This is a genomic window from Enterococcus sp. C53 (assembly GCF_040887425.1).
In the GTDB taxonomy this organism is placed as follows: Bacteria; Bacillota; Bacilli; order Lactobacillales; family Enterococcaceae; genus Enterococcus_B; species Enterococcus_B hirae.
The window spans coordinates 173,015-403,700 of the sequence record NZ_JBFOFT010000001.1 but is presented as its reverse complement, the minus strand read 5'-3'; the positions used below and the strand labels follow the sequence as shown (position 1 = coordinate 403,700).

Genomic DNA, 230,686 nt, shown 5'->3' with positions numbered 1-230,686 from the left:
TTCCATTCTGACCAACCACACATTTCAAAATGATGATGGATAGGAGACATTTTGAAGATACGTTTTCCTGTTAATTTGAAAGAAGTAACTTGAAGCATTACACTTGCTGTCTCCATAACATAAATCAAACCAACTAATAACAATGTCCACTCTTGGTTTAGCATAATAGAAATTGCTGCCAATAATCCACCTAATGCCAGAGAACCAACATCGCCCATGAATATTTTGGCTGGTTTACGATTATAAGCAAAAAAGCCAAGTAACCCACCAAGCATACTTAAACAAATAACTAAGACATCATATTGTTGCTGATGCCAAGCAATGATTCCGTACGTTGCAAAAGAGATCGTTCCTAGTCCAGCAACTAATCCGTCAATCCCATCTGTCAGATTAACCGCGTTTGAAAAACCAACAAGCCAGAAAATAGCAAATACCCCATAGAATAGTCCAAGTGGCAACTCTATTCCAAAGAAATTTAACGTACCAGGATAGCCTTCTGAACGATAGACAAGATAAAAAATGATCCCGCCAATGATCTGCCCTAGCAGTTTTTGTTTAGAGTTTAGCCCCATGTTTCGTTTTTTAAAGATTTTAATGAAATCATCTAAAAATCCGATCACACCATATAAAGCTAAAACAAATAGTAGGATGAAAAGAGTAGGCGTCAACTGATTTTGCCAAGCGCCAACCCAAATTCCGGTTAATATTGCTGCAACTAAAAACACCAATCCACCCATCGTTGGAGTTCCGGCTTTTACATTATGCCATTTTGGTCCTTCTTCACGAATCGCCTGCCCTTGTTTTTTCATTTGAAAATACCCAATAAATAGTGGCATTGCTGCAATAGTCATTGCACAACTACTAACGATAGGAATCAATGCTTGTGTCCACTCCATACTCTTTTTCTCTCCCAATTCTATTCTTATTCTTCTAATGTAAAACTTAATTTTTTATCAGTGATTTTTTCATAGGGTGCTAGACTTTGCTCCTTACAGTAACCATCGCCATGGAAGGTGACTTCAACCCCTAAGATTTTCCCTAACTTCATAATATCTGCTTTGGACCAATCGGTGACATCAGGCATTAGATTTTCTCCGCCTGTATACAAGATCAGTTTTTCGCCAGAAATCAATTGATCACCATTTGCAGTAGATTGTTTCTTCACTTTTTCCCCATCACCTACAACGATAGGTTGCAATCCACTTTTCTGTGCATCTGCTGCGGCAACGTCAGCACTTAGATTACGGTAATCTGCTACAGTGATTTTTTCTGTTTTTGCTTCTGGTGAATTTTCTTCTTCACTTTCTTGGAAGTCCATCGCACGTTTCATCAATGGATTAGCGATTTTAGCTAAAGCCATTCGATCGTAAGTCTTAGGATGTTTCATCGTAATGTATAAAACATACTCTGGATCTTCAGATGGAACCATTTCGACGATGGAATATAAGTATGCTGTATCACCAGTTTGGTACCCACCTTTATCAGAAGCAATCTGTGCCGTACCAGTTTTAGCTGAAACATTATAACCCGGCACACTATATACCCCATATGCACTACCATAATTTTCGCTTTCAACTACGTCACGCATATATTCTCGTACTTTTTCGGTCGTTTCTTTTGAAAATGGTTGCCCTAATACTTCCGTTTGCGTTGTACGCTCTTCATTCGTTGCAGGATCTACAACTTTACTGATGTAGCGTGGTTGGATCATCGTTCCATTATTTGCGACGGAAGTGAAAGCTTTCATCATTTGGAAATTTGTAACACCAATCGCTTGTCCATAAGAACTCATTGCGCGGTCAACGATATTTTCCGTTGGCAAAGCACCATTTACTTCATCATCTAGACCTGAATGAGTACTTTGACCAAAACCTAATTTTTGTAGGTAGTTGTACCAAGTACCGCCCATTCGTTGCTCTAGCATTACCATCCCAACATTACTTGACCAAGATAACGCTTGTCGCATCGTAAGAACTCCTTTTGCTCCAAAATCGTGGTCGTTGATCGTCGCATCAGCAACTTTTATTTTCCCAGATTGGTACGTTTCATTCTCATTGAATTTCCCTTCTTGGATCGCTGCTGCAGTCGTGAAGACTTTCATAGTTGAACCAGGCTCATAGCTATCTTGCACTAAGAAATTACGCCAAACAGCATCCTTGCCGGTTAAGCCTTCCATCGTTTCAGGATTAAAAGTAGGTCGTTGACCCATTGCTAGAATTTCTCCAGTTTTCGCTTTCATCAACATGGCTGTTAATTCTTCTGGTTGGTATTCTTCATTCACTTGATCCATAAGCGTTTCAAGATAACTTTGTAAACGACTATCCAACGTCGTATAGATATCTTGTCCGTCAACTGCTTTCACTTCTTCTGCCACTGTTCCTGGTAGAGGATTTTGGTAGTTGTCTTTTTGGTAAACGATCTTCCCATTTTTACCACTTAAAATATCATTATAAGCAGCTTCTAGTCCGAGCTTTCCAACTAAGCCATTTTCATTTTTATCTGGAACAGCATAGCCGATAAAGTGGGAAGCAAATTCGCCGTTAGGATACATCCGTGCGGGATGATCTTCAAAATACAGACCGACTACTCCTGCTTTCTTCATATCGTCTTCTATATTCTGTTTGGTCTCTTGACTGATATTTTTTCCATAAGAACCAAATTCAACTTGATATAGATTATTTTTGGCGCCATCTTTTAAGATTTGTAAGGCATCGTTCTTTTCTATAGAGAGATTTTTATTTAGTATCTCGGCGATTTTGTCAAAGTTCTTTTCTTCGGCATACAATTTTTTGTCACCAGAAGTATAAGTTTTTGAAAGGATTGCTTTGATTGAGTAAGAAGTGGCATCTTCTGCCAAAGCGACCCCATTCCGATCATAGATCGTTCCTCGTTTTGCTTTTACGACCTCGCTCCCTTTGTAAAGTTGTTCGGTCTTTTCTGCCAAAGAGGTTCCTGCCACGTGACCACCGATCACGATATAAGAAAAACGAACGGCAAATAAAAAGAACAATCCAATACTCGTAGCAAATAAAATGATACCTACTTTTTTGCGATTGTTCGTCGGATTTAGATTTTTCTTTTCCATAAACCGCCGGAATTTATTTTTAAGACTCATTTACTTCACTTTCCTTAAATTGTCGTCATTGATTGACAACCCTTTTTCTTCTGCGATTTTTTTGATTCGTTCAGTACGTGATAATTCATTTTTTTCCTGTACTAAACTAGTTTTTTCTTGATTTTTTTGAGTGATCTCTGTTTGAATCGTTGTGATTGCTTTTTCGACACCACTAATATTTGTTCGTAACATGACTGTTAAGACACATAGTGCGATCACTGAAAAAATAATACTTACTACTGCTAATTTTTCTAAAACAGAAATATGTTTTAGGCGTTTAGCCGGTGATTGAGGGCGTACGATTTCTTGATTTGAATCTGGCAATTGTTGTTCTGGTTGATCAACCACTTCTGGTAAATCATATGGATATTCTTGGACTTTTTTTAATTCTGCCATTACGCTACTCCTCTTTCACTCGTATTTTTTCAGCAATCCGTAATTTTGCACTACGTGATCGATTATTTTCACTTAGTTCTTCTTCTGATGGAAGAATTGGTTTTCGATTAATCAACTTCAGCTCTGGCTGAAATTCTTCAGGAACAACCGGTAATCCGGGTGGTAAATCTTGAACGGTACTGTATTCTTTGAACATACTTTTGACAATCCGATCTTCTAATGAATGGAAGGTGATCACACTGATTCTTCCATTGATTTTTAATAGCCGAATCGCCTGTTCTAATGAAGCTTCTTCTGCACCTAATTCATCATTTACTGCAATTCTTATTGCTTGGAAAATTCGTTTAGCTGGGTGTCCACCTTTTCTTCTTGCTGGTGCAGGAATCACATCTTTAATGATTTCTACTAATTCACCAGTTGTTTGGATCGGATGGATTTTTCTTACTCGTTCAATTTCTCGAGCAATTTGTTTAGAAAATTTTTCTTCGCCATAACGAAAGAAGATTTTTACTAATTCATTATAGGAATACTCATTAACAACGTCATACGCTGACAGAGGTGCTGATTGATCCATACGCATATCCAAAAGAGCATCCTGATGATAACTAAAACCTCTTTCAGCTTCATCTAATTGTGGAGAAGATACGCCTAAATCATACAAAATACCATCGACTTGAGGAACATGCTCTTTTATCTTTGCTTCTAATTCACGAAAATTCGCTTTGATAAAAGTAACCATACCTTTTTCAATGTATGGGGCTAACCGTACTTTTGCATGATCAATGGCTTTTTGATCCTGATCGAATGCATAAAGGTGCCCGTTTGTATTTAATTGGCTCAAAAGATATTCACTATGTCCGGCACCGCCTAGTGTACAGTCTACATAAATGCCATCTGGTTTGATGTTCAAGCCATCTACCGTTTCTTTCAACATGACTGTATAGTGTTGAAATGTCTCAGTCATTAGTCAGCCTCTTCCTATTCTTATAGTCCAAAATCAATCATATTTTCAGCAATTTCATCAAAGTTTTCTGCTGCCACTTCAGAAAATTCTTGCCATCGTGCCTCATCCCAAATCTCGATTCGATTGGATACACCAATGACAACACATTCTTTCGTTAAAGCAGCGTAGTTTCTTAATGTACTGGGAATGTTGATCCGTCCTTGTTTGTCTAATTCACATTCAGTGGCCGCCGAGTAAAAAAAACGCACAAAAGTTCGAGCATCTTTTTTCGCTAAAGGCATGTCGTTCAGTTTTGTTTCTAAATTCGCCCACTCTTTCATTGGATAGCCAAAAAGACAGCCATCTAATCCACGCGTGAGAACGAATTGTTCACCTAACTCTTCACGAAGTTTTGAAGGTACGATCATACGACCTTTTGTATCAATATTATGCCGAAATTCGCCCATGAACATTGAAACTACCCCCATCTCTCCACTAACTAAAATTAGTCTACCACAATCCCCCACTTTCTACCACCTTTTATGGGAAATCAGAGAATAACTTTTTTATTAGTAAAAAAAATTTTAAGAATCAAGCTGTAAAAAGTCTTTAAAAAGACTTTTTACAGCTTGATTGGCTTTTTATCAAAGATACGAGAGAAGATTTAAGACGATTAAAACGACATAAAAACCACTTGTTAACAAGAAAGCAAGACGCCAAGTCATTTTAAGATAACGTGAATAGATAATTTCATCATAGTAATACGCCTGGAATACAGCGATACAAATCGCCATCAACAAAAGTGAAATCATAAAGAAAGGAAGGAAGGAAACTGTCGCAGAATTGCGTGACAATGCATGCATCCCTCCCCATAAAAAAGGAACGGCAAGATCAGGCGCTTTGATTTTAAAACGACGATCTAATGAAAAAATTTTCACTAAAAAATTACAGCCAAACAACACGATGGCTGGAAAGATATACCAAAATAAAACAAGTGGCGTAAAAGTGCCCATCTAACAAAACTCCCTTTCATAGTTGGTTCAAGTATACCTGATGTATTTTACACAACTATTTCATTTATTTTAAATTTATAAAGTTTTCTACTATTTTTACTTCTTAGATAAAAATCTAATCCAAATTGTATGAGTCCACTCCTTTAATACTACCTTTTTCCTGTTCCTAGCAAATCCCATTTTCCAAGCTCTTTCACTGTGTTCTATTCTGATATTCGTTATAATAGATGAAAGAGCGTATTAGGAGGTTCAAAAATGATCAAGTATTTTTCTATCGAGGATCGACAATTGGTCAATACTCAAAAAGAAACAGCAGATACGATTTGGTATTGCGTCGAACGTCCAAGTGAAGATGAAATCCAACAAATCACACACCAATTTCAAATTCCGTCTGATTACATTACTTCTATTTTAGACGATGCTGAAAATTCACGAGAAGAAGAATTTAATCAGACCAAATTAACAAAACCAGCGTTATTATTATTGCAATACCCGTTTCCAAAAACAAGCCCAAGCGGCTATTTTCAAGTAGATACTTACCCTTTTTCTATTATTGTGACACCTAAAAAAAAGCTTATCACAATTACGAATCATGAACCACTCTTTTTGAAAAAAGTATTTAGTCAAGCTTTTGCTGAAAATGATTTACCAGCCAACTTAAATATCTTCATGCAATTATTGTGGCAAATTACTTTTTCCTACAATACTTATCTCAGCACCTTACAATCGCAATGCGATGTTTTGGAAAAACAATTGCGTGTCTCAACAGAAAATAGTCAACTGTATCAAATCATGGATATCCAAAAAAGCTTGGTTTATTTCAAAGAAGCAACCACGGCTAACTTGACCACTTTAAAAACCTTAGTAAAAAACAAAACGATTCAAGAAAACCACGCTTTAAAAAATCATCTCCATGATGTGATTATTGAAACCGAACAATCACGCACTACCGCTCGAATTCAATTAAAACTAGTTGAACAAATGAATCAAACCTTTTCAGCGATTGTTTCTAATAATCTAAATAATATTATGAAAATTTTAACTTCTCTAACGATCATCTTAACGATCCCGACCATCATTGGTAGTCTATATGGAATGAATATCAAGCTTCCTATTGCAGGAAGGGACGATGCGTTTTTATGGATTATTCTACTGATGATTTTTATCAGTATCGCTACTGCTTATTATTTAAAAAAGGGAAAGTTTTTATAACCGTCCCCTTGTGAAGAAAAGTAAAAGGAGTTAAACTAAAGACAACTAAAAAATTTCGAGGTAAAAATTATGCGCGAGAATAAACAAACAAGTACTTTTTCAAAAATCACTAAATTCGTTGTTTGGACCATGTTGATCTTAACGATTGGTTCAGTTGTCTTGACTGCAGTTATGAGTGTCATGTAAGAATGGCTTAAAAACCAACAAGTCCCGCACTTCCCAAAAAGAAGTGCGGGACTTGTTTTTTACCTTGCTAGGAAAGAATGTTCGCTTGCTAATGGTTCGTTTTTTATAAGAAAGCCAAGTGTCGTTTTAGTTGCTGCCATACAAGTAGCATCTCTGAGTCAAATAACTGTTCATTCTAAGATATCCTCTTCTCTTAGACTGCTCAGGCTTCTACCTATTTTTCTATTTACTTGCTAAGCGTAATAATTCTTTGGCATGCTCGACTGTTAATGGGGTAATTTCACTTCCAGCTAACATTCGGGCAATTTCGGTTTCTCGTTGTGTGGGTTGTAGTTCGGTAACCGATGTTTGGGTACGCCCATCAATGACTTCTTTTTGAATATAGTATTGAAAATCGGCAACTGCAGCGACTTGCGGTAAATGGGTGATACACAAAACTTGTGAGTGACATGAGATCTGTGAGATCTTATCTGCAATCGCTTGGGCAACTCGGCCGCTTACTCCTGTATCCACTTCATCAAAAATGATACTAGTCACACCTTGTTCTGAAGAGAAAATAGTTTTTAACGCCAACAACATACGTGATAGTTCCCCACCCGAGGCAACTTTTACTAATGGCTTCAATGGTTCTCCAGGATTTGTGGTTATGTAAAATTCCACTTGGTCCAATCCATTAGCATCTAATTGTCCATTTTTTTCAGATGAAAAACGGACTTCAAACTCAGTGTTTTCCATATATAGACTTTTTAATTCCGTTAAGATTGATTTTTCTAGTTCTTTAGCAATTTTTTTTCTTGTTTTATGCAGTGCTAATGCTTGTTCTTGCAAGAACGTTTCTTTTTTAGTTAATTCCAGTTGCATTTTTTCTAGTTGACCTTCTGAGAAATCAGAAGAATCCAGTTCTTTAGTGATTTCTTCGTAATAATCAAGGATTGCTTCCACTGACTCCCCATATTTGCGTTTCAACTGACGAATCAATTCAAGCCGTTGATTGACTTCTTCTAATCGGTTTTCATCCAATTCCAACAGATCGATTTGGCGACTCATGTCACCAATGGCATCTTGAAGTAAATAATAAGCACTTTGAACATTCTCAACGATTGCTTCATATTCATTATCTAGATGAGCAATGCTTTGTAGTTCAGAAACAGCTAAACCAACGTTATCCACACTACTGGGTTCTCCCGCACTCAATGCACTATAACCACTAGCAAAACTATCCACGATCTTTTGATAATTGCTTAATTTTTCTCTTTCCTCGCTTAACTGTTCCTCTTCGCCAACTTGTAAATCAGCTGCTGCGATTTCTTCTTGTTGAAAATGAAGCATGTCGATCCGTTGAACAAATGATTTTTCATTTTGTTGGACTTTCCGCATTTTTCGTTCGAGCTCACGATAGATAGCATACTCTTTTTGATATTTTTTCTTTTGTTGTTGAAAAGTACGATCACCAAAACGATCCAATAAATTTAAATGGGCTTCTGGTTGTAATAGCTCCTGGTGTTCATTTTGTCCTTGAATATCAACTAGATAACTTCCGATCCTTCTAAGGTTTGCCAGCGTAACAATATGTCCATTGACTCGGCAGACATTTTTACCCGTTAATGCCATATCACGACGAACAATCAAGTTATCACCATCTGATTCGATGCCCAGTTCTTCCATCAATTCAGTAAATCCTTCTTGACTTGGCCATTCAAACAACCCTTCTAAGATACACTTATCGGCTCCTTGGCGAATATAATCACTGGAGCCTCTACCACCAGCCAGTAATCCAAGGGCATCAATGATAATCGATTTACCTGCCCCGGTCTCGCCAGTTAGAGCTGTCATTCCTTTATGGAAAGACAAATGCAATTCCGGAATAATCGCAAAATTAGTAATACTGATCTCTTGTAACAAGGCAACCACTCCTCAACTCAAAGGTAATGTAAAAAATCCATTTTCAATGCAACTGCATCTTCTTCTGTTCGTGTGATCATCAACACATTATCGTCATCATTAATGATGGAAAACAATTCTTTTTTATATCGTTTATCAATTAAATTAGCCGCAGCAGAAGCGTTGCCTGGTAAAGTTTTTAAAATGACAAATTTTTCCATTTGATCAACAGCCACAAATGCATCTTTCAATAACTTTTCTAATTTTGTACTAACGTCTTCAGTAGTTTCTGCAGGAAGACTATAGCGATAACCTCCATCAGCTGCAGGAACTTTGATGAGTTTGAGTTCTTTGATATCTCTGGAAATCGTTGCCTGCGTCACTGAAATCCCTTTGTTTTTCAGGATCTCCACAAATTCTTCTTGTTTTCTGATATCATTTTCATTTAGTAGCCGGGTAATCAAACGATGCCGATCTTTTTTTCGCATACGTTCTTCGCTCCTTTACGTATTCTTCCTTACTATGATAGCTCAATTCAAACGCTTAATAAAGAAGAATCCGCTGTCTTCTTTATTGCTTGCCCGTCATTATTTGTGGTTAAACTGGTTGTGGGCTTCTTGGACGATCTTTTCGGGTGCCACATCTGGTGATAACGTTCCTTGATCAGAAACTTTTTTCAAATGGGCTAAAAATTCAATGTTCCCTTCTCCACCGGTTATTGGCGAATAACTTAAATCTAATACATCATACCCATGCATCGCAGCAAAGTGTAAAATATCCTCAATCACTTGTACATGCGTTTGAGGGTCACGAACGATCCCATTCTTGCCAACTGCTTCTTTCCCCGCTTCAAATTGTGGTTTGATCAAAGCAATCACTTCGCCACCGTCAACTAAAATTTCGTGTAATGGTACTAACATCAAACGTAAAGAAATGAATGATACATCGATGACGGCAATCTCTGGGGTTCCTTCTTGAAAATCTTCTGGTTTGGCATAACGAAAATTCGCTCTTTCCATTACTACAACTCGTTCATCTTGTCTGATTTTCCAAGCTAATTGATTATACCCAACATCCAGAGCATAACTCATTTTTGCACCATTTTGTAAAGCCGCATCGGTAAAACCACCCGTTGATGCTCCAATATCCAATAATATTTTACCTTCTACAGATAAATCAAAGACCTTTAGTGCCTTTTCTAATTTCAATCCTCCACGAGAAACATAAGGTAATTTTTTGCCTTTGATCTGTAATTCACTACTTACAGGGATTTTTTCCCCTGGCTTATCGAAACGTTCATTTTTTTCGTTATAGATCAAACCAGCCATAACTGAACGTTTGGCTTGCTCTCTCGTTTCAAACAAGCCTTGTTTGACTGCTAAAACGTCTACGCGTTCTTTTTCCATTTTTTTCTCCATTTCTATACACTGAATTGCTGAACTAATTGACGTAAAAGTTGTCCATCGAATGAACATACCGTTTGTTCTAACTGATCAATCATTCGATTCGCCGCATCAATCTCATTTTCAAGTGCGCTTTTTGTTTCTTCGATACCTAATAAACCTGGATAAGTCGTTTTTTCCATTTTAGCATCTTTACCAGCTGTTTTACCTAATACTTCAGTCGTGCTAACCACATCGAGCAGATCATCACGAATTTGAAAAGCAAGGCCTAGATAACTGGCTAATTTTTGTAGGCTAGCTAAAACTTCCTCCGGTTGGTTTGCTAATACTCCTCCCGCTAATAAAGCGTAGTGCATCAAGCGACCAGTTTTTCTTTCGTGGATAAACATTAATTCCTCTAATGTTAATTGTTTTGTTTCTCCCTCGATATCCGCTGCTTGACCAGCAACCATCCCTTGGGTTCCCGCATTGATTGCTAATTGTTGCAGCAGTAAAAGTTTTGGTGAGTTTGCTAAATGAGCCATACTGATGAGTTGAAAGGCACCTGTCAATAACCCATCTCCTGCTAAAATAGCCAGTGCTTCCCCGTAGACTTTATGGTTTGTTGGTTTCCCGCGGCGTAGATCATCATTGTCCATTGCCGGAAGATCATCGTGAATCAACGAATACGTGTGGATCATTTCCAAAGCAGCTGCTACTTGATAAGTTGTTGTATTGATCGATTCGCCAAACGCAGCTACTGTACTAAGTAAAAGCAAAGGACGAATCCGTTTGCCTCCAGCGCGAACGGAATAAAGCATACTTTCTTTCAACTGTTCATCAGAAGTGTAGTCATTTAGAAAAGAAACAATTTCTTCTTCTACAGAAGATAGATGGATCGTTGAAAAATCAGCCAACTTCATTATGCTTCCTCATTTCCTTCAAAAGTAACTTCTTCATTTGCCTCTGACATCATTTTCGTCAAAGTTTTTTCAGCTTTAGTTAAAGTATCTTGGCAATGCTTACTTAATTCCATTCCTCGTTTAAAAGCATCTAAAGCAGATTCTAAAGGTACATCACCTTGTTCTAATTCCATGACAATTTTTTCTAATTCTTGTAATGATTCCTCAAATGTCGGATTTTCCATATTGATCATTCTCCTTCTTCTACTTCTTGTACCGTAGCAATTACTTGTCCGTCTTGGTAATGGATCGTGATCGTATCCTCAGGCTTCATCTCTGTCACACTTTTCACGACACGACCTTCGATTGTTGTGTAATTGTATCCTCGCCCCATGATTTTCAACGGACTAAGCAAATCTAATGATTGAATCGCTTGTTGGAAACGTTGCTGCTGGCTCTGCATATATTGTTCCATTTTTTCAGCTAACCGCTTCTCTAAGTAGTCTGTTTCTTGCTTGGCAGATTTCACTCGATAAGTCGGTGCAACTTGTGCCAACTGATGGTTCAAGCGAACCGTTTGTTTTTCTTTCAAATGATAAATTTGTTGTGTCGCTTGGAACAAGCGCTGTTTGAACTGATCAAGCTTAATTGTTTGTCCTTCATACAGACGTTCCGGTTGACGGAAAACATATGATTGTTTTGCTCGTTCAAAACGTTCTTGTTTGCGTTGAATTTGACGCAAAAAGGCCTGTTCAAGCCTTGCTTGCCGTTCTTTCAGCTTCAACAATACTTCAGATAAAACAGGAACAGCTAATTCAGCTGCCGCCGTCGGTGTGGCTGCTCGTACATCTGCTGCTAAATCAGCAATAGTAGTATCCGTCTCATGCCCAACTGAAGAAATCACAGGTGTTCGTGCTTCAAAAATGGCACGTGCTACTCTTTCTTCATTAAATGGCCACAAGTCTTCAATCGATCCGCCGCCACGTCCAATGATCATCGTGTCGAAATCTCCCAGTTCTTCAACACGACGGATATTTTCAACGATATTGTCAGCTGCTTGATTTCCTTGCACCACCGTTGGGAATAGGACGAGTTGGGCGATGGGGTAACGTCTTTTGACAGTTGTGATGATATCTCGGATAACTGCACCACTTGGACTGGTCAAAACTGCAATTCTTTTTGGAAAACGTGGAAGAGCTTGCTTATGTTCCGGCTTAAAAAGACCTTCTTTTCGCAATTTTTCTTTTCGTTCTTCTAATTCTTGATATAGCGCTCCTACACCATCAGGTTCCATGTGTTCAACGTAAATCTGATAAGAACCAGAAGCTTCATAAAGAGAGATCCGTCCGACAACTAATACTTTCATCCCTTCTTTAGGTTGAAAACGTAATTTTTGAAATGCACCTTTGAACATGATTGCTGAGATTTTTGCATGGTCATCTTTTAAACTAAAATATTGATGTGCATTTGCTCTCAAACGAAAATTCGAGATTTCACCTGTTAAATAGACCCTTTCAAGATAAGGGTCTACATCAAATTTCCTTTTTAAATACTTGGTTAATGTGGTTACTGTTAAATATTCTTGTGTCATCTACTCACCTGCTTCAGCAGCCAGCACGGTTTGATACATCAGCATCGTAATCGTCATAGGTCCTACTCCTTTAGGCACTGGAGTGATATAGCTTGCTAAAGGTTCTACTTCATCAAATTTTACATCACCGATCAATTTCCCATGCTCATCACGATTCATACCAACATCGATCACCACTGCGCCTGGTTTGATAAATTCCTTAGTAACAAAATGGCCTCGCCCAATCGCTACGACTAAAATATCAGCTTCTTTTGCAAGTTCAGCAAGGTTAGCCGTTTTTGAATGAGCAATCGTTACTGTAGCATCTGCCATCAATAATAATTGTGCCATTGGTTTCCCTACAATATTGCTACGTCCGATCACCAGCGCCCGCTTCCCTGCCAAATTGATATCATAAGCTGCGAACATTTTCATGATGCCATATGGCGTACAAGGAATCTTATCGGGGTTACCAGCTAATAATCGTCCTAAATTCATTGGATGAAAACCATCTACATCTTTTTTAGGATCAATTGCTAATAAGACTTTTTCTTCATCAATGTGTTTTGGCAATGGCAACTGAACAAGAATCCCGTGAAAATTTGGGTCTTGATTATATTTTTCGATTTCAGCTAACAACGTTTCTTCAGAGATCGTGCTTGGGTAACGTTCAACTTTTGAATGGATCCCGATTGATTTTGCGGAACGTTCTTTATTACGTACATAAACCTGACTGGCTGGATTTTCTCCTACTAATAAAACGACCAATCCGGGGGAGATCGATTTTGTTTTTAATTCGCTCACTTTTATCGCAATCTCTGCTTGCATTTTTTCAGCTAGTTCTTTTCCATTAATCAATTCTGCCATACGATCACTCCCAGATTTTTTTGTGCTTTCATTCTACCATAGATAAACAAGCTTTTAGAACCTGTTTCCTTGTTTTCATAGAAAAAAGCTGGGACTATGCCCCAGCTTCAATCTCTTTTAAAACATTAGATAATACACCGTTGACAAACTTACGTGATTGATCATCACTAAAAGTTTTGGCTAATTCAATGGCTTCATTCAATGCGACTGCAAATGGTACATCTTCAATGTACTTCATTTCAAAGATGGCGATACGCAAGATGATCAAATCCATCTTAGAGATACGATTGATGCGCCAGTTTCCTTTGAGGTGCTTCTCAATGGTTTGGTCTAATTCGCCTTTTTTCGCACACACACCGCCAACCAATGTATCTAAATAAACAGGAACAAACTCTGACTCCTCTTCATTGATCATTTCTTTGTGATCCAACTCAATTGCATGGAAAATTGCGTCTTCTTTGGTCAAATCAGCATTAAAATCTAATGGAAATAATGCTTGTAAAGCCATTTCACGAATTTCGTGTCTTGATAATTCTTTATTCATTTTCTTCCTCTTCGTCTTCAAAAAGTTCTTCAATTGCTGGTTGTTCTAGTTTTTCCGGTACGACTGCTACCACATGAACATTGACTTCTGCTAAAGCAATGTCTGTCATGAAAAGAACTTGCTGATTCACGCGTTCTTGCATTTCCATCGCTACTCTGGGAACAGAAACCCCATATTCTAAATAGCAATAAAGATCTACTTTTAACCCATCTTCATCATTTACTAAATAGACACCTTTACCATGCGCTGCACGCCCTAATAATTCCGTTACGTTGCTGGCAAATGTTCCACGCATCCCATAAACGCCTTCTACTTTTGAAGCAGCGATACCAATAATCACTTCAATGACTTCTGGCGCAATGACAATTTCACCAAGCTCTTGAGTCGCATTCAAAACTAAATTTTTGTCCTCTGCCATTTTATCTATTCCTCCTTTTGCCTCTACACAGATTGTTGCCTACGAATGAACCGTTCTTTCACTTATTCTTCATTCGAAATGTATAAAGGTAAACTGTTCACTTGCCTATTTGAGAGTCTTTTTCTCAAACAAATTACGCTTTGTTTTCAAAGCTTGCTGTCTTCTATAGTGTATCATTAAATCAAGTGATTTTCTATAACAAAGTCTGAGTGAATGATGCTTTAGGCTACGCTCATCATAAAATAATCAACTCTTTTGGTGAATGCGTCAACACGCGATTTCCATCAGAAGTAATCAATAAATCATCTTCGATTCTAACGCCACCGATACCTGGTAAGTAAATGCCTGGTTCGTCGGTAATAATATTTCCTGGAACAAATTGTTTCTCAGCTCGAACTGAAACATTGGGTCCTTCATGGATCTCTAAGCCAATTCCATGTCCTGTTGAGTGTCCAAAAGCTTCGCCATAACCATGTTTCGTAATGTAATCTCTAGCTACAGCATCTAGTTGCTTACCGGTAACTCCTGGTTTAGCTACTTCCAGAACTGCTAGTTGGGCTTCAAGAACGATTTGATAAATTTCTTTTAATTGTTCTCCTGGGTCACCAATCGCAAATGTTCGTGTCATATCAGAAACATAACCTTCATAGTAGCATCCAAAATCTATTGTGATCAAATCGCCTTGTTCAATGATTTTTTTGCTAGCAACTCCATGTGGCATAGCTGACCGTAAACCACTAGCAACGATTGTTTCAAAAGAAACACCTGACGCTCCAAGTGAACGCATATAAAAATCTAATTGGTTGGCAACTTCGATCTCTGTCATTCCCGGTTGAATCATCTTGAGAATATGGTCATATGCCAAATCTGCAATACTACAAGCTTTTTCAATAATCGCAATTTCTTCTTCGTCTTTGATTTCTCGAAGTTCTTCAATCATGCCCGAAATAGGAATCAGTTGCGCATCAATGATCTCTTCTAATACCGAATATTCTAAGAAGGAAACAGTTGTTTCTTCAAAACCAAGTTCACGTAGTCCTTCTTTTTGAACTAAGTCAGCTACTTCTTCAAAAATCGGTCCTACATTTTTGATAATCTCAAATCCTTGAGCTTGAGCTGCTGCTTGCTCGGTATAACGAAAGTCAGTAATAAAAAAGGCTTTTTCCAATGTGATGACCGCTAAGCCTGTCGTACCAGTAAAATTAGTCAAATAACGAAGATTGTATGGACTAGTGATCAAAAATGAATCTAAATTTTCTTCTTGCATCTTTTTACGCAATTTTTCTACTCGTAGCATCATAAATGAAATTCCTTCTTTCTTTGCTCTCTTTTTTCTATTATAGCAAATTTTCTTTCTGACACAGCAGATAAAACAAATTTTCTTAATAAACTTAGTAAAACAAAAATAGTTAAGACAAATCAGTTTCAGATCTGCCTTAACTATTTACTTCTATCTGCAAAACTATTGGCTAAGCGTTAATCTATTTGATTATGATCGTTTCCCAAAAAAGAATGAAACAACTGCCACTAAAATAACTGCGCCTAAAATTGATGGAATAAGTGCCATACCAGCTGCATGTGGTCCCCAGTTACCAAAAATTGCTTGACCGATACTTGAACCAATCAATCCAGCAATGATATTTGTGATACAACCCATAGAATTTCCTTTACTGGTAATTGCTCCAGCAATGGCTCCGATGACTGCACCAACGATTAAAGTCCATATCCAACCCATACTAATAACCTCCTTCTTTACAGTTTCATTCTAGCATAGGAAAATTATTAGGAGCAAATGATTGAACCAGCGTTGAAGCTGACCTAGATAATGACACCGCACACAAAAGAAAAAGCGAAACACAAAACAAAACACGAATGACATGCTGCGAAGAGCATCCATTCGTGTTTTTCTACTTGCGTTTGAAGATACTTTTGACACCACGTTTCACTACATCAAAAAAGCTCAAGGATTGAACCATACGACTAGGATCTACGTATTTTCTGATAGCGCGAAGTACTTTTTTGGGTTCTTTAGAAGAAAATGTATATGTACCATTTTTCTTTGTTTGAATGGCATAGCGCGGAATCCATTTTCCTTTGAACATAACGGATGCGATGACGTAATCAATCTCTTCCCAAGGGATTTGAACAAATTTCCGAGTGTCTCTTGCATGATAAAATTCGAATCCTCGGTCTCCAATCATGATTTTCCCATAATCAGTCAAACCAGTAAACGCAGTGGCATCAATTACCAAATCAACTTTTGTATTGATTGATTGAACCATTTAATCACTCCTATTATTTTATCTATCTAGTATACTATCGTTTCAATGTTGAAATCTCAAGCAGCATCCACTTTTTGATAAAAAAAGCTCGGGGCTACGCCCGAGCTAGATTCTTATTATAAAAGACCAACAACATGGCCAACTACACCGACAACGAATAGACCTAAGATAATGACAATTGGAGAAACTTTTTTCTTCAATAACCACATGCATAGTAATGTCAATGCTAAAGCAGCTAACCCTGGGATCAATTGATCTAAGTTATCTTGTAAAGTTGTTACTTTTTCAGGACTAAGTGCTAGACCACTGTTTACTTGTTCAAAAGCACTCTTGATTCCTTCGCCACCAGCAGGTAATTTATCCCACTCAATGTAAGCACCTTTATCTAACTTAACAGTTGATACAACTGGCAAGAATTTAATCGATACCCACCGCTGTACTAAGGCGGCTAATACGAACATCCCTAAGATAGATGCACCTTTTGTTACGTCTTGCAATAATCCACCAGATAAATCATCTGTGATTTTAGAACCAGCTTTGTAACCAAATTCTTGTGTATACCACATGAATGACCAACGAATAATGTTCCAACCTAAGAAGAAGATGATTGGTCCAAGAATATTACCACCCATTGCTAGAGAAGCACCAAGAGCTCCTAACATCGGACGAACAGTAAACCAGAATACTGGGTCACCAACACCAGCAAGAGGTCCCATCATACCAACTTTAACCCCTTGGATCGCTACATCGTCAACAGGAGCGCCATTTGCGCGTTCTTCTTCTAATGCTAGCGTAACACCCAAGATAGGTGAAGCAATATATGGATGTGTGTTGAAAAATTCTAAGTGACGTTTAAGAGCTGCTGTGCGCTCTTCTTTCGTTTTGTATAATTTTTTGATTGCTGGGATCATTGAGAAAGCCCAACCACCATTTTGCATACGTTCATAGTTCCATGAACCTTGAATGAAGGTAGAACGCCATGCAACAGCTAAACGGTCTCTTTTAGATAAAGTAATTTTTTCTTCTGCCATTTTTATTTTCCTCCTTCAAGATTAATAGTCATTCAAAATGTCGCCTAGAGGGTCACCTGAGTTGCTTCCTCCGCCACCATTTGAAGAGCCTCCCATTTTAGAAAGGTTCAAGTAGATAAGAGCTAAAGCAACACCTAAAGCACCTAGGGCAATCAATGTTAATTGAGTAATTGCAGCTACAACAAAACCGATAACGAAGAATGGCCATACTTCTTTAGTTGCCATCATATTGATTACTAATGCGTAACCTACAGCAACAACCATTCCCCCACCAATAGCCATACCGTCTGTTAACCATGCAGGCATTGATTCTAAGAAAGATTGAACAGTTTGAGCTGGGATGAATAATAATGCTCCAGCAGGAATTGCAATACGGATACCTTGTAAACATACTGCAATGATGTGCCACATTTCAACTTTGCGGATGTTACCTTCTTCAGCAGCAGCATCCATCAAGTGAACGATAGGAACAGCGATTGTACGTACGATCATTGTTAAGAACAAACCAGCAACAGCAAGTGGTACTGCGATAGCAATAGCTGATGGAACGCCTCGAACACCTTGACCACCTAATACTAAAATAATTGCAGATGCAACTGATGCCAATGCAGCATCTGGTGCTACAGCAGCTCCGATATTTGCCCAGCCAAGAGCGATCATTTGAAGAGTACCACCTAATACGATACCTGCTTCAAGGTTACCTGTTACTAAACCTATTAATGTACATGCCACTAGAGGTTGATGAAATTGGAATTCATCCAGAATCCCTTCCATCCCTGCTAGAAAGGCAACGAATACGACTAAAATCATTGAAATAATAGACATGATAAGCCTCCTATAAATATTAGTTTTTTGAATTATGCTTTAGATAATTCAGACTTAGCTTTTTTAAGAATTTCATCCATATTGTCGCGAGAGTCATTTGGTACTTTACGTACATCAAATTTAACTCCTTTGCTTTCTAGTTTTTCAAACGCCTCTACGTCTTCAGGGCCCATTGATAAAACTTTACTTACGACAACTTTCCCAACTGAGTGGGCCATTGAACCTACGTTTAATTCTTGGATGTCAACGCCGCCTTCAACAGCTGTCAACACGTCTTCAGGATTTTCAAACAATAGCAAAGCTTTTGTATTCCCAAATCTTGGATCTTTAGCAACTTCGATCATTTTAGAAATTGGGATAACGTTTGCTTTAACCCCTGGAGGAGCAGCTTGTTCGATCAATTTCTTACGTAAATCATCTTTTGATACAGCATCTGAAACAACGATGATCCGATTTGGTTGAACAGCTTTTGTCCATGCAGTAGCAACTTGACCATGTAATAAACGTGAGTCAACACGTGCTAAAACATATTTAATCTTACCGTCGCCAACTACTGTTCCTTCAGGTAATGCACCTTTAGGTTGTCCATCAGAAACTTCTGCTTTTGGTGCTTCTTGTGGTTCAAGCTCTTCTGGCTTCACTTTCACACCATCTTTTGCTGTTTCAATGATATGTGCTGCAATTTCTTGAGCAGATTCCATTGAAAAACGTGACGCATAAGCTTCGATCAACATAGGCAAGTTCAAACCACTAACAATTGCCCATTTGTCTTTGTGTTCTTCAAACAATGTGTTTGATTGATTGAACGGTGTTCCGCCCCATAAATCAACTAAGAACAATACTTCGTCTTGATTATCAAAAGAAGCAACAGCCTCTTCTAATTTGGCTCTCAAGTCATCTGGACCTTCGCTTGGTTTTAAAATGACTGCTTTGACGTTTTCTTGTTCGCCAAAAATCATTGAACCTGATTGCAAGATACCTTCAGCAAATTGTCCATGACTTGCAAGGATAATCCCTACCATATTTATACCTCCTACTTCTTTTTGTTGTAACAAATCAAATATTAAAATAATTGCTAACCATTACAACAGATGAATTTGACCATTTTCCAACAACAATATTATGCCTTTTTGGCTTTTGCTAGTAATTCCATCAAAAGGATCTTTCTATCTGCGGGTACTTTGCGAATTTCTAATTCTACACCTTGCTGATTCAAGAATTGGAACGATGCAATATCTTTATGGTCGACTGACACAAAATTTGTAATCATCGTCTTCCCCTCAGAAAAACTCATCCCACCGATATTCAATGAATCCAGCTGTACACCACTTAAGACAATTTTCTCAACGTCTTGAGGATTAGTGAATAAAATCATCACTTTCGTCGTTGCTAGTAAACCGCTTTGATAAACTTGAATCATTTTTTTCACCGTGATCACATTTGCGATGATCCCCGGTGGAGCAGCTTCTTTTAAAAGAAACTTTCTCAATTTATCTTGGGCTACTGAATCACTAATAACAATGATGCGTTCCACGCCGGTCAATTTTGACCAGACCGTTGCAACTTGTCCATGGATCAAACGATCATCTATACGCGCTAACCGAATATCCATCAGCAAATCTCCTTTTGTTAAACTACTTCACAGAAACCCCTCTCATTTTCTGTGTGTATAACCATCTATTGGCACATTTATATAAAAGCAAGAACCGTGCCAACTTTTTATCAATACACTAAAGGGTTTTAAGGCGTTTCGAAGCAATACACAAAAAAGATACACTAATAACAGTGTATCTTTTTTGTGTATTTTTCATTTAGTGTATTCATTTTTTGCCAATTCATTACGAATCAGCTTTAATGAATAATAAACTTCAGATGAAGGTGTTTCAAATCTGATGGTCTTTTCCAACGGGGATAACAATTGTTGGATAGACGAAAACAATGGATCTTCCATCGCTTTTTCCAGTTCGTCTGATTCAACATTCAATGGCTCGTTTAATAAAATCCGTTCAATCATCCCCACTGTGTGTAAAACTAAATTGATTTTAAAACTATATCCATGATTCTCAATCGATAGCTTCTCAGACACTTGATCACTAAAATTCCATAAAGGATCAATCAATTTGGTTCCATTGATAAATGTAAAATTTTGTTCAATAAATTTCACACAAGTCTGTTTTGCAGTTTCTTCACTCAATGGCACTTCTTCTGTTTCATCTAATTCTGCCTCAAGCAATAATTGATCTAAAATCAACTCGATATTTTGATCGATAAACCGCTCCAATGGAATAAACGGCGCAGCAATCTGTGGATCTGTAATTCCAGTAGTCGCAATGACTTGGTAATTTTCAATTAATTTAGGCAATTCTTTTTCCAATTCTAAAACAGAGAGTGCCAAAACAGTCAACTCGACATCTTGCCGTTTACTTACAGAACGTTCGATCAATTCTTTGATTCGTTGTGCGGTTCCTTCACCAGATGCACAAATAGCTAAGATGGCTTTTTTTCTGAGTGCGGTCGGTTCAGGTGTTTTTTCCATCGAAATTTCTGCATAACCACGGAAATTTTTCAAGGAATCGTATAACATATCTAAATCCGTACCTAACACAGAAACTTTGCGAACCGTCTCTAATACCAAAGAGGTCGTCACCATGTCAACTGTCCGCACAGGAATTCCTGTATCTCGCTGAATCTGAGAATTAAATGAAGCAAGCGAACCCATATCCACTAATAAGATCGTTCCACTGCCTTCATCCACCTCTTGCACCATTCGTTCGATCCGACTAAGCGCCGTTTTAGGATCCATATCCAATGGCATATCGACCGCTCGTACATTGTCTGCATCTAATAATTGTTGGACCACTTGAACCATGCTGCTTGCTGTACTATTACCATGTGCTGCCACGACTACCCCAATACGACCGCTTGCTTGATTTGCCCTTAGCGACACAAGCAAGACAGTGAGATAGTAATCTTCGCTATCTGGAATCGTTACTTGGAAATACTCCTCAATATACTTTCTAACTTCTTTCGCTACTTCATATTCCACTGGAAAATCAATTGCCATTTCACGTATATTATCATTCGTATGGCGCTCTTCACCGATATTGATTCTTTTTAAAAAAGAACTGATATGCAGACTCATTGCGTAGATAAAATTTTGCTGAAACTCATATGGCAAGGCATTTTTTACCATTATATATATTTGATTGGTGACTTCGATGATTTTAGGATCAACAAACTCAGCTAGTTTATTATCGGCATTGAATGAGAATCCATGATCCTTGTAAAAAGATTTCAAATGGATGTTGATATCCGTTGAAATAAAATGATTGATGGCTTCTTGATCTAATCCGTCAGACTTTAATAGCGCTGCTTTGTCCCCAATAATGTCATAAAGATTATAGGGTAGTTCATAAGAATCAGATTGAATCTTCATGATTGTGTCGTTAGGGTACACCGTAATTTTGGGCTCCAATAGCTTCGATAGTTCGGACATCGCTACTCGATTACTTGCTAATTGGATCAATCCACTTCTAATCCCTTCCGTCAAATCATCGATCGTAATCGAAATTTCAGGAGAATTGATATGATTTAAAAAACCACGAGCGCAAATCAATTGGATATTCGATTTTAACTGACCGATGTTCCCATAGGTTACACTACCGATCAACGCTTTAACAACATCTTCAGTTAGCGAAATTTGCCGCTGGATACGGTTAGCTTCATGGGCGATCATAATTTTAACCAGGTCGATTTTTTCATTTGCAGGGCGTTTTTCAAAAGATGGCAACTTGATATTGATCGGTATTCTTCGAACAAATGTCTCTAATAGAGAAGAACCAGGGTCCTCAGTTGTCGCTCCCACGATCCGAACATTTGCTTCATGAGATTTTGTTGTTTCTCCTAATCGACTATAGGTACCATGATCCATGAAGTAAAAGATCATTTCTTGCCCTTCAGGTGGTAACCGGTGAATTTCATCTAGGAACAACATTCCTCCATCTGCTTGGTCAATGATTCCGGTTTTTTCCTCTTCTGCTCCAGTAAAAGCACCTTTGACATACCCAAACAAGTGACTCATCAATAATTCCGGGTTATTAGCGTAGTCGGCACAGTTAAAGACGATCAACTCGTTGTCTTCACTAATGACGTGATTGGCTTTGGCAAAATGAAACATCGCATGTGCAAAGTAGGTTTTCCCCGATCCAGTTGGTCCAGTGATCAAACAATTCAGACCTCTCGGCGGATATAAAATGGCGGCTTTCGCTTGCTCAACCGAGTTTTTCATACTCCCATTTGCGCCAATGATCTTAGCAAAAATATCTTTCGTATCAATCTGAATCCTTGCTTTTTCTACTGGTACTCTTTCTTCTTTATAGCTTATGACATGTTTGGCGGTCGGTTGTTCATAGGCAACATTTTTTTGATATATGTAACGTACAGGTCGTCCATCGGTTTTCAACAATTTTCCTTCACGTACCAACTGATTCAAATCTTTACTACTATTGGTCCGTTGAATTCCTAAAACCTCAGCTATCTCTTTCGTTGTGACCCCTTGATCATATTCAATCGGTTTTAGATGAGCCGTTTTTTCTTTGACATACGTATAAATTCGATCAATGCGCTTCGCCATTTGGTTTCGCCCCTTTTTCATTAACTGGCTTCAAAACATAATACTATAAATTTAATTCCATTTCGTCAACTATTTACAGTAAATATCTCTTATTAAAAGAAGTATTGACTGGATCAGCTACTCTTTGTCTCATTAGAATTATCCAAAAACGTCCCCTTCAACTTAAAGCTTTTCTTTAAAATGATCGGATCGAAGTGCTTGCGCCGATAAACCATTTTATCTATTGTAATGAAACACAGAAAAAAAAGCTCTCCTCTTAATCAACGAGAGAGAACTTTTTTCATTGAGTTTAGTTCATTGTTTATTCAATTTATTCTGTTTATTGAGTGCTCGGATAAACAATCACTTCCAATTCAATATTTTCTAGTGAACTTTTATTAACTCCGATCGTATAACCTAAACACTTGTCTTCTATAATAATACGCTCATCATACCATCTAATTATTCTTCATTTTTACTATCAAGTATGGTCAAAGTACGGTCATAAAAAAAGCTTTTAAAATACCCATTTCCTTTTACCGAATTATCTGTTTTTTCAGGAACATTAAAATAGAGAATTTTGTTTAACGGCTTATGAACCCACTCCATTCTGCACAAAAAGAAAATACATATAGTTACTATTAGAATCGTAATACTCTGCGGTAGACCAAAACTTTTAATAAACAAATCCAAATGAAGTTTATCATTCACTATTCTGACGATAGGTATATGCAACATATATATGATCAAGGATAATTCTCCAAAACTCGTAATAAACAGTCGTTTATTACTTATCAAAGCAACCAAACTACTGATTATAAGGAAGACTGCAATATAGTAAATAAATCGGAAAAAACCACCATAAAGACCTACTAATTCGCTTACATTCGCATAAGCATTTCTACCGGTCAAAAATCCCATCGTCAGTGAGGTGCCATATAACTTAAAATAAACGACAAAAAAACTTCCTGACAAAAGGAACAACGCGCACAACTTGATCTTAAAATTGTTTAGATAATTTGACATTTTTTGATAATCAATTAAGTATCCAGCATAAAAAATGGAAAGAAAGTTAAGATTCTTGAAGAACATAGAAAATCTCCCAAATTTGCATCATATCCTGCCAAACAACCAATTACAACAGCTATGCCTAGCACCCAGTATTTGTCATATCCATCAATAACCATGCTGATTAATTGAAAAGCAAAAATAGCAAAACAGTACCATGGCAGTCCGCTTTCTGTTAAAAAGGAAAAGCTTAAAGAACCTGAAGAGAGAAAAGTGCTAATCAAAAATATAATTTTTAAAATGAAAAACCATTTGAGATATCTAAAACTTTTTCGGAAATCTTTGTTGCGAATTGTATTCTTGCTGAATAGACCAGAAACAAAGATGAATGCTGGCATATGAAACATATATATCCAATAGTTAATTTTCATTAACAATTCGCTCTTTTGATTCGCCCGATCAATTAAATGACCTACTACAACCAGGAAAATTAATAAAGCCTTTAAATTGTCCCATTTGTACAAACGCTTTGAAACGTTATTTAAATTCATTTTTTCATTCATCACTCCTTTTTTAATCCTAGTATACAATACCACATTCACAAATAGTAGTGATTTTTTCCACTCATATATTGTTATACTTCAAACGGGAAACGTTTTTTATTTTTTTAACCGATCATTTAGAATGACGTTCGTTTTTTAATATGTAATTTCCATTTTAACTAATGATAAGCACAGGATTTTGAATAAAAAAGTAAAGAATGGTATTGATTTTTATGTTTAAGCACCTTTTTTGTCAACCGTTTTCATTAAAAGTCATAAAAAAAGCTCTATCCTTTACGTAATAAGGGATAGAGCTAACTGTTCATTAAGCTTCTTGAGCTACTGGATAAACAGACACTTCTAGTTTTACATTTCTTGACTAATTCTAGTTAACGCTGTTTACCTTAATATCAACGTTTATATAGTTTTTCAGTCACTAATATTTTCTATGTTTTTCTAAAAAGCATGGTCAAAGTATGGTCACTATTGATAGAATATTAATAGTAGTAGAAAGCTGATATCTAGGAGGAACTAATGTGAGTAAACAGTGTGCAAAGTGTGGAAGTAAAATTGGCTTAACTTCATATAAAATCAAAGATAAACAAATTGTTTGCGGCAATTGTATGAAAAAAGCTGGTTATGGTATGACTACTCCTTATAAAATAATAAGATCTTTAAGTTTAGAAGATTTAGATAAGGATCCATCAAAAAAAAGAAAATTAAACATATCTGATTATACTATACAAAATAATCATGATATAGGTAATGATAGAATGAGAACTACTGAAGAGATGGTAGAATTTTGTCTTAAATACGGCTACGGTAAAGGAATGACTAAAAAATGGACAACTCATCATTTTAACTTAATATCAGATCAACTTAACGGTGACGAATACGTAGTCTTCTGCTTTGTAGGATTGCATAACTATATCTCGTCAACCAAACATGACAATAATTATGCATACGCATTAACTAATAAACGTTTAATTGTAGCTCAACAAAAAGTGATAGGTAATAATGTACAAAGTATTATATTAGACAATTTAAATAATATTAGTAAAAAAAGAGGAATACTGTTGGGTACATTAACTATTGATACTCTTGGAAAAGTATTAAATGTTGCAGTTGATAAAGATACTGTTGATAGGATAAGTGATTCTTTAAACGAAATTATTTATAATTTAAAAAGAAGAAATATTTCTGCTACAAATTCCAATACATCAACAATTTCCTTAGCTTCAGAAATAAGACAATATAAAGAACTACTAGATGATGGAATTATTACAGAAGAAGAATTCAATAAAAAGAAACAAGAATTATTAGAAATATAATATCAATCAAAAAGATGAGCATTTAATTTAGCTCATCTTTTTCTGTTCACAAAGCAAACGTTTGTTCGTATAATCTTTTTGAGGTGAATATTATGTTAATGGAAGGAAAAACACAATTATGGTTTAAATTTGATCCTTCGAATAGATTTATCAAAGATTTTTATAAAGTATGGGATTCAGAAGTTTTCTTTTTAGCAATCGAAGATAGCTTATTAATTAATCTCTACTATTCCAATAAAAACTACTTTAAAATTCCTGCTGCGAAAACGAGAATGAAGAAGGATGTATACTTTTTGTTTGATATCGTGACTGACGTACCAGACGCACGGAGCGATCATCGGCGTTATGACTATATAAAATATACTTTCATTGATCCAGAAAGGGATAAATAAAAGCCACTCATTTGAGTGGCAGTGAAAAATAACCATTGATTTGTATGATATCCTTCAAAAAAATTCTAGCACAGAACTAACTTAATTACTATATGGACGCTGTAGACTCGAACCTACGACCGGACGGTTATGAGCCGTCTGCTCTGACCAACTGAGCTAAGGGTACAGATTGTTGCCACCATGGACAATAACAAGAGATAGCATCAGTTTTATGTGGCAACAATCCTGTTATCTCATATCTTGGAGTGTGACTAGCTATGGGTGAAAATGAAGATATGCGATAACATCACTATTTTATCGAATAATTTTTATAGTTGTCAATACGGTTATGTACTGCTCCTCAACGAGGAGCTTTTTTAATATGAAAGTGTCTGACCCGGATAAATCAAATTAGGATTTGATAGTCCATTGCACTGTGCCAGTGCTTGATAGGTTGTTCCTAATTTAGTCGCGATCAAAGAAAGATTATCTCCATAATGAACTGTATATGTTCTAGTTGCACTTGCTACACCACTTACTTTTAACACTTGACCAGCATAAATTACATTTGGATTACTTAATCCATTTAGTGATGCTAAAGCTTGATATGTCGTTCTATATTTTGTAGCGATTGAAGATAAAGTTTCGCCATATTGAACAACATGAGTTTGAAAAGCTGATGGTTGTTCTGCAACTGTCGTAGAATCTGGTAAAAGTTCTACACTAGATTTGTCGATCCAAGATAAAATATTCGCAAGTAAAATTTTATTACCGTCTACTTGCTGTACTTTGTAGCTTTCACCTTTTACCCATTGTGGGATTGCTTCTCCAGTTGCCCAGTTTTTCGCTGAGAAATTCACTTTAACAGTGTCGCCAGTTTTAATCTCTGATTTTGGTTTTTCACTCGTTTCTTCGCCTGCATTAATTGCTGGTGTATCTGTTTGTGGTTTATCTGAATTAGTATAACCATTATCAGTGATTCCTGTTAAATCGACATTTCCGTCCAATCCTCCTGCAATATAAGTAGATGTAAACTGCCAAATAGCAACCCCATCCATACTTGGAAAATAGTTATACAGCGGTTCTGGAGTTACATTATAGCTAGGATACCCGGCAATCCACAAAGAATTAGGGAATTTATTAATAATCTGTTGATAATTTACGTGATTCAATGTAAAAGGCTTGTATGAATAATACATTGGTGTGTAACCTGCTTCTTTGATTCTACGCATGCCGTACAAAATGGTTTCTGTATTTGCAACCTTTTCTGTAGGCGAACTGATATAACCTCCATATCCATCTGGGATACTCGCTAAAGCACCATGCTCAAAATCTAAGGCTACAATTGAGCCTTTCGGCGTTTGAATCTTAGGCAAGAAATAATCCATTGTCTGTTTAGCGATATCCATGTTTCCATAGGTGTCATACCAGATATAGGTATGCGCTCGTTTTCCTTGCGCAATAGCACTTGCTACTTGTGTTTTGTACGTGGACTGCTCGTAAATGCCATTAGCGTTATACCCGCCAATTTGAGCAATCGCAAATTTATCATGAGCATAACCAAAACGTCCTTGATCCCCTTGATAAATCGCCCAATCCACACCCTGATCGCCTTTGGCGGCAAAAACATTCATAGGCAACAAAAAAAGAGCTACGAGAGCTCCTGCTAAAATTTTCTTTTTCATTCGTTTACTCCTTATCTTTTAAATTGTAAGCTGATACCCCTGTAATTACTCCTAAAAATGTTGCTAGGGCATTGATAGTTAATACTGTCATATCAGTTTCACTCCATCCATATGCTTTGCCTAATGTGGCTACTAATACAGATAAAGCGGGCAATACCGTAAGTACTGTCCATTTAATAATTTGATAATATTTATCGGGTAAAATCATTTCTTCTCACCTCCTTTCATTTCCTGAATATCATGTTCTGCTTCATTCATCCGTCCTTCTAATAGAAAAGTACGTTCAACAATATGATTATGCTTTTCAACTTTTTTCTCCAATTGCTCAATTCGATAAATGGTTAGTTTGTTTGAAAAAACAATGCCTGCAAACGTACCAACTAAGGTTCCTGCAATACTTAAAGCAGAAATAATCGCATCAATACTCATACTTCACCAACTTTCCAACAAAAAACATACTCCATGGAGCATGCCTTAATTTTCTTTATTAATAATTTTATCTGCTTCTTCTTCCGTAATGCACAACGGAACAAATTGCCGAACTTGATCTGCAGTAAAGCAATTCCAGTCATACATCATTTTGATATCTTCATAGGAATACATATTATTCTCACCCTTCATTTTTCGATGATTGAAGTTGATCTTTCAATAAATCAATTTCTTTACTGTTTTGAATAGTCGTAAGCATCGTTTTTGAATTGATTTGCGTTAATGAATCAGCTCTTTTAGTTAGTTCTTCATTCGCCTGTTTCAATATTTTATTATCATCTTGTAACCCTTCAGATAATTTCTCTAACAGAACTAATTTTTTAGAAACATCTTGAGTCACAACTTCTTCCCATTTTCGCTCCCTTGGATTCCAAAATTGGCGATCTAATGGAATATTCGGTAATGGTGGTACAGAAGTATACGGCACTCCTTCTGGGAAATCATCTGGCATATTTTCCCATACCTTGCAACCTACTGGATACATATATTCATACATTGTTTTCATTAGTTATTCCCCCTATTAATTTGGCCACGCATCATTTGTAAAATAGCTGATGGTTCCAGAACACTCTTGATTTTCTGGTAAATTTGTAGTAGAAACCATCACAACAATTCCCGAAGCATTCGCGTAAACAGATAATGCAGGATTTCGATTGGTTTTATTCGCCAAAGTTCCACCCCAATCCTTTAGCGAAGTTGGAGTATATCCTTTTGGAAAAGCCATTAAATTTTTCCATCCAGCAAAATTTGCTGATTTATTTGTGATCGAAAAATTAGCTACTACACTTCGGCCATCTCGTTCAAATCTGACTGAACTTTCATTGGTGAAATCTGTTGTATTCGTTGTTTTTACTGTTTTTGAAATAAATTGATCTAAAGCTACTGGTACATTATTCACTGTTGGTGTTTGTCGAAAGTCTTTAAAGCCATCAATGGATTCATTTCCTGAATTATGGACAACTGTGGAGTCATTAGATAATTTATTCCAATTAAACCAGGTTAACGGCGAACCACTCATGATTCGATTATAGAAATTTCCATTTGAGATAAATAGTTGAACAATCACACTTGCTGATTTAATCACTATTAAATAGCCATATAGGGTTCCTGAAATAGGCATATTTTCTCCTGTAGCACCTGCACAGTAATAGATACCACTCGTTTGTATACTATTCCAGTCTTCTGTAGTAATAAAATTATTCTTATAAATTAATAAACCTTTCTCTGTACTAGATTTAGAAATAAAATATTGTTCACTATAATCAGGCGTGATATTCCAGCTGTAATCATTTGGATTATCGCTATCTTTCAAGCCTTCACCGAAATATTTATAATCTATGATATTCGGAGTAGCTACCTCTCCTTCTTCTATTTTTAACCATTCAATGGTGCAATTTCCAAGTGAATTTTTTGGTACTTGGTAGAGTTCGATATTGCTAGGATTAGCAGTAGCTACCTCATTAGGTGTAAAAGTTAAACGCCAGGTATCAACTAAACCATTCACAGGAGTTAATGTGCCATAATCAATCAAACCATTTCCAAATAGTTTAAAAGACTGATTGACTGGCTTCGTTCCTTTTAGTGTAATTGTCATCGTTTTCCCTATTTCCAAATTCTTTTTCATCTTTGCGGCATACAAATTATAAGTTGATGTATTTATTGGAAATACAACCGACTGATTTGCCAGATTTTCATTCAAAGGAAATTTGGATATCTGCCATGGTTTTTCAAATAAGTTGGGGTGATATGGCGTAGGTATTGCTCCTTCTTCTAACTTGATATATTCTATAATGATTGATCCATCCACTATTTGGGAATTACTATCTAAACGTAGATAAGTACGCTCTACTTGTTTCATTTCTGATACACTACCAGTCACAGAAATCATTTTTGTTTCTCCCGCTAACGTATCAGCTAAGTTCGTTCCCAGTAGAATATTGCCTCCGGGAAATTTTCTATAAGTTAGTCGAATTTTTGACAAGTCTCCTACAAAATCCTCATTCACTGTTACCTTAGCAGAAAGCGTATAGGTTGTTTGGGGCTTGATTTGCATGACATTTCCTGTCTCAGCACCAAATCCAGAATTTCTAAAAGTTAATTTTACACCCCTATTTTCGTTGGCAATTGTTACATTATCTTTTGTTGTAAAATAATCACTAGTTATAGTGCTTAATAGATTGGGATTTCCACTATAATCATAGTCTCCAAAATTAATGCTGTTTGAATATATCTTTTTCAACTTGCCAAGATCACCAATTTGCTGATTGGTTTGGTTCATCTTATCTTTCATTAACGTTAATTCATTTTGTGTTGAAACAACGTTTTGAGAAACAGTATCAATATTAGATTGAGTTGTTTTTAATTCCTCTGTTACCTCGACAACAGTTTGATCAATTGACTGTGCTGCATTCTCTACAAAGTTATTTATTTGCTGGTTGGCCTTTTCGATTGTAGAATCTACATTTGTTAAGGCCTCATTCACTGCATCTGTTGTTTCTTGCTTGATTCCATCGAGCAGTTGTTGAAAGTCTTTGAAATAATATTCTCCATTTAGTTGAACATCACGATCGATGATAGATTTCTCGATATTGAAAGTAAAAGCTAAGTTGTCGGTGTGACTGCCATCTGGAAAGTCAATATAAACATTCGCATCAACTTTGCCTTCATAAGCAAGTAACATATCAGGAATGAAGTATTTTACAATACCTTGCATGTAGCTTTCAGTAATGATTTGGTTGTCAAAAATAGGAAATTCTTTTTTCTCTTCACCAGAATAGATGTACATAAAAAGACGGACAGTCGCATTGATTAAATCAGTTGGACTTCCGTCTTGATTTTTAATTTCAAATTGTAATACGCCAGCTTTTTTGTCATAAGATTTGAAAGTAAAACCAGTGACTTTCGCTGGTGGATTTGTAGGTTCTGTTGGAACAATGATTTCTCCTGTCTTTTTTTCCATTGAATCACCTTCCTTAATAATTAAATAGAGGAGTCACCGTATTAATAAATCCCTTCGATACCTGCAATCGTAAAACCTGTGTCATCTGTAAAATCTATAGTTCCATTTCCATGAGTAGTGGCCAATCGACATTTATTAAAACGTAATACCACGTTGTCACGATAATTAGTAAGTTCTATTCGAACATGCCAAATACTTTTTTCGGATGAACCTATGCCTGTGAACATAATAACTGGGTTATCTACTGCTGGTGTTTCAAACGTAAACTGTGTACCTAATCCCTTGATATGAAATCGCAAACGACCAAAACGACGTGTACTAGCTGTTAAATTCATATTTTGTCCTACAGCACAATCTGATTCGCCAGCTTTCCATAATTTTGTTACTTGTTCAATTCGTTTCCAATTTCTTGAATTGTAGCCACCTTCGCCACCTTCTTTGCTTGAATTGATATAGAAAATGCTTCCGTTTGATACATCAATCATCACATAAGTCTTACGTTGAGAGTGTTCCCCGAATACATGCAGTTGGATAATTTGTCCAGGGACCATTGGATCGGGCGTTCCCATTTCGTCAGCCCATGCCCACACAGTAGCGTAATGACCGAATGGAATATTCCAGAAACTATACTTCTCACTTAAGTAATTATCCTTAATTAAATGGCCGGTTGCTTGTGCTACAGTCTCAGGTGAAGCAAAACCTGCATTTCTCTCGGTAGCAATCGCATGCGCTTGCTGGTCGTTGCCATCACAATGAATAGCAAACTGATCCAACATATAATCAATTGCTTGATCTCTCGTCATATTTTCAAACATTATCCATCACTCCTTCAATACGAAAATGATCGTTTTGTCGCTCGCCCCACGCCGTTCACTATCAATCTTCTTGCTGTCTTATCAATTGACAATTGATAAAAAGCTTCAAAGTCAACACTAGTATCTTTAGTAAATGCACAAGTTCCAACTATCATTTTCAAAGTACCGAAATTTTTCATCGTTTCCCAATGTTCATGCCCACAGATGTAGGCAATAATGACACCTGGTCCTTTTGAGCCAAAATCAAATACTTCACTTCCTGTAACGGATTCCGATGGTTCTCCAGTTAGCGAATCATAATCAATGGTTACTGATACACCTTGTTTAAACCCATCAATAAGTGTCCGTAATGCTACAGTATTCCATACACCTGTTGCGGAATCATCTAATGGAATATGACCTACTAATAAAACATGATAGCTACGATCTAAGTTCGTGAGGAAAGTACCGAAGTCTTTCAATTGTTCTGCTCCGATTTTCCCTATTTCCCCATCTTTTGTATGGCCACTGAATTCTTTATACTGACCGTTGCTATCAAGTGCATCACTATAATCATCTGTATCAATGCGATAGATTGCAATTCCTTTATCTGGGAATAAACGACCCCCGAATGTGCCATTATATAAATGGTGCATATCCGCACTATTTAAACAAGTTTCTGGTGTATGCCCTATCCAAGCATAAGGAATTTTTCCAGTATCATGATTTCCACGACAAACGATGACATCTTTTTTCCATACACTAGCAAAATTTGCGAAACGTTTTTGTATGGCCATTGAATGTGTTCGCCCAAAGTCACGAACACCAATCTTGAACTCTCCTGTACGCCCACTATTACAATCACAGTTATCTCCACCGTAAACAGTCACATCACAGTGTTTGGCCATTTCTTTAAATTTTGCTAAAGTACTCCAACGCCTAGGATTCGTCGAACTATCTCCTGTTGTAAAAGCACTGTCTTTCCCCATCCCATCGACGTGAGTATCTGTGATGAACGCAACGTTAAATAACTGATGATCAATGTTGGCAATAACTTCATCAAAATTAGACGGAACAGAATATCCACCGTCTGTAATCTGTCGCACAGTACTAGACACAGAAAGTTTTTTATTTTGAATGTCATCTAAGCGATCAGCTAAACTCTCATAATTTCCTTTCGCTTCATTCAGAATATTAATGATCGTACCACCAGGATCTATGTTTTCCAGTAATTCACGATTATCTTCTAACCACTGCTCCCAGTCACTTTTTCCCTGATTCATGTAATCTTTGAATTTTCTTAGCAAGTCCTCAAAAGTCCACACGTAGCCAGAATCCCGTAACTGACTTCTAGATAGTCCAGAAATAACCCGATAAGTAAAATCCTGCGTGCTAAATTGTTCACTCCAAGTACCATCACCGTTAAGTGAGCGGAAACTGAAATGTGCAGTGTTTTCACCACCCCATTGCCAGTCAGGCTCACTTAACGTATAGACAAGCCTTGCTTGTGATGGACTATATTCTTGTACTTTTTGTTCCACAGGTTGGTTTTCACCAAATTTTGTTGTGTTAATAAAAAATGGCACTAAGCCATCGAATGTTTTTAGTTTTCCATGTTCTACTACTTCAACAACGAGCTTTTGAGTTAAAACATCCCCTTGCCGAATCCGAACCAAATTTATTCCGTTATTTGGTTCTGTGGTGGATAGGACTAGTTTATGCTGCGTTTCTACCACGACTATTCCTCCTTTAGAAATTGATATAGTCTCTTGCATTATGGAAATGGCCAGAAGAAGATGGATAAAATTCATCCATAAATTGGAAATGAAGATGTTCTCCAGTTGATGGCCCCGTTGTCCCCATCAGTCCAATTTGCTGACCAGCAGTTACTTTTTGACCTTTTGAGACATCCACACGGCTTTGATGAGCATAGCCTGTATACATTCCATCAGCGTGTTTGATCACTGTCCAGTTTCCATACCAGTCATAATAGTTTGCATCCCCTGCAACGATCACTTCACCATCTGCTGAAGCAAATATAGGTGTATTAGGGTTTCCATTTACAAGGTCAATACCGTTATGAAACTCTTGTGCTCCTGTGATTGGAGAAGTGCGCCAGCCAAATTCGCTCGTCACTGTGATTGGATCTGCAATTGGTTTTATATATCCTTTTGATGCAGGAATTTCCAAATCTTTAAATTTGTCATACCATTCTTGTGCCCATGTCGTCCGTTCTGGATGTGGATCACGTGGACGTTCAAAGTTAGCCACGAATGCTTGTGCTGCTGTGTTGATATCGGTCAGATTCATGAATTGTGTCCATGTATAAGGATAAACGCTAGTTGCAATCCATTGACCATTTGGCGCATGCCACATCAACAATTTAAACTGCGCCGCGATCGTGTCTGGATCATCACTGATGCCAGCCTTTGTCATTAAATTGATCATGTAAACACGTCCGCTAGTTGCGCCAGAAGAATCGGTCCATTGCCATACACCATAACCGAACCCTGGTGCGCCATTGCCCTCATCGGCGGTTGGATTAGCATCTGATTCTCCTTGTGCATTTCCAAGTAAGGCTGCAGCAGCTTGTTTAGTAAAGCCAGCACCTATTGCCATTGCCCAAATCTGCCAATATCGTTTATCCCGATCAGTAGTTACTTCTGGTGGATATTGTCCATTCCAACCATTGTCGTTTCCTCCGCCACTGTTTCCACCACCGTTAGTATCAATTTTCACACCATTTACATAAAGCTCCTTGACATCTAGCCGACCATCCACGGTTATATTTCCTTTTGAAAATTTACCATCACCGTAAAAATTATATTTGCGTTTATCAGCAGTAACATCTGCAGGAATTTGAAAAACGGGATTCCCTAAATCTCCACCGTTCCCAGCATTAATGGAAAAAATATAGTTTGGTTCCTTCCATACAGCAAAGCCGTTAATCCCTTTAGAACCATAAGTAGATACAATTGAACCTAGGCGTTCTCCATGTACATCATCTAAGCCAGTAGAGTTGACTTTTTTTTCAAAGGAAAGTTCTCCTCCTTCTGCCACTAATTGGAAATCTTTATCATCCAATGTCTTTAAAGTTACCCCTTGTACGAGAATACCCGAAAGAATTCCTGCTTGAATAAAATTAGCATTGAAGGTTCCATCCAACGTCCATGCTGTCGTACTATCGCCATTATGAACATCTTGAATTGTTTTCCATTCACCTTTTTTACATTGTTTGAAAGATATTCCTGAGTTATTTTGAACCATAAAGAAACGCGACTCAGGAATATTAGGTCCATCCATATAAACAGTTTCATAGATTTCTCTACTATCACTAACACCAGCTTCAATTCCATTTACCCAATAAATAGAACCGCCATTATCTCCTGCTCCTCGCATAATGTCATCTTGATATTTTCCAATCTCTGTCGATTCGTAAAATGTCATTTTGCTAGATTCTAAACTATTAATATTATTGACAATAGAAGCCGTTTGTTTTCTAACGTCTTGTGTTAAATTATCCCCTAGTTCGATATTCGTTTGACCGGTAAGCCGATTGAATGTAGTTTTATAAATACGAGTTTTATAGTGATAACCTTTATCGTATCTGTGAATAGTCACTGTATTTCCTATCACATCTCCTCCAGTGACTTCAGCTTTGAATTGTACTAACGGTCTGGCAGAATCGATTAAGGTTGAATAAGTATTTCTAAGTAATTCTGTTGGATCATCTATATCATCAAACACTACTACGGTTTCTCGTTTTCTCATTGAGCCATCTTTTTGTGGTATTCCATACTTTTGAGTAGCTTCCGGATCTTCAAGCCAATTTTGGCCTTTAGGCTTATCTAAAGGATCCCCATTCGACTTTTTCCATTCAACATCAGTGAATTCAATTCTTCTACCGTATCCGTCACCGACCTCTTCACCTCGCCCACGACCTATCATTGAAGTTGAGATTGAGCTTCGATCTATCTCTCTTACAACTGTTAATGCTTTGCTACCATATACAAAACGTGTATTTGATTCTTCACCAATTTGTTCATATACTTCGATCCATTTATCCTTTATTCCATCAGAGTTCAAAGAACACCTAAAGACAAATTCCATACCTAAGATTTGCAATTCTTTCAACGCTTCTTTTACAGAGACATAGTAAAAAGTTGCAGTTACTGTTGGTAACATTGCTTCTACGTGACCAACGCGTCAATTTCCTTCAGTAAATTCAATCAATCGATCAAGAACATTTTTTAAGGGCTGCCCACTCGGCCTAATATCTTTGATGATGTAAGCATCTAATTCATTTGTCGCAAATCCTAACCCTGTAAACTCTAATGTTTCAGATGGGTCGCTAACTTTAGTAATTCGATATAATGAAAAAGACGACTCGTTTTCACGAATCGCCATATATCTTGCATCCTCTATTTCTTTATCATATTTTGTCGTAACGTAAAGAGTATCTTTCATTAGATCGCTCTTATCAGAACTAATTTCTTTTTCTTGGGAGACTTCAATCAAACTTCTTGTATTTTTCCTTTTAATAAGTTTTTGCAAGTGATCAAAGAAATAAACTGTCTCACTCAAATTGTCGCCCCCCTATAGAATATTGTAAGGTTTCCATTATTGCTAGTTATCTTCTGACCTTGTTTGAGATAAAAGTTCTCAAAATCACTTTCTAAATCAATAATAGAAGTACAATCTTCTCCGTTTACAGTTAGTTGCTCATCGGAGAAATCAAAAACCAACACGTCTCCTGTTTTTATTGCTGCATCAGTAATCGTGATATTTTGTTCTCCGTTTGTAATTTTGATTGAATTATTCATAGATAAAGTAACTTCAATTTTTCTTGGTGTTATAGGAAACTGTATCGGATTTCCAATATAACCATCACTAACACATTCTTTCGTATACTTTAGTGGGTCCGCACAGAATACATTAAAACTTGAAATAATAGAGTTGGAGTCTCCTGGAACAGTATCAGTGGATGTATAGCGACCGTAGTAATAAAAATCTAATTCATCATGAAACCTAATTTCCACGTCTTCATTCCGGTATAAATAATTCAACAGCTCTTTGAATTTAAACTGTAGTTTTTCTGGATCTCTGTCTTCCAACTTGTATGTTATTTTTAGTGTTCTTGAAGGTATTTTCTGATTTGTAATGATTGAACCAATTTGTATCTCTTGCTGTTCAACTTCTACAGAAAGCATTTCTCTACCTTCCACCGTAAGTGTTTGATACCCCTCAATCAAATCTTCTAAATACATTCCATCGTACATCATGGCAGACGTCGGAAGGAATCGTTTAGAACTATTGAGATTAATGGTTGTATCTTTGAATGAGTACATTTTATTTTCTCGTTGATCCAAAATATTCCCTCCTAAAATTCCAGATTAATATCTGCACCTTCGCCCATAGCTTGTGAAATATCGTCTACAAACAATCTAAATGATTGTCTTCCAAGAATGAATTTAAATACAGCTGGTTTAGTAGAGCCGCCCATATTTACTTTATGTTCAACTTGTGCACCAATGTTTTTATTTGCATTTTTCAGATTTGCAGCTATATCTACATCAGAATTTGTATTGAAAAGTTCCGCGATAAATTCTGCCATACTTCCAACAGTATTCTGTACATCATTGAATCCTACTGTCAGTCCTTTATTCAGACCGTTCATAATAGCCTGACCAGCTGGAATCAATAGCTTTCTATCATATTGGATAGGTCCTTTATGTTCACGAATCCAATCACCAATACCTCCAACAAAATCTTGCACAGATTTCCATGCATTTTGTAACCCTTCTAGAAAACTATTCATGATGGCTTTTCCGGCTGCTAGTAAATCGATATTTTTCAAGTTATCAAACCAGCCAGTTACTCTATCAACCGTATCACTAACAGCATTTACTAAATTATCCCACGCTTCTTGAGCGCCATTTACTAAATTGTTGAAAGTATCTATAGTGCCTTGTTTTAGGTTTTTCCAACCTTGAATAACGTTATCTTTGGTTCCAGTAATTAAATCACCAATCCAAGATTTGAATGAAGTCCAAATGTCTTTAGCACCTTGAACTGTATTGTTAAATAAATCTATCGTTCCTTGCTTTAAGCTGTTCCAACTTTTTATAAGAGTTTGCACGATATTATTAACCGTTTGGAAAAACCATTGTTTTAGATTATTCCAAAGTTCAATTGCACCATATTTTGTATCAATCCAAGTTTGAATTATGGAAAATTTTAGATTTATCCACATTTGAATTGCACTGTATTTAATATCAATCCATAAATTAGTAAAAAATAGTTTCAAATCAATCCAAATCATAGTCGCTTGGTAAACTACTTCATTCCAAATATTAGAAATACTTTGTATGAATCCAGTCCATAAACTAACGGCACTGTTTACTATTGCACCGATATATTCCGTAAATATATTTTTTACAGATGTCCAAATATTTACCACTGATTGGACAAGCGTGTTCCAGATTAGATCTAAATCCTCTTTCATTTGTTCGAAGTCACCAGTAATTAAATCTATAATAAACAGTAGAGGCGCAGCTATTAAAGACTTAATGATTTCCCAAGCATTTACTATTATGTTTTTAACCTCAGCAAATATACTTGTTATTGCTTTCACTATATTAGAGAACACATCTGAAAAACTACTTACAAATGGACTAATATATTTTAGTATAAAATCAAAGCCAGATTTGATTTTACTTGTAATTGTTTTCCATGCAGTAGATATAGTATTTTTTAACCCTTCCCATTTTTCACCAGCACTTGAAACTAAATCATCAATAACTGAGATAACACCTTCTTTTAAACTATTCCACATCTCTGAAGCAGAGTTTGCAATATTTGACCATAAATTTGAAAAGAACTCTTTTGTTTCAGTCCATTTATTCTTGATCCAATCTGCCGCTTTTCCAGGAGCTTCTTGAATTGTAGTCCAAACATTGTCTGCGCCTTCTTTAATGGATTTCCATAAATTGTTAAACCATTCTCCTGTAGATTTCCATTTGTTCTGAATCCATGCTACTGCCGAGCTTACAGCAGACTTGATTCCCTCCCATAAACCAATCCAAAAGTTTCTAAAATCTTCACTCGTATTCCAAAGATAGATAAAACCTGCAACAAGTAGTGCTACCGCAGCTATAACCAATCCGACTGGACTGGTAAGAAAACCTATGGCGGAACCTAATTTCTTAAACAGAGAGATACCGTCACCTAATACACCTAACCCCACTTTCATGGTTTGGAACGCTTTAACCAGCATTCCTAATGCATACAATACTGGACCAATTGCAATAGCGATTGCTCCTATGGCAACCACTAATTTTTGAGTGGATTCTGGAGCACTCACAAATTTCTCTACTAATCCAGAAATAGCATCTGCTACTTTTCTGATGGATGGGGCTAAAATCTTTTGAATTACTATTGCAGCAGATTCCAATGCTCCCATCATTTGTTCAATAGATGAATTAGCATTATCCTGCATCGTTCTTGCCATTTCGTCAGCTGCACCATCTGAGTTTTGGAGACTCTTGGTTAACGAATCAAGTTTTTCTGGACCAGCATCAATTAAAGCTAACATTCCACTTAAGGCGTTCGTGCCAAAAATAGTTGCCAGTGCAGAGTTCCGCTGATCATCTCCCAGACCTTTTGTTTTCTCACGTAACTCTGTAATAATTTCACTCAAACTCTTCATTGATCCATCATGATTATTAATAGCAATGCCCAATTCTTGGAACTTGTTGTACATTGCTTCTGTTGGATTCATTAAACGAGTTAACGCACCACGCAAAGTAGTTCCGGCCTGTTCACCTTTGATACCTGCATTTGACATAATACCAATAGCTGCTGCTGTTGATTCAAAGCTCCAACCGGCCGTGTGTGCTGCTGTACCTGCATATTTCAAGGCATAACCCATATCATTACATTCAGCGTTTGTATCTGCAGCCGCTCTTGCAAATACATCTGCCACATGTCCTGCATCACTAGCGTCTATTCCGAATTGTCTTAGTGCACTAGCGGCATTCTCTGAAGCCATAGAGACATCGCCGCCAGATACGGCAGCTAAATCCAACAGACCTGGCATGGCTTGCATGATTTCTTGTGCGTTAAATCCAGCTGAAGCAAGATTCTCCATGCCGGCAGCCGATTCTTTTGCGCTAAAAGCAGTTTTTGCTCCTAGATCAATCGCTTGCTGTTTCATCTGTTCGAATGTGTCGCCAGTTGCTCCTGATATAGCTTTTACACGACTCATTTGTGCTTCAAAGTCACCACCAACTTTAGCAGCTGCTACGCCTACTCCTATAAGAGGTGTGGTAATATACTTTGTCATTGCAGCACCAGTACCTCGCATCACTTTACCAACAGCGGTTGTCATACTATTTGAATTCTTTTCAAAAGTTTTAACAGCATCTTGTGCATCTTTAAAAGTCTTTACAAATCCACTATCTGTGGCTTTTAATAAAGCTTCAACAGAAAATTGTTCCATGATTTTCCTCCTTTCCTCAAGAGTTAGCTTTAGTTAGTAAGCTTTGGAATTTTTTATCTTGTTTTGAAAGTTCGGAAACTCCCATGATTGAATCTTCGATTTTTTGATAATTGAAGAATTCTTCAAAGGATCGATATACAGGAACTGTCTTTTTGCCTACTTTTTTCTCCGCTTGGACTTGCTGATTTGCCCACGCTAATTCGTGAATCAACTTTTCTTTGTCAAGCCAAGATAACTGGGCTGCAGTCATACGAATGTTGTATTCATATAAAGTCATTCTTTCAATATCTGAGATATTGGTCATTCCCAAATATCGAAAAGAATTGATAAGAATTTGTTCGTATGCAAGTGCAGAATCTATTCCGCTTGTTGTTTTTCCGCTTCTTTCAATTTCTGATTCAGGTTTTGGACCGCTAACTTTCCCGCATTCGACTCCGCCAATTCTTTTAGGACTTCATCAAACAATTTTTCGATGTCTTTAACTTCATCGATGTAATCATCCATTTCATCCAACGTGATGGTTTGATTTTCTGTTCTATTTGCTATTTCTAAAACTCGTGACAACGTGTTGACATTATAAGAACGTAATTCCGGTAAGACTTTTGCTGATAGCCCCATTCCGAATTCCATATTTCCATCGATGAAAGGCATCACTTTGTCTAATTCACGTACAAATTTAGTGCCAAATTTAAACGAATATTCTTTACCTTTAATTTTTAATTTCAATGTTTTTCATCCTCCTAAAATAAAAAAGAGAGCATCTAAGCCCTCTTATGCTCCTGTCGAAGTTGCTTTCACGGTATCTTTGAATGTATATTGAACGACAGCAGCTTGATCTTCTGTCAAGGTTGCATAACCATCTTGACCAACACCATTTACTGCAAATGATAAACTTAATTCAACGTTATCCTCTGCAGCAGCCGATGGAGTAAATTCAGACACATATGCTTGGTAATAAGTAGCTTTGTACTTATTTGCATTATCATCTGTTCCCTGTTCTGCTTTGTTGATTTCCCAAATTTCAATGATATCGCCGTTTAATAAGGCTTGTTTCATTTCATCTACATGAGAATCTCCTTTAGCAACTATTGAAGTAGCCGAAAAATCATATTCAACTGGGCTTAAACTTTGAACGTTTCCGTCTTTTGTCACTGTAGAGTCTGAATCTCTCGATAAACCATTTTCGTGTTCTGTTTGAAATGCCATTTTCCAAGCAGCTTCCTGAGTTTCTTTTTTCAATAAGCGATAAAGCAAAATGACATCAATACCTTTTAATGCTTCCATGTTCTTCCTCCTATCTAATTCTAAATTCAAGTGTGACAACCGCTCGTTTTAGGGGCGTATTGGTTGTTGTGTCGTCCATCACTTGAATTCCACTTGCTTGATAATTTAAAGCCCAATAATAGCCTTCTGTGGCTTCTATCAATCTAGCTTCATTAAAAAGAGCAGATGCCATATCTGACACCTGCTTTCGTTTCTTCTGTAATCCCCAGACGGATAAAACTACAATCACAGTACCTTTAATATCAGTTTTATTCGCTTCGTGAATCGTTTGAGTGTTCTCAAATTCCACAAAAGGATAACCAACATTATCTAAAGGCTTGTAATCATATGTTTTGTATCCTAGTTTTTCTTGAGATATTTTAAAAAGTTCATCAAAAATTGATTGATCTCTTGTCTTAATCATCATTTCACCAAGGCTTTCATTTCAGCCATAAATTTGACTTTTTGGTAATTAAACGCTGGTCTAACATAAGGCTGTGCCGACATAAATCGAGTGCCATATTCTACATAAGGTGCATAATCTGCTGTCGGTCCTGCAATCCCAGTTAAGCCAGCTTCTGACAAGGTCATGTTGATTGATCTTCGTAAATAACCTGTATCCACTGGCGCACCTTTTTGCATTCGTTCAGTCATTTCAGCAGTATTGCTTTTCACGACTTTTTGAACGTCATTAAGCGTTGCTACTTTTTTCAGGTGTCGCATCAGCTGATCGATTCCTTTATATTCAAGTTGTGCCTTCATCAAGAACCACCTCTTGCACAATTAAACTATTTCTATATGCTGGATTTCTAGCTGTTGTTTGTTGCCAAGTCTTTCCTTCAATCTCGATATAGTCAAATGCAGGGATAGAAAAAAGAGGTTGCGTCCTAATGACCTTCGCCCCTTCTTCCACACTACCAAAAATAGTCACACTTCTATCAGTGCCAATATCTGTCACGTTTGCCTCTGTTCTTGTTCTTTCTGGTTTGCCTTCAACCCACTCACCGAGATCTGGATCATATTTAGAGTCAGATGAATGTTTAACAAATATAATTTCATCTGTAAATCTCATATAAAATTAAACCTCCCTCGCTTTGGCTTGTACAACTCTTCCTGATCTTTACGCTTAAATTCGTCAATCTCATTTTGATACTCTGAAAAATCCGAATCAGGAAAAGCCATAGATAAACCTTCTTGAGAATATGACTGCATACCTTCTTGACCAATTCTATTGAATCTTTTCAACGATACTTCATATACAACTGTTTCAAATTCTTTAGGAACTTCTTGCGTATTTAACAAGGTTTTCATACGCTCATTCGTTCTTCGCTCAATAACTTCAAGCTTTTCATCTAGTGTTCCTTTAAGAAGTTTTTTAATATCCTCTGCAATCGTCATATTTTTACTTCCTAACTAGCAGGTTGACCTGTCACATTGATTGAAGTAGTGAATTCTCCAGAAGTAAATGTGAATGTTGCTGATCCTTCTGCTGCAATCGTTCCATCAAAACCACCATTTTCATTTTTGGTCACTGTTGCGATAGCTCCATCACTTGAAGTTGCTGTAGTAGCTGCAACAACAGTAGCTGCTTCGCTAGCATCTGCAGGCACAGCTGAAATAGTAAATGTTTTAGTATCGCCTACTTTACCGGTCCATGTCTTTTGATTTGGCACAATACCGGTAGCAGGCGTTACGCTTTTGGGGAAATCTTCCCAAATGCTTCATCTTTTACAATCATAAATCCAACATCCATTGTTGCACGCAAAGCAATCAGTTCTTGCTCAAACAAGTTAACTGGGGTTCCATCTTCATTATTTAAAGTAGACAATTGGGCTTCTTCAGAAATCTTAAATGAAATATTATATGGGATCCCATAAAACATGTAGTTGAAGTCTCCAGCGTAAAGAGTCCCTTTATCTAAAGACTTAAGGTCTACTACTGGTAATCCGTCAATTGTATTAGCAGAGCGATCATAAATAAACTCAACATTTGACCCGACTGTTTGAGCTGCAGAACGTAATTCTGTACGATTTTTTCGGTTTGAAATAAACGCATTAGGTTCGAATTCATTTTCTGCTAACTTGTCTTCTAAGGCTAGGATATTATCATAAGTCAATCCACCTTCAACCACATTCCCCGTACTAATAACTGATTCGTCTAATGACTGAGGAAATGGATTTTCTTTATTTAATAAGGCAGCTGCATCAAATTTTTTATAAAAAGCTTCAGCAATTTTCGGTTGCATCTCCTCGAAGAAATCTGATAATTTATAGTTTAAGCATTCACGAGAAACTGGAAGAATGACACCGAGTTTTTTTGCAGTCATCGTAGCTTGCATCCATTTAGGTTTAGATGTTTTAATTTTTTCACCTTCACCCACCCAGTATGCGCCTGGTCCTTCTGCAAAGTATTCAAATTTCTTTTCTTTGTCAGTCATTTCTTCATATTTTGCTAACTGCATGATCTTAGAGTTTTCCATAATTTCACTCAAAATGAGCGTATTATATTTATCAGGAATTTTCCCTTCTTTTGTTTCATAAACCATGACATTGTCTGGATCCCATGTTTGAGCAAACATTTGCAAGTTCATTGGTAAAAGTTGTTTCTTTTTCATTAAGTTTTCCTCCTATTTTATAATTCGATTTTTAGCAGCTAGTTTAGCTACGGTTTCTTTAGTATTTTTAGATGCTGTAAATTGTCCACCTTCATTTGGTGGTGCTTGTCTTGCGTTTTCTTTCTTAATCAAAGAAGCAAAGTTAGTGATGACTGCTATAGCTTGTTTTGTGGCATCTGCATCATCAGAAACAATCAGCCCAAGTAAATCATCATCGTGTGGTAAATTTGCATCTGTCAGCATTTTAGAAGCTTCTTTCGTCATTTCAGATAATGCCTTCCCACGCTTTAATTCAGCGATTTCAGCTTCTTTTTGTTTCAACTCATGCTGTAGTTTTTCTTCCGCATTCATTTTTGCCAGCTTTTTAGCTTCTTCTTTTTTTGCTTCTAGTTCTTTTTCCCACGCTGCTTTTGCTTTGTTCGTCTCAGCAGCAATCATTTTCGCTACTTCATCACGAGAAAATGTTTTGCCAGCATTGTTTTCTTCTTTTGCTTTGAGCGGTGTCTTTTGCAAGCCAGCTGGTAGGTTGCCTTGTTGTCCCTCATCACCAGATCCACCATCTCCTGGTTCAGAAAAAAATTGTAAGTTCATTGGCATAAATAAACTTTTTTTCATGATTAATCCTCCACGGTTACGCCGCTACCCGATAAATTTGACCAGTTACGCCGGTCAGCCGGAACAGCTCAATATTTAATGCCCCGAGCAGTAGAGGGCAAAATAAAAAGCCATTTACAAAATTGTAAAGGCTTTTTATATACAAATTAGTTGCACTATTTTCTTAGCTTCATTCGACGGGCATCTTCATTCATTCGTTTGAGCTTTTCATTGTCTTGCAGTGTGTCATGAACTAATTTGAGAGTGGTTTTTTGATCAATAACAAAATCCCAATTATCTTTAGAATTCTTCAAAAAAATCACGTTTTCTATTGGTTGTCTTCCCTCTGGCAAAAAACCTGCTTTTTCCAACACTTCTAAAATTTCTCGTATGCTTTCTTTCATTTTGAACGCTCCTTTTAATGATTAAAGAGATTATTTCTCTTCATATAATTAATATAGCACTCCTTGCCTTTTTATTTACATATTTGTCTAATCTATAAAACTAATCTAAATTACTGGCGCTGTACTGCACCTACAGAACGGGTGCATATTAGGAGCATTACTTCCTGGTTGCATGTCGGCAACATCGAAAATCTGATTATTTAGTGGCTGACATGACTTACAAGCTGTTGGTTCGGCAATATAAACATATTTAGTAATACCCGCATCCAGATAACTTTGCTCTTGAATACCTGTCTGTACCCTGGTCGTTTCAGTCACTATCAAACGCTGGGTATTGAATTTTGTATTTTCACGACCTTCAGCTGTTAAGTATTTTGATAGTTCTGATGCAAGTTGCTTTGGATTCTTGCCCATCGTTATACTTCTAATTAATAATCTATCTACTTCAGCTTTCAATTCAGTTTGATACATCCACAAGCGATCACTAAAGGTCACACCATCACTTAAAAACGAACTTCTTATTATCTGTTCTATAAGCTTTACATACCCATTTGATGGAATTGTCATTTCCAAAATACCTGCTTGACGTTTTGATTCTTCTAGTCCAGCTTTTGTTAATTCATTCGAAAAGTACTTATCCAATTCATTAAACAGTGAAATCAGCTCAAGTCCTATATTTGCTTTTAAGAGCTCTAATCTGTTTACGCGCATTGTAAGGTTGTATAACTTCAATTCCTTGTTTGCTATAGGTGAGAAGTCTTTCTCTTTAACATACTTTTTAGCCTTACGAGCAAATGCTTTGACATCCATTTCACTAGCACGCTTCATCGCTTCGCTACGAGTTATTTTCTGCCCATTTGAAAAACTATCCCACTGTGCGTCTATTTCTTTTTGTATCGCATCTTGTGCGTATTGCATGCGACTTTTAATTTCTGCCATGCGCTTTTTATCATCTTTAATTTGTTGCTTTTGCCATTCTTTTTCCCGTTTGATCCAATATTCTTTGGAGTTCATTTAATCACTCCCCTGTTTCATCCTTTTTGTTGTTAATTACTTCTTCACCATCTGAATCAAAAATGCCAATCTGCTTTTGCGTTTCTTTATTTACCCGTTTCAACTCTGCCTGTACATCCGGAACAAAAGAAGCGAGACCTAAGATCGTCTCTTGACTGAGTTCAGCTCCAGCATCAACCAAAGATTTCAACTCTTCCAGAATCGCTTTAGGTAGATTAGGCGTAAATATTACACGTAAACCTTTCAAATCAAAATTATCCATTTCAGAAATACTTGATTTTAGGCTAAATAAAAGACGATAACGCCGCATAAGACCTTTTTTGAATAGCCTTTGCTTTGTTGCCGTCATTTGTTCAAATCCAAATAATTTATATTTCATTGCCTCTCCTGATTGCACTCCGGAAAAATTGTCATCAGTAAGATCAGGAACCATTGAGATTTCATGGATATCTTTGCGCACTCTGTCTTTGTAAGCTTCTACACCACTCACATCATATTGTTTATAAATATATCCTGCAGTCACACTTGTTTTATTACCGTTCACATCAGTTCCAGATTCAAGCAAAAGCATATTCGCTTCTTTCTGCTTGATGGCGTCCTCTGGGGATAGTCCTGCTGCTTCAATATCGCCACTAATAACTAGAAGAGCATCGTTTAAATCAGTCATATAGTTGGCGGTATCAGACTGCCCTGCATCGTATAGATCAATTAAAGATAGTACATCTTCATACAAGCCCATTCGAAAACGATTAGGAGAATACTCTGTAATAGGTACCTCTTTATATTCATGCGGTTCGTCTTGAGGATTCTTTAACTCAATTGCTGTTAGTGTCGTCTCATCATAAGTGATACTTTTTTCTTTTGTGTATACGATTGGTTGAATGTACTGTTTATCACCATCCTTGCTGAATCTTGTCTTTGGATACCGTACAGCCAAAATAGGCTCTCGTTTTACTGTAGTATCATATACAACAAACGTTTCAAATACATTAGCCAAATCAACGTAATCTGTATCATCTGAATCTCGATAGATAATCTCATAGGCTCTCCCATACTTATCCATATCAAGCCAGAGTTCAGCATTTAATCCATCTATGTCATTATTAATATTAAACTCTTCGATTTCTTTTTGTTGATTTGTGTCCTCGATTTGCACTTTTATAGGATTGCCTGTGTTGTACCCAACATCAAAAGTACAAAGAACTTTTCCAAAGTTATGTGCTGATCGGTGATCCGCTTTTTCCTTTTCTCTACGTCTACGGTTATCCATGATATTTGTATTTCTAGCTTTGTAATAATCATCTAATACACTAAGTCGCTTTACCTGATATTCATGGTGATGTTTTATCATTGCTGCTAAAGTATCTAAATCGTTAAGTAAATCTTCTGCTGACCTAAACCTATAGTGAAGATTGGAATCTACGCTAAACTTTACATAATTTGTGTTTACGTCATTAGAATAATGTATATCAGCTCCGTATTCAAACTCGTTTACTTTATCCATTTTTCACTCTCCTTAAAAAATGCGTTTAACACGTTTAATCTTTTCATTGACATTAACTTTTGGTTTCTTAAGAAGCTCATTAGTATATATCGCATATCGAACGGAGTCTAGCACATCATCATATTCTTTTATTGGTTCCCCTTTTTTCTTGTCCCAAATGTATTGATAAATTTCATCCCGAAATTTCATAACTCTATCTTGACAGATAAACAATTTATCTTGTTTAAATCTCTTAGCGACTTCCTCAATTCCAGATAACCGTGCTTTATGAGCATTTTTAGCATTAATCTTTTCTCTTACAAACCTAGTCACATGCTCCGGTCTCGCAGAGTCACAATAAAAAGGCACTCGTAAGCCGTAACGCTCTTGAATGCCTTTTGCTACATCTACCCAATAATCAATCTCTTCAAACTGAGTAGCATGTTCTTCAATTAAATAAGATGTTCCATCATCTGTTTCGCCTATAACCACGATTGATCCCCAGTGTTCGTATCCCCAGTCAACACCACAATAAAAATTGCTCAAAGGTGGCAATTCTTTTGACTGAATATAGTGCTTGCTGGCATCAAAATCACGATAAACGACACCTTCAGCTGAAACCCATAGTCCTTTGATGTCACGATCATAAAACATCCCACTTGGAGTTGATTCTTTAATATTATTTCTATAGCGTTCAGATAAAAAAGTATTGTCATCCAATTCAAAGTGGAACGATTGAATATTTTTGCTTGAATTGTCGATATACTCTTTTTTTAGCCAGTGTTCTGGGTTGTCAGGGTTTGTATCAGCTAGGATTCTCGCTCCTGTTCCTGAGCAACGTGAGATAATTTCAGCAAACACCTCTTGCCGAGCAAGTGATGCTTCATTGATATAAGCACCATATGCTGTCATACCACGAATTGCTCCGACACCGCCGATGTTTCCTGTATATGCTTGCACTACCTTAACTCCAAACAGCTTGAAGTTTCCATGTTTATCGAATTTAGGTTCTATGCTGTACATGTTGTATAGTTCCTGCAGGATGTTCTTTTGGATCGTTGCACTAGAAACTCCTGCCAGGATATACATTGGTTCCTTAATTCCTTCCTTATCTGCAATCTTTCGCACACGTCGTAATTCAAACAAGAACAAATCGTTGTTTATTTTTGTTTTTCCAGAACGTTTTGCTCCATGTAATAGCGTGATGAACCAATCATTCTTAATAGTTTTGTTTAACACGTCTATCTGCTTCGGATTATATATATCAACTAGTGCCATCTAATTCACCACTAATCTTTTCTAACAGTTCATCAAGTTTTTCTTCAGTAGATTTTTCTGAATCACTACGTAACAAGTCAGCTTTTAGTTTCAGCATATCAATTTCAACCTCAAGTTTATTGGCTTGGTTGTTATAAACTTTGTTTCTTGACTCCTCTGTAGCTAACGCATTAAGCTGTTTAATTGCCTTCGTTAACTGGTTGCTGATTCTAGTAAGTGCATCTTCAATAGACAAAATGTCATCTATTTTTCGATAAGTCTTTCTTGATACCTGTACATCTTGCATAACCTCACGCTTGATTTCTAGATTTTTACCATCCTTTTCGATTGGCATTTTAATCTTTCTCAATTGTTGTAGGCGATCGACCTCTTCATCGTTTAAACCTGACTCGGCTTCTTTTATCCGTTTCATCATTCGCAACTGTCTTATCTTCAACAACCGTATTTCTTCAGACAAAACAAAAGAAGGATCATTATTCAAATTAGAATAGATGTCCTTCTCTTTATCGCTTAATGTTTCGTAAAATATAGTTTCATACTCGCCTGTTTTCAAAGCGTTCTTGTTCCCTACTGGCGGCGATGCTCGGCTATTGCCTTTATTGCCTACCGCATTCTGATTGCCGATAGGTGCGCCACCTTTATTTGTAGTACTACAATGATTATTTGAAGTACTACATTCATCTTTTTGTAGTACTTCATTCCATTTATCACGTGATTTCCATGCTGAAATAGTTTTTTCCGGGACAGATAACTTTTCAGAAATTTCTCGGTTAGTTATTGTTCCATTAGACTTTTTAAACAATTTGAAAGCTTCATCACGTCTTGGATCACGTTGTCTTGCCATTCAATACACACCACCTCGCATTCTGATTAGGTTGAGTTTTGTTTTCTATTCTCCTTCCTTAGCTTTATCCCATTCTATTTTTAAATATAAAGCAACAATTTGAGAAAACTCATTAATTACATACTGATATCTTTGTAACTTTCCATCAACTTCATCTAGTTTCTTTTGATGATAAGGTATGCTAGTTTTTAAACGCTCATATTCAAATCTTTCCTCATCTTCTATATAATCTTTGCCAATCCTTTCTTCATTAATTCCTTGTTTTATAGTTTCTTCACCTTCTTGAGTAGATTCCTGGAATGAATATACTATTTCATCTAGCATTTCTTTACTTAAATCTCTAGATATTTCTTTTCTGGCTTTAACCATACTTTTATATTGATTATTTTTATATAACTCGATTAAACATTCTATATATCTCCTAATATAAGAGTTTTTTTCTTCATTATTATTTTCATTAAAAAGTATTATTTGAACACTCTCAGAAATTATGATTTTGTCCTCTTCCACATAAATTTCTGTCTCAAGTTCTTTTATCTTTATTGAGCTAAAGAATAATTTTAATAATTCAGATACTTCTTCAACTTTTAGCCATTGTTCATGAAATACTACTTCATCTTTTTGTAAAGAAAGTAAAAGCGATATAAGCTCCGATGATTTTTGTCTTACTCCGTTTATCCATTCTATTCTTGCTTTCGCTTTTAAATTTGCATCTATTTGTTTTTGTGTTATTTTTTCTTGAAACTCTTGTTCTCTAGCTAACATTTGAACCTCAAAATCTCTTTGACTTGCACGGATCATACGTTGAGTCTTTTCGTTTTCTTCATTTTGTTTTTTTGTATTGTATTGATTGTATATTGTTATACCAATAGTACCAAATAAGGAAATACCCACACCAATTAAACCTAGTACACCATCGCTCATAAAAATCAACTCCTATTATATTTTAGTTAAGTATATCAGGAGTTTAATGCAATTTGTTAATCATTATCGATATCCTTTAACATCAAATCAGCTTCAATCAATATCTTTAAATCGGAAACTTTATCCAACTTGATTTGTCCTGACTGGAGATTTTTAAGCCATTTCCCCAAAGCTGCTCGAATAATTTTCTTATATTCATCTATTGATTCTGCCTGCTTCATCGCCTTTTCAATCTCATAATCTAAATCAAATTTTTCGTTTTCCATTGTCTAAGCACCCCTACATCTGTTATGATGCTAAAAGACACAGAGGGTGTCGAAAATCCACGCGTGGGAATTCTCTGTGTCTTCGGGGGCTTAGTGTCCTCGTTGAAGTAGTCGAGTGTTAGCGCACTCGACTTCTTTTAATTTAGTTTCACTGCTTTTTTACCTGTGAATTCTTCCCAACGATCAATAATTACATCGACATATCGTGGATCTAATTCCATGAGATATGCACACCGTTTATTCTGTTCACAAGCAATCATTGTCGTTCCACTTCCTCCAAATATATCTAAAATTTTATCGCCCTTCTTAGAACTATTTTTTATTTGGTAATCAAATAGAGGGATAGGCTTCATAGTAGGATGCTCCTTATTCGCTAAAGGCTTATCGAACTCAAGAATCGTTGTTTGTTTTCGATCTCCATACCACATATGGCTACCATCATTTTTCCAACCATATAAACAAGGTTCATGCTGCCAGTGGTAGTCTTGACGACCTAATACGAGAGAATTTTTGAACCATATTAATTCTTGTTTTACTAAGAAGTTAGTATCTACTAGTGAACTAACAAAATTCACAACTTCTGATGATGCATACCATACATAAAAAGAAGCCCCCTCTCTCAGATAATCAGCTACTGAATCAAAGGCACTTTTTAAAAACTCATAAAATTCACTAGAAGTCTTATTATCGTTTTGAATTTTTAACGAATCTTCTGTTTTTCCTTCGTAATTTACATTATACGGCGGATCGGTAATGAGAAGATCTGCTTTATCTCCGTCCATCAATAATTCGATATGCTCTTTATTTGTACTATCACCACACATTAATCGATGATTACCTAGTTGATAAATATCACCTAATGTTGCTTTAGGTTTCTCTGGAAGCTCAATCTCAAATTCATCATCTATTGCTTCGTTTTCCATATCCAATCTCATATCATATTGTTCGATAACGTCTTGTATCTCATCTTCACCAAAGCCAGATAAATCAAGAATATCAGCATCTAACTCTTTTAATAACAAAGCCAGTTTGTCATCATCCCAACGACCACTAATCTTATTGAGAGCCACATTGAGCGATTTTTCTTTCTCTAAAGGTAAATCTACTATCGACACCTCTATCTCTTCGCACAGACCCGAATCTTTAGCTACAGCGACACGTTGATGACCGCCCACGAGATTTCCTGTTCGTTTGTTAAAAATAGGTGGATCAATAAAGCCAAATTCCAAAATAGACTGTTTTAGCTTCTCATATTCATCCATACCAGGTTCTAACTTAACTCTTGGATTATAATCAGCAGGTTTTAAGTCCTGTAATTTCATTAATTCAATTTGCATTTGTATCCCTCAAATTCTTGTTGATGTTTTCTTGAATATTCTGCTCATTAAAATACCCACGTCCACAGTAACGAAGGTTGTATTTGTCGATTTCTTTTGGAGTCGCTTCTCGTACCATTTCAATGATTGAATAATTCTTTTTGATTTGTACTGATTGAACTACTCTAATTGGATCATTATCATTTGGTTGGGGATACCTATTAGATAGTGATACGTACCAGTAGTTTCTCATTTATGTAACCTCCTCTAAACAAAATAAAAAAGATCACTCATTGAGCGACCTTTACTTGACCAAATCATCAACGTATTTTTTAATTTTTTTCTGATCTGACTTGTTTAACGCTTTGATTTCTTTCTTAATTTGATCTACATCATTCTTTTCTTTATGATTGCTTGTCACCCACCATGGGAAGAAAGAACGGTGAGAAATGTTCGAACCACTTTTCGCTCCTGTACTTTTACTGCTAGGTTTACTTGTTTTAGAACTATTTGACTTTGAGCTACTTCCCTTTGATGTACCAGCACTCTTGCTAGAAGTATGCGCTGATGAGTGAGAACTAACATGTGATCTCGTATGTGATGAGGCATGCGGACTTACATGTGGCGTTGCATGAACTGAAGCATGTGCAAATCCTACTAAAACAGCTGGTAACGTGATAATAGATAATAATTTCATATTTTCCTCCTAAAAAAAAGACCACTCAGCGAGTGATCTACTTAAATCTTTCATTAATTTTTTTATAAATATACTTAGCTTCTAAAATTAATCCGAATAACAAAACTAATTCACCAATTATTACCATATTCCAAGATAAATTTATGATGCCTATCATTTTTAATAATATAAAGATAAAAGCTATAAAGAGTAACATATATCCTCCTACTTTAGATAGTCACTCCTATTTTCTTTAATTCCTTTTGAACATTTTTTTCAGCCTGATCAAATAATAGTTTATTTTTGTGGCTATCTAAGTCTTTGATTTTGATTAATAGAATTTGCTTAGGATTAATAACATACCCTGTGAAATCTTTTTTTAATGAACTTATTAGATTAGCAATATAAAACATTAACATGTATCCGTACATACTATTATTTGTACCATCTTGTTTACTTGATGAAACTTTAGACGTTTTCACCTCTCCATTTTTATACACAAACTGCAACATTGAAGAAAGAATAACAACTGTATCCTTTGAACCATACATAAAAACTTTTTGTTGCATTTCTATAAATTCTTGTTGTCCCTTTGGAGTATTAATTTTCGACACTTTATTATCCATATCTACCAATAAACTAGTCCAATAACTAAATGCTTTATCAATATCAGTACCTTTAATTTGACGAAAAAAAGCCTCTTTTTGTATCTCTCTTTCATTTTTCCCTCGCGATTCCTCAACCCTTAATTCTCTATAAAGTTTTGGTAAATCTTTTAAAAAGTATCCTACAATCGTAATTGCTCCTAAAATAAAAAATAACAAAATACTAGTTAAATTCATATTGTATCCTCCTAATTATTTTATTAACTCAAAGATACAATAAATTTAACTAAGTTTAAACAAAAAATTAATGTTTAACAAATTGCCAAAGTCGCTGGCAAGGATTTGCACCTTGCATGATACCTACCCTAATTTGAGCTAAGCTCCGCCCTTTACTGGTATCCTTTGGAAGGACTAGTGCGTCTACCTGTTCCGCCACAGCGATCAAAAAACAGCTTGTGAAAACGATTACTTGTTATATAATAAATATTATCAACGATAGAGAGCGTTGAAATTAATCCTTAGGAGTGTTTTTACATGAACAAACATGAAATACAAGCATTTGAACATGCAGTTTTTACTTTCAATAGACTCGCTAAACGAGCAAACAAAGACTTTATTCCGTTTGAAATTATTTGGGATACAAGATTTGGCCCCGCAACAGCTACTAACGTTCTATACAAAACCGGCTCTGATCCAATTATAAATGAAGATTTCTTCAAAAATGAGTATTTCCGTGATGAAGAATCAAATAAGGCTGCATATATAGATGAGTTATATGCATATGTAAATCATACAGTATCCCAATATTTTAGAGACTCGATTAGCGGTGGCTATTCATCTAAATTGAATTTGGCAGAGCGCCCCCACATTTTAATGGACAAGTTAATGGAACTATCTAATTTTGATGAGGTAACTAACTTACAAATGCCTAGTTACTCTACTACTTGGGATTTTAAAACTTTAGACGTATCTATCGATTTGCCATTCGTTAATGATGAAACACTAATTATACGACCTCTATGTTTAATTAAAGAACAGACAACTACTCCATAAATAGAAAAAGAACTTTTTTTGATTTGATTTATTTTTAGCAGTTGTCTTTTTGTTAACAATTTTAGAATAAACAGCAATCGTATAGGAAAACACATGTGAGTAGTTTTTCCGATTGCTGTCTATTCAAAGAAGAAGTTTGCAACGATAAGGGAGGTTTCCTCCCTTACATTTTATTTCATCTCAGACCTATCACTAATCTTTCGACACTATCATAATATCACTGGTAAATGGATAAAAACCGCCATCATTCCGCCAAAAAACCGCCAAATTATTTATAAGCAATTTTTTCCCCATGTTTATACGCTTCTGCAAACTCTATTAGAGCTTCCGACTTCATCCGTTGTATGCTTCTTTCTGAATAACCTACTTCACGACTAATCCTGTAGTTTGAGAAACTATCTGGCACACAGAAGCTATAGTAGAGTATCTGACGACTAATTAGACTAAGTGCCATCAAAGCCTTCAAAATCGCATCTCTTTCTACTTCAGCATCTGCTAATTGGATCATGGCATCTTCTGCTTTGTTTCCATGACTAGGAACCTTAGGCATATCTGTTATAACTGGTGACTTAATATCTATCAAAGAGCGACCTGCTATGCGCTCTAAACGTCTAAAATTCTTTAAAACATTTCTGGCATTATCTCTTGTTTGTTTGAAATCTACTTCTCGTAATAAATTCATCAAGCAAAATCGCTCCTTTTATGGTATAATGAGATAAACTTTCAAACAATTTCCATTTTATGTAGCGACAGCCATTTACTGGCTGTCCTTTTTTATGTTCTTCTTTTTCTTATTCATATATTTTTTCTTAGCCGTCCCATTCTGAATCGCCTTTTGTTCCAAACGGCGTTTTTTCTTCTTGATTTTCGATTTCGTCTTTCCCATTATTTCTTGTTCCCTTCTTGGATGATTACTAACATAGAAACGAAAAGTACAATAAAGATAAAAGGATAGATCATTCTGTTTCCTCCTCATGTAATTCGAATTTACTAGATGGCCAACTCAAACGCTGTTTATCGTCATCGATCAAAACGATTCTACTAAGCATCGAAGCATCTTGAACTATATAATATTCGTTGTCCAAGAAGTATAATGACACGCCTGATCCTATTTTAGTCACTACTTTGTCGCCTTCTTTGAAACTCATCCTTCCGCCACCTCATACGTTTTCTCGAAAATATCTGGCTTACATGGATAAAATTCGCCTTCCACACCTTGAATAATATAATCATTAATATCAGCGTGCATGATACCCTCTAAAGTTGAAATGTATAGATCATATCCACTTGTTTCTGCATTAGGTACTAGTTCACCATTACACCATTCTTTCACTTCTAACAGATTTTTATTAGTTAGCTGTATAGCTTCAACAACTACTGGTTTCTTTTTATATTTCCTTGGCTCTTTCTCGACCTCGTAGCCGTCCTTCATGTGAATGAGAGTTTCGATTGGTTTGTTTTCAGCAACATCTAACCAATTCTCAAAATCTGTCTTGTGTGGCCATTCTTCATCGTCTAATTCTCTGATTGCCATAAAAATCGCTAAATCCAATGCATCTTTATTATCTTCAAACCACTCCGCCACAAACTTAGGCACAACTGGCTTCTGCGGTTCGTCTAACTTTTTCATTACCGCAATACCGGCATTTATACCGTCGTTATAACAATCAGCTCTTATGTCTTCACTTTTCATTTTATGAATTTCTAATTCTTTGATTCCTTCTTGTTTATTCATTACTCTCCCTCCAATAACTCGCTATTCTCGTATATATTCCCGATAACTTCATAGTCAGTGTGAAATACTGGATCATAATAAATACGATATTCTAAGTCCAAGTCTACTAGCTTACAAATTAAGCCAGAATGACACCCAGAGGCTTGAACAACAGCTTTTTCATGATCTAAGTGATTAAAACCATCACTTACACTGAAAAGTACTATATCCCCCTCAAAAATCTCTACACCGTTCTTATCTTTCAGTCCTGTGGATTGCATGAGGATATATTTATCTGGAGACATTTCAGCATGAGTGATCAACCTTCCTGCTTGTCCATATTTCATTTCTTGCCCAAATTTTTTACCTTTAAACGGTGTGTACCACGCTCGAAACTTCGGTATCATTCGCTGTCCTCCTACTTCTTCTCAGTCACCGTAAACGGCACAATACTTTCTGGCATGTAATTTACTTCGTATTTGTATTCATTGACCTTCGCGCCTTCTAAATCTTCAACCACATACATGTTCCAACTAGTCATATTTACAAGATGTTTTTTGTACTCATTCTTTCCTGTTTCAACTAGAATAACGAGTTTATTTTTATCTTCCGTATCCACAGATATTCGACCGATTGCTTCAAACTCCACTTTGTCCGTTCGAGTATTGATCACTGTCACCCGACGAATCACATTAAAATTATCTGCTTCTTGGCTTACATTGTAGGAAGCTTTATCGCTTTCTCTTCCGCAAGCTCCTAATGTGATGCCTATTCCTAATAAACTGATAAATACAATTAATTTTTTCATTTGTTTTCCTCCTCAATCTCACATGCTTTTTCAAACTCGTTAGTGATACGCTCAAGCGCCTTTTTGTACTCAATAATACTTTTTATCACGTGACCTTCTCTCATCACGTAGTCACGCTGTATGGCTTTTAAACACATGCTTAACGTTTGGTAGTATCCAATAAACGAAACCCCTTCTACTTTTTCACCTTTGCTATTTACGGTATATTGAATATTCCCTTTTTCATCAAGAATCACTCGTGATAAAACAATATTTCTGCAATCACTCGTTTCAGTGATTCGATAGTTTTCAATTTTCATATCTAGCATTCCACAGCCCTCATTTCTGTAAATGGAACAATCGTTTTCCCGTGGTATCCAACTGCTAAACCATCATCGTCTGGATGAGTACTATCAATCGTTACCATTGCTGAATTGTCATAAACTTCTTTTACGTATCCTTCGAATGGATACAGCCATGGTGTCTCACGCTTTGAATCGCAACAAAAGCATTCAACCTCTTGGTTAACTTCTGGAATGAATTTCTTTTTTCTGCTCATGCTTACTCACCTCTTGTTTCAACCATGCCTGATTAGACTTAGATTGTTTTTCTTTTCTCAAATTTTTCCTTTTAGGCGGATTGATTTTATTAGTTTTTTGAGAATAATCTTTTACTTCCACTACTTCGCCATTACTCACATAGGCAGCTAATTCTGCCATTTCCTTTGATTCATAACGTTTAGCTCCTTTTAAGTTAGGAACTCCATATCCTTCTGAATCGACATAACACATTGCTTTTACAACGTATGCCACACTTAAACCTCCAATAGCTAATTTCTAAATGCTCTGCGTACTGTATACGCTTCGTTAATGATTTTCTTCAACGTATCCGATGGATAGATTCGATGACTTGCTTTCTTGACATCTTGTTCATATAACCAAGCAAGCTGTGCTAGAGTATCATCATCAAGAGAAAATCTCGGTCTTTTCTTAGGTGTCCCACCTGTTTGTTTTGGCTGTCCCACCTACACGACTACTCCTTTTGGTTGATCTTCTAAATATTTCTGTAATCCTTGATAACATTCTTCGAATGACAAAAGAGAACATTTCATCTTTCGTACATGGAACTCTTCCTTTTTCTTTTTTTCCTTTACCAAAATATGTTCCAGCTTTGTTCGGTCTACGTATAGCGCATAATAAACACGCAACTTACTCCAGCTTGAACGATCTTTTTTTATTTGGTCTTCGGTCAAATCTTTTAGCTGGCTATAAACTGCTTGCAAACATTGACGTTCATCACCTTGTTTGCATTCCCCCAGTTTTTTTACCAGTTTGAGATAGTTATATTCTTTCAAAATATCACCTCACGTTTAGAAAGGGACATCATCGTATCGATGCGCTTCTCTTTCTTTTCTGAGCCTTTCTTGTTCTTCATAGTCTGCCAGCCATTTTGGGATAGGCTCTTTCCTAACAGAACTCTTTTTGAACGATTTAGGCGAATTTTCAGCCTTCCACGCTTCATCTGCTAGCTTCGCATCCTCTACCGTTTTGACACCACGTCTCTGCCAATCATTCAGCTTTTTAACCACATACCCAGCCGTATGTCCGCCATCTCTTGCTGAAATCTCAATGGCGTATAGAATGACCTCAAGGGCGACACCGTCTTCTAAAAAGCTCTGCACTCGATCGATGTTTTGAGGTGTATCCATTGGTTTAATTTTTTGTTGGTAAAGTTCAGAAATCCTCGTGCGCTCTGCATGCATATTATTTGTATTATTAAATGTATTATTAAATGTATTATTATCTCTCAATTTTTTTTGGGTAGGCTTCTCAAAATCTTTTGGGTAGGGTCTCAAATTTTCTTGGGTAGGGTATGGAATTATTTTTATATACCTATACAAGATTTCTTTAGTACCTTCTCTATAAATAATTTCTTTCGAAATATAGCCATGGTCTAATAATGATTTCAACCAATTTTGAATAGTTGTTTTAGTAACCTGATATAAATCTGCAAAATATTTATCGCTCGCCCAGCAATATCCTTTTTCATTACTTAATGCTGTAATTTCACCGTATAAAAGTTTGGCATTTGCAGTCAGATTCCGATCATAACGGACATTCGCTGGGATTACTGCAAAATAACTTTTGTTGACCTCGTTTTCCATCTTTAACTCTCACCGACTTCCATTTGAAAATATCCTTCAATGATTTCATTTTGTTTGAACTCGTCTAAAACTCGTTTTGTGGTCAACTTTAGTTTTAAAATATCCGTTTCTTCCAAACGAACAGGAATAACTCGATACTTTTTCACAAAATAATGAACTCCTTGTTGGTGTTGTAATTGGTGATGTTCACGACACAACGCCATTAAAAGTAATAAGCGATGATCTGTATGTTTTCGATTCTTACCTGCACCTACTGCCTGAAAATGTGCGATATCAGCATATTGTCCACAAATACAACATTTCCTATGTTTCAAACAGGAATAAAACCAATAATTATCTTCAAGTAAATAAATATAGTCACCAGGCAGTTCCACATTTGCTTCTAACACAAAATCAATTAAGAAATGAATCCATTCATTCGCTTCTGTTCGTGTAGCCAAGCGATGAGAAAATGTTTCTCCAGTTTTCCCCTTGTAGTAATACTTCATCAATAGCTCAATTCTCTCTGGACTATCATAGCTATACCTTGCAATGTCTCGAATAAGGGAATGAGAAAGTGCATTTTGTTTTGAGGTAATCCCTCGGTTATCATGCACTTTCACTTCGACATATAACTCTTGACCATCTGCCAATAAATCTAAGAATTCCCGATTAATCAGCTTTGTTGATTGTATCCGAAACCAATTATTTTTTACTTCAAATACTTTGGCTAAAAATCTCATTCTTCTGTTTCGACCTTATACTCTACATTCAATTTTTCAATCGTATTTTTAATAATTGATAATTGTTTGGCTGTTCCTGTAATATGCAAGGTAAAGGAAAAAGTCTGTTCCTCAGTTAAAAGCTCTTGTAAACTTTCAACATTCGTTTCTTCATTTACTGTCTGTTTAATTTCCTGTTCCGCTATTTCTAGTTCTTTCGCTTCTTTTTCTCTTAGTTCTTTAACAGCTTGATCAATTTTTGGAAATATTTGAGCTGCTGTTAATCCCTCGTCAACTAATGAAATCCATGAAAAAGGATCAAGACCATAGGCTTTCACATAACTTTCGACTAGAATTTTTTGCTGTTCGATATTCTCTTTTTGCTGTTTTACTGCAATACATTCTGCAATAATTTCTTCTTCAATTTTTTTCGTTAATTTGTTTTTTGCTGTAAAACTCGTAGAGTTCAACCAATTACTTCTTAAAGTAATTTGATTGGTATCAACTCCATGCTTTTGAGCTTGTTTCTCAAGATATGCTAAAACGATTGTCTTATATTCTTCTTTCTTCTTAGCTTCAAATTCCCTAATTTGATCATTGATATTTTTTGACATCCGTTTTATTTCATCGCTGTATCCCTTTATTTGACTTTCAAACGCAACAAGTGGTTCACTAAACTGTTTTTTTACTTCTTTTCGTTTGGAATCAATCAAATCAAAAATACGGTTTAGTTCAGCTCTTGCTTTCTTCGCATCTGCAATATCATCTTCTTTAAAAATCAAACCTTCAAAACGTTGCACAGTTGCATTAATTAAGGTTGCCAATTGATCTTCATTTACAATTTCAATAACGCTCGGTTGATAATTGACATCGAAAATGACCTCTGTTGATAATTCATTTTCCATTTACAAATCCTCCCAAGATGGCTTACTATCTTTTTTCGCCCTATTAGATAATTCTTTAGAAAACTTTTGTTCTGCTTTTTCTGCTGAAACTTTCAAATAACCAATCAACTCTGAATAAAATTCGTTTGTCACTTGTTCTAAACTTTCAAACCCGTGTTTTCCAAGAGAATTAGCCGCAATCACTTCTTTTTTAGATCCAGTGACATTTGCAATCTTTTCAACATATTTATCAAATGTTTTTAAGAATTCGTCATGTAAATCCACGATTTCTTTATTCTCCTGTGGCAATGCATCGGCATCTTTTGCATCATCAATTAGGTATAATCCATTAAGAGCATATTTCCGAGCATAGGATGAAGCTGAACCCGTTACTTGACTATCATCCATCTTCGTACGTGAATCAGCTTCTCTTGCATAAGCAGTTATTTCTAATTTTTCTTTTCCGTCAGTGAGGACGGCTGTCGCTTTGATATAGAAACGATTACCAATAACAACTGGTTCATCTGTTAAAGTTAAAAGTAATTTCATTTCTTGATTTAATGGTTTAACAGCCTTTAATATGTCTTCACAATTCCGATAATTGTAGTTCCCATACTCGCTATATTGGCTCTTAGGTGCTTTTAATTTGTTTTGAATAGAAATCACTTTCTCGTTAAATGTCATTTTAATATCTTCTGTCATAGATCCATCGGCTCCCCAATATTTTGTTCAATAAAATTTTGTAAATCGTCTTCTCGAACATATTCACCTTCAATTGAATAGACAGAATCTCCTAAATACAATGGATTTCCCTGCCAATCAGTAGCAATTGCCTTTTCTTCTTTTGGCAATTGCCTAGCACCTAATGAATCAAACTCCTTCATTTTTCAGTCACTTCCTTTAATGTAGAATTGAATAAGTAAGTCAAAACTAAAGTAATGAAGTAAATCCAACCATAACGAATGTTAATTGTGGCAAAGCACATACCCACACCAACGAGGGCATATGCTCCTTTCACATTAATTCGTGTTTTTTTCACCGAAATTCCCCCTTGAGAATGCGAGTCATCACGTCAGCGAGATCTTCTTCGTTATCAATAACAAAGGTATGATTTTGTTTATTTGGCGCACCTTCTAGTGTTGCACTTCCGACCGCTCTTAAAATTTTGGATGGCAATGGTAGATTTTCATTAAGTTCTTTCTCTTGTACTGCCAAACAAAAAGCTACATCTGTTGCATCACCGACTATCATGTTGATAACATGACCTTTTCTTTGAAGAGTACAAATAGCGGCAATTCCTTCTTTTCGGCATTCCTGTTGCAATTCTTTAACCAATGTTTTAATTTTTTCGTTCATATGATAAAATCTCCTTAGGTATAATTTGTTTGTTGCCGATTAGCGATTGCCCTCGCTGGTCGGTCTTTTTATTTCTTGCCACTTCTTCTGGCGTTCGCGCCATTGTTCCCCTAACAATCTAGGTTTCATTTCTTCGTGGTATTTCTGATTTAGTTTTCGCATCAAGTGTTGATGCTCTTGTAAGGTCATTCGCTCCCTCCTTCGTCTCTCACCGTCACCACCTCCGGAAAGAGGAGTTGCTCATGCCAACGTGTATGTGCGAACTTGATTTTTTAAGGAGAAAACTCGCAACTCCTCTTTTCGGAAGTGGTGAGTGTAGAACAAGTTTAAATATTTAAATTTCAAAAGTTTCTTTTAAAAATCGTTGTAATTCAGTTCGTTCAATTCGAATATCTTGTTCACTCCATTGTTGAATCTTTAAACCTTTTGAAATCCAACCGCTTAATTTGTCATCACCAATTCTCAATATTTCTTTTACTTGAGACTTATTCGGGTAAGGTGGTAATTCAACAGTTTTAGTCAACAAGCTGGATCGCTTTTCGATTTCTTTCAAAACAATAAAAGTAATATTACTTGCTAATTCGTTTTGAATTACTTCATCTGGAATGTTTAGTTGCATCAGTTATACCTCCTACGCTGGTTGTTTTCCTCTCTTATTCTCTATATTACGAATTAAATCGTACATTTTACCTAAAAAAATATAATCTGTAGGAATTTGATATAAATCAGATAATTTATTCAACAAAGACATAGGAATGTCAGAACTATCTTTTTCATATTTTGATAATGTCTCATGATGTATTCCAATAATATTAGCTGCTTCTTTTATTGTTAAACCAGCATTAACTCTAGCAGATCTTAAAGATATAGAAATCATTTATTACACCTCCTTATTAACTTGTCTATATTTTATACGAATTAATTCGTATTGTAAAGTGCTAATCTAATTTTTTGTTCGATTTTTTTCGTACTTTTGTTTACAAAATTCAAATTACCTATTATACTTTAAAATAAAGAGAGGTGATACACATGGCTAGAGGTAGAGGGGAACTGACACCTAAGGATATAGAAATTAGAAAAATAATTTCTACTAATATTAACAAACTATTAGAGCAATATAATAAGAAACAAACTGACATTCATAATGCTACTGGTATACCAAAAAGTACTTTAACTGGTTATATAAAAGGTACTTCAACTCCTAATCAAGGAAATATTCAAAAAATATCAGATTTTTTTGGCGTAAAAAAATCTGATATAGACCCTAGATTTTCTAGTGATCTAAAAAAACAAAATGAAAGAAAATTAGATATAAACAGCATATACTCTCAACTCACGCCACCTCGACAACAAAAAGTATATGACTTTGCTAAACATGAATTAGAAGATCAAAATAGATCAAATGTGATTCAAGGAAATTTTGGTAAAGCTGTTGATGAAGATGAAAAACAGGAAGTTTCATATGTCGGTTTATTATCAGCAGGACATGGTTGTCCTAATTATGATAAAGAGCGCCCGTTAGGTACGGTAACAATGAGAGAATCTCAAATTCCTTCTCATTATGATCTTGCTTTTATGATAAATGGAAATAGTATGCACCCCACTTTTGAAAATGGAGAAATAGTTTTTATTAAACTGACTCCACATGTTATGAATGGTCAAATTGGTGCTGTAGAAATAAATGGCGAAGCATTTTTAAAGAAAATGTATGTAGAAAATCGAAGACTACGATTAGTATCCTTAAATTGTGAATGTGATGAAAATGGAAATCGCTTGTATCCAGATTTCTATGCAGATGAATATGATGATCTTTATGTTATTGGCAGAGTGATTGTGTGATAACAACAAAACCACCTGGCCAATTCGGTTAGGTGGTTTTTATAAATAAAAAGGCCTTCGGGCTTTTCTTTTATAACGATAAGAACATACATTCGAAAGGAGAAAAACATGCAATATCAAGAATTCAAAGAATGGTTAGAAAACAATTCTAATTCAAAACATATATTTTTAACCAAATGGAAAAACTATCAAATATCAAAAAATAGTAAACGAACTGGAAAAACAAAAAAGTGGGATGATGATAAAATCATTCGTACTGGCGAAGAAGAATGGAAAAAAATCGTGGCAAATACCTATCAAAAACTTAAATCTCATTTAGGAATTCCAAAATACAACGGATATCAAGAATGGATTGATTTTATAGAAAAAAATGAGATTTTAGAATCATTTGATAACAGTATTTTAGAAATAGAATTAGAATAGGAGTTGAATTTTATGGCAATGATTAAACAATACCAGAAGAAAAATGGTGAAAAAGCGTGGTACTTCAAGACATATCTTGGTATTGATCCATTAACTGGAAAAAAGAGATATACAACTAAAAGAGGATTCAAAACACAAAAAGAGGCGAAAATCGCACTTTCTAGATTGGAATTAGAACGACAAAAAGCAGGAATGCCAATAAGTACAAATACTACTTTCAAAAAAGCAGCAGAATTATGGCTAGAAAACTATAAAAAAACCGTGAAAGAAAGTTCATATTCAAGGACTAAAATCATCTTTAACAAACACATATATCCAAAATTTGGAAATATTAAACTTTCTAAAATTAATACAGCATATTGTCAAAAAATAGTAAATGATTGGAGTGAAAAAGGAACTTCAAAACAGTACCCTCTTTTCGTTAACTATATGAACAAAGTTTTTAAATATGCTATAAATATTGGTTTAACATCTGATAACCCAACATTAAATTTAATTATTCCAAAACCACAAATTAAAACAGAAAAGAAATTAAAATTATATACAAAAGAACAGTTGGAATTATTTCTAAGTGAAGTATCTAAAGAACAGAATCCATATTTTAAAAACAGAGACTATACGCTCTTTAGACTATTAGCATTCAGCGGATGTAGAATCGGTGAAATATTAGCACTTACTTGGGACAATATTAATTTTAAAACACATGAAATGACCATTAAAAAAACTGTAGCCCGATCAGACAAATATTATATATCTGAAACTCCTAAAACAAAAAAATCAAATCGAATAATTTATTTAGATGAAAAAACTATAAAACAATTAAAATTTTGGAAGCTTGAACAAAGAAAGTACTTGTTTCAATTGGGATTTACCAAAGCTAATTATTTGTTTACCAATGACGAAAATAGTTTCACAATTAATCAGGCAGTAACAGAAAGATACAATGTATATCGTGAGCGTGCCGCCTTACCCTATATCGGTCTGCATGGTTTTAGACATACTCATGCATCAATGCTATATGAGGCTGGTGCAGATCACAAAGAAGTACAAGAAAGAATGGGGCACGCAAATATAAAAACTACTATGGACACATATACACACATTACTAATAGTAAAAAAGAAGAAACAACACAAAAACTAACAAATTATATTAACTTCTAAGAAAGTATGGTCAAAAGTATGGTCAAAAAAATTCTCTTAATTAACAAAAAAAGCTCCACCCCTTGCTACACAAGAGATAGAGCAGTTTGTTTATTAAGCTTCTTGAGCTACTGGATAAACAGACACTTGTTTTTTGTCGCGGCCTTTACGTTCGAAACGTACTACTCCGTCAACTTTAGCAAATAAAGTGTCGTCTCCACCAATACCCACGTTCACACCTGGATAAATTTTTGTACCGCGTTGACGGTAAAGAATTGATCCACCTGTAACTGTTTGTCCGTCAGCGCGTTTAGCACCTAGACGTTTTGATTCTGAGTCGCGTCCGTTAGATGTAGAACCGCCACCTTTTTTGTGGGCAAAGAATTGTAGATTCATTGATAACAACATGGTCTGCACCTCCTATTTATCATTAATTGTTTTAATTTGGATATATTCTGAATTTTCAGCTTCTATCGATTGTAATCCCAACAAGAGATTTTCTAATAGAATCTCGGCAATATTGTTTTGCTCTTGTGTCAATCCTGAAGTGACTTCGGTATATAAATAACCGCCCTCTTCTTCATTCATTTCGACAATTGGTTCAAAACCAGCTAATGAGGCAATCCCATTGACAGTACTGATCGCTAATGCAGAAACTCCTGCACAGACGATATCACTCCCATAAGGACCAGCATCAGCATGCCCTGTCAAAGTAAATGAAACGATTTGACCAGCGTCATTACGTTTAAATGTTCCTTTGATCATTATTCAGGCCTTCTTTCTCAAGCGCTAATTAAGCGTTGATCGCGTCGATAACCACTTTTGTGTATGGTTGACGGTGACCTTGTTTACGGTGTGAATGTTTTTTAGGTTTGTATTTGAAAGTAACGACTTTCTTTTGTTTGCCGTGTTTTTCAACAGTACCTTCAACAGTTGCACCAGAAATAATTGGAGCGCCTACTTTTGTAGTTTCGCCACCTACTAAGATAACTTCGTCAAAAACAACTTTTTCACCTGCTTCAACGTCAAGTTTTTCAACGTAGATTGCTTGTCCAACTTCAACTTTTACTTGTTTACCACCAGTTTTAATAATTGCGTACATGCTATAAAGCACCTCCTTATAATAGACTTAGACTCGCCATCCAGAGTGACAGTTACCTGTACTTACAAACTCGTTCTGTGCGGTTGTAGCTGTGGAGTCCACAATTACAACAGTACTAGATTACCAGAAACTAGCGCATTCGTCAACTCTAGATTCTAGAACTTTTCTTAAGTCAATCAATCGCAATTTTCACTTTTGCTAATTATAATGTTAGTGAAGACGAAGGAGGTAAACGAATGATCTATCCTGATGAATTGGTTCAAGAAGCAACGATTCGTATGCAAGGTCGTGCGGTAGAAGGTTTCGTTGCTGGTCAAGGCCCACTCCACCCAAAACTGATGCTGGTAGGTGAAGCTCCTGGCAAAACAGAAATCGATAATCATATTCCTTTTAGCGGACAAGCAGGCAAAGAACTAATGCAAACTCTTGCTCTAGCTGGTTTGACAAGAGAAGATGTTTATATTACTAGTGCAGTCAGAAGTCGACCTTATCGGACAGTCCAACGACTCAATAAACGAACTCAGCAAGCAGAAACTGTTTATCCGAATCGGACACCAACGAAAGCGGAAGTATTCGCTCATGCGCCGATCCTAGATTATGAAATCGAACATGTCGAGCCCCATTTGATTGCTACATTAGGCAATATCGGTTTGCAACGGTTATTAGGTTCTGCTTATACGATCTCTAAAAATCATGGTCAGCTTTATACTGGGCCTATTTTAAAACTGAATCAACAAAAAGATGCTTACGAGTGGAGTGATAAAAGCTACCAGATCCTCCCGCTTTTCCATCCTGCAGCTATTTTTTACAATCGAACATTAGCTGACGTGATCCGCAAAGACTGGCTTACCTTAGCAAACTATCTCGAGAAAGATCCTAGCAATCAATAGCCACAGCTTCCATAGGTAAAAAATCCCGAAACAGAAAAAAGCTGTTTCGGGATTTTTGAATTTTTATAGCTTATTTTAATTAAACACTGCAAAAAACACTTTGTTTGCCCTGCTTCTCAAAAACATTTCTCCTGCTCATGACTGATTACGTATATTGTTCATGCAGCGCTGAGAGTGCATGCGCTACTGTTTGGTGTTGCTCAAAGCCAGCTTTTTGCCATAAATGCTGTAGTTGTTTTTCTACTTCTGGTTGTAGCGAGGTGTAAATAATCGTTTGTTCTCGCATTTCAGCTTTTTCTTGAAACTCATCAAAAACAGCCCGGGCAGTTAAATCAATACTTGGAACACCACGCATAGAAAAAATGATCCCCTCTTTTTGATTTAGATCAGCTAATGTATTTTTTAATTTTTCAGCAGACATAAAAAAGAGTGGTCCGCTAATATAGACAACTGTCCAATTATCTAATTTTTTCGTTTCTGGCAAATCCATTCGTTCCCAATCGATTGTTTCAACCGAGATCGTGATTGCCGCACTTTTGATCACAAAGAAAATACAGCCACCGATAATGCCGATGACGATCGCAATACTTAAGTCAAAAATCACGGTACATCCCATAGTAATCAAAAATAATAAGATGCCAGACCAATATCTCTTAGTGAACAAGACGTTGATCGTTTCCCATTCATTCATGCGCCAAGCAGTAACAATCAACACTCCTGCCAAAGCTGGCATAGGAATGTTTGACATAATTGGTGCAAAAATAATCATAGATAAAAACAAAACCAAAGCATGAATGATACCAGCTAAACGAGTCTGTGCCCCTGATTTAATTGCCACACTTGTTCGGGCAATCGCAGCTGTCGCTGGAATGCCTCCAAAAAATGGTAAAATTAGATTTCCGATTCCTTGCGCAACAAGTTCTTGGTTGCTGTCCAATGGTTTGTTTGCCATTCGTCCCGCAGAAGCACCACAGAGCAAACTTTCCACCATGCCAAGCAAGGCAATGCTAATCGCTGGCACCATCACTTCTTTTAAAGAATCAAGATGAAAGGCTACAAACGTTAAGCGATCGCTACTGATCAACGTCTGTGGAATTTTTCCCACGGTTGCTATCGGCAAGTGAAACAAGAACATCGCAACCGTTGCAAGAATAATTGCCATCAAAGAACTTGGTATAGTTTGAGCCCATTTTTTGGGGTAGATAATCATTCCGATGATCACTAATAATCCCATAATAAAGGAGGAAAAATTTATCGAAAAGCCAAAGGTCTGATAGCTGAGAAACTTCTCAATCACATTTGCACCTTCTGAATGGACACCAAACAAGTTATCCACTTGACCCAAGGCAATGATAATAGCAATTCCCGAGGTAAATCCAGTAATCACTGGAGCTGGAATAAAAGAGGTCAATGTTCCTAATCTAAAAATGCCTGCCACTAGCAATAATAGTCCTGCTAAAAATGTCGCCAGTAACACCCCAGACATCCCTTGAGTAGCTGCAATCGACATCAAGATCGCAGCCATTGCGCCTGTTGGTCCTGAAATTTGATAAAAACCACCTGACAAGCCACCAATAATAAGTCCAGCAATAACCGCTGTAATTAATCCTGCCGCAGCATTTGCACCACTGGACACGCCAAACGCCAACGCTAAAGGTAAAGCTACTGCAGCTACAGTAATACCAGCTAATAAATCTTTTTGGAATTTTTGACGATCATATCCGTCAAATTCTTCATTTAGTAAAAAAATATACTTTTTGAACAACCTAGAGACTCCTTTTTTATAAAAATTTTATGAAACACGCAACTACTAGAATAGCATATTTTTCTAACTCATGTCAGCTTTTTCACAAAGTTATAGGCGTTTTCATGAAAATTTTTATAAAATAAGATTAACTCAAATCAAAAGAGTCAGTAATCCAATGATTGCCAGACCACCTTGTTTCAAAATAATTAGTTTGTCACTAGTGATACTACCGTAAGCTGCGACCAGTACAATATAAATCAATAACAAACTTGCCATTTCTTTTGGTGCAGACGAAATATAAATGGCATACAATAAACCAATACCTAACAATCCATTATAAACACCTTGATTTTTAAATAACGTTTGTACCGACGAATTACTTAATTCTTTTTGACTCATTTTAAATACTCTGCCAGTTGCTTTAGAAGTTGTAGCAAAGGTTTCTAAATACATGATATAAAAAAATTCAATTGCAACTAATGTAATGATAATTTGTGAAATAATCGACATATTTTCTCCCCCTATTCATTTCTGCCTATCGGCTTAGAATAAGTATAGCCGAACCGTTCAAAAATAAAAAAACAAACACACTTGTAGCGATTATATTATAAGAACCTTGGATCCCCTGATACCAAACATCATCCATCTATAGAGGATGGACTGATTTCTGCTTAAACGAAGTTAAAATACACGAATGTATGAATTTGTAGAGTAAAAATTTTAACTACTCCTTTTACTTAGAAAAACATCCAATATATTCTTTTTTAACACATACCTAGTAAGTGGAAAATCCTACCTGATTAGACTGTGTATCATAAGAATACTTGCTACGTACCCATTTGGTCCAACTACCAGAACAAAGAAAAACCGGTAGAAACTTTCGTTTCTACCGGTTTTGGTTTTTTTTACGTCACAGGAGGGATTCGAACCCCCGACCGTCCGCTTAGAAGGCGGATGCTCTATCCAGCTGAGCTACTATGACAGCTTTTTCGGAACAAAAATAATTATATAGAATCATTTTGGTTCTGTCAATATGAAATAGTTATTTTATCAATAAAAAAGATTGCTCAATAGAAAGCGTTCCTCTTTTACCTAGTGTCCGACAAAAAGCAAGCTTTTTGTCGTAACAAGGTAAATACTCTTAAGGTAGATGAATTTGCTCTTTTTCTTTAGTTATCAAGATCACACCATCACCTAGCGGCACTAATGTGGAAGTCAAGTCTGGATGGGTCATGACGACCTGTAAAAATTCATTTAATTTACGATGAATGGCACGTTTACCTCTAGGAATCTCTTCATCAGGCAATAAAATCGTTCCGCCTTGAAAAATATCATCAACCATCAATACGCCATCTTTTTTTAGCAGACGTAAACATTCTGGTAAAAACTCAATATATTTCGATTTGGCACTGTCCATAAAAATAAAATCATAAGGCCCAGTTAGTTCTGGTAAAATATCAGCCGCTTGTCCTTCTAGTAAAGTAACTTTTTCGGTTAAGCCAAGTCTTTCATAAGTTGCCTTGGCCTTTTTGATCATAACATCAAAACGATCGATCGTCGTGACGTGACCTTTTTCACTGATTAATTGAGCCATCAAACTAGAAGAAAAACCAATAGCTGCACCAATTTCTAAAACATTCTTTGGTTTTAATTGCCCTAATAAAAACTGCATGAATACGACTGTTTCATGGGGAATGATCGGTACTTCCGCTAAATGGGCTTCTTCTTCAATCAAACCAAGCTCTCCAGACAGTTTTTTCTGTTTTGTCCGCATAAAATCAACTAACTCTTCTTTTACTACCGGACGATGCATCATTTCATTACGCATAATCTGCCTCCTCTTCCAAATTATTATACGAAGAACCTGACAAATCCACAAGTTGCAAACAAATTTACACTCACTTTCCTTTTCGTTGGCTATGAGTAAAAAACCGATTGAAACTTTTCTTTTTTTCAAATTCATCTAGCATATTCCAAGCTGTAATACCGGTCAAACAAAAGGCGATGGTAAAAAATAGCCAGCGCATCCAAGTAAATGCTGACTTTGATAAAAGAATGCCAATATAGGGAATCTGAAAAATGGGCGTTCCAATGATGTATCTTCTCCCCACTACACCGGATTCGGTCTGCGTAGAACTATCTGCTTTAGTATAAAAGTCTTGATGGTCTTTTTCCACTGCGATCACTCGTCGGGTGGTTATTTGCTCTCCTGAGTTTTCATAGTACGTAATCACGTCACCAACCAACAATTCTTCTGGTTTCTTCGGACGTACATAGATCAAACTTCCTTGGCTATAGTAAGGACTCATACCACGATCTTCAATAATATGGGTTGATAGACCAGCTATTTTAGGAAGTAAAATAATGCTCAAAATGATCGCTAAAATAACAATCAGTGTAATTGAACTAATATAGGTTATTTTTTTATAAAATGGCACTAGTTTCCACTCCCTTTACTCATTTCTTATTTCCCATCATATAATAACGATTTAATTTTATCAATTTTAACTCTATTTCTTCTACAACGAATTGAAAGAATTTTAAAAAAAATCTAAAAAATAACTCTTGTTATCTAACTTTATGCAGGTTTATGATTGACTAGAAAACAAAAAACGTTTACCCTAAAAAAAATGTTACTTTTAGAAAGGACACATTATGAACTTTTTTAATAACATTGAATATTTTAAAAAAGCGAACTCATTAAAGATAAAATGGTTTTTCACTATTCTATTATCAACGTTATTTTTAATGATAACAGTATATTTCTTTTATTATATTTTTACTCCTTCTGATAGTGGAAAGGTCAAAGAAATAAAAAATTCATGGGAATTTTACTTAAAAAATGAACCTGATTTTCGTTTTGATAGTCATTATATTAGTTACCTTCCAACAGTTGAAAGAAATGAAACTTTTGTGATGGAAACTATATTAAAAGAAGAGATGGACGATTCGAACTTAGTGATTCGGGGAAACAACCAATGGATAAAAGTTTATTTAAATGATCAACTTTTATATGATCGAACAAATGAACAAGACCAACTTCATCCTGGTTTATCTTTGGCAGTTATTGATCTGCCTACACATTATGCTGGTGAACACTTAAAAATCGAAGTTACTTCACCATATGAAAACTATTCGGGTATTCCACCAAAAGTTTATGTTGGAAATACGGGACCAATCATCAGCTTTATTTTTTCCCAATCTGTTCCTCAAGTAGTTACCATGATCATTGCCATCTTTTTAGGAATTGGGATATTGGTGTACGCCATTTTTAAGCTTTACAAAAAAAGACACTAGATATTTCACTGATCATTCTCAGTTGTTTTGCGTTAGTCTTAGGGGTTGAATCAATCTCTGAAGATATATTAAGCGGCATCCTTTTTGAACCAATCGTCCATTCGATTTTATCTGATACATTTACTATTTTAACTTCAGTATTTCTGGTATTGTATTATTTATCCCGAATGAAACATTATCAAAAAATATATGGTCTCTTTTGTTTTCTGCAAGTCTCCATCCAAATAGGTGTCCTTATTTATTCATTGATGACAGTAGGAGAATTAACTGAACTAATGCCCATTGTTAATACGGTTAGTGTAATCAGTACATTAGTTACTTCCCTTGTCTGTGTTGGGGAAGCCTATCGGAATAATCGTTTTTTCATTGCTTGTACACCGTGGATTGTGCTGATTGCCATTTTCCATTGTATGCTTTATATCCAACCATCATTAGGTATTTATAATGCAAATATTAATTGGTCTACTATTCTATTTATGATAATTCTGATTATTATCATTTGTTATAATATTATCGAGTACATCATCAGCTTTGATAAGCATCAGCGAACTGTTAATTTCTTGAAAACAAAATCGGATTTACTTGAACAACATTATGATCAGCTACGTGATCACATTCAAGAAATCAGTACATTAAGAACTGAGTTTATCCAGACTATGGAAAACTTAGAACATTTGGTCAAGGAAGAAGAAACCGATGAAGTACAAAATTATGTGCAAACTATCTTAACTAATGCTCGAAATTTTGAATTTATTTTCTCTTACTCCTCTCACCAACTCACTAATCTTATTTTAGCTCGTTATCAAGAGATTGCATCAAAGCGAAATATCAAGGTGAAGTTTCAAGCCGAACTACCAGAAGTATTGACCGTCAATGATGATGACTTGACCCAAATACTGATTCATGTCTTAGAACATTCTTTTAGAGAAACACATGCCATTGAAGATCCAACACATCGAAAAATTTATTTATCGATGCAGGAAAAAGAAAATCAACTATTGATTCGTTGTGAACATAGCGCAAACTATGAAACAAATCTCTTTTCACAAGGAATTACCGAAAACTTTGCTGAACAAGAACAGTTTGATTTAAAAATAATCCAAGATGTGGCGGAACGTTATGCAGGAACGTTGACTCAGGAAAAAGATAGTCAGGTAGATCGTTTAATCATCCAATTGACTAAAACAAATCCCAAGAAAAGCATATAATGTCTTTGGCAGATTGGAAAATTGATTCATTGAATGAAGGTTTGAGCGGACAAAATAATATTCGTTCTCTTTCTCAAAAAAAGATAAAAAACAGGGAACACCAATCATTGGTGTTCCCTGTTTTTGACTAATGACTAACATTCGATCAATATAAAAGAGCAAGAAAATCTTCAGCTTCGATCGCACCAAAATACTTTTTGATATCAATCGTTTTTACTACATCACTTAAAACTGATTTATCATATCTTTGTCCAATCAGTTTTTCTTCGACGTCCTTTATCTCTCCTAACCCAAAGAAGTCACCAAATATTTTCACATCATCAATCAAACCATGTGACACATTCAGATGGACTTCGATCGAACCAATCGGATACCGCTTTTGTCTCGAAAAGTTAAAATCAGGTGATTTCCCATAATTCCAATCCCAATTACGATAATAGCGATCAGAGATTTCGTTGATTTTGATCCAGTCTTTGTCTGTTAGCTGATACGTATTAACCTCTGCCAACGTTGCTACTCCGAATATTTTTAATAGAATTTCATCACGAAATTCTTCTGTTAACATCTCTTGTCTTTCTTTAGGTAAAAATGGTTTGATATTGGTCACACGAGAACGAATCGATTTGATCCCTTTGGACTCGATTTTATCTTTTTTTACTTTTAACGCATTGACCACTTCATTGATGTCAGAATCAAACATGATAGTTCCATGGGCAAACATTCGACCATTCGTTGCATACATTGCATTACCAGAGAATTTCATACCATCAATCACTAAATCATTTCGGCCTTTTAATTCCGCTCCAGATACCCCTAATTCGTGAAGAGCTTGAATAATTGGCTTAGTAACTTTAGCAAAATCACGGAAAGAATCGCCATCATCAGGCATGATAAAACTAAAGTTTAAATTTCCAAAGTCGTGATAGACGGCTCCACCGCCACTTAAACGACGAACGACATGGATGCCCTGTTGTTCAACGTAATCTCGATTGATTTCTTCGATCGTGTTTTGATTACGCCCAATAATGATAGATGGTTCATTGATATAAAACAATAAAATCGGTTCATCAACAGGCATTTCTTGGAGTAAAAATTGTTCAATTGCTAGATTGATACGTGGATCATGCTTGTCATTCGGTACAAAAATCATTGTCTTCCTCCTAGATATCAAATACTTTATCGACTTTTGCTAGTGCTACTTCTACTGTATCACCCGCAGCTTGTTGCGCTTCGTTCTGTAATTGTGTAAGATCCCCAAATTGAGGTAAATGGGTCAATACTAGCTTTTTGACTTTTGCTGCTTTCGCAAGTTCCCCCGCTTCTTTTGACGTAAAGTGCGCTTTGTGTCGTTCATTACCAGCAAACAGATAAGTATCTGCTAGAAATAAGTCTGCATTTTCAGCAAATTCTACAAAACTTTCCAAATAGCCGGAATCACCTGTAAAAACAAAGACTTTGCCAGTCGCTTCTTCGACGATCCGCATGGCATAGCACACCACTGGATGGATGGTTTCCATAAACGTGATTAAAAAAGGACCTACTTTCAATTCTTCTGCCTCAAAATAGCCACGTCCTTCTGACACGTTTGGCATTGTTAACTCATCAAAATGAAAAGTGTCTTTAGTATGACCATAGATTGGCAAGATAGCTCCTGGTTCTTTTTCAGGATGTAGTTGCCAATAATATTGCAATACACCTAGATCAGCGATGTGATCATGATGGTAATGGCTCAAGATAACCGCATCAAGTTCTAACGGTTCAAGATGCTCTTGTAATTTTATCAAGGTGGCGCTACCAGCATCGATCAGTAGGTTAAAGCCAGCTGACTGCAATAAATAGCTAGTCGTTCCTTGATTTTTATATGGATAGGCGCCTAAGCAACCTAATACAGTTAATTTCATGATCGTTCTCCTTTCAGAATCAATGTAATAGAATCCTGTTTTTTCTGTGAAACCTCTCTCATGTTTTATGAAAAATAAGTAGCTGGGGGTTCTTTTTCAAGTCTTGCTTGCTCGTAAAAACCTGCAATGGTCACATTGACATAGGCGATAACCCACAATAAACCAAAGAACAAGGCTAGGGCTCCAACAAGGTACCACCCGATAAATGAAAGTTGTAATAGGATATAAGTACCTAAACGATCTTTTAATAAATACCACGCGTATTGCAAACACTGGATGATTGAAAGTTCTGGGTAATCAAATTTAGTCCAAGCCGCAAATTGAAACAATCCGCCCACAATACTCATCAACAAAAGAGAAACAAAGGTCATGAGCAGGGTGGTCAAAACGTAACTAATGTCCAAAGCATTCCCTGATAACACATCTGTTGAAATTGTGTTTGAATTAAATAGTAATTGTGTATAAGTATTGACACCACCAATCAAAAAACCTGGTAATAAAACAAGGGCATTAATGATCCAATTGATCACAACATTGATCAAATTAATCACTAAAATAGGTCCAAAATATTTTTTTTGAAAGACGGCAAACAATAAATTACTTTTTGCTCTGCCGCCGCGAACAACTACCAGCGCAATGTAATATAAGGCATATGAAAAAGCAAATAAAAGGAAATTCTCTAGTAAAAAGCTAACTATTTGTTGTTGCGTGCTATCTACGAAAAAAAATCCCTCAAAAAACATTTGAATCAAACCCGCAACAAACATCGAAAGAAAGACTAGCCAAGCATTGATTCCCCATTGTTGCGCAAGGCTAGCTCGAGCTTTTTTGCGATAATCTGAAAGTGATAACTTTGTTTCCATTAATCATAACTCCTAATCTTTTCAACTGTTTTGTGGTCTAATCGCTTCACTAATTCCGTCACTAATTTCACAGTATTCAAATAATCATCTTCATGGATCACTGAAGTATGTGAATGCAAATACCGCACCGGAACAGTAATCGCCACAGACGGTACCCCATCTCTTGTCAAATGCATCTGTCCTGCGTCTGTCCCACCACCAGTAATGACGGTGTATTGGAATGGTATATCCATTTCTTCCGCCACATCAATCACAAAATTCAACAGTTTTTTATGTGGAATCATTGAAGCATCAAAAATCAAGATTTGTGGACCTTTACCCAAAATCGAATCCGCTTCTTTTGGCGTCATCCCCGGTGTATCTCCAGCTGTTCCTGTATCTAAAGCAAAGGCGATATCTGGATTCACTAAGTGCGTACTTGTGCGTGCCCCTCTAAGGCCAACTTCTTCTTGCACATCGCTCCCTGCGAATAAAACATTGGGATGTCCTTCTTTTGCTAAATTCTCAAGAACTCGTAATGAAACAGCTGTACCGATGCGATTGTCCCAAGCCTTAGCTAGTAAAAATTTACCGCCATTCAACCGTTTATACTCAATATATGGGGTTACCATATCGCCAGGGCGAATACCCCATTCTTTTGCTTCTTTATCACTTGTTGCTCCAATATCAATAAACATATCCTTGATATCATACGGTTTATTTCTTACTTGTGGGGTTAAAACATGTGGCGGTTTCGAACCAATCACGCCATGGATCACTTTCCCAGCTTGTGTTTTGATTTCCACTTGTTGGGCTAACATCACTTGTCCCCACCAACCACCTAATGTTTGAAATTCCAAAAAACCTTTATCAGTGATCTTAGTTACCATAAATCCCACTTCATCCATATGACCAGAAATAAAAATCTTAGGTCCACCACCAGAACCATGTTTGGCGATAATACTACCTAAACCATCATAAAAAATATCTTCCGCAAAGTCTTTTGCATACTTTTTATAGACTTGTCTCACTTCTTCTTCATTGCCTGGTACTCCTTTGGCTGAAGTCAGATCAATCAATAACTGTTCTTCTTTTTTATCCAAAACGTCTCCCTCATTTCTCGTATTGATAGCTAGATTATACCATTTATTAGGTGTGCTTTTCAGCAGAACGATTTTTTCAGTTAGAAAAAAACCAGGATTCCTCGAAAGTTTACCGAATAACTTTCAATAATCCTGGCTTTTTTGCATAATGCATACGATAGCAATCGCTATTTTCTCTTAAATGGACTGACAGCAGTAAACGAGCGTTTCTTTTATGCACTTCGTGTTCGAAACTCCATTACTGTTGGTTTTCTTTTAAATCATTTGGTGAATGTTTTTGCCAGTCTTTACTATAAAATGATGGATCCAATTGATAGTGACTTGGTTGTTGTTGGTTTTCTAAAAACGGTCTAATCCGTTGATCTGCTGCTAGCCACCCTTTCCAACCTAAATGAATGGTGTCTTCCATGAAATAAGGTTGATCAGCCATTTTTGTAAAATCTGCGATCCGATCAAAGCCTTGATTCTGCAATTGAAATTTGATTTTCTTTGCAAATCCTTGAAGCATTTCTTGAGATAACCCAGTATAATCACTCCATTTTTGATTCACAGGTGGAATGATGAATAATGCTTCTGCCTGTTCTTGGGCTAATTGCTGTAGGACTAATTGAAAATCTGAAAATTCAGGTGAAAAACGATAATCCCAATTTTTTTGAGAATTTTTCAGCTCTTTTAAGTGGTGACGAATGCGCTCTTTATAAAAATCATTTTTTAACTCAAAAGAATTGTCGCTTGTACTTTTTCTCCCAATATTTTCCGCTAGGTTTGCCAGAACTTTTTCTTGATAATTAGCAGGCAACGGCTTCATTGCCTGATCAATTTTGTCTTGTTTACTTTTCAGACCAATATTGCTGAACATTTCATCTTCTCTTTTTAAAATATTCCAGTTCAAGCGCAATTGATTTCGTTTTTCAACAGAAGGAAGTTGACCTTTTTTGATCATTTGTAACATTTCCGTCAATTTTTCATCTTTTTTAACGATAGAAAAATGTAAAAGTCTTCTAGCTAAATAACGATCAGCAGGAGTGATTTTTTTCAATGAGAACAGCCAGTCAAGGGTTTGTAACTGTGAATAATACGTATCAAAATAATCTTTTTTTACGCCATCTTTGACAAACCATTGTGGAGAAATGATAAAAACGATTTTCTTATTTTTCAAATCATCTCCTGCAGAGCGCATCATCATATACTGACTTAATGATTGTGTCCCAGGTGCCCCTAATAAGAAGGGACGATAATCACGATGGTATTTCTCCGCCAAGACGGATGGGTGAAACGGACTGATCCGACTGAGTTCACTTGAACCAAAAAAAGGAACATATTTTTTTTCAGCTAAGGCTTCGTTTTTGATGGTATCTCCTTTTAACACATTTTCGGACATGGATGTAGAAGCTTTTTTTATGACTGTTGGGTCGGTTAGATCCACACGATACGAAGAAGTGAAAAAAACTGCTATCAATCCAAAGGCTAAAAGGATTGGACCGAAAATAGCAAATAATTTCTTTTTCATTCTCATCCCTTCAATTCTTGTACTTGTGCAATGATTTTATTCGGTGTGCCCCACTGTTCACGATCAAATTCAGAAACAGGGACTTGAACATCTAATTGTCCATCTAATTCGACTAATAATTGAACAGAAGCAAGTGAATCCAGCAATCCTTCACCAAACAAATCAAGCTCTCGATTTTCTCTTATTTCATCTGTTCCTGTAATGTCTTCTAAAATAGTTAAAATTTGTTCTTCCATAATATAATCTCTCCTTAAATAATCATAATGTAAAATAAATCATTTTTAAGTCTTAGATAATCATCTGCTTTACTTAAACAATAGTTGGTCTAAAAAGCCCGAAAATATCAATAAACTAAAACAAACTGCTTGGAAAGTCATAAAGACAGCAAAAGCGTGAGTAAACCAATTGGATGGTAGTTGTTTTTTATGTTTTTTCTTGAATCGTAGCCAAACGTCGGTTAAGCAAATCAAAGTAGCATGATACAACCCATACACGATGTAATACCAAGTTAGACCATGCCAGATTCCCATCAATAGGAATAATGCATAATAACCAATATTCGAGGTTACAATTTTACTTTTGAACCATTTTTTCTTCATCAAGAAAAACATCAAGCGCATATAAACATAATCTCGAAACCAAAATGATAACGTCATGTGCCAACGATTCCAAAATTCTTTGATATTCCAAGACAAGAATGGTTTGTTAAAGTTGATTGGTGTTTGGTACCCCATCAAGTAACTCGTTCCCACCGCAAACAAACTATAGCCTGCAAAGTCAAAAAACAGATATAAACTATACACATAGGTATATCCTACTAATGACCAAGAAAAACCACCATGTTGCAAGGCAGCTTTGGAAACGATTGGTAACAACACTTGACCCAAATAATAGCCAATAATAAATTTGTATAAAAAACCTAGAAAAATATTTTGGATACCTTTTTCTAATAATGTCAGATATTTCTCAGTTGCAGGCGGCTGACATTGATCCTTTTCAAATCTTCTATAGCGATCGATTGGTCCAGATGAAATCGTTGGAAAAAAGAGTAAAAATTGAATATAACGAAAAGGCTGATAGTTCTTGATCAATCCATCCCTAATTTCCATGATCATCTGAACAGATTTAAAGGTTAGATAGGAGATCCCTAGAAAAGCTAGAAAAGATTCTTTCCCATGGGCAAAAAACGGTGTGACTTTTGTTAAAAATAATGGGAAAATCGCTAGGATCACCGCTAAGTAAAACCAAATACCTTGATTTTCCTTTTGACGGTAAACGAAGTAAGCCCAAACTAATAATGTCTGCCAAACAACATATGCAATCAAGGCTACACCTTGTTGCCAATAGACACCACCAAAACTGATGAATAAGAAAAGCAAGGTGATGAGTGTTTGATAAATTGGCAATCTTTTCCCTCGAATCAACAATGATAGCACGATCGGTACTAAACCGTTGATTAACAGCAGAAAATAATAAGGTTCTGCGTACGGGATCATATGTGGAAAGGTCATTGAGGATTCACCTCAGCTATTAATTTTTTCCGATCGATTTTCCCGTTCACCGTTTGTGGTAAAAGATCAATGTAATTGATTTTTTGAGGGATCATGTAATCCATGACCGAATGTGCCAATTTTTCCTTAATTGATTTAGAGAGTTTAAAACTTGGTTCTGGCGAATTTTTTTCTAATACAATAAAAGCAACTAGTTGTTGAACTTTAGTTCCTTGGTATTTTGGAACAACTATCGCTTGTTTAATCCGTTCATCTAACAAAAGCCCGTGTTCGATATCTCCTAATTCGATACGATACCCATGAAGTTTTATCTGTTGATCCATTCGTCCCTCATAGAACAAAAGACCTTCCTCATTAAGAAACCCAGCATCGCCAGTATGATAACTTTGTTGATCCTGTTTCTTGAAAAAAGCAGCTTTGGTTTTTTCTGGATTATTCAGATACCCCTTGGAGACACTAGGACCCAAGATAATAATTTCGCCTGTTTGATTGACCGGTTGCACTTTTTGATCATTCACAATCTGAACCTCGGTATCTTCTTTGATATAACCAATCGGTAAACGTTCATAGCGATCTAAAATACCTTGAGTGATTTGGATACTTGAAATAGCAACCGTGGCTTCCGTTGGTCCATACGTGTTATAAATACGGGCTTCAGGGAATCGTTTTAATAATTCTTGCGCTGTTTTTTTGGTTAATTCTTCCCCACAGAACAAGAAAGTGGCTAGATCTGGTACATGTTCCGCATCAAAAGTGGGTTCCATCAAACAGATATCGATAAATGAAGGAGTTGACACCCAGACATCTAATTTCAACTTTGCTAAAGTAGAAAATAATTGTCTAAAGTCTTGAATAACCGCTTTTTCTAAGGGTTTTAACATTCCTCCTGTCACAAGTGCTGGATAAATCGAAAAAACAGATAAGTCAAACGAAAATGGTGCTTGTGATAAGAAACGTAGACCCTGTTCAAGATGAAATTCCTGGATCGTCCAACGAACAAAGCTCAATAAGTTATCATGACTGATTTGCACACCCTTGGGCTCACCTGTAGTACCAGAGGTAAAAATAATGTAATAATTTTCGTCACCTTTAACTGGATGTGTTGCTTCGTATTGACTCTCTTTTTTCGTGATCGTTGCTAATTCTTCCCGAGAAATCACTGGGATACCATCTGTTTCCATCTGCCAGTCACCGACACTAATGATCAAAGCTGGTTTTGCTACTCGAAGAATTGATTCAATTCGCTCATTCGGCGTATGTTCTTCAATCGGAAGATAGGCATGACCGGCTTTGGTGGCCCCCAGAAAAGAAACGATCATTTCAAACTCTAGATTTCCAAAAACCACGATTGGTCCCTGTTTCTGTAGATTTCTGTCTAAATAAGCTGCTAAAGCATCGGACTTTCTTTTTAGCTCCCCATAGGTATGCTCTGTGGTTTCTGTCTGATAAACGACCCGATCTGGTTCCGTTTGACCAAAAAAATCAATTGATTCAACGATTGTTTGAATATCCATCGTCTTCCTCCTAAAATTCATTATAGATAAAAGATCCGCCTTGGACATTTTTATAATGGTACAAATAAATCAACATAAAAATAATTGCACTATACAATAATGTTCGTACCACAAACGTGCCCCAGTACCTAAATTGAGGATTATTCCACCAATTTTTCAATTTATATTTCCCTCCTAATCGAATCTCAAAACAATTTTACCCATTCTTTTTAAAAAACAACATTTGTTTTCCTAACAGTAATCGCTTTTCTGCTAACAATTTTGTCACAATTTAGATTAACTACAAAAAGACGGTTATTATAATATAAGCATCACCTCAAATAAATAAAGATTTTTTTTTAAAAAGCTAAAAAGACTTAAACGATCTATGTAACCAATCGTTTAAGTCTTTCTTCATTCAAATTAAAAAAACAAAGTACTAACCTTTTGATCATTTAAATATAGCTTGATTTACTCCTCAATAATCCTGCAATATAAGACACTTGTGATGTAATAAAACAAGATATAGATCAAGACAAGTGAGCCACAAATCAGATATGCTAACCCATAATTTGCTGTATCGACATATTGAGTAAATACTTCAATGGCAAAAAAGGTATGCATACTCCCCAAAATAATTGGTGGGAAAAACATGATCGCATTTTGTCCAAAGATGACTCGCTTCACTTTTTTTCGAGAAATCCCTAATTTCGTTAATAATTGATAATTCTCTCGTTCTTCTTCTGCTTCTGCTAATTGACGAACCATCAGCATGCTTCCAGTCGTGACAATAACAATTATTCCAATAAAGATCGAAACATACGCCATTAAACCAATTCCTTGTTCAACTGTCCGTTTAAATGGGAAACGTGCAGAAAAGTTAAGACGTGAATCTTCATTATTGTATTCATCAGAAGATTGATCTGAAGCTGCTTTTTCTTGGTGCGATTCATTTTTATGAATCGTTCCAGTTATAGACTCTCCTTTGATCTCATAATCATAATAAATGATGTTCTCATAACTTGTAGGAATCTCTTTAGAAATACGTTCAATGATTTTTTCCTGATCTCCCCCTTGCACATTCCAATTGACCACTTGATAGTTTAGTCCAGATGCTTTAGCAAAATAATCATCACTGACAACGAGTGTCGGACCGAAATACCTCAACGAACCATCTCCTAAAAAATTAGGTAAGGTTGCTTGAATATCTAAAGTTTGATCAGGCAAGTAGAATGTTGAATCATACATTGAAAAATTTCTAAAGATATTTTTCATACTATCTAATACCACAGTGCTGTTATCCGATGTTAAATCAATTTTAGGAATTTTAGGATTGAATTGTCGAAAGGCATGATATTCTTTTTCTGGAATCAAATTTACCAATTGAAATACTTTTTCCTCAGAAATCCCGTCTAACTTATCATTATAGTAACTTCCAATTACTTTGTAATTGATCGTCATTTCTTTTGTGATCGTTTGCCCTTCACTTGCAAGAAGCGGTCGCAGCTTGTCGGCTGTTGCCTTATCCATTTGATAAGATACCGGTGAGACCATCTCCACATTTCGAGACATGATGACAGTCGCACTCATCATTGCGCCAATCATCGTTAAAGCTAGAGCCATGATCAGTGTGATCAACGAATTGATCCGCCAGCTTTTCAGCAGATGGATCTGCGTATTGCCGATCAGCAAGAAGTTGATCCCTCGATACTTAATTCGAGAACGACTCACCAAATCAATTAACACACGTAGGGAAAAACAAAAGAACAGATATGTCCCGATCACACAAAACAGCAGGATCAGAACAAATAATAAGAAAGGAAAGCGAAGATCTTGCGTAAAAATAAAAAGTTTAGCAGCAAATTCCCGATAGTGGACCGCAAAGAAATAACCACTAGAGATCAGCAATAAACCCAGTGTTCCTAAAAAACGATGGCGTGTCCGAACTCTTAACTTGCTACTTTCCAAATGATCGTATTCGCCAAAATTTCGAATCGTCGGATAGCGCCAGATTTTCCATAATGAATACAAAGAAACAACAGATAAAATCAAAAAAAACAACAGAAATGTTTCAAAAATCGATGGCACAGAAATGAAGAAAAGACTCGTGATTTGCAAGTTCATCATGCGAATCAAGATCATAGAAAATAATTTTGAGAAAATGATTCCTAAAATAATCCCTGCTGTACAGGCGAATAATCCAATAGCCATTGTTTCCAATACATAGATCAGTGAGATTTGGGTTTTCTTCACACCAAACAACTGATAGATCCCAATCTCTCTTTGTCTGCGGTTAAAGAAAAAACGATTTGCACTAATAACAAAAAAAAGTAATACGATTAAGATAATCCAACTACCAATACCAAAAAAAACATTTAATAAAGAATCTTGCTGTGTCCTTCGGTTCAATAATTGATCATAAGAAATCGTACTAAAAGAATAGTAGATCATCGTTGATAACGTTAGACTAAAAAAGTAAACGAGATACCCTCTTGACTGTCGCAGAAAACTTTTCGCAGCCAACTTATAAAGCATTGAGTTTTCCACCTCCCCCAATGGTCGCCTGCATATCAATCACCCGTTCAAAAAATTCGTTTCTTGAACCTCTGCGAACTACTTCAGAGAAAATCACCCCATCTTTGATAAATAAAATCCGATCACAATAACTGGCTGTATACGGATCATGTGTTACTAATAAGATAGTTGATTTTTCTACTCGGTTCATCGTTGTTAAATAATTTAGTAACTCGGTGGCTGATTTCGAGTCCAGAGACCCGGTTGGCTCATCAGCAAAAATGACTTGTGGTTGAATAACTAATGCTCTAGCAGCCGCAATCCGTTGTCTCTGACCAACTGATAATTCATCTGGATAACGTTTTAAGATTTCTTCGATCCCTAATAATTGAGCAACATGCAACACACTTTTTTCCATCTCTTCTTTCGAGATTCGTTCCACCGCTAATGGTAGTAAGATATTGTCCTTCGCATTCAATGTATCGATCAAATTAAATTCTTGAAAAATAAATCCTAATTTTTTGCGACGGAAGTCACTCAATTCATTATTTTTCATTTTAGTGATCTCATTTCCTTGGATCAACACACTTCCCATCGTTGGTAGATTGATCGTCGAAAGAATATTCATCAAAGTCGTCTTTCCAGCACCACTCGGACCCATGATGCCAACAAATTCTCCTTTTTCTACTGTAAAAGAGATATTATCAAGTACTTTTACCGGCGAAAGCTTATTTCCATAGCTTTTACTTACATGTTTTACCTCGATCATTTTATCCATGGCTTTCCTCCTTGGGTTTTGCTTACTCGCCACACTGATACACTTACCAGCATATTAGCATATTCTTTGGTTTTTTTCTCTGATCTTTACAGCATTTGAGCATTTCTTTTTAGATTTTTATCATTTCACAGACATAACTTTTTTTTAAAAAAATTTTTATTCATCTATTTTATTCACGAAAGCGGTATATTCAAAATAAAAATCCTATAAACTTACGTTTTCACTTTTTTTCACAAAGAAATATATACAACATATAGTATAGTTGTCCGTTTATACACCTGTTTGCATACTATATATAGCTAGTATTTAGTTGCTCCTTCGTGGATTTTGTTTTATGATAGACAAGAAGAATTTAGCAGGAGTTGAATAAAATGAGTGTACAAATTGAAGAAAAAGTAACAGATCCCCTTCATTCAGAAGTATCAAACATAACAATCATTAAACGAGATGGTCGACGTGTCGAATTTGATGAAACAAAAATCAATGAGGCTTTAGTCAAAGCTGAAAAGAAAATTCATGGCTCATTGTCTCCACTTACTTATGAAAAAATTCAAACGATCGTGGATTTAGTCGTTCAAGAAATCAAACGACGCTTTACCGACAACGTTAAAATATATGAGATCCAAAATATCGTTGAACACATTCTTTTAGAAAAAAACGAATATGAATTAGCAGAAGAATATATCAATTACCGCACAAAACGTGATTTTGCCAGAAGCAAAGCCACAGATATCAATTTTTCGATCAAAAAATTGATCAATAAAGACCAAACAGTTGTCAATGAGAATGCAAATAAAGATAGTAATGTCTTCAATACTCAAAGAGATTTAACCGCTGGTATCGTTGGAAAATCCATCGGTTTGAAAATGTTGCCCCCACATATCGCAAATGCGCATCAAAAAGGCGACATCCATTACCATGATTTAGATTATCATCCATACACACCAATGACAAACTGTTGTTTGATCGATTTCAAAGGAATGTTGAACAACGGATTCAAAATTGGAAATGCTGAAGTGGAATCACCAAAATCAATTCAAACTGCTACTGCTCAAATTTCACAGATCATTGCAAATGTAGCTTCCAGTCAATATGGTGGTTGTTCTGCTGACCGAACAGATGAATTACTTGCTCCTTTCGCTGAACTGAATTATCAAAAACATTTAGCGGATGCAGAAGAATGGATCGAAACACCTGAACGTCGAGTAGAGTATGCGAAATCAAAAACCAAAAAAGATATTTTTGATGCGATGCAAAGTCTAGAATATGAAATCAATACTCTTTTTACTTCAAATGGTCAAACACCATTTACTTCTCTTGGCTTTGGTTTAGGAAAAAACTGGTTTGAGCGAGAAATTCAAAAAGCAATCTTACAAAATCGGATCAATGGCTTAGGCAGCGAAAAGCGGACAGCTATCTTCCCTAAATTGATTTTCACATTAAAAGATGGCATAAACTTGAACCCGACTGATCCTAATTATGACATTAAACAATTAGCTCTGGAATGTGCAACTAAGCGGATGTATCCTGATATTTTAAACTACGACAAAATCGTTGAATTAACCGGTAGTTTCAAAGTACCTATGGGTTGTCGTTCATTTTTACAAGGTTGGAAAGATGAAAATGGCCAAGAAGTGAACGTTGGACGAATGAATCTTGGTGTGGTCACACTAAACTTACCTCGTATTGCCATCGAAGCGAAAGGCGATCAGGAAAAATTCTGGCAAATCCTCTCTGAGCGCTTAGCCATCATGAAAGATGCTTTAGTTTATCGTGTCGATCGTTGTAAAGAAGCGATCCCTGCTAACGCACCAATCTTATATATGTATGGTGCATTCGGTAAACGTCTCTCAAAAACAGATGCTGTCGATGAATTATTCAAAAATCGTCGTGCAACGGTTTCTTTAGGTTATATCGGTCTTTACGAAGTGGCTTCTGCTTTTTATGGTGGGGAATGGGAAAACAATCCCGAAGCAAAAGATTTTACCCTTGATATCGTGAAGGAATTAAAAGCCAAAGCAGATGCTTGGGGTGACGAATATGGATATCATTTCAGCGTTTACTCTACACCTAGTGAGAGCTTAACTGATCGTTTCTGCCGTTTAGATACAGAAAAATTTGGCGAAGTCGAAAACATCACTGATAAAGAATATTACACGAATAGTTTCCATTATGACGTTCGTAAAAACCCAACTCCGTTTGAAAAACTAGATTTTGAAAAAGATTATCCGAAGTATTGTTCTGGTGGTTTTATCCATTACTGTGAGTACCCAATGCTTCAACAAAACCCGAAAGCATTAGAAGCCGTTTGGGATTATGCTTACGATAAAGTTGGCTATTTAGGAACGAATACACCAATTGATCATTGCTACAAATGTGGCTTTGAAGGTGACTTCAAACCAACCGAACGTGGCTTTGAATGTCCCGAATGCGGCAATCATGATCCAAAAACTTGTGACGTCGTTAAAAGAACCTGTGGCTATTTAGGTAACCCACAAGCACGCCCAATGGTTCACGGTCGTCACAAGGAGATCTCTTCACGTGTCAAACATATGAAGTAATCTTTCTCTACTATTTCGTTCTAATTTACTCTAAGAATAAAGATAGAGCGATCGTTATTCCTTAGAAAACAATCCCCTTTCACAGCGTGACTACGATAAATCGAACGGTGTGTGAACCGTGACCGTTCGATTTATTTGCATTTTTTTGAGGCTAGTCCATTATCTTTTCTGAGACTGCTTGCTGTGAAACTGGTTTGAGTTTTAAGTAAATTTTTCATACTTTGATGTTAGAAAGAAGTTTTTTTATGCGAAATCCTAAACCTAAAGAATGGCTGGCACAAGATTACAGCCAAAATTACATTGCTGATTACAAACCATTTAACTTTGTGGATGGCGAAGGCGTAAGAAATAGTCTTTATGTGAGTGGCTGCTTATTTGCTTGTGAAGGATGTTTCAATAAAGCAGCGCAAAACTTCCGCTATGGTAAACCTTTCACACCAGAGCTGGAAGAACAAATCATTACCGATCTCCGCCATGATTACGTTCAAGGACTGACCCTTTTAGGCGGGGAACCTTTTCTAAACACGGACGTCTGTCTCCAAGTCGTTGAGCGTATCCGACAAGAATTTGGTCAGACCAAAGATATCTGGTCGTGGACCGGTTATACTTTTGACGAACTACTTCAAGACTCCGAAGACAAGTTAGCTCTTTTAGAAAAAATCGATATCTTAGTTGATGGACGTTTTGAACTAAGTAAAAAGGATTTAAAACTACAGTTTCGCGGTAGTAGTAATCAACGCATCATCGATGTCAAAAAATCGCTAGCCGAAAATAGAGTAGTGATTTGGGAAAAATGCAGCGATGCTACAGAATCGTATGAACAAATCAAAAAACAGGAGTTCATTTAGGTCCTCCCACTCCTTATTGAATAAAAAACAGTAGAAACGTATGTTGATTTCCAACACGTTTTCTACTGTTTTTTCATTCCCACAAAGGTAACACAATATTCTCATAAGTCATGGGATCTAAATTCGTTAACGTGATCCCCAAGAGACGTATGCCTTGTTCAATCCCTAAAATTTCTTCCCAAATCAAACTTGCTTGATAAAAGAGCGCTTCTTTCTTATAGATATACTCAGGTAAAGTGACTCTTTTCGTGACTGTCGTATAATCCGTATATCTCACTTTTAACACTACGGTTTTTCCATGTTTCTGGACTCTTTTCAACGACTCTTCGACTTTCTCAGCTAATTGTTGTAATTGTGCTAATACCGCTTCTTCCGTTTGTAGTGGCTGACCATAAGTATGCTCTTTTCCTACAGATTTTCTTTCTCTTGTCACATTGACTGGTGCATCATGGACACCTCTTACTTTTCGATAAAGCGAATAGCCCATCTTTCCAAATTGTTGGATCAACATCATCTCTGTACAATTATAAAGATCTTCTCCAGTGAAAATACCAAGTTCATGCATCTTAGGGACGGTTTTTTTTCCTACCCCATGAAATTTATCAATAGGTAATGCCTTTAGGAACGTCAATGCGTCTTGAGGTGCAACGATAGTAATGCCTTTAGGTTTTTGAAAATCTGAGGCTAATTTCGCTAAAAACTTATTATAGCTCACACCTGCCGAGCAGGTCAGTTTTACCTCTTCCCAAATGTCTCTTTGGATTAAACGAGCAATTTTGATTGCTGATTTACAATTGCGTTTATTGTTCGTCACATCAAGATAGGCTTCATCAATACTGACAGGCTCAACGATATCCGTATATCGGTAAAAAATCTCACGAACAATTTGTGAGATCTCACTATATTTTTGATGATCGCCTGGTTTAAAAATGGCTTGCGGACATAATTCATATGCTTTTTGCGCACTCATCGCTGAATGGATGCCATACTTTCTTGCTTCATAATTCGCTGTAGTAACCACTCCTCGACCACCAGTGTCACTCGGATGTCTGGCAATAACTAAGGGTTTCCCTCTAAATTCTGGATGATCCCGTTCTTCGACAGAGGCAAAAAAAGCATCCATATCGATATGAATGATTTTTCTAGATGTATCATTATGTAAAGGAAACTGTAATTCCATCTCACTCACCCCTATCATGATTATATAGGAACTTTTGTTCGGTGACAAGAAGATGGTTACCCACCAAACGGACCACAAAAAAGAGTCGAAATTTCACAAAAACTGAGACATCAATTTCGGAAATCACGACTTCTAAAATGATCATTCATCACTTGAGACTGTTTAGTAAACCAACCAGGTCATCTGAATCATTCGTTACTCAGTTTCTTCAGTCGCTTGCAAGGATGCATCAGAATGAAGAAAATAAATCAACGTTTGTAATTCATTCGTTAAGTCAACATTTTGAATCAACACGTCTGCTGGCGCATTTAATCGAGCAGAAGTAAAATTCAAGATACCTTTAATGCCCGCTTCAGTCAACCGATTAACTACTTCTTGTGCTCGCTCAGCTGGTATCGTCAATATTGCTACTTCGATTTGTTGGATCTTGATTTGCTCAAACATATCTTCCATAGGGTAAACGGGAATCCCATCCACGATCCGTCCAACGATTGCTTCGTTGACATCAAATGCACAACTTACACGGATACTGTTACTTTGATGGAATTTATATTTTAAAAGGGCACTTCCCAAATTACCGACACCGATCAACGCCACATTAGTCAATTGATCATCATTCAATGTTTTTGCGAAAAAATGCATGAGGTCTTCAACATCGTAGCCATAGCCTCGTTTTCCTAATTCTCCAAAATATGAAAAATCACGGCGAATCGTTGCACTGTCAACTTGAACAGCCTCACTTAATTCAGTTGATGATACTTTTTTCTTACCAGCATTATTTAAGATTCGTAAATAACGGTAATACAAAGGTAGACGTTTGGCTGTTGCCTTTGGAATAACATGATCTTTCACTTAATTACCTCCACTTTTACTTTAAGTTTACTTTGATTTATCCATCATATCAGTATATATAGGAAAAAATCAATTTGATTGCTTGGATATTGTGAAATTTTATTCTTTATTCATTTTTTTATCATTTCTTTGAACCTCGCAGTATCAAGGAATTTATGGTAGACTACTAGTTGAAAAAGAGATTTATTCTTAGAGAATTCACAAAGTAGAAAAGAGGATTCCATGATATTATTACAAGCCAATCAAATTGCTCGTCACTTCGGTGCAGAGATCTTATTTGAGAATATCCATTTAGAAATCAGCACAGGGGCTCGGATCGCATTAGTCGGCCGTAACGGAGCAGGAAAATCAACACTTTTGAAGATCCTTGCTGGAATCGAACGCCCCGATGAAGGAACAATTGCTAAAAATAAAGCTGCTACTTTAGGCTATCTGGCACAAGATACTGGGTTAGATTCAGCAGAAACAGTCTGGAATGAAATGCTTAAATCATTCGAAACAATCCGTCAAATGGAAAATCGAATGCGCGAACTTGAAATCTTGATTAGTGAAGGAACACCTGATACACCTTCCTATGAGTCACTTTTGAAAGAATACGATAAATTACAACACGATTTTTCAGATAGAAACGGTTATGGCTACGAAAATGAAATACGCTCTGTTTTGCATGGCTTTAAATTTGATCCGTCTTTTTATGATCAAAAAATCAATGAATTGTCTGGCGGACAACGCACTCGCTTAGCGTTAGCAAGAATGTTGCTCCAACATCCAGATATCTTGATCTTAGACGAACCAACCAACCATTTAGATATTGAGACTCTCTCTTGGTTAGAAGGCTACCTGCAAAGTTATACTGGTGCCTTACTGATCGTCTCCCATGACCGATATTTCTTAGATAAAGTCGCAACAGAAGTTTACGAATTAAATCGAAAAAAAATGCGCCACTATAAAGGGAATTATTCGAAGTATCTTGACATGAAAGCTGAACAATTAGCAACTGAATGGAAAGCCTATGAAAAACAACAAACTGAGATCCATAAATTGGAAGATTTTGTCGCACGCAACTTGGTACGCGCTTCTACGACGAAAAGAGCCCAAAGTCGCAGAAAAGTCCTTGAGAAAATGGATCGGATTGACCGTCCTCAAGGAGACGAAAAACAAGCTCACTTTCTTTTCAATGTAGCAAAACCATCAGGAAATGTCGTATTACAAATCGAAGATGCTGCGATTGGTTATCATAATGAAGTTTTGTCTGAACCGATCAATCTTGATATTCGGCGTCAAGAAGCCATTGCACTGGTCGGCCCCAATGGTATTGGTAAATCCACGCTTTTAAAATCGATCATCCATCAGTTGCCTTTTATCCGTGGAAAAGAACATTTAGGAACCAATGTGACGATCGGCTATTACGATCAAGGTCAAGCAGACTTACACACCAACAAAACTATTTTAGCTGAATTATGGGATGAACATCCAACGACTCCCGAAAAAGAAATTCGTAGCGTTTTGGGTGCCTTTCTATTTTCTGGTGAAGATGTAGAAAAGACCATCCCCTTGCTAAGCGGTGGTGAAAAAGCCCGAGTCGCCCTTGCAAAACTCGCAATGAATCAAGAAAACTTTTTGATTTTAGACGAACCAACCAACCACCTGGACATTGATAATAAAGAAGTATTAGAAAATGCCTTGATTGATTATGATGGTACTTTGTTGTTTGTCTCTCATGACCGTTATTTCATCAATCGGATTGCCACAAAAGTCATCGAATTATCGGAAAACGGTAGTAAAGTTTATTTAGGTGACTATGATTATTATTTGGAAAAGAAACAAGAAGAAGCGGAGATAGCAGAGCTGTTAGCTGAAAAAACACCAGAAGAAGAGCATATTTCTACGAACAAGAAAACCTATTTCCAAAGTAAAGAGCAACAAAAGCTGATACGTAGTTTACAACGTAAAATCACTCAAATTGAAGAAGAATTAGCTATTTTAGATGAACAGATCGAGTCACTAGAACAGCAAATGGTGTCCCCAGAGAACTTGGATGACCATCTCAAATTAAATGAATTGAATCAAACACTCGAAGCAACTCGCCAATCTCAAGAAACGAAACTTTCTGAATGGGAAGATTTGAGTATTGAGCTTGAAGAATATGAAAATGAATAAAAACAGATAAATAAATATTCATTTCTGCACTAGAAACGCTCTCAAAACAGTACCCTCTGTTTCGAGGGCGTTTCACTTATCACAACGCACACTATCAAAGCAATCTCAAAGTGCTTGTTTATTCTCTACCTAAATTTTCTTGAACTTTTGTCTCACTAGATTGTGCCTTTGTTTCGATTAAACTGGGTTCCTTTATTTTATCAGTTATACTTTCCATCGTTTGGCATCCATTCGTTTGAGTTTTTTGGTTTGTCCGACTCTCCATCTGATCCCTCCCCTTATTCAATGAGAAATCAGTGATCTTCTTTGTTACTTGAAAATCAATTACCACTTTGTTTCTTTGACAGCCTTTAGGATTTATTCGCCCAAACATTTCTTGATAAGCTTGTTGATTTAGCCGATAATTAGTAATTTCCCCTCCCAAACACCGCGATAAAATTTCACTTTTTATCTTTATATTCTTCGCTAGTTCTTCTTTGATTTCCTTTAAATTTTCTTTCTCGAACATTGTATCCAACTTATATTCCTGTAATTTTGCTTCATTTATTTGTAGCCAGATATTTAAATAATCTGTTAAATAAATCTTTTCTTGACTATGGACTTGTATTTCTTTATGAAAGGCTTCAGTATGAGATTCATAACTGGTTTCACCACTATTTACTTCTTCTGCTTTTTTTTCTAGTGCATACAAGCGGATTAATGCTGTAGTCGCCGGACAAAAGTCTTTCGGTTCATGAATCTTTTTATTTAGCTTAAGTAGCATTTCATTTACTTCTTTATCTTGATTATTTGAAAAATTTTTTCTAAGCCATTGAGACAATCCCATTCTAAACACTCCTATCTATCGCTCTTTTACAAGAATTATATCTGTTATTCTTTTTATTAATAGGTCACTTTATTCCTTTCAACCTAAAAAAAACGACTATTACTAAAAGAGAGACTGAGCAAAAATTTTCTCAGTCTCCTCTATTCATTTCCTACTCATTCATACTAGTTGCACCAAAATTCTGTTTGTTTAAGATACTTGATTGAATTCTTGATTTTTCAGTTCATACACTACATCGCAGCCTTTAGCGACATCCTGTTCGTGGGTGACTAAAATAATACATTTCTTTTGCTCATGTGCAATCTCTTGGAAAAGTTTAACGATCTCGCTGGAAGTTGCTTCATCCAAGTTTCCAGTCGGTTCATCCGCAACGATTAGATCGTGTTCACAGCATAGGGCTCTAGTGATTGCTACTCGTTGCTGCTGACCACCAGATAGCATCGTAACTTTTTTATCTGCTAAATCCTTAGTGATTCCGACTTTTTCCAAGTTCGCTAAGGCGTAGGCTTTTTTATCTGTCTGTTGGCTTTGAGCAATCTCCATCGCTGTTACCACATTGTCTACTGCCGATAAATACGGCAGTAGATTATAGGCTTGGAACACAATTGATACATCTTTACGACGATATTCCCGCAATCCAATTTTTTTCAACGATTTGTCGTCATAGAGAATTTCTCCGCTTTTTGGTGTATCTAATCCTGCGATCAGGGATAAAAAAGTCGTTTTCCCTGAACCGCTCGTACCTAAAATTGCATACATTTTGCCTTTTTCAAAAGTTAAATTAACATTTTCGAATAATCGTCGGTTGTCTTCATACCAGTAGCCTAAATCTTTTGTTGATAGTGTCATTAAAAATTCCTCCTTTAATTAGGAAATCAATATTTTCTTCGGATTCAGTCGTAGAATTCCTGCTGATGAAAGGACAATTGAGAATAAACTAATCCCCAGCCCAATTCCTGCAAGACTTAAAATCTCGGTTGGCTGCATTGAAATATTTAGTTCTTGAATTTCTTTTGATTGTGTAAATGGATTGCTTCCCATTTGACCACCACTAGGACCACCGTTTCCGCCACCAGGTGCTTGTCCTTGGTTACCTTGATTTGGACCGCCGTTTCCTGCCGTATTCGCTTCTTGTCCATCTGCATTTTGCGAAGTTGTTTGCTGACTCAACAACTGGTTGCCGACTGCATTGCCAACAACATTTCCGCTAGCTGCAGCGATCCCTAAAGCGAAGATCATGCAGACAAAAATCTCAACGAAAAATTGTGAAATAACTTTGACCCGTGATTCACCTAATGAAAGTAATACACTGATCTCATATTTACGTTCACGAATCGACAGCATAATAATCAATGTCAAAATAATGACTCCGGCTACGGCTACTAAAATCACGATATTCTTCGCAAAGCTTGATACATTATTCAATGGTTGAAGCATTTGCTGATACATTTGATCATTGGTTTCTAAGCTGAATGTATCCGTATCGATCAATTTATTCGCTGCTTCTACAAAGCTGTCCATGTCTTTGGGATCATCTAAGTTATAAACTGCCGAATCGATCGTTTTTCCTTCCGATCCAGTTAAGGTGTTAACCAGTGTATAAGAAGAAAAAATCGTGTTCGCTGGATTCATAAAGTTGAAGCGAGCACTCATACTGTTGCCAGAATCACTTGTTTTGTAAATACCTTTAATAGTAACTTCAACATCTTTATCATCGGTATCTTTAATCTTAAATTTGTCCCCGACACTTAGATCGTTCGCTTCCGCTAAACTTTGCTCGATCAGTACATTATTCGTCCCTTCATCATCCGAAGTGATTGCCTTGCCTTCAACTAGGCTAGCTGTTCCTGATGAAAAATCACTGTAAGAATTACTTTCGGAAACACCTTTAATTTGGAAATCCCCTTGACTCATCCCACCAGGTGCTTTCTGTCCACCAAATCCAACAGCTTGTTCATCCGAAGATTCCTCTTCACTGTCACTATCACTCGAGATCGGTGTAATCCCTGTGCCTTTATCCGCTGAAGTACTTGCTTCAAATGAATACGATTTAACATTCGCTAATTCTGCGATTTTTTTGCATCACTCAAGTTGACGGGTGTCTGTTCAAAGCTACCTGGATCTGGACGACTGCTTTCATCATCTGAATCTGAATTTGATTGCTGTTTGAACATTGCCTCTCGGTTCGTTGATAAGGTGACGGTCGCCCCGACACTTTTTTTCGCATTCGTGGTCGCCAGTTCAGCGCCGCTGCGGATCGTTAACCCCGCTAATACAAAAATTAATATGGCGGAAAAGACGGTGATCATAATGATGCTGCGTCCTTTTTTTGCCCAAAGGCTTTGAATCGCCCGTTTGATATAATTCATTTTGGTTCCTCCTTCATTTGTCTGTTTATAGAATAGGCAAGTTGGCTTAACCGAAGCTTAAACGAGATAAAAAAGTTTTTAAGGTTGTTTTAGGAAAGCGTGGTAAACTGAGTAAGTAATAGATGAAAAAGGAGAAAATCAATGATAAACCTTTTAATAGTAGAAGATGAAGCGACACTTTCAGATAATATAAAAGAAATCTTGTCGGATTTAGGTGAGATCACACAGATCTATGATGGGGAAGAAGGCTTATTTGAAGCAGAAACTGGTGTTTATGATCTAATATTGCTGGACCTGATGCTGCCAGGGAAAAACGGCTACGAAATCTTAGCAGAATTACGGAAAAAAATATCCAAACCCCTGTGCTGATTCTAACTGCCAAAGATGGCCTAGAAGACAAAATCACTGGATTTCAAAAAGGTGCAGACGATTATTTGACGAAACCTTTTTATCGCGAAGAACTGATTATGCGGGTCAAAGCGTTATTGAAGCGTTCGTTAGGATTGTTTTCTGAGAATCAAATCGTCTATAAAAATATTACCTGCAACCTTGCGACGAAAGAAGTAACCATCGACGATGAGATCTTATCAATTCAAGGAAAAGAATTTGATCTCTTGGTTTATTTCATCCAAAATAAGGGCGTGATTTTAACAAAGGAGCAAATCTTCGATCGGATTTGGGGATTTGATTCCGATACGACCATTACAGTTGTAGAAGTATATATGAGTCACTTAAGAAAACATTTGAAGCCGTCAGGTGCAGATCAGTTCTTTAAAACACTGAGAAATGTCGGCTACATCTTACAAAAGGATTAATGCTATGAATACCGAAATATCAAGAAAACAACGATTAAAATTTTTCTTCTTAAATGTAGCCGCTTTCGCAGGTATCTTCCTATTATTAGGATTTATAACTCTACAGCTGCTGCAAAGCTCGGCCTACCGCCAGACAGACCTGTCACTAACTCAAATGGCGGAGAATGAACATCTTATTCAGATGGAAATCAACCGGTACCAACAAAGCAATCCCTTTCTGGCACAAATGCCGGGCGATCAGCTGAGAGAGAATGGACCAGAAGGCAATAATCAGTTCAATACTCAGATCATTTTATGGTCAAAAGAAGGAGCGATTCTCAACAAAGACACGATTGGTGGACGGTTCACTGAACTGGAAAATTTAACCTTAGATAAGAAAAATCTCGATTCTGTTCAAGCATTAAGTTTAAAAAATGCAGGCTATTCTAGCCAAAAACTTTCCTTTCATTCGTATACAATCAAAGCAGATAAAGGAGGAGACATCGCCTATATTCAATTTTTAGCCAATACCAATCAAATCGCAGACTCCATGAAAACCTTCAAGACAACACTGATTATCTGTATGGTCGTTTTTTGGCTGATTTCGATTGGAATAAGCTTTTACATTTCAAAAATGAATATGCAACCCATCATGCTCTCATGGCGCAAACAACAGGAATTTGTTGAAAATGCCTCTCACGAATTACGCACGCCACTAGCAATCATTCAAAACAGCCTGCAGCAATTGTTCACCCGACCCAATCACACCATCTTGGAAGAGTCTGAACCAATTGCCCAAGCCCTGAATGAAACACGGCGAATGAAAAGCCTGACTGAAGACCTGCTAACCTTGGCACGCAGTGATTCCAATCAGTTGCTTCTGCAGAAAGAATCAGTTAATCCCAAAGACTTTATTCGTCAATTAGCCCAGCCCTTCCAGGAAATCGCAGAAATAAACGATCAATATTTTGTCTTGGAAAACTTTGCCGATCAACCAGTGATAGTCGACGAAAAACGTATCCACCAAGTTCTAGTTATTCTGCTGGACAATGCGCTAAAATACACAGAAGCTAAAGAAAAAATTGTCCTGCAATCTGAAATCTCCAACGATAATTGGCTGATTGAAGTCAAAAACAACGGGCCATCTATCAGCGATGAAGACAAAAGACGAATTTTTGAACGCTTCTACCGCGAAGACCGCTCTCGTTCTAAAGAAACTGGTGGCTATGGTCTTGGTCTCGCAATTTCCAAACAAATCATCACTCAGCATAAAGGCAAACTGTCCGTAAGGGACTGGGAACCTAGAGGAGTCGTTTTTCAAATACAATTGCCAATGAAATAGATGACAAAACGACTAAATTGTGATCAGATGATAGATTTTTATACCTGTATGTAATTCCTTCTCTTTTGTTTCTATACTTTGTGTGACTGAGCCAAAACTTGTCTCAGTCTCTTCTAGTATCTCTAAAAACGAATAAACGGTGAAAAAAAGACACCTTGAAATCCTTTAGAATTAGTTTAACGAACCAATTCATAGGAGGATTCAAGATGTCTGATACTCAGTTTATCAAACATATCCTAAACATTCTAAACCTGATTATCTATTTCGCGGAAAATTGTTTAACCAAATAAAAAGAACAGAAAAAAGTATTTCTTCTTTCTCTTAGATTCTTCGCATTCTTTCAGTAAGATAAAAGGATTCAGCTTTTTAACACTTAGGCAATTTGCAATGTATCAACTTTAAATTGTTCGTCTACGTATTTGGCATAGGTTTTGTGTTTTTCAACAAGCTCAGCGTGTTTTCCTGAACCGGTTACTTTTCCTTTTTCGATAAAGTAGATTTTATCAGCATCCACGATCGTTGATAGACGATGTGCGATCACTAATGTTGTCCGACCTTTCATCAGATTTGCCAAGGCTTGTTGGACTTTTGCTTCTGATTCAGAATCAAGACTTGCTGTTGCTTCATCCAACATCAAGACCTTTGGATCTCTTAAGAACGCTCGAGCGATTGCCAGTCGTTGCCGTTGGCCTCCAGAAATTTTCGTACCACGCTCGCCCACTTCTGTATCTAGACCATTGGGCATCTCTTCCACAAATTGACGTGCATAGGCTAATTCTAACACTTCCCAAAGCTGCTCATCTGTGTAAGTATCCGCTAATCCATAAGTTAAATTATAACGGATCGTTCCTGCCATAATAGCAGAATCTTGGGAAACATAGCCAATTTGACTACGATAATTGGACAACTTGATCTTTTGGATCTCCGTTGTGCCAAATTTGATCGTACCTGCTGTTGGCTCATAAAAACGTTCTAATAAACTGAATGTAGTCGATTTCCCTCCACCAGAAGGACCCGCAAAAGCAATGATCTCGTTAGGTTTAGCTTCAAAAGACACATTCGTTAAAATCGGTTCCTCAGGTGCATCACTATAAGCAAAGTCCACGTTAGAAACACACAATGTTTTGTTCGATAAATCCACTTCTTCACCAGATTCAAAGTCTTCAGGTACTTCATTCAATAATTCTTGTACACGGCGTGTCGAACCAGCAGCTTTTGCCATTTCAGAAAACAACGTGGCAATCGTTGGCATCGCGCCGATCAGATTGAAGAGATACATGAGAAAACTCATCAATACCCCGATCGTCATCGCACCAATCGCAATACGATGCATTCCATAAGCTAGCAAACCAAAGACCATACTCATAAAAACCATCATCATGATTGGTTGCATTGCAGCATCAAAGACTGCTTCTTTTTTACCAACGCGAAACAAACGATCGACTTCATTTGCTGCCCGTTCTTGTGCTTGTTGTTCGGCATTCGACGTTTTTACTAAACGAATTTCAGACAACGTTTCTGTTGCGATTCCATTGAAATGACTCATAGCATCTTGACGGATATGACTGATCTTTGAACCAAAGGTCATCACAGGAATCATCAATAGGATAACGACGGGAACAGCAATAACCATGGCTAGCGACATATGCCAGTCCATTCGGATCATCATATAAACAGTCCCGATTACGGTAATGATGCTCGCAATCGTTTGTGGAAACGTCACAGCCAACAGTTGTTTTACCTGGGTCGTATCATTCGTTACTCGGCTGGACATCTCACCCGCCTTCACCGAATCAAAATAGGTGACTTTCAGTATCGTTAATTTATTCCATAAACGTTTTCGCATATTTTGAATGACGTTTTCGCCAAAAATTCCTAGAACCGTCCCACCAATCGCTGAAATTACAGCTGAAAAAACGAACATCCCCACGACTCTTCCTAATAAAGCATAATCGATCCCCTCTTGAAAATGATTAACTAAATTAGCCGCCAATTTAGGAACATAAACTTGTACAGCTGATGAACCTGCTAATAAGATCATGCCGATCGCCAGTAAAGGATAGCGCGGTTTTGTTTGTTTGATTAAACCAAGAAATTCTTTCAAAGAAAATCTTGTGTTCGTTTGTTTCATCGAGATACTAACGGGTCTTCCGCCTCCACCTTGTGCCATTATTTTCTACGTCCTTTCTTCCATCCTTCAAAGCCACCGTAATGTCTATCAAATCGTCCATCGAAGGCATCTCGATCAAAGCCACCTCGACCAAAACCACCGAATCCACTGCGATCCATCATCTGTTCACGTGCTCTGCCAAAATGCGCACTCATCTTATTGAATCGTTCCCAGCGTTGATCATCGCCGAAAACTTCAGCTAATTTTTCTTGAAATTCAGGACGATTGATATTTTCATTCATTCGTTCAAGGTAGGTATTCAATTGTGCTAACTCTTCTTCTGCAAAACCTTTAAATAAGACATCTTTTAACGTTGTACTGATTGAACCACGCTCTTGCAGACTTTCTCGACCTTTATCAGTAATCTTGACCAAAGTCACTCGGGAATCCGTTGCTGATTTTTCCCGCATGACCGTCCCAGCCTCTTCTAATTTTTTGATGATTTGTGTCACACTAGACGGTTTAATATCTAGCACTTCAGCTAATCGTCCTGCCGTCACATCGTCCTCAGCCACTAAAATTTTTAATGTTTCAAAAGCATTGTCTGTCTTTTCTTCCACTTGATAGGCAAAAATCAAAAACGGTTGATGCGCAATCTCTAACAGATTTTCTAAGATTTCATGATTATTCATAAGATGACCTCCAAAATACTTACTTAGTTTATATCGATATCAACAAAATAAATGATAAACCATTTATTTTGTTTGTCAATAACTAAACTAATTAAATAGTTAAAAAAATAGTTAGCCAAAAAAATCTAAAATTGACTAACACTTGATAAGTGAGTTGGTTTGTTTTTTTCAATACGCATTATCCCTTCTATTTTTTTATTTTCAAACAAAAAAATAGACTCAGTTCTTTTTGGATTTTCAAGAAAATAACTAAGTCTATATGCTATAATCCTTTATGACAGTAAAGTTTAATGACGGTGGCTTTCCATTCTGAAAGCGAGGTGGTGCTTATGCACATAATCCCACACTTTAGAGAAAGGAGATGCCTTTTTGTCCGCATATGAGACAATTCAAACCATTCTTAGGTTTGGTATGTTTACCATTTCTTTGATTGGCTTGGTTGTATCTATGCTTAAACATGACAAAAAGAAATAGCCGTCACTTTAGCGAGAAGACTGGCTATTTCTTTTTGAAATATTTAGTTTAATTGCCACCGTCTTTAGCGGTGCTGTCAAAAGGGAACTGTTGACGCAGTTCCTTTTTGCACGATTATTATAGCATGACTCTATTCTTCTGTTCAATGTTAATTTCTAGCATCTTGATTAAAGATTAAAATTGACTTCTATCAATTCATATAAACACCAAAAATTCTGATATCAAGGCATTTTTGAGTAAATAGCTTACTAGCAAACCCTAACTGATCACAGTAGTACGATAGTCAAAGAGGATATTTTTAACTAAATTGATTTATCGTATAGTGTGATAGAGGGAACTAGTTCTACTTACTTATGCAATAAAACATATCTAAAGAGTTTTATTTGAAAAAAATATATTGACATTTTATACTTGAATTATCAAATAAAAAGGACGTGAAGATAAATGTCAAATTTAGAACATAAAGAAGAAAAAACTTTAGACAAAATTATTGCTACGGTTAATAAACTGGATAAAGAATTAGACGAACTTGATACGTTATCTGAAAATCCAGAAAAAAAACATAACCTAAAAAAATGGTTAGTTGAACGAAAAGCGATTCATGAAATTAAAAAAATTCTTCATGAAGCTGGTAAATATGAGAAATATGATGAAAAAGAACTTGATAAAGAATTTAAAGAAATTAATGATTTATTACAATAATTGATTTATACGACTCATTTTGAGTCGTTTTTTATTTATAATAAAGCATTCCTTTCAAGAAGATAAAACAAATGAGAGTCATTGTTTAAGTTTAGTTTGTATATAAAGTCTATAGCTATTTTTAAATTCAATATCTGCTATTTTCATTACTTTTTTCATTGCTTCATCTGAAGAGTCAAACTGGTACCTATTCTTTTCGAATCCATCTTCAACTATCGTGTATTGATCTTGGTTATAACAGATAAATACATAGCGATCTTTTTTGAATGTAAGAATTTTTAAAGCGAAACAGTTCTTTGACTTAAATGTTTTTTTCAAATATTGTTTTAATTGCTTTTTATAAATCATGTTCATTTTACGGCACTTCTACTTTCTTCATCGACTAGCCATTGATTTTTGTTGAATCGATTAACCAACTTATTTACTTCCTTATCAAATAAAAATTTTTTCAACGTTCGACTAATATAAAAAACTTGCACCTTTTTGCCATCTATTCTAAAAGCAATTCGAAAATCTTCCTTTCCTAAATGGATTTTCATTTCATAAATAGAGTATTTTGCAGATGAATGGACAGGTTTGATGCGATAAAAATTATGTGTCAAATACTCATTCACTTTATATACGATTATTTCTTGGTATTTTTTTGATTGATTCTCAGAAAATACATCGGAAAATTCCTTGCTGAACTCTACAGAGTACATAACTATACCTTCTTTGTTAGATGATTTATGTAAAGGATAGAATACAAATACAATAGAATGTCTCATACATCACAATATAATTATAGTTGATAAAACAACCTATTTCTATTCATATTCATTATATCAACTATAAAAAATAGCCACCAAAAGGCGACTGAAAAATAGGCTTTTATTTGTAAGTTACCTTACAGGCTTTAGACTAATCCAACCAATGCCTATCAAAAACATATCATACTTGTTGCATCACTATTTCGTCTATTTTCTCTGGTAGAAAATCGCTGGTAGAAAAGATAAAATAACACAAAAAAAGCGCCTAAAAAGACGCTTTTGGTAGAAAATTGGAAAACTGAGTATCAGAAAGTACGTGAAATAGGCTATTTTAAGATTGATTTTCTCCCAATTTCACTAAGTTTTACCAGCTTTTCCGATACATCTTGAACTCTAAGAACAAGTCGTTATAGATTCCTAAAAACTTAGGTCCAAGGTCTTCATAAACTTCTAGATGAGAGATGGTTTCATCAGAGGGATAGAATTGTTCATCTTGGGAAATTTCTTTTGGTAAAAGAGCTTTCGCTTTTTTGTTAGGTGTTGAGTAGCCAATGTATTCAGCATTTTGGGCAGCATTTTCTGGTTTCAACATAAAGTTGATGAAATCATACGCACCTTCTTTGTTCTTGGCTGTTTTCGGCATCACAATATTATCAAACCATAAATTCGAACCTTCTGAAGGGATCACATAATGAAGATGTTCATTTTCAGACATCATATCTGCTGCTTCTCCAGAAAAAGTTACTGCGACGGATGCTTCTTCATTGATCATATACATTTTGATTTCATCAGCTACGATCGCTTTGACGTTAGGGGTTAGTTTGTTCAGTTTATCTGCAGCTGCATTCAATTGATCCATCTCTTTGCTGTTCAACGAATAGCCCAAACTGTTCAACGATAGCCCCATCACTTCTCTGGCACCATCGATCAACATCAAACTATCTCTTAATTTCGGTTTCCAAAGATCATTCCAGTGCTGGATTTCCTCTTTATTGAAAACTTTATCATTATATACGATCCCCAAGGTTCCCCAAAAGTATGGAATCGAATAGGTATTTTGGGGATCAAAGTCTAAATCCAAAAAGCGCTCATCAATGTTCGCTAATCCTTTGATCTTGGAATGGTCTAAAGGAAGCACTAATTTTTCTTTGATCATCTTTTGGATCATGTATTCACTAGGAATGGCTATATCATAATTTGTGCCACCTTGTTGGATCTTAGTAAACATGGCTTCATTGGAATCAAACGTTTCATAATTGACCTTATACCCATATTCTTTTTCAAATTTTGTGATCAAGCTAGGATCAACGTAATCGCCCCAATTATAGATCGTAACGATTTTTGCTCCACTCATTCCACTTGCTTGTTCTAATTGCCGTACACCAAAGAGCAAGATCAAGATGATCACAACGATACCCACAAACAGTGATTGTAATTTTTTCATCGTAAGCGTGCGACCTCCTCACGTCCTCGGCGATTTTTTCTCAGTTTTTTTGAACGATTTTCTTTACTAATGAAATAATAACCGATCACTAAAACCATCGAAAATAGGAACACTAATGCACTTAACGCATTGATTTCTAAACTGATTCCTTGACGAGCACGAGAATAGATTTCTACTGACAACGTAGTGAATCCATTACCTGTCACGAAAAAGGTCACCGCAAAATCGTCTAATGAATAAGTAAATGCCATAAAGTAGCCTGCAATGATGCCCGGAGATAAGAATGGTAAAATAATATTTTTTACGACTTGAAAATTATTTGCACCTAGATCTCTAGCGGCATCAACCATCGAATCATTCATTTCTTGTAATTTAGGTAATACCATCAATACAACGATTGGGATACTAAAGGCAATATGAGAAAGCAAAACACTCTGGAAACCTAATCCAAAGCCTAAAAAAGTAAAGAAAATCAAGAAACTGGCACCAATAATTACATCTGGTGAAACTAATAAAATATTATTCATACTTAGTAATGTCGTTCTTGCTTGACGTTTTTTAGTATAGTAAATCCCCATTGCCCCAAACGTTCCGATAATCGTTGCGATCAGTGCCGATAAAAAGGCTAACATAAAAGTGTTCAATACAATAATGATCAATCGTGTATCTTCAAAAACTGCCTGATAATGGTCCCAAGTAAAACCGGTAAAGTTGTTCATGGTACCACCGTCATTAAAGGAGTAGAAAATCAAATAAAAGATAGGCAAATATAATAGTAGAAAAACAATAAAGAGGTAAAGGTAAGACCACTTAAATTTTTTCATCATGCGCGGCCTCCCTTCTTCTTCTCACCCGTCAGCAACATCACTATAAACATTGCAATAATCAAAATAACTCCGATCGTCGAACCCATCCCCCAATTTTGAGTCACGAGAAAATGTTGTTCAATTGCTGTTCCTAAAGTGATCACACGATTTCCACCAATCAGTCGTGTCAACATGAACAATGACAGTGAAGGAATAAACACTGCTTGAATCCCACTTTTTACACCATTCAATGACAATGGGAATACTACTCGGCGAAATGTTTCAAAATTATTAGCTCCTAGATCACGGCTAGCACTGATCAATGACGGATTCATTTCTTCCAATGCATTGAATATCGGCATAATCATAAATGGAATCTCGATATAAGTTGCCACAAATAAAAAACTAAAATCGGTAAACAAAATTTGTCTTGGAGCAATCCCTAAAAATTCAAAAAATTGATTCACACTTCCATGGATACTAAAAATACCAATAAACGCATAAGCTTTTAGTAATAAATTCACCCATGTTGGTAAGATGATCAGCATCAACCACAACTGTTTATGTTTTAATTTAGTTAAAAAATAAGCAGTCGGATAGCTGATGATTAATGTAAAAAAGGTGATCAAAAAGGCATACCAAACAGAATTTAACGCCATGAAAAGATTCGTTCTAGACGTCAAAAAAGTAGCATAATTATTTAAAGTAAAGTGTCCATTCATATCAAAAAAAGATTGGTAAATGATCATCAAAACTGGTGCGATCACGAATAGACCAAGCCAGAGTACATAAGGAACAGAGTAGATTCTACGCATTGCTTTCATTGACTATTCCTCCTTACTCTTCATAACTATCAAGTCGTGCATCAAATTCTTCTTCTGATTCATTAAAACGCATGACATGGATATCTTCTGGATCAAAGGCTAGACCAACTTTGCTACCCTCTTTTGCTTTTTTCGTTGAATGAACCGTCCATTCATTTTGTTGCTCATCGTAACAGACAATTTCATAGTGGACCCCACGAAACAGTTGCGTATCAACAGTCACAACCAGTTTTCCCTTATCAGGGGTAGTAATCGTTAAATCTTCAGGGCGCAAGACGACTTCAACTGGTTCATTGGGACGCATTCCACCATCAACACATTCAAATCGTTTGCCAACAAACTCTACAAGATTATCGTCGATCATCACACCATCAACGATATTGCTTTCACCCACAAAATCAGCCACAAAATGATTGATCGGTTCATCGTAGATATCGACAGGTGTTCCACTCTGCACGATTTTCCCCTTATTCATCACAAAGATTTCATCGCTCATTGCTAAAGCTTCTTCTTGGTCATGTGTCACAAAAATAAATGTAATTCCCAAACGTTGTTGCAGCTCTCTTAATTCATACTGCATATCCGTTCGCAGCTTCAGATCCAGCGCAGACAGAGGTTCATCTAACAATAATACTTTAGGTTCATTAACGATAGCCCGCGCGATAGCCACACGTTGTCTTTGTCCACCAGACATTTCGCTAATTTCTCGATTTTCGTACCCAGGAAGTTGCACCATGCGAAGTGCATCTTTGACTTTTTTCTCAATATCGACTTTATTCATTTTTTTGATTTTCAATCCAAAAGCGACATTGTCGAATACATTCATATGAGGAAATAAGGCGTAATCTTGGAAAACCGTATTTACTTGCCGTTTATTAGCTGGCACATCATTTAATCGTTTTCCCTCAAAATACATTTCGCCTTCAGTAGCATCTGTGAAACCAGCAATAATTCGTAAAATCGTTGTTTTTCCACAACCCGAAGGACCTAATAAGGTATAAAATTTCCCTTGTTCGATCTCAAAACTCACTTTTTTCAAAATCGTTTCATCATCATAGCGTTTGACCACCTGATCAAATGAAATAATTGGTTTTCCCACTTTTTAACCCCCTAAAATTACAAGTACGATTCAGTAGCGACAATCAATGCCCTCATACGTTTTGATTGATGATTCTTCAATTGGTGGTGCTTTGTTGCTTGGTAATAGATCGATTGACCTGCTTTGGCAATATATCGCTCTTCACCTAAGCTTAACTCTAATTCCCCCTCTAACACAAAAATAAACGTTTCTGATAAAGAAGGTTCAAATAATTTATACTTTCCTGCTTCATTGAATGTCAGTAAAACAGGTTCCATTTCTTTTTCATTCGAATCAGAGACCAACCATTCAAGTTGATAACCATTTTCTTCATCTAAATAAACGGTATGATCTTCTTTAGAATAAACAACTTGTAGATTCACTGTTTCTTGATGGAAAAATTCTTCAGGGGAAACACCTAATACTTCAAGAATCGAAAAAAATGTTTCCATGGATGGCGAACTCAAGTCACGTTCTAATTGAGAGATATAGCCTTTTGATAAATCCGTACGTTCACCTAATTCTTCTTGTGTCAAATTTTTCTGGATACGTAAATTTCTTAACTTCTCACCTATTTCCATCTCATTCCTCCTCCATGAAGTTTTCTAATAGTAAACATCAAGTTTACTCTCACTCGTACTAGTATACAAATTTTGATCAAAAACACAACCCTTTTTATTTTAAATTTCAAGAAAAACATCTTTTTTATTTGAAAGAATAAGTTTCACTTTTTTTAGTCACTAATCATCAGCGAATCACCATAAAATAGATTGATTTATGGTATGATAAAAGAAAAATTTTGAGAGGAGTTCTGTTTTTACATGAATAAATTTAAAGCGTTTCAAGTAAATAATGTTCCGCATTTTCATACTTCGATCATTGACCAGGAAATGCCTCTTTTATCAGCGAACGAAGTGTTGGTCAAAGTTGCTTATTCTGATGTTAACTATAAAGATGCACTAGCTAGTAGTGAATCTGGTGGGGTCATCCGCTCTTATCCTATGACACCTGGGATTGATCTTTCAGGAACCGTTGTCGAAAGTCGAGATGAACGTTTCAAAACAGATGATTCTGTTCTCCTAACTGGTTATGGCTTGGGCGTCACTCAACCTGGAGGCTATAGCCAGTACCAGAAAGTTTCTGGTGATTGGTTGATCCCACTTCCGAAAACCTTGTCACTTCGTCAGGCAATGGTATTAGGAACTGCTGGCTTTACTGCACTTTTATGTGTGAACGCCCTCATAACAAAAGGGATGAAGACGAGTGACCGTATTGTTGTAACCGGAGCATCTGGCGGAGTAGGCAGTACCGCTGTGGCAATTTTAAAAAAATTGGGTTTTACTTCGATCATCGCTCTTTCACGCAAAAAAGAATCGGTGGAATGGCTAAAAAAATTAGGAGCGAATGAAGTCCTATCCCCAAATGAATTTCTTCCTGAAAAGACAAAACCTTTAGGAAAGCAACAAATCGATTATGTCATTGATACGGTTGGTGGGGGCTTATTGACCCAACTCCTTCCTTTGATCGCCTATGATGGTGCTGCGACATTATGTGGAAATGCTGGAGGAATCAAATTGACCACTACTGTATTACCGTTTATTTTGCGCAATATCCAGTTGATCGGTATCGATTCAGTCAATGTTCCGCATGAAAAACGTTTCTCCTTATGGCAACAATTAGCTGATCTTGCTATTGCTGATGATCTTTTCGTTAAAGAAATCGCCTTGGAGGAATTGCCCAAAGTGATTCAAGGATTGTTAGCTGGGCAACATCAGGGAAGAACACTAGTTAATGTAGGTGAAATGAAATGAAGATATTGATTACGGCTGGTGGCACAAGCGAAAAAATTGATCAAGTCCGTTCAATCACAAATCATTCGACTGGGCAGTTAGGTAAAAAGATTGCTGAAACATTGGTAGCTGATTCAACAGTAACGATCGACTATGTCACGACAAACAGTGCTGTCAAGCCAACGTCACAGGACAATATTCGCTTTCATCTAATCGAGTCCACTCAAGATTTATTTGAAACTTTGGAAAGATTACTGACAAGTGACTCTTATGATGCCATCATCCATAGTATGGCAGTGAGCGATTTCACTCCTGCTTTTAGCCTATCTGAAGAACAATTGGCACAGAGCATTGACCAAACACCGCTAACGCCAGAACACCTTTCTTCATGGTTCCGAGACCATGAAATAAATCCTAATAAAGCTGAAAAAATCTCTTCTGACACAGAACACTTGTTAATTGCCTTGAAAAAAACGCCTAAGATCATCAGCTATCTAAGAAAATGGCAACCAGAAGCAACCATCATCGGCTTTAAGTTATTAGTCGATGTTTCAAAAACAGAACTTTTAGCAGTCGCCAAAAAAAGCATCATGAAGAATCAGGTAGACTACATCCTTGCGAATGATCTGACACAAATCGACGGAACAAACCATCACGGCTATCTATTAGGGGCAGACGGAACAATCAAAGAAGCTCAGTCCAAGGAAGAAATTGCTAAATTATTAGCATCGGTTATAATAGAACCAGTTTCCTTTAACCAATGAAACGCTGAAAAGAATTCTCTGATTTATTTCTTAAAACACAAAAGTTAAGCTTGATTTTAGCAGGGAATGAAAGGAGTAAACAATTATGAAAAAAATTCTATTGGGGGTTACTGGCAGTATCTCTGCTTATAAAAGTGCGGATATTACCAATCAACTCGTGAAACTTGGCTACCAAGTAGACGTGATCATGACAGAAAGCAGCACTCACTTCATCACGCCACTTACGTTACAATCTTTATCAAAACGTGCCGTCCATACCGATGTCATGCAAGAAAAAGAACCTTCAGTGATTAATCACATCGAACTGGCAAAACAAGCAGACTTGTTCTTGATTGCTCCTGCTACGGCTAATATTATCGGTAAATTAGCAAATGGATTAGCAGATGATCTGCTCTCAACAGTTGCAATGGCACTCCCTGCAGATACTCCGAAGTTGATTGCTCCTGCAATGAATACAAATATGTATCAACATCCGCTCAATCAAAGGAATTTAAATAAGTTAAAATCAATCGGCTATCAAGAAATCGAGCCAAGAGAGTCGTTGTTGGCTTGTGGTGATTTTGGCAAAGGTGCTTTAGCTGATACCCAAATAATCATTGATCAAACGGTACAATTGATTAATGAAAGAAACGCTTAATATAAAAGGAGTCATTATGAAAAACACACGTACTTTTGCTTTGACTGCTATGTTTTTAGCAATCATGATTTTATTAGCGGTCACACCGCTTGGGTTTATTCCTATTGGTCCAATCAACGCTACGACCATGCACATCCCAGTGATCATTGCATCAATCGTTTTAGGCCCACGTTTAGGTGGCTTTCTAGGAGGAACATTCGGCTTGATTAGTATGATCCGTAGTACGGTCATTCAAACACCTTTGTCATTCGTCTTCTCTCCATTCATTCCAGTGATTGGTACAGATCATGGAAGTTTGAAAGCATTGTTGATTGCTTTTATTCCACGGATATTGATTGGTGTTGTTCCCTATTTTGTCTATAAAGGAATACTAAAGTTAAGTAAAAATAAATTCCAAGGAGTTTCTTTGTTTTTAGCAGGCTTAGCTGGTTCTTTCGTGAATACGATCCTAGTGATGAATATGATCTATTTCTTATTCCAACAAGATTATGCTCAAGTGGTCGGAAAAAGTATCCATGCGTTATATACTGCTATTTTAGCTGTTATCTTTACGAGTGGTGTTCCAGAAGGAATCATCGCTGGAATTGCTACAGTCGCTGTTGGTAGTGTCTTGCTTCGTTTGATCATGCGACACCCCAACCTAAATAAGACAATTAGCTGATAGCGAACATGATCTTCTTTGAATCAAAACATCCATCCCAATTTTTGTTGAAATTGGTAGATGGATGTTTTTTACTTAAAAATCATCAACAGTATGAAAGCTTCTACTCCTTGGAGCAAGCCTGGATTTGTCCCATCTAAGTTCCCCATGCTGTTTATTATCCTATCCACGGCGTTCTCAGAGCTGATCTTCGGCAATAAGCCTGAATTTTTCAAAATATGTGAAGCTATTTTAAAAAATTCTTTCTTATTGTCTTCTAAGTCCTCAATGCTGTTCACAACCTTATCCACGGCGTTTTCAGAGCTGACCCTTCGGCAATAAGTCGAAAAATCTCAAAACATGAAAAGCTGTTTCGAGATTTTCCTCCTTATTGCTCCTGCGATTACTCGTCGCAGTTTCTACTTGGTGAGTGCTCAGGTCAGAACGCTCTGTTCACGACCTTCTTCTCGCATTTTTTTTGTTTAGTGTTATGATTGATAGTGATTATTATAAGAAAGGATGATTAAAATGAAAATTTTTGTTGTAGGTGCTAATGGCCAAATTGGTCGGCATTTAATCAAAGACCTTGCAACTACTAGACATCAAGTGACAGCAGGTGTACGTGAGGTTGCAACTCAATCTTTAGTAAAAAAAGATAATGTCACTTATGTTTCTTTCGATCTTACTTGGACAATTGAAGAAATGGCAGATGCTTTTAAAGGTTGTGATCTCGTTATTTTTGTTGCGGGTTCGCAAGGGAAAAACTTATTGCAGATCGACTTAGACGGTGCGATCAAGACAATGATAGCGGCCGAATCAGCACATGTTTCTCGCTACTTTATGATTAGTGCTGTTTTTGCCGAGGATCGCAGCAAATGGCCAGATTCTATGATTGATTACTACATTACGAAACATTATGCTGATGAGTGGCTGAAACAACAAACAACTTTAGATTATGTAATCATCCAGCCAGTGTCATTGACAAATGAAGAAGTTACTACAGTCCAACTGGCAAAACCAACCGAAGCCACTGCTAAAACCGTCTCTCGTCAAACAGTAGCTGCTGTTTTGACAGCTTTAGTGGAACAACCAACTATAACTAAAACAACGCTAGTACTATCTGAAGGAACGCAGGAAATTTCAACTGCGTTGCAGCAAATAGTCGAGGAGGAATAAGAAATGCGAGCCATCACGATCAAACATCCCGGTTCTGCCGAAGTACTACAAGAGATCGATGCACCAAAACCAATAGCGGAAAAAGGACAATTACTCATAAAAGTCCACACAGCGGCAATCAATCGAACGGACATCATGCGTCGAGAAACAACGAATCAACAGACTCCTTACCCAATTCTTGGCGTAGAAGTAGCTGGAGAAGTGGTTGAAAACCGAAGTGATAACCCAGATTTTGTACCAGGTACAAGGGTATGTGGGTTAGTCAATTTAGGCGGTTATGCCGAGTACGCAGTGATGCCAGCTGACCGTGCAATTCTACTGCCCGATACATTGGATAATGTTGCAGCGGCTGGTATTGCAGAAGTTTTTCTAACAGCTTACCAAACACTCTATTGGCTAGGAAATTTACAAGAAGGTGAAACTGTTTTGATCCACGCTGGAGCGAGCGGTGTGGGAACGGCAGCCATCCAACTAGCAAAACAACTTACTAAGGCAACCGTCATCGTCACTGCTGGTTCATCAGAAAAACTAGCTTTTTGTCAAAAACTTGGTGCAGATGAACAGATCAATTACAAAACACAGGATTTTTCAACCGAAGTAGCAAGAATTACCAATGGAAAAGGTGTTGACGTGATCTTAGATTTCATCGGAGCTTCTTATTGGGAGAAAAATTTAGCTTCTATTGCTATTGATGGACGTTGGGTATTGATCGGAATGTTAGGTGGAACAATTGTACCAGAGATTGATTTAGCTACCTTGATCACCAAACGAATCCAATTGATCGGCACTTTGTTGACTCCTCGAAGTGATCAGTACAAAGCTCAATTGACTCAAGAATTTATGCAAGTAGTTGGACCTTATCTAGCTGACCAACGAGTCAAACCAATTATTGATCGTACCTTTACATTGGCGCAAGTCCAAGAAGCTCATGAATATATGGAAGCGAATAAGAATATCGGAAAGATTATTTTGACGATAACAGAATAACCAACTTTTAAATGCAAATAGCAATCAAAAAAAAGCCGTAGAATTTCAAAAATAGGAGCAACTATTTTTGGATTCTACGGCTTTTTTTATTTAGCTAGTTTATTATGACTGCTTTATTTCTTTCTGTTTAATAGATGCAACTAATTGATTTTCCTTTTTTATTCGTAGATAGAGACAGAGACTATAAGGAAGAATAAAAATAATGAGTGTCACATAAGCATGAAAAAGAAGCACGACTCCAATCAATTCAGGTAAAATATTTAAAAAATAATTGGGGTGCTTGACCCGTTGGAACAACCAATGTTCAATCAATTGATGATCTGGTTCAAAGATCAATTTCACTGACCAATATTTTCCTAATAATTTCATGACCCAAAAGAGCATGATAAACGAAAATAGGATGAGACAAAATCCAATCCAGCTGACCCAATTAATTTGTGTTTTTTGAATGCTTCCCTCAAAGAAAGCAGAAAAATAAAACAGCGTATGTAAGATAGCTAACCATTTTGTAGTTGTTTTTCCATACTCAATCGCTCCTTCATGTAATAATTGGTTCGCATGCTTACTTGAAATTTTTAATACATACAATCGTACGAATGCGATTATCAAAAAGAAAGAATATAATTGTTGACTCATTCGTTTCACTCGTTTCTATTTTTATTTATTATCATCTGGAACGACCTGCAAAAGTCACTTATTTTCTATCAAATAATCATTTATTCAAAGTAAAGGAGTAGAACCATGATCGCATGTTCTTCACAGTTTGATAAAAGTATAGGAGAAAACTAACTTTTGACATGCTAGTTTTCTCCTAATTGACCGTCCATTTACTTTATATTTACGTTCTTAATTTTCACTGACGAATTTTGCTGCCTGTTGTCCAGCTTGTCGTCCAAAGATAATAATTTCAGCAACCGAATTACCACCAATCCGATTGTTCCCGTGTAGCCCCCCAGTTACTTCACCAGCAGCATACAACCCAGTAATCGGTTGATTTTCTTTATTCAACACTTCTGTCTTCGTATTGATTTTCACGCCACCCATTGTGTAGTGGATACCTGGGGCAATTTTGATCGCATAGTATTTAGGTTCTGTCAGCCCATTATCCATCGCTGTCGTCCGATTAAAAGCGTCATCCTTTTGAGTATCGACTGCTTTATTCCAAAATTCAAGTGTTTGAGCCAAATTGTCTGCAGGCACATTTACTTTTTCAGCTAATTCTGCCAGATCATCTCCTGAAGTCACGTAACCCTTTTGCTCATAGAAATCAATTGCTTTTGCTCGATCTCTTACTCCTTGATCAAAAATCAAATAAGCAGATTTTTCCGGTAAAGCTGTAATAGCTGCGGAAACTTTGTCTCTTGTATCTAATTCATTCACAAATCGTTGTCCTTCTTGGTTGACTAAAATAGCTCCCTCACCTCGAACAGCTTCACCAATCAAGACGCCTTCATCTTGTTGGACTGTTGGATGTATCTGGATTTTATCCATGTCGACCGTTTGACCACCTAGTTTTTCAATCATCGTGATTCCATCACCGGTTGAGCCTACTTGGTTAGTAGTGACATAGCCTGCTAAATCAGGACGGTATTTTTCAATCACTTCTTGATTGGCACCATACCCGCCAGTTGTCACTACAATTGCGTTCCCTTTGATTTCCTTTGGCTCTTCGCCTTGGACTTGTACAGTCACCTCATTGACTTTACCACTATTTTCTTTGATATCAGTTACATCTGTATTAACAAAAATAGGAATTTTACGTTCATGTACATTTTTTAACAATCCGTCAACTAAGTAACCACCGATAGCTGAGCCATCTGAAGGTCGGTGGGTTCTTTTTTCACTCATTCCCCCAGTAATTGTTAAATTATCCAATTTGATTCCATTTTGATCCAACCAATCAATCGCAGCGGCTGAATGATCAACGAAGTAGTGTAGTAATTCTTGATCATTGGTGCCACCTCCGCCTTTTAATGTTTCTTCGTAGAACGCTTCATTGGAGTCATTGATTCCGTCAGCTTGTTGGAATTTAGTGGCTGATGCATTCATTCCACTTGAAGATTTTAAGGTATTCCCACCTGCTACTGGCATTTTTTCAAAGATGACTGGGTTCAATCCAGCATCTTTTGCTTCAATCGCAGCTGTCATCCCTGCTCCACCTGCACCAACAATGATAATATCATAAGAGTCTTTCATTTCAGCTGGGTTGGTATACGTTTGTTCCGATGCACCTGAAGATACCTCTGTTTTTTCAGATGATTTCGTGCTTGTCGTCGTTTTTTCTTTTGAATCTGCACTACAAGCTCCCATTGTTAAAACTGATGTAATAACCACCAAACTTTTTAGCACTTTTTTCATTCTTTTCCTCCTAAATTTTAGTACTCCTTTATTTTAAGTGAAAAAATTCACAATTCCAACTATTTTTTTATTCTTTTTATCAATAAACAATGACTTTTTCATCTAGCATCTCTAGATAACTATTTTTGCTATTTTTTGTTGGCTGTTTTCTTATTCATTTAGGCGTTTTGGTACAAATAATTTTGGTTTGCGCTTTTACCCTAGTATAATCTTTACTATAGATAAAGGAGTTATTTTATGAACTATCTGAAAATGTTTTTTATGAATGGTACCAAAACCGCTGGAAGAATTACCCATGCGTTTTATATTCTTCTACGGGTCATCGTTACAGTAATGTTAGTCGATCAAATTTTTCAGCAAAATATGGGGAATACTTTTCTCTTATTGCTAACTCTAGTTTTATTTGAAATTCCTTATCTTCTAGAAAAAATGTTAAAGATCGAAATCCCGAATATGTTAGAAATCATTATTATTTCATTTATTTTTAGTTCAACTGTTTTAGGAGAATTAAGTGACTTCTACGGGTATTTCTCAATGTGGGATACTATCTTACATGCTTTAACTGGTTTTTTAGCTGGTGGGGTTGGTTTTTCACTTGTCTACTTACTGAACAAAAACACGAAAACAATGAATCTAACACCATTATTGTTAGCTATCGTTTCATTTTGTTTTTCAATGACAGTCGGTGTGATGTGGGAATTTGTTGAATTTTCAGCTGATCATATATTTCAACTGGACATGCAAAAAGATAGCCTTGTCCAACAAATCAATAGTGTGGAGTTAAGTAAAGATGGCAATACTGTCCACTCGATCCCTAATATCGAGCAAACCATCGTGGAATATAAAGATTCAGCTGGAAATACAGAAAAATATGTGATTTCTGGTGGTTATCTTGACATAGGGATTATTGACACGATGAAAGACCTATTCGTCAATTTTATTGGAGCCTTGACGTTTAGTATCTTTGGATATCTTTATAGTCAGAATGATTATCGGAAGTTTACTTTTATCCGTAACTTCATCCCCAGAAAAAAGAGAGAATCACGAACTGAAAGAAGAAAAGCACCTTCGAAATAAACAAAATTTTATTATCAATTATTCTTTATGTGATTCTATCGATAACTTTAGAAACTAGTATAAGAAAAATTGTCTACTATTAAAAGCCTGGGGCAAGGACGTCCTAGGCTTTTTTGATGGGTATAAAAACAAATAAAGTGTGTTCAGGAATTGTACTACTTACACTTATTAAAGAGATCAGATAAACCAGCTAGCAGTGGTTCCACGCTTCAGGGGATATTTATTGAAAAAATGGTCCAAAAGCGATAGGCGTCGAAGCTAATCCTCGACCTAATTCTTGTTCAAATCGCCCTATCGTAGAAATTTTTAAATAAAAAGCTGCGACTGGTGGTGTCAATTGACTCTTGATCGCTAAAGGGCGTAGTTGATATTCCAGATCTTTCATTACTCTTGGAAAATATTCTTGTTTTTCTAGTTTGTTTTTAGCCTCGATTAATGATACTCTTTCCCTTTCTTTGACTTCTTTATTAAGAATCAAGTCGTATAATTCCACTATAATTTGATTGATTTCTTCTGTTTTCTTCATGATATCGCTCCCTTTAATATCATTTGGCTCATCTTTCTCAAAGCTTTAATAAATATTAAATGTATTATAGTCTAGATTTACCTCTTCAGGTCATTCATTTCCTAAATAACTGTTTTCCATTCATAATTGTATCCTATAGTTATATATACATTCTTACATTTCAGCCTAAACCTATTTGAAATGAAACCAGTAGGTCGGAAAAAGAAAGCCGAAATAACCATGATCACAGAAAATAGCTGATTCTACTTTCCATTATCACGGTTATTCCACAAAAAGAATGTTAGTCTTTTTTAGCATTTATATTCAATTTTTCCAAAGTGTCCATTGCTAAGGGATACTCGCTATTCGGACGTCCATCAAAATTCTCAGCGATAATCGTAAACCCTAGCTTTTGGTATAGTTGAATGGCAGGATGACTCCAAGTTTGCGTATGCAGATACACTGGTCCATGAGATACCAGCTTTTGGAAAATACGCAATACTTCGATCGTTAATGCTTTGGCAATCCCTTTTCCTTGATGTCTCGGATCTACTGCCAGCCAATGAAAAAGCGGATAGCTTCCATCCCTCCGTTTTTTGAACCAAGCGGTACAAGTCGCGATTTTTTCACCTGTATCAGTTACAACGAAAAGCATTCGTTGCTGAAGTTCTTCTTGATAAGGTAAAAAAGCTCTCTGAAAGTAAGCAAGTGCTTCTGTTTCTGTTGCGAACTCTCCGACTGATTGTTCGATTCTTGCCCATTCGGTTTCATCGCCTAGACGGTAGTACTCAAAATGATACCCAGTCGCTAAAGATTGCGTAGGGAGACTGTCACTTAATGGACGAGTCATCCAAATCTCGGCATAAGGAACATGTTTATCTAGCATGAGCTAACTTCCTTTCTAAACAGAATAGCTCTTTCTATCTGTTTTATCACAAAAGTTTGAACATCTCACTGTAGTCATTGATGGCTAGTTCATTCAACTAGCAATGGTTACATGCTTGCATCCACTGTTTTTGCTTCGCCAATGATGCGTACTTCTGTTTCCAAAGACACATCAAATTTTTCTTTGATCACTTCTTGGATATGCGCGATCAATTCTGTATAATCCGTAGCGGTCGCATGATCAATATTGACAATAAAGCCAGCATGTTTTTCAGAGATTTGAGCGCCACCCCATTTTAAGCCTTGTAATCCAGCTTCTTGGATCAATTGACCAGTAAAATGCCCCACAGGACGTTTGAATACACTCCCACAAGAAGGATATTCCAATGGTTGTTTCGATTGACGTAATTCAGTCAGCTCGTCCATCCGCCCTTTGATTACTTCATGCTCTCCTGCAGTTAATTGGAAACGTGCTTCTAAAACGACTGCATCCATTTCTTGGATTTTACTATGTCGATAAGAAAACGCCATTTCTTCGTTGGTTAGAGTTTTCAACGTACCATCTGCTGATAAAACATCCACTTCTGCTAATACGTCTTTGATTTCACCGCCATAGGCACCTGCATTCATATAAACAGCGCCTCCGATACTTCCAGGAATGCCACAAGCAAACTCAAACCCGGTTAAAGAAGTATCTAACGCCGCATAGGTCGTATCGATCAATTTTGCTCCAGCTTCAGCTGTGACCATCGTCCCAGAAACTCGGATTTGTTTCATCTCAGTCAACATGATCACCATGCCACGAATCCCACCATCTTGAACAATCAAATTACTGGCATTACCTAAAACCATCCAAGGTACATCATGGGTTCGGCAATAATCCACTACTTCTTTTACTTCATTTTGTGTTTTTGGGAAAACGAGAACATCCGCTGGACCGCCCGTTTTGGTAAACGTGTAATTCATCAATGGTTCATCAAACAATAGATTGAGTGCTGGTAAATTTTTAACTAAGTCTTCTTTATTCACTGAGGATTTTCCTTTCTATATCAAACATCCCCATTATTCTATCACGCTTAAAACAAACTTGCCAGTTTCCCTCACATTTGTTGTCTTGTATGTTTGCGTAGCATTTCTTCACAAAGTGCATGACTTTGCATGATTCCTTGTTGCTTCAATCCTTCCATTGAAGGTTTTTCTTTGCTAATCTCTGCGAAAAATGTTTGAACCATTGGCTCAAAACCGCGTTTGACTAACGTACTTTCCCAATCGCCAAATTTTTCTATTTCGATACCAGATGCTCGTTGGATCGTCATATCCGTTAATTCCGCCACTTCATAAGTACCACTTTTACTAGTGATCTGATAGTTCTCGCTATTTGCTCCACTTAAAAGATCCATTGTTAAAATTGCTGTTTGATGGGCTGTTTCCAATTGTAAAACCGCAAATTCCAAAAATTCTTTTGTTTCACGGATCTGATATTTCGTACGCAAGATCGGTTCGTCCAAAAGATATACCGCCGTATCAACAAGATGTAAAAACAAATCATAGATCACAAATTCCGTTGTTTCCTGAGCTGCAATTCGATTTTTTTGTAACTGGATTAGCCGCTTCTCGGGGACTTGTTTCAAACGTTCGACCATTGGAGCAAAACGTCGATTGAATCCAACCATTAAGACAACTTGATTTTTATCTGCCAGTTCTTGTAATTCGTTGATTTCATTAAGGTCAACACTGAGTGGTTTATCGATATACACATGCACCTGATTTTCAAGACATTTTTTGGCTAATTCATAATGTACCTTTGTGGCTGCATGAATCATACAAGCCTTGATATCCTGAGACAGTAGTTCATCAATTGATTCATATAGATGGTCAAATCCATACATTTCATGGATTCGTTTTTTCGTTTCTTTGTTTCTAGTCGCAAAGTAGAAATCAATCTTTCCTTGATTTTTTGCATAAGTAGGTAAATACGCTTTTTCTGCAATATTACCCACACCAATCACACCAATTCGCATGTTCGTTCCTCCAATCCATTCATTACTCTTATCTTACACTATTTTTTAGTAAAATAAGGTACAATAGAACCACAAATGCTAATCTAAGATCCAAAAGAAAGGATGCGTATTTAATTGAAATTTATCTCCTGGAATGTGAATGGCCTACGTGCAATCGTCAATAAAAATTTTTTAGACGTCTTTCATGAATTAGATGCCGACTTTTTCTGTCTTCAAGAAACCAAACTACAAGCCGGTCAAATCGAATTAGACTTACCTGGCTATCATCAATATTGGAATTATGCAGAAAGAAAAGGCTATTCAGGCACAGCGATCTTTGCCAAAGAACCCGCACTAAATGTCTCTTATGGAATGGGCATTGATTTACATGATCAAGAAGGACGTTTGATCACACTTGAATACCCTGAATTCTTTCTAGTTACTTGTTATACACCTAATTCCCAAAATGAATTAAAACGCTTGGACTACCGTTTACAATGGGAAGAAGCCTTTTACCATTACTTAGAAGAACTAAAAAAACAAAAACCAGTCATTGTGTGTGGCGACTTAAACGTTGCCCACCAGGAAATTGATTTGAAAAATTGGAAAACCAATCAAAAAAATGCTGGCTTTACGATGGAAGAACGAACTGCCTTCTCACACTTGTTAGCAAATGGCTTTATTGATACCTTCCGCTATTTCTATCCTGAACAAACTGGTATTTATTCTTGGTGGAGTTATCGTTTCAATGCTAGAAAAAACAACGCAGGTTGGCGTATCGACTATTTCTTAACTAGTGACGAGTTGAAGCCACGCTTGATAGATGCAAAAATCCATACCTCGATTATGGGAAGCGATCATTGTCCCGTAGAACTAGACTTGAAATAATCTCATTGTTAGCCATCGTCATCCTAGGCAGGGCTGAATATTTTTATTAAAGAGAATGAAGAAAGACCAGCAAAGATGCTTCTTTTTTGAGCGTGGCCTTTCTTCATTTGATTGATTTTTTTTACATATCCATCACTTTCTTTTCTTCACTTTTTATGTTAGTGTTTATTTTTTAAGGAGGTTTTATGCACATGAATTTTGTTGCAATGGACTTTGAAACAGCCAACCATCAATCCCACAGTGCTTGTTCATTAGCATTGGTTATGGTCCAAAATAGCCAAATCGTTGATGAATATTACACACTCATCCAGCCAGAAACACCTTTTTTCTGGAGAAATGTTCAAATTCACGGTATTCATCAAGAAGATGTTCGTACTGCACCCAAATTTCCTGAAGTTTGGCAAACGATTCAACATTATTTCCAAAAAAACCGCTTAGTCGTCGCTCATAACGCAGCTTTTGATACGAAAGTTCTAGCTGGTTGTTTAGATTATTACAATTTGCTCCAACCTCATTATTTATCTTTATGTACGGTAAAAACCAGTCGTCGTTTATTTCCAGAGATGCCAAATCATCGATTGAATACTGTCTGTGAAAATTTAAATATCACTTTAGCGAATCACCATGATGCATTAGAAGACAGTCGTGCCTGTGCAGAGATTTTACTTTATCAAGAAAAACACTTTGGAACAGATCCTTTGAAAAAATTAGTTACCCTAAAATGAGCTACTAAAAAACAGGTAGACAAAAAATCTATGGTTGCTTTTTACAGGTAACCATGGATTTTTTGATCGCCTTTTCTAACCTTTATCCCCTTCATTCCAACCATTCACCAATTTTTTCTGATTATTTGAAAAGATGTCCTCGATACAACGGTAAGATATGAGACACTATACTCAATAAAAGTGAAAGGAGTATCATATGCCATACGTTAATGAGTTACACCGTCTCTGTGACATCTGGGCACTTACCTTAGGCTTGAAAGATAATGTTAATTGGATATCAAGTGATGATAAAACCAATTATCCTTTATTACTTTCGATTTATATTGAAACATTGAAACAAGATCACGATAATTTTTTTATTGAAGCAACAAAAAAAGAGAAGTTCATCCAGTCCCTTGAACGAAGTAAGCAATTTTACACATTTGGACATGGTGAAGAACTATCAAATGTCCTTCAAACTATGAGGGATGATGACCCTACAGATTTCATGCTTCTCCCAATTCACTATCTTTTAAAAAAACCGAAGATCGATCTCAACATGGGAGTAATAGATGGCTTTCGCGCTTCTGGATTATTGATTTATAAAGCCCCTACTGGTTATAAAGCAGTAATAGTTGATAAAATGAGACCTATTGATGGACTTCCTGTCTCCTACGTCTTGATTCCGCCAAAAAATTTATCCTCTCTTTGCGAAAAACTACTTTTAAACAATCAAGTTAAAAAGTACACAAAAGCAGAATTACCAACTATCAAAAAAAGAGAAATATTAGAGACAATCATTGATCACTCTATATCTAAAAAACTACTTCCTCTTAATGTATATACTGGCTATCAAAAAGTAGCTAATGATACTACCCTTGCAATAAAAGCACCTATCAAAACAGCATTATTTCACTGTCAATACGATATATTTAAATTGAGGGATCCATACTATGAAAAAATCACTTGGAAAAATGTTAGTTCTAATCCTGAGACTAATTCCAATCCTACGATAACTGCTCGTAAATCTTTATTAGCTACTATAAAAAAATTCAGTGGCGTCTCAAATTGTTTTGATCATTTATTTTCATGGTATTTAACAAAAAAGCAAAGAAAAGTCAACTATGACTATACCGTTGACTTTAACAAAGATCCCTTTATCAACCAAATTTTTACGGGAGAAATCAATAATAAATCATATTTCTATCAAAAAAAGCAACAGTGCATTACAGCTTCAAAGCACATCCAAAAATCTACTGTTTTTCGAAAAATAGAAATAAAAAATGCTAACCCTGTCCGATAAAGTACTAACGGGTCAAATAAACAAATGATTCAGAAAATCTATGTTGCACTCTTTAGATTTAGGAGGAATGAACTGACTATTCCTCCTAAATCTAAGATCAGTCAATCAATAAAGACATCCTATAGACATCCAAAAAGTCCCCATCATCTGTTCGGGCCCCTCTTTTCATAAGCGCTTCGATTTCAAAACCCATTTTTTGATACAAGTGAACCGCTCGTTCATTTCGAGTTTGCACATCTAGTTCTAGTCTAAAAAGTACACCATTTTCTTTCACCCAAATCAATACTTCTTCAAGCAACATCGTTCCTAAGCCCAAACCCCAATAGTCCTTTAAGATGCTGATCCCAACTTCTCCCACATGAGAGATGCGGTATTGTTCGCTTGCTTTAACAGAAACAACCCCGATGATTTTTTGACCCATACAAGCTAAGAGTAAAAGATTATTATTGCTGTCTTGTAGATATTCGATGGATAAAGCTAAGGCTTCATGTGTTAGCTCCATTCCTTGTTCATCCATAACCAAAAAGTCAGTCTCTTCCTCTACTTGTTGCATCATTGCTAATAGTTCACTGGCATCATTTGGCTGAGCTTCTCGAATGGTCAATGAGATCTCTTCACTCATTGTTTTGTCTCCATTGTTCCACGATCCGTTGTTTGAAAGCTTCACTTTGCTCCCCATATGCTTGCAATTTCACATATCTATATTCTAAATCTGTATCACTTTTTTCTAAAATCAGTTCCAAATAGTCTTCTGGTAAGGCTTCTTCTAAAAGATTCCCCCATTCAATGACAGATAGACCCTCTCCTTCAAAATACTCATCTAAACCAAGATCCGCACCACTAGCTGCTACACGATAAATATCCATATGATAAAGTGGCAATCTACCTTGATCATATTCCCGAATAATTGTATAAGTGGGGCTCTTGATCATTTGTTCGATTCCTAATCCGCGAGCAATCCCTTTGGTCAGCGTTGTTTTTCCGGCTCCTAAGTCACCAGTTAATACTAAATTATCCCCAGGCAGTGCCACTTCACCGATGACTTTTGCCAATTCTTCTGTCTTATCTAAACCACTTAATTCAATCATTCTAACTTACTCCTTCATCTAGCCTTTTGTGACAGTATATCGTGGATGGAAAATTTTTTAAAGCAAAAAAAAGCTTGGGACAAAGGTCGTCCCGAGCTTTTTCATATGTGTCAAAATGAATAAATGTTTTTCAATCATCAGCTCCTTGCAATAAGTCTAAATTTTTCAAAACATGAAAAATGTTTCAAAAAAATCAGCGCTTATACGCTCGGAGCCGATCGCTTCTTTCACGAACTCTTATTCATTGAGTCTTAGATCTTAATCTAATAATGTTTGGGCTGCAGTAATGATCGCTAATTTATACACATCTTCTTCGTTTGCTCCACGAGATAAATCAGAAACTGGTTTATTCAATCCTTGTAAGATCGGTCCGATCGCTTCAAAGTTACCAAAACGTTGAGCAATTTTGTAACCAATGTTTCCAGATTGCAATTCTGGGAAAACAAAGACAGTTGCTTGTCCAGCTACATCAGAATCAGGTGCTTTTAGTTGAGCCACTGAAGGAACATAAGAAGCATCAAATTGTAATTCGCCATCAATTACATATTGAGGCGCTAATTTTTTAGCAATTTTAGTTGCTTCGACCACTTTATCCACTTCTGGTGCTTTCGCAGATCCTTTAGTTGAAAAACTCATTAATGCTACTTTAGGATCAATATCGAATAATTCAGCAGTCTTTGCCGATTCTACAGCGATTTCTGCTAATTCTTGGGCATTGGGATTGACATTGATAGCACAATCTGAAAAGACATATTTTTCTTGGTCACGTCCACGTACCATGATCATCGCACCACTTGTTCGGCTGACGCCTGGTTTTGTTTTGATGATTTGTAACGCTGGACGAACAGTATCTCCAGTTGAGTGAATCGCACCAGAAACCATCCCGTCAGCAATTCCCATATATGTCAACATCGTACCAAAGTAATTGACATCTTTTAAGATGCTTTCTGCTTGTTCCTTGGATGCCTTTCCATTACGACGTTCCACAAAAGCTTCAACCATTTCATCCCATTTATCATAACGATTTGGATCAATGATCGTAAAACTTGAAGTTTTAATTCCACGAGCATGAGCAGCAGCTGTGATTTCTTCTTCGCTACCAATCAAAATAGGTTCCACTAATTCTTCCGCTTTCAAACGAGCTGCTGCACCTAAAATTCTTGCATCAGTTGCTTCAGGAAAAACGATTTTAATGCTGCGACGTACAATTTTGAATCTCAAACTATCAAACAATTCCACAAGATGACCTCCAGATATTTTCTATGTATCCATCATACACTATTCCTAAAAAAAAGAACAGTTTATTTTATCTGTATCAGTCAAAAAACCATTAGTAATGAAGTCTTTCACATAACATACAATCTGACATATAACAGGAAAACGCTGTCTTATTACACTGTTTCAGGTAATTGCCAATCGATCGGTGTTTCCCCTAATGCCATCAGTGCATCATTGGTCTTAGAAAAAGGTTTAGAGCCTAGGAATCCTCGATGAGCTGATAATGGACTAGGATGAGCAGATGTTAAAATGATATGCCGACTTTTATCAATCATTTTCATTTTTTCTTGAGCCGGTTTCCCCCATAAAATAAAAACGATTGGTTTTTCTCGTTCGTTTAATTTTTCAATGATTTTATCCGTCAATATTTCCCAACCTTTGCCACGATGTGAGTAAGCTTGACCTTCTCGGACCGTTAGTACCGTATTTAATAGTAAAACGCCTTGCTTAGCCCAAGAAACTAAATTGCCATGTTTGACCGGCGAAATACCTAAATCACTTTGCAATTCTTTATAGATATTGTTTAATGATGGTGGAATTTTAACCCCTGGTTGCACAGAAAAAGATAAGCCATGTGCTTGATTGACACCATGGTAAGGGTCTTGACCTAAAATCACAACCTTTACTTTTTCGTAAGGAGTCAATTCCAACGCTTCATAAATATGATACATATCTGGATGAATTTTCTGAGTCGTATATTCTTTCTTTAAAAAGTTTCTTAACTTTTGGTAGTATTCTTTTTCAAACTCATCTGTTAAAATCGTTTGCCAACTGTTATGAATGATTTCTTTCAATCGTTCCACCTCCAACAATCAGGATAACTCACAAATTCTTTCTTAACAAGGGGCAATCTTCGCGCGCAGTGTCATCTGGATATGGTAAACTAAGAAGAAGAGAAAGAAAGGAACGATGAGAGTTATGATCAAATTAATCGCATCAGATATGGACGGTACTTTATTAGATGCCCATATGAGTATATCACCCGAAAATGCCGAAGCGATCCGCTTTGCCAATGATGCAGGGATTGAATTTATGGTTGCGACTGGTCGCAATTATCAAGAAGCACGTGCGGCTTTAGATGAAGTTGGCATTGATTGTGCCATGATTACGCTAAATGGTGCGCAAGTTTTCGACAAAACAGGAATCTCCTTGTTCACTGTTCCAATACCGACTCTAAAAACTGCAACTGTCTTAGATATCCTTGATCAAAATGAGATTTATTATGAAGTATCGACCAATCGAGGGCTTTATTCTGAAAGCCAAGCCAAAAGAATTGAAAGCTTTGCCTCAATGATCTGTAGTCATCTCCCCCATTTAACATATAAAATGGCGATTGCGATGGCTTCAGTCAACCTTGAACTTTTGCATATCAATTATGTTGATAGTATTCGTGACTTGCTCCAAGACGAAACATTAGAGGTATTAAAAGTGATTTGTTTCCATACGGAAGGTCCGCGAGTATTGGGTCCAGTTGGAAAAGAAATCAGTGAACTGGGTGACTTAGCTGTTACTTCGTCTGGTCAAAACAATATCGAGGTCAATCACAAAAATGCCCAAAAAGGAATTGCTGTGGCTCATGTCGCACATGACCGAGGAATCGAATTAGACGATGTCATGGCGATTGGGGATAATTTTAATGACGTTAGTATGTTACAAGTGGCTGGTGTTAGTTTTGCGATGGGAAATGCTGAAATCGAAGTCAAAGATTACGCAAAATTTGTCACTGATACTAACCTGGAGTCTGGGGTCGGCAAGGCAATCTTACGGGCAATTTCCGAAAATCTATAATTTTCGAGAAAAGAGGGAGAAAGATGTCAGAATTTTTCATTCAAGAAAAGCATCTCAGTCGTGTCACGAGGACTGTTGTTAAAAATGAATCTGGTAAATCCATCTTCTTAATGGTTGGTCGTTGGGGAACAAAAGGAGATGCTTTGTCTCTTTATGCAATGAACGGAAATCTTGTGGCACATATTAAACAAACGAGTCTAACTTTCGGAACCCGTTTTGAACTTTATAAGGATTTTAAAAAAGTAGGAACGATGCAAAAAATCTTTAACTGGCCCGGGGATTTTTACTATGTACGTCGTCTTCATTGGACAGTTCAAGGAGATATCTATAACCATCAATATCAAATCCATCATTTTAATCAACGAATCATGAAAATGGATAAAGCAACGCTTTTTTCTGGAGATTATTATGTACTTGATATTCCAATGGAAGAAAATGCGCCTATCTGTATCTGTATCGCAGCTGTATTAGACTACTGGTTATATCGTAAAAACCATGACAAAGATACACCTCTTTCTTACCGATTAGACACAAATTAACTTGCTCCTTCTTATAATCAGAATAACTTCAAGAAAAAATAAGCCATCCTCTAGGAAACAAGACCCGCTAGTCAGAGCAAACGAACTTAGCAGATACGCTTCATGTAGGAAGGCTTATTTTTAGTTGGCTCAGTCAAACACTTGATGAGCCTTTATTTATTCTTCTTATTTATGCTTCTTATTTATGCTTCTTTCTTCTCATAAATCCCACAATAACAACTAACACAATAATCATTCCACCAACAATTGCTAACCATTTATTGGAAGCACTATTTGTTTTTGGCAAAACTTGCGAATCTTGATCTTGAAAATCCATTGACCGCGATTCATCGGTTACGTTAGTTGTTTCATTTGTGGAACTGTTAAACTCATTTCTATCTAAATCAGTACCCTTCCCTTGTTGTGGGATGGTGCTATTCATTCCATTTGATTGATTAGTTTTATCATTATTATTAGGATACACCTGATTGGTATCCTCTCCGCTCATACTTGGATCAATATGAAATGGAGTTGGCGTGTCAGTATCACTATTACCATTTGTTGGGTTGCTACTGCTGTCACCACTTGTTGGGTTAGTACTACCGTCACTGCTTGTCGTGTCCGTACTGCTGTCACTGCTTGTCGTATCCGTACTGCTGTCACTGCTTGTCGTATCCGTACTGCTGTCACTGCTTGTCGTGTCCGTACTGCTGTCACTGCTTGTCGTATCGGTATCACTGTCACCACTTGTTGGGTTAGTGCTACTGTCACTGCTTGTGGTGTCCGTACTGCTGTCACTGCTTGTCGTATCCGTACTGCTATCGCTTGATCCAGAATTATCTGGATTATCAGCAAGGAAAATTTCGTTAGGGTCCCAACGATTGGTTGCTGCATTTAGCGTAACATTTTTTCCGATAATCGTTCCATCCATATTTTGATTGGCTGTGACATCTGCTCGTGGCGCAATAATGGTACCTTGAAAAGGTACATTTATCGCCAAGTTCGTTACATTACTTGGGAAATTCCATGAAATATTTGCGTCAGAAAAATCTTCCGTTTCATGATTTGCTCGATTATTGTAATGAATTTGTGACTGGATCGTGAAATCAGTTGGTGCATTGATGACATTCATAACCAAAATTTTATTTTCAGAATTTACAATATTCAGTGGTGTATTCATTGATAACACTGAAGCATCCACATTGATGATTACAACATCTGAACTTCCCATTCCTGTTACATCAATCGTTCGATTATTCATATCAGGAAAATCACTTGAAAGATAGGTTTTAGCAGGAGTAATCGACATCAAACTTTCCGAAGCTCCTTCTAATTTTGCAAATTCCGTGTCAAAATCAATATAAGTATTCCCAGGTCGATCTTGATAAAGTTCTGAAGCAGATAAATGGTCGATCCTTGAGCCATTCACCACTGCCCGATCATTTTCGATCCCTGTACTAATTGAAGAACCTACAACAAATTTATTTACTCGGTTACTATTTCCCGAAGTAAAGGATGAGCCAATCAAAGAATCAGTTGCTTGAACATAGTTGATTTCTAGTTGGAGGTCACCCGTGATGATATCTGTCCCAAAATTATTGTTTGCATCTAGCTCTTTTGTTGCAACATTACCATTTGTATGCGCGTTTATCGTCGTTTTTTCTTTTGCGAATATATGGAATTGAGAAGCAATCCCTAATATTCCATAATCACCAGTTAAATCATCATAGATGCTACCAGAATCTTGAGGCGTATAAGTTTCCGCTATTGCAGGTAGAGCAACAAAGAGATTTAAAAATAATAGCATAACACCAAATATATTCCCAATTTTACTTCTTAACATTTCAACGGTCCTTTCCTGTCTCCAAGCCCAGTGACGAGCGATAGAGCATATTTTAATACTTAAAAAAAGACCCGTCATTACAGAATAATTGAAAATAAATGAAAAATATTTTCATAAAAAAGAGATTATAACAACTATCATTTAATATATACAACTGACATTTATGAAAACAAAACAAAAAAAGAGTGAAAAACCTTGTTTTCACTCAACATTTTATCAAATAATAGTTACAACAATTTAAATGTCTTTATTAAAAAATAATAAGTTTGATTTAATTAAGAAACCATTAAATTTCCTTTTGCATGTGATCATAAAGATGATCACTGATTTTCCTTTTACCTACTACTTTAAATCCGTGACGTTCATATAATCTTTTGGCGTTAGGATTCTGTTCATCTACACTTAAACCAATAACATTTCGCCCAGTTTTTTTAGCTAATTTAGGTAAAGCTTCAAGTAAGTGTGAACCTATTCCTTGTCCTCTAAAAGCTTCCGAAACGGAAATGGAATCCAAATACCATTCTTTAGGAAATGTTTCTTGATCTACAAATAATTGTTCCTTATCTGTAATTCCATGTTTTTCTAAAATTACTTCTAAGGGTTTATCGATAAATGGCTCTTCTTCATCTGTGTAGCCAAATGCTACACCAGCTATCTTGCCATCAATTTCTTCAACAATTCCTCTTGTATAACTGTAACGATAATCGGGATCCATAATGGCTTCTTCTAAGATTTCAATTGTTTTTTCTTTCCCATACTTTTGTAAAAAAGGTAATTCCATATCATTTAAAATAACTAAAATAAGCGGAGCAATCTCTTGAGCATCCTCTTTTTTTGCAAAACGAATCATTTCATTCTCTCCTTTTTTTCATTCTATCACTGAAAAATAAAGATCAAAAGAGTTATTTTAAATAATCCTCGATTTTTTGGGTAACAAAATAACCATGTGAAACGATGCGAGCAGCTTCTGTCCGGCAATAAGGACAAACGATCGGCATTTCTTTATCAACATGTTCAACTACATTGTTGACTTCTTCATAAGTAAACTTTTTCCCGCAATTTGGGCATTTCATCTTTTCCATAGCAATGACTTCCTTTCTTTTTTACACATTTAGCTTACTCTTATATTGTAAAAAAGAAAAATGATAGCTATTGATTTTTAGGCACGAATCAACAAAACAGATTCTTCATTATCCTCTGCTAATTTGATCTCATAGTATAATTTGTCGCTTTTCATTAGCAAAACCCAACTTCTTACTTTAGCATTGCGCTTTCCACTTTGTTTAACAGCTTCTTTCATTGCCTTTTGAGGAGATTTGCTTGAGTAGATCTTTTTGATGTCAAAGAATGGTTGGTTTTCGGCTAATTTACTCGAACGAACAGCTGGCTTTCCGGTTGTAGGATTGACAACAAGCATTTGTTCAGAATCTACGAAAAGATATTGAAAGGTATTGTTTGTTTGTTGTTGGACATCCTCTTTTGGTACAAACTGAACCATTTGAACTTTTGTTTTATTTGTTTCTTTTTTAAAGATTCCCACTGCTTTTTTCAGTGAGATTTGATATTCTTGTTCACTAATATCATCATAACGAAACGTAGCAGTCAATAATCCTAACGAAGCCGTTAGCCCAATAAGTATGAGAATAGCTGACCCAAATAAAATTTTTTTCATCTTCATCAGTGTCTCCCTTTTCCTTTTTTTACTAGCATATCAAGATTTTTTATTAAAAAAAATCGAATGACAGAAAGAAAAAGTGACAATTTTGTTACTTATTCATGTAATTCTAACGGCAAGCCATCTGGATCAAAGAAAAAAGTCATTTTTTTCCCAGTAAATGTATCGATTCGAATTGGCTCAGTTTCGATCCCTTTTAAACGAAGCTCTTCAATGACAGATTCAATCTGTTCCACTTTAAAAGCCAGATGTCTTAATCCACATGCTTCTGGATAACTTGGACGTTTAGGCGCATTAGCTACCCCGAATATTTCTAATTCAGCTGTTCCAAGCTTTAAATCTAATTTATAATCTTCTCTTTCCGCACGATAATTTTCACGGATTACTTCAAAGCCTAACTTATCAACGTAAAATTCCCGTGATTTTTGATAGTCAGATACAATAATTGCGACATGATGGATAGCAGATAAATTCATTTTTTTACTCCTTTACTCTTTTATTCTTTTTCATATTTTAACATTTTCTTTGGTCAAAAGTTTTTTATAAAGAAAAAAATGGAAAGTTCACCTACGTCGGTTGACTTCCCATTCTTTCATCAATTCAATGTAAAGTTTTCATGTTTCCAGAAAACAAAGCAAAAAGTATCATAACACATATTATTTTAAATTGAAAGACTAGAAATATTTTTTGAAAGTAATACAATAGGTTGTGTCAACAAATCTAACGCATACTATATTTAGTGTTTAAAGGAGCTTTTATCAATGATAAATTATTTTCGCTTTTTAGCACACCAACTCAAAGGTTGGCCTCAACAAAATTACTATCTTTTCTTTTTTAGTCTTGGGTGTCAGATTATGACCCTTGTGAATAGCCCTATTACTTGGTTAGCGGTGATCACTTTTATCGGTACTACACTTGGTGTCTTGTGTATCTTATCAATCAATGCAGCGAAATCTGTTAATGGTATTTTAGGAATTTTATCAGCTATTTGTTTCATCATCGTTGGTTTTTCTGCTAAAAATTACTTGAGTATCGGCGAACAAATCGCCTATATGATCACCTTAGATATCCCTGTTTTATTAAGTAAAGAATGGAATCATAACATGGCAGCAAAAATCCGTAAGTTCAATGGAAAAACATGGTTAGTCGCAATTTTTGCTACGATCCTGGTTTATGCTATTTCAGGTTTCTTGATTGGGCGCTTAACAGACGATCCACGTCCTTGGATCGATGCTATTGCCTTTTCAATCAGTTTGACAGCTGGTGTGATCAGTTTCTTGCGTTACAATAACCAATATTATTGGTGGTTGGCTTCAGGATTAGCACAGATGGTTCTGTGGTACATCTCATTTAGACATGGTTCAGCTAGTTTAGCTATGTTTGTCAATAGTTCCGTTTACCTATTGAATGATGTCTTGGCTTTCACAGTTTCTCCTTGGTATAACCAAAAAGAACGTGAACGAATGCTAAAAATGGAAAAAGAATATGAGCAAGAGCATGAAAAGAGTGTGCTGATTTAAGACCGTGCCATGATCATTTTGATCTGAATATAATCGACAGTCTTCTGGTAAAGCATGTTTCGATGTTCCCTTTTTCTTGGTACTTATCTAAATAAGCTAGCTGCCGCCAACAATTGATTGGTGGTAGCTAGCTTATTTTTACCCTATCGACTTTCACAATAGTCTTTTTAATAATTGCTTAGTTTTTGAACTTTCTGTTTGCAAAACTTTTTCTAATCGTTGGAAATATTGTAACGCATGTTGTTGTTCTTTCGATAAGGAATAGTCATTTTCATTTAGTTCTGTTAAAATGGTCATCACTTTTTTCGTTTTCAACTCAACAGCAATTTTATCCCATACTTCCTCGGTGACTACCTTTTTCTGTGACACATTTTCGTTGGCTATCACTGTTTGCTTCATTTCTTTTTCTTTTCGTAAGACCTTCAAGAAACCATTTCTCATGACTCTAGGAATACTATCAAAGAAGCCTTCTGTGAAACCATAACGACAATATTGCTGCCAGATGAAAAGATACACCTCGGATTGGATAAATCGCTGCTTGCGTGCATATTCGGTCATTTTACTCTGTTGTTCTGGAGTTTGTTGGCGTCCAGTTGCTCTTAATTGCTGGATGAATGTTTCAAAGAAGGTCAATGATAGTTTTTCACCCCCATCAACAGCGATCAACGCCCAGTCTTTTTGCAAAAAAGTTCGGTAATTCGTTAAAAAAGTCTCGACATCTTTCACTAATTCTTCTGAAAAATCTTCAAATAGTTCTTTCTTCCCACGAATTTTTTTAGGGGTTCCCTCTAATTGCGTTGCAATACGTGAGATCTCTTGTTTCAGCGCTTGATAATCAGCAAGATAAATTGGCATATCTGCTTCACGAAAATCCACAACCCTGGCAACTAGTTTTTGATCAGGCAAATAGGGATTTTTTAATTTTCGATTTTGGTAGAGCATAAAACAATATTCTTGCCATAAATCTTCTGGAAACGCCACGTTTTGCTGTTTCAGCCACAATAATTCGTCTAGTGCTAAATCGACTTTAGTCATTCCTTGATTGATAGATGTTGCGATTTGCGGGCTTACGTGTAAATGTTCAGCAAAGTGATTGATCCCTAAAGAAAGGCTCTTACCGGTCTTTGGTGAATGAACGATATATTGCACTTTTAATTCACGACCGCATTCGCAATATAATTTTTGTTGTCGCCGTTTGGTACGAAAAAAAGGATTGATTTTAAAATCGGAAAAGACCCAATCAGTCGCTGCTAAATAATTTTCTTCTATAAATTGGGAATTGATCAAGTAGCGTCGATGTTGATCAACTAATTGACGTTGTTTCGTCGTCAACTTTTCATAGATTTCCCAACGCTGATTACTTGTATACTGTTTTGATATCTTAATTGGATAGACTTGATTGATTTCTTTGGGATACCATTCTTTAAATACCTTTTGCCAGTCGTTCATTACTTATGTTTCCTTTCAAAAAAAGAATCGACTGGTCTAATTCGACCAGTCGACACAATGATTTGTTTTTCACTACATTATTTGTAAAAATTAGTGAGTTGTTCCTGCATTGCCAGCAATGTCATGATCATTTGTTACGGCTGCTTCTACTGCATAAGTCAAAGAAGCGGCAATATCATCTAATGACATTGATGGTGTGCCTACTGGACGATCAATCACTTGATCAGGTGAAAATGGCACATGGATAAATCCGCCACGAATCGTCGGGAATTTTGTCTCAATCAAGTGAAGCAAACGATACATGATGTCGTTGCAAACAAAGGTACCCGCTGTATACGAAATGTAAGCAGGCAATCCATGTTCATGGACATTTTTTGTCATTGCTTTAATCGGTAAAGAAGTGAAATAAGCAGCTGGTCCATCTGGTTCTAACGCTGTATCAAAAGGTTGGTTTCCTTCGTTGTCAGCAATTCTAGCTTCTGCTAAATTGATTGCTACTCGTTCGAATGAAACAGCTGAACGTCCACCAGCTTGTCCAACACAGATGACGATTTCCGGCTGATGTTCTTCGATTGCTTTTTCCACAACTTGGCTGCTTTTAGCAAAAACCGTTGGGACTTCCACTTTGATAATTTGTGCTCCAGCAATTTCATCAGGCATTTTTTTCACTGCTTCATAAGCAGGATTCACTTTATCTCCACCAAATGGATCAAAACCAGTTACTAGTACTTTCATTTTACATTCCTCCATTATTCTCAATATAAACTAACTATTATTATAGAGTTTTTTCTTATTTAAATAAAATCATATAAACGATTTGGAACACTAACATGAAGATCGCTACGAATAATTGGTTCTTGATTACGCCGTATTTGTCTTTCATCTCTAACATTGCCACAGGCACGACATTGAAGTTTGCAGCCATCGGTGTTAACAAGGTTCCACAGAACCCACAGGTCAGAGCAACCATTCCCACTAGTGCTGGATTTGCGCCGTGACTGAATACAAACGGTGCACCGATCCCTACAGTCATTACCGTAATCGCTGCAAAGGCGTTCCCCATAATCACCGTGAAGATAACCATACCCAATGCATAGATTATAATACCGACATTCACATTACCTTCGGGAACGATTTGCCCGACTGCATTAGAAATAACTGTCCCTACTCCTGCACTTGTAAAAACCGCTCCTAATGATGCCAAGAGCATTGGTAACATACTTAAAGGTCCTACTGTTCCTAGCATATCTGCAGCATCATCTAAGAAAGTAGTTGGTCGATTGTCTCGTGAGAAGAACATCATGATCACCATTGCGGCAAAAACACCAACACCAACACCAACTAATGCGCCAAGCTTAGTAAAGAGTGCGAACAAGATTGCAAAGATCCCAATACTCAATGCCGGAATAAAGATTTTCATTCCTAATTTATCAGACATTTTTTCCATGTATTGTTTAGAAGGTAAGCGACTTTCTCCTTTGCTGACTTTCTTTGCAATCGCTGGAACTGTCATGGCAAAAATCAAAAGACCGTTGACGATCGCAGGTAACCATCTTCCACCAGCAATTACGATTCCTAATACTGTCCAGAAAAAAGCAGAACCGTATCGATGAGGATTCGTTTTATCGTTAATATTTCTGATTCCTGTATAAATAAGAACTAACCCCATGATGATATATAATATTTCTAATAATTTATCCCCTAATAAAATTTCAGGATCTGTAAAAAAGCTCATATTATTGCCCCTTTCCTGAATAATATTTTTTCGCTAATTTTTTCTCTCTTAAGTAGAAATAAATACTTGCAACAATCAGTGCAACGACAGCAACTGGTACTTCAACCAAAGCAAGTTGTCCTAGTGTCACTTCATAACCCAGACCTTTTAAAGTCGATTGAACTAACAACGCACCTGCTCCACCAACGAATAATACTTGACCAAAGAACCAACAAATATTTTCCATCGCAGAAGACATGCCTTTTAATTCTTCCTCATGTTGTGGATCAATTTCCAGGCCTTTTGATTCGACTGTTCCTAAAGCCATTGGCATGATGATTGGGCGAACAAAACCGGCAACTCCACCAAAGCTGACATTGAACGCTGCAAAGATCATACGGAAGACCCCATAGATATCAATGATCATTCCAGCTGATACTTTCTTAAAGCGCTTAATAAGCGAAGCTGCTGATTCTTTCAAACCATTACGTTCCAGTGTACCTGTTGCCAACATAATAATGATAAAAATAGCCATTCCTCGATTATTGACAAAACTTGTTCCTAAAGTTTCTAACATTCCTTCAATTCCTAAACCGCCTGTCAATGCGGTGACAATCAGTGCGACCATTACGATCAAAATTGAATCTAATTTTAGTGCAAAACCGATAATGACGATCAAGACACCTAAAAGACTAAGATAGTTCTCCATTTGACTTTCTCCTTAAAATTACAAGATATTTTTTTATTATAAATCAAAAAGCCATGAAAATATAGATAAAATCCAATTATCTCATTATATTTTTTAAAAATTCAGTCAATTCAATAAAAAAATTAGAAAAATCACTTACGATTGAAACAACTCGTTTACAGTTCAAATTTTTTGAGATCTTATTTTTGTTAACTAACAAATGAACAAAAAACAAACAAAAACGTGCTTAATTATCTAAAATAACACTTTAGCATAGGTGTTTTCCTCCAAAAAACGACTTCTAAATCGAATGGCCGATTCAAATTGGTTCACGTTTTAGCTTATCACTACCCTTATTTTTTATTCTGTGTTATCCTTTCAATTAACAAAATAATGACACAACTATCGCCGGGTAGTATTAAGAGGATAAGCATTCCATTAGGTCTTTGGAGGAATGCTACTCCTCTTTTTTGTGTAAATGGAGTGATTAATATGGCATGGTTTGAATTAATCTTAGCGGGAATCTTGGAAGTTTTTTGGTCTACGATGATGAAATGGAGTGATGGTTTTTCTAAATTGAATTATTCTTTCTACACGGTCATTGGCATGATCGCCAGCTTTTATCTCTTATCAAAGGCGATCAAACAGTTACCAATGAGTTTATCATATCCTATTTGGACCGGAATCGGTGCCGTTGGTTCAGTGATCATTGGTGTCGTCTTGTTTCATGATAAACTGACATTAGCCACTTGGTTTTTCGTTGGCTTATTATTGATTAGTCTGGTCGGAATCAAAATAACGAGTGGACATTGATCCTACATTATCAGGAATGGTTGATCAGACCAAAACAATAGTAGGTGCATGAACACATCAAAAAAAGCCAGATAACCGGTTTTGCTAACGATTCTTTTATTAGAATCATGAATTACCGTTTATTTGGCTTTTTTAATGACTTAATTTAACATATTTGTGTATTTAAACATGTAAAACGCCTGTAGCAAATAGAATCATTGCTGTTAGTCCGATCATTGTGACACCGACTAATAAAAATTTATCTAAGTGAAGATGAGGGATTGGCTCATTTTGTTCTTTCCGGGCTCTTAAATAAAAGAAGATCCCAGGTAAGAAGAGTACTAACACTAACATCACTTCATTGAAAGCAACCACGAGCATTGCCCAGACTTGAAATGCACTGGCTAAAAAGCCGATAAAGAATTGCCCCCATTCTTTTCTTTGATAAGATAGTTTCATCTGATAAAGACCTAAGAATAACCAAGTAAAGAATATCGCTGCTGTCCCAAGTGTGTAAGCAAAATTATACGCACTATCCGTGAACAATAAAGAAAGTAAGAAAACATTAGTACAAATCGTCGTTAAGACAATAGCATATGTTGGCGCACCTTTTTTATTGACTTGACCCCAGCGTTTCGGTAATAAGTTAGCATCTGCCATATTCCTCATGGTTTCAATCGGTAAAATCGTCCAAGATAACCAGACACCTACAAGCGAAATGATCAAACCACCGTTGATCAAGATTGCTCCCCATTTTCCTACCATCATTTCAAACACATAACCCATCGCTGGCTGTGTTTGGATTCCTTGCAATTCTTTCATTGACATTGTCCCATAAGGTAACATCGAAACTAAAACATAAATGATGATTAAACCAAAAATACCAAGGATCGTTGCTTTCCCTACATCTGATTTTTTCTTTGCACGAGAACCAACCACAGAAGCTCCTTCGATCCCAACAAACACCCATAACATCACCATGATACAGCTCAATATCTGACTAGAAAATGGCACGGGCTGGCCATTCGCACTCAATATGATATCACTAGAAAAATTATCGATAAATTGTTGCAGTGAAAAGGTACTGATTGCTACAACAATAAATAAAAATAGTGGGACAAGTTTACAGATCGTTACAATAGCGTTCACATAACTTGCATTTTCGACCCCACGATTGACTAGCCAAGCATATCCCCATAAAAACAAAGTGCTCATAACGATCGAAGCGATATTCTGACCTCCGTCGAATACTGGGAAAAAGTAACCTAAAGCACTCATTAGCAACGTAGCAAAGGCTACGTTCCCCAACCAACAAGTAAGCCAATAACCCCAACCACTGATAAATCCAGCAAAACGTCCGAAACCAGCTTCTGCATAGCTGAAAATACCACCTTCCAGCTCTGGACGTTTTTTATTGATATTATTGATTGATAACGAGAGCATCAACATAGCTGTTCCAACTAGCACCCAACTAAAAATAGCTGGGGCACCAGCCGATCCGGAGATGTCCGTCATAATACCAAATACGCCACCTCCTATCGCTGACCCAATCACTAAGGCCGCTAGTGGAAACAACCCTATTCCTTTGTTCTGTTGCTCTGTATCCATTTTAAGCATCCTCCAAAATAAACCGCTTTTACCAAAAGTATAACAAATCTTCACCTGTTTTACTTTATTCATAAAAATTCTAATAGAAATATAATTGTAACTATTTTTTTCTAATTATACAAGAATCTTGCATATTCATTTAGGGAAAACCTTTTCCAAAAATTGATAAAAAAATGCTATACTGGAGACAAGAATTGGAGGAAATGTAATGAACATTCTATATATATCGATCTCTGGAAACACACGAGCTTTCGCTAAAAAACTTGCTGAATATGCTGCGAACCAACATGAGTTAAATCCTCAATTACCAGAAATCACGCTAAAAGAAATTCATGAAAATAGTGACTTTCAACAAGAGAGTGAACCTTTCTTCACTTTTGTACCCACTTACTTAGATGGAGGAAATGGGTTAGATAACGGTGATACAGAAATTTTAACAGAAACCATGCGTGAATATCTGGAATACGAAGACAATCATACGCTTTGTCTGGGTGTCGTAGGGAGTGGAAACAAAAATTTTAATAATCAATATTGCTTAACCGCTAAACAATACGCCAGCCAATTTGGCTTCCCTTTCCTCGCCGAATATGAATTACGGGGAACCCCAGCAGATGTTGAGCGAGTATATCAAAAATTAGTCGAAACAGCTAACCAATAATTTCTAAAAAATTCGATCAAAACAGAGAACAGAGAGGAAACTTAGTTGGTAAGTTTCCTCTCTGTTTTTCTTTTTTAGGCTTTATACTCATTCAGTAATCCGCTTATCGAATATCCTTCATCCATCACTTGCGACTATTTTACATTACAATAGAAGTAAACTGTGTCACCTCCAACACTGTGATTTATTGTGTGAACTTGTTAGGAAGCTCTGGCTAAGATAAAACACTCGTCATCCACATGATGCCCCATTCATAGACTTCCGTTATAAAAAGTTATCGTATCAGATTCTAATTCTATTTCAATGGATCTCCCCTTCGTTTAGATTACTTTTGTCAGAAAAATTTGTTATCAAAAACTTAAACATAGACAGTTCGAAAGAGAATCACTAGTCAAAATGGAAGAAATAAAATTCCCCATACTCTTTTTAAAGCTATTCAGTTCAAATAATCTTAATATAACCAAGCATATTGCAAACGTTAACTTAACAGAACAAAAAGGAAAAGGTATAATAAAAATAGAAATATCCAGATTTTTTTATATGTTATTTTATATTTTTTTGACACTAGATTATAAACAAGGTGGTGAAAAAACATTAAAAAAAAGAAATTTCTTGTTGTGTTATTTTCAATGTTTTATTTATTATTTTTAGGTGCTTGCAAGCAAAAGAATGATCCTGTGGTTTCTTTAGAAGAAGTCGATAAAGCAGTGATTTTTGTTAAAGATGACGAAGGAAAAGAAAAAAGTTGGAAAGCTACAGACCCCAATTTTTTAAAAACATTAATAGGAAACCTTAATGTTCTGTTTAATAAATCGGATCAACATGCTCAACGTTATGATATGAAACTGACATCAAAGCAAAAAAGATTCAACTATCAAATAAAGTTTTATAAAAACAATAATGTTGTACAAGAGATTCAGATTTCAAAAGTAAATAAGGTAACTATAGACAAAGAGGAATTCATGATTGGAAAAGAGAAAGAAAACGAACTAGATAGTTTGAAAAATCATTTATTACTTGTTGCTAAATAGATAGGCGATGTTGGGACAATCATCTACCAAAGATATAATAAGCCTGGTTTTGATACGTAATGTCAAAATCAGGCTTATTTTTCTTATTTTAGACACTTTTTCCTTCATGTGTTTCCCTAATTTTCTCAAATTAAGTGCCATGAGTACCGAGCCAATATCAATCGTTTCTCCTTGTTTCCCACGCAAGTGAAAACGATGGAACGCCAAATGAGCCTTTACACTGTTTACCATAGATTTTTTGTCTTGAATGAATCACACTCTTTCTCAACTTTTTTAACATTTTGCTTTGAACAAGTGCCTATAATAATTGACTTGTATTTGGCGATCTTGCTTATTGTATATTTTAGAATGATCAATTAGATTAAGAGTTATTTGGTCTAAGGTACTACAATTATTTTTCCCTCTTATTAATCATAGAAAAGAGCCTGAGACCGCACTTGGTCCCAGGCTCGAATTTTCTCTATTCTTTATCTGCTTTTACTTCGTTCAATTTTTTGTAGCTTCAACAGTCATGACCTTCGCTTTGGCTTTTGTCTCACCTGTTTTTTCTAAAACGAAATTTTTTACTTTCTCCATATTGGTAATTAAAACCATCATCGAAGTTTCTTTACCGGCAGCTTTGATTGCTGCTAAATCGACTTGAGCAACAAGTGTATCAGGTGTCACCAACTGACCTTCTGTTACCTTCACCTCAAATGGTGTACCACCAAGGTCAACTGTATTGATCCCCATGTGAAGTAACACTTCTAATCCATTAGCGGTTGTGATACCAATCGCATGTTTAGTGGGGAACACTGAGCTGATCGTTCCACTTACTGGTGAATAAATCTGCCCATTGATTGGCTCAACAAAGTAACCTTCTCCCATCATTTTTTGAGCAAATACGGGATCACTTGCCTTTTCAAGTGATTCAACTACTCCATCAGCTACAGCAGCTAATGAAATTTCACTTGTGCTGACTGCTCCTGTATTTTCCGTCATTGGTGTCATTTCAGTTGTTGTTTCTTCAGCTAATTCTTCTTTCTCCAATTGCTCTTTAGGAATACCAAAGAAGAATGTTGCTAGGAAACCACCTGCGTAAGCAGCGAGTAGCCCTAAGACATACCCTAACCATTTTCCATCTGAAATCAATGGGATCAAAGCAGCACCAGAAGGCCCGATCGCAATAGCACCTACATTTCCAATCATCCCAACAACAGCACCACCAATACCACCACCGATACAAGCGGTAATGAATGGACGTCCTAACGGCAGTGTCACACCGTAGATCAATGGTTCACCGATTCCTAAGATTCCTACGGGTAACGCACCTTTGATCATTTCAGTCAATTCTTTATCTTTTTTACAACGAACCCACAATGCTAATGCTGCTCCGACTTGTCCGGCACCAGCCATCGCCAAAATAGGTAATAATAGTGTTTTTCCTGTTTCATCAATCATTTGGACATGGATCGGTGTTAAGATTTGATGCAATCCGAACATAACCATCGGTAAGAATAGTGTCCCCAAGACAAATCCTGAAAAGGCACCACCTACACCTAATACCCAGTTGATTCCGCCAACCATTCCATCTGAGATGAAACCAGCGAGTGGCATGATGAAGAAAATTTCGACTAAGCCAATAACAATCAATGATAATGTAGGGGTAACAATAATATCAATGGAATCTGGTACAACTTTATGCAATTTTTTTTCAACGATTGCTAATAACCAGACAGCAAAAATAACACCTAAAATCCCACCTTGACCTGCAGCTAACGCTTCTCCAGTGAATAAGTTTTTAAGTGGCGCTTCTGGATTCATGCCTGTTAATAAGACTACCGCACCGATAACACCACCAAGAGTTGGTGTTGCACCAAAAACTTGAGCTGCATTGATCCCTGTATAAATCACTAAGAAACTGAACATACCATTTTTTAGAATGTTCATGATATCAATGTATTGTTGCCAAGTTGCTGCATCTAATGTACCCGCTGTCACTAAGTTTGCTAGTACCGCAGCAATCCCTGCCACGATCCCAGTACCGACAAATGCTGGAATCATAGGGACGAAAATGTTCGAAATATCTTTCAAGATTGATTTGATTTTTGAAGGTTTTTGTTTATTTTTTTGAGCAGCTTTCATCGCTTGCGCTCTCTCATTTACCAAATCTTTTCCTGAGGCTGACGACTTATCAGAAGCTCTATTTCCTGAAGAAATCTGTTCTCCTAATTTTACACCTGCTTGATCTACCATCGTTTGTGCTACTTTGTTCACTTTACCAGGACCGATGATCACTTGCAGTTGTTCGTCCTCAACAACGCCTAATACACCAGGTATCGCTTTCAATTTTGCAACATCGACAAGCTCATCATTAATGATCTTCATTCGAACACGGGTCATGCAGTGGACAATGCTTTCGACATTGCCCATTCCGCCTACACCAGCATAGATCCGCGTTGCTAGTTCTTCTAAAGTCAATTCATTTTTAGCCATTGGTTCTTCCCCCTCATAAGGTTCCTTTTACAAAGCCGTTTGCTTCAACTAATTTTTCTTCTGCTGTCGCTTTATCACTATTGGTTAAAATCATCACGATCGCTAATTTCACATTTTTATCTGCTTCATTAAAATACTTCTCAGCGGTTTGATAGTCAACCTCTGTTGCTTGCATAATGATTCGTTTTGAACGCTCAATCAATTTTTCGTTGGTCGGTTTCACATCGACCATCAAGTTATTGAACACTTTGCCAATCCCGATCATACTAATTGTTGAGATCATATTCAAAATCAATTTTTGTGCTGTACCAGATTTTAGGCGAGTTGAACCGGTTAGAAACTCAGGTCCTGCATCAACTTCGATCGGATAATCGGCATGTTGACTGATTTCAGCATTTTTATTACAAGAAATTGTAGCAGTAGTCGCACCGATTGTACGAGCATAATCTAAACCGCCAATCACATATGGTGTACGACCACTTGCGGCAATCCCGATGACCATATCATTTTCAGTTAATCCTAAGTTTACTAAATCTTCTTTCCCTAACTCTAAAGAGTCTTCTGCTCCTTCAACCGCAACTGTCATGGCTGCTTCACCACCAGCAATCAAGCCAATGACCATCTCAGGTTCTACACCAAATGTTGGTACACACTCTGCAGCATCTAGCACACCTAAACGACCACTTGTACCGGCACCCATGTAGATCAATCGACCACCTTGTTGGAAAGATTTAATCGTCTGTTGGATCACTGGTTCGATGCTAGCCAATTCTTTTGAAACGGCTTCGGCTACTTTATGATCTTCTTGGTTCATTAGCTGAACTGCTTGGGTAACACTCATTTCATCAAGTCCAAATGTTTGTTGATTTCGTCGCTCTGTTGTTAGATTTTCTAAATTAATTTGCTTCATTTGTTTTTCCTTCTCTTCTAATTATTTTAAAATTTACCCCTGCACGGATTTGCTCAAGTAGCGGTAACTCGGCTTCGCTTATTTGAGCGACTCGATTCACTTTTTCATCTGCTGGTAAATCCTTTTTAGTAATTTGAATTTCCCCCATGTAACGAAGATATCGTTCATTATCTAAAGTAATCGTTCCTTTTGCTCGTTCTTTCGTATCACGAGGAGGAATTTGAGGGATGTTTCTAAACCGTGCATCCGCACTGCGGATAACATCTCTTGCCTCATCTTGCCGATTCATATGGTTTCCTAAAATATACTCGTAAAACTGGGCATCAATTACTTCAGCATGCAGTAAAATTGTTTGTTCTCTTTGATACATGGCAAATTGTTCTTGAACTTCTTCTGAAAGTCTGCCATCACCGATATAAATCAAATCTGTATCGCATGACATCAAATCCAGAGCAGCAGCTAAAGGATGGACATGTCGATGACTTTCTAAAGTAGGTAAACCTTGATATAACGGACCACGTAAGGCTTCGTCCCCTGCCACAAAACCTTGGATTGTAAAGCCTTGTTCTTTTAGCCAATGATTTTTTTCTTGATACCATTTCCGATCTAATCCAGTTTCGGGACGCGGATAGTAATTATGCCATGCTTCAAGTTGAGAAAAATCTGCATTAGCGACTTGTAATTCTGTGACATCTTGTTGAGTGATCGTGCTGGCGTTTAAACTGATTTTGATTTGATGGCTCCAATTCGCAATTTGTTCATTTGAAAGATGATAATCCATTCGTAACCCAGTAACGCCAATCTTTTTTAATGGCTCTAAATCTGCCATCGAAAATCCAGCATGTTTTAAAGCATCTCCAGAAATATCTACCATTAGATCCAATTGATTTTCTTTGGCACATTCGCCTAGTTCTGTTAACCGTTTTTTATATAAACTAGCATCATCTTCAGGAATATGCATAGAAGTAAATATCCCATCAAACCCATTCTTTGCCATCTTTTGGATATAAGCTTTTTTTTCTATCGTTAAAGCTTCATTCATAAAAATCGAAAAACCAAACATCTGTCTCCCCCTCACGCGATGTATCCGTATTCATTTCTATGAACAGAGTATACCTCTTGTGAAATAAAATTTCAACATTTTTATAAAAATAAATTAATTTTATTTCTAAAAGCGTTTTCGTTGGTTGATAATGATAGGCGATTTCAAAGATTAATGGCTAATTATATAACTAAAGAAAGAACGACACACCGACTAAAAAGTGTTTCATGCGCTGAATGACAGAACAAAAATACGCATCAATCATTGGTTCATTCTGACCTCTATTTGATTTTATACAACTCATCAGTCCTTATTGACAAAAAGCCACGTAAATAAACGGAAGAATGACAAAAATAGCAAAAACTATTTTTGGATTCTTCCGCTTATCGGTTTCAGAAATCAACTATTTTTTTGATTCATGATACGAATGTTTGACTCCGCTGCTACCCGCCAAAAATGAGTTAAGACTTTATAGTGTTCAGCTCATGTTTACTAGGAAAAGTAACTAATTCCGTATTTTCAACAAAAAAATCAAAGAATGTCTCATTTGGCATAGGATGGAAATAAGCGTTCATGATACGAATCAACGCATTATGACAAACTAATAGGTAGACATTCTCTTCATCAGCAAGACATTCTTCGATCAATGGAACAACTCGAGCATAAACATCTAACACTGATTCACCATTTGGAAAACGCACCGCAAATTCTTGTCGTGCTTCTTGAAAGATTGTTTCATGACTTGGCATCCCGTCGTATTCCCCAAAATCCATTTCGATTAACCGTTCATCTACTTCCATTGGCAAGTGAAGTTTATCGGCAACGGCTTGCGCTGTATCTTTTGCACGTTGTAAAGGGGAATGGATAATCTTCGTGACTGGGATTTGTAATTCTGAAACTTTTTCAGCCAATTTCTCCGCTTGTTTTTGCCCTTTTTCTGTTAATGGGGCATCCGCTCTCCCGCAGACCCGTTCTGCTGCATTCCAAGTTGTCTCGCCATGTCTAGTTACATATAACATTATTCAACGCTCCTTTGTTTGTTCTGGCTCGATTGTAACATAACTAATGAGCAAAACAAGTTTCACTACTTATTGATGACAATGAGTTATTTGAGTGAAATGAGTCGATCAGCTATTTTATTTAAGAAGACTTGGTCATGATCCACAACCAACATTGCAGGTTTAAACGATAAAATCAGTTGCTCCAACTGGACTTGATTGAAGACATCTAAATAGTTCAACGGTTCATCCCAAACATATAATTCCGCTTTTTGAGAAAGCGACTTGGCTAGTTCAACTTTTTTGCGTTGCCCCATACTCATCTGCTCAATTCGGTTATGAAAGACTTCTCTTTCCATCCCTAACTTGCGGAGATTATTTAAAAATGTTTGATAATCAACTTTTTGCTTTTCTGCAAATTCACTGAGCGTACCTCGATTATCTTCATAATTCTGACGCACGTAACTGATCGTTAGTTGATTAGGCTTATGGATCGTACCTGCAGTTATTCCATCAAAATCGTCTAAAAGATAATGGATGATCGTAGATTTCCCTATACCGTTTCCCCCTGTCAACGCCACACATTCGTTTTGGTCAATCGTAAAATTAACGGGCGAAAAAAGCAGCTGTTGATACCCCAGCTGTAAATTCTCCACAGTCAGCAATCGTTTATGATGTGTTTTTTTGACATTCATTGACAAAGGCTCTACATATTCGATATCCTTCAATAATTTTTCTTTTTCCCCGATTTGCGTTTCCATCCGATTCACGATTGCTTTCGAGCGTTTCATCGTTCGAGCGGCATCCGCGCCAATTGCACCACGATTCACTCTACGATTTTCAGTATCGATAAACCCAACGCTTTTTTTCGTCTTATCTCCCTCACGAGAGCGGGACCACTCTGCTTTTTCTGCTGCAGTTTTCTTCAAGCGAGTGACTTCTTTTTTGATTTTTTCATTTTGGGCAATCTCAAACTCATTTTTTAACTGCTTTTGCTCTTCATATACTGAAAAGTTCCCCTGATACAGTTCTAATTGGCTTTTTTCAATTGCTAATACATGATCGACCACTTCATCGATAAATCCGCGATCATGGCTGATCACGATAAATCCTTGATTTTTTTTCTGCAAGTAATTAGCTACTTGTTTTCTTCCGACTAAATCCAAATGATTCGTCGGCTCATCGATCAAAGGAAAATGCTGATCATCAACAAAAAGCAGTGCTAAGAGTACTTTTGTTTTTTCACCACCAGACAGTGTGTGAAATGGTCGCCACAAAATCTCTGGGTCAGTTTCCATTAATTGTAGTTCTCTTTCGATTTCCCAAAGTTCGACATCAGCTATCTCATTCAACGCATCATAAGTAAATTGTGCTTCTTCTCCAATTTCTTGAGGGAAATAGTTAAATTCTTGCTGATGGATAATCTGTCCTTGATAAGGTAGTTTATCTTGTAAAATGTTCAATAATGTCGTTTTTCCACGTCCATTCCGACCGATCAACCCTAATTTCCAAGTAGTATCAAAATTCAATGTAGCTTGATCAAATAAGGGTAGCACTTGATTGTCATAACCAAAAGTTAAATTTTTAATTTCTATCTTCGACATTTATATCCTCCTATAAAAAAGACCAGTCCTATTTTCAGAACTGGTCGCCAAAGAAGGGATATAAAAAGAGACCCCACCAATGAAAACTCGCCAATTCTGAAAATCTGCCTGCTATTTTTTATTGAGTAAGTGTTTTTCACATTAAATTCTGCATGAGCAAGCTTCAACGGGCAATCGTTAGACCGTTTCTCTTCACTCAAACATCGTGATTAATGTAATTTATGCACTTTTCTCATTAATAAAATAGCCTTAATGCAGCTTTCAATCATTGACTTAGTTTTTCAATGGCAAGATCCCTCACTTCGTTTTATTTGTCATTAGGTTAACATAATTATTTTTAAACTGTCAACTAAGATAAATCATCTTCCACTAATCGGCTGAGATTATGTGTCATAATCGCTACTTTTTCAAGGGTTTCTTGACGATTTAAGGCTTTTTTCAATTCAATCGGTCCTAGCTGGATACTAAAAACACTTGGCAGAAATTCATCTAATCGTCCAAGATTTTTTTCGCGACTGCCACATAACGCAATAACTTTTTTCCCATGTTTCTTTGCCAGTTTAGCTACACCATATGGTACTTTCCCATTGATCGTCTGCTGATCGATTCGTCCCTCACCTGTGATCACGAGATCTGCTTGTTTGATGGCTTCTTCTAAACCAATCAGTTGAGCAACAAGTGAAAAACCAGAAACCATTTTACCACCGACAAGCAATAACGCTCCACCGATTCCACCAGCAGCCCCACTTCCAGAAACAGCATTTAAATCAATATTAGTCGTTTGTTTTATCTGTTCGGTTAAATTCGTTGCCTGTTTGTCCAGAAATGCTAAAGTTGTTTTTGTACCACCTTTTTGCTTACCGTAAATTTGAGCTGCTCCTTGTGGGCCACTGTAAAAACTTGTCACATCAGCAGCAACTAGCAATTGAACCTTTTTGAATTTTTCACGGCTTTTGCCCCACTCGATTCGTTTCGTCGTCAGCAGTGGATTTCCCTCTGTAGCCCCAACTAACTTGGCTCCTAGCGACTGCAACAGACCTAAGCCACCATCTGAACAGCCACTCCCACCTAATGTGACAATCACCTGATCAACCTCTTGTGTCAAAGCATCTTTCAAAAGTTCTCCCAAGCCAAAGCTAGAAGCTGATCGAATCGTTTGATCAGTTGGCTCCTTTAATAAATCAAGACCGATTACTTCAGTTGATTCAATCACTGCCAGGCGTTTTCCCGCATAAACCGTGAGTAAATATCTGCAACTTACTTTTCGAAAAAGCAGATCTACCCCTTCGATTACCCGCCATTGACCACCTAAAGCATGATAGATCGCCTCTGCTGTTCCTTCTCCTCCATCAGCAATCGGGCGATTGATTTTTTTTCCTTTTTTTGAAAACCAGCCGTTCAAAGCTGCTTGATTTAATTCAAACGATGAGGCACTTCCTTTAAATGAATCAATGGCTGCTAAGATCGTCATTGTCGTTCCTCCTCTGTACGTTGCTCTCCTTACTAGTAAGACATGTTTCTCTTTTTTTGACAACCAATACAAGTTGAAAATTTGCAAAAAACAATACACGGATGGGGCTAAACAATTAGCGAGGCTGTTTTTCATAAATAGAAAAGTGACGTTCAAGAATTCACTTCCTTCTTGAACGCCCACTTTCGATTATTGCTATTTGATTCTTGCTGTTTATAAGTGCTTTTTATTTGAAACAACCGACCATGTGGTATTAAGATGCTCATATTTCCTGTTCAAAGAAATTGGTATCACCCTCGTGTTTTCAGTGTCAAATCCACATTGATATACAGTATAATCACAATACACGATTCTGTGCGTAAAATACAAGCATTCATCTGGTAATTCTTCTAACGAATAATAAATCATTGGATTCAGTTCAGTATATTCATTCATTTCGGACATGAGTAGTTCACGATAAAAAATTTGCTTTACAACACTAGGAGCCACAATGAAAATTTCAGTAGGTTGTTCTTCTTTTTCGTCTGTAATCAAGGTCATACTTTTGACAAATTTTCTGATCAAGTTGTGATTCCATCTTACTTTTGGATAGTATGTTTCCTTCCAATCATTGAGAATAACTATGATATCCTCATACAGTTTTTTTTCTGCAGTAGTTAATAAATAGATTTGATCAGGGAGAAATACTTGACCATCTGCCCAGATCGTACGAATAAACTGTAAAAATGATTTTTTTAAAATAAAATCATTTTTACAATTTTTGTCAATTCTAGTTACAATTTTTTCGATTAGCTCATGGAGACAAGGCGTGTTTTCAATGAAACTGGTATAAACAACTTCAAAATTTTTTTTCAATAATTCCATATTTTCGTTCGTATAATTTCGTGTGTTAAATAACGAAAAAATATAATACACGTCTTCTTCTTGTATATCTAAATGTTCTTTTTGTTCAGCTAACCCTTGGCTAACAATATGAAATAAAGGCTTTTTTTCAGCTGACTTTTTATCTTCTTCATCAAAATAAAGAGGATATTCTTTACGTCCAATCGCTATTTCAATTCCTCGAACAATCAAAAATCTATCTTCCTCAGAATATCTTCGTTTGAAAAAATGTGTTTCGACAAAATCAATCAATTGGTGACAAGCATCTATTACTTGATGATTTTTATTTTCATACCCTTCCCAATTAATGTATCTCACTAAGGAAAGTAAAAGATTTCGCACGTCAAATTCAGGAATGATAATTTGTTTATTTCTTAAATAGGAATTAGCTTTAAAGAAATCTAAGACTGTCTTTTTGATCGTATAAACTTTACTTAAAGAGATAAACTCAAGATCTGATAATTCCGTACTAGTGAATTGCCCTCTAAAATAATAACTTAAAAATTTTAAAAAATACGATTGTCCATATAAAAACTGTGTTAACTCTGATAATTCAATACCATGTTTAAATATGACTCTATAGATATGCTTTTCTCGCTTAATGTCTTCGATACAATATTCTAAACATTCGGTGATACTTTCAAGATCGTGTAACACAGTAGGCATTGTCACACCTAACATTTTGGCAATATATTCGATATCTATTTCTTGAAATTCAAATAATTGCTCACAAAGATAGACTTTTCTCGAAATATTCCGCTCAATGTAATTTTCCAACATGCCTTTTTCGCTCCTCTAATTTATATATATACTTATTTAAACATATTACTTAAAACCCATTTTTTTATTCCCTTAAAAGGAAAACGTTTACAAAAACAAAATAAAAAAGTCTGAGCTGGGAAAAAGCTTCTTCCCAGCCCGAACAAACCAATCATTAACTATAAATAAATGACAGTGAAGCATTTTTTGCATCGAGTAAAAAAGATTCAACTAAGGAGGAATCTGTCTTTCATCATTCTGCTTAATACTTTCTCGCTAATTTTAGTCAAAAATATCAACATCGAGTTTTTCGACAACATCTTTTAAAAGTTGGATTCCAGCTGCGCTATTACCAAAAGCATCTAATGCTGGGCTGAAAACACCCATGCCATAATAATTAGGAACAGCTACCATTAGGCCCCCACCGACACCACTTTTAGCTGGAACACCGACATGAACAGAAAATTCCCCTGATTCATCGTACAATCCTGCAGTTGTCATAATTGATTTGACAATCGTTGCGCTTTCTTCTGTAATGATTTGTTGTCCACTCCAAGGAGCAATACCTTTATTCGCTAAGACAGCGCCTAACTTGGCAATCCCTTTAGCAGTCACATTTACTGAACATTGTTTAAAATACACATCGAGGATTTCTGATACATCTCCGTCGATCATTTGATTACCTTTCATGTAATAAGCCAAGGAGCGATTAATATCCCCAGTTCTTGATTCAGAATGATAAATTTCTTCGTTCAATGTAATTTGAGGATCATCACAAATTTCTTTCATAAAAGCTAAAATACGATTGAATTTGTCCTCTGGATCTTTTCCGGCAATCAAAGAAGTGGTTGCAATCGCACCAGCATTCACAAATGGATTCATTGGATGATGACGATGATTGAGTTCCATATTCAAAATCGAGTTAAAAGCAAAACCTGTTGGTTCTGTATTGATCGTTTGAAAGACTTTATCGATGCCATTATCTTGGATGGCTAATAATAATACGGGGACTTTTGACATGCTTTCAATCGCAAAACGAACTTGCGAATCACCCGCTTCGATTAATTGATTTTTCTTCAAATCATAAATTGCCATTCCTAATTGTTCCGGATTTACTTGCGCAAGCGCTGGGATATAATCTGCTACATGTCCTGTTTGATAGTAGTGGAAATTTTTCCCAATCAATTGTTCTAATTCTTTGACATCCATTTTAATAACCAGCTTTCAATTTTTATTTATTATTTGCATGTTGAAATTTATGACGACATGCATAAATCGTAAAAGGAATAACTGCAACAATGAGATATGAAATGACTAAAATCGTTTCATAGATTCCATGTTGTCCTGCAGCAATACTTGAAGGTGGTACAAAAGAAATACAAAAGGCAAATAGTGAAGTCAATAATCCTAAACAAGCGACAATAGTTTTGACAACTTTTCCACCTGGCACTTGATAAGCCCGTTCTAATGAATCATCTTTGTAAACTAATTTTAAATAGCCAATAAAAAACATAAAATACAGCATCAAATAGATAACTACTGTTAGTGACATAGCTGCAAGGAAGGATAAATTATTTCCGCCACCACTTAATGTAAAGACAGTTGCCCAAATGGATGCAACGATCCCATTAGCAATCATTAAGTTTGCCGGTACACCATAAGCATTTTCTTTCGCAAAATGTGCGGGTAATAAACCTTCTTCGGCAGCCACATGTAAGGCTTTAGATGGTGAAGTGACCCATGATGCAATTTCTCCAATAACCCCTAAGCACACTAAGATAGCAAGAATTTTTGCAATCCAAGCAAGACTAGGATCAATGTGTCGCAATAAAAATTCAAGAGATTGAATAACCCCTGTATTGAGTGATAATCCTTGTTGAGGAACAGTTGTTGCCACTGTCAATCCACCAAATGTATCCAAAATAATCGCTAATATAACTAATACGAACATCGCTAGTGGATAATTCTTTTTAGGATTTTCCATTTCATTTGCATGACTAGCGGAAGTTTCTACCCCCATATACGCTAAAATAAATGAAACAAAAACGACTAATGTTGGTAATTTTGAGAAATCAGGTATCAATGTTTTCATTGATAGTGTCGTTTGTAAGGGTGCGCCAGAAGCCACATAGTGGATACCTAATCCGAATAGAACTAGTGCTGGTAACAAGATCCCTGCAATAAACCCGATCCGAGCAATCAATGAAGTATATTTTGTCCCTCTTAATTGAGACAATAAAATAGCCCAAAAAATAATTAAAAGAATCGCTAATTTCAAAAACTTATTATTTTGAATCGCAGAGATTCCTGTTGCATAAGATAATGCTCCTGTCAGGAAATACAGCATCGTTAAGTAACCAACTGTGATTTCAAACCATTGGAAAAAGATAGCAGCAAATCCAAATCTTTTACCTAGCGTGCGACTTACCCAAGTGTAGACACCGCCTTTTTCCCAGCCTTTAACAGTTGCCATTTCAGCCGCGCATAATGCTACCGGAATAAACCATAACAAACCGCCTAACAACAGGAAGAAAACCAAACTAAAGCCCGATGTCGCAAATGTTGGGTACTCATAAAGTGAAACAACCATTGAGATCGTCATGGCTAAAAAGCCAAAAAATGTTAATTTCTTCGCAGGAATTTTCGCTTTGCTTTCTTGCATGAAACTTCCTCTTTTCTACTATATTTAATTTATTTATTTTCAAAAAACGTGAAATCTAATCCTTCTTCTTGTTCTTCTTTCGTCGTCGTGATGATCGTTAGACACATGATGCTCTTTAAGATACCTGCTGTGAGCGCATAAGCGTATAAGGCAACTAGACAAACACCGATGATTTGAACACCTAATAGGAACCAGCTGTGTGAATCAGAGAGCAAATGAGCATTTGTAGCAAAAAGCCCAATTAAGATGGTTCCAGTAAAACCACCCATGCCATGTACACCCCATACATCAAGTGCATCATCCCAATTTTTCTTCTTACGAAATGCAACAGCATACTGACAAACAATTCCGGCAATGATTCCGATGATGATGGCACTTCTTGGATTGATATAGCCTGCACACGGTGTAACTGTTGCAAGTCCAGCGACAGAACCAGTTAAAATGTCGACAAAATCAAAACCATTCCCTCTGATTTTCGCTAAGATCAACCACGTCATCATCGCAAATGCCAACGCAACAAAAGTTGAACCAAAAGCATTGACCGCTTGGTAATCTGCTCGGAGTGCCCCTCCAGCATTAAATCCAAACCAGCCAAACCAAAGAAGACCTGTTCCAATAGCTGCTGCCATCAAACTACTATGTCCTGATCGTTCAGAAGCAGGAATCTTTCTTTGTCCAAGTGTCAAAATACATGCCAGCGAGCCGAACCCTGCAGTCGTATGGATGACAGCACCACCAGCAAAATCTCGGAAGCCTAATTGTGCTAAAAATCCGCCTCCCCATATCCAGTGACAAACAGGGAAATAAATCAGAAGATTCCAAAAAATCAAAAGCAAAACATAACCTTTAAGATTCAATCTTCCAGCAAAGGCCCCCGTCATCAATGGAACGGTGATTACGATGAACATCAATTGATATAAAAAGAACATCAAAAAAGGAATCGTTGCTCCATGTAATAAATTAGGTGCGTTAGAGACATGCTTCATTAAAAAAAAGTCAGCTGGATTACCAATTAGTCCACCGATATCTCTACCGAAAGCTAATCCAAAACCACCAAATATCCACATCAAAGTTGTTATTCCTACTGAAAGAAACGACTGTGCCATAATAGTTGTGATGTTATTTTTCCGTGCCAACCCGCCATAAAAAAATGCCAAGCCAGGAGTCATCAAGCAAACCATTGCGGTACATAAAATCATAAATGCTGTATCACCTGTATTGATAGGTAAATGATTCATTCGTTTTCACCTCTTTTCTATGGTTTGAGTATAAGAAATTTTAACATCTGTTTTTTGTTTATCTTTTTGCGTTTTGTATCGTCAAATCCGAAATAAACTAAAATATTGGTCTAATTACTTCTTAAAAGTCTTACCTTATTTAATATGTATCCGTTTTTTTAATCACTTTATCTAGCTGTCTGATGGATTTCCAGAGAAAATTCGCACAAAAATAATGCTGTTTTTTGTTTTTTTATTTTGTTATCGTTCAACTTTTTGAACAAAAATAAACTTTCTCTTTATTTTTTTCATTAAACTGAATCATTAGTAAACAAAACAAAAAAGAGTCTGGATATCAATCCGACTCTTTCTATGTAACACATATAAATATGATGTTCGATTTGCACAGAATTGCTTCACACGTTTAAACTCTATTCAATTGCTTTAGTGTTAATCCAAAGATTGGTCCAATCGCTAGTACACATAGAAGTGTTCCGATACCAATAGGGGCACCTAATAATACGCCCACAATGACCATTAGTGCATCTAAACCGATCCGAATAAAAGTTAAACTAAATCCCGTAAATTTAAAAAGCAATTGAGTCAGTGCTTCTAATGCAGCAGATCCTTTGTTTGAAGAAACATATAATCCCGCTCCAACCCCAAATAAAATAGGGGCTAAAAGAACTGCCATGATCGAATAGCCAGTCATGTTAACTGAAAGTTTATTTAGCCATGGTTCAATCTGTCCAATCAGTAATCCCAATCCAAAACCATTGATTAAACTACCGATCCCTAATTCTTTTCGATTGAAGATAGCAACGATTCCTAACACTACTGCATTAAACAACAAACTAGCTACCCAAAAGGGAATATCAATCAACGTCAACATACCTAATAAAAAAACACTGATCGTATCTGCGCCTTTATGTGCAGTGATCAATAATGTGATCGCTAATGCAATCATACTTGTCCCTAAAATCACTTGTATTATTTTTTTCGTTCTAATCTATTCATTTTTCCTCCATCAAACCAAAAGATCCGCTTGTTGAACGATCAGATATTAAACAAATGACGATACATTTATCATATCTGATACGCCAACTAAACCTATGGAGCCTATTTTACTATTAAATAGGAAGAAATAACTATCAACTATTACGGCTACCACTGAAATAATTAACGTAAAAGGAAGCGATTTATCTGGTATAATGAGAAAAGGTTTACATCGTTAAAAGAACGACTGTTTTTCTAAAAAATTTTTCCAGCTTTTTCACCCATACATTCTTAATCTTCTTTATGATACTCATATTTTTCAAAGTCTACTTTATCTAGCCATAAAAACCTTTGAGCCCAATTATTGACATCAAAAAAGTTTAAAATGTTCGGATCAACTGGCTGAAAAGGTGAATGCAGAAATTCCGGCAATTCATCCAAATTTCGTTCCTGCAGTAAAAAGATATTTTGAGGATTATAAAAATAGTAGCTTTTAATTGCTTCATTGTCAGTCACTAACTTTTTCTCAAAAAAACTAGATTCAAAAGTTCGTAAAGTGACCCCTTTTTGACCTGCTCTCATGAGTTCTAAAATTCCTTGTGATTGTGCGGTCAATGCTAAATAATCTGCGTAAGAAAGATAATTCGCCTGCTCATTTCCTCGTGAAGGTAAAATATAATAATTGGTTGTAAGTCCACGCTGTTCAAATTCCTTGCGATAACTCTCTGCTAGCTCCTTACGACCATTATCAGTGGCACCAAAAAACAAATCAGAAGTGACTTCCACCTGAGGAATCTTCATCTTTTTAGAATAAAATGAACTATTGTGGCGTAATCCAAGTTTTTGCGCCTCTATCCGGTCAAAATGGTATATTTCATCGACGGCCGATTCGTTTTGTGCTTGTTGAAGCATTCGAAAGTGTTCCTCTTCTTTCAAATGATTCCAAAAGTATAAAACGATTTTAGCTGTTGTATAAGGGCGGATCTTCGCAGCTATTTCCGTTTCGAATCCATAATCTAAAAAAACGATCAATTCATATTCTTTCAATTTGGGATGGAAAAAATTAAAATACACTGGATCTAATAAATCTTTTCCCGAAATGACATCTAATGAATCAATCGAGGGTAAAAAATACAACGCTTTATCTTTTGCAACCAATAAGATAGGCAATTTTGACATTCTGGTTTCCTCACTTTCCTATGACCATTATGGTTCATTTGATTAATTCAATAGTAACATGAAAATTAGTGATTTTTTGCTATCATAATTTCTTCCCTTAGGAAAAGACAAACAAAACGCTCTCTTATTAGGGTTTGCTCCTACTATCAAGTTTTACGCTTACATAGGAAATTTATGACAAACATATGATGTTTTCATTAAAGTAGAAATTTTTATTTACAGAATTATTGAAATTGTCAGATAATTTGCTATGATATAAAAAGTTATTTTTCTACTTAATATAGTTATCAATCATTTGACTATGATTGTTTCGTCGTCAATAGTTTAGTCTTAGAAAAGGGGTTGCTTATGGAGAAAACTGAAACAAACAAACTAAAAAAACAACTAAGTTCCAGACACATCACGATGCTAGCACTGGGGGGTGCTATTGGTGCGGGACTATTTAAAGGAAGTGGCGAAGCTATTGGGATTGCCGGTCCTGGTGTCTTGATTGCTTTTTTGATTGGTGGGGCTGTTTTATTCATCGTAATGAATGGTCTTGGTAAATTAGTTTTAGATGACGGGGATACCCAGCATGGATTATCGGGGCTTGTTCGACCTTTTTTAGGTGCCCATTCTGCTGACTTTATCGACTGGGTTTACTATTCATTATGGACGATCAATATTATTGCCGAAGCTGTAGCGGCAGCATCCTTCTTACAATTATGGTTTCCAACGATTCCACCTTGGACCTTTGTCTTAATTCTAGCCGTGTTGACAACGTTGATTAATTTATATTCTGTGCGGTTATTTGCTGAAACTGAGTATTGGTTGGCATTTGCTAAAATCAGCGTAATCATATTGTTGATTATCTTCGGGATATACCTGGTAGGTCATCAAATGTTTGACATTGGGGTCTTTCCTACACTAAACAGTATTACGGATCATGGTGGCTTTGCCCCTCATGGTATGAAAGGAATCGTCAACTCGCTACTCGTAGTTATATATTCTTATGGTGGTTCAGAATTGATTGCGATCACAGTAAGTGAAGCCGACAATCCCAAAAAAGCGATTCCTAAGGCAATTCGTGGAGTAATGGGACGAATCATTTCATTTTATATCATTCCATTGTTCTTGTTGTTAATCATTTTTCCTTGGGATACCTTGGCAAACTCATCTGCTAGCCCATTTGTGATGGTATTTGAAAAAATGCATATTCCATTTGCCGCTGATCTTGTAAACTTTGTGATCATCTTAGCGCTCTTTTCTTCCATCAACTCAGGTGTATATGCTTCTTCACGTTTGCTGTATTTCCGTTTAAAAGACAAAAAAGGTGCAGCAAAAAAACTATCTGTTTTGAATAAACACCATGTTCCACAACGTTCCGTATTATTTTGCGCAAGTGTTTTATATTTAGGCGTTGTTCTTTCTTACTTTGTTGGTGACAAACTATTTGGCTATTTGGCTGGTTCTCTTTCCTACACTGTCTTAGTCATCTGGCTTATGATCAGTATTGCAGCCTTTATCCTTGCTTTAAAGAAAGGTTCTCTTTTTGAAAAAGGGGTAAACTTATTAGCAATCGTAGTTTTAGGATTGATCTTTGTGGGAATCTTCTTCACTAATTCAATTGGTGTGACATTATTGACTGCCCTTCTTTACTTGGTGATTTTCTTTAGCTACCGCAAGAAAAATGATATCTTTGCTTAAAAGCCCTATAAATAGCTTGAGTTCCTTAAGCCAAAAACAAGCAACTAAGTTGTACCAAACAATTTAGTTGCTTGTTTTTTTGTAAGCTGAGAAGATAAAAGTTGGGAAAAAAATAAAAGGAGTGTTTTTAAATGACAAAGTATTGGAAATTTTTATTAATGATTGGGGTATCGACCGTCATCATGTTTGGTATGATGTATTTGAACGTCTACTCGATCGATCATCTTTTCTTTAGTCGTACACGGGTGTTCATGGCATTGATGATGGGCGCTGTAATGGCGATCATCATGCTCTTATTTATGTGGAAAATGTATGAGAATAAAACATTGAACAAAATCATTTTAGGGGTAAGTGTCTTAGTATTTGCCGGTTCTTTGTTTATGGTCCGTAGTCAAACAACAGTCAGTGATGTCGCTTGGATGAAAGCCATGATCCCTCATCATTCGATTGCTATTTTAACCAGTAAACGTGCCAATTTGAAAGATCCTGAAGTCAAGAAATTAGCAAACGACATCATCGAAGCGCAAGAAAAAGAAATCGAACAAATGAAGAAGTTGATTGAAGAACAAAAATAAGTATATCGTAAAAAAACGCCCGAAACATTGCTGTTTTGAGCGTTTTTTTGATTCAAATATTCCGAGAGTTTATTCGTTTGTATCGATACCAAGCGTTCCATTCGGCTTTTCGTCTATTTTTTCGATCCCTAATCCAGTAAAGGCGCTAACCATTGAAAAAACTGGTGAGAGTAAACTGAAAAAGACAAATGGTAAGTATGTGAGGGTTGGAATCCCAAAGGTACTAGCTACAAAGCTGCCCGCAATTCCCCAAGGTACAAGGTAATTGATCACTGTGCCACCATCTTCTAACGTTCTACCTAAAACAGTTGGGTCAAACCCAGCTTTCTGGTAAGTCTCTTTGAACGCATTCCCAGGTAAGATAACTGATAAAAATTGTTCTCCAATAAAGAGATTGACACCAATACTTGTCATCAATGTGGTGAAAATCAATTTTGGTGTATTGGTCATTTTCTTAGAAACGACATCCATAACAGTTGAAATCAAACCGAATTCAATGAGTAATCCACCAAGTGATAATGTTAAAATGATCAAAGAAACAGTTGGCATCATACTTTCGATCCCACCACGACTAAGTAATGAATCAATTTGTTGATTGCCAGTAGTTGCAACGAATCCAGATTCAATCACTGTCGCTAAACTACTAAGAGAAGTTTGCGGATTCTGAATAAAGATCATCCCCACCGCCACAGCTATATTTAACAGAATAGTCAAGATAGCTGGTACTTTTTTCCAAGCACATAATAACATTAAGAACAAGGGAATCAACGACCAAAAAGAAATTGTAAAGTTTGCTTCCAGGATATCAGTGACTTCTCGGATAGCCGTTAGACTAGTTTCTCTATTTGTGTGTCCAAGAACCATGAACAAAAAGAAGGAAACGACAAAAGCTGGAACCGTAGACCACATCATATGTTTGATGTGCTTGAATAAATCGGCATCAACGATTGCTGCGGCTAGATTGGTTGACTCTGACAAAGGAGACATTTTATCTCCAAAAACAGCACCTGAAACAATTGATCCCACGACTAACGCTGGATTAATTCCTAATGTCATACCAATACCGAAAAATGCGATCCCAATCGTTGACATGACAGTAAAAGCACTCCCTACTGCACTACCGACGATAGCACAAACAACAAATACAGAAGGAACAAACCACTTGACACTTATCAATTTAAAACCAATAACCATAAGTGTCGGGATAATTCCTGCTTGGATCCACACCGCAATCAGTGCGCCGACTAATATAAAGATAAAAATCGGAATGATTCCCGGTTTGATTCCATTGATAATTCCCTCATGTAACCACTCTGTTGGGTATCTTTTCACTACAGCGTAAAGCATGATCATTCCAATTGCTGCTAAGATCGTAATGTTTGGTGATAATTTTAATCCGACAACCCCAATTGCTATACTTGCCACAATCACCAATAAGACAAATACAGCTTCTTTAAAACTCGGTTTTCCTTTTTTCTTCATAATCATTCTCCTTTTTTAGTTAATCGAAGTACTAAAAAAGAATAGATATCGAATGACTCCGCCACAATTCATGGGCATTTCCCCCTCTAATCAAACAAAAAGAACTATTTTCAACTAAGGACGAATGACTCCGCGGTACCACCTTAATTAAAAACAGTTCTGTTTTTCACTTTGATTTAACTATTTAGTTTTTATTCCTTTTCATGTAATTCGACATTTCGGCTTGATCGGTTCGCAGCTACCACCGACTTTCTGAACAAAACACCTGAAACGCTACTATGTGAAAAGTTGACTTTCATGAAGTTTACCTTCTGCGAGATTTTTTGTCAATACAAAATGACTATTTTTTTCAAATCATAAATCATTATTTATTTAAAAAGTCGAACCAGTTAACTGACTTTTTTCTAAAAGTTGTTGGTGTTCTTCCTGAATCTTTGTCAATAAAGCTGGTTGTTCGAATAAATCTAAAGCGGTAGCCGCTAATAGTTCTGCTGCAATGGCGATCGATGCCAACCCTTTTTCACTTTTTGCGGCTGCTTTAAACTCTTCTGAATGTCCAGCGATATACTCATCTGAAATCGAAATAGTTGGTTGAATCGTCGGAATCACTTGACTGACATTCCCTACATCAGAGGACCCTAAGCTGGTCTTTTCTGTTACATCGATTTCCGTTTCTGGAACTCCAGCTGCTTTTGCATGTGTAAAAAACAACTCATCGAAAGAAGGTGTCGGAATCATATGATCTACCGCATTTTGAAACAAACCAAATTCATAGCTTGTGCCCGTACTCAACGCAGCCCCTTTCACGATTTGTTCCACTTTTTTAAAGACTATATCTAATGTTTGGCGATTGCCAGCCCGTAAATAAAAACGTCCTGCAGCATATTCAGGGATGACGTTAGCAGCAACTCCGCCGTTAGTGATGATCCCATGGATATTGACATCTTTAGGTAATTGTAAGCGTAGTGCGTTGATACCATTAAAAACTTGGATCAGTGCTTCTAATGCGTTAACTCCCTTTTCGGGTGCAGCAGCAGCGTGAGAAGCAACTCCATAAAATTTGATATCAACTGGATCATTAGCTAGCGATTCGGTTGTTTTTCCGTAACGGTAAGCTGGATGAGCACATAAAGCAGCCGCCACATCGTCAAATAATCCCTCACGAACAAAGCTCCCTTTCGCTGAACCATTCTCTCCTCCTTCTTCCCCTGGTGTTCCATACACTCGGATCTCACCACCAATTTCGTCAATTTGTTTCTTAATGATACTCGCGGCTAATACGGAATACGTTCCAAAAAGATTATGTCCACACGCATGTCCAATTCCAGGAAGTGCATCAAATTCAGCTAAAAATGCAATCGTCGGACCTGGTTTATCTGAGCGATAGCTAGCAGCAAATCCTGTATGGTGTCCAGCGACCTCCTTTTCAACTGTAAAGCCTTCTTTTTCTAACTGGCGAATCAATGCAGCAGATGAATAAAATTCGTAATTGCTCACTTCTGGATGTTGATGGATATCCAAGGCAAGTGCTTGATATTCTGGTAATCTTTCTTGGATCGCTTCTTTCAATAAACTGGATCGATTCGTTGAAATAGTTGATGTAGTCATAAAAAAAATCCTCCTTGTATGCTGGCTTCCGATAAAAATTTCTAGTTCATTTGAGCTGTACTTTCTGATGATGCTCATTTACGACCAAAGGTTTTCCATGCTGGAACACTCGAACCTTTTGACGTTTCTTCAATGACTTTAGCAGTTGCTTCAGTTTGATAAGTATCAACGATTTTTTGATACGTACGGTTTGTTTCATCTTCTTTTCGGGCAACAATGATGTTGACATAAGGGCGGGCACGATCATCCACTGGTTCTAAGAAAATTGCATCTTTCGTTGGTGTGAACCCTGCATCGACTGCTACCCCACTATTGATGACCGAAAGACTCACATTGTTTAGCGCACGTGCTGTTTGCGAAGCATCCAATTCTGTGAGATTAAGTTTTTTATCGTTTTCTGTCACATCAGAAATCGTCGGAGTCTGTCCCTTCGATGGATCAACTTTGATCAGCCCCGCTGATTGAAGAAGAAGTAAAGCGCGTCCCCCATTGGTTACATCATTAGGGATGGCTACTTTTGCACCTTCTTTTACTTCCTCAATCTTTTTGATCGTATTGGAATAGATTCCTAATGGGGCATTTACGGTGTTTCCGATTGAAACTAGATTTGTGCCATGTTCTTCATTATAGTTATCTAAAAAGAACTGGTGTTGAAAGGCATTCAAATCAATTGAGCCATCAGCTAAGGCCGCATTTGGTTGATTATAATCGGTAAACTTTACATATTCTAATTCAATATTCTCCTTTTTTAGACGTGCTTTTACATCGTCCCAAACATCTGTATCTTCACCAATCACCCCTAATTTGACAGTTGTTTCTTTTGTTTTTGTATCTGCCTTTCCTTGACTACAGCCTGCCAACCAAAATAATGCGACGAATGTCACTACAGCAAATCGAATCACTTTTTTCATTTTTTCTCCTCCATTAATGTGATATTTTTTTAATTAGAAAATTACTGATAAATTGACTTAAAAACACCAATGCCAAAATCAATAATGTCGCAACAACCGTTACGTCTGTTTGAAATCGATTATAGCCCCGAGAAATAGCTAAATTTCCTAAACCACCAGCTCCTACAGCACCTGCCATTGCGGTTAAGCCAATAACATTGATGATCGTTAAAGCTGAGACACGAATGATACTAGGTAGTCCTTCCAGTAAATAAACACGAAAAATGATACCCAATGGACTCGTTCCCATTGCTTGTGCAGCTTCGATAACACCGGGATCAACTTCAAGCAAGGCATTTTCGATTTGTCGAGCAAAAAAAGGAACGATGCCGACAATCAAAGGAACTAGTGCTGCCGTTGCTCCAATTGTTGTTCCGACAATAAAACGAGTCGTCAATGCAAGTAAAGAGAGTAAAATGATAAATGGAATGGATCGTACGATATTGATCACCTTATCAAAAAGTTCAAAACATAAGCGGTTTTCAATTAATCCTTTAGGGCGGGTAACGACTAAAACCACCCCTAATATAATGCCCAAGATTCCCCCAATCAAAGCAGACCAGAAAGTCATATATAGTGTTTGCTTTGTCGCTTCAATGAATTCATCTGGGATCAAATAAACATTTGGCAGATAGCTTTTGAGCCATTCGTTCATCTTAAACGCCTCCTTCAACGAGTTTGATTCTTTCTTGTGTTTCATGTTTTTGTAAGAGATTGACTTTGATACCTAATTGGATCAAATAATCTAGAGCTTTTTGTTTTTGAATGCTATCTCCCGCTAAAGTTACCACCAAGCTACCTATCGGTGTTTCTTGCAGCCATTCGATATTGCCATAAAGAATGTTTGCTGTTACTTGGTATTTGCTATACAACTGGGCAATCAATGGTTCATTCGTTTGGCTCCCCACATAACTCAGTTCAACTAGCCATTTATCCGTAAGCTCTTCTGCAAAGCCTTGCTGTCCAGTAATCTTTTCCAATGCTTGATCTAAGTGAGTCGCTGTACGTATAAAATCTTTCGTTAGTTCTTCTTTTGGATGACTAAAAATTTGAACACTACTTCCACTTTCGATGATTCGTCCAGCTTCCATCACCGCCACTTTATTACAAATTTCTTTCACTACTTGCATTTCGTGGGTGATCAAGACGATCGTTAATCCTAATTGGCGATTTAATTTTTTGAGCAACGCTAGAATTTGATGAGTCGTTTTTGGGTCAAGGGCACTCGTCGCTTCATCACAAAGCAATATTTTGGGATCATTTGCTAAAGCTCTCGCAATCGCTACTCGTTGTTTCTGTCCTCCAGATAATTGGTTGGGATAGGCAGAAGCTTTTTCCTTTAACCCTACTAAATCCAGTAAGTCACTTACTTTCTGACGACGTTCCTGTTTTGATTTCCCAGTATACTTTAAGGAGAAATCAACGTTGTCAAAAATTGTGCAACTTTCCATTAAGTTGAAATGTTGAAAAATCATACCAATCGTTTTCCGTTCTTTTCTCAATTCTTTTGGTGTGAGATCACCTAAATTCGTCTGTTGGATGATTACTTCCCCCTTCGTTGGTTTCTGTAAAAAATTCATCACACGAACTAATGTGCTTTTTCCTGCCCCAGAATAGCCCACAATGCCATAGATATCTCCTTGGGACACCGATAAATTCACTTCATTGACAGCTGGGATGTCTTTACCTTTTTGCTCAAAATGGACACTGATGTTTTTTAACTCAATCATTCGTTCTCCTCCTTGTTGTATAATAAAAAAGGCATCCTCAAGAAAATGAACTCAATCATTTCCTTGAGGACGCCTTTTTGCGTGTTACCACCTCATATTCAAGCCACATTCACATGTCGCTCCTCTTCAAGTACAAACATACTCTAGCGAGATACCGGTCGCAGCCGTTACCGCCTCACAAAATGCTTGGGGTAAAATGCTCAGTAGCCATTTTCCAATCGTTCCTCTTTGCTTCTTCTCAGCTCCCGAAGCTCTCTGTTAAAAGATTTCCAACTGTACTTACTACATCATTGCAAAAAAATATATAAAAAAAATCCTCTTACCAACAAAAAATGTTAGTAAAAGGACGACGAATCGTGGTACCACCTTTATTCGGAAGTTTCCTTCCCTCTAGCCAACGTCTCATTCCTGAGAGATTGGGGTTCAGTTTAACGGTTGAACGACGACCGAATTTATCTACTTATCGACAAATTATTCTCCAAGGCCATTTTCAACTTTGCGGATTTGACTCTTTTCACCAAACAGAGCCTCTCTAGGAAATCGTTCAAGTTTACTCTCCCTATCAACGAATATACTTATTTAGTTGTTGCGAATAATTTACCGTACTCATAATTAAAAGTCAAGGAAGAAGTTTACAAAAAAATGATTGAATTATTTTGTTGTTTTTTTATCTAACATTTCAATAACAGTTCGTAAGTCGTTTCCTTCAGCAAGTAAATTTAATTTTTCTTTTTCTTCTGCTGTATAATTTCGTTCAAAACTAGTATCTGGAATTAAAACAACGCCCATCCCAGCTCGGGAAGCAGAAGTAGCTCCAACTAAAGAATCTTCCACTGCAAATGCTTCTGAAGCAACTAATTTTGTTCTTTCTAAAGCGGTCAAGTAAGGAACAGGTGAAGGCTTGTTTTCACTTACTTCATCACCGAATGTCATCGTATCAAAATAATTAGCCAAATCAAATTGGGCTAAGATATCAGTCGCTCTTTTAGTAACTGTCGTTGTCGCTAATCCAAGTCGTAAGTCACGTTTTTTTAATTCAGTTAAAACTTCTTTTGCATAGGGTTTTAATTGTATCCCACCGTTATGAAGCTGTTGATAAAAATATTCTTCACGCTTAGCACGAACTTCTTGAACTTTTTCAGGGCTTCCAGCTGCTTTCACTAAGATGTCAAAACTTTGCTTCCAGTTTTTACCTCCCCAAGCATCTACTACTTCTTTGGGAATCGCTAAATCATACTGTTGGAATCCCCATAACCAACCATCACGATAGGTTTTCTCCGTGTCAACTAATAGTCCATCTAAATCAAATATTGCGCCTTTCATTTTTCACTATTCCTTTCAGAAAACAATATCCATAGTTTAGCATGTTTCATTGTTATTTGCACAGAACGAATCATATTTTCCTTTCATAATAAAATGAAAGGTATAGAAAAAAATGAGTCCGAGGCACTTTTGAAGTGCCCCGAACTCATGATTAGAGGTGAGAACGGACGGGTAAACGGTGTTCATTCATCGACCATTACAATAGTTCACCAAATTTTTTAATATAGAATTTTTTGACCATTGTCACTAATGTCAAGTAAGCTAAAATCGTTACGACTAACCAAGTCCAGTAAGTTCCTGGTAACGGCATCAAACCTAGTTCTGCACCAAAGCCTGTAAATGGCAGAATCGAACCTACAACGATTCCTAATGTCGTAATCGTAAACATCGCAAATGTCGCATTGCTTTGAATAAATGGAATCTTTGGTGTCCGTAGTGCGTGTAGGACTAATGTTTGTGACCATAATGATTCAACGAACCAACCTGCATGGAACAACGCAATAAATACGATCTTTTGTTGTGCATCTAATGTATGGAAATCTCCACCTACAACTGCTGGACAAATGATAAAGTACATCAATAAGTAGGTAGTGATATCAAAAATCGAACTCGTAGGTCCAAAATATACCATAAATTTCCCAATGCTTGATGCTTCCCATTTTTTAGGCTCATGTAGATATTCTTTATCCATTTTATCCCATGGAAGTGAGATACAAGACACATCGTAAATCAAATTCAAAAAGAGAATTTGCAGTGGCAACATTGGTAAGAATGGTAAGAATGTGCTAGCAACTAAGACAGAGAACATATTCCCAAAGTTTGAACTTGCAGTTGCCTTGATGTATTTCATGATGTTCCCAAATGTTTCTCGACCAGATAAAAGACCTCTTTCTAAAATCGTTAAATCTTTTTCTAGTAAGATCACATCGGCTGATTCTTTTGCGATATCTACTGCTGTATCAACCGAAATACCGATATCCGCTACTTTCATTGCCGGTGCATCATTGATACCATCACCTAAAAAGCCCACGGTATGGCCATTTTGACGTAAAGCAGTCGTTAAACGAGCCTTTTGTTGAGGATTCAATTTAACAAATACTTCATGATTTTCAGCAACTTGTGCTAATTCGCGATCATCCATTTCTGAAATCTTTTCGCCAGTGATCAATTCATTAATTTCCAGACCCACTTGACGACAAACCGAACGAGTGACTAATTCATTATCACCAGTTAAGACTTTGACTGCGACACCATGATCTTTCAATGCTTTTAGTGCTTGTTTCGTCGTTTCTTTTGGAGGATCAAGGAAAGCAAGGTATCCAATCAATACCATATCTGACTCATCTTTCACTGAAAATTCGCCAACTACGCTTGGGTTTGTTTTTTGGGCCACCCCGATTACACGTAGACCATCTTCATTTAAATCTCTCACTTTTGCAAGAACTGATTCTCTTTTTTCATTGGTTAATGGACTAACGATCCCATCAATGTCGATGTAATTAGAGATACTCAACATCTCTTCGATCGCACCTTTGGTAATCATTTGTGTTTTACCTGCGGTGTCCTCTACAACGACACTCATCCGACGACGTTCAAAGTCAAATGGAATTTCATCCACTTTGCGATAATTGATTTTATCGGTTGCTAACGTTTGTTTGGCTTCATCAATAATTGCTACATCCAACAGATTTTTTAATCCTGTTTGATAGTAACTATTTAAATACGCATGGCGTAAAACACGATCATCTTCTTTACCAGAACAATCCATGTGGTATTCTAAAATGATTTTATCTTGAGTCAATGTCCCAGTTTTATCCGTACATAACACGTCGATCGCACCAAAGTTTTGGATCGCATTCAAATTTTTGATGACTGTTCCTTTTTTCGCCATCACACTAGCGCCTTTAACTAAGTTCGTAGTAACAATCATTGGTAACATTTCAGGTGTAAGACCGACTGCTACAGATAAACCGAATAGAAAAGCTTCCAGCCAATCCCCTTTAGTCAACCCATTGATAACGATAACTGTTGGTGCCATTAAAGCCATGAATTTGATCAATAACATGGATGTTTTATGAATACCAATTTCAAAGCTTGATTTGATCGGTTTTTCAGAGAGCGTTTGAGCCACATTTCCAAATAATGTTTCATTACCAACAGATACAATAATACCTTCAGCACTCCCGCTGATAACGTTACTTCCCATAAAAGCCAAATTTTCATAACTAGTTTCACTCAAAGTCTCATCATCGTAAACAATCGCTTGCTTTTCGACAGGGTAACTTTCACCAGTTAAGGCAGCTTGTGAAATAAATAAATCTTTGGCTGACAACAGACGCATATCTGCAGGAATCATATCACCTGCTGATAATCGAACAAGGTCTCCACAAACGATTTCTTCCATTGGAATCTCAGTATAATCACCGTTACGTTTAACTGCTGCGGTTACTTTTACCAATGATTTTAATTTTTCTGCGGCTTGGTTAGAGCGAACAGATTGAACCAACGTCATCGTTCCACTGACGATGACCATCGTAAAGATGATAATTACTCCAAATAAATCTTTATCCCCAGGAGCGGCTAACACGTATTCTGTGATAAATGAAATCACTCCGAGTGCAATCAATACCAAGGTGAATGGTGTAATATAAGCTTTTAAAGCTTCTACAATAAAGGGTGTTTTCTTCCCATAAGAGATTGAATTTTCACCATATTTTTCTCTTGATTCTTCAATTTGTTCGTCTTTCATTCCTTGATCAGTCGAATGAAAGAAGTTCAATAATTCTTGTTTTGTCTTTCCTGCAAATGCAGCATACATTTTTTGTGTATCTCTCTTTTTTTCCATCTCATTTTTCTCCTTAGACCCAGTAAATATAAGCAATACTTATTTAAGCTGGGTTATTTTTAGTTAGTTGAGTAATGGAGAAAATGCTGTATTTAAAGGGGCTGAAAACAGATAGATAATAGCCTCAGCCAGCAATTTCTCTCGCATTATTTTCTTCGCAGGACTGTCATCCATTTGTTCTCATCTCCTTTAACTTGATAGAATTGTTCTTGTTTCTCTTTCGTTTTAAAAGCATCAACTTCCCAACGAAACCACCTCCATTTTTTGTTTGTTAGGATTGTTTCAACACAAAAAGACCTTTCATCAAAAATTCAGCGAAAGGTCGAAAAAGCACATAAAAAAAAGCTTCTTTGATCTCATCGTTGAGTTTTGACACTGTACAACGTAAAAAGCAATTCCTTGCTTTTAGCTACCTTATGAAAAGCCTTGTCTCGACAATTCCTGTTCTACCCATTGGCGTCTCTCGACGTTTTTGGGCAGTAGCCTGTGTTTGTATAGGAGCCTCACCTAACAAATCCTATTTAGTTTTCCTTCGTAAATATAACAACTTATGCACCGATTGTCAAACTTATTTTTTGCTTTTTCCAAACATTTATGGTAAATAAATTGTTTTTGATTGATGGGGTTAGAAAATTCTTATTGTACTTAATAGCTCGTATGTTGATCAGCTTTTTCACTTTGATTGTGGGTTTACTCAGACACCAGTATAATAAAGGTATAACAAAAAAAGGGGTGTATCAGATGGAACGTACATTGGTCATTATCAAACCGGATGGTGTCAGACGTCATTTAATTGGGCGGATCATCCAACGATTTGAAGAAAAAGGATTAGCAATTACTGAAATGAAGTTTGCAACAATGACAAAAGAACTCGCACAAGAGCATTATCATCACTTAAGCGGTCGGAGCTTTTTCGATGAATTAATTGATTATATGACCTCGGGACCAGTAGTCTATCTTGTTTTAGCTGGAGAGGATGTCATCGATATCGTCCGTAAGATGGTCGGTGCAACTAAAGCTGTAGATGCTGTTCCTGGAACGATTCGTGGAGATTATGCCTTACCTGGAACTGAAAATATCATTCATGCATCTGATTCAAGAGATGCTGCAACCAATGAAATCAATCGTTTTTTCCCATTATTCGATACAAAAAAGCAAAAATCTGAGATCGTTCATCCTGAATGACCAAACAGATTTGCTCTTACTGATAGTTGAGTGAAAGAGCAGAAAAGTACCTGACAGTTCGTTTAGTCAATGATTATTGCAAGGTCTTTTCTACTCTTATTCACTTGCCTTACTTATTCTTGTTCTATTTTTGCAATCTGTTCAAACAACATCATTTTTTTCTCTTCTTCTTTTATCACTTCCAAAAGTTTCTCTTCAAGACGTTTGCGCTCTTTCTTGCCTAGGGTATATTCGATGACCGTAAAAAAAGTATTCAACTCTTTTGAAAGTGGTTCACCTAAGGCTTGTGCAATCAGCTTTCTGTAGTATTCTGTCATCAAACTTTCATAAATGATTGTTGATTTTTCTTTGTGTGCCAAACTGCGAGACATATCGAGGTTGATACTACGCGCTTTTTTGAAACGTTTTTTATCGATATAATAAAGTGTGAGATTCATTAAAAATGTAAATAAATAGTCTTCATTCAAAGAATCGGTCATTTGTCGCATTCTTTTTTTGATTTTCAAGTAATGATTGTCTAGAAATGAATCACTGAAAATATAGGGATACTTGGAAAGAATGTCTAACTCAAAATGACCATATTCCCTGATTTTCATAAAGTATTCTTCAATCGTACGACACTCATATCCTAGAAATTCTAATTGCAACTCCATTTTTCCATTCGTCTGCCAAAACATCTGTAGATTTAACATTAAATAGTATAAATCAGCTGTTTTTTTATATTGCTTTCGGTTGTTGGCAATTTCCTTATAAGGATCAAAGTTCTCTTCTTGGATTTTATTTAAAAGATGCCGACTTTTCTTCGTTTTTTTGGGTTCTTCAAGCTGATTACGTAACCATTCATATTCGGCCAAAGAAATATTTAAGCGTTCCAAGAAGGCTTTTAGTGTACAAAAAGAGATCTTCTTTACGGTATGATTTTCGATTCCTACTAGAGATGTTTTAGAACAGATTCCCTTTGCTAACTGTGTTTGTGTCAACTTTCGATTCACTCGAAGTTGCTTGATTAATTCTCCATCATACATAATTGATCGTTACCAAAACCAATAACTGAGTGAGTGCCATGTACGAAACAGTTGATCTTTCATCCTTCTTGTAACACTTCTACAACACGTATCACATGACCGTTTGTATGATAAGAAATGTTTAGCCAAAGTGTTGAAAAATAAATTAGCTGCTTGGATCTGTGCTTCTATATGTACATGTTCGTTCATTGCCAGTTGTTGTTTTGATTAAACGTTTCCCCTCCTTGTTGTTTCTGATTTTTATTCTTCGGTCAACCTATAGCTGACAAGTTTATCCTATTTTCCTTTTCTATTTTTATTTGATTCAACTGAATTCAGCCATCATTTTTTACACCTATCCAAATTTCCTCGGATTTTTCACTTCCAAAAGAATCGCTGTAAAAAATTTGTTTCCTTCACTAATTACATACGCTAAAATAAAAAAGTTTACGAATTATATAAAAAAAACTTCCAAAAAAGTGAAAACAAATCGACTTTTTTGGAAGTTTTATTAACTATTCATTTAATTATTCTCATCTGTTTCTGCAGGGTAAAGGTTAGTCGTTGTTTTATTTCCATTTTTAGAATAAACACTCGTGGACTTGCTTCCTTTTTGTTTTTCAATGGTTTCATTTTTCTCTGCATCATTTTTATAATCATACTTTTTGGGATCAATCGTTTTAAAGTTATCTGGTACATAGAAACGTAATAGATTCTCTTGATTCAACTTATCAGATAAACTTAAAGCCGTTTTGACTTGATTCTGATCTTTTTCCACTTCTTTTTGGATACCAGCTTTTTTAGGATCAATGATTTCCCCTGTTTGGTTATTATAAGTTTTTCCATCTAAAACGGTATATTTAGGTGTCGCAAAATTACCATTTCTAAAGGCAACCAACTGATCATGCTGTGGTGAAAGCAAATCTGTACCAAAATGGATATAGTCTTTATCATTGATTCCTACTAAGTGTAACAGGGTAGGTAACACATCAATTTCGCCACCATATTCATGATTGATCTCACCTTTTTTATAACCTGGAATGTGGAACATCAATGGCACTCGCTGCATTTGAGCATTATCAAAATCATCCCAAGTAGCAGGGTCTTTTCCTAAGGCTTTCGCCAAGTCTTTATTATCCGTATTGGATATTCCAAAATGATCTCCGTAGATGACAAACATCGAATTTTGATAGATACCGGATTTTTTCAAATACGTAAAGAATTGTTCCAACGATTGATCTAAATAATGAGCTGTCCGGACGTAATCATCTACTCTGCTATTGCCAGTCTTCAATGATGGGAAATTAAAATGTTTATCGTCTGTATAGTATGGCGTATGATTGGTTACCGAAAGAAACTTAGTATAGAACGGTTGTTGTAAATGTTCCAAATATTTAGCTGATTCTCTGAATAAGTCCTTATCTAAAATACCATATCCCAACGTTTCATCTGAACTATTGAAATAAGAACGATCAAAGAAGTTGTCATAGCCTAAATTTTTATACACATGATCTCGGTTCCAGAAGCTCCCGACATTCCCATGGAAAACCGCGCTCGTATAGCCTTGCTGTTGCGCCAAGATTGCTGGAGCAGCTTGGAACGTGTTATCTGAACCTAGCTCGGTGAACAAAGAACCTTGTGGTAAACCAAAAGTTCCCGTCTCTAACATATTTTCTGCATCACTTGTTTTTCCTTGCCCAACTTCATGGAAGAAATTGTCAAAGCTGATCGTTGATTGATTCTTATAGATACTATTTAAGAATGGCGTTACTTCTTGACCATCTACCTTCATATTGATTAGAAATTGTTGGAAGCTTTCTAAATGCAGGACAATGATGTTTTTCCCTTTAGCCACGCCAAATGTTGCTGGATTAGGAGCAGCATAATGATTTTCGGTGTATTTTCTCACTTCTTCTACACCATTACTACTTGCATGCGCACGAACACTACTTGTCATCCCTGTTTTGATAGCATCGTAAATAGTATAGGCATCGATTCCCAAATATTTGACGATGTAAGAACGGTCAAACGTCCGTTGCAACAATTGGGGACGATTTGCTTCACTAAGCGCTAAATTTCCTGAAAAAATCAACGCTGACAGACAAGTAACTGCGATCGCCACTGGTTTAGAGACTGCAGGACTTTTTACTGGTATTTTTTTAACAAACATCCAGATGATGAGTCCTACAAATACTAATATATCCAACCAATACAAAATGTCATGAGGTCTCATTAATGCAAAGGAACTTCCTGATAAACCTTGTGAAACTTTAGAAAAGCCTAGAATAGACTTTACGGTCACGAAATCTGTAAATTCTCGATAAAAAATAATATTCAAATAAAGCAAAAGTGTATTTAAAATATCAATGATTAAAAGAACAATCAATGCGGGTTTCAATTTTTTTATATATAATGCTAAACCAAAAAACAACAATGTCGTTGCAATTGGATTAATCCACAGAATAAAGTATTGGATGCTGCCTTCAACGCCCAATGAAAAATCAACGTAATAGGCAAAGATCGTTTTCAGCCAAAAGAAAAAACTAGCTGTCAAAACAATCAGCAAACGATTTTGGCACAATTTTTTCAAATGTGTCACAAGTATCACTTCTCTCTTTTATTTTTTTTTATTCTGCTCCTAAAAAATGAAAATTTCCTAAAAAAAGGGTTATTTTAAGATTTTTTTTAGAAATGAAGGGAGCAATTATGGATATCTATGCCAAAAAAAGAACCCCTCAGACTAAATATGTCCATCTTGAGGAGTTTTTGTTAGCTGTTTTTGTTTTGGTCAACCTGAACTACAATAGTTCTAGTTATCGAATGAAGCAAGAACAATCAGTCAAAGATTCAGCAAAAAACAGTAACTTAGTAAAAACAAATGAACTTCCATCATTTCAAACGAATGACTATCATGCACCTTTCAGTACTTGAGCTGGAAAAGACGTGTTGCCCCATCTATTTCACAGTTTGCGTACTCTTACTAAAATACTCGTGTTACTTTGCCTTCTGTTGCTGACTTGCTTTGCTGTTTTTTGTGCTATTTTTAGTTGTACGACTCGATTGCGTCTTGGACTTACTTTGGGTCGTACTTTGAATTGTTTCCGAACGTTCAGAAGAACTTTCCTGAGTCGTATCAGAATTTTCTTTGACTTCTTTATTCATTTTTATCCAATCTTTCAGACGGGTACTAACAACCTCACGATTCACCTTATCTGAATAGCTGGTTATTACTTTTCCGTTCTTTAATCGAGCTAGTTTTTCTCCGTCATTGGTTAAAAGTAAGACGGTCAAATGTTTATCGTTGAATTGATATTGTCTTAACGATATAGCACTTAAGACATCATCAATATTGATAAACTGATTACTTTCCTTGTCTTTTGGCAAATAAAGCTCTAATTCTCCCTTATCATAGTTGGCTACTATCTTGTAATCCTTCCACCAATAAGTAGAAAATTCTTTTTTAAATTTATCTACTGATTCTTTACTTGCAATGATTTTTTCTGTTTCTAGTTGAGCGATATCTGCTGTCATTTTTCCTGAAACTGCGGCTGATAAAAAAAGCAGTAAGAAAAAACCAACTAACCAAAAGAGAAGAAAAGGACGTTTTTTTCTCATACCTTTCTCCACTCCCATTCAAATTTGCCTATTCCATTATATACAAAAAATGAAGAGTAAAGACAAAAAAGTAAAAAAAGATATTAAATAACGAAAATTTTTTTATAAATAACCCATACTGATGGATCGTTTTATAAAAAAGGTTGTAACTAAATTTATAGTAAAGCAAATTTAGAACGTTTCTAAGAACATACTTTCACCAAAAAAACGTTATAAGTACATTGAAAATAACCTGAAACTTACAACACTTGAGACTGTTAATCATTTACAACAATTACCTTTTGGATTAGTTTTGATAAACAATTTTGTTAATTGCATGCTTCGATTTATTTACCTTCGTTTTGGCTTGCTCTTTTCTTGAATAGACTTGAATAGACAGATTTCACTAATTTCTGTCCCCCTTGTTTACTTGATTACCCGAAAGTTATGATTTACTTCAGCATGAATTCGTTGATGTTTTCTTAAATAATCAGCAATCAGTTCAGTCATATCGATTTGGATTTCACGAATGATTTTATCGGCAGAGAACATGTGATAATTCCCACCACCGACCGCTCTGTACTGATTCATGACTACTTCCAGCTCTTCCTCAGGATGGATCGGTTTGCCTGCTCTGGCTAATTTAGTGATCCTTTGCCCTACTGGTTGACGTAAATCGATCTCATAATCAATGCCCTCATACATGTCATAATTATAATACTGTGGTTTAGGTTCAATGAACGTAGGATTAAATACGATCTCGCCTGATTCTATTGCCAAGAAGTTTGCTGTTTGTTCTAAGGCATCTCTTAGATCCTGCCCTGTAATTTTAAGAACTGCTAAAGTATTAGGATAAATATAATTGGTAATAATTTCTCTCATTGTAATAGTTTCATTGAATCCTTGACCTTCATTGTTGAACAGAGCCGTTCCAGAAATCGGTACTCCGCTGGCAGCCATTTGCACCCGATTAATAAACTCAATATAAGGATGTTCCACGATTCGTGCTTGCATCGGATCAGTGATTTTCATGTTTCCTTGTACCTCTCCCACTGGTTGATCAAGCCATGTTTGCAATTCATTTTCTGTTTTTTGAACAAGTGAAAGAATGTCTTCATCTGCCTCGTCAGTTACTAAGGAAATCAGTTCTGCTTTTCCGTCCGAAACACGATAACCATTAACCGTTCGTTCCAAGGATAATTCGATTTTACCTAAAAATTCGCCACGATAGCCCGGTTGGATAATCGGCACACCATTTACCTTCGTAGCAATCACTCGATGTTGGTGCCCAGTAATCAACGCATCCATCCCAGCTACTTCTTGGAGTAGTTGGAAGCCTTCATTTTCGCCAGTCAATGCTTCGGTGGGTTCGCCAGTCTCTAAATCTTTCTCGAATCCACCATGATAAGCTACAACCACTACATCTGCTAATTCTCTAAGTTTAGGTACATACTGTTTCGCTGCTTCAACTGCAGATACAAATTGTAGGTCTTTAATTGTTTCAGGTTGTTCCCAATGGGGGATATATTGCGTGGTCAACCCTAAAATCGCCACTTTGATCCCTTGTTTTTCAATCATCACATAGGGCTGTCCAAAATAAGGATCGCCTTTGCTCGTTAAAATATTAGCAGATAAGACAGGATGATGATAACTAGCGATAGCTTGTTCTAAGTAAGATAAGCCATAATTAAATTCATGATTTCCTAATATACTAGCATCCACATCCATTTCATTTAAGACATTCGTTAATTCTGAGACGTGGTGATCTTGTTGTTTTGCTAAGTAGTAACTAAAAGGTGACCCCTGAATGAAGTCACCGTTATCAATGACATAAAGAGGGTCTGGGCTAGTTTCTCTGATTTGTTTGATCCTACTGGCAATTTTAGCATAGCCATAAGGTTGTTCTTGATCCGTCGCATAGTTCGTTGGATAGATATACCCATGGACGTCACTAGTTGCTAACAATGTTATTTTCATACTTGTCTCCCATTTCATGAGACTGAACCAAAACTTGCCTCAGTCTCTTTTAGTCTCTCTAAAAACGAATAAACGGCGTTCAAACATCAGCTCCTTGAAATAAGCCTGAATTTTTCAAAACATGAGAAGCTGTTTCAAAAAATTCTTTCTTATTGTCATCAGAGCTACCCGATGTTTTCACGACCTCTGATTTACGGTGTTCAAAGAGCTGACCTTGGGCGATAAGTCAAAAAATCTCAAAACATGGAAAGCTGTTTCGAGATTTTCTTCCTTAATGCTCCTGCGATTACTCGTCGCAGTTTTTACTTGGTGAGCGCTCAGGTCAAGACACTCTTTTCACGACCGCTTACTAAACGGCGTTCAAGAAGCAATTCCTCAACAATAAGCGATGATTTTCTAAAATATGAGGAACTATTTTAAAAAATCCTCTCTTATCCGCTCGGAGCTAAACGCTTCTCTCACAGCCTCTTGTTCACAGCGAGACAAAAGCAGCATCTTCGAAAAATAAGCCGAAATTGACCCAAAATTTGAGAAGAAAATTTCGGAAACTCCTTCTTATTTCTTGATGTTAAACACTTTTGTCTCAACCGCCTAAAGCAAACAAGCTAACGTTCTGAACGTTCTTTCGTTCGATTGTTTATTGATTCCAAGCATCTTCCAATTGAGGAACGGAATCTTTTATCAGTTTCTTCGTATCTTGATTCGTATTCGATAAAATGTTTTCCATGATCGAACGTACCTCATTATAAGCAGGATCTGCGTTTTCAATCACAGGGATCGAGAATAGATCAGAAGTGGCTTCTTCTAAATATTGTGGTACTTTTGTCTCTTTAGAATCCTTGTATTCATCACTTTCAAGAACCGATTCAACGATTGGCATATAACCAGTCATATTTGCCCAATACAGTTGGTTTTCCGGTTGCGCTAAAAATTTCATATATTCAAAAGCAGCTGTGCGTTTTTCAGCACTGGCACTACTGAACATATAGATATCCGTTCCTTGTTGCAAATTGATTTTTTCAGGACGTGGCGCAACGCCATACTCAAATTTTCCTTCAGTATCTTTTTTCACATAACCTTCTCCAGCAATCGAGCCAACAAACATTGCCACTTGTTCATTTGCAAAAGGACCTGACAAGTACTTATCCGATCCAGCAATTCGGAAATAACCATCTTTGACACCCTCAGCATAGTAATCGATCACTTTTTGTGATTCTTTCCCATCTAAAGCTAAGTCTTTGTCAAAATCAACACCTTGATTCTTCATACCGATCGCATAGTAGTTATTCAATGAATCAAACCCAGCACCCACCACTTGCCCATCTGATTTTTCATAGATCGTTTTTGAAGCTTCTTTTAATTCTGCTAGTGTCGTCGGCACTTCAACGTTATATTGTTTTAATAGATCTGCATTGTAGAAAAGCATTTCCGTTGATTTGTTAAAAGGGATACCATATTGTTTGTCATCAATTTTAGCACCTTCTAATAATGAATCACGGATTTCTTCCTGATCCTTCCAGCCAATCGTATCATTTTCGATATATGGGTCTAAATCAACCAACATCTCATCTTGAGCGGCATTCCATAGCCATCCTGGATAAGCTTGAGTGATTGTCGGCAGATCCTTAGGTGAAGGTAATGTCGAATTGATTTTTGCTTGAAGATCCGAATATTGCGATTGATTTTGTAACTCTACCTTGATATTAGGATTTTCTTTCATGAAGTCATCTGTAAATTTAGTTAATGCTTCTTCTTGCGCACCATTCATCGCATGCCAGAAGTTGATCGTTGTCTTTTCATTGATTTCTGTTACGATATCCTCACTTGAACTATCTACCTTTTCATTCTTTCCACAAGCACTTAACGCAAATACTGCTGCTGCAGCCACAAACACAGAAGCCCATTTTTTCATTTTCATCTTCTTTTTACTCTCCCTTTTCTCTTATAAAATAATTTGTTCGCCACGTTTTGGCAAAATTCTTTCTCCATAAGGATTGACTAATTTCTCGGGTTTTAACGTATGGATCGGCACTAACACTTTTGGTTGTATCTTGTCGATGATTTCAGCTAAATCAGCTGGAAATGCGTGTCCAGACAGCGATAATCGAACAAATTCAACTTGCTTTTCAGCTAAAATCTTTAAAAAGACAGCATATTGTGGATCAAAATCTCCCAATGGTTGGGCATCACTATGAATGTATAAACCTCCTCCTTGCAAGTTTTCTATATTATCAACGACTTGCCAAACAAAAGTTGTTTCATCGTTGCGTAAAACTTCGTAGGGATATTCTAATTCTGACTGAAGAATCGGAATGACTGGACTATCCGTTAAATAGTAATAGGGCACATCCATTCCTAGAACTTCTTTCATTAATGCAGCCATATTCGCTTCTAAAACCATCGTTCGCGGGGATTGTTTCACCAGCATTTCAAAGCGTTTAAGGTTTGCTGGGTACCCATTGAAAGTAATTTGACGATTAGGATATTGATCGACCAGTTCACAAAAGCGCTGAACTAGCTCTTCTTCCGTAGCAATTGGCGTTTGTTCGCTTATTTCTCGGTCAGGAAAACTGATGCTGACGCCTTCCATCATCAATAAGTCAGTCTGAAATGATTTTTGACAAAACGTTTCTGTCATTTGCCGGTCATATCCATGAAGACGCAAGTCACCAGTGTAAGTCAAGAATCGGTCAGGCGTTTTGATTAGTAAAGCAGCTGCACCATACGCATCATGATCGACTGGTAGTATCTCCACACTGATTTCTCCGATCTGGACAGTTTCATAAGGAGATAATCCATTCATTTCACGTACAAACCCTTCTTTTTCAAAAGGAGAAGGAATCAAGAAATCGTTGTTTCGATGAAGGGAATGTAAGATTTGCTTCGTTTCATTTAAAGTGTATAAAGGAATTGCTGGATCAAGATAATTGATCATTTTTGAATGATCCAAATGAGCGTGAGATAAGAAAACGGCTGTATGCTGATACGGCTCTCTTTCTCCTACTTGTATGTGCTGTACTTGATCAAACAGCCTTGGATCATATAATCCATTCAAGTCAGGAATCAATCGATGTTCAAGCAATGTATTTAAAGATTCATCAGCTAAGTCTAATTCTGGACGGTACTCTGTGCCAAAATCAAAAAAGATGTGTGAATCGTGGTAGGCAACTTCAATGATTGTTCCACCGATCGTTAAGATTCCACTATGGAAAGTAATCACTGTTTTATCCTTTGATTCCATTTTTCGCCACTCCTCGTATAATTTCTTTTCTAAAAATCAAATAAATAATCAAAATCGGGATAACTGTTAACGTCGCCGCCGCCATTTGTAAATGAACGTCACTCCCACTTTCAGAGGTAAAAGCGGCTAAACCATTATTTAACAGGCGGAATTTTTTCTCGTTCGTCACAAGCAGTGGCCATAAAAATGAATTCCAACTTGAAATAAACGTCAAGATACCCACCGTGACTAGTGCTGGTTTAGACATCGGCACTAAAATTTTCCAAATATACTCTAGATCACTGGCACCATCGATTTTAGCTGCTTTATAAAAGGTACTGGAAATACTCTTTAAATACCCGTTCAAATAATAAATATAAAAAATACTGGTCAAGAAAGGAATGATCAATGCACTATAGCTGTTTAGTAATCCCATTCGTGAAATCGTATTATAATTCGTAAAAATAATGGACTCATAAGGAACCATTAGTAATGAGATCATGATCCCGATAATCAATTTTTTAAAACGAAATTCCAGACTTGTTAACGCAAAAGCCGCTAAAACAGATGTGATGACTGTAGCGATCGTAGTTACTAACGAAACAAAGACGGTATTGAAGAAATAACGTAAAAATGGTGCTTTTGCAAATACCTCCGTATAATTTCCCCATTGAAATGATGTTGGCAGTAAGGTTGGCGGAATACTCGTTGCCTCACTATATGTCATCAACCCAGCTAAAATCATATAAATAAATGGAAAAATCGTTACGATCCCTAAAATTCCGATAAATAGCAATGAGAGTCCTGTAACAACTTTTTTCATCCTCTTCTCCCTACTTTCTTCAACAATTTATTTTGAATAAATGTGATCAGTAAAATGACGAGGAACAAAATGACCGTCGCCGCCATAGCGATCCCTGGTCGACCAGCGATGTGGAATTTATCGTAAATATAAAAGACCGCTGTCGTAGCACTTTTGGCGATCCCTGGCTGCCCACCAAACAAAGCATAGACTTGAGTATAGACTTTAAACGCTCCGATGATATTGACAGTCAACAAGAAGGTGATCGTTGGGATCAATTGAGGAAACGTGATCCGACTAAAAATCTCCCAAGCATCTGCTCCAAACATTCGAGCGATTTTATAATGCTCTTTGTCAATATTTCTTAAACCAGCCAATAAGATAATGATATTGAATGCGAGACTGGTCCAAACCCCAAAGATGATCAACGTTGTCATACTCATCGAAACATTATCTAACCAATTGATTGATTCAAATCCTAAAAAATTCAGCAAATAATTAATGAGCCCATAGGACCCGTTGAAAAAATAGCGAAAGACGATCCCGATAGCAATCGTACTTGTCACATAAGGCATGAAAAAAATCGTTTCAAAAAAAGTCTTATGTTTCACTTTTTCAAAGATCACCCAAGCGATTCCCAGTGAAAGGAGCAATGAAATAGGAACAACTGTAAAAGCAAACAATGCGGTGTTTCTTAATGCTTTGATAAAGACTGGGTCTGACAACACACGCTGATAATTCTCAATTCCTGCAAATTGTTGATTGATTAAGGAGCCTTTTTGAAAGCTCATCGCTAGTGAACGGAACAACGGATAGATACTGAACAAAACAATAATGACCAATGATGGCAGTAAGAAGAACCAAGCTTTCGGTTGATTTTCTGGATCATATGCTTTTTTGAACATTAGTACACCCGCTCCCCTTCTTCATCGAAAAGAAACATTTTATGGTACTGAAAATCAAAAGAGAGTACCGTATCTTCCTCGATGAGCTTTTCAATACTAACGATCGATTTCAGACGTTTCGCAGCGAGCGAAAAATTCAAAATCTGTTCACGTCCGATCAATTCAACTCCAGAAACTTGTACTTCGAACAATCCGTTAGTCGTTGGAAAAACGTCTTCTGGTCGAATCCCTAAGATATATTTTCCATCCACTAATGGTTTTCTTAATTGAGCGGATTCCAGTTTCGTCAGAGGAATTTGAAAATCCGTATGGCTGATTTTCCCTTCACGAACATTGACCTCGACCGGTAACGTATTGATGATCGGGTTACCGATAAAATTGGCAACAAACAGATTAGCCGGGTCTAAGTATAAATTCTGCGGAATATCATTTTGTTGAATCACACCTTCATTCAGTAAAATGATTTTGTCACTAATCGAAAGTGCTTCTTCTTGATCATGCGTCACAAAAATCGTAGTGATTCCAACTTCTTTTACCAAACGACGGATTTCTTCTCGTATCTTTAATCGCAAGCGTGCATCCAAATTACTTAAGGGCTCGTCTAATAATAAAACTTCTGGTTTCTGGACTAAGGCTCGTGTAATAGCCACACGTTGTTGTTGTCCACCTGATAAAGTCCCTGGTTTTTTATCTTGGAGTTCTTCGATATTCGTTAGTTTCATATATTCCTGTGATATTTTTTTAGCTTCCGCTTTTTTGATTTTATTTTCGCCAACCGTCAATGGAAACATAATATTCTCAACCACAGTCATATGCGGGTATAAAGCATAATTTTGAAATACAAAACCAATATTCCGATCTTTCGGTTCCGTTCGTACCACCGACTCTCCACTAAAACGAATGTCCCCATGACTAGGGCTTAATAACCCCGCAATCAAATTCAAAATCGTTGATTTTCCACAACCACTAGGGCCAAGCAAACAAACCAAATCCCCTTTTTCGATTTGAAAATCAACAGACTTCAGTGCTTCAAACCCATTATCGAATACTTTCTTCAGATTGATAACCTCAATCATTTTTCATAGCCCCTCACGTAATAAAATTTCTTTTTACAGGTGTTAATAATTTCTACCTTATAATCAATGCTAACGCTTCTATGTGTAGATTGATTTAATTCTGTGTAAATATCTTGAAAAGAAAACCATCTGCTCACACTTCCTCCAAAAAAGATAACGTTCGTATTTTAATCATATAGAAACGGTTACAATTGATAAAAACTAAAAAAATCACTTAAAAAGCATACTTACTTTATAAAGATATCAAATAACATTCTTTATTTATATACATTCAAAAGCGTTTTCATTGTATTCTAATTTTTCAAACAAACAAAAATATTCCTCTTGACCGTTTATTAAACGGATCAAGAGGAACGTTGACTTTTTTATATTGTAAATTGGTTGGTATCAGATAGTTTTTTAAACCAGTGACCAGATTTTTTGATTGTCCGTTTACCATCATTCGCTAAATCAACGGAAATAAATCCATAACGATTTTTGTAAGCATTGGTCCACGACCAGTTATCCATACACGTCCACATATGATACCCCAAGCAATTAGCACCTTCTTCGATTGCTTGGTGAACATATTTTAGATGTTCTTGGACAAATTCAATGCGATAATCATCGTGGATCATCCCATCTTCTTCGATAAAACGTGCTTCATTTTCAACACCCATACCGTTTTCAGAAATGAAACAGTCAATATTACCATAATGGTCTCGAACATTGATTAAGATATCATAAATTCCCTTTTCATAAATTTCCCAACCACGATAAGGATTCATTTTACGATTTGGCATTTCATAATTATCAAAATAATCTTCTGGCATTGGTCCATTTTCATGATCAATCGGTGTTTCTTTTGCTTTGACTCTTCTTGGTTGGTAATAATTGATTCCTAATAAGTCAATGGTATTTTCTTTAATGATCGCTAAGTCATCTTCTTGCATCGCTGGTACCATGTCTAATTCTTTCACAATGGCGATCAATTCTGGTGGGAACTCACCTTTAACTGCTGGATCAAGAAACGAACGATTAAAAAAGGCATCAGCTAATTTAGCTGCTTTGACATCTTCTGGGTTGTTTTCATCCCGAGGATAGCTTGGTGTTAGATTCAAAATGATTCCGATTGAGCCATCTAATGCCATGGAATGATACGCTTTGACGGCTAATGCAGAAGCCAGCGCTTCATGATAGCCTACTTGGATCGCCTTTTTCATATCGGACTCTTCCGGGTAATGCCAACGGTAAAGATACCCAGCTTCAACTGGCACGATTGGCTCATTATGGGTAAACCATTTTTTGATTTTCGTCCCAAATAATTCAAAACAAATCTTAGCATACCTTTCATACGCTTCAACCGTTTCCCGATTGAGCCATCCGCCTTTTTCTTGCAAAGGCATCGGCATATCAAAATGATATAAATTCACAAATGGTTCAATGCCATTAGCGATCAATTCATCGAAATACGAATGGTAAAAATCAACAGCTTGTTGGTTCACTTCGCCAGTCCCTTCAGGAATCAGGCGACTCCATTGGATCGAAGTACGAAAACTATTGTGTCCAGTTTGTTTCATTAATTGAACGTCTTCTTTATACTTCGTGTACACTTGTGATGTCTTTTCAGGACCTACTTGATCAAAGAACTTTTCTGGTTCTTGGCTAAACCAATAATCAAAAATATTCTCTCCTTTACCATCGCCAGCAATACGACCTTCTGTTTGTGGGCCACTTGCGGCTGATCCCCACCAAAAATTACTTGGAAATTGATAATTTGTCATCCACTCACACCTTCTATTAAAGAGTTCAGTTTATTTGCTAAATAATACTTGTTCCCTACTCAATATAGCAAACGTTTACACCAGTTACAAGTTAATTTAGCAAACGTTTTATTTAGTTGAAACGACTCGTACACCCCTACTTCATTTGCTGTACTGAGCAAACCAGTCCTTTTGAAGGGGAGTTGACATCTGTAAAGAAATGAGATTGAATAGAAGAGACATAAACACCTTTTTTCAATGGAATAGACAAAAGCTAGTATTCCTAAATCTTATAATAGAAGCTATACTAATTTATTAGTCACAGTAAACGCAACGACAGAAACCCAGCCAACTTGGTTGACTAGAGGATTCACACCGTTTGTAGTTAAAGCTGTATCATACAATGGAGGAAATATTTTGAAGAAATTAGTCATCATGGTTCTTTCGCTTGTCAGCTGTTTTACTTTATCAGGATGCAGCCTATTCGGTGGATCTGGTAATTCAGCAGACCAAACGACAGATTCATCGACTCTACAAGCTGAAAAAGAGGATATCAGTAACAGTAACTATTCATTAAAAGTCCGCAAAGACATGAATTTAGTCAGTGGGCAAATCATTTTTAGCGATCATAAAATGGAATGGACACGTACCTATACAGGAACTGAAAAAGATACCGCAAGTACTTCTCAAGAAAAAACAGTACTCAATGATATCAAGATCAAGACCGAAGCAGACACTTATACCATCTCTGGTAAAGAAGATGGTAAAGAAGTATCCGTTACCTTCAAAAAGATCGGAAACTACCGAATCGAAGATCAGGATGGAAATATTTATAGTTTGTAAAAGACCTAAAAAGACCGACTTGACCTGATCAGTAAAGGAAAAACTTTTAGAACAGCTTTTATTTTTGAAAAAACTTGCAACTGTTCTGGCTGTTTTCTTGTCACTTCGTACAAAAAAACGAGAGCTGACATGGCTCACTCGCTAGGAATTAACTGAAATTAAGAGAAATTGTTAATTTCTCTTAATTTTTTTGTTTCTGCCATTTCTTTCTGGTATATTGGGTAAGCACAATGTGATAAAGGAGAAAAAAATGAGTATATTTGATAGTCATGATTATTGTACTTGTACAACCAGTAAAAATATTCATACCGAATTTAGTGATCAAGGAAGCTTAAGTATTTGCGATCACTGTCATAAAACTGTAAAAGATTCATTTAAGTCATTTGAATCCTATACGAAAGAAAGACATGCGGATGTTTTAACTGTTAAATAAAGTCTCGGCCTTATTTTGTATAAGTATGGCAGGATACCAATAGGTCAAAAGATTTGAAGATGTCAAAAGACACGTTCAAATCTTTTGATCTATTTTTACTATCTTTTTCACTTAGCCAAAAACAGCTTTTTCCTTGATAAATTGATTACTATCGAACTGTGTTCTTTCGAATCATGGCTTTTCAGGAACCGCTCTATCAAAAACAAGCTGGAAAACCTCCAAATCGTTTCGACTATCTTGGAGGTTTTCCAGCTTGTTTCTTAAAATGAACGATGTCATCATCTTTTTAAAATGGAACATTATGACTGTTTACTGACCCAGTCCTTGTCCTTTTGCATGTTGATTCTCAGTAAAATATTTCCCTGCCTCTACATTGCTTAATTCTGCTAATTTTTGTTGGATTTGTTCAATGACCTCTTTTGCATGTTCTGGCTTTTCAACAAAATCGAAGCGGTCACCATCGATTTGAATCTTCGGACAAACATCAAAATCTTCATACCATTGATCATAACGTTGATTTAAAGAGCGATAATAGTCATAAAGTGTCTCATCACTTTCCAGCTGTTCATAATCACGACCCCGTTTTTTGATGCGATCCAACATTGTATCCAAGGACACTTTGATATGAACCATCAAGTCTGGACGTTTCTTAGGAGCAACATCGTCTAACTCGTTAAGCATCGTATCCAATAAATTATCATATTGTTGCACTTCAATATCGGTCACTCGACCTAGATCTGCATTTAAATGAAATAGCAGGCTATCTTCATAGATCGAACGGTCTAACACGTTATCATCATCCACTAAAGCATTTTTCATCGCTAAAAATCGTTTATTCAAAAAGAAAATTTGCAATAAAAAAGCATACTGTTCTGGATTTGAATAAAAAAGTGGTAACACTTCATTATCCTCAACACTTTCATAAAATGGTTTTGAGTCGATTTCTTTCGCAAGCATATCTGTCAAACTGCTTTTTCCTGCACCAATCGTTCCTGAAATTAATATCACTGACATGCAATCCTTCCTCTTTCTATTTCTATAAGTACTCGCCTACGTATTTCGTTACTGGTAATGTTTTAAAATCGTAGTCACGTACTTCGTCAACTGTTTTTAAATAAGTATGCAAACTTTGAGTAATCATCAAATTAGTTGGAACAGTCTCTTCTTGGAAAACAATCATTGGTTTTTTCATCATTGTTGCTGCCCCTAATTCATAAGCTGTCCCTGGATCAATGATTTGATGTTCATAATCTAAAATAGCTACTACGTAATCAGCTGCTGTTAGTTCTGCCATATCTTTTTCATAAACTTCTTGTGCCCAACCTGCACTAAACATTTCATAATTACTTTCTTGATGATGTCTTGGTGAATAAAAACCAGTCACCGTTGGATTTTCTTCCAATGCTTTTTCGATACGAGCAACACGCTCAACTTGCTCATCTGAAAAGAATGGACCTGCTAAATAAATTTGACTCATTAATTTGCCTCCTCTAATAATAGTTGTGTTTCACTTACTTCTGCGCGTAATAAATCGACTAGTTCTAATGGGTTATTTGAAAAAAAGACGTAATCCAGCCATTTGGCATCCATAAATTCTTCTTTGGCAAACGTTTCTAATAACGTCTTTAAACCTTCATAATATCCTCCGATATCTAAAATACCAATCGGTTTCTTCGCTGTTAAATCAATGGCCATCCAAGATAAAAGTTGAGAAAACTCTTCTAAGGTTCCCAATCCTCCAGGAAAGATCAAAACAGCATCTCCTTGTTCAAATAACAATACTTTTCGTTCGTCGATTGTCTCGGTAGGAATAAAAGTTGTTACATTTGTATTCGGTAACTCAGAATCAAAAAGCCCTGTTGGATAGATACCAGTGACTTTCCCATTGTTTTCTAGTAAAGTCTGACTGAAAACTCCCATGATACCCGATTCTGATCCACCATAAACCAGCTCAATCTCTTCTTGAGCCATATATTTTCCTAACGTTTGGGCAATAAATTTATAGCTTTCTTTATTACCAAAACGGGAGCCACAAAAAACTGTTAGTTTCAAAAAAACACATCCCAACTCAAAAGTCTAACTTCATTTTACACTTGTTTTTTTAAAATAAAAGACTAGATTTTGTGATTTTTTAGTGGTATATAAGAAAACAAACACTATATCTAGTGTTTGTTGGCGAAAACTTTTTTAATCTTTTTTATTTTAAAAAAACATTAAATAACATAAATATTTAAATTTGAAACGACTTTCTTAATTAAGAAAGCTTGCTTTCATCGTGTTCTGACAATAACATTCACTCATTTAACGAGAATCTAGCATCATTCTTTTCTCGAAAAAAATTTGATAAAATAATTGTTATGTTTCATTATCTGTAAATGTTTCGCTAAAAATTTTATGTACATGAACTCCCCAATCAAATGTTTTCTTGAATTGTTCTATTTTCTGATATTCATCACATTTTGACAACCAATAAGAAAGACCAACTTTTTATCTAATAGCAAAAAAATAAGCCAATACTTGAAAGATAATCTGCACTCCTTCAATATATCGGTTTTATCTCATGGTACGACGGCTCACTAAATTATTGTTCTGATCTTGAAAAACGATAGAAACAGCCAAATGCTTTTATTCTAAAACATGTGCTTTTTATGTTCCTTGAAAAAGCCAAAACCAACATTGACACACTTTACTCGCCCAAGTAAACTCTCCCCTATTTGTTGCACTTGCTATCTTCATTTTACTCGTTATCCTCAGGTGTATGTTTTTGGATAAAAAAATGGACTGGACACATCGTATCCAATCCATTTATGGCACAGTAAATAAAACACATGTAATTCATCTATTTTTCTCATCAAAAAAGGTAGATTTCTCCTTTAAGATTCGATACAATAAACGAAGTTGATGGTTTCCATTGACTATGGCAAACTTGATTGGTCAATGTGGTTGACTTTTTCAAGACCTCTGTTTCTGGCTGCCACTAGAAATGGAGGTGCCTTTTTTATTCGGCTGTTTCTATCTGTTCCTTATAATACTGATCGCTTACGTGGTAGTCAAGAGAAAACGAAAACCTACAAAAAACTGTACTGTTTTTCTCCCAGATTTTTGTCAAAAATATTTCTCCTTCTTTTAGACCCTAAAAACAACAGAGAAAGTTAGCGATCTAAAACGACCGCTACAGTTGCAACTCTATTCAATCATTTCTGGATTTTTACCTTCTGCTTGATAAACTCTTGGCTGATCTGCTATCTACTAAAAGCTAACTTTTAATATTTCAGACGATGTCAAAAAGTCTCGAAACACTGATTCCCGTTTCAAGACTTTCTTAACGCTCCGATGCATTTTATTTCGTCCATTCATCGCAAGACTATTTCTTAGCGAATCAAATCGACATCTGGCGCATCTAGTAATTGTTGAACCTGTTTTCTAGTTGTGAGCGGAACATCTCCTTGGATTGCGTGAGCCAAACGAGCATTTCCTGTTGCAAACTCGACGGTTCTAGTCAATGACCAGTTTTCCGCATATCCTAATAATATCCCAGCCGCAAAAGCATCCCCTGCACCAATTCGGTCTAAAACAAATAACTCGTAAAAAGGTGTTTCAGCGTCTTCTGTGACGGTGATCAAATATCCTTTTAATTGTTTTCTTCCTTCATGGCTGGTTCGTTTCGTACCAGCAAACCATTCGATGTCATAATAAGCTAAAAAGGATTGGATATAGGCGATAGGATTTTTCGTTGAATCGCTTGTTCGCCATTCTAATAATTCCGTCAAATCACGGATCGAGCCAAATAAAATCGTACAATAAGGTAAAATTTCCTCATAGCGTTGTTTCAAGATGTTTCTTTGATCTTGTTCCTGGTTCAATGTTGGCCGAAAGTTGAAATCAAAACATACTTTTTTTCCCTGAGCATGTGCTTTCTTGGCAAGAGAAATCGCTGTTTCGGCACACTGATCAGACAAACTCAAACTGATCCCGCAAATATGCACAAGATCTACTGTTTCAATAAACGCCTGTAATTCATAGTCATTTTCTTGAGACAATCCAAAAGAACTATGTTTTCGATTTTGGTAAGTAACTTCAGTAGGACGAACACCATACCCCATTTCTGCGAAATAGGTACCGATATGTTGTTCTTGTTGGATTACATACTTCGTTTCAACACCGATACTTTTTAAGTTAGCTAATGCAGCACTGCCTAAGCGATTATCGGGCAGAGCCGTCAATAGATAACTCTCCATATCAAAATGAGCTAGATTACCAACTAGATTCACACCTGTTCCGGTATATGCCAGTCTTAATGTATGGGTTTGTTCTAGCATCAAGTGTTCTGGAGGTGTCAATCGCAACATCACTTCTCCGAATGCCCCAAATTTCATTTTCTCACCTTTTTTCATCTTAGCTGACAACTTTTTTCATGATTTGTAGTAATGTCCGGACATCCTCTGGCTTCGTATTGCCCGTTTCAGGGTCAATAATCGAGCTGTAGACATGAGGAATAATCTTTTTCACCTTGGCATCGACAGCGATTTGAAGGATCTCTTCAAAGTTGGTTAAATCAATTCCTCCTGTTGGTTCTAATGCAAAATCATAAGTGGCACAAGCTTGCGCTACCGCCTCATACTCTTTTTGATGTGCTAACCCTTTCATTGGAAAATACTTGATTGATGTTCCTCTCATATCTTGCAGTAAGCGAATCGCTGTTTCAATCGTGACTACGCCTGCTGTACCTTGAGAACTTAAAGGACCGGTTGCAATATTGACATACCCTTCTTTACCTGTTGGTGAAACTAATCCATTGACCACTGTTTCATTTTGACCTAACACAGCTCGTGAAGCACCCACTCCAGTAAATACTTGGTTCACATGTTGTGGTTGCAAGACTTTTGCCAAACGAGTCACCATTTGACTCTGGTTTGGATCACCTGCTCCCAAGCCAACTGATAGCGCATTATTCGTTGCTGCTTGATACTTTTTCATGTCAGCAATCGCTGCTTCGTCTGTTTTATAGTTTTTTGAAAGCACCCCTAACAAAATATGTCCTTCAGCTGCTTCATAACACTCCACCGCATTTTCAACAGAATTAGCTAAAACATTCAAACAAACTTGATCGTGTAAATAGTTAGGAATTCGTGACATTTTTTTCTCTCCTTTTTCACTCAAGATAATTTTGTTTCATTCATGATTTCTTGCAGGCGAACAATGATTTTTTGCATTTCTTCTTGATTGACCGAACGTATGTCAAATTCAATGATACCATGATTCGCTTGATAATCTCGTGTATAGACTGCTGGATTTTTTTCTTTTAGTGCCTGAATAACTGAATGTGCAGAACGATCACTGATTTTAACACTCGCTCGATAAATCTCTCGACCAGCTGGATCTTGAACAATAGTTGCTGACAAATGATCAATGTGATTCAACTCTTCAACAAATGGTTGTAAACGGTGCTTCATTGACTCACCAGATTCACTGCCATGTTCAAGATAATCGGTGACCGCTTGAGTAAACCCTAAAATATTCTCTTTACCGATTTTCATCGAACGACCGATCCCTTTTGATTGTAATCGCACCCATGGTATATAAGGATTCTTTCCAATCACCATTCCTGCACTTGGACCTTCGATCGCCTTTGCACCCGAATAGATCACTAGGTCCGCTCCTAGTTTAGTGTATTTGAATAAATCCTCTTCTGCTGCTGCATCAACAATCAACGGGATTTCATGTTTTTGGGCAACTGCTACTGCTTCTTCTACTGACAACATACTTTTTTGAACCGTATGGTGACTTTTGACATAAAGAATCGCTGCGGTATTTTCAGTGATACAGCTTTCAAGATGTTCAGTGCTACACATATTGGCATAACCTGCCTCGATTACTTGCCCCCCACCTTGTTGAATCATTAATTCAACGGATGTGCCGTAATCAACATTGTGTCCTTTGGGTAAAATAATTTCCTTTTTCTTGATAGTTGTTGAATAAGGATGATAAACATGAGTTAGACTTCCTTTGCCAATAACCGCTGCCACTGCTTGAACAATACCTGCAGAAGCACAAGAAACGATCTGAACATCCTCAACTGCTAAGAGATTCGCCAGGTAAGCACCCGTTTTTTCACTCAGGTCTGACATTTCAAAAAAATGTTCGCCGCCAAAGCGTTGCGCTGCCAAAACAGATTCCGATACTTTGGAAACACCTAAAATCGTCATCCGGCCTGAAGCATTGATCACTTCTTTTAAATTGAATTTATCATAACTTACACTCATAACTCTTTCCCCAAATAACTACGCTAACTGGTTTGATTTGTTGATCGATCACTTGCTGTTGCCCATTCGAGTCAGTAATCGTCTTTTCTTGGTCAACAAATTCAAATATTGTAAAATCCGCATCAAAACCTACTTCTATCTGACCTTTCGTTCCTAAATGGAAATTTTCAGCCGGCACACAAGTTACCTTTTCTAAAATTTCTGACCAGGAATAGCCGATAAAATGCAATTTTTCCATCGTTGTCGCTAAATCGTAAACGGGGCCGTTCTTTCGATTACGAATATAGATATCCGTGCTAATAGAGTCCGCTTTGATTCCTTGGTCATAGGCTGCTTTTGCCACCTCAAAATTAAAACTGTCAGTGCCATGACCAATATCGAAAATCACCCCTTTGGCTAAGGCATCTTTGACAAACGGTTTAATCTGATGAGTTTCTTTCTCCATAATCCCGTTATCTTTCCCATTAAAACAATGGGTCAAGATATCGCCTTTTTCCAGAAGCTGCAAAATTTCTTCTAAATGTGGTGGGGCAGAGCCAATATGCACCATCAAAGGAATTTGATGATTCTCTTTTTGAATTTTTTTCGCCCATTCCAGCGGTGTCAATCCATTATTCCCAACCACGGTTTTGCTCATTCTAGCTTTGATTCCCACGATAAATTCTGGAAATTCAGTCAATTTTTCTTTGACCAAATTCGCTTGTATCTTGGATAAATCAGCTAATTCATCTTGTTCTACGATGCCCCACTTTGAAATATTCAACAAGGCATACACATTGGTTTTGGCTTTTTTTGCTCGTTCATAAAATTGATGGATATTTTCGGCACCTGTTGTTCCTGCATCGATAACCGTTGTTATCCCTTTACTCACACCAATCTGGTCTGGGTAATCATAATATAAAGTCATTTCCTCAAAACAATGGACATGGTCATCGATCCAGCCAGCAGAAAGATAGTGCCCTGCCTGCAACGTTTGTTCTGTTTTTCCTTTTTCTGGGATACTTATTGCGATTTTCTGGATTTTTCCATCATTGATCCCAATATCCATTGTTTCGCCAGTTAGTGTACGAGCATTTCTGATCACTAAATCGAACATCACAACGCCTACTTTTCTATAAATTTGAACTTCGACCATGGGTGGATAAAATCTAGTAAGAGATGTTCTTCTGGTACAATTGCACCAACTTTATTTTTCCTTGCATCCCGATGGGGTTCTAAAACAATTTGAAGTTCATTTTTGTATTTGCCAAATGTATCATTTCCAATGACTACATCACCAATTTGAAATTCATTTTCATTGTCATGGGCTTCATTTTTTGCATCTTTATATTTTTTTCGAACTTCAGTGGAACGAATAACCTGTTCAGTGATATCCCCTCGACGAACATGTTGTTCTCCTAATACAATTTGTCGTTCTACTTCATGAGCAGCTGTCTGCCACTCGATCGTAAATACTGTTTGATAGCGATCCATTTCCCCTAACATACGCAGCTCTTCTTCAGATGCGTAGGCATTTCCAATAATGACATCATCGATCAACCCAGTAGCAAACAAATGTTTTGCTGCTACATGGACCGGTAAATGACGGTGCATCTCTAACGTAGTCAACCCATCATTGATATCCCACGGTCCGATTGTTCCCACCTGAGAAGAAACAAAAGCAGCCGTTCGTAACCCTTGTTTTTTAAATCGTTGGCTGCAAGACTCAAAAAATCGGTAAGGTAAGCCTGTTCCTTCTTGAGGATAAAAATTATGACACCCATAGAGAAAGGGTTTATTTGCTTGATGAGACAAAATATTATCCAAATAAGCAACATCATTACTCATATTCAACTCAATCGCTAAATGATAAGGGTTATATGACAGCAAAGCTTCTTTTCCGCCGTCAAATCCTAAATCAAGACGGATTCCATCTGCACCAGTTTCGTGGAAAAAACTTAAGTCGTCATACGAAATGTCCAACTGTTCAAAAATGTTGGGAGCAACATCTAAAATCGTTTCAAATCCCAATTCTTTCGCAAAATGAATCAATTTTTGAAACTTTTGTTTTACGATCAGAGGATCTTCCGTTACTTCTAACATACTCATAAAAATACGGGTAAACCCATAACGTTGTGCTAATTGCAAATATTCTTGATCTTTGATTGGATCACTATGATCTGGGTAAAGTGAAATCCCTAGTGCACGTTTCATAGCCACTAACCTCCATTTTTTATTATGCTTGTTCCTCGGTAACGCCCGTCACCATTGGTGCTTCTTCTTGCGCTTGTTCTTCTGCTTCACGAGCCAGTTGTTGTTTTTCGAATACTTTGAAGAACGGATAATAAATAGCCAATGTGATCAGGAAGTTAGCAATAACTAACACGCCAGCTGCTACGCTCCAGTTTGTACTCATCCAAGCGGCGATTGGCGAAGGAATAGCAAATGGTAACCGAGCCGTCATCATTGGGATGACACCACTAACCGTTAAGACATATGACAAAGTAGTCGTTACTAACGGTGCAAGAATGAACGGAATCCCTAATACCGGATTCATTACAATCGGTGCCCCGAAGATCATTGGTTCATTGATGTTGAATAGTCCTGGTAAAATCGATAATCGACCTAAACTCTTTAAATATTTTGATTTGGAGAACATGAATAAAACCACTAAAGCCAAGGTTGTTCCTGCGCCACCAATCCACACGTACCACTGTAAAAACTGTTCTGTAAAAATATTCGGCATATTATGAGCATTCGCACCAGCGTTGAAAGCATCAATGTTTTCAGCAATCGAAATATCCCAAAATGGGCGAATCACTGGGCCCATAATGGCTGGGCCATGAATCCCAAGAACCCAGAAAAAACAAATCAATAAGACTGTTAATAAACCACCAAACAAACTATTTCCTGCAAGTATGCCTTTTAGCGGCATCAATAACTCACTTAAGAACCCATTCAGATCAAAACCAAGCATATGTCGGATCACCCAGAAGAAAATCAAAATCACCGCTCCAGGAATCAACGCAACAAAAGAGTTTGTCACTTCTGGTGGTACCCCATCAGGCATCTTGATTGTAATTTTCTTTTCAATGAAGAAACGATAAATCTCGACAGAAATAATTGCTGTAACAATGGCACCAAATAATGAACCTGATCCTAGATTCGCAATATTGATATAACGTCCTGCTGTGATTCCTTCCAAGTCTTCTAATACCTGTGTCGGTGGTGCTGCCACGATCAGAAAAGACATCAATGCTAATATACCAGCCGTCAAGGAATCAACTTTATAACTTTTTGCTAATGATGAAGCAATCCCAAATGTTGCGTATAATGCCAAAATCCCTATCGTATAACGAAAAGGAATATCCAAAATTTGCCGATAGGGTTCAATCACTGCTGCCACAGATTCAATCGGAATATTCAGTAAAATCGTAAAAAATGAACCGACGATCGTTAGTGGCATCGTTGCAATAATTCCTTTTCTAATTGCCGTCATGTGCCTCTGTGTTCCAATTCGGTTAGCTACTGGCATAATCTTTTGTTCAATCAATCCTACAAACTTATCCATTACCGCTCTCTTCTTTTATAACATTATAATGTTTATCAAAGTGATCGTACCATATTATGCTAACTTTGTAAACGATTTCTATAAATAGTAAAAATTTTTCTACTCTCTAAGGAAGCTAATCCTAAAAATACACAATCTTTCCCCCATCACAAGAAACCACCTGCGAATATCTTGACCCATGTATCTGATGGCTTCTGCGGTAATAACGGCGTGCCTTACAAAATATGAAAAGCTATTTTCTGGTAAGCCTTTAACCTCAGGCTTTTACCTCCTGATAGACGGTGTTTAAAAGGTTGCTTCTGCGGTAATAACGAGCGTACTTACAAAATATGAAAAGCTATTTTCTGGTGAGTCTTTAACCTGGGACCTTTACTTCCTGATAGACGGTGTTTGAACGATTGCTTCTGCGGTAATAACGGCGAGCCTTACAAAATATGAAAAGCTATTTTCTAAGGCTCGCCGTTATTACTTGAAGCAGAACATCGTTCAAACAACCTTATGTTTCATAGTCGATATGATAAGGATGCAGATTGGTCTCGTAAATTGCTTCTGAATATTCGATTGTTTTCCCCAAGTGAGTCTTTGATTGTCGCGTTCTTTTAATCGCGATTTCTGAGGTAGTTTTTAAAATTTCCCGTTCATCCTTTGTTAGAAACACAGCGGAAAAATCATCGGCAAAGGAGTCGATGGCATAACCTTTTTGGGTCAATAAACGATATAAAGACTCTTCATCAAATACTTTGCGCTTGATTTCTAACAAATCACTTGGCAGATAATGCGTAAAGTAAATATAAGGACGGTCGTTTAAGTAGTATAATCGCTTAAAACAGACAGCCGTTGAACCAAAAGAGGCAAATAATGGGTGATCTTTTTTTAAAGTGATTTTCTTTAATTCCAACGTTTCTTTGTGAACTGTATGTTGTGAGTTTTCTAGAATCTGTGTAAAACTTGCCGCTTTTGACAAACGATTGTATGGACGATTACTTACTACCGTCGTCCCTCGTCCGCTTTTCTTTTCGACATATTCATCTGTTGCTAATAATTCAATGGCCTTACGAACCGTGATCTTACTTACTTGAAACATTTCTTCTAATTCATTTTCTGTAGGCAACATGGTGCCGACAGGATACTTTCCTGAAAAGATATCTTCTTTGATCTTGTCTGCAACTTCTAGGTATAGTACACGTGTCCTTTTCATAACTTCACCTTTCGATTTTATTACTAGAATCATAGCACATATAAAATAAAAAAAGAATATAAACGCCATGGATTAGCTATGTTGGTGGATTGAGGATTGAGACAATAGTTCTTCTTTTTTATCTATAAAATTATAATAGGAAGAAATTATTTTATCAGTTACAAAAAACACCAAAGTAAGCAAAACGCAAACTTCGATGTTCTTATTAGGCTTCTAACTTATCGTTCAACATGCTTATTTCAATGATGCTTATAGCTTGCATAGTAAAATCCTGATACGAATATTGCACCGCCGACAATATTACCGATATAAACTGGGATAAAATTCAAGAGAAATTCTGTCCAAGTTGCTTGTCCTTCAAAAATTGCGGCTGGGATCACAAAGCAGTTAGCCACACTATGCTGAAAGCCAATGGCAACAAAAATCATTACGGGAAACCAAATAGTCAATACTTTTCCAGCTGCATCTTTTGCTCCATAGGATAGCCATAATGCTAAGCCGACAAACCAGTTACAACCGATTCCCGAACCAAGTGCTTGCCACCAAGAAGCTTCGATCTTATGATCAGCAATATGGATGACTTGGTCCAAATAAACGCCTGAATGAGTCAATCCGACAAAGTGTCCAAAGAAATATGCAACAAAAATGGCACCCACGATATTAGCTAACGTGATAATTGTCCAATTTTTAACTAATTGTGAAAAAGTTACTTTTTTATCCATAAAAGCAATTGCAACCGCCATCATATTTCCAGTAATCAATTCCCCGCCACCAAGCAGGATCACCAATAGTCCGATAGGAAACACAGCCGCCCCTACTAAACTAGTTAAACTCGCCAGTGATTCTGGAATCGAAGCTGAAACTCTGATGTAGGCTAAATAACCTAACGAGATCATTGCTCCTCCGATAAAACCTAGAATCAATTTCGCAAGAATTGGCTTTTGGATCTTTTTCGTTCCAAGATGGATACTGATATCCATAATTTCTTCTGGTGTATACATAGATGTTCAAACCCACACTTCCCATATTTTTTCAAAAACAATAGTGATTTATTTCACATTTTCATTCTAGATTATATCATCTTCCCTTCCTAATCCCTATGATTATTTTAAAATAACCGATATTTTTTTATCATTCTATGACAAAGCATACAAGTGAGACTTTCCCACATCTCGTGATTTTTTTCTTTAGAACAACGAGAGTAAAATGAATCGCTCGATCAAATAGAAAAAAAGATCATTTTCGACAGTGATTTGTCAAAAATGACCTTATTTTCTTTATCAGAAATGAACTATTCTTAATTTCTTAGTAAACAACGGTTCTATCATGAATACAAACTTACAGTTCTTCTCCATTGGTGGCAATGACTTTTTGATACCACTCAAAAGATTTTTTCTTTGAACGATTTTTGGTTCCGTTCCCTTCATCATCCAAATCAACATAGATAAATCCATAACGTTTACTCATTTCACCAGTCGAAGCACTTACCAGATCAATACATCCCCATGGCGTATATCCCATGAGTTCTACTCCATCAGCCACAGCTTCTTCCATTGCTTCGATATGCCGACGTAAGTAATCAATACGGTAATCGTCATTGATGCGCCCGTCTTCTTCTACCTTATCAATTGCGCCTAACCCATTTTCAACAATAAACAATGGTTTTTCGTAACGGTTGTACAACTCGTTTAATGCAATCCGTAAACCTTCTGGATCAATCTGCCATCCCCATTCACTGGCTTCTAAGAATGGATTTTTAACTCCACCTAAAAGATTACCGGCTGAGGCCGCTGCATCTGGGTCCGTTTCGTTGACTGCAGTAGACATATAATAGCTGAAACCGATATAGTCGACTGGATATGCTTGCAACAACTCAAAATCTTCAGTCGTTTGTTCTAATTTGGCACTATCTACGCCATATTTTTCATACGTGCGGTTTGTGTATGCCGGGTATTTGCCCCGTACTTGAACATCCGCACAGAAGAAATTAAATTCTTGGTTCTGGATCAATGTAGCTACTTGATTGATTGGATTAGCATCTATGCTATACGTCGTTGCATAGATAATCATACAACCCACTTGGCTATCCTCCCGTAATTCATGAGCGATTTTTACTGCTTTACTACTTGCTACAAATTGGTTATGCCATGCTTGGAAGATATTTTGATAATCAGCTGCACCATTACTTTTTACTAATCCTTGACTCAAAGCTGGAAAATGAAAAGCTGAATTGATCTCATTGAACGTCATCCAATATTTGACTTTATCGCTGAATCGTTCAAGCACCACTTTAGCAAAGCGTTCGTAAAATTCAATCAGTTCTCGGTTTTTCCATCCGCCATATTTTTTTGCTAGATTTAATGGCATCTCGTAATGGGAAATCGTGATCACAGGTTCAATCCCATATTTCAAACATTCATCAATCACTTCTTCATAAAACGTTAAGCCTTTCTCATTCGGTGTTACTTCGTCTCCTTGAGGGAAAATCCGAGTCCAAGCAATGGAGAAACGATAACATTTAAAGCCCATTTCAGCAAAAAGCGCAATGTCTTCTTTAAACCGATAATAATGATCGATCCCTTGATGGTTAGGATAGGTATATTTATCTGGTTGGATCGTCCAATCAAAGTCTTCACTGCCAATAACTGCAAATCGTTGTTTCCCCCCAGGCATCGCATCAGCAACTGAGAGCCCTTTCCCATCTTGATCGTAAGCACCTTCTAATTGATTGGCAGCTGTAGCGCCACCCCATAAAAAATCTTTTGAAAACTTTGTAGTCATCTGCTATTTCCTCCTTATTTGACAATTGCTAGAAAATCTTCACTAGCAATCAGTTCTTCTTGATTTAATTCCAACACATCAGCAAAATGTTCCGTATTTGTAATAACGATTGGCGTGATCACACTGTATCCAGCGGCTTTAATCGCTTCAATATCAAATCGAACCAATAAATCACCAGCTTTTACTTGATCCCCTTGTTTTACAAAAGTCTCAAACCCTTGTCCTTCAAGCTCAACGGTATCCATACCGATATGCATCAAGATTTCAATCCCATCTTTCGTTGTTAAACCAACCGCATGACCTGTTGGGAAAATGGTCGTGATCTCCCCATCTGCTGGCGCAATCAATTCACCTTTTTCCGGATCAATCGCAAGCCCTTTTCCCATCGCTCCAGAAGAGAAAACTTTATCCGGAACATCAGATAATGGCAGGACTTTCCCGCTTAAAGGACTTTTTAGATTATGTCGAGCAGAACTAATCGTGTCACCTGCTGTTGTTTGTTGATTTGTTTCTAGTTTTTCATCTTGGACGGTTTCATCAAATCCAACGATCAGCGTACCTACGAATGCTAAGACAAATGAAAGAGCTGTCGCAAGGATTGCCATGGTCACATTGGATTCAACTGCTTGGTTCGTACTAATAAACGTTGGGATCGTTAACAAGCTTACTAACCCGCTAGAGAAAGCTTTCACACCAGCAAAACCAATCATTGCGCCTCCGATACCGGCTGACAGACAAGCAACGACAAACGGTTTCTTTAACGGTAAAGTTACCCCATAAACAGTTGGTTCCGTAATGCCAAAAAGTGAGGTAATTGTAGATGAAATACCTAATGAACGAAGCTTAGTATCTTTGGTCCGAATCGCCACTGCTAAGGCTGCACCACCTTGAGCTAAAACGGCTGGTAAAAGCATTGGAACCATGACGTCAAACCCATATTGTTCAATATTCAAGAACATGATCGGTACAAAGCCCCAGTGCATCCCAAACATTACGAACACTTGCCATAAACTTCCCATAATCAAGCCCGCAACTAATGGACTAAAGCTGTAAATCGAATTAAATAGACTACCTAACCCATTACCGATAACTGTCCCGATTGGACCTAACAGTAAGAAAGTTAATGGCACCATCACCAATAAAACGATCATTGGTACAAAAATCATTTGTAAAAATTGTGGAATCACTTTTTTCACCAGCGGTTCAAATTTGCTTTGGACCCAAACAGCCAAAATGATCGGAATCACTGAAGATGTGTAACCTGATTGAGCTAACACGATTGGTAATCCAAAGAAATCCACTGCCCCTCCAGCTCCAGCTAGTTGCGTGATTGCTGGATAAACTAACGCCATAGCAATTGCCACAGATAAAAATTGGTTCGTTTTGAATTTTTTGGCTGCAGTAAAAGCTAACATCACTGGTAAAAAGGTAAAGACACCATCTGCGGCTGCAAATAGAATTTGGTAAGCCCCAGTATCCGCTGAAAGCCACCCTAACACCGTTGCCAAAGATAAAAATCCTTTTAAGATCCCTGCAGCTGCCATTGCGCCTAAAAATGGCGTGAAAATACTAGAAATAATATCAATCAAGCGATTCAAAGGATTTTTTGACTGATCCTCTGTTCCCGATTGATCTGTCAGACCTTGCTCATCAACGATTGCTTGGTAAACGTCAGCCACATTACTACCGATAACTACTTGGTACTGACCACCACTTTGTACTACTTGAATCACATCTGGATCCTGTTTTAACTTTTGTGTATCTGCGACCGATTCATCTTTTAATTTGAAACGTAAACGTGTCGCACAATGTACTAAACTATTAACGTTCTTTTCGCCTCCGACTGCCTCCCATACTCTTTTACCAACTGCTTGATTATCCATCTTCTTTTCCTTCTTTCTAGTTGATTTAATCAAATAAAAAACCTAGATTGAAAAAACGGTCACGAAAATTCGTGCCCTATTTTTCAATCTAGGTTTTGCCTGCTTTACCAGTAACAATCCTTAAGATTGGGTACTTTGTTTTTCACTCACTACACGTTGGATGTGAATCGTTAAATAGATTTGTTCTGCGACTCCCATTGGTTCCTGTTGTGTTTTTAAGAGATAGTCATTGATCCGTTCCGAACAGCGAAAGGCTTTTGGATATTTCCCTTGAACAAGCGCATAGAGAAATTCATCCTGCTCATCCGAACTTTCGCCCTTTAAATAGCGTTGTGTAAAAAATTGTAAATGGGTAATGATTCGTTGGTAATTCAACGATTCCTCGTCAAATGTCACACCAAAGAACTTACTAATAATGCTGAGAATATCTCTAACGATCGTCGTTGCAGTCATCGTGACTTGCATATCCCCATTTCCTTGTTGGCTATTCACTAAATGAAAAGCGATAAATCCTGCTTCGTCAATCGGCAGACTGACTCCAACTTTTCTCTGGATCAATTGCAATACTTCTTTGGCCACCAAGTATTCTTTCGGATAAAATTTCTTTGTTTCAAAAAGAAGCGGATTTGGTAACTGGATATTTTCGTTCGCTCGACAAATCGCATAATGAATATGATCGGTCAATGTCAAATAAATATTTGACGACAACGAAACGCCTAATCGTTCTTCCGCCACATCAACGATCTGTTTGACTAATTCTACTTCTTCTAATGGGACATCCGCCATCAGCTGTTGAAATTGATTGGTTGCTAAGGAATCTTTTAAAACAAATTCTTTTTGAACTGCTGTTTTATCAATCCTATCACCAGGTCTTTTTTGAAACGCGAGGCCTTTGCCCATACAGATAATCTCTTCACCTCGTTCGTTTTTTGAAATGACGACGTTATTATTTAAGACTTTTTCAATAACCATTTTCCCTCGCCCTCTCATAAAAAAATAAAAAAACCTAGAATCCCCCTGTACTTTAGGTTGAATTCTGGTTTTGCCTGCCGAGCAGTAACAATCCATCGATTATCTGAACCAAGCATAGCACCCTTCTTTTATTTTTGCAAACCTTTTCAACTTTTTTTTTTTAGTAATTGTAAAAATGAGAAATTAAAAAACCGACGAAAACTATTAGCTATTCGAGCGAACTAGCAATCGTCGGTTTTTCATTAACTATTTTCGTCTAAAATGTTCGTGTTTCCATATTGAATGCTGCCTTCATTTCTTTCGTCGCTTTTTTCATTGGTGTAACCTTCTCTAATTCTCCTTGAACGACTAATCGAGTCACCGCATTCATATCTCCGCACGTAATCAACGTAACGAGCGATTTTCCTTCTTGGATATTTAACAGCTGGGTCTCCGTCGGTGCCACTTTTTCTTTAAAGGTTGCTTTATACGTATAGACATTTTCCAAATCTACCAAATAGATTTTATCTCCTAATGATAAATTTTCTAGTGGCGTAAATAATAGTTGTGGATTGCTCGAACGATGACTCGCTAAAGCATAATTTCCTTTTCCCATTTGCTGATTAGGATCTAATGTCCCCGCACCATAAAGCAAGTTCGCATTATCTAAACCTCTAAAAATCGGGATATTGATTGCCACAGAAGGAACAGCAATACTACCAATAACTGGTAAGTCTGTTCGATTCAGTTGGGCACGCAACACACTTTCCGTACTCATTGACTCCACTGCATCAAAATCAAAACTTGCCTCTTTTTCGTTGTTTTTCTTAATTTCATCTTTTGTCACATTGGCAATTGCGTATTTATCTCCGGTATTTTTAACAAAATAATCTTTGATCTGTTCATTAAAAATTAACGCTAAGCCAACCAATAATAGTAAAAATAAGAAAAAATTGGCGATCCATCTTTTTACTCGACCTTTGCTTGGTTTTTCCTTCATTCACTTGCCTCCCTTATTTAGCTAAAATAAACGCAACCTGTAGTTTCACACTTAAAGTTCTGTATATTTCTTTCGTTGTCCTCGACTTGCTTCTACTGGATATTTCAATTTATTTTTTGCTAATTTTTCTTCAATAATTTCATCAAGATCCAACTGTAAATTGTCAGCCATCATGTAAGAATAGATCAAGACATCTGCCAGTTCTTCTTTGATCCGCTCTAATGATGTTTCCTTCACTTCTTCTGGTTGCTTCCATTGAAAAAGCTCCAGTAATTCAGAAGCTTCTAAGGAAATAGAAATTGCAAGATCTTTTTCGTTATGAAATTGTCGCCAATTTCTTTCGTCTCTAAATTGATTGACTTTCGCCATACTATCCATGAACATTCACCTATTTCTTTATTCGATTACTAATAATCATACCATGTTTTTAATAGAAAATAAGTATATTTACCTAGATAAAATAAAATATACGTATTTATTTAACGATCTTTTTATAAAGCAAAATGATAACGAATGTTACTTATCCACTGATAACTTACACCAATGGATGTTATTCTTGTAAGCTGAATTTTAATTCTTTTACACCAGTAAGTGTCCACAAGACCACTAGACTGACAAGATAAATACTACTTAGAAAAATAATCACAGCAGATAATTGATAATGATCCATCAAAAAGCCAATAATGATCGAAGAAAATCCACCTACAGCTCTACCTAAATTCATAATAAAGTTATTGGCTGTTGCACGGATCTCAGTAGGATACAGGCTACTAATGATTGCACCATAGCCGCCATACATGCCATTGATAAAGTAACCAACAACCACCGCTGCTGCTACTAAACTCCATTGACTACGAGCTAAAACGAGTAAGAAGACCGAGAGCGCTGAACAAATCAAGAATAAAGTAAAGGCTGTTCTGGGACCTAATTTATCCATGATGATCCCAAAAGTCAACATACCTAATGACATCCCCACAATCGTACTCACCATCCATAAAGACGAACCTGAAACGGATAATCCTAGTTGTGCTTGCATGATCGAAGGTAACCAATTCATCAAACCAAAATAACCAGCAATTTGGACAGTCACCATGGTACTCAAGCCAATCGTCTGCCAAGTAAGTTGTTTTGTTTCAAATAGATTACGTAACTTTGTCGCCTTTTTAGTTGCTTTCGCAGCTTGAAATGCCTCCGGTTCTTTTAAACCATGTCGGATGACTAAAACTAATAATACGGGTAATACACCAATCACATATAGCATGCGCCACCCGAGCCATGGAATGACGATTGCCGCCAAAATAGCAGCGAGAGCCGCGCCTACTTGGGCTCCAATACCAGCAATGGACGAAGCTCGTCCAATTTGTTTTTTTGAAAAAGTTTCAGAGATCAAAGACATACAAGCGCCATACTCGCCCCCAGCCCCGATTCCGGCAATAAACCGAAACAAGTAGACTAAATAAATCGTTGAAGAAAAATACATCAATAATGAAGCAATTGAAAATAAGATAACCGTTTGAGAGAACACCTTTACTCGACCATATTTATCCGCCATCAGACCAAAAAAAATACCTCCAACGAGCATCCCCAGATTAGTGATCGTCGCAATCATTCCCGCTTGTGTTCCACTAATATGAAAAGTTGCAATCATTGAAGATAAAGAAAAAGCTAGGAACATGATATCCATATTCTCTAATGCAATCCCTGATGATGTTGCTAATAAAACCTTCCGTTGATACTTCGTCATTTTTGTTACCCCTTTTCTTTCATTTTTACCCTAAATTGTTAAAATCATATATAAAAATCAAGAAAAAAGCAAGAACTTTTGTTTTTTTATGTTAATTCATTCACTCAACTGATCTACGCTGTTTTTGAGAACTATCACTTGCTCAATAATTACGAAATCGCTACACTTATTTTGTAGTCAAAAAATAAAGCGTTTTTCTAAACCGCTTATTTGTTTGAGCAAGCAATTTATCTTAGATGACCGTTATCTAAGTAATCACTTTTTTGCTACCATTCGCATAGCCTTAGCTCTTTGCGAAACGTTTTTGTGAAACTGAGAAAAAACTATAAAGGAGAAAAACAGAATGGACAAACAATTATTCTTAGAAAAAATTGCTGGTGGGCTGATCGTTTCCTGCCAAGCCTTACCTGGAGAACCTTTTTATACAGAAGAAGGTAGTTTGATGCCTTATTTTGCTTTAGCTGCTGAAAAAGCAGGAGCTGTTGGTATCCGTGCGAACTCAGTACGAGATATTATGGCAATCAAAGAAAAAGTTTCCTTGCCGATCATTGGTATCATTAAACGTGATTATCCCCCTGAAGCACCATTTATTACAGCAACCATGCGGGAAGTTGATGAACTAGTAGCCACAGGGGTTGAAGTTATCGCTTTGGATTGTACTTTACGCAAACGCCACGATGGTCTGAACATCAATGAATTCATTGCTAAAGTCAAAGAAAAATATCCACAGCAATTATTGATGGCTGATATCGCCACTTTTGAAGAAGGAAAGAATGCTTACGAAGCAGGAGTTGATTTTGTGGGGACAACTTTAAGCGGCTATACAGAAGAAAGTGTGAAACAAGCTGGTCCTGATCTCCCACTCATCCAAGAACTGATCCAAGCTGATATATGCGTTATTGCAGAAGGTCGGATCCACACGCCACAACAAGCCAAACAAGTCAAAGATTTAGGCGTAGCTGGCATCGTTGTAGGTGGCGCGATCACACGCCCTCAAGAAATTACTCAACGCTTTATCGAAGCATTAGATTAAGAGACTCCTTCATTTTTTCAGGAGAAATGCTTTTTCGTCCTTCTAACTAAATCAGCTAAATAGAACTAACCAAAAACAGCCAGAACGAGACTGAGCCAAACCTTGCCTCAACCTCATCCTGGCTGTTTTTCAGTTTATTATTCCAACTTTATTCACAGCCTCTGTCTCACCAGATTCTCAGATCCGCTTAAAATCGACATCAGATGACAGGGGGACCTACTGTTCAAAACAAAGACTATGACTCAGATCAACAGCTTAGAAAGATGATCCTCCCCCTCGTTTCTCAACAATAAATCATCAGATGTGAAGGAAGAACTTTTAGTGTGACAGGCAGCTTGACACCTTCATCACCATCCACATTTGTTGCCAATTCTTGGTCTTCATTCAAAGCAATCTGGATCGTTTCACAGGTTTGATAAGCCAGATGATCGGTAGAAGAATCAACACCTTTTAACAAATCAGGCAATGTTTTTAACGTATCTAACAATGAAGTGTCTTTTAAATAAACCAAGTGCAATTTGCCATCATTTACTTTAGCATTAGGTATCAACGTTTCAAAACCACCAATTGAATTAGTTAATCCTACCAGCAATGTACTACTTTCAATTTGTTTTTCCTGCCCATCAATGACTAACTGGAATTTATAAGATTGGGTTCCAGCCAATTGCTTGATTCCTGAGATAAAGTAAGCAAACTTACCATATTTTGTTTTCTTTTCTGGATCTACATCATTGATTGACTCAGGAATGGTTCCAATCGCCACGACATTCATAAAATATTGGTCATTGATTTTCCCAATATCTAATGGTTGCAACGCATCCATTGAAAGATGAGCGATAGCTTCTTCGGGTTCTAACGGTATGCCTAAAGCACGGGCTAAGTCGTTGACTGTCCCTAACGGAATAAAACCAAAATTTGGACGATGTGCTTGTTCAGCGATCCCATTGATTCCTTCATTAACAGTACCATCTCCACCCATAACAAACACGCTGTGGTATCTATCCACTGCTGCTTCTCGAGTAAAATTCTTGGCATCTCCAGCTTTTTTCGTATGAAGAACAACGACTTCATCAAACATCGTGGTTAACTTTTGATGGGCCAGTTTTTCATATTCTTGTGCTTGTTCTCCTCCAGAACTTGGATTAACGACCAACAACGCTTTTTTCATCCTGTTTCCCCCTTCGTTTCACAACATGACTTTGACTAAACTATAGCACAAAAAAACTCAGAACATCTAGTTTCAGACATTCTGAGCTACACCAGCTGATTGGCTATCTTATTTTACGAATCAAATAATAACCCACCGATCCGACGATCATCGTTCCCAGAAAGACCAGAATGGATGAGGAATGTTCATTTGTTTTTGGTAACTGTTCCGCTTCAGAATCAGTCGAAGATTCAGAAGCAATCTGGAGCATCGCCTCTTTTTTAGTTGTACTTGGTCCAGAGTTTCTTAAGTCGATGGCGCTTGATTCGGTCATACTTGATTCTGTGGTGCTTGGTTCCGTTGTGCTTGGTTCCGTTGTGCTTGGTTCGGTCGTTTTTTTCGTATTCGTGATCACAAAAGAATTGCCATTATTGGTTACGGTACTCTCAAACTCATCAGGTACATTCACTTCCGCTACTTGATAAGTAAAGTCTTCTCCTTGATTATTGTATTTTGGTAAGACCGCTTTTTCGTTGCCCACTGGCAGTTCCTTGATCGTCGCTTGATAATTATCTTGTTTTCTTAAAGAAAGCACCGCTGAACTTTGCCAACTCGTAGGATCAACGACCGAACTCCTGCTAATCACATAGTCAATAGTCTCTGGGATCTCGGATGCCGCTACATTTTTCCATTTTTTTGCTACTTGGATTGTGGTTGTCGGTGCCTTGATTGAAGGGATTGGAAAATCAAGTAATTCACTTTCATTTGTTGGTGCTAACGTTGTCCGTCCATTACACAAATACCAAGTTTCGCCTTTAAAATGAGTATTTTCAGTGTTTAAACGGACTTGATAGGTACACGTAAGCCGTTCATTTTCCCCTAATGCAATATTTGCAATCGTAATCGTTTGGTTCGCTTCCGATACAACTACATCAGCCACTACATCATTGGCTTGTTCCCAATTTCCTTGTTCATTTTTTCGCCAACCGACTAATTGATAGGAGCGTTCATTAAACTCACCCGCTCCTTGGAGTAAAATGTCTTGCCCCATAGGATCAGTGATCGTACCATTAGGAATCGTTTTATCAATTTGGTTGGCGATCTCTGTTAAGGCAGAACCCAAACCGCTTAGATTTTCATCGGTTGTAAGGTATTGTTGCGGTTTAGAAGCTAAGTTTCGCCCAATATATTCCCCTCGAGCAGAAGGTGCTGTCGCTATCGAATAACAGGTAAAACCCGAATGCTTGAGAGAAACAATCGTTCCTAAGGTCGCATCTGTCACAATTGAACTACTAACAGAAATTGCATTGGGATCAGAAGGGTTACTGTTCGTCGTATAGTATTTGTCAGAATCAGTTTGAAAATCTTGAATATAACGATCGGTATGGTAGCCATTATAATCAATGATCTCTCCCTCATTTGGATACTCTTTCGCTCCTTGTACTGGAAGATAACTACGATTGGCACTGTCATCACCAATATGAATAAATAGTTTTTCCGCTTCTGGCCGACTTTTCTCCAATAATAACCGTTGCCCTGCTAATAATCCTTTTTGCATAAATGTTCCCGAATGTGACTCAGCGGTATATTTCAAGAAGTTCTCTAAGTCATTCATATTACTTGAAAAACCATTTGTTGAATAAACCTCTCGATTGTATGCTACAATCCCCACGCGGATATTCCCATTAGCTAACGAATCCGCTAATTCATTGCCAAATTGTTGTAATCCGATTAAAGCATTGGTTAATTTTTCGCCAGTCATGGAGGAAGAATAATCGATCACCAAAACTAAATCAATCGGTGTTCCGATCTGGTTGCCTTTCACATCTAACGTGACATCAAATAAACCTTGTGTCTCGCTATCTTCTTTGACACTCTTTTTTAAATATGCACGGTCGGCGTAATTAACATAATTTTCTTCGTCAAATACGGCTTCTGGTGCATGGCCATAATCATAATTATAGGTATTCCCTACTGCTGTTCCATTTGTTAAACGTTGTCCCGTAGAATCGGTATAAGCAAAATCAACCGTCTCCGCAAATGATTTTTGCATCCCTATTCCCAGTAAAATACTCATTAATCCTACGAATAAAATCACTATCTTGAAATAGCTGTCTTTTCTCGTTCTCATCATTTCTCTCCTTTTCTACCAACAGATTTCCCCATCCTTATTAAAACCCTAGAATTTTTTCAACAATTGCTAGTATAAATTTTCTGGAATCTTTTCTGAGCTAAAAAAATGTACATTTGGAATACATTAAAATCCTCTTTTTATGATAAGATGGCATCAAGTAACAGCTAAGAATCGAGGGAAATCTTTGGTTAGGAGTTATTTTATGGAAATATTCAATGATTTTTTTGGAAATGATGTCAAAAAAGAAATCGAACTTTTGCATTTTTTATATCATCAAAAGCGCTTTGTAACGATTGAAGAAATGAGCCAAGCCCTCAATATGGATCGGCGTTCGATCTACAAATATTACGATGTTCTAAGCAATCATTCCCTAATGACAGATGAAAGTCGTGAACCAATTTTTCATACAAAACATGGTCTCGGCTATAAATTCACAGGAACCAAAACAGACTATAAAACGTTGATTCGTAAAATATTACAAGAAAATCCTTTTTTCAATTTATTTGAAACTTTATTGTTGGAAAATGAAGTGAATCTAGTCAAATTCGCCTACGAGAATTATTTATCCGAATCTACTGTACGAAAGCGAAGCTATGAACTAGAAACGCTACTACAGCCATTGGGGTTTACCGTAAAAAAAAATAAAGGAACGCTCTATTTAGTCGGCGATGAACCTCGTATTCGCTATTTTATGGTTGCTTTTTTTTGGAAAAATTTTTCTGGTCTTCACTGGCCATTTCCAGGTATTTCTCAACAAAAATGTGAAATGCTCGCCCGACACTTTTATGAAATCAATGAAATTCCTTTCAATGAGATTGAACTAAAAATTACTACTTATGTACTAGCCGTGACGATTATTCGGTTTAGAAAAGGCAAAAAATAACAGCTGAAATGATCACTTTAGCTCCTGATCTACCGCCTAAAGACCAAGAAATCTTCCAACAATTGACGGACCAGCATTCATCACTCTTAAAAAAACTGACAGATGAGTTGAGTGAACACTTCTTACTCGAAACAAAGGAGAGCCACTTTATTTTCTTGTGGCTACGATCAAATCTGGATCTCACTTTTTCTAAAGAGCAGTTAGCTAATTATTTTACCGCTCAAGAAGAAGGCGTACAAAATCGGTCTTACTTGCAAGCAATCATCCATTTGTTACTGAAAGATACAGACTCTCAACAATTGTCTACCAGAAAAAAGAACTTGATTTTGCGAACGATTCTTTCTGGAATTTTGTCCGTCGAACTATTTGGAGAGACGATCCATACCTTGACCGGCTATAATCTACAGCACTATGTCTCGCAGAATTTCCCCAACCTTTTGATGCGTTCTGAACAATTGTTAGATCAAATTGATCTTTACTCATCCTCAGATAGCAAACGAAAAGGACTTGCGTTACATGTAGCGGTTGCTTGGACCTTGGTTTCACCACCATCCACCTTTATGAAAAAAATCAACCTTAAACTCGAAACAGATTTACCTTTGGCACTTTCTTTAACAATCAAAGAACGTATCGAGTCTTCTTTTCAAAGCTACTACCATCTGGATATTCGCAGCCATTTCGAAAACGAAGACTATGATCTCTGCCTTAGTACCGCTCCTTTAACAGAAAGTTTTGAAACCGTCCCCGTTTTACTGATCAATGCCCAAGTCACATTAGCCGATCTGCTGGCAATCAAACAAGTACTTGAAGAGCTGGTGTAGTAAGAGCAGAAGAAATGGAATGTTCATTAATTGATCGGCGAATAACACTTCTTCGTTCGTATTTATACTTTTTAGATTCATAAAAATAGTCTAAGATTAGCGGAAAATAAAAACAAAAACTGGGACATTCTTCAGATTTATTTCTGATGAATGTCCCAGACTCTTAGTCAGTACTATATTTCTAAAGTTAAAGATCTTATTTTTTTAAAGCCAGACTAGGTGATAGGTTGACCAATCGATAATTAACAAAACCAGTTATGCCAAAAACTAATCCAATATTTACTAACAACAAAAGCATCCCTAGTTGGAAATTAAACTCTAGATTATAACCAAAGTTCTGGCTATATACAGTATTAAAAATAAGAAGCCATATACTACTAAATAAGACGGATAGTAGACAAAATAGAACGGTTTCTCTTCTCAATATCTTAGAGATATTTCTGGTACTATATCCTAAGCAACTTAGTATACCAACTTCAGAATATCTAGTGATAGAAATTCGATAGATTATAATAAAACTAACAGAGATAAATAGGAGTAAAAGTAAATTGGATAATATGGTAAACAACTTTATAGTATCAGCAAAACTATTTTTAAAAGCACGAATGTCTTTTTCCTTAGTGTATATATCGTACCCCTTACTTTTCAGCAGGCGATGAATTTTGGGAATGTCCTCAAAATTTTTCACACTAAACGCTATAGCAGAAGCCTCACCTCTAGCTACTTCTTTATAAATTTTCTTTTCCAGCTTCGTACTCATTGTAAAGTTATCAAACGTATCGTTTGAGATACCACTCACTTTCATTTTTATTTTATGTTTTTGTCCCTCCTTATCAAAGTATTCAAAGTCAACGTACTTTCCAACTAATTGATTAATATTCTTACTCAAAGACGAGGCAACACTTAAAGATAGACTGATTTCATTCCTATTATCTTTAGGCATGTCCCCATAAATCATCGAAAGATTGGAAGAAATCAACGTTGGCGATTTAATATCTAAGTGTTTAGTTGGTTCATCTGCTATGATTATTTCTGGATCTTTTACTAATGCTCTAGCTATCGCTACTCGTTGTTTTTGTCCGCCAGATAATTTTGCCACTTTCATTTTAGCTAATCCAGATATTCCTAGTTCCTCTAATACCTTTGCTACTTTCATTTTTCGTTCTGCTTTATTTAAGTTCGATAGGCTTAGAACTAAATCAATGTTACATTCTACACTTAAGTATTCTATCAATTGGTAATCTTGCCAGATAAAACCGATTGAATTGTAATAATAGTCGGATAGTTCTTTTTTCGTAAAACGTTTCATCGACTGATTGTTAAAATAAACATCTCCTTCAAAATTTTGATCCATACCACTAATGATATTTAATAGCGTTGTCTTCCCACTACCCGATGGACCGTAAATAAAATTGAGGCCTTTTTGGAAATCTCCTGATAAATGATTCAATACTATTTCATTTCCAAATACTTTTTTTATTTCGATTAAACTTAACATAAGAATCTCCTTTTATAACGAATTTGGGTTATTGCTCTGCTAGAATAAACTGTAACGTTACGTTATATTCAAGGAGGTAATTATGAATAATTATTTAACAATCAGTGAATTTGCAAAATACGTCAATTTAAGTAGAAGAACCTTAATTTATTATGATCAAATTGATTTATTCAAACCAAAAAAAATATCTACTCATGGTTATAGATATTATACTTGTGACCAATGCTTTGAATTAGACGTTATACTCACCTTGAAATTTCTTGATGTACCTTTAGAACAGATTAAATATTTTCTCGATAATCGAAACATGGATGACACGCTGACAGAATTTAAAAAGCGAAAAGAAATTTTAGATGAAAAAATCAATGACTTAAAACATATGCAGACGTTTTTAGAAAATTATATCGATCGGTATACAACATTGAAAAATATAAATTTTGATATAATTACTCATTCTTATAGAGAAGAAGAATCTTTTATTTGTTCTGATTTAATGCATTCTCATTACTACGACTCCATCGATTCTTTATCTAGTTATAGTGATTTTTATTTATCCTTAGATCAAAAAGATTTATTTAATGGCTATCCTATAAATTTTTTAGTAGAAGATTCTATTTTTTCTGACATTCAAAAAACTCCTTTTAGGTCACTAATTAAAATAAACAAGGAACAAAGTCATCTTTACGACGCAGAGAAAATTATAACCAGATCGAATGGAACATATGTCTCTTTCTTCATAGAAGATTCAAATTATAATAAGCAAGAAATCAATCAGAAACTACTGAACTATTTTCAAAAAAATAAATTTATTCCAGAAAGATTTTTTTGGAAAATATTATGGCAAGATGAAATTACTACCACGATTCCTGAAAAACGTGTATTTGAAATCTTGATACCTGTAAAAAAGAATTAATTGTTTACTGAAACTAAGAAAGTTCCTTATTTCCCCTTCTTAAAACAACCTCTTAAAAATGATTAAATTTGTATATATATGCATTATTGTTTTAAAATATACTTAAAAGGTACCTAGGAGAGATTTTTATGGGTTTGGGAAAACTATGAAAAGATCTCACCCACATCTGGCTTCCTCTAATGGTTGAATCACCAAGCTGATCGTCAGCTAATGATAGACAATGAAACAAAAAAAAGAGATTGGGACAAAAGTTGTCTCAGTCTCTTCTAGTATCTCTAAAAACGAATAAACGGCCGTCATTGATCAGGTCAGTAATCGAATTTGCTGCTTTGGGCTTTGGTCAATTGTTCATGAGCAGCGTCGTCTAAAATTCCACCCAATGCGATGACAATTTTTAAGATAAGCCTCTACCTATCTTTGCGGTTGTTGTTGTGTGATACAGTGAATATTTCCACCACCGTAAACGATCTCAACTGTATTTACGCCTACGACTTCTTTATCTGGAAAGAATTCTGCTATTTCCTCAAGTGCCAGCTCATCATTTTTATCTCCATACTGAGGAACGATCACACCGTTGTTCGTGATCAGAAAATTCATATAAGAAGCAATACAAATGTCGCCATCTTCACGTGGCATCGTTCCTTCTACGTAATCGATCTTGAAATCCCCATTGATCGTGACATTCTCTACTGGGCAACAAAGCTTATGAACTTTTAATTTGCGACCTTTGGCATCGGTCATTTCATTCAAACGCTTGTAAGCAGCTTGAGCCGCTTCATAAAATGGGCTGTTTTGATCTTCAGTATAGATACAAGCCACTTCTCCGGGACGAACAAAACATGCCACGTCATCCACATGCCCATTGGTTTCTTCCGGATCGATCCCGTCACCTAACCAAAGTACTTTCTCACAGTTTAAGTAGTCGCATAATTTTTGTTCGATCTCTTCTTTTGTCATATGAGGATTCCGACCTTCACTCAATAAACACATCTCAGTCGTTAGAACAGTGCCTTCTCCATCAACATGAAAGGAGCCCCCTTCTAAAATAAAATCCTCCGTTCGATACGAATCCACGTGCTCGATTTCACAGATCTTTTGTGCAATCAAATCGTCTTGATCCCAAGGGAAATACAAGCCATCGACTAATCCGCCCCAAGCATTGAATCCCCAGTCATTGCCTCGTAATTCACCATTGTCGTTGATGACAAAGCTAGGACCACAGTCACGAATCCAAGCATCGTTGTTCGACATTTCATAGACAGTGATGTCGGCAGGCAATTGACGACGGCAGTTTTGATATTGCTGTTGCGACACGACCACATTCATTGGCGTGAATTTGCTGATCGCTTTTGCGACTTCGGCAAATGCTTCTTGAGCTGGTTTGCCTCCATCACGCCAGTTATCTGGACGCTCTGGCCAAATCATCCATACTTTCTCTTGTGGTTCAAACTCTCCAGGCATTCTAAACCCGTCTTGTTTCGGTGTGGTCTTTTCGATTCGCTTTGCCATGATACAGTACTCCTTCTTTTTTGATTTTTTTGATCCAGATAATGATTTCACCAACGAGGGCAAATATAATTGCTCCAATCGTGATTGGTAATTGCTGACTCAGCGATTCAGCATCAAACTGCAAAGGAATCGCTGTGAAAATCAATGAGATCACGATCATGATCATCGGTAGTGCGACTAATACCTTCAAGAACAAGTCGCTGCCGCTCACCTTGAAAGGTCGAGGTGTTTCTGGATCGATTTTGCGCAATTTATAAAACGCAGGAAAAACAGGTACATATGATAGTAGGAACATTACTAGATTCAACGAGAAAAATGCCCAAAATAAATCTTGATTTGGTAAAATTGGTGCGATGATGACAACGATAGAAGCAACAATACCATTCATAATCGCCGCACCAGTAGGCATGCCGTTTTTTTGCTGCGTTTGGCAAATACTTTCGGCATATCGTCATTTTCGGCTGCATAACAAGCAGTATTGTTAACCCCTAACGACCAAGAAATCATATTGCCAAACAATGTCAGTAAGAATAAAAAGGCCATCGAAATAATGAACCAGCCGCCTGTTGATCCTGTCAATAACTTAAAACTATCCATCAATCCGCTGCCTGTACTAATCTGATCCGTAGGAATTGCTACACCGATCCCGAATGCAGAAAAAATGTAAATGGCTGCAATCACCAGTCCACCGGCAATGATCGATTGAGGGATTTGCTTTTTAGGATTTTCCATATCATTCGCGAATGTACAAATCACTTCGAATCCTAATAAGTTAAAAATGATTACTGAAATAAAGGACAAACTATTTAAATTGAAACTTGGCAGCATGGAAGAAAGAGTAAACTCATTCGCCACACCTTTAGTAAGCGCAGTATAGAGACCTAAGCCACCGATCAAGATTGCCAGCAGCATTTTGATGACAGCTGCTCCATTCAAAATCCACACGCTGTCACTGACCGGATAAAAACTAATCCAAACGATGATCCATATAAAGATCAGTTCGATCACGATAGCAGCCGCTGTTGAAAATTCGCTGCCTGTGATCGTCATCAATAAATCAGGGCAGACTACTGCTAGAGAAGCTAACCACAGTGGATAATTGATCCAGTAATACCAAGAAACGCGAGATCCCCAGCGATGTCCGAAGGCTTGTGTCACCCAATCATAGATACCGCCATCACCGATATAAGTTGTTCCTAACTCTGACGAGATCAATCCATAGGGCAAAAGGAATGCAATCAATAAAAAGATCCACCAAAAAAATTGTGAATTTCCGATTGCTGCTACCGGTGCAGCCGCTTCTGCCACAAATACAACACAAATAACAGATAATATAGCACTCATCAAACTAAATTTTTTCTTTTCTCCCATTGTTTTCTTCCTTTCCGGTACAAGGGAATAAGGTTGGACCAACGATTGAACGATTCTTGTAACCTGCGGACTCACCTCGTATGATTCCTAGTGCGGCATAAAAGCTGCATTAGTGTGAGATCAAGATTCTGCTAGAAAGAATCGATTTTCAGATCGTTAGCCCCTCCTCTAGAACAGAGACAATCCTCACGCATCGTCATGATACGCAGATTATTTCCTTTCCTCATCTCTTGCGTCTAAAATGTTTCACCTAGCAAAGCTTCCAAGTCTTTTTTAGCCGCTGCTTTTTTGGTCTCATCGATTGGATTTTTTTCCGCATAATCCCGCATCAAGTACACTAAGAGACCGCGAATCGAAGTCAACCGATTTTCTGCTTCATCAAAACAGATCGAGTTCGGTCCATCCATGACTTCATCTGTGACTTCTTCCCCACGAGTGGCAGGCAAGCAGTGCATAAATTTCGCTTGTTCCCCAGCACGTTTCATCAAGTCCGTATTCACTTGGTATTTAGGATAAAAAATACGCATGCGTTCCTCTTCTGATAATTCAGCTTCATACAGTCCATACCAAACATCTGTATAAACAAAATCCGAACCTTCGATAACATCGATTTGATCGGATATCGTATAGGAGCCGCCAGAATCTTTGCAAATTGCGTCTAGTCGTGCGCGATGGTCTTCGTTTAACTGGAACCCTTCTGGTCCAAATTGAACGAATTCCATTCCCATTTTTGTTGCAATCAATCCTAAAGAGAAACAGACTTGTGTGGCATCTCCAATAAAGGAAACCTTGCAGTCTTCAATTTTTTTGCCTGCTGGAAGATGTTCGATCATGGTGCAAAGATCGCCAATTTCTTGCGTTGGGTGGTTGAAGTCAGACATCCCGTTAATAACTGGGATCGTGGCATTCGTTGCTAAGTCATACACACTATGATGACGTTCCACACGAGCCATCAAAATATCAACTAAACGAGAAAGAACTCGGCTCGTGTCTTCTATCGTTTCATGACCACCCAATTGAATTTGCCCTGGTGCTAGATATTCTGCGTGCCCCCCTAATTGTGTCATTGCTGTTTCAAACGAAACCCGCGTTCTGGTAGAAGACTGTTGGAAGATCATCCCTAACACTTTGTTCTTTAGCAAAGGAGGATAAAAACCATTCTTGATGGCCGCTTTGATTTTCAATGACAGGTCAACAATTTGTTGGATCTCTTCCTTCGTGTAATTTTCAGTTGTAATAAAATCTTTTTTTCCCATAATGAAACCTCCTAAGTAATTTGTTTGCTTTGCATCTTCACTTTAGGAAAAAAAGTGAGAGTTTACGATAAGCTATAAGTTGTAAACGTTATCATTATCATTTTATATGTGATACAGGCTGGTTTATTTTTGGATATAAACCATTTATTTTCCAAGGGTTTACAAAAGTTTAGAAGGAAGTTTATAGGAATTAAAAGTAAAGATAAAAAAAACGGTGTCATAATTAAGATAAGAAATTTAAGGTAAGGAAAAAAATGAAAAGGGATTCAATATGATAGCTATTTTTGTTTACAACATTCTATTGATCATTTTATATTCAATCACGATGACTTTTGCTATTTATGCTTATTTAAAAGAAAAAAACAACTTATTTCTCTGGATCAGTTTGTATTTGGCATTCTTCATTTTTGATAACACGATTATTTATATGACGGAGTTCCTCAATTCCTTTGCACAAAGTTATGATCAAGCATTTATGAGTGCGCCAGCAGTTAAAACGATTATTTTTATGGGAAACGCCTTTTTTTCCATTTCTATTCTTGCCGAACTACAAAAAGAAAAACTTTCCCCTCTCCATTATGCTTTACTGCTTGCTTTGGCTGCATGGATGATTACCATCCCATTGATGGATAATTCAGCCTTTAAAGTCTGGCTCTATTATCTGGGCAATCAACTCTTCCTGTTTTACCTAGGAATTTATTGTTGGCGAGGAACAAAAAAGGATGTATCTTTGCTGAACAAACACTATTTAAAGCAATTGATGTTCATCAATCTCTTCTTTAGTATTTTGATCATTATTGAAGATAGTTTCGTGATTTTCAATGTCGATCAATATAGCTCCTTAGTAACAAAAATTTATAATCGTAGTGTCTCAGAGGATATTTTTTCGATTGTTATATGTATTTTATTACTGCACTTCTTTATCAAAAAATATCAACCTCAGAAAGAAAAAACACAAAATCAAGACACCTCTCTCTTGATTCAAGACTTTTGTCAGGATCACCAGTTTACTCAACGAGAAACGGAAATTTTTATATTGCTACTGTCACATCGAACCAATCAGGAAATTGCTGACCAGCTCTTTCTCTCATTAGGAACGGTTAAAACTCATGTCCACAATATTTTTATTAAACTTGACATTAAAAAGCGCACGCAAATTATCCCCCTTTTTGAGAAGTATAAAGAAGCCATTGAGTCAACCGTTTAAAAAAGTCCTGGAAGTATCCCTTCCAAGTTCTCAGTCTGTAGACGAGTCTGGGACATTAATCAGAAAAAATCTAATGAATGTCCCACTTTTTTATGAGGTTAATCATAAAATAAAAAAATGGAGAATGAGACAAAAGCGGCATCCTCAAAAATTCGCTGAAATTTATAAAAAATTTGAGACACACCAAGTAGATAATAATCAACACCAAAAACAAGTATTTATGTTTCTTGTCAAATTTCGAAAATTCTTTCTTATTCCTTGATGCTGAACACTTTTTTCTCAATCTTTCACCAATCATTCTAGAATTTCTCTTTACCAACATCATTTGACAAAGGGTCTCTTTTTTGTCCAAAATTTTGAACAAAACTAGATAAAAAGACATTCCAAACTCAAATTACAAGTTTGAAATGTCTTTTATCTATAGTCTGATCAGAGAAATATTTCTTTGGCTTCATCACTCATATATTTTATCTTACTCATCTTCATCATCGTCATCACTGAAAATCCGTCCATTCACATAACAAATGTTACTTGTAGCAGATTCGATTAATGAAAGTTCTGTTCCAATTAATTGACTGTTAATGAAGTCAATCACCATTGGCATGTTCATGCCTGCGTATAAGTCAATTACTTGACCCTCGAGAATTATTTTTGAAACTACATTACACGGAGTGCCACCCATTAAATCTGCTAATACTACGAAATCATCTAAATTGGCAATTACTGTTTCAAACTTTTCACGAAAATCTTCCGCTGATTCAGAAGGAAGAAGGCTTACTGTGTGAATACTTTCCTGAGGCCCCATTATCATTTCTGTACTTTTTTTCAATTCTTCACAGAAAAGTCCATGACTAATTAAAACTAATTGTTTTCCCATTGAACCACTCCTCATCACTAATTGGAATCAGCCTGACTTATTTTGAAATCACGCCTAAAGCTGATAATGCTACACAAACCACTAATACTATGAAAATTGCCTTAGTAGAAGTCATATTCTTTTTGCCAAGCATCCAATAAATTGCTGCAACGATACCGGCTGGTAATAATCGTGGTAAAATCATATCCAGGTTGTTTTGCATGTTTAACGTCACATCACCAATACTTGGTGCCCAAGACAATTTTACATTAATCATGGTAGCGACCAACGCTCCAACCATGAAGACCCCTAACAAAGTTGCAGCATCTGTCAAGGCAGTTAAGCGATGTTGCATCGTGGTAACTAAAGAGATTCCTTCACGATAAGCAAATTCTAATTGTTTCCAACGGAAAATCATAACAGCGATTTGTGCGATAATCCAAATAAAAATTCCAGTTGGGTTGCCATTAATTGCCATATTGGCTGCTAAGGCTCCAAAAATTGTTGGAATTAACGCTGCGAAAATCGAATCCCCAATTGCTGCAAAAGGCCCCATCAACCCAGCTTTTAAACCTGAGACAGTGTCTTTACCATCAATACCTTCCTTTTCCTCAATAGCCAAGTCAATCCCGGTAACGATAGTATTGAAGAAGTTTGATGTATTAAAGAATTGTGTATGAGTTTTCATCATTTCTTTTAATTCAGGAGAATTATCACCATAAAGCTTGCGTAATTGCGGCAGAATTGTATAAAGATAGCCTGATCCTTGCATCCGTTCATAGTTCCAGCCTAATTGGAAAGTAAACAAGCTTCTGCGATTGATCTGCTTAAAGTCTTCCTTCGTTAACTTATAATTAGATTTCGTCATCTTCAATCTCTCCTTCATCTGAATCATTCGATGTAACATCTTTAGGGGCTGGCGAATGTGGTATCAACTGTCCATTTTTGTAACTGATGGCTGCTAAAGAAAATCCAACTAGGGCAATTGCTAACATTGGAAGTGAATTAAATATTCCTTCGAAATTCTTCACAACTCCTGCAACACCCGTTCCTAAAACCTGCATGTTAGTAAAGACGGTTCCTAGTAATGCCGTTAATGTAAATCCTAAAATTAGGTAAGGGAAATGCTTTTTAACTGGCAAGTAACGTAGTAGAATAGCAAAACCGACAGCTGGTAAAACTGCTCCAGCTACTGATAATCCATCGCCTAACCACTTCAAATCACCATTTAGCACGGCTACCACTTGTTCTACTAGTCCTCCTCCAAATGCTAATGCTAGAAAAACGGGAATCATACGAGAAAGTGACCAAGAGAGGGCTCCCATTAAGAAATTACGTTCGATCCCTTTATAGTTCATATCTTCAACTAATTTATCAATGCGATGCGCAAAATACGTATTCGCAAAACGGGCTAATATATCTAATTGAATCATCAAGCTAGCTACTGGTACCGCAATTACGGCAATTGCTTGCTCTGGGTTCATTCCTAGCGCTACTGAGAAAGCTGTCGCTAAAATCGTTCCAGAGTTGGCATCAATTTTTGATGCCCCCCCAAAGGTACCAACACCAAGTACAGTCAATTGCATACTACCACCAATAATAAGTCCTGCTTTTAGATCTCCCATCACTAGACCAGCAAATAATCCGGCAAAAACGGGTGCACTCAACGATGAATAAATTTGTAACTCATCTAAAATTTGATACCCTGCGTATAATGTTAATAATAAGATCTGCCACCATAAGATATCCATTTATTTATCCTCCTATTTCGCTAATAAAGCCATAAAATTTTCTGCTTTATCACTTGGAACCATCTGCGCTACTAAGCGAACACCTTTAGCCTGTAATTTGTTAAATACTTCTACATCTTGATCAACCACATTGATTGATTTAGTAATGGACCGTGTTTCATTTGTCTGTGACATATTCCCAACATTAATTTCTTCAATTGGGACTCCTAATTCTACCAACTTCAATAAACGATCCGGCTCCCGAGCAATAATCAATAATCGTTGAGAATCATATTTTCCTGCTAAAATATTATTAGCAGCTTTTTCAATCGGCAATACACTTAATTTAACTCCTGGTGGAGTTGCCAGCTTTAATCCACTTTTTTCAATATCATTTTTTGCAACTTCATCATCTACAACCATAATCCGTGTGATGTTCAACTTGGTTGTCCATAAGTTGGCTACTTGTCCATGAATTAAACGTCCATCAATTCTTACTCCGATAATACTCATTGTTTATCCTTCTTTCATTTCTTTATATAGTGGTGCTTTTACTAATTGGATCTCTGGTTGGAAAGTTCCTTCTGTTTCAAAAATCACTATTTCATTGTTTCCTTTTTTAAATAAGCTTTTCGGAATATATAGCGAAAGTGTTGGCCCAACTTCCCAAAAACGTCCAATATTGGTCTGATTAACAAATACGACACCTTTCCCAAATTTTGATAGATCAATGAAGCTATCCTCCACTTCATCAAGTGTTACTTCATAGCGATAAAAACTTGGCTGGTTAGGATGCCATTCCTTTGAAAAATCAACTTTCTCACATGACTCTAGTGGTAAACAATACTGATTCCAATCAGTGATAAAATGTAGATCAGCCATGACCCCTGTACGAATTCCCTTTTTTTGTGTATCGGCTAATAATTTATGACCATAATTAACACGCCCCATATTTTCAATTAGAATATCTAATTGATTGTCTTCCTGAGGCATTGGAACAATGATATCTTCACCAATTTCTGTCTGATATTGTGTAGCTTGCAGTTTTTGATTTAAAAATAGTTGGCTACGGTCTCTTCCATCGATTACTCTCAGTCTTTCATGTTCTGCATCTTTTTTTATTGAGGTGCGATACAGAATATAACCTGTATTTTGTCCTAACATTTCCATCGTTTCTGGATATTTCATTTTTACTGATTGACTAATTGTATCTAATGTTGAAAATAAACTGACTTTATCAATTAATGGAATATCTTTCATTTCCATTGTGTCTTTTGTCAAAGGTTCCATTTGTTGGATATCAGGGAACGTTTCATGAATCATTGTCTGGATTGCATAATATTTTTCGGTTGGATTTCCTTGCTCGTCTAAGGGTGCTCCGTAATCATAAGAAGTAATCTGTGGCAAATCAATCACTCCTCTAGCTGAGCAACCATTCATAAATCCAAAATTTGTTCCTCCATGGAACATATACAGGTTAATACTTCCTCTCAGCACGACCTCTTTGATTGCCTCAGCTAATTCTTTTGCATCACGTTGTACAATCGGTTCCTTCCAACGATTAAACCAACCATCCCAAAATTCCATACACATTAAAGGCCATTTTTTCCCATGCTCATTGAAGAAAGCTTCCATTGAAGAAAAATTTTCTTCAGCCTTTGAACCAAAATTTCCAGTAACTAAAATATCTTCATCAATCATGCTGCCTGCTCTGAGTGTCGCACGCCATGGTCCATCCGAAGTGAAAAATGGCACTGTTATTCCTCTGTCCAACATTAAATCACGTATCGAACGTAAATAGTCTTTTTCTTCTCCATAAGAACCGTATTCATTCTCAATTTGAATCATTAAAATATTTCCACCATTTGTCAGCTGATGCGGCACGATTTTTTTTATTAAAACATCATAATAATCTGCCACATGGTTCAAATAAACGGTTTCATTTGTTCGGATCCGAGTTCCCTCATTAAGTAACCAAGCAGGAAAACCACCAAACTCCCATTCTGCACAAATATATGGAGATGGTCTAACAATCGCGTATAGTCCTAATTCCTCAGCAATGGACAAAAAATGTTCTAAGTCCAAAATTCCCTCAAAATGGAAATCTCCTTTTTTAGGTTCATGTAGATTCCATGGTACATAAGTTTCAACAGTATTAAATCCCAATGCTTTCAGATTATATAACGAGTGATACCAATCGGCTGAATCCACTCTAAAATAGTGGATAGCTCCTGAGAGTATCTTAAAGGGCTTACCGTTTAGAAGAAAATCTTCTTTAATCTCAAATGTGTTCAAAAGCTCCCTCCTTTAATAAAAGCGTTTTCAATATATTGATATATCAAATAATTTGAAATAGAAAGTCAACCCTATCCAACATAACAGAACGTGTTAAAATCAAATTATACATACAAAACCAAAGACTCTAACGAAAAGTTTAATTCTTTGATGTTGTTTGAAGGGTTAATTTAGACATCCCAAAATAGCAATAAACTTTATACAGAAGCAGAATTAATATAAATTTTTAACGTAAGCTCTATTACAGTCATTCGCTCCCTGAATGAATAAAGGATGGATTCATAATTCGTCATCAAGGTCGTGACTCATTTGTTTCACGTAAAGAAAAACTGGTCTGGTTTTCTGACATTGAATTATTCACTATCAGTAATGATCAAGTCCAAGTTTTATCAATCGCTCGAGGGAATGATCCACACTATTTAAACAAGCTTAAACTGCCAGCCTTAGCATTTTATGATTACATCAGACATTTACGAAAAACTAAAAAACTGCATATATCTATCAGCAAACTTATTTGCCCGAACAATATGTGGATCCTAATTCTCAAGAATTGTGTTATTACAATTCCAGCTGTCAGCGCTTTAAACAAGACTACAATATCCACATGAATGAGGAATATTTTACGGAAACAAATAAAATTATATTTCCAACTCCTTTAAATGTTGCGAAATTATTAAAGATTCTTACCGATGAAACGACCGTTCTGCAAGTCCGAGTGACGAAACGTAGAGGTTCACAACAACTACTGGAGTACGTTGAATCCTACAAAAAATGGAACTTCTACCAAATTGAGTTGGTCTCAAAAAATCATTGATTTTATCTAGATCGATTTTTTCACTCAATCTTTTTTACAGTTATTTTTTCAATATGCGATTGAATATTCACCGGTGAAACATGACCTGTTTGTCCTTCTTGTGCATTAGCCATACCAGTAGCCATACAAAACTTCAAAAGTTCTATTTCATCCATTTCTTGTGATAGGCCGTAGGCAAATCCAGCGACTGTAGCATCTCCTGAACCAACTGGGTTGACTGCTTTTATCGTAGGGAGCGTAACTCGATAAAAACAATCTTTATGTTTTGCGAGAGCTCCAGCTTTTCCTAGAGAAACAATGATCCATTCAATACCTGCGAAGATAGGTTGAATCAATTCTTCCTGGACTTCTTCTAATCGATCAATCGAAAATGAATGTCTCAGTAGTGTCGATAATTCCTCAAGATTTGGTTTGATTAAAAATGGCTTCTGTTTGCCAGCTAAAACCTGATGCAATCTTTCCCCAGAGGTATCGACAAGAACCTTTGCGGACTGCTCTTCTGTCAATTGGACCAACGTTTGGTAAAAATTTGATGGCAATCCTTTTGCAAGACTACCTGAGATTGTGACAATCTTTGCTTTTTTTATTAGCTCCTTGAAGTTTTCTAGGAAATTCTGCTGTTCTTCATAGGAAACTGTTGGTCCCGCTTCCAAAATCTCAGTTTGATTTCCTTCATGCAAAATAGCGATTGAATCCCGGCTTTCTTCTTTGATCTCTGTAAATTTCTGCTTAATACCGGCATGCTTTAATTCATCTGCAATAAACGCCCCATGATACCCACCGAGAACTCCTGTAGCGAGTACATTCCCCTTTAGATCATGGATTACTCGGGTTACATTAAGTCCTTTTCCACCTGCTGTTTTACTAACTTGATCTGTTCGATTGACAGTATCCACATTCAAGGAAGCAAGCGGATAGGAAATATCAATTGACGGGTTCATCGTTACAGTTACTATCACGAGCTCTCCTCCTAGTTCACAGCTACTTCTTTTTCAACTTGGACTTTGTCATACCAAGAACTGGCTGTTTGTGCCAAAACGTTGTTCAAGCTTTCGATATTTTCACGACCTTCACTTTTCAGCCAGGCACGAGCAGATTCCTCACCTGATTTGATAAACGGCTTCACACCATTTTTCCAAGTAGCCCTGCCACAAAGCACACCATTAAAGGTCGAACCTGAATCTTTAGCAAAAAACAATGTTTGTTGGAATAGCTTCGTAGAAACACCGGCACTCAAGAAAATAAAAGGCAAATCTGTCGCTTGACTTTGTTCCAAGAAGTACTTTGCCGCCTCCTCTTTGGTATACGCTACTTCATCTGTACTGAAACCCTCTACAAAATTCATATTGACAGGAACTTCTACCTTTAAAACATCTACTTTGTACTGTGGTTTCGAAAATTCCTTCATCATGCTATTGACTTTATGCGGTTTTACTTTGGCATATTCAAGTGAATGAACATCTGAAATTTGGGTATCATATGATAGCAATTCTAAATAGAATGGCAAATCTTCTTCGGCACACTCGCTACCTAAACGTTCTACGAAGACATGCTTCTGATGATTGATTTCCGGATCTTCATCTACGTCATAATAAAGTAGAAACTTAATCGAATCGGCTCCTTGCTCTTTTAATCGTAAAACTGACCAATCTGCTAATAAATCAGGCAAGCGTCCTGGTGTTGTTACATCATAGCCGGTTTTTTCATAGGCCAACAACAAACCAGCATCTTCATGTCGTGCACTTGCAGCAGGAAGACCATATTCTGGGTCCAATAAAATAGAAGATGCATAAGGGGTTAATTCACTAGAAACTAACTCCTTGAAACGCTCAATCTGTTCATCATTTAATTCTACATTTAAGGCTTTGATCATTTTTTTTAATGCTCCGCGTTGATCAATCGCTAAGGCACTGATAATACCATCTTTTGTCGATAAACGATCCATTGCTGCTTTTTTTCCTCTGGTTAATGTAATCATGGTTCTTCCTCCCAGTTTATTTTTACTTATATTTGTGAATCGTTACACCTTTTACAACTCGGTTAACTGTTCCTGTTGGTGACGGTGTATCTGGTTTATTATTCACTTTAATCGATGATAACAAAGCGACTATTTGGGCAACCATGATATAGCTTAGTGCTAAATAGCCATCTGGCAGTAATTCGGCCTCAGTTGTAAACTCGAATTTATCGCCAGTGAAATTCCGTTGCCCTGGTTGAGTAATGGCGAACACTCCGGAAGCGATTTCATCTCCACGCACTTCTTCTAAGACATCCAAGTCGTAATCACGCGTGTAAGGATTATTATTAACAAAACCGAACATGATTGTTTTTTGATTAATAAACGACTTTGGACCATGGCGAAAGCCCATTGATGAATCAAAGATGGTAGCAATTTTTCCGGCTGTCAATTCCAGAATCTTCAATTGCGCTTCCCTTGTTAATCCAGCTAGACTTCCTGAACCAACATAAACAATGCGTTCAAAATCAAGCTGAACGATTTTTTCAATTTCATTTACTCGGGTAATTACTTCATTTCCTAAATTATTTAAAACCTTCAGGTATTGTTGTTTCTTCACTAATACTGTTTGATCGAATGTCAACAAAGCTCCTAAAGTCATGCAGGAAAAGCTACCAGTCATAGCAAAGCCACTATCATTGGAACGTGCTGGCATCAAGAATAAAAAACTATTGGAATCGGATTGACTAATTTGAGCTAGTTTTCCTTCTACAGCACACGTAATTGATAAATGATAGATCGTATCAACCACCTGATTTGCAATTTCAACTGCTGCCAAGCTTTCAGGACTGTTTCCACTCCTCGCAAATGATACAAGTAAAGTTGGTTCTTCTTTAATTAAATACTCTTCAGGTTCTGCGACAATATCAGTCGTTCCAATACTTTCAAAGCTAAATGCTTGGCGATCACCGTTCTTGCGCAAATAAGGAACTAATGTGTCTCCTACATATTGAGATGTTCCTGCACCAGTGAAGATTACACGTGTTCGCTGACCATTTGCCTTTTCTTTAACTATTGCAAGAAAATTATCTAATTCCTTTTGAACTGTTTGATAGTGATCAAGGGTTTCTTCCCAAAGTTCAGGCTGTTGGCGTATTTCGCGAGTCGTGATCTCAGCACCCAGCTGATCCAGTTTTTCTTTTCCTACTGTAAACATGTTTCGATTCTCCTAACTATTTCGAATATGGCGGATCTGATAATGAAATTGATCCGCACGGGCGACACTTAAAGTAAATTCGATAATTTCATTTTTCATATTATAGGTTTGACGTGCTAAATGAAGGACAGGTGCTCCTTCTGAGATTATCAGCTGTTTCGCATCTTCCTTTGAGGCAACACTTGCATATAGCTCTTCATCTGCCAATCGAACGGTCTGATTAAAATCCTCGGAAAAAAGATCATATAGAGGTTTGCTTCTTAAAAGCTGATCATTTAATGATAAGAAAAATTTGACTGGCAAATAGGTATCTTCGATCATAAGCGGTTCCCGATCAGCTATCCGCAATCGACTTAATTTGAAGACTACTTCTCCTAATGAAAGATTCAATTGTTTTGCAATAAATTTGTCCGCTTCAATTTTTTCAAAAGCTAAGATCCGCGTCTCAGCAGTTCTACCTAAACTTTTCATTTGTTCAGTAAAGCTATAGGTTCCTGCTAAATCTGCTACGTTCTTTTTGATATCGGATACAAATGTTCCTTTTCCATGTCTCCGATAAATATAACCTGTATTTTCCAACTCTTTCAAAGCTAATCGAACCGTTGTCCGACTAACTCCGTATTGAGCAGTTAATTCTCGTTCAGAGGGTAATTTATCATGGGGTATCATGTTACTTTCCATCTGATTTTTAAGTAAATCTACCAACTGATGATACAAAGCTTTGTTTTTAAAAGAATTTCCCATAGGTTTCTCCTTCTTTTAAACTGGTTATAACCACAAACTAATGGTAAGATGGTTTTTTTATTTTTGTCAACAAACAATCTGAAAAAAATTCTACAACCGTCTTAAATCGTTGATTTAGCAATAATTATTTTATTGAAATAATAAAACTATCCATTTTTAAGAAATTGTTCCTAGCGAAAATAACAGTCATAAGTGCTGAAATCTGATACCAGTTGAAAAAAATAGGAAATAGAAACCTACTAATCTTAGTATGTTTATTTGCTTAAAAAAGTTTTATCGTGACGAATCATGATTCGCCGTTTGAAATGATAAAAATTTCGTTTAAATACTTTGATAGGCTTGTTTAAACATTCTAGTAATCCGTTTGAGTAATTGTAGCGGAGGGCATTTCGGATCTGTGTCAGAAACTTTCTAAATGTTCGCAAAGTTGTCGTATAGGTTTCGGTTTCTCTGGTTAAATAGCCCCCAAATAGTGAATGATGTCTTTTCTATACCGTTTAAATCATAAAAAAATGTTGGCGAATTTCGCCAATATCAAAAAGTGTAGAATCTAAAAAAGTTTCTGCTTTCGTATAGGTAGTACAACTCTCCATCCAATCTATATATTCTTCCTATCTGTATTTAATCTAGAAAAAAAGAATCAATCCCTTATTCGTTGGGATTGATTCTCTATCCGTCTCTTTTTTAACTTCTGTAGGCAATTTTTGTTTTATACTCTGAATCTTTCAGCTAACCTCACATCAAAGAGCTCCCTTTTTCACTTTTTCTGACTAACTAAATTTGTTACAATTGATTCTCTGTATAATTCATTTCGATAAAACTAGCATTATGGTAGTTGGCATCTAATTTTCTCTGACATAAGTCAAAAAACTGGCGGTTATGGGTGGAAAAGATGATCTGTGTTCCTAGCTTAAATGCAAGGATTCTTAATAGATCAATAAAGGATAATTCATTAAGACTATCTAAGTGTTGGATTGGATCATCCATGAAAATCGTATTCACTTTGTCTGTATTCTCTAGAGCGGTTCCTAGAAAAATACTTAAAGACAATATATTTACTTGGGCAGAACTTAGATATAAAATCGGGGCATCCTCTTCGTCCTCTGTTCGTTTGCACATAATATCCAGTCCTAATTTATCGGGATTTGCTTCATTGATTTTAAAACTAATCTTACGAAAATCAGGGTGAGGTTCGATCATTTGAAAAATCTGATTGACGGTATCTAAGTTAAATGTACTTTTGATTTGCTTTTTGATCTCGGTTAATTTACTGTCTTTTAATTCTTTTAGTTCTTGTACTTTTCTACTTAAGTGGTCATAGATTTTTTTTACTTTTGCTTGTTCGCTTCTTTTCTCTTCGATACCTGTTTCAGAGATAAAATCACTGGTAAGCCCAGATAGTTGACCCAACAGTTGATTTTTTTCATTTAATTTGTAAATAGCTGTAGTCAACTTTTGCTTATTTTTTTCCAATTCTTCTGGTGCA

General features: G+C 36.6%; 228 protein-coding genes, 1 tRNA gene, 8 pseudogenes, 1 riboswitch and 3 other annotated features (2 of these 241 cut by a window edge). Of the genes and pseudogenes, 44 read left to right on the top strand and 193 right to left on the bottom strand.

All coding sequences use genetic code 11. From position 1 onward, the window contains the following. The 6 genes from mraY to AB3I42_RS02000 all read right to left on the bottom strand — a co-directional run. On the bottom strand, positions 1-896 hold the 5' portion of the coding sequence (mraY, locus tag AB3I42_RS02025; protein ID WP_181914594.1) for a phospho-N-acetylmuramoyl-pentapeptide-transferase. Its footprint begins 67 nt before the window's first position; 896 of the gene's 963 nt are visible here — the first part of the coding sequence; it begins with the start codon at positions 894-896; the stop codon falls past the left edge of the window. 26 nt (positions 897-922) lie between these two features. Next, positions 923-3,115 carry a penicillin-binding transpeptidase domain-containing protein gene (locus tag AB3I42_RS02020; protein WP_081123051.1) on the bottom strand — a complete coding sequence of 731 codons (2,193 nt, stop codon included), beginning with the start codon at positions 3,113-3,115 and terminating at the stop codon, positions 923-925. Further along, a complete protein-coding gene (gene ftsL, locus AB3I42_RS02015; RefSeq protein ID WP_010719782.1) occupies positions 3,116-3,511 on the bottom strand; it encodes a cell division protein FtsL in 396 nt (131 codons plus the stop codon). 4 nt (positions 3,512-3,515) lie between these two features. After that, on the bottom strand, positions 3,516-4,475 hold the full coding sequence (gene rsmH, locus AB3I42_RS02010) for a 16S rRNA (cytosine(1402)-N(4))-methyltransferase RsmH (RefSeq protein ID WP_010738202.1): 960 nt from the start codon (positions 4,473-4,475) through the stop codon (positions 3,516-3,518). A 20-nt stretch (positions 4,476-4,495) separates the two neighbouring features. Beyond that, positions 4,496-4,927: a division/cell wall cluster transcriptional repressor MraZ gene (gene mraZ / locus AB3I42_RS02005; RefSeq protein WP_014834189.1), complete on the bottom strand. Its 432-nt coding sequence runs from the start codon at positions 4,925-4,927 to the stop codon at positions 4,496-4,498. A 171-nt stretch (positions 4,928-5,098) separates the two neighbouring features. Next, positions 5,099-5,467: a DUF3397 domain-containing protein gene (locus AB3I42_RS02000; RefSeq protein WP_010719785.1), complete on the bottom strand. Its 369-nt coding sequence runs from the start codon at positions 5,465-5,467 to the stop codon at positions 5,099-5,101. 255 nt (positions 5,468-5,722) lie between these two features. Here AB3I42_RS02000 and AB3I42_RS01995 point away from each other — a divergent pair, with 255 nt between their 5' ends. Both AB3I42_RS01995 and AB3I42_RS01990 read left to right on the top strand, forming a co-directional pair. Beyond that, positions 5,723-6,679 carry a magnesium transporter CorA family protein gene (locus AB3I42_RS01995; RefSeq protein WP_010738203.1) on the top strand — a complete coding sequence of 319 codons (957 nt, stop codon included), beginning with the start codon at positions 5,723-5,725 and terminating at the stop codon, positions 6,677-6,679. Between the two features lie 69 nt (positions 6,680-6,748). Then, a complete protein-coding gene (locus AB3I42_RS01990) occupies positions 6,749-6,865 on the top strand; it encodes a DUF4044 domain-containing protein (RefSeq protein WP_010719787.1) in 117 nt (38 codons plus the stop codon). A gap of 222 nt (positions 6,866-7,087) precedes the next feature. On the opposite strand, the gene recN is transcribed toward AB3I42_RS01990, so the two are convergent. The 18 genes and pseudogenes from recN to AB3I42_RS01900 form a co-directional block, all read right to left on the bottom strand. Further along, on the bottom strand, positions 7,088-8,767 hold the full coding sequence (recN, locus tag AB3I42_RS01985; RefSeq protein WP_010719788.1) for a DNA repair protein RecN: 1,680 nt from the start codon (positions 8,765-8,767) through the stop codon (positions 7,088-7,090). A 17-nt stretch (positions 8,768-8,784) separates the two neighbouring features. Continuing rightward, positions 8,785-9,234, bottom strand: coding sequence for an arginine repressor (gene argR, locus AB3I42_RS01980; RefSeq protein ID WP_010719789.1), 450 nt, complete (start codon positions 9,232-9,234; stop codon positions 8,785-8,787). 99 nt (positions 9,235-9,333) lie between these two features. Then, entirely contained in the window at positions 9,334-10,152 is an 819-nt protein-coding gene (locus AB3I42_RS01975) for a TlyA family RNA methyltransferase (protein WP_010738204.1), read from the bottom strand. Positions 10,153-10,166: 14 nt separating this feature from the next. Next, a complete protein-coding gene (locus tag AB3I42_RS01970) occupies positions 10,167-11,051 on the bottom strand; it encodes a polyprenyl synthetase family protein (RefSeq protein WP_368022232.1) in 885 nt (294 codons plus the stop codon). Further along, positions 11,051-11,275 (bottom strand): exodeoxyribonuclease VII small subunit, encoded by a 225-nt coding sequence (locus tag AB3I42_RS01965; protein WP_010719792.1) that lies wholly within the window; start codon positions 11,273-11,275, stop codon positions 11,051-11,053. The genes AB3I42_RS01970 and AB3I42_RS01965 overlap by 1 nt, the downstream gene beginning before the upstream one ends. Positions 11,276-11,280: 5 nt before the next feature. Then, complete coding sequence (gene xseA, locus AB3I42_RS01960) at positions 11,281-12,621, bottom strand: exodeoxyribonuclease VII large subunit (RefSeq protein ID WP_010738205.1); 1,341 nt, start codon at positions 12,619-12,621, stop codon at positions 11,281-11,283. Further along, positions 12,622-13,467: a bifunctional methylenetetrahydrofolate dehydrogenase/methenyltetrahydrofolate cyclohydrolase gene (locus AB3I42_RS01955; protein ID WP_010738206.1), complete on the bottom strand. Its 846-nt coding sequence runs from the start codon at positions 13,465-13,467 to the stop codon at positions 12,622-12,624. Between the two features lie 94 nt (positions 13,468-13,561). Further along, a complete protein-coding gene (gene nusB, locus AB3I42_RS01950) occupies positions 13,562-14,011 on the bottom strand; it encodes a transcription antitermination factor NusB (RefSeq protein WP_081123045.1) in 450 nt (149 codons plus the stop codon). After that, positions 14,004-14,429 (bottom strand): Asp23/Gls24 family envelope stress response protein, encoded by a 426-nt coding sequence (locus AB3I42_RS01945; RefSeq protein WP_010719796.1) that lies wholly within the window; start codon positions 14,427-14,429, stop codon positions 14,004-14,006. The genes nusB and AB3I42_RS01945 overlap by 8 nt, the downstream gene beginning before the upstream one ends. A gap of 235 nt (positions 14,430-14,664) precedes the next feature. Further along, complete coding sequence (locus tag AB3I42_RS01940; RefSeq protein WP_010719797.1) at positions 14,665-15,729, bottom strand: Xaa-Pro peptidase family protein; 1,065 nt, start codon at positions 15,727-15,729, stop codon at positions 14,665-14,667. Between the two features lie 189 nt (positions 15,730-15,918). Beyond that, on the bottom strand, positions 15,919-16,164 hold the full coding sequence (locus tag AB3I42_RS01935) for a GlsB/YeaQ/YmgE family stress response membrane protein (RefSeq protein ID WP_010719798.1): 246 nt from the start codon (positions 16,162-16,164) through the stop codon (positions 15,919-15,921). A gap of 172 nt (positions 16,165-16,336) precedes the next feature. Continuing rightward, positions 16,337-16,711: a DUF956 family protein gene (locus tag AB3I42_RS01930; RefSeq protein WP_010719799.1), complete on the bottom strand. Its 375-nt coding sequence runs from the start codon at positions 16,709-16,711 to the stop codon at positions 16,337-16,339. A 116-nt stretch (positions 16,712-16,827) separates the two neighbouring features. Then, entirely contained in the window at positions 16,828-17,742 is a 915-nt protein-coding gene (locus AB3I42_RS01925; RefSeq protein ID WP_010738207.1) for a PTS system mannose/fructose/sorbose family transporter subunit IID, read from the bottom strand. Positions 17,743-17,763: 21 nt separating this feature from the next. After that, entirely contained in the window at positions 17,764-18,567 is an 804-nt protein-coding gene (locus AB3I42_RS01920; RefSeq protein ID WP_010719801.1) for a PTS mannose/fructose/sorbose transporter subunit IIC, read from the bottom strand. A gap of 32 nt (positions 18,568-18,599) precedes the next feature. After that, on the bottom strand, positions 18,600-19,589 hold the full coding sequence (locus tag AB3I42_RS01915; protein WP_010719802.1) for a mannose/fructose/sorbose PTS transporter subunit IIA: 990 nt from the start codon (positions 19,587-19,589) through the stop codon (positions 18,600-18,602). Between the two features lie 98 nt (positions 19,590-19,687). After that, positions 19,688-20,179 carry a mannose/fructose/sorbose PTS transporter subunit IIB gene (locus AB3I42_RS01910; protein ID WP_368022231.1) on the bottom strand — a complete coding sequence of 164 codons (492 nt, stop codon included), beginning with the start codon at positions 20,177-20,179 and terminating at the stop codon, positions 19,688-19,690. Positions 20,180-20,374: 195 nt separating this feature from the next. Continuing rightward, positions 20,375-23,200 (bottom strand): sigma 54-interacting transcriptional regulator, encoded by a 2,826-nt coding sequence (locus AB3I42_RS01905; protein WP_010719804.1) that lies wholly within the window; start codon positions 23,198-23,200, stop codon positions 20,375-20,377. A gap of 441 nt (positions 23,201-23,641) precedes the next feature. Continuing rightward, positions 23,642-24,738, bottom strand: a pseudogene (locus AB3I42_RS01900) (acyltransferase family protein). A gap of 527 nt (positions 24,739-25,265) precedes the next feature. Between AB3I42_RS01900 and AB3I42_RS01895 the strand changes: the two are divergent. Further along, entirely contained in the window at positions 25,266-26,060 is a 795-nt protein-coding gene (locus AB3I42_RS01895; RefSeq protein WP_368022230.1) for a PH domain-containing protein, read from the top strand. A gap of 92 nt (positions 26,061-26,152) precedes the next feature. Continuing rightward, the gene (locus AB3I42_RS01890; protein ID WP_368022229.1) at positions 26,153-26,452 is read left to right on the top strand and encodes a DUF5960 family protein; all 300 of its coding nucleotides are present in this window, start codon (positions 26,153-26,155) and stop codon (positions 26,450-26,452) included. Positions 26,453-26,808: 356 nt separating this feature from the next. Here AB3I42_RS01890 and AB3I42_RS01885 read toward each other — a convergent pair whose 3' ends face one another. From AB3I42_RS01885 to AB3I42_RS01730, 32 genes and pseudogenes are all read right to left on the bottom strand, one after another. After that, on the bottom strand, positions 26,809-28,116 hold the full coding sequence (locus tag AB3I42_RS01885; RefSeq protein ID WP_368022228.1) for a LysM peptidoglycan-binding domain-containing protein: 1,308 nt from the start codon (positions 28,114-28,116) through the stop codon (positions 26,809-26,811). A 4-nt stretch (positions 28,117-28,120) separates the two neighbouring features. Next, positions 28,121-28,324 (bottom strand): phage holin, encoded by a 204-nt coding sequence (locus AB3I42_RS01880; RefSeq protein WP_368022227.1) that lies wholly within the window; start codon positions 28,322-28,324, stop codon positions 28,121-28,123. After that, complete coding sequence (locus AB3I42_RS01875) at positions 28,321-28,545, bottom strand: hypothetical protein (RefSeq protein ID WP_081122927.1); 225 nt, start codon at positions 28,543-28,545, stop codon at positions 28,321-28,323. The genes AB3I42_RS01880 and AB3I42_RS01875 overlap by 4 nt, the downstream gene beginning before the upstream one ends. A 45-nt stretch (positions 28,546-28,590) precedes the next feature. Then, positions 28,591-28,719, bottom strand: coding sequence for an XkdX family protein (locus AB3I42_RS01870; protein ID WP_128427561.1), 129 nt, complete (start codon positions 28,717-28,719; stop codon positions 28,591-28,593). A gap of 7 nt (positions 28,720-28,726) precedes the next feature. Continuing rightward, entirely contained in the window at positions 28,727-29,110 is a 384-nt protein-coding gene (locus tag AB3I42_RS01865) for a hypothetical protein (RefSeq protein ID WP_286335841.1), read from the bottom strand. Between the two features lie 15 nt (positions 29,111-29,125). Beyond that, positions 29,126-31,564 carry a BppU family phage baseplate upper protein gene (locus AB3I42_RS01860; protein ID WP_368022226.1) on the bottom strand — a complete coding sequence of 813 codons (2,439 nt, stop codon included), beginning with the start codon at positions 31,562-31,564 and terminating at the stop codon, positions 29,126-29,128. A gap of 41 nt (positions 31,565-31,605) precedes the next feature. Further along, the gene (locus AB3I42_RS01855; protein ID WP_368022225.1) at positions 31,606-32,379 is read right to left on the bottom strand and encodes a hypothetical protein; all 774 of its coding nucleotides are present in this window, start codon (positions 32,377-32,379) and stop codon (positions 31,606-31,608) included. 14 nt (positions 32,380-32,393) lie between these two features. Continuing rightward, on the bottom strand, positions 32,394-34,133 hold the full coding sequence (locus AB3I42_RS01850; protein WP_368022224.1) for a BppU family phage baseplate upper protein: 1,740 nt from the start codon (positions 34,131-34,133) through the stop codon (positions 32,394-32,396). Continuing rightward, positions 34,108-36,942, bottom strand: a pseudogene (locus AB3I42_RS01845) (phage tail spike protein). Before AB3I42_RS01845 ends, AB3I42_RS01850 begins: the two are co-directional and overlap by 26 nt. Continuing rightward, on the bottom strand, positions 36,939-37,727 hold the full coding sequence (locus tag AB3I42_RS01840) for a distal tail protein Dit (RefSeq protein WP_286335836.1): 789 nt from the start codon (positions 37,725-37,727) through the stop codon (positions 36,939-36,941). Before AB3I42_RS01840 ends, AB3I42_RS01845 begins: the two are co-directional and overlap by 4 nt. A gap of 11 nt (positions 37,728-37,738) precedes the next feature. Next, positions 37,739-40,858, bottom strand: a complete 3,120-nt coding sequence (locus AB3I42_RS01835; protein WP_368022223.1) for a phage tail tape measure protein — start codon at positions 40,856-40,858, stop codon at positions 37,739-37,741. Positions 40,859-40,874: 16 nt separating this feature from the next. Then, positions 40,875-41,162, bottom strand: a complete 288-nt coding sequence (locus AB3I42_RS01830) for a hypothetical protein (RefSeq protein ID WP_002318903.1) — start codon at positions 41,160-41,162, stop codon at positions 40,875-40,877. Positions 41,163-41,215: 53 nt separating this feature from the next. Further along, positions 41,216-41,584, bottom strand: coding sequence for a tail assembly chaperone (locus AB3I42_RS01825; RefSeq protein WP_368022222.1), 369 nt, complete (start codon positions 41,582-41,584; stop codon positions 41,216-41,218). Between the two features lie 45 nt (positions 41,585-41,629). Beyond that, positions 41,630-42,142 carry a phage major tail protein, TP901-1 family gene (locus AB3I42_RS01820; RefSeq protein ID WP_002293017.1) on the bottom strand — a complete coding sequence of 171 codons (513 nt, stop codon included), beginning with the start codon at positions 42,140-42,142 and terminating at the stop codon, positions 41,630-41,632. 10 nt (positions 42,143-42,152) lie between these two features. Next, positions 42,153-42,545: a hypothetical protein gene (locus tag AB3I42_RS01815; protein ID WP_002293016.1), complete on the bottom strand. Its 393-nt coding sequence runs from the start codon at positions 42,543-42,545 to the stop codon at positions 42,153-42,155. Next, positions 42,545-42,883 (bottom strand): HK97-gp10 family putative phage morphogenesis protein, encoded by a 339-nt coding sequence (locus AB3I42_RS01810; RefSeq protein ID WP_202765453.1) that lies wholly within the window; start codon positions 42,881-42,883, stop codon positions 42,545-42,547. Before AB3I42_RS01810 ends, AB3I42_RS01815 begins: the two co-directional genes overlap by 1 nt. Next, positions 42,867-43,193 carry a hypothetical protein gene (locus tag AB3I42_RS01805; RefSeq protein ID WP_148411710.1) on the bottom strand — a complete coding sequence of 109 codons (327 nt, stop codon included), beginning with the start codon at positions 43,191-43,193 and terminating at the stop codon, positions 42,867-42,869. The genes AB3I42_RS01810 and AB3I42_RS01805 overlap by 17 nt, the downstream gene beginning before the upstream one ends. After that, positions 43,190-43,519, bottom strand: a complete 330-nt coding sequence (locus tag AB3I42_RS01800; RefSeq protein ID WP_368022221.1) for a phage head-tail connector protein — start codon at positions 43,517-43,519, stop codon at positions 43,190-43,192. Before AB3I42_RS01800 ends, AB3I42_RS01805 begins: the two co-directional genes overlap by 4 nt. A gap of 11 nt (positions 43,520-43,530) precedes the next feature. Beyond that, positions 43,531-43,794: a hypothetical protein gene (locus AB3I42_RS01795; protein ID WP_368022220.1), complete on the bottom strand. Its 264-nt coding sequence runs from the start codon at positions 43,792-43,794 to the stop codon at positions 43,531-43,533. 17 nt (positions 43,795-43,811) lie between these two features. Beyond that, on the bottom strand, positions 43,812-44,735 hold the full coding sequence (locus AB3I42_RS01790) for a phage major capsid protein (protein WP_368022219.1): 924 nt from the start codon (positions 44,733-44,735) through the stop codon (positions 43,812-43,814). Between the two features lie 12 nt (positions 44,736-44,747). Then, the gene (locus AB3I42_RS01785; RefSeq protein ID WP_368022218.1) at positions 44,748-45,350 is read right to left on the bottom strand and encodes a DUF4355 domain-containing protein; all 603 of its coding nucleotides are present in this window, start codon (positions 45,348-45,350) and stop codon (positions 44,748-44,750) included. A gap of 155 nt (positions 45,351-45,505) precedes the next feature. Next, on the bottom strand, positions 45,506-45,733 hold the full coding sequence (locus AB3I42_RS01780; protein WP_368022217.1) for a hypothetical protein: 228 nt from the start codon (positions 45,731-45,733) through the stop codon (positions 45,506-45,508). A 105-nt stretch (positions 45,734-45,838) separates the two neighbouring features. Next, on the bottom strand, positions 45,839-46,747 hold the full coding sequence (locus AB3I42_RS01775; protein WP_368022216.1) for a minor capsid protein: 909 nt from the start codon (positions 46,745-46,747) through the stop codon (positions 45,839-45,841). Positions 46,748-46,751: 4 nt separating this feature from the next. Then, the gene (locus AB3I42_RS01770; RefSeq protein WP_368022215.1) at positions 46,752-48,251 is read right to left on the bottom strand and encodes a phage portal protein; all 1,500 of its coding nucleotides are present in this window, start codon (positions 48,249-48,251) and stop codon (positions 46,752-46,754) included. A gap of 12 nt (positions 48,252-48,263) precedes the next feature. Beyond that, positions 48,264-49,508: a PBSX family phage terminase large subunit gene (locus tag AB3I42_RS01765; RefSeq protein ID WP_368022214.1), complete on the bottom strand. Its 1,245-nt coding sequence runs from the start codon at positions 49,506-49,508 to the stop codon at positions 48,264-48,266. Beyond that, complete coding sequence (gene terS, locus AB3I42_RS01760) at positions 49,495-50,352, bottom strand: phage terminase small subunit (protein ID WP_368022213.1); 858 nt, start codon at positions 50,350-50,352, stop codon at positions 49,495-49,497. The genes AB3I42_RS01765 and terS overlap by 14 nt, the downstream gene beginning before the upstream one ends. A 45-nt stretch (positions 50,353-50,397) precedes the next feature. Further along, entirely contained in the window at positions 50,398-51,276 is an 879-nt protein-coding gene (locus AB3I42_RS01755) for a hypothetical protein (protein WP_368022212.1), read from the bottom strand. A gap of 56 nt (positions 51,277-51,332) precedes the next feature. Then, positions 51,333-51,542, bottom strand: coding sequence for a hypothetical protein (locus AB3I42_RS01750; protein WP_223603582.1), 210 nt, complete (start codon positions 51,540-51,542; stop codon positions 51,333-51,335). Between the two features lie 137 nt (positions 51,543-51,679). Continuing rightward, positions 51,680-52,879, bottom strand: a complete 1,200-nt coding sequence (locus AB3I42_RS01745) for a site-specific DNA-methyltransferase (RefSeq protein ID WP_223603583.1) — start codon at positions 52,877-52,879, stop codon at positions 51,680-51,682. Continuing rightward, positions 52,869-53,111 (bottom strand): hypothetical protein, encoded by a 243-nt coding sequence (locus AB3I42_RS01740; RefSeq protein ID WP_223603584.1) that lies wholly within the window; start codon positions 53,109-53,111, stop codon positions 52,869-52,871. Before AB3I42_RS01740 ends, AB3I42_RS01745 begins: the two co-directional genes overlap by 11 nt. 51 nt (positions 53,112-53,162) lie before the next feature. Continuing rightward, positions 53,163-53,555, bottom strand: a complete 393-nt coding sequence (locus AB3I42_RS01735) for a hypothetical protein (RefSeq protein ID WP_223603585.1) — start codon at positions 53,553-53,555, stop codon at positions 53,163-53,165. Positions 53,556-53,764: 209 nt separating this feature from the next. Beyond that, complete coding sequence (locus tag AB3I42_RS01730; protein ID WP_016631649.1) at positions 53,765-54,376, bottom strand: hypothetical protein; 612 nt, start codon at positions 54,374-54,376, stop codon at positions 53,765-53,767. 297 nt (positions 54,377-54,673) lie between these two features. On the opposite strand from AB3I42_RS01730, the gene AB3I42_RS01725 reads away from it, so the two are divergent. Continuing rightward, positions 54,674-55,192, top strand: coding sequence for a hypothetical protein (locus AB3I42_RS01725; RefSeq protein ID WP_223603586.1), 519 nt, complete (start codon positions 54,674-54,676; stop codon positions 55,190-55,192). Positions 55,193-55,460: 268 nt separating this feature from the next. Here AB3I42_RS01725 and AB3I42_RS01720 read toward each other — a convergent pair whose 3' ends face one another. The 20 genes from AB3I42_RS01720 to AB3I42_RS01625 all read right to left on the bottom strand — a co-directional run bounded on the left by AB3I42_RS01720 (position 55,461) and on the right by AB3I42_RS01625 (position 63,666). Next, positions 55,461-55,874 carry an ArpU family phage packaging/lysis transcriptional regulator gene (locus AB3I42_RS01720; protein ID WP_223603587.1) on the bottom strand — a complete coding sequence of 138 codons (414 nt, stop codon included), beginning with the start codon at positions 55,872-55,874 and terminating at the stop codon, positions 55,461-55,463. 274 nt (positions 55,875-56,148) lie between these two features. Then, a complete protein-coding gene (locus tag AB3I42_RS01715; protein ID WP_223603588.1) occupies positions 56,149-56,340 on the bottom strand; it encodes a hypothetical protein in 192 nt (63 codons plus the stop codon). Further along, entirely contained in the window at positions 56,337-56,927 is a 591-nt protein-coding gene (locus tag AB3I42_RS01710) for a DUF1642 domain-containing protein (protein WP_223603589.1), read from the bottom strand. Before AB3I42_RS01710 ends, AB3I42_RS01715 begins: the two co-directional genes overlap by 4 nt. Continuing rightward, positions 56,927-57,313 carry a YopX family protein gene (locus tag AB3I42_RS01705; RefSeq protein ID WP_223603590.1) on the bottom strand — a complete coding sequence of 129 codons (387 nt, stop codon included), beginning with the start codon at positions 57,311-57,313 and terminating at the stop codon, positions 56,927-56,929. The genes AB3I42_RS01710 and AB3I42_RS01705 overlap by 1 nt, the downstream gene beginning before the upstream one ends. Before the next feature lie 11 nt (positions 57,314-57,324). Then, positions 57,325-57,714, bottom strand: coding sequence for a hypothetical protein (locus tag AB3I42_RS01700; RefSeq protein WP_368022211.1), 390 nt, complete (start codon positions 57,712-57,714; stop codon positions 57,325-57,327). Next, on the bottom strand, positions 57,711-58,022 hold the full coding sequence (locus AB3I42_RS01695) for a hypothetical protein (RefSeq protein WP_010719514.1): 312 nt from the start codon (positions 58,020-58,022) through the stop codon (positions 57,711-57,713). Before AB3I42_RS01695 ends, AB3I42_RS01700 begins: the two co-directional genes overlap by 4 nt. Further along, on the bottom strand, positions 58,016-58,252 hold the full coding sequence (locus AB3I42_RS01690; RefSeq protein ID WP_223603591.1) for a hypothetical protein: 237 nt from the start codon (positions 58,250-58,252) through the stop codon (positions 58,016-58,018). The genes AB3I42_RS01695 and AB3I42_RS01690 overlap by 7 nt, the downstream gene beginning before the upstream one ends. Continuing rightward, on the bottom strand, positions 58,218-58,505 hold the full coding sequence (locus AB3I42_RS01685; RefSeq protein ID WP_223603592.1) for a hypothetical protein: 288 nt from the start codon (positions 58,503-58,505) through the stop codon (positions 58,218-58,220). The genes AB3I42_RS01690 and AB3I42_RS01685 overlap by 35 nt, the downstream gene beginning before the upstream one ends. Before the next feature lie 17 nt (positions 58,506-58,522). Continuing rightward, positions 58,523-58,717, bottom strand: a complete 195-nt coding sequence (locus tag AB3I42_RS01680) for a hypothetical protein (protein ID WP_034867649.1) — start codon at positions 58,715-58,717, stop codon at positions 58,523-58,525. Further along, complete coding sequence (locus AB3I42_RS01675; RefSeq protein ID WP_223603593.1) at positions 58,718-59,047, bottom strand: hypothetical protein; 330 nt, start codon at positions 59,045-59,047, stop codon at positions 58,718-58,720. Between the two features lie 15 nt (positions 59,048-59,062). Further along, a complete protein-coding gene (locus tag AB3I42_RS01670; protein WP_223603594.1) occupies positions 59,063-59,857 on the bottom strand; it encodes a helix-turn-helix domain-containing protein in 795 nt (264 codons plus the stop codon). Positions 59,858-59,859: 2 nt separating this feature from the next. Further along, positions 59,860-60,579 carry a putative HNHc nuclease gene (locus AB3I42_RS01665; RefSeq protein ID WP_204640197.1) on the bottom strand — a complete coding sequence of 240 codons (720 nt, stop codon included), beginning with the start codon at positions 60,577-60,579 and terminating at the stop codon, positions 59,860-59,862. After that, positions 60,576-61,463, bottom strand: a complete 888-nt coding sequence (locus tag AB3I42_RS01660; protein WP_223603595.1) for a DUF1351 domain-containing protein — start codon at positions 61,461-61,463, stop codon at positions 60,576-60,578. The genes AB3I42_RS01665 and AB3I42_RS01660 overlap by 4 nt, the downstream gene beginning before the upstream one ends. Then, positions 61,464-62,144, bottom strand: a complete 681-nt coding sequence (locus AB3I42_RS01655; protein WP_223603596.1) for an ERF family protein — start codon at positions 62,142-62,144, stop codon at positions 61,464-61,466. Continuing rightward, positions 62,141-62,326, bottom strand: a complete 186-nt coding sequence (locus AB3I42_RS01650) for a hypothetical protein (RefSeq protein WP_053765581.1) — start codon at positions 62,324-62,326, stop codon at positions 62,141-62,143. Before AB3I42_RS01650 ends, AB3I42_RS01655 begins: the two co-directional genes overlap by 4 nt. Then, entirely contained in the window at positions 62,323-62,481 is a 159-nt protein-coding gene (locus AB3I42_RS01645; protein ID WP_185184884.1) for a hypothetical protein, read from the bottom strand. The genes AB3I42_RS01650 and AB3I42_RS01645 overlap by 4 nt, the downstream gene beginning before the upstream one ends. Continuing rightward, positions 62,478-62,798, bottom strand: coding sequence for a hypothetical protein (locus AB3I42_RS01640; protein WP_223603597.1), 321 nt, complete (start codon positions 62,796-62,798; stop codon positions 62,478-62,480). The genes AB3I42_RS01645 and AB3I42_RS01640 overlap by 4 nt, the downstream gene beginning before the upstream one ends. Before the next feature lie 39 nt (positions 62,799-62,837). Further along, positions 62,838-62,987 carry a hypothetical protein gene (locus AB3I42_RS01635; RefSeq protein WP_179133706.1) on the bottom strand — a complete coding sequence of 50 codons (150 nt, stop codon included), beginning with the start codon at positions 62,985-62,987 and terminating at the stop codon, positions 62,838-62,840. 145 nt (positions 62,988-63,132) lie between these two features. Beyond that, positions 63,133-63,417 (bottom strand): hypothetical protein, encoded by a 285-nt coding sequence (locus AB3I42_RS01630; RefSeq protein ID WP_010738250.1) that lies wholly within the window; start codon positions 63,415-63,417, stop codon positions 63,133-63,135. A 12-nt stretch (positions 63,418-63,429) separates the two neighbouring features. Further along, entirely contained in the window at positions 63,430-63,666 is a 237-nt protein-coding gene (locus tag AB3I42_RS01625) for a helix-turn-helix domain-containing protein (protein WP_178287301.1), read from the bottom strand. A gap of 161 nt (positions 63,667-63,827) precedes the next feature. On the opposite strand from AB3I42_RS01625, the gene AB3I42_RS01620 reads away from it, so the two are divergent. From AB3I42_RS01620 to AB3I42_RS01610, 3 genes are all read left to right on the top strand, one after another. Next, entirely contained in the window at positions 63,828-64,637 is an 810-nt protein-coding gene (locus AB3I42_RS01620; protein ID WP_265632088.1) for an XRE family transcriptional regulator, read from the top strand. Between the two features lie 108 nt (positions 64,638-64,745). Further along, complete coding sequence (locus AB3I42_RS01615; RefSeq protein WP_010751852.1) at positions 64,746-65,060, top strand: hypothetical protein; 315 nt, start codon at positions 64,746-64,748, stop codon at positions 65,058-65,060. Between the two features lie 12 nt (positions 65,061-65,072). Continuing rightward, positions 65,073-66,221, top strand: coding sequence for a tyrosine-type recombinase/integrase (locus tag AB3I42_RS01610; RefSeq protein WP_368022210.1), 1,149 nt, complete (start codon positions 65,073-65,075; stop codon positions 66,219-66,221). Positions 66,222-66,314: 93 nt separating this feature from the next. Here the strand turns inward: AB3I42_RS01610 and rpmA are convergent, their stop codons facing one another. From rpmA to rplU, 3 genes are read right to left on the bottom strand one after another with little or no spacing between them, the layout of a single operon-like run. Further along, positions 66,315-66,608, bottom strand: a complete 294-nt coding sequence (rpmA, locus tag AB3I42_RS01605; RefSeq protein WP_010719806.1) for a 50S ribosomal protein L27 — start codon at positions 66,606-66,608, stop codon at positions 66,315-66,317. A gap of 12 nt (positions 66,609-66,620) precedes the next feature. Then, entirely contained in the window at positions 66,621-66,965 is a 345-nt protein-coding gene (locus AB3I42_RS01600; protein ID WP_010719807.1) for a ribosomal-processing cysteine protease Prp, read from the bottom strand. 28 nt (positions 66,966-66,993) lie between these two features. Continuing rightward, complete coding sequence (rplU, locus tag AB3I42_RS01595; protein WP_010719808.1) at positions 66,994-67,302, bottom strand: 50S ribosomal protein L21; 309 nt, start codon at positions 67,300-67,302, stop codon at positions 66,994-66,996. A gap of 19 nt (positions 67,303-67,321) precedes the next feature. Continuing rightward, positions 67,322-67,397 (bottom strand) — a sequence feature (ribosomal protein L21 leader region). A 141-nt stretch (positions 67,398-67,538) separates the two neighbouring features. Between rplU and AB3I42_RS01590 the strand changes: the two genes are divergently transcribed. Next, positions 67,539-68,192 (top strand): uracil-DNA glycosylase, encoded by a 654-nt coding sequence (locus tag AB3I42_RS01590; RefSeq protein WP_010719809.1) that lies wholly within the window; start codon positions 67,539-67,541, stop codon positions 68,190-68,192. A gap of 145 nt (positions 68,193-68,337) precedes the next feature. On the opposite strand, the gene AB3I42_RS01585 is transcribed toward AB3I42_RS01590, so the two are convergent. The 5 genes from AB3I42_RS01585 to AB3I42_RS01565 all read right to left on the bottom strand — a co-directional run bounded on the left by AB3I42_RS01585 (position 68,338) and on the right by AB3I42_RS01565 (position 72,377). Beyond that, positions 68,338-69,957, bottom strand: a complete 1,620-nt coding sequence (locus AB3I42_RS01585; RefSeq protein WP_306690246.1) for a SulP family inorganic anion transporter — start codon at positions 69,955-69,957, stop codon at positions 68,338-68,340. Between the two features lie 132 nt (positions 69,958-70,089). Next, positions 70,090-70,449 (bottom strand): DUF1304 domain-containing protein, encoded by a 360-nt coding sequence (locus AB3I42_RS01580; RefSeq protein WP_010738267.1) that lies wholly within the window; start codon positions 70,447-70,449, stop codon positions 70,090-70,092. 398 nt (positions 70,450-70,847) lie between these two features. Further along, positions 70,848-70,921 (bottom strand) — tRNA-Arg (locus tag AB3I42_RS01575). Between the two features lie 159 nt (positions 70,922-71,080). Further along, a complete protein-coding gene (locus tag AB3I42_RS01570) occupies positions 71,081-71,767 on the bottom strand; it encodes an O-methyltransferase (protein ID WP_010719812.1) in 687 nt (228 codons plus the stop codon). 70 nt (positions 71,768-71,837) lie between these two features. Next, a complete protein-coding gene (locus AB3I42_RS01565) occupies positions 71,838-72,377 on the bottom strand; it encodes a signal peptidase I (protein WP_010719813.1) in 540 nt (179 codons plus the stop codon). Between the two features lie 217 nt (positions 72,378-72,594). Between AB3I42_RS01565 and AB3I42_RS01560 the strand changes: the two are divergent. Continuing rightward, a pseudogene (locus tag AB3I42_RS01560) lies at positions 72,595-74,444 on the top strand (GHKL domain-containing protein). Positions 74,445-74,589: 145 nt separating this feature from the next. On the opposite strand, the gene AB3I42_RS01555 reads toward AB3I42_RS01560, so the two are convergent. From AB3I42_RS01555 to AB3I42_RS01505, 11 genes are all read right to left on the bottom strand, one after another. Continuing rightward, positions 74,590-75,594, bottom strand: a complete 1,005-nt coding sequence (locus AB3I42_RS01555; RefSeq protein ID WP_010738270.1) for a lipoate--protein ligase — start codon at positions 75,592-75,594, stop codon at positions 74,590-74,592. A gap of 10 nt (positions 75,595-75,604) precedes the next feature. Continuing rightward, entirely contained in the window at positions 75,605-76,345 is a 741-nt protein-coding gene (locus tag AB3I42_RS01550) for an MBL fold metallo-hydrolase (RefSeq protein ID WP_010719816.1), read from the bottom strand. A 65-nt stretch (positions 76,346-76,410) separates the two neighbouring features. Continuing rightward, positions 76,411-77,208 carry a DUF975 family protein gene (locus AB3I42_RS01545; protein WP_010719817.1) on the bottom strand — a complete coding sequence of 266 codons (798 nt, stop codon included), beginning with the start codon at positions 77,206-77,208 and terminating at the stop codon, positions 76,411-76,413. After that, entirely contained in the window at positions 77,208-78,290 is a 1,083-nt protein-coding gene (locus AB3I42_RS01540; protein ID WP_010719818.1) for a M42 family metallopeptidase, read from the bottom strand. The genes AB3I42_RS01545 and AB3I42_RS01540 overlap by 1 nt, the downstream gene beginning before the upstream one ends. Before the next feature lie 238 nt (positions 78,291-78,528). Continuing rightward, positions 78,529-79,800 (bottom strand): D-alanyl-lipoteichoic acid biosynthesis protein DltD, encoded by a 1,272-nt coding sequence (gene dltD, locus AB3I42_RS01535; protein WP_306690244.1) that lies wholly within the window; start codon positions 79,798-79,800, stop codon positions 78,529-78,531. A 2-nt stretch (positions 79,801-79,802) separates the two neighbouring features. Next, on the bottom strand, positions 79,803-80,036 hold the full coding sequence (gene dltC, locus AB3I42_RS01530; protein ID WP_010719820.1) for a D-alanine--poly(phosphoribitol) ligase subunit DltC: 234 nt from the start codon (positions 80,034-80,036) through the stop codon (positions 79,803-79,805). 69 nt (positions 80,037-80,105) lie between these two features. Continuing rightward, positions 80,106-81,311: a D-alanyl-lipoteichoic acid biosynthesis protein DltB gene (dltB, locus tag AB3I42_RS01525; RefSeq protein ID WP_131773219.1), complete on the bottom strand. Its 1,206-nt coding sequence runs from the start codon at positions 81,309-81,311 to the stop codon at positions 80,106-80,108. Then, on the bottom strand, positions 81,308-82,825 hold the full coding sequence (gene dltA, locus AB3I42_RS01520) for a D-alanine--poly(phosphoribitol) ligase subunit DltA (RefSeq protein WP_081123037.1): 1,518 nt from the start codon (positions 82,823-82,825) through the stop codon (positions 81,308-81,310). Before dltA ends, dltB begins: the two co-directional genes overlap by 4 nt. A 10-nt stretch (positions 82,826-82,835) precedes the next feature. Beyond that, the gene (locus tag AB3I42_RS01515) at positions 82,836-82,985 is read right to left on the bottom strand and encodes a teichoic acid D-Ala incorporation-associated protein DltX (protein ID WP_014834217.1); all 150 of its coding nucleotides are present in this window, start codon (positions 82,983-82,985) and stop codon (positions 82,836-82,838) included. A 290-nt stretch (positions 82,986-83,275) separates the two neighbouring features. Next, positions 83,276-85,339: an ABC transporter permease gene (locus tag AB3I42_RS01510; protein ID WP_131773220.1), complete on the bottom strand. Its 2,064-nt coding sequence runs from the start codon at positions 85,337-85,339 to the stop codon at positions 83,276-83,278. Then, on the bottom strand, positions 85,329-86,096 hold the full coding sequence (locus tag AB3I42_RS01505) for an ABC transporter ATP-binding protein (protein WP_034698771.1): 768 nt from the start codon (positions 86,094-86,096) through the stop codon (positions 85,329-85,331). The genes AB3I42_RS01510 and AB3I42_RS01505 overlap by 11 nt, the downstream gene beginning before the upstream one ends. 371 nt (positions 86,097-86,467) lie before the next feature. Between AB3I42_RS01505 and nrdD the strand changes: the two genes are divergently transcribed. Both nrdD and nrdG read left to right on the top strand, forming a co-directional pair. After that, positions 86,468-88,657, top strand: coding sequence for an anaerobic ribonucleoside-triphosphate reductase (gene nrdD, locus AB3I42_RS01500; protein WP_010719825.1), 2,190 nt, complete (start codon positions 86,468-86,470; stop codon positions 88,655-88,657). 245 nt (positions 88,658-88,902) lie between these two features. Then, positions 88,903-89,505: an anaerobic ribonucleoside-triphosphate reductase activating protein gene (nrdG, locus tag AB3I42_RS01495; RefSeq protein WP_010738277.1), complete on the top strand. Its 603-nt coding sequence runs from the start codon at positions 88,903-88,905 to the stop codon at positions 89,503-89,505. Between the two features lie 73 nt (positions 89,506-89,578). Here nrdG and dinB read toward each other — a convergent pair whose 3' ends face one another. Further along, positions 89,579-90,685 (bottom strand): DNA polymerase IV, encoded by a 1,107-nt coding sequence (gene dinB, locus AB3I42_RS01490; protein ID WP_010738278.1) that lies wholly within the window; start codon positions 90,683-90,685, stop codon positions 89,579-89,581. Positions 90,686-90,880: 195 nt separating this feature from the next. After that, positions 90,881-91,537, bottom strand: coding sequence for a redox-sensing transcriptional repressor Rex (locus tag AB3I42_RS01485; protein ID WP_010719828.1), 657 nt, complete (start codon positions 91,535-91,537; stop codon positions 90,881-90,883). A gap of 222 nt (positions 91,538-91,759) precedes the next feature. Between AB3I42_RS01485 and AB3I42_RS01480 the strand changes: the two genes are divergently transcribed. After that, positions 91,760-93,697 carry an ABC-F family ATP-binding cassette domain-containing protein gene (locus tag AB3I42_RS01480; RefSeq protein WP_034866355.1) on the top strand — a complete coding sequence of 646 codons (1,938 nt, stop codon included), beginning with the start codon at positions 91,760-91,762 and terminating at the stop codon, positions 93,695-93,697. A 118-nt stretch (positions 93,698-93,815) separates the two neighbouring features. Here AB3I42_RS01480 and AB3I42_RS01475 read toward each other — a convergent pair whose 3' ends face one another. From AB3I42_RS01475 to AB3I42_RS01465, 3 genes and pseudogenes are all read right to left on the bottom strand, one after another. Further along, the gene (locus AB3I42_RS01475; RefSeq protein ID WP_368022209.1) at positions 93,816-94,523 is read right to left on the bottom strand and encodes a hypothetical protein; all 708 of its coding nucleotides are present in this window, start codon (positions 94,521-94,523) and stop codon (positions 93,816-93,818) included. Positions 94,524-94,712: 189 nt separating this feature from the next. Continuing rightward, the gene (locus tag AB3I42_RS01470) at positions 94,713-95,372 is read right to left on the bottom strand and encodes an ABC transporter ATP-binding protein (protein WP_010738281.1); all 660 of its coding nucleotides are present in this window, start codon (positions 95,370-95,372) and stop codon (positions 94,713-94,715) included. A gap of 18 nt (positions 95,373-95,390) precedes the next feature. After that, positions 95,391-96,892: pseudogene (locus tag AB3I42_RS01465) on the bottom strand (ABC transporter permease). Positions 96,893-97,033: 141 nt separating this feature from the next. Here AB3I42_RS01465 and AB3I42_RS01460 point away from each other — a divergent pair. Beyond that, positions 97,034-97,707 (top strand): annotated as a pseudogene (locus AB3I42_RS01460) (response regulator transcription factor). A gap of 4 nt (positions 97,708-97,711) precedes the next feature. After that, positions 97,712-99,028, top strand: coding sequence for a sensor histidine kinase (locus AB3I42_RS01455; protein WP_368022208.1), 1,317 nt, complete (start codon positions 97,712-97,714; stop codon positions 99,026-99,028). Positions 99,029-99,401: 373 nt separating this feature from the next. On the opposite strand, the gene AB3I42_RS01450 is transcribed toward AB3I42_RS01455, so the two are convergent. Then, positions 99,402-101,198: an ABC transporter ATP-binding protein gene (locus tag AB3I42_RS01450; RefSeq protein WP_034866346.1), complete on the bottom strand. Its 1,797-nt coding sequence runs from the start codon at positions 101,196-101,198 to the stop codon at positions 99,402-99,404. Then, positions 101,198-101,830, bottom strand: coding sequence for a MarR family winged helix-turn-helix transcriptional regulator (locus AB3I42_RS01445; protein ID WP_010719836.1), 633 nt, complete (start codon positions 101,828-101,830; stop codon positions 101,198-101,200). Before AB3I42_RS01445 ends, AB3I42_RS01450 begins: the two co-directional genes overlap by 1 nt. A 369-nt stretch (positions 101,831-102,199) precedes the next feature. Between AB3I42_RS01445 and AB3I42_RS01440 the strand changes: the two genes are divergently transcribed. Together AB3I42_RS01440 and AB3I42_RS01435 are read left to right on the top strand one after the other, a co-directional pair. Next, on the top strand, positions 102,200-102,304 hold the full coding sequence (locus AB3I42_RS01440; RefSeq protein WP_081115108.1) for a putative holin-like toxin: 105 nt from the start codon (positions 102,200-102,202) through the stop codon (positions 102,302-102,304). A gap of 444 nt (positions 102,305-102,748) precedes the next feature. Further along, complete coding sequence (locus AB3I42_RS01435; RefSeq protein WP_010738287.1) at positions 102,749-103,006, top strand: hypothetical protein; 258 nt, start codon at positions 102,749-102,751, stop codon at positions 103,004-103,006. Between the two features lie 78 nt (positions 103,007-103,084). Here the strand turns inward: AB3I42_RS01435 and AB3I42_RS01430 are convergent, their stop codons facing one another. The 7 genes from AB3I42_RS01430 to AB3I42_RS01400 form a co-directional block, all read right to left on the bottom strand. Then, entirely contained in the window at positions 103,085-103,360 is a 276-nt protein-coding gene (locus AB3I42_RS01430) for a hypothetical protein (protein ID WP_010738288.1), read from the bottom strand. Continuing rightward, positions 103,357-103,707, bottom strand: coding sequence for a type II toxin-antitoxin system RelE/ParE family toxin (locus AB3I42_RS01425; RefSeq protein ID WP_010738289.1), 351 nt, complete (start codon positions 103,705-103,707; stop codon positions 103,357-103,359). The genes AB3I42_RS01430 and AB3I42_RS01425 overlap by 4 nt, the downstream gene beginning before the upstream one ends. 412 nt (positions 103,708-104,119) lie before the next feature. Next, on the bottom strand, positions 104,120-105,199 hold the full coding sequence (locus tag AB3I42_RS01420) for a PotD/PotF family extracellular solute-binding protein (protein WP_010719840.1): 1,080 nt from the start codon (positions 105,197-105,199) through the stop codon (positions 104,120-104,122). Continuing rightward, positions 105,196-106,023, bottom strand: coding sequence for an ABC transporter permease (locus tag AB3I42_RS01415; protein ID WP_010719841.1), 828 nt, complete (start codon positions 106,021-106,023; stop codon positions 105,196-105,198). Before AB3I42_RS01415 ends, AB3I42_RS01420 begins: the two co-directional genes overlap by 4 nt. Further along, positions 106,023-106,829, bottom strand: coding sequence for an ABC transporter permease (locus AB3I42_RS01410; RefSeq protein WP_010719842.1), 807 nt, complete (start codon positions 106,827-106,829; stop codon positions 106,023-106,025). The genes AB3I42_RS01415 and AB3I42_RS01410 overlap by 1 nt, the downstream gene beginning before the upstream one ends. A gap of 13 nt (positions 106,830-106,842) precedes the next feature. Continuing rightward, positions 106,843-107,928 carry an ABC transporter ATP-binding protein gene (locus tag AB3I42_RS01405; protein ID WP_010719843.1) on the bottom strand — a complete coding sequence of 362 codons (1,086 nt, stop codon included), beginning with the start codon at positions 107,926-107,928 and terminating at the stop codon, positions 106,843-106,845. A 17-nt stretch (positions 107,929-107,945) separates the two neighbouring features. Beyond that, positions 107,946-108,488 (bottom strand): helix-turn-helix domain-containing protein, encoded by a 543-nt coding sequence (locus tag AB3I42_RS01400; RefSeq protein WP_368022207.1) that lies wholly within the window; start codon positions 108,486-108,488, stop codon positions 107,946-107,948. 240 nt (positions 108,489-108,728) lie between these two features. Between AB3I42_RS01400 and AB3I42_RS01395 the strand changes: the two genes are divergently transcribed. The 6 genes from AB3I42_RS01395 (at position 108,729) to AB3I42_RS01370 (ending at position 113,901) form a co-directional block, all read left to right on the top strand. Further along, positions 108,729-109,718, top strand: coding sequence for an acryloyl-CoA reductase (locus AB3I42_RS01395; RefSeq protein ID WP_131773223.1), 990 nt, complete (start codon positions 108,729-108,731; stop codon positions 109,716-109,718). After that, complete coding sequence (locus AB3I42_RS01390) at positions 109,715-110,461, top strand: phosphopantothenate--cysteine ligase (RefSeq protein WP_010738293.1); 747 nt, start codon at positions 109,715-109,717, stop codon at positions 110,459-110,461. Before AB3I42_RS01395 ends, AB3I42_RS01390 begins: the two co-directional genes overlap by 4 nt. A gap of 85 nt (positions 110,462-110,546) precedes the next feature. Then, positions 110,547-111,098: a phosphopantothenoylcysteine decarboxylase gene (gene coaC / locus AB3I42_RS01385; RefSeq protein ID WP_181914599.1), complete on the top strand. Its 552-nt coding sequence runs from the start codon at positions 110,547-110,549 to the stop codon at positions 111,096-111,098. Positions 111,099-111,114: 16 nt separating this feature from the next. Then, entirely contained in the window at positions 111,115-111,759 is a 645-nt protein-coding gene (locus tag AB3I42_RS01380) for an ECF transporter S component (protein ID WP_181914600.1), read from the top strand. Positions 111,760-112,266: 507 nt separating this feature from the next. Next, complete coding sequence (locus AB3I42_RS01375) at positions 112,267-112,914, top strand: SDR family oxidoreductase (RefSeq protein WP_010719849.1); 648 nt, start codon at positions 112,267-112,269, stop codon at positions 112,912-112,914. 3 nt (positions 112,915-112,917) lie between these two features. Continuing rightward, complete coding sequence (locus AB3I42_RS01370; protein WP_010738295.1) at positions 112,918-113,901, top strand: NAD(P)H-quinone oxidoreductase; 984 nt, start codon at positions 112,918-112,920, stop codon at positions 113,899-113,901. A gap of 102 nt (positions 113,902-114,003) precedes the next feature. Here the strand turns inward: AB3I42_RS01370 and AB3I42_RS01365 are convergent, their stop codons facing one another. Together AB3I42_RS01365 and AB3I42_RS01360 are read right to left on the bottom strand one after the other, a co-directional pair. Then, a complete protein-coding gene (locus AB3I42_RS01365; protein ID WP_010738296.1) occupies positions 114,004-114,537 on the bottom strand; it encodes an isoprenylcysteine carboxyl methyltransferase family protein in 534 nt (177 codons plus the stop codon). A 210-nt stretch (positions 114,538-114,747) separates the two neighbouring features. Continuing rightward, entirely contained in the window at positions 114,748-116,259 is a 1,512-nt protein-coding gene (locus AB3I42_RS01360) for a flavocytochrome c (protein WP_081115105.1), read from the bottom strand. 237 nt (positions 116,260-116,496) lie between these two features. Here AB3I42_RS01360 and AB3I42_RS01355 point away from each other — a divergent pair, with 237 nt between their 5' ends. After that, positions 116,497-117,336: a hypothetical protein gene (locus AB3I42_RS01355; RefSeq protein ID WP_010719854.1), complete on the top strand. Its 840-nt coding sequence runs from the start codon at positions 116,497-116,499 to the stop codon at positions 117,334-117,336. Between the two features lie 220 nt (positions 117,337-117,556). On the opposite strand, the gene AB3I42_RS01350 is transcribed toward AB3I42_RS01355, so the two are convergent. From AB3I42_RS01350 to AB3I42_RS01335, 4 genes are all read right to left on the bottom strand, one after another. Then, complete coding sequence (locus tag AB3I42_RS01350; RefSeq protein WP_010738298.1) at positions 117,557-117,862, bottom strand: bacteriocin immunity protein; 306 nt, start codon at positions 117,860-117,862, stop codon at positions 117,557-117,559. 280 nt (positions 117,863-118,142) lie between these two features. Further along, entirely contained in the window at positions 118,143-118,727 is a 585-nt protein-coding gene (locus AB3I42_RS01345; RefSeq protein ID WP_010738299.1) for an N-acetyltransferase, read from the bottom strand. Positions 118,728-118,834: 107 nt separating this feature from the next. Continuing rightward, positions 118,835-119,755 carry a UDP-N-acetylmuramate dehydrogenase gene (murB, locus tag AB3I42_RS01340; RefSeq protein ID WP_368022206.1) on the bottom strand — a complete coding sequence of 307 codons (921 nt, stop codon included), beginning with the start codon at positions 119,753-119,755 and terminating at the stop codon, positions 118,835-118,837. A 71-nt stretch (positions 119,756-119,826) separates the two neighbouring features. Continuing rightward, entirely contained in the window at positions 119,827-120,747 is a 921-nt protein-coding gene (locus AB3I42_RS01335; RefSeq protein ID WP_010738300.1) for a Gfo/Idh/MocA family protein, read from the bottom strand. A 114-nt stretch (positions 120,748-120,861) separates the two neighbouring features. Here AB3I42_RS01335 and AB3I42_RS01330 point away from each other — a divergent pair, with 114 nt between their 5' ends. The 3 genes from AB3I42_RS01330 (at position 120,862) to AB3I42_RS01320 (ending at position 123,621) form a co-directional block, all read left to right on the top strand. Then, positions 120,862-121,614, top strand: coding sequence for an exodeoxyribonuclease III (locus AB3I42_RS01330; RefSeq protein WP_010738301.1), 753 nt, complete (start codon positions 120,862-120,864; stop codon positions 121,612-121,614). A 191-nt stretch (positions 121,615-121,805) separates the two neighbouring features. Then, entirely contained in the window at positions 121,806-122,339 is a 534-nt protein-coding gene (locus AB3I42_RS01325; protein ID WP_010719861.1) for a 3'-5' exonuclease, read from the top strand. Between the two features lie 196 nt (positions 122,340-122,535). Next, positions 122,536-123,621, top strand: a complete 1,086-nt coding sequence (locus AB3I42_RS01320) for a hypothetical protein (RefSeq protein WP_081123020.1) — start codon at positions 122,536-122,538, stop codon at positions 123,619-123,621. 97 nt (positions 123,622-123,718) lie between these two features. Here AB3I42_RS01320 and AB3I42_RS01315 read toward each other — a convergent pair whose 3' ends face one another. From AB3I42_RS01315 to AB3I42_RS01300, 4 genes are all read right to left on the bottom strand, one after another. Then, positions 123,719-124,243 carry a GNAT family N-acetyltransferase gene (locus AB3I42_RS01315; RefSeq protein ID WP_010738303.1) on the bottom strand — a complete coding sequence of 175 codons (525 nt, stop codon included), beginning with the start codon at positions 124,241-124,243 and terminating at the stop codon, positions 123,719-123,721. Then, on the bottom strand, positions 124,236-124,709 hold the full coding sequence (gene tsaE / locus AB3I42_RS01310; RefSeq protein ID WP_010738304.1) for a tRNA (adenosine(37)-N6)-threonylcarbamoyltransferase complex ATPase subunit type 1 TsaE: 474 nt from the start codon (positions 124,707-124,709) through the stop codon (positions 124,236-124,238). Before tsaE ends, AB3I42_RS01315 begins: the two co-directional genes overlap by 8 nt. A gap of 258 nt (positions 124,710-124,967) precedes the next feature. Next, positions 124,968-125,948, bottom strand: coding sequence for a phosphate acetyltransferase (gene pta, locus AB3I42_RS01305; protein WP_010719866.1), 981 nt, complete (start codon positions 125,946-125,948; stop codon positions 124,968-124,970). 152 nt (positions 125,949-126,100) lie between these two features. Next, positions 126,101-126,781 (bottom strand): uracil-DNA glycosylase, encoded by a 681-nt coding sequence (locus AB3I42_RS01300; protein ID WP_010719867.1) that lies wholly within the window; start codon positions 126,779-126,781, stop codon positions 126,101-126,103. A gap of 124 nt (positions 126,782-126,905) precedes the next feature. On the opposite strand from AB3I42_RS01300, the gene AB3I42_RS01295 reads away from it, so the two are divergent. Both AB3I42_RS01295 and AB3I42_RS01290 read left to right on the top strand, forming a co-directional pair. Beyond that, positions 126,906-127,775, top strand: a complete 870-nt coding sequence (locus AB3I42_RS01295; protein ID WP_306690240.1) for a Cof-type HAD-IIB family hydrolase — start codon at positions 126,906-126,908, stop codon at positions 127,773-127,775. Between the two features lie 23 nt (positions 127,776-127,798). Then, positions 127,799-128,314 (top strand): LURP-one-related/scramblase family protein, encoded by a 516-nt coding sequence (locus AB3I42_RS01290; protein WP_010719869.1) that lies wholly within the window; start codon positions 127,799-127,801, stop codon positions 128,312-128,314. Between the two features lie 178 nt (positions 128,315-128,492). On the opposite strand, the gene AB3I42_RS01285 is transcribed toward AB3I42_RS01290, so the two are convergent. The 5 genes from AB3I42_RS01285 to AB3I42_RS01265 all read right to left on the bottom strand — a co-directional run bounded on the left by AB3I42_RS01285 (position 128,493) and on the right by AB3I42_RS01265 (position 132,287). Further along, the gene (locus tag AB3I42_RS01285; RefSeq protein WP_368022205.1) at positions 128,493-130,136 is read right to left on the bottom strand and encodes a choice-of-anchor A family protein; all 1,644 of its coding nucleotides are present in this window, start codon (positions 130,134-130,136) and stop codon (positions 128,493-128,495) included. Between the two features lie 286 nt (positions 130,137-130,422). Beyond that, positions 130,423-130,986 (bottom strand): GNAT family N-acetyltransferase, encoded by a 564-nt coding sequence (locus AB3I42_RS01280; protein WP_010719873.1) that lies wholly within the window; start codon positions 130,984-130,986, stop codon positions 130,423-130,425. 52 nt (positions 130,987-131,038) lie between these two features. After that, the gene (locus AB3I42_RS01275; protein ID WP_010738307.1) at positions 131,039-131,218 is read right to left on the bottom strand and encodes a hypothetical protein; all 180 of its coding nucleotides are present in this window, start codon (positions 131,216-131,218) and stop codon (positions 131,039-131,041) included. Between the two features lie 77 nt (positions 131,219-131,295). Then, positions 131,296-131,814, bottom strand: coding sequence for a hypothetical protein (locus tag AB3I42_RS01270; protein WP_010738308.1), 519 nt, complete (start codon positions 131,812-131,814; stop codon positions 131,296-131,298). Positions 131,815-131,906: 92 nt separating this feature from the next. Continuing rightward, on the bottom strand, positions 131,907-132,287 hold the full coding sequence (locus AB3I42_RS01265; protein ID WP_010719876.1) for a VOC family protein: 381 nt from the start codon (positions 132,285-132,287) through the stop codon (positions 131,907-131,909). A 285-nt stretch (positions 132,288-132,572) separates the two neighbouring features. Between AB3I42_RS01265 and pnuC the strand changes: the two genes are divergently transcribed. Beyond that, positions 132,573-133,331: a nicotinamide riboside transporter PnuC gene (gene pnuC, locus AB3I42_RS01260; RefSeq protein WP_131773230.1), complete on the top strand. Its 759-nt coding sequence runs from the start codon at positions 132,573-132,575 to the stop codon at positions 133,329-133,331. A gap of 153 nt (positions 133,332-133,484) precedes the next feature. On the opposite strand, the gene AB3I42_RS01255 is transcribed toward pnuC, so the two are convergent. The 4 genes from AB3I42_RS01255 to AB3I42_RS01240 form a co-directional block, all read right to left on the bottom strand. Further along, positions 133,485-134,780, bottom strand: coding sequence for a hypothetical protein (locus AB3I42_RS01255; RefSeq protein WP_368022204.1), 1,296 nt, complete (start codon positions 134,778-134,780; stop codon positions 133,485-133,487). 90 nt (positions 134,781-134,870) lie between these two features. Continuing rightward, the gene (gene pcp / locus AB3I42_RS01250) at positions 134,871-135,515 is read right to left on the bottom strand and encodes a pyroglutamyl-peptidase I (protein ID WP_010738311.1); all 645 of its coding nucleotides are present in this window, start codon (positions 135,513-135,515) and stop codon (positions 134,871-134,873) included. Positions 135,516-135,570: 55 nt separating this feature from the next. Continuing rightward, entirely contained in the window at positions 135,571-136,515 is a 945-nt protein-coding gene (locus tag AB3I42_RS01245) for a DUF979 domain-containing protein (RefSeq protein WP_010719880.1), read from the bottom strand. A 1-nt stretch (position 136,516) separates the two neighbouring features. Beyond that, positions 136,517-137,203 carry a DUF969 domain-containing protein gene (locus AB3I42_RS01240; RefSeq protein WP_010719881.1) on the bottom strand — a complete coding sequence of 229 codons (687 nt, stop codon included), beginning with the start codon at positions 137,201-137,203 and terminating at the stop codon, positions 136,517-136,519. 471 nt (positions 137,204-137,674) lie between these two features. Here AB3I42_RS01240 and AB3I42_RS01235 point away from each other — a divergent pair, with 471 nt between their 5' ends. Then, complete coding sequence (locus tag AB3I42_RS01235; RefSeq protein WP_010719882.1) at positions 137,675-137,995, top strand: multidrug efflux SMR transporter; 321 nt, start codon at positions 137,675-137,677, stop codon at positions 137,993-137,995. 162 nt (positions 137,996-138,157) lie between these two features. On the opposite strand, the gene AB3I42_RS01230 is transcribed toward AB3I42_RS01235, so the two are convergent. Then, on the bottom strand, positions 138,158-139,582 hold the full coding sequence (locus tag AB3I42_RS01230) for a basic amino acid/polyamine antiporter (protein ID WP_010738312.1): 1,425 nt from the start codon (positions 139,580-139,582) through the stop codon (positions 138,158-138,160). Between the two features lie 208 nt (positions 139,583-139,790). Between AB3I42_RS01230 and nrdI the strand changes: the two genes are divergently transcribed. Both nrdI and AB3I42_RS01220 read left to right on the top strand, forming a co-directional pair. Beyond that, entirely contained in the window at positions 139,791-140,240 is a 450-nt protein-coding gene (gene nrdI / locus AB3I42_RS01225) for a class Ib ribonucleoside-diphosphate reductase assembly flavoprotein NrdI (RefSeq protein WP_368022203.1), read from the top strand. 629 nt (positions 140,241-140,869) lie between these two features. Then, positions 140,870-141,271, top strand: a complete 402-nt coding sequence (locus tag AB3I42_RS01220; protein ID WP_010738313.1) for a hypothetical protein — start codon at positions 140,870-140,872, stop codon at positions 141,269-141,271. Here AB3I42_RS01220 and AB3I42_RS01215 read toward each other — a convergent pair. The 13 genes and pseudogenes from AB3I42_RS01215 to AB3I42_RS01155 all read right to left on the bottom strand — a co-directional run. Further along, positions 141,254-141,490 (bottom strand): annotated as a pseudogene (locus tag AB3I42_RS01215) (IS5/IS1182 family transposase); the annotation flags it as partial. The gene AB3I42_RS01220 and the pseudogene AB3I42_RS01215 overlap by 18 nt on opposite strands. Before the next feature lie 267 nt (positions 141,491-141,757). Next, positions 141,758-143,746: a glucose PTS transporter subunit IIA gene (locus tag AB3I42_RS01210; RefSeq protein ID WP_368022202.1), complete on the bottom strand. Its 1,989-nt coding sequence runs from the start codon at positions 143,744-143,746 to the stop codon at positions 141,758-141,760. Positions 143,747-143,759: 13 nt separating this feature from the next. Then, a complete protein-coding gene (murQ, locus tag AB3I42_RS01205) occupies positions 143,760-144,656 on the bottom strand; it encodes an N-acetylmuramic acid 6-phosphate etherase (RefSeq protein ID WP_010738315.1) in 897 nt (298 codons plus the stop codon). Further along, positions 144,643-145,719, bottom strand: coding sequence for a DUF871 domain-containing protein (locus tag AB3I42_RS01200; protein WP_131773233.1), 1,077 nt, complete (start codon positions 145,717-145,719; stop codon positions 144,643-144,645). Before AB3I42_RS01200 ends, murQ begins: the two co-directional genes overlap by 14 nt. A 440-nt stretch (positions 145,720-146,159) precedes the next feature. Then, positions 146,160-146,717 (bottom strand): histidine phosphatase family protein, encoded by a 558-nt coding sequence (locus tag AB3I42_RS01195; protein ID WP_010738316.1) that lies wholly within the window; start codon positions 146,715-146,717, stop codon positions 146,160-146,162. Between the two features lie 86 nt (positions 146,718-146,803). Continuing rightward, positions 146,804-148,300 (bottom strand): Lsa family ABC-F type ribosomal protection protein, encoded by a 1,497-nt coding sequence (locus AB3I42_RS01190; RefSeq protein ID WP_181914607.1) that lies wholly within the window; start codon positions 148,298-148,300, stop codon positions 146,804-146,806. Positions 148,301-148,649: 349 nt separating this feature from the next. After that, positions 148,650-149,771 carry a glycerate kinase gene (locus tag AB3I42_RS01185; protein WP_181914608.1) on the bottom strand — a complete coding sequence of 374 codons (1,122 nt, stop codon included), beginning with the start codon at positions 149,769-149,771 and terminating at the stop codon, positions 148,650-148,652. A 213-nt stretch (positions 149,772-149,984) separates the two neighbouring features. Next, positions 149,985-151,433, bottom strand: a complete 1,449-nt coding sequence (locus AB3I42_RS01180) for a hypothetical protein (RefSeq protein ID WP_368022201.1) — start codon at positions 151,431-151,433, stop codon at positions 149,985-149,987. Positions 151,434-151,694: 261 nt separating this feature from the next. Continuing rightward, complete coding sequence (glsA, locus tag AB3I42_RS01175) at positions 151,695-152,621, bottom strand: glutaminase A (RefSeq protein WP_010738321.1); 927 nt, start codon at positions 152,619-152,621, stop codon at positions 151,695-151,697. A 22-nt stretch (positions 152,622-152,643) separates the two neighbouring features. After that, positions 152,644-154,074 carry an amino acid permease gene (locus AB3I42_RS01170; protein ID WP_010738322.1) on the bottom strand — a complete coding sequence of 477 codons (1,431 nt, stop codon included), beginning with the start codon at positions 154,072-154,074 and terminating at the stop codon, positions 152,644-152,646. A 29-nt stretch (positions 154,075-154,103) separates the two neighbouring features. Beyond that, entirely contained in the window at positions 154,104-155,312 is a 1,209-nt protein-coding gene (locus AB3I42_RS01165) for an ammonium transporter (RefSeq protein ID WP_010738323.1), read from the bottom strand. Between the two features lie 403 nt (positions 155,313-155,715). After that, positions 155,716-156,258 carry a YitT family protein gene (locus AB3I42_RS01160; RefSeq protein ID WP_014834230.1) on the bottom strand — a complete coding sequence of 181 codons (543 nt, stop codon included), beginning with the start codon at positions 156,256-156,258 and terminating at the stop codon, positions 155,716-155,718. Positions 156,259-156,578: 320 nt separating this feature from the next. Further along, on the bottom strand, positions 156,579-157,466 hold the full coding sequence (locus AB3I42_RS01155) for a hypothetical protein (RefSeq protein ID WP_010738325.1): 888 nt from the start codon (positions 157,464-157,466) through the stop codon (positions 156,579-156,581). A gap of 348 nt (positions 157,467-157,814) precedes the next feature. Here AB3I42_RS01155 and AB3I42_RS01150 point away from each other — a divergent pair, with 348 nt between their 5' ends. Continuing rightward, the gene (locus AB3I42_RS01150) at positions 157,815-159,152 is read left to right on the top strand and encodes an amino acid permease (protein WP_010719900.1); all 1,338 of its coding nucleotides are present in this window, start codon (positions 157,815-157,817) and stop codon (positions 159,150-159,152) included. Positions 159,153-159,283: 131 nt separating this feature from the next. Then, on the top strand, positions 159,284-159,727 hold the full coding sequence (locus tag AB3I42_RS01145) for a DUF305 domain-containing protein (protein ID WP_010738326.1): 444 nt from the start codon (positions 159,284-159,286) through the stop codon (positions 159,725-159,727). 69 nt (positions 159,728-159,796) lie between these two features. On the opposite strand, the gene nhaC is transcribed toward AB3I42_RS01145, so the two are convergent. The 7 genes from nhaC to mgtA all read right to left on the bottom strand — a co-directional run bounded on the left by nhaC (position 159,797) and on the right by mgtA (position 169,665). Next, positions 159,797-161,209: a Na+/H+ antiporter NhaC gene (gene nhaC / locus AB3I42_RS01140; RefSeq protein WP_081123005.1), complete on the bottom strand. Its 1,413-nt coding sequence runs from the start codon at positions 161,207-161,209 to the stop codon at positions 159,797-159,799. 372 nt (positions 161,210-161,581) lie between these two features. Then, positions 161,582-162,817, bottom strand: a complete 1,236-nt coding sequence (locus AB3I42_RS01135) for a M20 family metallopeptidase (protein ID WP_181914609.1) — start codon at positions 162,815-162,817, stop codon at positions 161,582-161,584. Between the two features lie 74 nt (positions 162,818-162,891). Then, positions 162,892-163,728 carry a MetQ/NlpA family ABC transporter substrate-binding protein gene (locus AB3I42_RS01130; RefSeq protein ID WP_368022200.1) on the bottom strand — a complete coding sequence of 279 codons (837 nt, stop codon included), beginning with the start codon at positions 163,726-163,728 and terminating at the stop codon, positions 162,892-162,894. Positions 163,729-163,741: 13 nt separating this feature from the next. Further along, the gene (locus tag AB3I42_RS01125; RefSeq protein WP_010719905.1) at positions 163,742-164,422 is read right to left on the bottom strand and encodes a methionine ABC transporter permease; all 681 of its coding nucleotides are present in this window, start codon (positions 164,420-164,422) and stop codon (positions 163,742-163,744) included. 1 nt (position 164,423) lies between these two features. After that, positions 164,424-165,497 (bottom strand): methionine ABC transporter ATP-binding protein, encoded by a 1,074-nt coding sequence (locus tag AB3I42_RS01120; RefSeq protein ID WP_131773237.1) that lies wholly within the window; start codon positions 165,495-165,497, stop codon positions 164,424-164,426. A gap of 62 nt (positions 165,498-165,559) precedes the next feature. Further along, positions 165,560-165,797, bottom strand: a binding site (T-box leader). Positions 165,798-165,836: 39 nt separating this feature from the next. Then, positions 165,837-166,072: a binding site (T-box leader), on the bottom strand. Between the two features lie 76 nt (positions 166,073-166,148). After that, the gene (locus AB3I42_RS01115) at positions 166,149-166,820 is read right to left on the bottom strand and encodes an HAD family phosphatase (protein WP_010738331.1); all 672 of its coding nucleotides are present in this window, start codon (positions 166,818-166,820) and stop codon (positions 166,149-166,151) included. Between the two features lie 196 nt (positions 166,821-167,016). Next, positions 167,017-169,665, bottom strand: a complete 2,649-nt coding sequence (gene mgtA, locus AB3I42_RS01110; protein WP_181914611.1) for a magnesium-translocating P-type ATPase — start codon at positions 169,663-169,665, stop codon at positions 167,017-167,019. 347 nt (positions 169,666-170,012) lie between these two features. Beyond that, positions 170,013-170,187, bottom strand: a riboswitch (M-box (ykoK) riboswitch). Between the two features lie 219 nt (positions 170,188-170,406). Here mgtA and ndk point away from each other — a divergent pair. Then, on the top strand, positions 170,407-170,850 hold the full coding sequence (gene ndk, locus AB3I42_RS01105) for a nucleoside-diphosphate kinase (RefSeq protein ID WP_010719910.1): 444 nt from the start codon (positions 170,407-170,409) through the stop codon (positions 170,848-170,850). Positions 170,851-170,963: 113 nt separating this feature from the next. Here ndk and AB3I42_RS01100 read toward each other — a convergent pair whose 3' ends face one another. Both AB3I42_RS01100 and AB3I42_RS01095 read right to left on the bottom strand, forming a co-directional pair. After that, on the bottom strand, positions 170,964-171,875 hold the full coding sequence (locus AB3I42_RS01100; RefSeq protein ID WP_010738334.1) for a helix-turn-helix domain-containing protein: 912 nt from the start codon (positions 171,873-171,875) through the stop codon (positions 170,964-170,966). Positions 171,876-172,377: 502 nt separating this feature from the next. Next, positions 172,378-174,453: an LTA synthase family protein gene (locus AB3I42_RS01095; RefSeq protein WP_081122999.1), complete on the bottom strand. Its 2,076-nt coding sequence runs from the start codon at positions 174,451-174,453 to the stop codon at positions 172,378-172,380. A 107-nt stretch (positions 174,454-174,560) separates the two neighbouring features. On the opposite strand from AB3I42_RS01095, the gene AB3I42_RS01090 reads away from it, so the two are divergent. Next, on the top strand, positions 174,561-174,785 hold the full coding sequence (locus tag AB3I42_RS01090; protein ID WP_088762171.1) for a hypothetical protein: 225 nt from the start codon (positions 174,561-174,563) through the stop codon (positions 174,783-174,785). Positions 174,786-174,848: 63 nt separating this feature from the next. On the opposite strand, the gene AB3I42_RS01085 is transcribed toward AB3I42_RS01090, so the two are convergent. From AB3I42_RS01085 to AB3I42_RS01050, 8 genes are all read right to left on the bottom strand, one after another. Continuing rightward, a complete protein-coding gene (locus tag AB3I42_RS01085) occupies positions 174,849-175,469 on the bottom strand; it encodes a hypothetical protein (RefSeq protein ID WP_010738336.1) in 621 nt (206 codons plus the stop codon). Positions 175,470-175,874: 405 nt separating this feature from the next. Further along, positions 175,875-177,425, bottom strand: coding sequence for a bifunctional UDP-sugar hydrolase/5'-nucleotidase (locus AB3I42_RS01080; protein WP_010738337.1), 1,551 nt, complete (start codon positions 177,423-177,425; stop codon positions 175,875-175,877). 637 nt (positions 177,426-178,062) lie between these two features. Then, a complete protein-coding gene (locus tag AB3I42_RS01075; RefSeq protein WP_131773239.1) occupies positions 178,063-179,343 on the bottom strand; it encodes an extracellular solute-binding protein in 1,281 nt (426 codons plus the stop codon). Between the two features lie 24 nt (positions 179,344-179,367). Continuing rightward, a complete protein-coding gene (locus AB3I42_RS01070) occupies positions 179,368-180,666 on the bottom strand; it encodes an MBL fold metallo-hydrolase (protein WP_010738339.1) in 1,299 nt (432 codons plus the stop codon). Continuing rightward, the gene (locus AB3I42_RS01065) at positions 180,650-181,468 is read right to left on the bottom strand and encodes a carbohydrate ABC transporter permease (protein WP_010738340.1); all 819 of its coding nucleotides are present in this window, start codon (positions 181,466-181,468) and stop codon (positions 180,650-180,652) included. The genes AB3I42_RS01070 and AB3I42_RS01065 overlap by 17 nt, the downstream gene beginning before the upstream one ends. Then, on the bottom strand, positions 181,465-182,352 hold the full coding sequence (locus tag AB3I42_RS01060; protein WP_181914613.1) for a carbohydrate ABC transporter permease: 888 nt from the start codon (positions 182,350-182,352) through the stop codon (positions 181,465-181,467). Before AB3I42_RS01060 ends, AB3I42_RS01065 begins: the two co-directional genes overlap by 4 nt. Then, positions 182,352-183,428, bottom strand: coding sequence for an ABC transporter ATP-binding protein (locus AB3I42_RS01055; protein WP_010738341.1), 1,077 nt, complete (start codon positions 183,426-183,428; stop codon positions 182,352-182,354). Before AB3I42_RS01055 ends, AB3I42_RS01060 begins: the two co-directional genes overlap by 1 nt. A 365-nt stretch (positions 183,429-183,793) precedes the next feature. Beyond that, complete coding sequence (locus AB3I42_RS01050) at positions 183,794-185,191, bottom strand: glycoside hydrolase family 1 protein (RefSeq protein WP_010738342.1); 1,398 nt, start codon at positions 185,189-185,191, stop codon at positions 183,794-183,796. A gap of 396 nt (positions 185,192-185,587) precedes the next feature. On the opposite strand from AB3I42_RS01050, the gene AB3I42_RS01045 reads away from it, so the two are divergent. Together AB3I42_RS01045 and AB3I42_RS01040 are read left to right on the top strand one after the other, a co-directional pair. Further along, complete coding sequence (locus AB3I42_RS01045) at positions 185,588-186,013, top strand: hypothetical protein (protein WP_010719923.1); 426 nt, start codon at positions 185,588-185,590, stop codon at positions 186,011-186,013. Positions 186,014-186,263: 250 nt separating this feature from the next. Next, the gene (locus AB3I42_RS01040) at positions 186,264-186,446 is read left to right on the top strand and encodes a hypothetical protein (RefSeq protein ID WP_010719924.1); all 183 of its coding nucleotides are present in this window, start codon (positions 186,264-186,266) and stop codon (positions 186,444-186,446) included. A gap of 309 nt (positions 186,447-186,755) precedes the next feature. Here the strand turns inward: AB3I42_RS01040 and AB3I42_RS01035 are convergent, their stop codons facing one another. From AB3I42_RS01035 to AB3I42_RS00955, 17 genes are all read right to left on the bottom strand, one after another. Continuing rightward, positions 186,756-187,460, bottom strand: coding sequence for a deoxynucleoside kinase (locus AB3I42_RS01035; protein ID WP_181914615.1), 705 nt, complete (start codon positions 187,458-187,460; stop codon positions 186,756-186,758). A 22-nt stretch (positions 187,461-187,482) separates the two neighbouring features. After that, complete coding sequence (locus AB3I42_RS01030; RefSeq protein ID WP_306690233.1) at positions 187,483-187,923, bottom strand: nucleoside 2-deoxyribosyltransferase; 441 nt, start codon at positions 187,921-187,923, stop codon at positions 187,483-187,485. Further along, positions 187,923-188,498 (bottom strand): TIGR00730 family Rossman fold protein, encoded by a 576-nt coding sequence (locus AB3I42_RS01025; protein ID WP_010719927.1) that lies wholly within the window; start codon positions 188,496-188,498, stop codon positions 187,923-187,925. Before AB3I42_RS01025 ends, AB3I42_RS01030 begins: the two co-directional genes overlap by 1 nt. 1,319 nt (positions 188,499-189,817) lie before the next feature. Beyond that, entirely contained in the window at positions 189,818-190,822 is a 1,005-nt protein-coding gene (locus AB3I42_RS01020; RefSeq protein WP_010738343.1) for a sugar kinase, read from the bottom strand. Between the two features lie 19 nt (positions 190,823-190,841). Beyond that, a complete protein-coding gene (locus AB3I42_RS01015) occupies positions 190,842-191,582 on the bottom strand; it encodes a KDGP aldolase family protein (RefSeq protein WP_181914617.1) in 741 nt (246 codons plus the stop codon). A gap of 20 nt (positions 191,583-191,602) precedes the next feature. After that, a complete protein-coding gene (locus tag AB3I42_RS01010) occupies positions 191,603-192,709 on the bottom strand; it encodes a DgaE family pyridoxal phosphate-dependent ammonia lyase (protein ID WP_010738345.1) in 1,107 nt (368 codons plus the stop codon). After that, positions 192,693-193,805 (bottom strand): amidohydrolase/deacetylase family metallohydrolase, encoded by a 1,113-nt coding sequence (locus AB3I42_RS01005; RefSeq protein WP_368022199.1) that lies wholly within the window; start codon positions 193,803-193,805, stop codon positions 192,693-192,695. Before AB3I42_RS01005 ends, AB3I42_RS01010 begins: the two co-directional genes overlap by 17 nt. An 8-nt stretch (positions 193,806-193,813) precedes the next feature. Next, positions 193,814-194,902: a DUF871 domain-containing protein gene (locus tag AB3I42_RS01000; RefSeq protein ID WP_010719932.1), complete on the bottom strand. Its 1,089-nt coding sequence runs from the start codon at positions 194,900-194,902 to the stop codon at positions 193,814-193,816. A gap of 22 nt (positions 194,903-194,924) precedes the next feature. Next, positions 194,925-196,259: a PTS sugar transporter subunit IIC gene (locus AB3I42_RS00995; protein WP_306690232.1), complete on the bottom strand. Its 1,335-nt coding sequence runs from the start codon at positions 196,257-196,259 to the stop codon at positions 194,925-194,927. A 496-nt stretch (positions 196,260-196,755) separates the two neighbouring features. Further along, positions 196,756-197,457, bottom strand: coding sequence for a GntR family transcriptional regulator (locus AB3I42_RS00990; RefSeq protein ID WP_010719934.1), 702 nt, complete (start codon positions 197,455-197,457; stop codon positions 196,756-196,758). Between the two features lie 239 nt (positions 197,458-197,696). After that, complete coding sequence (locus tag AB3I42_RS00985) at positions 197,697-198,458, bottom strand: formate/nitrite transporter family protein (protein WP_010719935.1); 762 nt, start codon at positions 198,456-198,458, stop codon at positions 197,697-197,699. Positions 198,459-198,795: 337 nt separating this feature from the next. Beyond that, on the bottom strand, positions 198,796-200,238 hold the full coding sequence (locus tag AB3I42_RS00980) for a glycoside hydrolase family 1 protein (protein WP_306690231.1): 1,443 nt from the start codon (positions 200,236-200,238) through the stop codon (positions 198,796-198,798). A 14-nt stretch (positions 200,239-200,252) separates the two neighbouring features. Continuing rightward, the gene (locus tag AB3I42_RS00975; protein ID WP_034699718.1) at positions 200,253-202,121 is read right to left on the bottom strand and encodes a beta-glucoside-specific PTS transporter subunit IIABC; all 1,869 of its coding nucleotides are present in this window, start codon (positions 202,119-202,121) and stop codon (positions 200,253-200,255) included. A gap of 120 nt (positions 202,122-202,241) precedes the next feature. After that, complete coding sequence (gene licT, locus AB3I42_RS00970; protein WP_010738350.1) at positions 202,242-203,093, bottom strand: BglG family transcription antiterminator LicT; 852 nt, start codon at positions 203,091-203,093, stop codon at positions 202,242-202,244. A 256-nt stretch (positions 203,094-203,349) separates the two neighbouring features. Continuing rightward, on the bottom strand, positions 203,350-204,072 hold the full coding sequence (locus tag AB3I42_RS00965) for a class A sortase (RefSeq protein ID WP_010738352.1): 723 nt from the start codon (positions 204,070-204,072) through the stop codon (positions 203,350-203,352). Between the two features lie 51 nt (positions 204,073-204,123). Then, positions 204,124-204,450, bottom strand: a complete 327-nt coding sequence (locus tag AB3I42_RS00960) for a nucleotide pyrophosphohydrolase (RefSeq protein WP_010719940.1) — start codon at positions 204,448-204,450, stop codon at positions 204,124-204,126. A gap of 172 nt (positions 204,451-204,622) precedes the next feature. Beyond that, positions 204,623-205,816: an MFS transporter gene (locus AB3I42_RS00955; protein WP_010738353.1), complete on the bottom strand. Its 1,194-nt coding sequence runs from the start codon at positions 205,814-205,816 to the stop codon at positions 204,623-204,625. A 343-nt stretch (positions 205,817-206,159) separates the two neighbouring features. Between AB3I42_RS00955 and AB3I42_RS00950 the strand changes: the two genes are divergently transcribed. Then, positions 206,160-206,849, top strand: a complete 690-nt coding sequence (locus tag AB3I42_RS00950) for an N-acetylmannosamine-6-phosphate 2-epimerase (RefSeq protein WP_010738354.1) — start codon at positions 206,160-206,162, stop codon at positions 206,847-206,849. Positions 206,850-207,132: 283 nt separating this feature from the next. Here AB3I42_RS00950 and AB3I42_RS00945 read toward each other — a convergent pair whose 3' ends face one another. Both AB3I42_RS00945 and AB3I42_RS00940 read right to left on the bottom strand, forming a co-directional pair. Further along, on the bottom strand, positions 207,133-208,017 hold the full coding sequence (locus tag AB3I42_RS00945) for a diacylglycerol kinase family protein (RefSeq protein ID WP_010738355.1): 885 nt from the start codon (positions 208,015-208,017) through the stop codon (positions 207,133-207,135). A gap of 103 nt (positions 208,018-208,120) precedes the next feature. Further along, positions 208,121-210,127 carry a VWA domain-containing protein gene (locus tag AB3I42_RS00940; protein WP_081125401.1) on the bottom strand — a complete coding sequence of 669 codons (2,007 nt, stop codon included), beginning with the start codon at positions 210,125-210,127 and terminating at the stop codon, positions 208,121-208,123. A 205-nt stretch (positions 210,128-210,332) separates the two neighbouring features. Between AB3I42_RS00940 and AB3I42_RS00935 the strand changes: the two genes are divergently transcribed. Together AB3I42_RS00935 and AB3I42_RS00930 are read left to right on the top strand one after the other, a co-directional pair. After that, complete coding sequence (locus AB3I42_RS00935; protein WP_258924862.1) at positions 210,333-211,013, top strand: helix-turn-helix domain-containing protein; 681 nt, start codon at positions 210,333-210,335, stop codon at positions 211,011-211,013. An 8-nt stretch (positions 211,014-211,021) separates the two neighbouring features. Then, positions 211,022-211,834 (top strand): hypothetical protein, encoded by an 813-nt coding sequence (locus AB3I42_RS00930; RefSeq protein WP_014834241.1) that lies wholly within the window; start codon positions 211,022-211,024, stop codon positions 211,832-211,834. Between the two features lie 196 nt (positions 211,835-212,030). Here the strand turns inward: AB3I42_RS00930 and AB3I42_RS00925 are convergent, their stop codons facing one another. After that, positions 212,031-213,332, bottom strand: coding sequence for an ATP-binding cassette domain-containing protein (locus AB3I42_RS00925; protein ID WP_104324958.1), 1,302 nt, complete (start codon positions 213,330-213,332; stop codon positions 212,031-212,033). 82 nt (positions 213,333-213,414) lie between these two features. Between AB3I42_RS00925 and AB3I42_RS00920 the strand changes: the two genes are divergently transcribed. Further along, positions 213,415-214,245, top strand: coding sequence for a MerR family transcriptional regulator (locus AB3I42_RS00920; protein WP_010719950.1), 831 nt, complete (start codon positions 213,415-213,417; stop codon positions 214,243-214,245). Positions 214,246-214,656: 411 nt separating this feature from the next. On the opposite strand, the gene aguA is transcribed toward AB3I42_RS00920, so the two are convergent. The 3 genes and pseudogenes from aguA to ptcA form a co-directional block, all read right to left on the bottom strand. Continuing rightward, positions 214,657-215,754 carry an agmatine deiminase gene (aguA, locus tag AB3I42_RS00915; protein ID WP_010738362.1) on the bottom strand — a complete coding sequence of 366 codons (1,098 nt, stop codon included), beginning with the start codon at positions 215,752-215,754 and terminating at the stop codon, positions 214,657-214,659. Continuing rightward, positions 215,708-217,125 (bottom strand): annotated as a pseudogene (locus AB3I42_RS00910) (APC family permease). Before AB3I42_RS00910 ends, aguA begins: the two are co-directional and overlap by 47 nt. A 236-nt stretch (positions 217,126-217,361) precedes the next feature. Then, positions 217,362-218,381, bottom strand: a complete 1,020-nt coding sequence (gene ptcA, locus AB3I42_RS00905; RefSeq protein ID WP_034866258.1) for a putrescine carbamoyltransferase — start codon at positions 218,379-218,381, stop codon at positions 217,362-217,364. A gap of 271 nt (positions 218,382-218,652) precedes the next feature. Between ptcA and AB3I42_RS00900 the strand changes: the two genes are divergently transcribed. Beyond that, positions 218,653-219,588, top strand: a complete 936-nt coding sequence (locus AB3I42_RS00900; protein ID WP_368022198.1) for a response regulator transcription factor — start codon at positions 218,653-218,655, stop codon at positions 219,586-219,588. Between the two features lie 472 nt (positions 219,589-220,060). Here AB3I42_RS00900 and AB3I42_RS00895 read toward each other — a convergent pair whose 3' ends face one another. From AB3I42_RS00895 to AB3I42_RS00845, 11 genes and pseudogenes are all read right to left on the bottom strand, one after another. Further along, complete coding sequence (locus AB3I42_RS00895; protein WP_010719955.1) at positions 220,061-220,465, bottom strand: PTS sugar transporter subunit IIA; 405 nt, start codon at positions 220,463-220,465, stop codon at positions 220,061-220,063. A 37-nt stretch (positions 220,466-220,502) separates the two neighbouring features. Further along, positions 220,503-221,312 carry a PTS system mannose/fructose/sorbose family transporter subunit IID gene (locus tag AB3I42_RS00890; RefSeq protein ID WP_010719956.1) on the bottom strand — a complete coding sequence of 270 codons (810 nt, stop codon included), beginning with the start codon at positions 221,310-221,312 and terminating at the stop codon, positions 220,503-220,505. After that, entirely contained in the window at positions 221,299-222,195 is an 897-nt protein-coding gene (locus tag AB3I42_RS00885; protein ID WP_010719957.1) for a PTS sugar transporter subunit IIC, read from the bottom strand. Before AB3I42_RS00885 ends, AB3I42_RS00890 begins: the two co-directional genes overlap by 14 nt. A 12-nt stretch (positions 222,196-222,207) precedes the next feature. Next, complete coding sequence (locus AB3I42_RS00880; RefSeq protein WP_010719958.1) at positions 222,208-222,687, bottom strand: PTS system mannose/fructose/N-acetylgalactosamine-transporter subunit IIB; 480 nt, start codon at positions 222,685-222,687, stop codon at positions 222,208-222,210. 3 nt (positions 222,688-222,690) lie between these two features. Continuing rightward, positions 222,691-224,469 (bottom strand): beta-galactosidase family protein, encoded by a 1,779-nt coding sequence (locus AB3I42_RS00875; protein WP_010738366.1) that lies wholly within the window; start codon positions 224,467-224,469, stop codon positions 222,691-222,693. An 834-nt stretch (positions 224,470-225,303) separates the two neighbouring features. Next, complete coding sequence (locus tag AB3I42_RS00870; protein WP_010738367.1) at positions 225,304-226,242, bottom strand: hexose kinase; 939 nt, start codon at positions 226,240-226,242, stop codon at positions 225,304-225,306. Between the two features lie 11 nt (positions 226,243-226,253). Continuing rightward, positions 226,254-227,261: a tagatose-bisphosphate aldolase gene (lacD, locus tag AB3I42_RS00865; RefSeq protein ID WP_010738368.1), complete on the bottom strand. Its 1,008-nt coding sequence runs from the start codon at positions 227,259-227,261 to the stop codon at positions 226,254-226,256. 22 nt (positions 227,262-227,283) lie between these two features. Continuing rightward, the gene (locus AB3I42_RS00860; RefSeq protein ID WP_010738369.1) at positions 227,284-228,456 is read right to left on the bottom strand and encodes an SIS domain-containing protein; all 1,173 of its coding nucleotides are present in this window, start codon (positions 228,454-228,456) and stop codon (positions 227,284-227,286) included. A gap of 12 nt (positions 228,457-228,468) precedes the next feature. Then, positions 228,469-229,200 carry a GntR family transcriptional regulator gene (locus tag AB3I42_RS00855; RefSeq protein ID WP_010719963.1) on the bottom strand — a complete coding sequence of 244 codons (732 nt, stop codon included), beginning with the start codon at positions 229,198-229,200 and terminating at the stop codon, positions 228,469-228,471. Between the two features lie 254 nt (positions 229,201-229,454). Next, a pseudogene (locus AB3I42_RS00850) lies at positions 229,455-229,643 on the bottom strand (transposase); the annotation flags it as partial. 340 nt (positions 229,644-229,983) lie between these two features. Then, on the bottom strand, positions 229,984-230,686 hold the 3' portion of the coding sequence (locus AB3I42_RS00845; protein WP_081122978.1) for a hypothetical protein. 701 nt of this gene lie beyond the right edge of the window; the window shows 703 of its 1,404 coding nt (coding positions 702-1,404); the start codon falls outside the window, past its right edge — the gene reads right to left on this strand; the stop codon is at positions 229,984-229,986.

Bases quoted from the DNA above. Each gene is read 5' to 3' on its own strand.
- AB3I42_RS02020 (WP_081123051.1), bottom strand. From the start codon at position 3,115: ATGAGTCTTAAAAATAAATTCCGGCGGTTTATGGAAAAGAAAAATCTA.
- ftsL (WP_010719782.1), bottom strand. From the start codon at position 3,511: ATGGCAGAATTAAAAAAAGTCCAAGAATATCCATATGATTTACCAGAA.
- rsmH (WP_010738202.1), bottom strand. From the start codon at position 4,475: ATGACTGAGACATTTCAACACTATACAGTCATGTTGAAAGAAACGGTA.
- mraZ (WP_014834189.1), bottom strand. From the start codon at position 4,927: ATGTTCATGGGCGAATTTCGGCATAATATTGATACAAAAGGTCGTATG.
- AB3I42_RS02000 (WP_010719785.1), bottom strand. From the start codon at position 5,467: ATGGGCACTTTTACGCCACTTGTTTTATTTTGGTATATCTTTCCAGCC.
- AB3I42_RS01995 (WP_010738203.1), top strand. From the start codon at position 5,723: ATGATCAAGTATTTTTCTATCGAGGATCGACAATTGGTCAATACTCAA.
- AB3I42_RS01990 (WP_010719787.1), top strand. From the start codon at position 6,749: ATGCGCGAGAATAAACAAACAAGTACTTTTTCAAAAATCACTAAATTC.
- argR (WP_010719789.1), bottom strand. From the start codon at position 9,234: ATGCGAAAAAAAGATCGGCATCGTTTGATTACCCGGCTACTAAATGAA.
- AB3I42_RS01975 (WP_010738204.1), bottom strand. From the start codon at position 10,152: ATGGAAAAAGAACGCGTAGACGTTTTAGCAGTCAAACAAGGCTTGTTT.
- AB3I42_RS01970 (WP_368022232.1), bottom strand. From the start codon at position 11,051: ATGAAGTTGGCTGATTTTTCAACGATCCATCTATCTTCTGTAGAAGAA.
- AB3I42_RS01965 (WP_010719792.1), bottom strand. From the start codon at position 11,275: ATGGAAAATCCGACATTTGAGGAATCATTACAAGAATTAGAAAAAATT.
- xseA (WP_010738205.1), bottom strand. From the start codon at position 12,621: ATGACACAAGAATATTTAACAGTAACCACATTAACCAAGTATTTAAAA.
- AB3I42_RS01955 (WP_010738206.1), bottom strand. From the start codon at position 13,467: ATGGCAGAATTGATTAATGGAAAAGAACTAGCTGAAAAAATGCAAGCA.
- nusB (WP_081123045.1), bottom strand. From the start codon at position 14,011: ATGAATAAAGAATTATCAAGACACGAAATTCGTGAAATGGCTTTACAA.
- AB3I42_RS01945 (WP_010719796.1), bottom strand. From the start codon at position 14,429: ATGGCAGAGGACAAAAATTTAGTTTTGAATGCGACTCAAGAGCTTGGT.
- AB3I42_RS01940 (WP_010719797.1), bottom strand. From the start codon at position 15,729: ATGATGCTACGAGTAGAAAAATTGCGTAAAAAGATGCAAGAAGAAAAT.
- AB3I42_RS01935 (WP_010719798.1), bottom strand. From the start codon at position 16,164: ATGGGTTGGATATGGACTTTAATCGTTGGTGCAGTCATCGGAGCCATT.
- AB3I42_RS01930 (WP_010719799.1), bottom strand. From the start codon at position 16,711: ATGGTTCAATCAATCAATACAAAAGTTGATTTGGTAATTGATGCCACT.
- AB3I42_RS01925 (WP_010738207.1), bottom strand. From the start codon at position 17,742: ATGGCAGAAGAAAAAATTACTTTATCTAAAAGAGACCGTTTAGCTGTT.
- AB3I42_RS01920 (WP_010719801.1), bottom strand. From the start codon at position 18,567: ATGTCTATTATTTCAATGATTTTAGTCGTATTCGTTGCCTTTCTAGCA.
- AB3I42_RS01915 (WP_010719802.1), bottom strand. From the start codon at position 19,589: ATGGTAGGGATTATCCTTGCAAGTCATGGACAATTTGCTGAAGGTATC.
- AB3I42_RS01910 (WP_368022231.1), bottom strand. From the start codon at position 20,179: ATGGATATTCGGTTAGCGCGTATAGATGATCGTTTGATCCATGGACAA.
- AB3I42_RS01905 (WP_010719804.1), bottom strand. From the start codon at position 23,200: ATGGCGAAGCGCATTGATCGAATTTATACGTATGTCAAAGAAAAAACG.
- AB3I42_RS01890 (WP_368022229.1), top strand. From the start codon at position 26,153: ATGTTAATGGAAGGAAAAACACAATTATGGTTTAAATTTGATCCTTCG.
- AB3I42_RS01885 (WP_368022228.1), bottom strand. From the start codon at position 28,116: ATGAAAAAGAAAATTTTAGCAGGAGCTCTCGTAGCTCTTTTTTTGTTG.
- AB3I42_RS01880 (WP_368022227.1), bottom strand. From the start codon at position 28,324: ATGATTTTACCCGATAAATATTATCAAATTATTAAATGGACAGTACTT.
- AB3I42_RS01875 (WP_081122927.1), bottom strand. From the start codon at position 28,545: ATGAGTATTGATGCGATTATTTCTGCTTTAAGTATTGCAGGAACCTTA.
- AB3I42_RS01870 (WP_128427561.1), bottom strand. From the start codon at position 28,719: ATGTATTCCTATGAAGATATCAAAATGATGTATGACTGGAATTGCTTT.
- AB3I42_RS01865 (WP_286335841.1), bottom strand. From the start codon at position 29,110: ATGAAAACAATGTATGAATATATGTATCCAGTAGGTTGCAAGGTATGG.
- AB3I42_RS01860 (WP_368022226.1), bottom strand. From the start codon at position 31,564: ATGGAAAAAAAGACAGGAGAAATCATTGTTCCAACAGAACCTACAAAT.
- AB3I42_RS01855 (WP_368022225.1), bottom strand. From the start codon at position 32,379: ATGTTTGAAAATATGACGAGAGATCAAGCAATTGATTATATGTTGGAT.
- AB3I42_RS01850 (WP_368022224.1), bottom strand. From the start codon at position 34,133: ATGCAAGAGACTATATCAATTTCTAAAGGAGGAATAGTCGTGGTAGAA.
- AB3I42_RS01835 (WP_368022223.1), bottom strand. From the start codon at position 40,858: ATGGAACAATTTTCTGTTGAAGCTTTATTAAAAGCCACAGATAGTGGA.
- AB3I42_RS01830 (WP_002318903.1), bottom strand. From the start codon at position 41,162: ATGACCAATATCTCAGATATTGAAAGAATGACTTTATATGAATACAAC.
- AB3I42_RS01820 (WP_002293017.1), bottom strand. From the start codon at position 42,142: ATGGAAGCATTAAAAGGTATTGATGTCATTTTGCTTTATCGCTTATTG.
- AB3I42_RS01815 (WP_002293016.1), bottom strand. From the start codon at position 42,545: ATGATTAAGACAAGAGATCAATCAATTTTTGATGAACTTTTTAAAATA.
- AB3I42_RS01810 (WP_202765453.1), bottom strand. From the start codon at position 42,883: ATGAAGGCACAACTTGAATATAAAGGAATCGATCAGCTGATGCGACAC.
- AB3I42_RS01805 (WP_148411710.1), bottom strand. From the start codon at position 43,193: ATGAGATTTACAGATGAAATTATATTTGTTAAACATTCATCTGACTCT.
- AB3I42_RS01800 (WP_368022221.1), bottom strand. From the start codon at position 43,519: ATGACGATTGCAGAGGATATTAAAAAACTTCTTAAAGGAACACTAGAT.
- AB3I42_RS01790 (WP_368022219.1), bottom strand. From the start codon at position 44,735: ATGAAAAAGAAACAACTTTTACCAATGAACTTGCAAATGTTTGCTCAA.
- AB3I42_RS01785 (WP_368022218.1), bottom strand. From the start codon at position 45,350: ATGAAAAAAAGTTTATTTATGCCAATGAACTTACAATTTTTTTCTGAA.
- AB3I42_RS01780 (WP_368022217.1), bottom strand. From the start codon at position 45,733: ATGAAAGAAAGCATACGAGAAATTTTAGAAGTGTTGGAAAAAGCAGGT.
- AB3I42_RS01775 (WP_368022216.1), bottom strand. From the start codon at position 46,747: ATGAACTCCAAAGAATATTGGATCAAACGGGAAAAAGAATGGCAAAAG.
- AB3I42_RS01770 (WP_368022215.1), bottom strand. From the start codon at position 48,251: ATGGATAAAGTAAACGAGTTTGAATACGGAGCTGATATACATTATTCT.
- AB3I42_RS01765 (WP_368022214.1), bottom strand. From the start codon at position 49,508: ATGGCACTAGTTGATATATATAATCCGAAGCAGATAGACGTGTTAAAC.
- terS (WP_368022213.1), bottom strand. From the start codon at position 50,352: ATGGCAAGACAACGTGATCCAAGACGTGATGAAGCTTTCAAATTGTTT.
- AB3I42_RS01755 (WP_368022212.1), bottom strand. From the start codon at position 51,276: ATGAGCGATGGTGTACTAGGTTTAATTGGTGTGGGTATTTCCTTATTT.
- AB3I42_RS01750 (WP_223603582.1), bottom strand. From the start codon at position 51,542: ATGGAAAACGAAAAATTTGATTTAGATTATGAGATTGAAAAGGCGATG.
- AB3I42_RS01745 (WP_223603583.1), bottom strand. From the start codon at position 52,879: ATGCAAATTGAATTAATGAAATTACAGGACTTAAAACCTGCTGATTAT.
- AB3I42_RS01740 (WP_223603584.1), bottom strand. From the start codon at position 53,111: ATGAGAAACTACTGGTACGTATCACTATCTAATAGGTATCCCCAACCA.
- AB3I42_RS01735 (WP_223603585.1), bottom strand. From the start codon at position 53,555: ATGAAATTATTATCTATTATCACGTTACCAGCTGTTTTAGTAGGATTT.
- AB3I42_RS01730 (WP_016631649.1), bottom strand. From the start codon at position 54,376: ATGAATTTAACTAGTATTTTGTTATTTTTTATTTTAGGAGCAATTACG.
- AB3I42_RS01725 (WP_223603586.1), top strand. From the start codon at position 54,674: ATGAACAAACATGAAATACAAGCATTTGAACATGCAGTTTTTACTTTC.
- AB3I42_RS01720 (WP_223603587.1), bottom strand. From the start codon at position 55,874: ATGAATTTATTACGAGAAGTAGATTTCAAACAAACAAGAGATAATGCC.
- AB3I42_RS01715 (WP_223603588.1), bottom strand. From the start codon at position 56,340: ATGAGTTTCAAAGAAGGCGACAAAGTAGTGACTAAAATAGGATCAGGC.
- AB3I42_RS01710 (WP_223603589.1), bottom strand. From the start codon at position 56,927: ATGAATAAACAAGAAGGAATCAAAGAATTAGAAATTCATAAAATGAAA.
- AB3I42_RS01705 (WP_223603590.1), bottom strand. From the start codon at position 57,313: ATGATACCGAAGTTTCGAGCGTGGTACACACCGTTTAAAGGTAAAAAA.
- AB3I42_RS01700 (WP_368022211.1), bottom strand. From the start codon at position 57,714: ATGAAAAAATTAATTGTATTTATCAGTTTATTAGGAATAGGCATCACA.
- AB3I42_RS01695 (WP_010719514.1), bottom strand. From the start codon at position 58,022: ATGCTAGATATGAAAATTGAAAACTATCGAATCACTGAAACGAGTGAT.
- AB3I42_RS01690 (WP_223603591.1), bottom strand. From the start codon at position 58,252: ATGAGCAGAAAAAAGAAATTCATTCCAGAAGTTAACCAAGAGGTTGAA.
- AB3I42_RS01670 (WP_223603594.1), bottom strand. From the start codon at position 59,857: ATGGAAAACGAGGTCAACAAAAGTTATTTTGCAGTAATCCCAGCGAAT.
- AB3I42_RS01665 (WP_204640197.1), bottom strand. From the start codon at position 60,579: ATGAGATTTTTAGCCAAAGTATTTGAAGTAAAAAATAATTGGTTTCGG.
- AB3I42_RS01660 (WP_223603595.1), bottom strand. From the start codon at position 61,463: ATGGAAAATGAATTATCAACAGAGGTCATTTTCGATGTCAATTATCAA.
- AB3I42_RS01655 (WP_223603596.1), bottom strand. From the start codon at position 62,144: ATGACAGAAGATATTAAAATGACATTTAACGAGAAAGTGATTTCTATT.
- AB3I42_RS01650 (WP_053765581.1), bottom strand. From the start codon at position 62,326: ATGAAGGAGTTTGATTCATTAGGTGCTAGGCAATTGCCAAAAGAAGAA.
- AB3I42_RS01640 (WP_223603597.1), bottom strand. From the start codon at position 62,798: ATGAACGAAAAAATTAAAACATTGGTTAAAGAATTGCAACAGGAATGC.
- AB3I42_RS01635 (WP_179133706.1), bottom strand. From the start codon at position 62,987: ATGACCTTACAAGAGCATCAACACTTGATGCGAAAACTAAATCAGAAA.
- AB3I42_RS01630 (WP_010738250.1), bottom strand. From the start codon at position 63,417: ATGCAACTAAACATTCCAGATGAAGTAATTCAAAACGAATTAGCAAGT.
- AB3I42_RS01620 (WP_265632088.1), top strand. From the start codon at position 63,828: ATGGCTAGAGGTAGAGGGGAACTGACACCTAAGGATATAGAAATTAGA.
- AB3I42_RS01615 (WP_010751852.1), top strand. From the start codon at position 64,746: ATGCAATATCAAGAATTCAAAGAATGGTTAGAAAACAATTCTAATTCA.
- AB3I42_RS01610 (WP_368022210.1), top strand. From the start codon at position 65,073: ATGGCAATGATTAAACAATACCAGAAGAAAAATGGTGAAAAAGCGTGG.
- rpmA (WP_010719806.1), bottom strand. From the start codon at position 66,608: ATGTTGTTATCAATGAATCTACAATTCTTTGCCCACAAAAAAGGTGGC.
- AB3I42_RS01600 (WP_010719807.1), bottom strand. From the start codon at position 66,965: ATGATCAAAGGAACATTTAAACGTAATGACGCTGGTCAAATCGTTTCA.
- rplU (WP_010719808.1), bottom strand. From the start codon at position 67,302: ATGTACGCAATTATTAAAACTGGTGGTAAACAAGTAAAAGTTGAAGTT.
- AB3I42_RS01590 (WP_010719809.1), top strand. From the start codon at position 67,539: ATGATCTATCCTGATGAATTGGTTCAAGAAGCAACGATTCGTATGCAA.
- AB3I42_RS01580 (WP_010738267.1), bottom strand. From the start codon at position 70,449: ATGTCGATTATTTCACAAATTATCATTACATTAGTTGCAATTGAATTT.
- AB3I42_RS01570 (WP_010719812.1), bottom strand. From the start codon at position 71,767: ATGCGTAATGAAATGATGCATCGTCCGGTAGTAAAAGAAGAGTTAGTT.
- AB3I42_RS01555 (WP_010738270.1), bottom strand. From the start codon at position 75,594: ATGATTTTTGTACCGAATGACAAGCATGATCCACGTATCAATCTAGCA.
- AB3I42_RS01550 (WP_010719816.1), bottom strand. From the start codon at position 76,345: ATGAAATTAACTGTATTAGGTTGCTTAGGCGCCTATCCATATAAAAAT.
- AB3I42_RS01545 (WP_010719817.1), bottom strand. From the start codon at position 77,208: ATGGAAACAAAGTTATCACTTTCAGATTATCGCAAAAAAGCTCGAGCT.
- dltD (WP_306690244.1), bottom strand. From the start codon at position 79,800: ATGAAAAAGAAATTATTTGCTATTTTCGGTCCAATCCTTTTAGCCTTT.
- dltC (WP_010719820.1), bottom strand. From the start codon at position 80,036: ATGGAAGAACAAATTTTAACTATTTTAGAAGACATTACAGGAACAGAT.
- dltB (WP_131773219.1), bottom strand. From the start codon at position 81,311: ATGACCTTTCCACATATGATCCCGTACGCAGAACCTTATTATTTTCTG.
- dltA (WP_081123037.1), bottom strand. From the start codon at position 82,825: ATGGATATTCAAACAATCGTTGAATCAATTGATTTTTTTGGTCAAACG.
- AB3I42_RS01510 (WP_131773220.1), bottom strand. From the start codon at position 85,339: ATGCTTTATAAGTTGGCTGCGAAAAGTTTTCTGCGACAGTCAAGAGGG.
- AB3I42_RS01505 (WP_034698771.1), bottom strand. From the start codon at position 86,096: ATGGATAAAATGATCGAGGTAAAACATGTAAGTAAAAGCTATGGAAAT.
- nrdD (WP_010719825.1), top strand. From the start codon at position 86,468: ATGAGTGTACAAATTGAAGAAAAAGTAACAGATCCCCTTCATTCAGAA.
- nrdG (WP_010738277.1), top strand. From the start codon at position 88,903: ATGCGAAATCCTAAACCTAAAGAATGGCTGGCACAAGATTACAGCCAA.
- dinB (WP_010738278.1), bottom strand. From the start codon at position 90,685: ATGGAATTACAGTTTCCTTTACATAATGATACATCTAGAAAAATCATT.
- AB3I42_RS01480 (WP_034866355.1), top strand. From the start codon at position 91,760: ATGATATTATTACAAGCCAATCAAATTGCTCGTCACTTCGGTGCAGAG.
- AB3I42_RS01475 (WP_368022209.1), bottom strand. From the start codon at position 94,523: ATGGGATTGTCTCAATGGCTTAGAAAAAATTTTTCAAATAATCAAGAT.
- AB3I42_RS01470 (WP_010738281.1), bottom strand. From the start codon at position 95,372: ATGACACTATCAACAAAAGATTTAGGCTACTGGTATGAAGACAACCGA.
- AB3I42_RS01455 (WP_368022208.1), top strand. From the start codon at position 97,712: ATGAATACCGAAATATCAAGAAAACAACGATTAAAATTTTTCTTCTTA.
- AB3I42_RS01450 (WP_034866346.1), bottom strand. From the start codon at position 101,198: ATGGCACAAGGTGGAGGCGGAAGACCCGTTAGTATCTCGATGAAACAA.
- AB3I42_RS01445 (WP_010719836.1), bottom strand. From the start codon at position 101,830: ATGAATAATCATGAAATCTTAGAAAATCTGTTAGAGATTGCGCATCAA.
- AB3I42_RS01435 (WP_010738287.1), top strand. From the start codon at position 102,749: ATGTCAAATTTAGAACATAAAGAAGAAAAAACTTTAGACAAAATTATT.
- AB3I42_RS01430 (WP_010738288.1), bottom strand. From the start codon at position 103,360: ATGAACATGATTTATAAAAAGCAATTAAAACAATATTTGAAAAAAACA.
- AB3I42_RS01425 (WP_010738289.1), bottom strand. From the start codon at position 103,707: ATGTACTCTGTAGAGTTCAGCAAGGAATTTTCCGATGTATTTTCTGAG.
- AB3I42_RS01420 (WP_010719840.1), bottom strand. From the start codon at position 105,199: ATGAAAAAATTACAATCACTGTTTGTGGGTATCGTTGTGATCATCTTG.
- AB3I42_RS01415 (WP_010719841.1), bottom strand. From the start codon at position 106,023: ATGAAAAAATTTAAGTGGTCTTACCTTTACCTCTTTATTGTTTTTCTA.
- AB3I42_RS01410 (WP_010719842.1), bottom strand. From the start codon at position 106,829: ATGAAAGCAATGCGTAGAATCTACTCTGTTCCTTATGTACTCTGGCTT.
- AB3I42_RS01400 (WP_368022207.1), bottom strand. From the start codon at position 108,488: ATGGAAATAGGTGAGAAGTTAAGAAATTTACGTATCCAGAAAAATTTG.
- AB3I42_RS01395 (WP_131773223.1), top strand. From the start codon at position 108,729: ATGAATAAATTTAAAGCGTTTCAAGTAAATAATGTTCCGCATTTTCAT.
- AB3I42_RS01390 (WP_010738293.1), top strand. From the start codon at position 109,715: ATGAAGATATTGATTACGGCTGGTGGCACAAGCGAAAAAATTGATCAA.
- coaC (WP_181914599.1), top strand. From the start codon at position 110,547: ATGAAAAAAATTCTATTGGGGGTTACTGGCAGTATCTCTGCTTATAAA.
- AB3I42_RS01380 (WP_181914600.1), top strand. From the start codon at position 111,115: ATGAAAAACACACGTACTTTTGCTTTGACTGCTATGTTTTTAGCAATC.
- AB3I42_RS01375 (WP_010719849.1), top strand. From the start codon at position 112,267: ATGAAAATTTTTGTTGTAGGTGCTAATGGCCAAATTGGTCGGCATTTA.
- AB3I42_RS01370 (WP_010738295.1), top strand. From the start codon at position 112,918: ATGCGAGCCATCACGATCAAACATCCCGGTTCTGCCGAAGTACTACAA.
- AB3I42_RS01365 (WP_010738296.1), bottom strand. From the start codon at position 114,537: ATGAGTCAACAATTATATTCTTTCTTTTTGATAATCGCATTCGTACGA.
- AB3I42_RS01360 (WP_081115105.1), bottom strand. From the start codon at position 116,259: ATGAAAAAAGTGCTAAAAAGTTTGGTGGTTATTACATCAGTTTTAACA.
- AB3I42_RS01355 (WP_010719854.1), top strand. From the start codon at position 116,497: ATGAACTATCTGAAAATGTTTTTTATGAATGGTACCAAAACCGCTGGA.
- AB3I42_RS01350 (WP_010738298.1), bottom strand. From the start codon at position 117,862: ATGAAGAAAACAGAAGAAATCAATCAAATTATAGTGGAATTATACGAC.
- AB3I42_RS01345 (WP_010738299.1), bottom strand. From the start codon at position 118,727: ATGCTAGATAAACATGTTCCTTATGCCGAGATTTGGATGACTCGTCCA.
- AB3I42_RS01335 (WP_010738300.1), bottom strand. From the start codon at position 120,747: ATGCGAATTGGTGTGATTGGTGTGGGTAATATTGCAGAAAAAGCGTAT.
- AB3I42_RS01325 (WP_010719861.1), top strand. From the start codon at position 121,806: ATGAATTTTGTTGCAATGGACTTTGAAACAGCCAACCATCAATCCCAC.
- AB3I42_RS01320 (WP_081123020.1), top strand. From the start codon at position 122,536: ATGCCATACGTTAATGAGTTACACCGTCTCTGTGACATCTGGGCACTT.
- AB3I42_RS01315 (WP_010738303.1), bottom strand. From the start codon at position 124,243: ATGAGTGAAGAGATCTCATTGACCATTCGAGAAGCTCAGCCAAATGAT.
- tsaE (WP_010738304.1), bottom strand. From the start codon at position 124,709: ATGATTGAATTAAGTGGTTTAGATAAGACAGAAGAATTGGCAAAAGTC.
- AB3I42_RS01295 (WP_306690240.1), top strand. From the start codon at position 126,906: ATGATCAAATTAATCGCATCAGATATGGACGGTACTTTATTAGATGCC.
- AB3I42_RS01290 (WP_010719869.1), top strand. From the start codon at position 127,799: ATGTCAGAATTTTTCATTCAAGAAAAGCATCTCAGTCGTGTCACGAGG.
- AB3I42_RS01285 (WP_368022205.1), bottom strand. From the start codon at position 130,136: ATGTTAAGAAGTAAAATTGGGAATATATTTGGTGTTATGCTATTATTT.
- AB3I42_RS01280 (WP_010719873.1), bottom strand. From the start codon at position 130,986: ATGATTCGTTTTGCAAAAAAAGAGGATGCTCAAGAGATTGCTCCGCTT.
- AB3I42_RS01275 (WP_010738307.1), bottom strand. From the start codon at position 131,218: ATGGAAAAGATGAAATGCCCAAATTGCGGGAAAAAGTTTACTTATGAA.
- AB3I42_RS01270 (WP_010738308.1), bottom strand. From the start codon at position 131,814: ATGAAGATGAAAAAAATTTTATTTGGGTCAGCTATTCTCATACTTATT.
- AB3I42_RS01265 (WP_010719876.1), bottom strand. From the start codon at position 132,287: ATGAATTTATCTGCTATCCATCATGTCGCAATTATTGTATCTGACTAT.
- pnuC (WP_131773230.1), top strand. From the start codon at position 132,573: ATGATAAATTATTTTCGCTTTTTAGCACACCAACTCAAAGGTTGGCCT.
- AB3I42_RS01255 (WP_368022204.1), bottom strand. From the start codon at position 134,780: ATGAACGACTGGCAAAAGGTATTTAAAGAATGGTATCCCAAAGAAATC.
- pcp (WP_010738311.1), bottom strand. From the start codon at position 135,515: ATGAAAGTACTAGTAACTGGTTTTGATCCATTTGGTGGAGATAAAGTG.
- AB3I42_RS01245 (WP_010719880.1), bottom strand. From the start codon at position 136,515: ATGAGCTTTTTTACAGATCCTGAAATTTTATTAGGGGATAAATTATTA.
- AB3I42_RS01240 (WP_010719881.1), bottom strand. From the start codon at position 137,203: ATGGAGAACTATCTTAGTCTTTTAGGTGTCTTGATCGTCATTATCGGT.
- AB3I42_RS01235 (WP_010719882.1), top strand. From the start codon at position 137,675: ATGGCATGGTTTGAATTAATCTTAGCGGGAATCTTGGAAGTTTTTTGG.
- AB3I42_RS01230 (WP_010738312.1), bottom strand. From the start codon at position 139,582: ATGGATACAGAGCAACAGAACAAAGGAATAGGGTTGTTTCCACTAGCG.
- nrdI (WP_368022203.1), top strand. From the start codon at position 139,791: ATGAACATTCTATATATATCGATCTCTGGAAACACACGAGCTTTCGCT.
- AB3I42_RS01220 (WP_010738313.1), top strand. From the start codon at position 140,870: ATGTTTTATTTATTATTTTTAGGTGCTTGCAAGCAAAAGAATGATCCT.
- AB3I42_RS01210 (WP_368022202.1), bottom strand. From the start codon at position 143,746: ATGGCTAAAAATGAATTGACTTTAGAAGAACTAGCAACGCGGATCTAT.
- murQ (WP_010738315.1), bottom strand. From the start codon at position 144,656: ATGAAGCAAATTAATTTAGAAAATCTAACAACAGAGCGACGAAATCAA.
- AB3I42_RS01200 (WP_131773233.1), bottom strand. From the start codon at position 145,719: ATGTTTGGTTTTTCGATTTTTATGAATGAAGCTTTAACGATAGAAAAA.
- AB3I42_RS01195 (WP_010738316.1), bottom strand. From the start codon at position 146,717: ATGTTATATGTAACTAGACATGGCGAGACAACTTGGAATGCAGCAGAA.
- AB3I42_RS01190 (WP_181914607.1), bottom strand. From the start codon at position 148,300: ATGTCGAAGATAGAAATTAAAAATTTAACTTTTGGTTATGACAATCAA.
- AB3I42_RS01185 (WP_181914608.1), bottom strand. From the start codon at position 149,771: ATGACGATCTTAGCAGCCATTGATTCATTTAAAGGAAGTGCCTCATCG.
- AB3I42_RS01180 (WP_368022201.1), bottom strand. From the start codon at position 151,433: ATGTTGGAAAATTACATTGAGCGGAATATTTCGAGAAAAGTCTATCTT.
- glsA (WP_010738321.1), bottom strand. From the start codon at position 152,621: ATGGATGTCAAAGAATTAGAACAATTGATTGGGAAAAATTTCCACTAC.
- AB3I42_RS01170 (WP_010738322.1), bottom strand. From the start codon at position 154,074: ATGCAAGAAAGCAAAGCGAAAATTCCTGCGAAGAAATTAACATTTTTT.
- AB3I42_RS01165 (WP_010738323.1), bottom strand. From the start codon at position 155,312: ATGAATCATTTACCTATCAATACAGGTGATACAGCATTTATGATTTTA.
- AB3I42_RS01160 (WP_014834230.1), bottom strand. From the start codon at position 156,258: ATGATTGCATTAGCGATCACATTATTGATCACTGCACATAAAGGCGCA.
- AB3I42_RS01155 (WP_010738325.1), bottom strand. From the start codon at position 157,466: ATGTCAAAATTGCCTATCTTATTGGTTGCAAAAGATAAAGCGTTGTAT.
- AB3I42_RS01150 (WP_010719900.1), top strand. From the start codon at position 157,815: ATGGAGAAAACTGAAACAAACAAACTAAAAAAACAACTAAGTTCCAGA.
- AB3I42_RS01145 (WP_010738326.1), top strand. From the start codon at position 159,284: ATGACAAAGTATTGGAAATTTTTATTAATGATTGGGGTATCGACCGTC.
- nhaC (WP_081123005.1), bottom strand. From the start codon at position 161,209: ATGAAGAAAAAAGGAAAACCGAGTTTTAAAGAAGCTGTATTTGTCTTA.
- AB3I42_RS01135 (WP_181914609.1), bottom strand. From the start codon at position 162,817: ATGACTACATCAACTATTTCAACGAATCGATCCAGTTTATTGAAAGAA.
- AB3I42_RS01130 (WP_368022200.1), bottom strand. From the start codon at position 163,728: ATGAAAAAAGTGATTCGATTTGCTGTAGTGACATTCGTCGCATTATTT.
- AB3I42_RS01125 (WP_010719905.1), bottom strand. From the start codon at position 164,422: ATGAACGAATGGCTCAAAAGCTATCTGCCAAATGTTTATTTGATCCCA.
- AB3I42_RS01120 (WP_131773237.1), bottom strand. From the start codon at position 165,497: ATGATTGAGTTAAAAAACATCAGTGTCCATTTTGAGCAAAAAGGTAAA.
- AB3I42_RS01115 (WP_010738331.1), bottom strand. From the start codon at position 166,820: ATGAAAGGCGCAATATTTGATTTAGATGGACTATTAGTTGACACGGAG.
- mgtA (WP_181914611.1), bottom strand. From the start codon at position 169,665: ATGGAAAAAAAGAGAGATACACAAAAAATGTATGCTGCATTTGCAGGA.
- ndk (WP_010719910.1), top strand. From the start codon at position 170,407: ATGGAACGTACATTGGTCATTATCAAACCGGATGGTGTCAGACGTCAT.
- AB3I42_RS01100 (WP_010738334.1), bottom strand. From the start codon at position 171,875: ATGTATGATGGAGAATTAATCAAGCAACTTCGAGTGAATCGAAAGTTG.
- AB3I42_RS01090 (WP_088762171.1), top strand. From the start codon at position 174,561: ATGGATATCTATGCCAAAAAAAGAACCCCTCAGACTAAATATGTCCAT.
- AB3I42_RS01085 (WP_010738336.1), bottom strand. From the start codon at position 175,469: ATGAGAAAAAAACGTCCTTTTCTTCTCTTTTGGTTAGTTGGTTTTTTC.
- AB3I42_RS01080 (WP_010738337.1), bottom strand. From the start codon at position 177,425: ATGAAAATAACATTGTTAGCAACTAGTGACGTCCATGGGTATATCTAT.
- AB3I42_RS01075 (WP_131773239.1), bottom strand. From the start codon at position 179,343: ATGAAAATGAAAAAATGGGCTTCTGTGTTTGTGGCTGCAGCAGCAGTA.
- AB3I42_RS01070 (WP_010738339.1), bottom strand. From the start codon at position 180,666: ATGGAATCAAAGGATAAAACAGTGATTACTTTCCATAGTGGAATCTTA.
- AB3I42_RS01065 (WP_010738340.1), bottom strand. From the start codon at position 181,468: ATGAAAAAAGTTGTTACAGGACTCTCATTGCTATTTATCGGAATTTTA.
- AB3I42_RS01060 (WP_181914613.1), bottom strand. From the start codon at position 182,352: ATGTTCAAAAAAGCATATGATCCAGAAAATCAACCGAAAGCTTGGTTC.
- AB3I42_RS01055 (WP_010738341.1), bottom strand. From the start codon at position 183,428: ATGATTGAGGTTATCAATCTGAAGAAAGTATTCGATAATGGGTTTGAA.
- AB3I42_RS01050 (WP_010738342.1), bottom strand. From the start codon at position 185,191: ATGACAAATTATCAATTTCCAAGTAATTTTTGGTGGGGATCAGCCGCA.
- AB3I42_RS01040 (WP_010719924.1), top strand. From the start codon at position 186,264: ATGAGTATATTTGATAGTCATGATTATTGTACTTGTACAACCAGTAAA.
- AB3I42_RS01035 (WP_181914615.1), bottom strand. From the start codon at position 187,460: ATGTCAGTGATATTAATTTCAGGAACGATTGGTGCAGGAAAAAGCAGT.
- AB3I42_RS01030 (WP_306690233.1), bottom strand. From the start codon at position 187,923: ATGAGTCAAATTTATTTAGCAGGTCCATTCTTTTCAGATGAGCAAGTT.
- AB3I42_RS01020 (WP_010738343.1), bottom strand. From the start codon at position 190,822: ATGAAATTTGGGGCATTCGGAGAAGTGATGTTGCGATTGACACCTCCA.
- AB3I42_RS01015 (WP_181914617.1), bottom strand. From the start codon at position 191,582: ATGTCACGAATTCCTAACTATTTACACGATCAAGTTTGTTTGAATGTT.
- AB3I42_RS01010 (WP_010738345.1), bottom strand. From the start codon at position 192,709: ATGAGTGTAAGTTATGATAAATTCAATTTAAAAGAAGTGATCAATGCT.
- AB3I42_RS01005 (WP_368022199.1), bottom strand. From the start codon at position 193,805: ATGTTCGATTTAGTGATCAGAAATGCTCGTACACTAACTGGCGAAACA.
- AB3I42_RS01000 (WP_010719932.1), bottom strand. From the start codon at position 194,902: ATGAAACGTGCACTAGGGATTTCACTTTACCCAGATCATAGTGATCCA.
- AB3I42_RS00995 (WP_306690232.1), bottom strand. From the start codon at position 196,259: ATGGATAAGTTTGTAGGATTGATTGAACAAAAGATTATGCCAGTAGCT.
- AB3I42_RS00990 (WP_010719934.1), bottom strand. From the start codon at position 197,457: ATGAAAAGGACACGTGTACTATACCTAGAAGTTGCAGACAAGATCAAA.
- AB3I42_RS00985 (WP_010719935.1), bottom strand. From the start codon at position 198,458: ATGTATACACCAGAAGAAATTATGGATATCAGTATCCATCTTGGAACG.
- AB3I42_RS00980 (WP_306690231.1), bottom strand. From the start codon at position 200,238: ATGACTACAAAGTTTTCAAAAGATTTTTTATGGGGTGGCGCTACAGCT.
- AB3I42_RS00975 (WP_034699718.1), bottom strand. From the start codon at position 202,121: ATGGATAATCAAGCAGTTGGTAAAAGAGTATGGGAGGCAGTCGGAGGC.
- licT (WP_010738350.1), bottom strand. From the start codon at position 203,093: ATGGTTATTGAAAAAGTCTTAAATAATAACGTCGTCATTTCAAAAAAC.
- AB3I42_RS00965 (WP_010738352.1), bottom strand. From the start codon at position 204,072: ATGAAGGAAAAACCAAGCAAAGGTCGAGTAAAAAGATGGATCGCCAAT.
- AB3I42_RS00960 (WP_010719940.1), bottom strand. From the start codon at position 204,450: ATGGATAGTATGGCGAAAGTCAATCAATTTAGAGACGAAAGAAATTGG.
- AB3I42_RS00955 (WP_010738353.1), bottom strand. From the start codon at position 205,816: ATGACGAAGTATCAACGGAAGGTTTTATTAGCAACATCATCAGGGATT.
- AB3I42_RS00950 (WP_010738354.1), top strand. From the start codon at position 206,160: ATGGACAAACAATTATTCTTAGAAAAAATTGCTGGTGGGCTGATCGTT.
- AB3I42_RS00945 (WP_010738355.1), bottom strand. From the start codon at position 208,017: ATGAAAAAAGCGTTGTTGGTCGTTAATCCAAGTTCTGGAGGAGAACAA.
- AB3I42_RS00940 (WP_081125401.1), bottom strand. From the start codon at position 210,127: ATGAGAACGAGAAAAGACAGCTATTTCAAGATAGTGATTTTATTCGTA.
- AB3I42_RS00935 (WP_258924862.1), top strand. From the start codon at position 210,333: ATGGAAATATTCAATGATTTTTTTGGAAATGATGTCAAAAAAGAAATC.
- AB3I42_RS00930 (WP_014834241.1), top strand. From the start codon at position 211,022: ATGATCACTTTAGCTCCTGATCTACCGCCTAAAGACCAAGAAATCTTC.
- AB3I42_RS00925 (WP_104324958.1), bottom strand. From the start codon at position 213,332: ATGTTAAGTTTAATCGAAATAAAAAAAGTATTTGGAAATGAAATAGTA.
- AB3I42_RS00920 (WP_010719950.1), top strand. From the start codon at position 213,415: ATGAATAATTATTTAACAATCAGTGAATTTGCAAAATACGTCAATTTA.
- aguA (WP_010738362.1), bottom strand. From the start codon at position 215,754: ATGGCAAAGCGAATCGAAAAGACCACACCGAAACAAGACGGGTTTAGA.
- ptcA (WP_034866258.1), bottom strand. From the start codon at position 218,381: ATGGGAAAAAAAGATTTTATTACAACTGAAAATTACACGAAGGAAGAG.
- AB3I42_RS00900 (WP_368022198.1), top strand. From the start codon at position 218,653: ATGATAGCTATTTTTGTTTACAACATTCTATTGATCATTTTATATTCA.
- AB3I42_RS00895 (WP_010719955.1), bottom strand. From the start codon at position 220,465: ATGGGAAAACAATTAGTTTTAATTAGTCATGGACTTTTCTGTGAAGAA.
- AB3I42_RS00890 (WP_010719956.1), bottom strand. From the start codon at position 221,312: ATGACGAAATCTAATTATAAGTTAACGAAGGAAGACTTTAAGCAGATC.
- AB3I42_RS00885 (WP_010719957.1), bottom strand. From the start codon at position 222,195: ATGGATATCTTATGGTGGCAGATCTTATTATTAACATTATACGCAGGG.
- AB3I42_RS00880 (WP_010719958.1), bottom strand. From the start codon at position 222,687: ATGAGTATTATCGGAGTAAGAATTGATGGACGTTTAATTCATGGACAA.
- lacD (WP_010738368.1), bottom strand. From the start codon at position 227,261: ATGATTACATTAACCAGAGGAAAAAAAGCAGCAATGGATCGTTTATCG.
- AB3I42_RS00860 (WP_010738369.1), bottom strand. From the start codon at position 228,456: ATGTTTACAGTAGGAAAAGAAAAACTGGATCAGCTGGGTGCTGAGATC.
- AB3I42_RS00855 (WP_010719963.1), bottom strand. From the start codon at position 229,200: ATGGGAAATTCTTTTAAAAACAAAGCTTTGTATCATCAGTTGGTAGAT.